This window comes from Comamonas sp. DB36 (genome assembly GCF_057914905.1).
Genome location: NZ_CP196633.1, coordinates 285,434 through 516,119, shown reverse-complemented (window position 1 = coordinate 516,119; position 230,686 = coordinate 285,434). Strand labels below are relative to the sequence as shown.

Genomic DNA, 230,686 nt, shown 5'->3' with positions numbered 1-230,686 from the left:
CCGCTGGCCGAGGGGCGCCAGCTGCTGCGCCATGTGCTGGCCCTGGACCGGGTGCGCTTCGTGGGCGAACCGGTGGCCGTGGTGCTGGCCACCAGCGCCTATGTGGCCGAAGATGCGGCGGAGCTGGTCCAGGTGGACTACGAACCGTTGCCTGCCGTCGTCACCATAGACCAAGCCTTGACGCCGGGCCTGGGGGCCATCTATGAAGATCTGAACAGCAACGTGGTGTTTCGCGCCGCCATGGAAACGCCGGGTACGAGCGAAGCCTTCTCCAAGGCAAAACACGTCTTCTCGGACACTTTTTCCAGCACCCGGCTCGCGGGCGTGGCGATGGAAACCTGCGGCTTTCTGGCCAGCTATGACAAGGGGCGCGAGCAGCTGAGCCTGTGGTCCACGGCCCACCTGCCCATCAAGGAGCGCTGGGAAATTGCCTCGGCGCTGGAGATTCCCGAAAAGAACGTGCGCATCATGACGCCCGACGTGGGCGGCAGCTTCGGCATGAAGACCGTCACGCGCTCCGAAGTGCTGGTGGGCGCTGCGCTGGCGATCAAGTACTGCCGGCCCATCAAATGGATAGGCGATCGCCAGGAAGATCTGGCGCTGCTGCATGGGCGCGACTACCAATTCACCATCACCCTGGCCGTCGATGACGAAGGCCGGATCGTCGCCGTGAGAAACCGGCCGGTGGTGAACATTGGCGCCTACGCGTTGTGGATCACTTCGGCGGGCATCGATGCCGGCGGTGCGGGTCACCACATGATGGGCGCCTACCGCGTACCCCACTATGAATATGAAGCCATGTCGGTGGTGACCAATACCGCGCCGACCTGCTCCTACCGTGGCGTGGCCTCGCCGATTCTGACCTTCGGCATGGAAACGCTGCTGATGCGGGCGGCGCACAAGCTCGGCCTCGACCCCGTGGAGATCCGCAAGATCAACCTGATCCGCCAGGATGACCTGCCATACAAGAACGCCGTGGGCGTGGTGCATGACACCGCCAGCAATCTGCAGTGCCTGGACATCGTTCTGGAGCGCTCGAACTACCGTGCTTTCAAGAAGGAATTCTCGGGCAGGCTGGGCGCGGACGGCAAGCTGCGCGGCATCGGCCTGGCCTGCATGGCCGACCATACCGGCCAGGGCACATCGACCACGCGCTCGCGCGGCCAGGCTTCACGCTGGCCGGGTTACGACGGCGCGCGCGTGCGCATAGAGCCCGACGGCAAGGCCAGCATCCACCTGAGCCTGGCTTCGCAGGGCCAGGGCCACCAGACTGTTTTTGCGCAGCTGGCCGCGGACACGCTGGGCCTGCGCATGGAAGACATCACGCTGGAGGCTGCGGACACCGCCAGCGTGCCGTTCGGCACGGGCGCAGGCGCCAGCCGCGGCACGGTCGGCGGCGGGGGCGCACTGATCAAGGCCTGCACCACGCTGGGCGACAAGATGAAGCGCATCGCGGCGCATCAATTGCAGCTACCGGTCTCGAAGATGGTGCTGGGTCAGGGGCGCATTGCCTGCGACGACGACCCCTCGCGCTTTCTGCTGATCTCGCAGATCGCCGCCAGCGCCTACATGATAGGCATGGGCGACATGCCGGCGGGCGAAACCATAGGCCTGGATGTCGTGGATTTCTACGACCCGCCTATGTCGAGTTACGCGCTGGGTGCCTGCGTGGCCCAGGTGGCCTTGGATCCCGGCACCGGCCTGGTCAAGGTCGAGCGCTTCTTCATGGCGCATGACTGCGGCCGCGTGCTCAACCCCATGCTGGTGGACGGCCAAGTCAAGGGCGCGATCGTGCAGGGCATTGGCGCCGTGCTGATGGAAGGCGCGCGCTACAGCGCCGATGGCCAGCCCATGGCCACCACCTTGCTGGACTATTCCATTCCAACCACGCTGGACACTCCGGAAATCATTCTCGACCACGTCGAGACGCCGTCGACCTTCACCTTGGGCGGAATGAAAGGCGCGGGCGAAAGCGGCGCCATTGGCGTCGTGCCCGCAATCATCCACGCGGTGGCCGACGCGCTCGGCCAGATCCCCCCTGGCATCACTTCCATGCCGTTGACGCCCAGCGTCGTGATGCAGTTGCTGGGCATTGATGACGCCGCAGATCCGCCCGCCGCGGCGTGACGGCGGCCGCCTTCGGCCCGCCTGCACCTTTACCCACAAAAGGGCATCCCGCGCGATGCCCTTTTTCATGCGTTTTCTTCGTTCCTCACATCCTCATGACTTACTCCGCCCCAATCAAGGACTTGCTATTCAACATCGCGCATCTGGCGCGCATAGACGAAATCGCCGCGCTACCCGGCTTCGAGGACGGGGGCCTGGATACGGCCCAGGCGGTGCTGCAGGAGTGCGCGCGTTTCACGCAGGATGTCGTGGCGCCGCTGAACGTCGCCGGCGATCGCGACCCCTCGTCCTTTAAGGACGGCGTAGTTACCACCACCCCCGGCTTTCGCCAAGCCTATGCCCAGTATGCCGCCGGCGGCTGGCAGGGCTTGCAGCATCCGCAGGACTTCGGCGGCCAGGGTCTGCCCAAAACCATTGGAGCGGCCTGCGGGGAAATGCTCAACAGTGCCAGTTTGAGTTTTGCGCTGTGCCCGCTGCTGACCGACGGCGCAATTGAAGCGCTGCTCACAGGCGGCTGCGATGAACTCAAGGCCATCTATCTTGAAAAAATGGTGACCGGCAAATGGACCGGCACCATGAACCTGACCGAACCCCAGGCCGGCAGCGATCTCGCGCAGGTGCGTACGCGTGCCGAACCGCAGGCCGATGGCAGCTACAAGGTTTTCGGCACCAAGATCTTCATCACCTACGGCGAGCACGACATGGCCGAGAACATCGTCCATCTGGTGCTGGCGCGCGTGGCCGGCGCGCCCGAAGGCGTCAAGGGCATCAGCCTGTTTGTCGTGCCCAAATTCCTGGTCCGGCCGGACGGCTCGCCGGGCGCGCGCAACGATGTGCAATGCGTGTCCATAGAGCACAAGCTGGGCATCAAGGCCTCGCCCACGGCCGTGCTGCAGTTCGGCGACGGTCTGGCGGACAGCGTCGCCGACAGCGCGGGCGCGGGTGCCATAGGTTACCTCGTGGGCGAGGAAAATCGCGGCCTCGAGTACATGTTCGTCATGATGAATGCCGCGCGCTATGCCGTGGGCGTGCAGGGCATTGCTCTGGCCGAGCGCGCCTACCAGCAGGCCGCGGCCTTTGCCAAGGAGCGCGTGCAAAGCCGTCCCGTCGACGGCAGCATCCAGGCCAGCGCGACCATCATTCACCACCCGGACGTGCGCCGCATGCTCATGACCATGCGCGCCAGTATCGAAGGCTGCCGCGCCATGGCCAGCGTGGCGGCGGCGGCCTACGACGTGGCCCACCACCATGCCGATGCCCAGGTGCGCCAGCAAAACCAGCTCTTCTATGAGTTCCTCGTGCCGCTGGTCAAGGGCTTGAGCACCGAGATGGCCCAGGAAGTCACTGGCTTGGGCGTGCAAGTGCATGGCGGCATGGGCTTCATCGAGGAAACCGGCGCCGCCCAGCATTACCGCGATGCCAAGATACTGACCATTTACGAAGGCACGACCGCGATCCAGGCCAACGACTTCGTGGGCCGCAAGACACTGCGCGATGGGGGGTGCAACGCCAGGGCCGTGGCGGCGCGCATCGAGGCCACCGAGCGCGATCTACGCGCAAGCGGCAGCGTCGCGGCGCTCGCGGTGGCGCGCCGCCTCGGCGCTGCCCGCACAGCCTTTGTTGAGGTCGTGGACTTCATGCTGGCCCAGCACCGGATCGCGCCCAATGCTGTCTATGCGGGCAGCGTGCCCTATCTGCTGCTTGCAGCCCATCTGATCGCGGGCTGGCAGCTGGCGCGCGCTCTGCTGGTAGCCCAGGAGCTGCAAGGCCATGATGAGGCTTTCATGCAGGCCAAGGTGGCTACCGCACGCTTTTATGCCGACCACCTGCTGGTCAAGGCGCCGGGAATGCGCGATGCCATCGTTGACGGCGCCGGCAGCGTGATGGCGCTGCCGCTTGACGCCTTCTGAGGGCGCTGGCCCGCCAGGCACCCCATTTTGTGGGGACGGCCTGGCGTGGCATACCTCAGTTGGCCTGATGATCCATCTGGTTGTCCAGCCAGGGATTGCCGGCCAGGCGCTTGGCTTCGTATGCCGCGATCTTGTCCTTGTGGCGTAGCGTGAGGCCGATATCATCGAGGCCATTGAGCAGGCAATACTTGCGGAAAGCCTGCACGTCGAAGGACAGTGCCTCGCCGCCCGGCTTGATGATGACCTGGCGTTCCAGGTCGACCGTGAGCACATAGCCAGGGACGAGCGCGACTGCGTCGAACAGCCGAGCCACCTGGTTTTCGGGCAGCACGATGGGCAGCAGGCCGTTCTTGAAACAGTTGTTGAAGAAGATGTCGGCAAAGCTCGGCGCGATGATGGCCCTGAGTCCGTACTGCTCCAGCGCCCAGGGTGCGTGCTCGCGACTCGAGCCGCAGCCAAAGTTCTTGCGTGCCAGCAGAATCGAAGCGCCCTGGTAGCGCGGCTGGTTCAGCACGAAATCGGGGTTGATCTGACGGTCGCTGGTGTCCATTCCGGGCTCGCCGTGGTCCAGGTAGCGCCACTCATCGAACAGGTGCGGGCCGAAGCCCGTCTTGCTGATCGATTTGAGGAACTGCTTGGGAAGAATGGCGTCGGTGTCGACGTTCTCGCGGTCCATGGGCACCACGAGGCCCTGGTGTGTGGTGAATTTTTGCATGCGGTTTCCTTGGCAGTTGAAGGTGGGCTCGTTTTCAGACGAGCTCACGCACGTCGACGAAGTGACCGTGGATGGCCGCCGCTGCCGCCATTGCGGGGCTCACGAGATGGGTGCGGCCGCCCGTGCCCTGGCGGCCCTCGAAGTTGCGGTTGCTGGTGGAGGCGCAGCGCTCACCGGGCTCGAGGCGGTCGGCATTCATGCCCAGGCACATGGAGCAGCCGGGCTGGCGCCACTCGAAGCCCGCGGCCTTGAAGACCTGGTCCAGCCCTTCGCGTTCGGCCTGCTCCTTGACCTGACCCGAGCCCGGAACGACCAGCGCCTGCTTCACGTTGCCGGAAAGCTTCCTGCCCAGTCGGGTGACGACGGCAGCAGCCTGGCGCAGGTCCTCGATGCGGCTGTTGGTGCAGCTGCCGATGAACACCTTGTCGACAACAATGTCGGTGATGGCGGTATTCGCTTCCAGCCCCATGTAGCGCAGCGCGCGCTCTATTGCCGCACGTTTGTTCGCATCCGGCTCCTGCGCGGGATCCGGCACGCGCCCATCCACCGGCAACACCATTTCGGGGGAAGTGCCCCAGGTGACTTGCGGCTTGATCTGCGTGGCGTCCAATTCGACCACGGTGTCGAAATGCGCGCCCTCGTCCGACTGCAGGGCCTTCCAGCCGCGCACTGCCTGCTCCCATGCGGCGCCCTTGGGGGTGAAAGGGCGGCCTTCGACATAGTCGATGGTTTTCTGGTCCACCGCCACAAGCCCGGCGCGCGAGCCCGCTTCGATGGCCATGTTGCACAGCGTCATCCGGCCTTCCATGCTCAGGTCCCGGATGGCCGAACCCGCGAACTCCATGGTGTAGCCGGTGCCGCCGGCGGTACCGATCTTGCCGATGACGGCCAGAATGATGTCCTTGGCGCTCACGCCGGGCATCAGCGCGCCTTCGACGCGCACCAGCATGTTCCTGGCCTTCTTGGCCAGCAGGGTCTGCGTGGCCAGCACATGCTCGACCTCGCTGGTACCTATGCCATGCGCCAGAGCGCCGAAAGCGCCATGCGTCGATGTGTGGCTGTCGCCGCAGACCACGGTCATGCCAGGCAGCGTCGCGCCGGTCTCGGGGCCGATCACATGGGCAATGCCCTGGCGACTGGACAGATAGGGGAAAAAGGCGGCGGCACCGAATTCTCCGATGTTGGCATCCAGCGCCATGATCTGCGCCTTGCTGACCGGATCCTCGATGCCGTCATAGCCCAGCTCCCACCCGGTCGTGGGCGTGCTGTGATCGGCGGTGGCGACCACCGAGTTCACGCGCCAGAACTTGCGTCCGGCTTCGCGCAGGCCCTCGAAGGCCTGCGGACTGCTGACCTCGTGCACGAGATGGCGGTCGATATACAAGAGGGTGGTTCCATCCTCTTCGGTGTGGACGACATGCTCGTCCCAGATCTTGTCGTAGAGCGTGCGGGGCATATTTTTAAATGGAGTGGTGAAAAATATCGGCGCTGAGGCCGGGGTGTTTCCATGACCCATGTGCATGTGCAACAAGCGCCGGGTCATGGGCAAAGGGCTACTGCTGCGCCGGCGCAATGAAATCGGCGACCGCCGCCACGAACGCATCGAGCTGATCCCAGGGAATCATGTGACCTGCGTCCAGGATCTTTTGCGCCCTGCAGTTGCCCATGGCCTGGGCGATCTCGGCGGCGTCCTCGTCTGTCACTGTGTTGCCCCGCTGCGCGTACAGCAAAAGCGTGGGGGTGGCGATATGAGGCAGGTCGCCATGGATGCTTTCCTCGTGGAACGATCTATGGCTTTCGGCGATGGCGAAGGGATCGCAGGTGGGCAACCATTCCATGCGGGCCTCGATCTGCGCCTCGGTCCAGCCAAACTGGGCCTTGATTGCAGCGTACCCCTGGCCTCGACTCACTTCCTCGATGGACTGCAGGTAATAAGGCAAGTCAATCGGGTAGGGCCGACGACCCGGGCCCGACACCGGAGGATCGACCAGAATCAGTTTTGCGACGACATTCGCCGACTGCGCTGCGAAGCGGATGGCAATGCGGGCGCCCATCGAATGACCCAGGACCATTGGCTGTTCAAGGCCCAGCGCATCGATCAGCCCCTGAACGTCCTGGGCATAGTCGTCGAGCTGGTACGAAAGATGCGTACCGCTCGAGGACAGTCCGCGACCACGGATGTCCATCACGTAGACGTCGGCATAGGCCGCAAGCCGTTCGGCGACAAACTCCCAGCTCGCGGCGGGACTGGTAATGCCAGGCAACAGGATCAGGGGAGGGCGGCCCGATCCAACTTTGACATAATGGATTCGCAGATCGCCCAAAAGCAGGTGGCGTCCTACTCTTTTTGGAGTATTTTCGGTGTTGGTCATATGCGTTTAGTGGGTGATCTTCAAATCCGATGGGCGCGTGATTGGCTGCATGGAAAATCAATGCGGGCACTGTCTGGAGGAATACCTTTCGCTTGCACAGTCTTGTTTGATTTCAATATAATTGCGCAAGTTTTTGACTATATTGTGAGTAATGCATGCAAAAAAAAGGCGAAGATTCGGCTCCCAACACTGAAGAGGCAGAATTTGTCCCTAGCTTGTCCGTGTCACACGAAGCAATGCTTCAGGATGGCAATGATGAGTTGTTCAGGAGGGTCCTGTTTCTCTCAAGATTGTTTGCAGATCGACTGCTGATGTTCAGAGACACCGTTGCTGATTCGGTTAATTTGAGCGGTAATCAGTACGTCATTCTTTTGGCCATCGCACATGCCCAGGGCAAAGGCGGAACCACTGTCCGCGACGTGGCGAAATATGCGCTGATGGCGTCGACCCATGTCACAACGCAGGTCGGCTATCTCATCAAGAAAGGCCTGGTCAGCAAGGGCGCCAACGCCAGCGATGGCCGCAGTGTGATTTTGCTGCTCACGAAAAATGGCGAGGAAACGATGCGCACAATTGCTCCTTTGCGACAAAAATTCAACGACGCCTTCTTTGAAGGCGTCACCCGGTCCATGCTGGTGTCCGCAGAGAAATTCCTGACCCGGGTGACCGACAACAGCGAGAAAGCCCTTCCTCTGTTGGAGGAGAAACGCGATTGATTCTCGCTGTGAACGAGCTGTTAGGCGGCCACTGCCGAAGGTAGGCGTTCTGTAATGGACGCCAGTCCATTGAAGAAGATTGTAAATCCGGCAATTTTCACCAGCTCAAGGCATATTTCTCGACCAAATGCCTGGGCTGTGCGGTCAAAGCAGGAATTGCTGACGCGGCCTCGCGTTATCAGTTCAAAAACGAATTCGTGCACCATATTTTCATCGTCATGGTCACTGATGGGGTGCTGACGATTGGAAATCGCCGTGATCGTCTTTTCATCCAGATCCGTGGTCTGAATGGACTTCATGGCAATATATTTTTGAACATCCTCGGTGCGATGTTTGGCCGCGGCCGTCAGCACCGCAACTGCGCGCAGGCGCTCGGGAACCTGCAAGCCCTCGGTGAGAAACTTGTCGAGTTCGTAAAGCAATCCTGCAATTTTTGGAGCATACAGGATGGCGCCGTACGGACCGCTTAAAACCTCTGCCTGTTCGGTTTTGATTTTTTCCAGAATTTCGCGCTGTTCTGCGCTCATTTCTTCGGATTTCAGTATGGGATATCGCATCGCAAGTTCTATTCTGTAGGGACGGAAAATGCGGGTTCGAACCCCGCGAGAAATTTTGGTATCGGTGGATGAGAAACGTTCATACTCAAACCCAGGGTTCCGTAATAACCGCAGGTGGTGATTATTTCAATGATGGCAGCGTGGCCAAAATGGTCTACGGTCTTTTGAAATGTTTCATCCGAGACACGACCGTCGGTCTGGTACTCCATGCAGAGGTCATACACCAGCTCTTCAGCGAGCGGCATATTCTCCGGGCGTTGTTGCGCTGCCACGGCATCGATGATGTTCTGTGCCAACCCAAACTCGTGCGCTTCCATGGCATGCACATGGAATTCCAACTGTGCAGCTACATGGCGCGCGGTGATGATGATTGCCAGTTCGCGCAGCTTGGGCTCGAGGCTGGTGCTGAAACGGCAGTGCTCACCCAGCGCCTGGAACCTGTCCAGAATGCCGGGAATGTAGACCAGGGGAATGAACGGGCCCTCGACGCCACCTTCGGACGAGACGGACGGCTTGCGGCGTTTGGTGACGACCTGAACCGCGCGCAGTTGCTCGTGGTTCATGTCGCGGCGAGATAGGGGTGGGTATCGCATGGCTGGATTCAAGGGTGGTTGAAGGAGCAGTGATCTCGCCCTAGCGGCGAGATCGCTGGATTAATTGGCGGTGATATTCAGCTCTTTGATGAGTTTCTGGTAGCTTGCCGCATCCATCTTGTTGGTCTGGGCAAGTGCACTGGCAGGTCCACCGACAGGGGTGGACCCCTGTTTCCTCAGCGTTTCCACGACATCCGGCATCTTGAGAATTTTATCTATATGCCCATTGAGCAGCGTGATAATGGAGTCACTGGTTCCCTGGGGTGCGAAGACGCCATACCATGAAACAATATTCACCTTGGGATAGCCAAGTTCCGCAAGCGTGGGAACATCGGGTGCCAATTCAGTACGTGTGTTTCCGGTGGTGGCCAGAATGCGCATCTTTTGCGTTTTCAAGTGCGGCTCAATCGTGCTCATGGACGCATAGGAATAAGCCACATGCCCTCCCAACAAATCGACCACGGCCTGGGAAGTTCCTTTGTAGGGCACATGGTCCAGATTGATTCCCGTTGCCTGGTTCACCGCTTCACCAATGAGATGGGTAATGGATCCGCTGCCTGCACTGCCATATGTCAGCGTCGTTTTTTTCGAGGTTGCGAGAGCCTCTTGAAACGACTTGATTCCCGGCTGCGGGCCGGCTACAAGAAATACCGGTGTCTTGCAGACTTCGATCACCGGCTTGAAACTGTCAATGGGGTTGTAGGCCGGCTTGCTGCCACCGCCGGATATCAATTGCGCAAACGAGAAACTATTGGGCGTGAACAGCAGCGTATGTCCGTCCGCCGCAGATTTTGCAACATAGGTTGCACCAATGACACCAGCAGCACCCGGGCGGTTTTCCACCAAAACAGGCGCACCCATCATCGTGCCCAGCTTTTCTGCAATGGCTCTGGCAACCTGGTCCGTGCCCGCACCCGCGGAGAACGGAACCACCAAAGTGATTGGCTTGCTGGGATAGCCTGGCGCAGCCTGCGCCGTCGCGGAAAAGGAGAGAGCAATGACAGCTGATGCAAGAATTGCATTGCGTCGGTTGGTGCGGCTTGTGAAATCGGACATGATGGTTTCGATGGTATTTTCGCTAAAAGGCAGTGACAGGGCCGGAAAAAAATATGTGACTGAACCCGTCTTCACCAAATGGGAAGTAGCCTTAGAGGTTTCTTCCCGCTATTTTGCGATGCTCTGGAGATATCGGGTGACTTCATCTTCACCCAGCACATCTCCATATTTCGCATTCATGTCATAGAGATTGACTTCATGCACGGTCGCATGTCGATCACCGACTGCTTCTCGAACAACTACAGGCCGAAATCCATGCGAAATTGCATCCACACAAGTTGCGCGCACGCAGCCGCTGGTAGAAACTCCACAAAGAATAACGGTGTCAACCCCCATGGCCGTTAATGCTGGAGCAAGTCCTGTGCCAAAGAAAGCGCTCGCGTAGCGTTTGGAAATAATAATGTCCGATTCCTCCACCTTCAACGTGGGAGGAAAGTCCCCCAGAGGGTTTCCCGGTTCGAAGCTGGTCAGTGCGTGCTTTATCTTTTCATAAAAGATGCCACCGCCCACCCCATTCTTTTGTATTTCCATGCGGGTGATTGCCACAGGAATTGCGGCTGCGTTGGCAAGCGTCTTGAGGCGCACGCCGGATTCCAAGCTGGGGCCGAAATCCGGGTGGTAGAGGGGGGCACCCTCCACGTAGTAGGCCTGCACGAAGTCGATCATCACCAGCGCCGGGCGCTTGCCAAACCCCAATCGTGTGTTGAACCCCGTGCTTGCATAGTTCGTGTCGAGCGCTGTCTGATCCATACGATGCCCTTTCTGAGGCGGCATTGATCTGCCGCAAGTCTTAATTTAACTACAAATAGTAGTGAATGTACATACGTTAAGTATATAAATTTTGGTGCGTGAAGGCACCACATCCGTGCGGCTCTAGGATTCTTGCACCAGATCGCTGCAGTACATCGGATGGCAGGGAGTCTCCATGGCGGCAACTCAAATCGGCGTGACCGATCCCTTGTCGACAACCGTTTTGCCATCGAGCTTCAAGGTGCAGCCAAGCAAAGGCATGTCGAAGTGACCCATGGTGTTGCGTTTGCCGCCCACTTCAGTGTTGGGGCCGGTGGAAAATTGGACATTGCCGGCAAAGGAGCGTGGATCGGTTCCGCCCACGCGCAGCGGCGTCTTGCGCACCGCGAACCAGTCGGCGCGCGGATCCACACCCCAACCAATATGTGCGATGGCGTAGGCCTCGGGGTCGTTGAAGCCGGCCATCTCGCTGCGCAGGCGATCGGCGTCAGGCCCGCCTTCGATGGCGGTGATGTAGCCATCCTTGACGGTCAGATGGATGGGAGTTTCGGCATAGTGGTTCAGCGGCCAGATGAAATCGTCCTTGTTGATGACGACGGTGCCGTTGGACGAACCTTCGTTGGGCCAGGTGTAGAGAAAGGCGGAAGGCCAGTGGTCCCATCTGCCAGGTTCGTCCGCCACGCCGTACTGGGTGATAACGGGGAATTCGCCGATTTCCATGCGCAGATCGGTGCCTGCCTCGGAGGTCAAATGCAGCGTCTTGGCGGCACGGAACAACTGTGCGCTGGCGGTGACCGATTGCGTCAGCGCCTCGGTCGGGGGGCGTGCCTGCAGCACTTCGGCGGGTTCGAGCACCAGCAGCATGCGCGCACCTGATTCGAGAATCTCGACCTGCTCGGGCGAATGCAGCAGCAGCAGCAGGTCGACGACGAAATCGGCCTGCTTGAGACAGGCCATCGCCGCGCTGAGGCCTGTCACCGGCGTGGTGCCCACGGTGGCAAGCGCGTTGGCACCGACCGTGGCCCGCGGCGCCGGAACATGCAACTGAAGAGGGCGCGTTCCCAGGTTCTGGGCCGCCTCCATCGCTGCCCGCACGTATTGCTGCGGGCTGGCGGCTCCGGACAGGACAACGACCGACTCTTGGGGTTTCAGTTTGCAGCGCACGAATTGTTCCTGGAACAGGTGCACGAGCTTGTCGAATGACATGGGTTCTCCTATGGCGTGGTAACTGCGGTCGACCGCGAGGTGGCTGCAGATGGCAAAAACATCTACAAAGCGAACCTAAATTCTATACGAAACGTACATTAATTGGTATAGAATCAAAACGCACGCCGGGAGCGACGCCAGATGGCTGTCCCGCTTGGTCAGCGCCTTCGGCGCCCAGGCGACTTGTGTAGGGCGTGCCCAGACTTAAGGCCAGAAAATGACTCAGCAGAGAATTGCCGTGATCGGCGGTGGCATGGGAGGCCTGACGGCAGGATCCCTGCTGCAGCGCATGGGCTTCGAGAACGTGACCGTCTACGAGCAGGCGCACGAGCTGGCGCGCATAGGCGCGGGCATCAACATCTATCCCAACGGCATGCATGTGCTGCGCGCCACCGGCGTCGTCGAGGAAATGCTCACGCGCGGCCAGGTGCCCGGCACCTGGTTCAGCCGCGAGTGGGACAGCGGCAAGATCCTCTATTCACAGCCCCAGCAAGACTGGGCGGCGCGCTACGGCGAGCCGCATTCCATCCTGCACCGCGGTGATCTGCAGTCCACGCTGCTGCGCGGCCTGCGGCCCGGCACCATAGAGTTCAGTAAGCGCCTGGTGGGGCTGGAGGAACTCGGGGACGCCGTGCGGCTGGATTTCGCCGACGGCACGACGGCCGAGGTCGATGCGGTGATAGGCGCCGACGGCGTCAACTCGCGGGTGCGCGAGCTGCTGCTGGGCCCCGAGGCGCCGCGGTACACCGGCTATGTCGCCTACCGCTCGGTGTTTCCGGCCTCGCGCCTGTCGCGCCCGCTGGACTCGGACGGCGCCAAGTTCTGGTCGGATTCGCGCCATCCTTCGGGCGAGGACCGGCACATGATCATCTACTACACGACCAAGGCCAAGGACGAGGTCTACTTCGTCACCGGCTCGCCCGATCCGCACTGGCAGGGCACTTCGCCCGTCGACGTGACGATCCAGGAAGTGCAGGACCACTACGCCGGCTTTCACGAGGAAGTGCAGCGCGTGATTGCCGGCTCGACGCACATCAGCAAATGGCCGCTGCTCACGCGCGACCCGCTGCCGCTGTGGAGCGCCGGGCGCGTGGTGCTGCTGGGCGACGCCTGCCATCCGATGAAGCCGCACATGGGCCAGGGCGCGGGCATGGCCTTCGAGGACGCCGCCGTTCTGGCACGATGCATGCAAGCGCACCCCGAGGATTTGCCGCTGGCGTACAAGCGCTACGAAAGCACGCGCCAGGCGCGAGCGTCGAAGGTGCAGGCGGTGTCCAATGCCAACACTTTCCTGAAATACGAGGAGGATCCGTCATGGGTCTTTGGCTACAACGCGATGACGGCGCCTTTGGCCGAGGTGGAACCGGCCGCGGCGGCGCGTTAAGCGCCCGAGGTAGCGCATGAAACCCCCGGTCTTTGACTACCACGCGCCCGAGACGGTGGAAGGCGTGATCGCGCTGCTGCGCCAGTACGGCGCGGATGCGCGCGTGCTGTCGGGCGGCCAGAGCCTGGTGCCCATGCTCAATCTGCGGGTGCTCAAGCCCGCGGCGCTGATCGATCTGAACCGCTGCCCGGCGCTGGACTATGTGCGCCGCGAAGGCGACTGGCTGGCCGTGGGCGGCATGGCGCGCCAGTTCGACACCATGGAGCACCCGCTGGTGCGCGCGCTGTGCCCGCTGGTGTCCCTGGCGCTGGAGCATGCGGGGCCGGTGGCGGTGCGCTGCCGCGCCACCGTGGGCGGAACGATTGCCCATGCGGACCGCGTGGCCGAGCTGCCGTCGGTGGCCATGGCCCTGGACGCAAAGATGGTGATCGACGGCATCCATGGCAGCCGAACCGTGGATGCCCGGGATTTCTTCCAGGGCGATCTGAGCACGGCCATCATGCCCGGCGAGTTCCTGCGCGAAGTGCTCTTTCCGGTGTGCGCGCCCGACTCCTATGCCTTGTTCCAGGAAGTGAGCGTGCGCCAGGAAGGTGTGGCGGTGGTGGGACTGGCAACGTACATGACGCGCCAGGCAGATCAGTTGGGCAGCATCGCGCTGGCGGCAATGGGCGTCGACGGCCAGCCGCTGCGCCTGCGGCAGACGCAAGCGCTGGTGCTGGAGCGCGGGCTGGGCGCAGAAGGCCTGATAGCCGCAGCCGTGGACTGCGCGCGCGCGGAGGTCGAGCCGTCTGCCGACCCCTACGCCACGGCGGCCTACCGCAGGCATGTGGTGGGCGTGCTGGTGCAAAGAGCGCTGCAAGGCGCGATCGACAAGGGGATGCAATGACGCAAGAGCAGCAACTGATACGGATGACGGTCAACGGCGTCGAGATGCAGGGCGAGGCCGAGCCGCGCATGCTGCTGGCGGACTTCCTGCGCCACCAGCTCAAGCTGACGGGAACGCATGTGGGCTGCGCGCACGGCGCCTGCGGGGCATGCACGGTGGTGGTGGACGGTCAGCCGGCCCGAAGCTGCCTGATGTTCGCGCTGCAGGCGCGGGACACGTTCGTGACGACCATCGAAGGCTTGTCGACACCCGACGGTCTGTCGCCGCTGCAGCAGGAGTTCCAGAACCACCATGCGCTGCAGTGCGGGTTCTGCACGCCGGGGATGCTGATCTCGGCGCAGGCGCTGCTGGACCGCAATCTGGAGCCGACGGAAGAAGAGATCCGCACATGGCTGGCGGGCAATCTGTGCCGCTGCACGGGCTACGAAGGCATCGTGAATGCGGTCAAGGCGGCGGCAAAACGCATCAAGACGGAACAAGGTTGGTGAGCATGCCGTGACTTTCCGGCGATGGACCCTGAGTCTGCAGAGATACCTATTGACTGCCGCAGCCGCGACAGTTCCGACGAATCCCCGAATTACCAGTAAGAGGTTATTGCATGAAGATGAGTGACGAAATCAGCCTGCCCGTGGCGCAGGACGTGGCATGGGCTGCCCTCAATGACGTCAACCTGCTGCGGACCTGCATACCGGGCTGCGAGGCCATCAATCTGCAGGAAGACGGCAGCTATGAAGTGATTGTCGCCGCAGCCGTGGGCCCGATCCGCGCGCGCTTCAAGGGCGAGATGCGCATGCACGATATCGTGGCGCCGTCCTCGTACCGGCTGGAGTTCAACATGCAAGGTGGCGCCGTGGGCTTCGGCCGGGGCGAGGCGTCAGTGGAGCTGAGCGCCATCGATGCCGAGACCACGCTGCTGAAATACACGGCCGCGGCCAGCGTCGGCGGCAAGCTGGCCCAGATTGGCGCCCGCCTGATCGACATCACGGCCAAGAAGATGGCCGGGCAGTTCTTCGAGGCGTTTCGCAAGAAGATTGTGGCCGGCACGCAAACCGAAGAGCCCGAATCCTCGCCCGCTCAAACTGCAGCGCGCGCTGACAAGGCCGCAAATGCGGGGCAGGCGCTGGCAGGCACAGCCCTGACCCAGGTGCACACGTCATCCAGTGTCTCGGATGCAGCCATTGTGATCAAGATCGAGATCACCTTCAACGACTTGACGCCACCGCGGCGCGGGTCGCGCTGGAGCCGCGTCTGGGATGCATTGATGGGCCGTTGACACATGGCCGCAGACCCCGGCAGGGGCTGATCGGCAATGGTTTGACAACGCGCCTGCAACAGGCGCGTTCCCGAGCGCGGTGCAAGGCCCGCTCCACGCTGCAGTCCCCTGCCAGCGATTCTCCGGGCCGATGGCCGGCCCCCGCCCCCCTCCTAGTGCTGCGCTGTGTTCCTGGCAGCGATGCCGTCGCCTGAGGAATTGGCGTGTTACTGCGCGGGCGCACGGTTTGCACTGCGTCTGTTTACCTGCGTACAGCGGGCCGTTGCGGCGTGACCTAAAGCCTAACGTCGCGTCCTGGCACGGTTTTCGCTAGTGGTGTTATGTACATTGTGTACATGAAAAATCTACGTTTCGTCGCAAACATGCCACACATTTAATGTACCGCACGTATATAAAAAATATCCGTTTTGTAGTTAAATTGAGGCATTGAAAGGCTTTCTTGGGCGTCCCTACGGCGGGCAACTCACGGCAGGACACGCGGCGCAGGTGCGACCCGATTGCCGGCGCAGCAAGACGGGCCGACGGCGCCTGGCGCGGCGTCCGCGCCGGGCCTTGTGCCGCCGACTTCGTATGGCTGGCGTGAAGCGATCGACTATTGATTTTTGTTTTTCGGATTGAAGGAAATATTCAACGGAGTGGAGGTGGAACTATTGATGCAAGTGAATTCATGGTGGTACAGGCTCTTAAATATCAACACAAACTGATTTGTCATGAAAATATCAAGAAGATTTTTTATCTCCTCATCAATGGTGATTGCCTCCGGCGAGGCATTGTCTTTCAATGACAAGAAACCATTGACCCTTGTTGTCGGTTACCAGGCCGGCGGCGGCACGGATGTCTTTGCAAGAATAATTGCCGAGAAACTCCAGGAAAAAATCGGCAAAACGGTTCTGGTAGTGAACAAGCCGGGGGCGACGGGGGCGATCAGCGCCTCGTATGTGTCCAACTCCGTTCCAGATGGAAATACTCTTTTGCTTACACCTGGAAGTTTTTCATACGCACAGTTTGTTTTGGGCAAGAGCTCAAACAAAATGGCATATGACCCGGTCAATGAGTTCAGCCCGGTTGCCCATTTGGCGGATGTCCCCTTGTTTTTGGTGACAAACAAATCATCGGGAATCAATAGTCTCAAGGATGTGGTTGAAATCTCAAAGACGAAGACGCTTTCCTATGGAACCACCGGCACCGGCTCGGTCGCACATATTCTTGGCGAGACCTTCAATGGCTTGGTTACAGGAAACAAATTGGCGCAGATCCCATATAAAGGCGTTGCTCCAGCAGTAAGCGACCTGGTGGCTGGCCATATACCCCTGGTTTACACCTCCCTGGATGCGGTTTTTCCTTATCTCAAGGATGAAAGCGTCAAGCTGCTGGCGACAGCTTCTTCCAAGAGATCCAAGTTTGCGCCAAACACGCCCACGTTCAAGGAGCAGGGCTTTGACTTGGATATTTCCACTTGGTACGCGCTGTTTGCACCGAAAAACACGGCGGCGGATGTGATTGCCAAGATAAACACCCAATTCAACGAAATCATGAAAGACCCGGTGGTCATCAAGAAGGCGGAAACGATTCTGGGTGCGGAAACCGTTGTCAGCAGCCCCTCGGAGCTCGATGCCCTGAACAAGAAGGATTACAGGAATTACAGGGAAATCATCAAAAAGATTGATTTCAATTAATTTAAATACGCACGAGAACACAATGAAAACTGTATTTGCATCACTGGCCCTCTCCGCCCTCAGCCTGCAGGCCTACGCCCAAAGCAATCTCCAGATCTATGGGATTGTCGATGTGGCGGTAGAGCGTTTGAACAAGACGTCGACAGGATCGGGAATCACCCGCATGGCCACCACTTCAGGACGGGCCGCGAGTCGGCTCGGTTTTCGCGGCGAAGAGAAGATCAGTCCGGGCCTGAGTGCTTTGTATACGCTTGAGATGGGCATAGCGCCTGACAGCGGAACGCTCAACCAGGGCGGTCGTGCTTTCGGCCGGCAGGCGTGGACCGGATTGAAAACCGATTTCGGCACGTTGAGCCTGGGGCGTCAATACACCATGCTGCTGTGGGCCTTCGGCAACTCCGACATCACCGGCGGGTCCATGCACGGTCTGGGTTCGCTCGACTCCTATCTCGCCGCAGCCCGGGTCGACAACTCGATTGCGTATCGGACCAGTCTGCAGAATTTCGATATCGGCTTCACCTACAGCTTCGGCCGCGATGCGATGGCCACAGCGGCCAACAACTGCGTGGGGGAAAACGCGCAGGCTTCTTCCGAATGCACGCAATGGTCCGCGATGGTCAAGTACGACAACAAGGATTGGGGCGCGGGGCTGGGTGTGGATGAATACCGCGGCGGTCCGCGGGCGGCAGGTGGTCTGACATCGGCGTCAATGAAGGATCGCCGCGTGCTGGTCAATGCCTACAAGATGTTCGGCAACACCCGATTGGGGGGCGGAGTGATCGCGCGCAAGGATGAGGGCCTGGGCAGCCAACCCAATACCAATCTTTGGTATGTCGGTGTGTCCCACAAGCTCAACAGCCAACTCACCCTGGACGCACAGCTGTCTGCCATCCACAACACGGCAAACGACAACGATGCCAAGTTGCTGGTTCTGCGCGCGACCCATGCCTTCAGCAAAAGAACTTCGGTCTACACCAGCTTCGGCTATGTGAAGAACGACGGACTGGCGCGGTACTCGGCAAGCTCGTCGCACGCCGGCGGTCTCCCCACGCCTGGAACAGGCCAGGCCGCGCTGGCAGTGGGACTGCACCACAGCTTCTGAACACCGGTCGTTGCATGAGGCGCCTGGGACAGACGCCTTAATTGCTGCTTCATGTCCTCCTGCGGTGGGCGCGCAGCGGCGCCTGCACCCGCTGGCGCGCCGCGCAGGGGACGCAAACCCCAGATGGCATCCGATCCTAGCCTCGTGCAGTCGACTTCCCCTGTCACACATGAGCGGTCAAGAAGACGGCAGGGCGCAGCTTTTCCCGGCTTGCACGCTGATTGCGTGCCAGCCTCAACTACTCGAAGGAGACATATCATGGCACTTGAACATATTACCGTCCTGGACCTCACGCACATGCTCTCGGGGCCGTATGGCACCATGCTGCTGGCCGATCTGGGCGCACGCACCATCAAGGTCGAGCCGCCGCGCACGGGGGAGGGCACGCGCCGGCTGCTGGAAAACGACCCTGACTATTCACGCGACGGCATGGGGGCCTACTACCTCACGCTCAATCGCAACAAACAAAGCGTGTGCATCGATCTCAAGACAGAGGCCGGCAAGGCGGTATTCATGGACCTGGTGCGCATTGCCGACGTGGTGTTCGACAACTTCAGCGTCGGCGTTCCGGCGCGCCTGGGCATCGATCACGCCAGTCTGAGCGCCATCAACCCGCGCATCATCACCTGCTCGGTCACTGGCTTTGGCGAGACCGGCCCCGACACCCAGCGCCCGGCGTTCGATCAGGTTGTGCAGGCCATGGGCGGCGGCATGTCGATCACGGGCACGCCCGCGACCGGTCCGCTGCGCAGCGGCATTCCCATCGGCGACCTGGGGGGCGGCATTTTCGGCGCCATGGGCGTGCTGGCAGCCATCGCCGAGCGCGAACGCACTGGCCGCGGGCAGCATGTGGACATCTCCATGCTAGACGCCCAGATCTCGCTGCTGAACTACATGGCCACCATGCACCTGCTGTCCGGCGAGGTACCCTCAGGCATAGGCAATGGCCATTTCGTGCACGTGCCCTACAACAGCTACCCCACGGCCGATGGCCATGTGATCGTGGCCTGCATTGGCGACCCGTTCTTTGCGCGCTTCGTCGACTTCATCGACCTGCCGGACTTGCGCAAGCCCGAGTACCTGCAACAGCCCGTGCGCTACGCGGCCAAGGAGGAGATCGACGCGCTGATAGGCGCAGCGTTTCGCGCCCATGACACGGCCTACTGGCTTGAGCGGCTGCGCGCGGCGCGCATTCCCTGTGGCCCGGTCAACAACTTTGCCCAGGCATTGGGCGACTCCCAGGTGCGGGCGCGTGACATGGTTGTGCCCGTCACGCTCAAAACCGGCGAGACGGTGCGCATGCCCGGAAACCCGATGAAGCTGTCGGGTGCCCAGGCCAAGCCTTTCACCTGTCCGCCGGGACTGGGTGAGCACACCCGCAGCGTGCTTGAAGACGTGGTCGGCTACTCGCCTGAGAAACTCGCGCAGTTGCAGGCCGCGGGAGCCATTGCATGAACGGCACGGACAAGCTCTATATTACCGACGTGTCGCCGCGCGACGGTTTACAGAATCAGAAAGTACTGTTGTCCACTGAGGCCAAGCTGCGCCTGATCGAGTTGCTGGCCGCAGCAGGTGTGCCCAGCGTCGAGACCACGAGCTTCGTGTCGCCCAAGGCCGTGCCGCAGATGGCCGACGCCGCCGAACTCGTGGCGCAGCTGAGCGCTTGCGTGCCGGGTCTGCGCACCTCGGTGCTGGTGCCCAATCTCAGGGGACTCGAGCGCGCCCATGCGGCCGGCGCCCGCGAAATCGCCGTGGTGCTTTCGGCGACGGAAACCATGAACCGCAAGAACATCAACATGGGGCTGGATCAGGCCATCGAGGTCAGCGAGCAGACCCTGGTGGCAGCACGACGCCTGGGATTGCGCACGCGGGCCTATGTAGCGGTGGCGTTCGAGTGCCCGTTCGAGGGGCCGACCGCGCTGGATGCGGTGTTGCACGCGGCCGAACGCATGCACGCGGCTGGCGCGGGCGAGATCGTGATTGCCGACACCATTGGCGCGGCGGCGCCCGGTCAGGTCAAGTCGCGCATGCAGGCCTTGCTGCAGGTCGTGCCTGCGGCGCAGCTGGCCGTGCATTTTCACGATACGCGCGGCATGGGAGTGGCCAATGCCTGGGCCGCCATCGAGGTCGGTGTGCGACGCCTGGATGCCAGCGTCGGCGGTATCGGTGGTTGTCCGTTCGCTCCCGGCGCTGCAGGCAATGTGGCGACGGAAGATCTGGTGCTGATGGCCGAGCAAAGCGGCTTTTCCACCGGAATTTCCTTGCCCGGTCTGCTGCTGGCCATTGATTTTGCCGAATCGCAGCTGCAGCGCTCGCTGGGAGGCCGGGCAATCGCCTGGCTGCGGCGTTAGTTCATCAGGACCGCTGCGTGGGTGGTGGCGGCATCGACCGTTCTTTCATTCCGACACACTGGCCGGCGCCACCTTCTCGGCAATCCAGGCCACGATCAGATCGGCGATCTGCAGATTGTTCCTGTCCATCATCATCATGTGACTGTTGCCATGCAGGCCGGCCTCGGCCGTGGCCAGCAGGCGGACATCGCCCTGGGCCGCATCGACGCGACGCTTGAACGCCAGGCAATCGTCGTAACGGTCCTTCCAGGTCGGCCCTGGCAAGCCGGTCGGCGACGACAGGTAGTCACCGAACAGTATGAGGATGGGGGTTCTGGCCAGCGTTTTGATCTCGGCATCGGTGTGGACCTTGGCGTGGCAGGTGCCTGGCTCCACCATCACGATGCCGCGAATCCCCCGGTCATTGATGACGGCGGCTTTCAGCGGGTAAGGCCCTGACTGCGAGTGGGTCAGCAGAACCGCGCCGTCGAGTTGCAATGCCAGATCCGACAGCGCCTTCCAGTTCGGGTTGTCCGCGCGCGAGGTGCCAAGCAGATCGGGGACGCTTTGCTTGGACATCCTGTCGGCCGCCTCCACCGGAAACTGGGTTTCGGGGTAAGGCTTGCCAGGCTGCGGCCCGATGCGGAAGTTGGTCCATGCGCCAAAGCGATCGGCGAGCCTGAGCAGGCTGGGCTGTTTGTCGGGCGTAAGCTGGCCGGCCCGCACCTGGTTGAACGGCGACTGGTCGAAACCCGAGCGCGCCCGGCCAATCTGGTCGACGACATACACCGGATGGTTCTGACGCACGAAGTACTCATACCAGCCCATGCGGCCGTCTGGCGTGGTGTCGTAGGTCTTGCCGCTGAGCGTGGCGCCGTGGACCATCACCACCGGCACCCTGGCCGCCGCTTGCGGCACCATGTACTCGACGTACATCTGCTGGACGGTGACGCGGTCGTCGGGGCCGAGGCTGCCCAGCGCGACCGCCGTCTGTTCCACCTGCTCGCCGCCCACGTAGAAACTGCCGCGCGCCTTGAGCACCAGGGGACTGCCCGCGGGGCGAATGTCGGCCAGGTCCTGCGCACCGGCGCTGGCCATGGCCCACACGCCCAGCCACATGGCCGCAAGCTTCGCCGTGCGCCTGGCAAGGACGGCTGGGCTGTGCATGGTTCCCATGGTCGCGCTTCCCGCTCAGAGCGTCTTGGCGTAGAACGCCGTCAGCTTGCCCATGGCGGCGTCCACATACTTGGGTACCCAGTAGGTCTCGATATGGGTTGCGCCATCGATCTTGAACAGTTCCTTGTCCTGTGTGCCGGAAGCGCGCACAAACGCGTCCTCGCTCATGTACAGACTGTCGGCCTTGCTGCCGGCAATCATCAGCAGCGGCTTGTTGATCAGCTCGATCTGGCTGGTGGCATCGAAGCGCATCAGGTCCAGCAGGCTGCTGGTGGTGTACTTGAAAGTCGAGCCAGGGTGGGCGTGGGTCTTCCAGTAGTACTCATAGCCCTGGCGATACATCTCGAACGGCAGCGCGGCAATCTGCGCGTCCGTCATATTGGCGTCGCCTGAATAGAGAACGGTGCCGCCGGCCGCTTCCTGTGCACGCGCGGCCGACGCCTGCTGCAGCCGGTCCTGGATCGTGTTGAGCTGCGAATCGGCAAAGCCGTTGCGGCGTACCCGGCCGGAATTGAACATGCTCAGGGTGGCTATGGACTTGAAGCGCTTGTCGCTTTGCGCCGCCGCCAGCGTGTAGCCGCCACCGCCGCAGATGCCCAGCACGCCCAGGCGGGATTTGTCCACGCCCGGATACTGGGTGATGAAATCCGCCATGCCATGGATGTCCTCGATGCGGTGCGCGGGCTTGTCCACATTGCGCGGCTGGCCGCCGCTGGCGCCCTGATAGGCCGCATCGGCGGTGATGGTGATGTAGCCTTGCTCCGCCAGCCGCTGCGCATACAGGCCGGCCACCTGTTCTTTGACGCCGCCATTCGGGTGCGCCACCACCAGTGCGGGATACGACTTCTTGGGGTCATAGCCTGCCGGGGTATAGACGTTGGCGGCGATATCCAGGCCGCCCAGCTTGTACTTGACCGGGTGGAGGTTGACCTTGCCCGGCTCGTTGCGCGTGATGGCGCCTTCGTAGGTCAGGGTGAAAGGGTTTTGCTTGTAGTCGGCGGCCAGCACCTGGGCGCCCGAGATGCCCACCATTGCCGCCATGAGCGTGGCTTTGAAAATCATGCGTTTCATGTATCCATATTTCTAAAGTGTGAAATTGCGCAGCGGCCTCAGGGAACCATTCATTCTGGGCCGCTTCGCCTCATCGTTTTGGCGGCGCCTCAACACCCGTGGCCGAGAGGACCGCGGGCGACAGGCGCGCGCCCCGGATGGGAATCGCTGCCACTGCGGCGTTCAGTTCCTGCAACTCGGCAGCGCTGAAGGTGATCGAAGCGGCGGCGATGTTCTCTTCCAGATGCGCCACGCTGGTGGTGCCGGGAATGGGCGCGATCCACGGCTTCTGGGCCGTCAGCCAGGCGAGTGACAGTTGGGCCGGTGTGGCGTTCTTGCGCCCGGCCCAGGCCTTGACCAGTTCCGCCAGGGCCATGTTGGCGGGCAGCACATCGGGTGCGAAGCGCGGGACGGCTGCGCGGAAGTCCTGCTTCTCGAAACGGCTCATGGCCTGGACCCTACCGGCCAGAAAGCCCATGCCCAGCGGGCTCCACGGCACGAAGCCGATACCCAATTCCTCGCACAGCGGCAACACCTGGGCTTCGGGGCCGCGGTACAGCATCGAGTACTCGTTCTGGATAGCGGCCACGGGATGCTCCCGGTGCGCACGACGGACGGTCTGCAGGCCAGGCTCGGACAGGCCGTAATGCAGCACCTTGCCTTGCTTGACCAAGTCCTTGATCGTGCCGGCCACGTCCTCGATCGGCACATTCGGATCGACGCGGTGCTGGTAGAGCAGGTCGATACGGTCGGTGCGCAGTCGCCGTAACTGTGCGTTGACGACCTGACGGATATGCTCGGGGCGGCTGTTCACTCCGCCGCGCCGCTGGCCCGTGACAGGATCGATGTCGAATCCGAACTTGGTGGAGATGATGGCGCGGTGGCGCCGGCTGCCCTGCAATGCTTCGCCAAGCAATTCCTCCGACATGAAGGGGCCGTAGACTTCGGCGGTATCGAAGAGGTTGACGCCCAGATCCGCCGCGCGCTGAATGAGCGCAATGCCGCCTTGCCGGGTGGTGCGGCTGGAATACAGGTCGACGACTCCTTGCGGGCCGCTGGGATGCCACTGAACCCCCAGGCCGATGGGGAAAACTTCCAATGGCCCCAGGCGCCGGCGGCCCGCGGAACTTGTTTGGCTCGCAGTGGCGCGCGGGGCACTGGTGTTCTGGGCGCATGCGGAGAGAAGCCAGGGCGCAACGCCCAGCGTGGCAGCTGCAGCCAGCCAGCGGCGGCGTTCCGGATAGGCCATTTGGCGGGTCTCTTTCACAAGAACCGCCTGATCAATTTTGTTTTTCATGTCAATGCTCCTTGAGAGTCAGTTCAGCTTCTTTTCCGCGAGAAACTGCGCCACCAGATCGGCAATCTCGACGTTGTTGAGGTCGGACATCAGAAAGTGCGTGTTGCCGCGCACGCCGATCTCGGGGAGGTGCACCAGGCGTGCGTCGCCGCCATGCCGGTTGATGGCGGCTACCCACAGCCTGGCCATGGCCAGGCGCACGCGCCAGTTGTCCTGGCCGCGCTCGGCGGTGGGCTCTATGGGGAAGTTGTCGCCGTAATAGATGACGATGGGCAGCCGGGTGAGCTTCTGGAAATCCGCCAGCGGCACGGCCTCGGGTGCGAGCGTTCCGGCCGCGCTGGGCATGGGCGCCGGCAGCTCGCCTGGCGGGAAGATGAAGCCGCTGCCGGGTTCAAAGGCGACGATGGCCTTGACGTCGGGGTTCTTGATCGCCGTGAGCCAGCCGGGACCGCCGCCCTGGGAGTGGGTGAACAGGATCGCCGGCCCGGTCTTGTCGACCAGCGCCGACATGGCGTTGGCGATCACGCCGGCGTCGTAGGGCCCGGTGTTGGGCGTGACCGAGCGCAGGAACTGGTCCAGCGTTGCGGGGCTGCGATCGAACTGCACGTTGCCGAAATAGTGGGGCCATTTGCCCAGGCGGAACTGGTCGAAGAACAGCTGGTCGTTGGGCGTCGGCTCTATGGTGGCGGCCACGGTGCTGTTGCCGGCGCGGCCACGGCGCGGCTGGTCCACCAGATAGACCGGGAATCCGCGGCGCAGGAACAGCGTCTGGAAGCCTTCACGCCCGTCCGACGTGGTCTCCCAGCTGCGCGCCGACTGGAACGCACCGTGCAGCATGACGATGGGCAGCGGCCTGGGGTGCTGCGGGACCTGATAGAACGCATAGAGATGGTCTCCATGCAGGCTTTGCCCCGCGGCGCTGGGCTGGTTGTTGTTGTAGCTTCCGGGCGTGGTCTGCACCGTGCCGCCAACGGCAAAGCTGCCCTGGGCCTGGATCACCAGCGGCCCGGAAACATTGGCATTGCCTTGGAATGGCGAGGCGCAGCCGGTGATGAGCGCGGCCGTGGCCAGCGTGGTCAGCAGGCTTTTCATGCTCAACCTCCGGCGGCCGCCAGGGCCTGCTTGAGCGCTTCGCCGGCGCGTTTGCCGGCCGCGGCGTCGCCGCGCTCGGCCAGCACCTGCGCGAGTTGGCGCAGCTGCGCGGGGGTCAGCCCGACGCGCAGGCTGGCGGCCATGTGCGAGCGCAGCTGCGCCTCCACGCCCGGCATCGCGGCCAGCGCTCCCACGGTGGCCAGTTCGCGGCTTTGCCAGTCGAGGTTGTCGCGTTCGAAGATGTCGCCAAACAAATGGGCCTGCAGGAACTGGTTGATGACCGGCGCGAAATCAAACACCGGGCCCTGCACGGGCCGTCCGGAAATCTTCGTCTGGTTGTCCCGGCCCACGGCAACCAGCGCATCGCCGGTGGCCACGGCGCGGCTGGGCTCATGCCCCGGAGCGTCCTGGATGCCGCGCTGCTTGCGTGCCTCCACGACCTTGAGCAGTTCGCCCAGCGCGTTGAGGCTCTTGGGGAAGCCGGCGTAGGCATAGAGCTGGACCAGGATTTCCTTGGCCTCGGCAATCGTCAGGCCGGCGTCCAGACCCTGGTTCGCAGCGGTGTTCAGCCGCGGCATGTCGCTGGCGGCGCCAAACGACGCCATCAGCACGATGGCCTGCTGGCGCGCGCTGAGCGTTTCGGCAGCGGCGGCCGTGGCCGGCACCGGCTGGGCCGCGCTGCCCTGGGCGGTCTGCGACTGGGCCGCGGCCATTCCCAGACCGAGTGCCAGGGTGGCGGCCACGGCGCGTGCCATATGCTTTTTAGCGGGCGTTGTATTCTTCATGGGTCACCTTCTCCATCCAGTTGACGGTCACGCCGTTCACGCTGCTGCCCACGGCCAGGTGGGTCATGGCGCTGTTCGGTGCAGCGCCGTGCCAGTGTTTGACTCCGGGCGGGCACCAGACCACGTCGCCCTGGCGAATGGTTTGCACGGGCTTGCCCCATTCCTGCGTCAGGCCAATACCGGCGGTCACCACCAGACGCTGGCCCGCCGGATGCGTATGCCATGCGGAGTGCGCGCCCGGCTCGAAGGTCACATAGGCGCCCGAGGCGTTGATGCTGGCGTTGGGCGTGAACAGTGGGTCAACGCGCACGCGGCCCGTGAAGTACTCGGCGGAACCAAAACTCGGCGCCTGGGTGCCGGCAAGCGTGATCTGCTGGGTTGGCGCGGGCGCTGCAGCGGCGCTCGCTGGGTCGGGCGCATCCGCGGCGCTGGCAAAGGGGGCTACGGCGCACATCGCCATGCCGCAAAGGGTCTTGTTCATGAGGCAGCCTCAGGGTGTTCGTAAGCCAATGTACCCACTGCGCCGCCCGGCGATAAGTAGGTCAATTCGACATAAACTTGTGAACTGGGCTCAGTAATTGAGTGGCCCTGTGCCCCGGCATGCCGGCCCGGCCGGTGGCGCGCCGCGGTGGCTGCCGGCCTGATGGCTGCTCCAGGCAGCTCCTTGCCGCTTTATGCCGCTGTGCCGGTCCTGGGCTTTCTGGCGCGCCGCACGGGCTCGGTGTGGCGCAAGGCGTCGACCACCACGGCAAGCGCACCTGATGTCTGCCGGCGGCTGGGATAGTAGAGGTGGTAGCCGGAATAGGGCTGGCACCAGTCGTCGAGCACCCGCAGCAGCTCGCCCCTGGCCAGATGTTCGAGCGCCATGTCTTCGGGTAGAAACGCCAGGCCCTGGCCGGCCAGCGCCGCGCGCAGCATGGGCGTGGAACTGTTGTAGATCCATTGGCCCGTGACTCGGACCTTGATGACTTTCCTGCCCTTCTGGAAATCCCAGGGCAGCAGGCCGCCGTGCGTGGGCAGGCGCAGATTGATGCAATTGTGCTCAGCGAGGTCTTCCGGTCGCTTGGGCTGGGAACGCTGGGCGAAATAACCTGGCGATGCGACCACGGCAATGCGCTGGTCGGCGCTGATGCGCACCGCGATCATGTCCTTGGCGACCTCGTCGCCCAGGCGCACGCCAGCGTCGTAGCGCTCGGCAACGATGTCGGTGCGGTTGTAGTCGACGGTCACCTCGACCGTGATGTCGGGATAGTCGGCAAGTACCTGGGAGAGCTTGGGCCAGATCAGATAGCTCGCGGCAAACTCCGAGGCGGAGATGCGCACCGTGCCCGAAGGCTTCTTGCGCAGCTCGCTGACGGCAGTCAGCTCCGCGTCGATGTCCTCGAAGTGTGGCGCGACGCTGGCCAGCAGGCGCAGGCCGGCATCCGTGGTCGAGACGCTGCGCGTGGTGCGGGTCAGCAGACGCACGTCCAGCCGCGCTTCGAGCGCGCGTATCGCATGGCTGAGCGCCGACGGCGAAACTCCCATCTGCGCCGCCGCCTTGGTGAAGCTGCCTTGCTGGGCGACCTGGATGAAGGCCAGAAGATCGTTGTAGCTGTCGCGTGGCATTGCTGAACCCGTTTCACAAGTCTTTGCGCCATTTTGCCTCTAATCAGCAGGCGGTGAAACGGCTATCGTTAGCGCATCGGCAGCAATCGGCGGGCAAGGACTGCGCATTCGAGTTGCCGGCGATGAAAGACCCAGCCATGACATCTGATCACGACCCCGGGCGGCGCAGTGCGATGGCCGCCCTGGTGGCCGCCACCGCCCAGACCGCGGCCCACGGCGCACCGCCGCCGGGCGCACCAGCCCCGGCGCTGGTCGCCTATTTCTCGCGCTCGGGCAACACCCGGGTGGTGGCCGGCGTGATACAGCGCGCGCGCAACGCCGACCTGTTCGAGATCGCGCCCGCCACCGCCTACCCGCAGGACTACCTGGCGACGGTGGCGCAGGCGCGCCAGGAGCGCGACGCGGGCTTCGAGCCGGCGCTCGCGTCCCGGGTGAGCAAGCTTGCGGCCTACGACACGCTGTTCCTGGGCTTTCCGATCTGGGGCGAGACCGCGCCACCGGTGATCCGCTCCTTTCTGTCGGCCCACGATCTGTCGGGCAAGACGCTGGTTCCGTTCATCACCCATGGAGGCTATGGACCGGGAAGCAGCCGCGCGGTGCTGGCGCGCCACGCGCCCAACGCCCGCCTGCGCGAGGCCTTCGTCATCGAGATGGACCAGGAGCGGCGCACCATGGAAAGCGTGATGAAGTGGCTCGGTGCCGCCGCTGCCCCATGACACCGGCGCAGGTCGGCTCCGGCCGGCGCCATTATTCAAAAAGGATGCGACTGATATGAAGCAACGTCTGCTTGGAAACAATCTCGCAGTCTCGGCCCTGGGCCTGGGCTGCATGGGCATGAGTTCGGCCTACGGCCCTGCTGCGGACCGCAAGGACATGATTGCGCTGATCCGCGGCGCCCATGAGCGCGGCATCGATTTCTTCGATACCGCCGAGGCCTACGGCCCGTTTGCCAATGAGGAGTTACTTGGCGAAGCCTTGCAGCCCATCCGCGACCAGGTGGTGATTGCCACCAAGTTCGGCTTTGACATCAACCCTCAGACCGGTGAGCGCGGACCGGGTACCAACAGCCGCCCGGCGCATATCCGGGCTGCGGTCGAGCAATGCCTCCAGCGCCTGCGTACCGATCGCATCGATCTGCTGTACCAGCACCGCGTGGATCCGGACGTGCCCATCGAAGACGTGGCCGGGACCGTCAAGGAATTGATTGCCCAGGGCAAGGTTTTGCATTTCGGCCTGTCGGAGGCGGGCGTGCAGACGATACGCCGCGCCCACGCGGTGCAGCCGGTGACGGCCGTGCAGAGTGAATACTCGTTGTTCTGGCGCGGTCCGGAATTGGAGCTTTTACCTGTACTGGAAGAGCTGGGCATCGGTTTCGTGCCGTTCAGCCCTTTGGGCGCAGGCTTTCTGACCGGCAAGATCGACGAGAACACCCAGTTCGATGCGACGGATTTTCGCAACCTCGTGCCGCGCTTCTCGCCCGAGGCGCGCAAGGCCAATCGCGCTCTGGTGGAAGTCGTTCAAGCGGTCGCTGCGCGCAAGAGCGCCACGCCAGCCCAGGTGGCACTGGCCTGGCTGCTGGCGCAAAAGCCCTGGATCGTTCCCATCCCCGGCACGACCAAGCTGCATCGCCTGGATGAGAATCTGGGCGCGGTAGAGCTCGCGCTGGGCGCGGACGATCTCAGCCAGATCAATGCGCAGGTGGCAAAGATCGAGATCCAGGGCGAGCGCCTGCCCGAAGCCGCGCTGAAGATGACCGGGCGATGAATCGAGCCATGGATATCTTTCCCATCGCCGCGCGTGCCTGGGCCGTGGCCGCGCTGGCACTGCTGGCCGCACCGGCGCAGGCCGAAGCCAACCGCGTGACCTTTCCGCCGCTCGACAAGCTGGTGCACTACACAACGGTCAAGCGCGGCAATGTCACAGAGCACATTTCCACCACGCAACAGGCGATCGAGGCGATACAGAAAGGCCTGCCCGTGCCCGACGGCACGCATTTCGTGCTGGCCGACTACCGGGACGAGAAGATCTTTCGCTATTTCGTGATGGAAAAAGGGCCGGCCTGGGGCGCGGACTTCGAGCCACGCCAGCGCACCGGCGACTGGCAGTTCCAGTGGTTCTGGCCCGATCGCAAGATCAACCTGCAGGAAAGCACCGCGCGCTGCATGTCCTGCCATTCCTCGCAAAAAGGCCAGAACTATCTGTTTACCGCGCGCAGCCTGCAGCGGTTTCGCGGCCAGCCCATAGAGTAGCCGGAGCTTTGCCTTGAATGCATTGTTTCTCTGGAGGCTGGCGCTTGACGCCAGCGTCGCCGGCCTGTTGCTGTTTGCCTTTACCTACTTCTGGCAGGGCAATGCCGCCCACGAATGGGCTGGCGCGGCCATTTTCCTGCTGCTCGTCGTGCACAACCTGTTTCACCAGCGCTGGTTTGCCGGGTTGGCCAAAGGGCAGGGCGCGCGCCGCGGCCGGTTCAACACGGCGCTGACCATGGTGCTGCTGGCAGGGATGCTGGCCTTGTTGGCTAGCAGCCTGCTGATTTCCGAAACGCTGTTTGCGGGTCTGCGGCTCGAGGACGACTTCATTGCGCGGCAGATCCATGCAGGCATTGCCTACTGGCTGCTGCTCATCGTGGCGGTTCACCTGGGCCTGCGCTGGCCGCTGCTCATGGGCGTGGCGCGCAAGCTACTGGGCATTGCCCGGCCCAACGCGCTGCGCGCCCTGGTGTTGCGGCTGCTGACCCTGGGCATCGCCGTGCAAGGCTTGTTCAGTGCGCAGGTGCTGGATCTGCGCTCGCGCCTGCTGTTCCAGATGTCGCTGAACTGGTGGAATTTCGAGGCCTCGGTGGCGGGCTTCTTTGGCCACTGCCTGGCGGTGGCCGGACTGGGCATCTGCCTGAGCCACTACGCGCTGCTATTGCTGCAGCGCCGCCGGCGTCTGGCTGCAGCCAAGGCTCCGGGTGAGCGGTAAGGGCAACGCTATGCCTTTGAACCCGGGCGTCAGTCCATGCATTTGCCGCCCGTTTGACAAGTGCAGCTTGTCAATCCTTCAAGCCATTGCAGGCTAGTGCCGCCCGGTTTCAAGGCCTAAAGTGGCAATCATCCCGGGCGCGACCTGCGCGCCTGCCATATTCTTGCCAAGGAAGTCGACCATGAAAACCACCGGTTACGCCGCCTATACCCCCGATTCCCCGCTGGCCCTTTTCCAGTTCGAGCGCCGCAGCCTGCGGCCCAATGATGTGGCGATGGAAATTCTCTACAGCGGGGTCTGCCACTCCGATCTGCACACCGCGCGCAACGACTGGGGCTGGAGCTACTACCCCATCGTGCCAGGCCACGAGATCGTGGGCCGGGTCACGGCGGTCGGTGACAAGGTCGGCAAGTACCGGGTCGGCGACCATGTGGCCGTGGGCTGCATGGTCGACAGCTGCATGGCCTGCGACCAGTGCGGCCGCGGCGAGGAGCAGCTGTGCCGCGCGGGCAATACCGGCACCTATGCGGGCCGCGACCGCATCAGCGGCGAGAACACCCAAGGCGGCTACTCCAAGCACCTGGTGGTGCGCGAGGAGTTCTGCCTGCGCGTGCCCGAGGGCCTCGATCTGGCGCGCGCCGCGCCGCTGCTGTGCGCCGGCATCACCACCTATTCGCCGCTGCGCACCTGGAACGTGGGCGCGGGCAGCCGCGTCGCAGTGATCGGCCTGGGCGGGCTGGGCCACATGGCGGTGAAGCTGGCCGTGGGCCTGGGCGCCGAGGTGACGGTGCTCAGCCGCAGCAGCGACAAGAAAGCCGATGCCCTGGCGCTGGGCGCGCACCGGCTGCTGGCCTCGTCCGATCCCCAGGCCATGGCCCAGGCGGCCAACGGTTTCGATCTGATCATCGACACCGTGCCGGTCAAGCACGCGCTTGACCCCTACCTGCCGCTGCTGGACGTGGACGGCACGCTGGTCATCGTCGGCCAGGTCGGGCCTATGCAGGAAATGAACACCGTGCCGCTGCTGCTGGGGCGCCGGCGCATTGCGGGCTCGCCCATAGGCGGCATACGCGAAACCCAGGAAATGCTGGACTTCTGCGCGCGCAAGAACATCCTGCCCGACTGCGAAATGATTCGCATGGACCAGATCAACGAAGCCTTCGAGCGCATGGAGAAAGCCGATGTGCGCTATCGCTTCGTGATCGACATGGCGTCGCTGGCCGTCGAAGCCGCCTGATGCCGGCAGCGACGCCGGCGCGCCCGGTCAGCGAACTGCGCCTGCTGCTGATCCTCAGCGCGCTGATGGCCTTCACCTCGCTGTCCACCGACATCTATCTGCCGGCGATGCCGCAGATGGCGCGCGAACTGCAGGGCAACATGGAGCTGACCATCACCAGCTTTCTGGTCGGCTTCGCGCTGGCGCAGCTGATGTGGGGACCGGTCAGCGACCGCATAGGCCGGCGCCGGCCGCTGGTCATGGGTGTGCTGCTGTTCGTGATCGGCTCGGTGGGCTGCGCGCTGTCGCAGACCCTGGGCGAGATCGTGCTGTGGCGCATGTTCCAGGCCTTTGGCGCCTGCACCGGCCCGATGCTGGCGCGCGCCATGGTGCGCGACCTGTATCCGCGCACCAAGGCCGCGCAGACGCTGTCCACGCTGACGGTGATCATGGCCATCGCGCCGATTGCCGGGCCGCTGCTGGGCGGGCAGATCGTGCGCCTGGGCTCCTGGCACGGCATCTTCTGGCTGCTCGCCGGCATAGGCGTGCTGATGCTGTTCGCGTTGCGCCGCCTGCCCGAGACGCTGCCCGTGGAGCGCCGGTCAACGAGTTCGGCGCTGACCGCGTTTGCCGACTACCGTGCGCTGCTGGGCAATGCGGTGTTCATGCGCTACACGCTGTGCGTGACGCTGTTCTATGTCAGCGCCTACGCGTTCATCACCGGCTCGCCGCATGTGTACATCGAGTACTTTCACGTGGCGCCCGAGCACTACGGCTGGCTGTTTGGCTTGAACATCATCGGCCTGATGGCCATGAGCCTGATCAACCGCAAGCTGGTCGGCCGCTTCAGTCTTGACCGGCTGCTGCGCGCCGCCAGCACGGTGGCGGCGCTGGCCATGCTCGCGGGTGTGGTGCTTGCGCAGCTGCGCATCGGCGGCCTGCCGGGCGTGGTGCTGCCGGTATTCGTGTTCTTTTCCATGAACGGCGTGATTGCGGCCAGCGCCACCGCGGCCGCGCTCGACGGCGTGCCGCCCGGTCTGGCTGGATCGGCCGCGGCCCTCATCGGGTCGCTGCAGTACGGCAGCGGCATCGTCTCTTCGCTGCTGCTGGCGGCCCTGCCCAAGGAAACGCCGCATTCGCTGATCGTGGTGATGGCGGTGTTTGCGGTGGGCTGCGCGGCCATGGCCTGGTGGCAGCGGGGCCGGGCCGATGTGGCTGCCGTCGCGCCCGAGCCGGTGGGCAGGCCGTAGTTGCGGCCCGGGCCCTTTTGCCGAGAGGGCCGGGCGCGTTTCACAGCGGGGTGTTTTTCAGCGGCAACTGCCGCACCCGCTTGCCCGTGGCCGCGAACACCGCATTGAGCACCGCCGGCGCCGCCACCGCAATGGTGGGTTCGCCCACGCCGCCCCAGAAGCCGCCCGAGGGCATGGTGATGACTTCGACCTGGGGCATTTCGTCCAGGCGCATGACGTTGTAGGTGTCGAAGTTCTGCTGCTCGATGCGCCCGTGCTTGACCGTGCATTCGCCGTAGAGCATGGCCGACAGCCCGTAGACGAAGGAGCCGGTGATCTGCGTCTCGACCTGCTGCGGGTTGACCACATGGCCGGGGTCGGTGGCGGCAACGATACGGTGGATGCTCAGCTTGCCGTCGGTCACCGAGACCTCGGCGGCCGCGGCCACATAACTGCCAAAGCCCATGATCTGCGCCAGGCCGCGGTGGCGGCCCGCGGGCGCCGGACTGTCCCAGCCTATGCCCTTGGCCGCGGCCTCGAGCACGGCCAGGTGCTTGGGGTGCCTGGCCATGAGCTTGCGCCGGAATGCCAGCGGGTCCTGGCCCGCGGCATGGGCCAGTTCGTCGATGAAGCACTCGAGGTAGACGGCGTTCTGGTTGAGGTTCACGCCGCGCCAGGCGCCGGGGCGCACATGCGGGTTGCGCATGGCGTGGTCTACCAGCAGATGGGGAAAGGTATAGCCCAGCGCCATTTCGGCGCCTTCGGCCACCAGGCCCTGGTAGACGATGGGGTCGCCGCCCTCGGCAGTGATGCGCGAGGGCGCATGGTAGGCAAAGATCGACTGGCCCGAAAGGCGCATGTGCAGCGCCTGCACTTCGCCCGCGTTGTCCAGCGACGCGCGCAGCCGGCATTGCGTGACCGGGTGGTACTGGCCCTGGGCCATGTCCTCCTCGCGCGTCCACATCATCTTGACCGGGGTGTCGGGCAGCTGTTTGGCAATCAGCGTGGCAATACGCACGTAGTCGGTGTACAGCCGCCGGCCGAAACTGCCGCCAATGCGCATGGTGTGCACCTCGCAGGCCGTCGCGGGCAGGCCGGCGGCCTTGGCCATCTCGTCGAGCGCGGCATCGGCCACCTGGGTCGGGCCCCACATCTCGCAGCGCTGCGCGCTCCAGCGCACGGTGGCGCTGAGGATCTCCATGGGCGCATGGTTCTGGTAGGGATAGCCGTAGTCGGCCTCGATCACGCGCGCGGCCTGGGCCAGCACGCCCTTGGCGTCGCCGATGCGGTTGCCCACATAGGCCTTTTCTGCGGACAGCCCTTCGCGCAGCGACGCGGCGATGGTCCCGCTCGAGGCCGTGGCGTTGCCACCTTCGTCCCAGACGATGGGCAGGGCGTCCAGCGCCGACTTGGCGCGCCAGAAGGTGTCGGCCACCACGGCCACGGTGGCGTCGTCGACGCGCAGCACCTGCTTGACGCCGCGGCGGCTGGCAACGGCGGCGGCGTCGAAGCTCTTGAGCTTGCCGCCATGCACCGGGCAGGCCCTGGGCACGGCCACCAGCATGCCGGGCAGCGTGAAATCGGGGCCATAGACCAGGCTGCCGTTGAGCTTGTCCAGCGTGTCGAGGCGCTTGAGCGGCTGGCCGGCAATGGTCCAGGTCTTGGGGTCCTTGAGCGCCACCTGCTCGGGCGGCGTGATCGCGGCGGCCGCCACGGCCACGGCGCCGTAGGTGGTGCGCCGTCCGCTGGCCGCATGGACGATCACGCCCTTGGTCACGCTGCACTCGGCGGGCGCTACGCCCCAGCCGTTGGCCGCGGCGTGCACCAGCATGGCCCGGGCCGTGGCGCCGCCGCGGCGCACGTAGTCGTGCGAGCCGCGGATGGCGCGCGAGCCTCCGGTCGACAGGTCGCGCCAGACATTCTGCCGGCTGCGGTTGCGCGCCGGGTTGACGAGCTCGAAGCGCACTTGCGCCCAGTCGCACTCCAGCTCTTCGGCGACCAGCTGCGCCAGGCCCGTCAGCGAGCCCTGGCCCATCTCGGTGCGCGCGATGCGTATGGTCACCGTTTCATCCGGGCGTATCACCACCCAGGCATTGACCTCGGGCGCGGCCGCCTGTGCCAGCGCGGCCTGCGGCGCGAGCATGTTGAAGCCGAACGTGAAGGCCCCGGCCGTGAGGCTGGCGCTGGCGAGAAAGCCGCGGCGCGAAAGGCGCGGGCCGGTGGACTGGGGAGCGGATGCCGTGGTCTGTGTCATCGTGCTCTCCTCAGTTGCGCGCCGCGGGCGCGGAGTGGGCGGGTGCGGATGCGCGCATGCGCTGGGCGGCAAGCTGTATGCCTGCGAGCACCCGGGCGTAGGTGCCGCAGCGGCAGATGTTGCTGATCTCGCTGCGAATCTGCGCCTCGCTCGGGTCCGGATTCTGCGCCAGCAGCGCGGCCGCCGCCATCAGCATGCCCGACTGGCAGTAGCCGCATTGCGCCACATCGAGCTCGGCCCAGGCCAACTGCAAGGGGTGGGGCTGGTCGGCGCCCAGGCCTTCGATGGTGGTGACTTTCTGCTGCGGCGTGACCGCGGCCACGGGCATCACGCAGGAGCGCAGCGCCGCGCCATCGAGCTGTACGGTGCAGGCGCCGCACTGGCCTATGCCGCAGCCGTACTTGGTGCCGGTCAGGCCGACCTGCTCGCGCAGCACCCAGAGCAGCGGTGTGTCGTCCTCGACGTCGACGGTCACGGACTTGCCGTTGATGTTCAGTTGGGCCATGGCGGGTTCCTGTGGGTGGGCAGAGCGTTTTTATGGGCGCGCCAGCGGACAAGGCGCGCGGACAGGCGTGGAGTACGTTCCATCGCCAGAGACTGTAGTGCCTGGGCCCTGGTCTGAATCGCAAGCGGATCTTGCTCCATTGGCAAGCTACGCTTGTCAATCGCGCGGCGCAGCGCTCATGCAGTTGGCGGCACAGTCTGCGCGGGGCGCACAAACAGTGCGCGCCCGCGTTCTTCCGCCGCCGTCAACTCTTGCTGGCTCAGCACATAGGTGTGGTTGTTGGCCAGGCGGTCTATGGCCAGATCCAGAAACGCGCGCACGCGCGCCGGCTGGGCCACGCGGCTGCCGTAGTAGACAAAGACGCTGGAAAAATCCGCCACATGCTGCGTCAACAGCGGCACCAGCCGGCCGCTGCGGATGTGCTGCGCCGCGGTCACGGAAGTCAACTGGCCCAGCACCCGTCCGCCGAGCACGGCGTCGGTCTCCAGCTCTTCTTCGTTGGCGACGAAAGCCGGCGGCACGTCCTGCTCCACGGACGTGTCGCCCTGTTTGAGGCGCCACGGCAGGGGCTGGCCGGTGGTGCGCAGTCGGAACACGCTGCAGCGGTGCTCCGCGAGCTGTTCGATGCGGTCCGGCGCGCCATGGCGCTCCAGATAGCGCGGCGCGGCGCAGACGATCAGCTGCAAGGGAAAAAGCCGGCGCGCGATCACGCCGTCTGCCGCTGACAGACCGATGCGAAAGCCCACGTCGGCCCGGTCCTCGACCCAGTTGCCTATGCGGTCGTCGAGCTGCACATCGGGCTGGACGCGCGGATGCAGCTCGGAAAACTCCTGCAGCAGCGCGGCCAGCACCGGACGGAACACCGAGTGCGGGCCGACAATGCGCAGCGGGCCGGCAATTTCATCGGTGGCGTTGCGGGCCTGCGCCAGCGCGCGCTCCAGCCCGGCCAGCGAGGGCCGCGCCGATTCCAGGAACTGCCGGCCTTCGGCCGTCAGCTGCATATTGCGCGTGGTGCGGTGCAACAGACGCACGCCCAGGTGCTTTTCCAATTGCGCCAATGCCTGGCTCGCAGCCTGCGGCGTCATGCCCTGCGCCGCCGCCGCCTTGCGCAAGCTGCCCAGATCGGCGGTCTTGACGAAAGTGGAAATGGAGCGCAGTTCGTTGATGGGCATCGGGACGTCCTTGGTTGGCGGCTATGGTAAGGCAGCCGGGCAAGACATATCCTCAATCGATTGACTCCTGCCCAACTTGCGCAATGAGCTGAAGATTGCTTTACAGGAGCTGGAGAACACCGTCAGGGTCCTGCGGGTAGCAGCCATCGGGACTCCAGCAGCATCCGATACAAGCAAAGAGACAGGAAAGCAGCCTGACGAGCACGACATGCGCGCTGCTTGGGTTTTGGATAGCGCGCAAGCCATGGTCCGCAAGGGACAGCTGGTGACGCCCGTGGAGTTCCAGGAGCTGATGGGATGGACCACCAGGCAGGCCGTGTCCAAGGCCGCCCAAAGCCATCGCATTTTTTCTCTGATGCATAAAAGGCAGAGCGCTACTTTCCGGCGTTCTACGCCGATCCAGCATATGACCGCAGGCATCTGGAAGCCGTAAGCAAAGTGCTCGGCGATCTGCCGGAAGGCTCAAAGCTGCAGTTTTTCCTCACGCGCAAAGCTTTCTTGGGTGGTCTAACCCCGCTGCAGGCCCTTGCTGCGGGCCGGGTTGTCAAGGTCAAGGAGGTCGCTGCTGCGTTTGCCCAAGAGGCTTGAGCGCTGTGGCACTGCAGCCACCTGCTGCTGATTTTTCCCACCGTCCGCTGCACATCAAGGAGGTTGCCGTGATGTCGCTCAGGAGAATAGGCCGGCGCAATACCGGGGAACCTTGCTTTGGAAGACATGCGGCCAACCGGTTTGACGACCCGAGCAAGCAGTTTGGGGCTTGCTACTGCGGTCTGCAGTTGGACACTGCCATCGCGGAGTCCGTACTGCACGACGCGTTGCCTGACAAGGGGCAGTTCAGGATACGGCCGGAGGAAATCGAGACGCGCTATTTGGTCACTTTTGCAGCTGGGGCCGATCACGGCATGCTGAGACGCGCCGACCTTTCCGGTCGGCATCGCAAGCGCATTGGTGGAAACAACAGCCTGTCGGCTGACCACCCTTACGATGTCACCCAGCAGTGGGCTGCGGCTGTCCATAGGCATCCTGCGAATGTGGATGGCTTTCTCTTCGTCTCCAAACAACTCAACGAAAAGCGCGCCGCCGTGCTGTTTAACAGGGTGAAAGAAAAGTTTGATGCGCCCACCTATACGCTCTTGACCCAGGCGCGGGGGCTGCTTCAGGCCACCAAGCGGCTGGGTATCGTCATCGTGCCCCAGGGAATTGGAGCCACGGCATTCCCAAGGGATCAATAGTGTCCAGGAAAGCCGTGGCGGTTCAGGGTGACGAGGGACTCAGCTCAACCGAGGCCCTCGACCAGGCTCAGGCGGAGTAGAGCAAGCCCGACTCCAGCACGCCCACCAGTTCCGCCGAAGGATGGGCCAGAGCGTACTCCGCAGCGGCGCTGACAAGCGCGCGGGCGCCGATCTCGCCCGTTTGCAGCTGCTGAACGAAGGGCTGCAACTGCTGCTGTGTGCCCACGCTGCCCGTGGCATTGGTCCAGAGCAATTGCACCAGTGCCTGCGCCGTCAACGCCTGGCCTTGCTGCTGCTGCAGCGCATCAATGGCATAGCCGCTGAGTACTTCGAAGCTCATGCCGGAATCGAGCGCCGCCAGGCCTGCGCCCGCCAGGCCCTGGTGCGCAAGCCCCTCGGTGCCGAACAGCACAGCCAGCAGACCCGCCACCTGGCCGGCCGTGCCATCGACATCCAGCGCCACGCTGACATCCTTGAGGTGCAGGCGTTCTATGCCGATCGATTCGGCCATGTTGCCGTCGATCAGCGAGGTGCCTTCCCAGCGGTCAGTGCCGGTGCGCACCAGGTGCACGTCGGCACGGTTGAGCTCGACGCGCAGTTCCTCGTGGCCGGCCGTGCCCTGGTTGAGTTCCGGGATCACGTTCATGCGCACGATCTGGGCATTGTCCTGCAGGCCCGCGACCAGTTCCTGGGCCGTGCGGCCCGGGAACAGTCCAGGCGCTGCCTGCAGCACCACCTCGGCGACCTGCAGTGCGGTCAACTCGCTGTGCTGCTGGGCCCAGGCGCCTTGCTCGGCCGTGGGCGCGCGACCCAGCCAGTGCGTGGCGATATGCGCCACGGCGGCTTCGGCTTCGCTGTCGGCGATGTACAGCGCAGCGCCGCTGTCGAACTTGACTTGCTCGATGGATTTCAGACGATCGACTTCGCCGCTCGTGCGGTGCGTGAACACCAGCACCTGGCCGTCGGTGGACAGCGTGTAGTCGGCGAGGCTGCCGGCCTGCAGCGCCGTGTCCCAGCCCAGGCCGCCGTCAAGGCGGTCGTTGCCCGTGCCGCCCGAAAGCAGGTCGTGGCCCGTGCCGCCGAACACGATGTCGTTGCCGGCGTCTCCGAACACCTGGTCGTTGCCGCCCAGGCTGCCCACGGTGTCCTTGCCGCCGCCGCCGTGCAGGAGGTCGTCGTCCGCGCCCAGGATCATGGTCTGTGCGCTGGCGTCGCCGATGGCGAAGTTGCGGCCTTCGCCGCCGATGACGCGTACCGCGCCGATGACGATGGCGAACTCGACGCGGCTCAGGTCCAGCACGCTGCCGGCGGGCAGTGCGCGCGCATCGATCACCAGCGCTTCCTGGCGCAGTGGGTGGGACAGATCGCTCTCGCCGGTGCCCGTGGTGCCTTGAACGACGATGGGCTGGCTGGAGGCCGTGGCGCCGGGCGCAGTGCTGAAGGTCAGCGTGCGCACCATGACCTGTGACTGGTCGCCGACCGTGGGCACATAGGCGTCTATGCCTTGCTGCAACAGCATGGCGAAGTCACCGGGCAGCGTGCGCGGCGAGGTCGCGGCCATGAGCTGGTCGCGCAGCGACAGGTTGGCGCCGCTGCTGCTGTCGGAGCTCACGCCCACGCCCGTGGGCAGGCCGACCTGCACCAGAACATTGCCGTTGGCGTCCTTGGCCAGGGGTACATCGGCCAGCGCACTGTGGGACGTGTTGGGGTCTTCGTTGCGGTTGGGGGCTACAGGGGCGATGCGCGTGGTCGTGGTGGTCACACCGTTGCTGTCGGTGCGCGTGGTCGTGGTTACGCTCGCTCCGTCCACGATCACCGGCGGCACCGAGGGCTGGCTAGGCTCGGTGGGCGTCGTGGGCTCGGTCGGCGTGACCGGTTGCGCGGTGGTGAAGTTGAACGCCGTTGCATCGGCCAGGGCGGCGGCGGCATTGCCGGCCACGTCCACAATGGCATCGGCATCCCAGGTCAGGTGGTAGGCGGTGCCGGCCTTGAGCGCCGCAGCGGGCGTGATGACCAGGCGGCCGGCGCCGTCGATGGTGGCGGCGATGGCGACCGTGGTGCCGGCCAGCGTGTCGTGCAGCAAGATCTTGCCGGCATCGGCCGAGCCCAGGCGCTCGCCGAAGTCGAGCACCAGGGCGGCGCTGGTGGCGACGGCGGCGGCGTTGTCGGCGGGGCTGCTGAGTACGGGGTTGAAGACCGGGGCCGTGGCGTCGAGCTCGTAGGTCTGGATCAGCGGGGCGCCTTCGTTGCCCGCGGCGTCGATGACTTTCAGGCGCAGCGTGCTGCTGCCGGAGAGCGTGGCGTTGTCCCAGCTCAGATCCAGGCCCTGGACCTTGTCCGTGATGTCGAGCCAGTTGTTGCCGCCGTCCAGCGAAGCATAGAGTTTCTCGCCCGCGCCTAGCGTGGCACTGAGCGTGGCGGTGATGGTCTGGGCGGCGGTGCGGGTGATGAAGTCCGCGGTGTTGCCACCCGTGTCGTGCGAAAACTGCAGGGCGCTGAAGGTCTGCGTGGGCGCCGTGGTGTCTATGGTCAGCGTCTGGGTGCCGGGATCGGAGACATTGCCCGCAACGTCGGTGGCGGTCACCGAGACAGCATTGGCGCCGTTGGTATCGAGCACCAGCACGCCTGCGGTGGGAATTGCCGTGGCCAGATCGATGCGCCATGTGCCGTCTCCGGCCACGGTGGTATAGGTCGCGCCCGCCACCGTCACGCTGACGGTGGTGCCGGCTTCGGCGGTGCCAGACAAGGTGGGCTGGCTTTGCGCACTCAGCTCGGCCGAGGTGATCAAGGGCGCGTCGGGAACGTCTGTGTCGATCTGCAGATCCTGGGTGGCCGCCGTGGACATGTTGCCGGCGGCATCGGTGGCCGTGACGGCCACCGCATTGTGGCCGTTGGTGTCCAGCAGCAGCGTGCCGGATATCGGCGTGTCGCTGGACAGGTCTATGCTCCAGGTCCCATCCGTGGCAATGACGCGGAAGGTGGCGCCGCTGATCGCGACCGTGACCGTCGAGCCCGTTTCCGCCGTGCCCGACAGTGTCGGTTGGGCCAGCGTGCTCACGGCGGCCGAGGTGATGGCGGGAATGGCGGGTGCCGTGGTGTCGATCACGATGTTCTTGTTGGCGCCCAGCGAGCCTGGAAAGCCGGGCGTAGGCAGTGTCAGCACGGCGTTGTTGCCGGCCGTGTCACGCAGGGTGCCCCCATTCAGCGCGAGCGCCGAAGTGCCCGCAAGATCCAGGTCCGTCGCGCTCTGGTTGGCGGCCACCGTGTAGTGGAACACCAGCGTCGCGGTGCCCGAGCCGGAAACGTACGACGCAGTGGCGCCGTTGCTCAGCGCGAGCGTGGGCGTACCGTTGACCATGACATTCTCGGCGAATGCGATCTCGATGGCGATCACCTGGCCGGCCTTGTAGGCGCCGTCGGCCGTGCTCGCGCCGACGTTGTTCACGCTGGGCAACTGCGTGTCCACGCGGGCATTGGAAGTGTCCTGCAAGGTGGTGGTGCCGCTCGCGCTGGTGGCGCTGACCGAGACATTGCGGCCAGTGGCGTCAATGGGGGCGCCTGCGAGCGTATAGCTCGCGCTCCACAGGCCGTTGGCGCCCTGGGTGGCGCTCACGGCCGCGCCGCCGCCGAACTGCGTGAAGTCGAACGTGACGGCGGAGAGCGCGTCGACGTTGTTGTCGCCCGTGGCGCCATTGTTCCAAGTCGCGGTCACGGTATCGCCGAACTTGAAAGCACCGGACTCGCCGCTGGCGCTGGAGATGGTCACATGGGAGTCGGTGACCGTGGGGCCGGTGACCACGGTGATGGTCTGGGCCTGGTAGCTCACGTTGCCCGCGGCATCGGTGGCCGAGAGGTAGATTTGGTAGCTGCCGACTGCCAGTGTCGTGTTCGTCTGCAGTTGGTTGCCCACAATGGCGAAACTGCCATTGTCGGCATTGTTCGTACCGTTCCCTGCGGCCAGCGCGTAGTCCACGCTACTGGCGTCCGAAGACTGCAGCGTGGCGACGGCGACATTGCTGCCCGTGGAGGCTGCGGGCACAGAGGTCTTGTCCAGGCCGAAGCCGGTGGGAGCGGCGGTATCGATGACGACCGCGAGCGCGCTGGATGCGCCGCTGGGGTTGCCGGCAGCATCGGTGGCCCTGGCAGTGAGGTTGTGGTTGCCCTGGCTCAGGGGGGTGGTCGGCACGATGCTCCAGTTGCCGCCGGTGGCGACCGCCGAGCCCAGGACGGTGGTGCCGTCCGAGTCATAGAGGGTGACGGTGGAGCCGGCTTCGGCGGTGCCGGTAAAGGTGGGCGATGCCTGGTTGGTGATGCGGTCGGACGAGGACGCGCCGGTGTCCGATGCGGGGTCCATGGCAGGGACGGAGGGTGTGGCGGGGGCAGTGTGATCCAGCGTGTAGGTATTGCCGCTGGTGTAGCCGCCGGTGATGGCAATGCTGCCACTGCCTGTGATGCCTGTTCCGCTGGGCTTGAGGTCCAGGCGCAGCGTACCGTCGCCAGCCAGCGAATTGACAGTGACGGTGTAGGTGCTGCCGGAGCCGGTGACCGAGGCGATGGAGCCAGTGGCATTGCCGCTCTCGGTCAGGGTGAAGCTACTGGTGCTGACGCCGCTGACCGATTCGCTGAAGGTGACGGTATAGCTGACCGAGGCAGCATCGTGCTGGACGGTGCTGTCCGCCCCGGCTGTGAGGACAATGGACGTGACCGAGGGGCCGGTCGCCACAAAATCACTGATTTTGCCAGTGACATATTCTATGATGCGAGGCGCGTTGGATATGCGGGCAGCTGAGTAGGTGAACATCAGCTGATCGCCGTTGATCACCACAGGGGTTAATCCTTCAATGTAGTCGCCGGAAGGAGATTTGAAGGAATTCAGTTCTGGAATATTGCTATAGCCTTTGATCCAGTTGTCGCCAATTTTCGCCCAAACCGACCATTCTTTCGCTTCATAATATGTTCCATAATAGGCGATGAAGAAGGATTGGTTGCTGGAGTTCGTGGCAAGGTATCCCTGGGCGCCCGGCACGAGGTTGAAGAATCTATCGTAGTCTACGTAGTCTGCGCTGGGAGTTAACCCATCGGCATTTGCAATTCTTGTTGAAAGATCACTCGCCAGTTGCCAACTGCCAGAGGTATTCGAGATGACGCCAAAGGATGCGTTGTCATATTGCCCCCCAGCGCCGCCTCCCGTATAGAGTATGTTGAGGGATCCATCGGAATTTCCCGTCATTCCCCCGAGATTGTAGTTATCTATGTCCGAGTTGGAGTCAATGATTGTGGTCGATGCCGTCCAGTCTTGTGAACTGCTGAGTTTGACATCAAGGTAAAAGCCATCTCCCTTTGTATAGGAAAGATAGACATCATTGCCAGATTTCACCATGTAGCCGATTTCGGCAATATAGGCCGAGCTTGTCAAGTCTTTTGCCACTTCTGAGGTGTTCCAGTTGCCGCTGGATTTCTCGGCTACAATAATGGCTTGTTTCCCCTGATCGACTCCACTGTTGAACGAGCGTTCGTATCCGACGACAGCATTTCCGAGGCCGTCATACGCCAAGCGAATGTCAGAAAAGCTGTCGCTTGCTGCTGTCCATACATTGGGTACCGGAATGCTGATGATGTCTGATTCACTACCCCATTGATTGTTGCTCAAATCAAGTTCGCGATGGAAAACGCCGCGTGCCGTGGAAAACGTATTGCTGTTGGCATCCTGTATGTTCGCTCTGCCGGCGTATGCGATGCCTAAATGACCCGAGTCATCGATTGCCAAAGCCACTGTGTCGCCGAAATACGTGGCATTCGAGTGATTCAGGCCATCGGCCAGACTTGCAATCTTAACCCAATTTCCAGAGATTTGTGTGTATTTGTAAATCTCTATATCGACCGAACCCGTAGATCCGCCAGAAACGATGCCGCTCTTAGCAATCGCGGTATAGACGTCACCATTTGCATCGGTAACCGTGGAGTTTTGTGGAGATCCAGCGGCGCTGGTGATGGTGCCTGTGGTAATGGTCATTTTTTAATGAAAATATATTGATAATAAAGAAGGAGAACTTGACGAAGTTCATCGAGTCAATCAATAAATGCAGCTATATGAGATGCTTTGATTTCTTGAGTTGCAATCGGAGTTATGCCTAAATTTCCCTTGGAATAATTGTGCGACCCTGAAACAGCAACGGAAAATTTTGATTTTTGCGGGGAAAATAAATCCGGGCCGATTTGTCGTAATATCTGCCGCTCACAACACAGGGAAGGCAGACTTGCGAAGCCAGGGCAGGCGTTGCAGATGGTGGCAACCCTGGCAGAGTGGTCAGAGCCGCCCCAGACAGTGAATCCGGATGAAGTGGTAGCGGTGCTGGCATGTTCCATGAGACATGTACTTTTCAAGCAGGCTGAGCCGAAGACGCGGCAGGCGGCAGCCGCGAAACCCAATGTTTGAAGCGTGTCCGGCAGAAATAGTTTTTTTCTATTGAGCCTGTATTTTAATCCTCGCTGAAAAAACTGTAAACAAATGTTTAAACATGCCTTCGGCAACATAGTGGAGCCCATGGCAACGTATGCATCTTCAGATGCGTTTTTTTGTGATGCAGAGAGTAGAAATTGGTATGTGGCGTTGGCTGCCGCCGTGAGCGCGCTGGAGCGGTTGCCGCCATTGCGACCGCGGCGCTGGCCCATCTGACCCTGGACGCAGGCACAGCCATCAAAAGCACAGTCGGCTGATCGAAGCTGCACTCATCATTGCCGGCGGTATCGCCGTCGTGGCACTCGCTCTGGGCGCGAAGGACAGGCGATAGCCCTTCCGCCCAGGGCTGCGCGCGGCAGGCTTGGCATTTTCTTTCCTGTGCGGAGCGCGCGAGGCTGGCACAACTCGTGCGTTGCAGCGCCGATGAATCCCAGTAAAAGGGGTTCACTGACCGTTAGCTGGCCGCAGGCGCGCACTGGCCAGCGCGGACGCGCCCCGGCCCCAGCAGGTCGAACTTGTCAGGGAATCCTGGCGCCAGCCGGGCGGGTTGCGCATGGCGCATCGAGAGGGCGATCAGAGACCGTGATCCGCCGAGAAATCATTGAGCTGGCTCAGCGTCAGTGGCTTGGAAAAGAGCCAGCCTTGGGCATATTGCACGCCATGTGCCTGCAGATATTGGGCCTGCTGCTCGGTCTCCACGCCCTCGGCCACAATCGCAAGATCAAGGCTCTTGGCAAGCGAAATGATGTGGGCCAGAACCGGCCCTGTGACTGATTCGGTGGCGACAGTCTGCACAAAGGACTTGTCGATCTTCAATATATCCAGGGGCAGAGTCTGCAGATACTGCAGGCCGCAATATCCGGTGCCGAAATCGTCAATGGCCAAGAAGTGTCCAGCGCCCCGGGCCAGATCGAGTTGCTCGCTTGCCTCGGCACCGTTGGCCACGCATCCGCGCTCCGTGACTTCCAGCCAAACCTGCTGGGCGCGGATGCCGGCGTTGTCCAGTCGGCCGCGCAAAACCTTCATCGTGCTTGCCGAGCCAATGTCCTGAGCGGACAGATTGACGGAAACGTGGAAATCCGGGTGCTGATGCAGGAACTCTCTAAGGTCGCGAATGAGAATGTCGAAGACCTGCTCGGTCACTGCCGTGATGAGTTGATGTTCTTCGGCGAGATCGATGAACAGGTCTGGCCGCACCAGGACACCGTCGGGTCGCTGCCATCGAACCAGGGCTTCGGCGCCGACCAGTTTTCCGCTTGCGAGCTCGATGATGGGCTGGTAGTGAAGGATGAACTCGCGTTTGCGAATCCCGATGCTCAACTCCGCCACAGGCGACAGCCGCTTGCGGGACAGCTGTACGATCAGCCCGATGACGATGGCGGCCGCCACAAGCCCCAGCGGAACCAGCAATTCGATTTGATGCTCCAAGTCCTCGCTGGACGCATCCGGCCCGGTCGCCAGTGCGACCCAATCGTCCCAGCGGATTTCGCTGACCAGTCGATCGCCCGAGGCATTCCTGAATGCGCCGGATTGCAATAGTGCAGCGTCTTCTGGACTCAGGCTGCGTGATGCCGACAGTAGCCCCATTTGCAGATGCATGAATGCCAGTCCGACATCTTGCGGGACAGAGATGTCCGTGAAGCGAGCGACATTGATCATTACCAGGTAACTACCTTTGCGCAGGCCTAGCATGGGATCGCTGCCGGTGATATGCGAGCGCAGGCCGGTGAAGCCTTCGATGCCGTCGCCCAGGCCGAAGTCCGGTTTGCGCTCGATCGCCACATGCGCTTGCTGCCAGGTGGAGCACTGGCTCACGCCGTCGTCGTATTCGATCTCTTCGACCGACAGGGTGTTGAGGGTGAAACGACGCATCAGCTCCACATGCTCCGCAGAACACGCTGCCTCGTCGTGGACGTCGAGCGCATTGAGCGCGCTGCGCGCCTGAACCAGGGCAATGGTCGCGCGCTCGGCAACCTTGCGAGCGTGCAGCTCCAGTCGTAGCGCCTGCGCCTCATGGGCGTTGTGGGCGGCGAAATAGGTCGCAATGCCCATGGGTAACGTCACACCGGCCAGTGCGAACAATGCCGCCAGCAGTGCAATTCGACGCTTTCTTTTCTCGCGCGGGGCGAGGGTGGTGTCAGTCATATGAACCTGGTTCGGGCGCTGCGGCCTCATCTGGCTTGGCGTGGCAGTCCAATCTAGTTTATCCGTGGCCAGCGCGCGATCGGGGTGGCCGCGTGTTAGGGTTGGCCTGGTCCCATCCACCCATGGACCCGCACCGGGTCGCCGCAGTGTGTAACGAATGAAGATCCCGGGTATGAACCATCTCAGCTTGCCGCGCCGCCGCTGGCTGCATACCGCAGGCGCCGCGACATTGACCGCCTTGGTTGCGCCGACATCCCGTGCCGAGCCCGTATGGGGGGCGGCTGTGTCCAGCTCGGTGGATACTCCGCCGTCGGCGCTCAAGCCGGGGCAGTGGATCTGGGCAGGCGACCGCGCCGCGGCCGGACCCATGGTCATGGTGGTCAGCCTGAGCGAGCAACGCGCCTACGTCTATCGAAACGGGCTGCTCGAAGCCGTCACCACTGTCAGCACCGGCAAGCCCGGGCACCGCACGCCCACTGGCATATTCACCATCCTGCAAAAGGACAGGCACCACCATTCCAGTCTCTACCAGAATGCAGCCATGCCCTACCAGGAGCGGCTGACCTGGGATGGGGTCGCGCTCCATGCGGGAGGACTGCCGGGCTACCCCGAGTCGCACGGCTGCATACACTTGCCCACCGAGTTCGCGCGCCGTTTGTTCGAGACGACCACGCTGGGCATGACAGTGGTGGTGGCGGCGCAGGGCCAGGCCCCGCAGGCGGTGGCCCACCCGACCATGCTGGCGCCGGTGCAGGCCAGCGGCCAGCCGGACGCACTGATCGCGACACCGTTGGCGGCTCGTGAGGCGAGCCGCTGGAACCCGGAACGTGCACCGAGCGGCCCCGTGTCGCTGGTCCTCAGCAGCCGCGACCGGCGGCTGGTGGTCCTGCGTGGCGGTGTGGAGATAGGCCGCACGCGGGTGGGCTTGCGCCGCCCGGATGGCTGGTCGGGAACGCACGCCCTGGTCGTGCAATCGGTGGATACGGGCCACATGCCGCGGTGGGTGATGCTGGGCGTGCCAGGACACGAAGAAGATGCGGGCGTGCCCTTGCGCAGCGCGGCCATCGACAACGTGTCGATTGCGCCTGAATTCGTGGCACGCGTACTGCCGCTGCTGGGTTTGGGCAGCGTGCTGGTGGTCACCGATATGGCCATACTTCCTCACACTACAGGCGCGCGCCAGCGCGTCCTGGATGCTTTGCCGCCCTCATAGGCGGTGAAATCGGGGGCGTTTTGCCCGCTTGCAACGTTGTGAGAAACGGGCCGTCGCGCAGACGGCTGGCAATGACCAGTGCGTTATCGTTGATTGCGCATTTTCAACTGCCGGAGGTCAGCACGGTTAAGGTGTCCCTCGCCGTTGAGCAAGCGCGCCACCCGGTGCCTGCCACAATGCTCACCTGGATTGCGCATGTCCAGCGTCAGCTGGCGCTCGCCGTGGATGCCGCCGCCCTCCAGCCGCTTGAGCAGGCCGGATGGGCGCTGGTCATCCCTTGCCCGCGAGCTCTGTGTTTCTGTCTTCCACGCGCAGTGGAAGCTTGGGCAGGGCTTCAGGAGAAGCTTCTCCAGAGCTCAGTGCCCAGCAACCACGGGTTGATGACGCTGGTCTCCCAACTGATGGAATCGAAATCCGTCACCTTGGCCAGCAGCTTGTGCTGGGAGCCCGAGTTGTCAAAGATGTATGCACGGTGCGCCACTTCGCAGGCCTCGGTCATCAGGGCGATGGACTTGTGATATAGAAATCCGCCCGAGGCATTGAGCGACTTCCCCAGCTCGTCAGCGTTGACAAACACGCCGATCCACTGGGGCTTGAGCGCAGACATGATGGTGCTTTTGCCTGATCCGTTGGGTCCTGCCAGTACACGAAGGCGCGGCTGTGCTGCCGCCCGTCGAGCGCGAGGAGGTTTACCTGACACGATTCAGGACAGTGCCGGGCTTGACCCGCTTGCCAACCGGAAGATTCATGATGACCGTGACACTGCCGTCAAGCCTGCGCCCAACGACCTGGCCGGTGGCGGTCTTCACGGTGACTGCGCCGGTATGCCTGGGCGTATTCCAGTACGCATCATGACCTGCCTTGGCGGCACTCGCGTAAATGCCGCACAAGAGCGCCGCATCATTCCATGCGGATATTGCGCTCCTTCACCAGCTTGGCCCACTTGGCGGATTCGCTGTCGATGAACGTCGCGAAATCCTGGCTGCTGCCGCCGCCAAATTCATTGCCCATGGAAACGATGCGGTCCTTGACTTCAGGGTGCTCCATGGCCTGGGCAAACGCCGTCTGGAGCTTGTTCACGATCTCCGGCGAGGTGCCTTTGGGCGCTACGTATCCCATCCAGTTGGAGACGGTCACCGCCGGGTAGCCCAACTCCGTGAAGGTGGGGACATCCGGCATGAAGCGCAGACGTTGGGCAGAGGTCACAGCCAGCGCCTTGATCTTTTTCGCCTGGATCGTCGGCATGGCCGCCCCGGTCTGTTCGAACATCAGATCGACCTGGCCCGCCATCAAGGCAGTGGATGCAGGGCCGCCGCCCTTGAAGGGCACGCCAACCATGTCGATGCCTGCTGCTGCCTCGAACAGTTCCGCGGACAGATGGTGCGCGCCCCCTGGTCCCGCGTTGGCGATATTCAAGGCGCCTGGTTTGGCCTTTGCGGTGGCGACGACATCGGCGACGCTGCGGAAGGGTCTATCCACTGGCGCCACCAGCACCAGCGGGCTCTTTTCCAGCAGGATGATCGGCACAAAGGATTTGGGGTCGAAATTCAGCTTTGGATAAATCCAGGGGTTGACCGCCAGCGGGCCGAAGCTGCCCATGGCGATGGTGTAGCCGTCTGGAGCGGCACGGCCGGCCAGTTCCATGCCGACGTTTCCGCTGGCGCCAGGCTTGTTGTCCACAATGATCGGCTGGCCGAGGATTTCTCCCATGCGCTTTGCCACCAGGCGGGTCTTCACATCGGTGTTGCCGCCTGCGGCGAAAGGCACAATGATGGTGATGGCCTTGGCTGGATAGTTGCTCGCCGCGGGCTGGGCGACTGCCCAGGCACTGGTCACGGCCAGCACCGTACCCACTACCAGCTTGCGACGATTCGATGAACTAGCTTGCATTGTTGCCTCCTGAGTCAAAGAAAATGACGGTTTGCTACCGCCTTGTGGAATCCAACCCGACCGATGCCGCCAGGGCATCATTCGGGCGTGATGTTTGCGGTTGCCACGATGCGCGCGTACTTCGTGGTTTCCCGACTTATGAATTCACGGAATTGCGCTTGCGTGATCGGCTCGGGCTCTCCGCCTTGCTCGCGCAGACGCTGGATCAGGTCAGGGTCCTTCAGCGCGGCAGCGATGGATGCATTGAGCTGGTGTTGAATGGCCGCAGGCGTTTTGGCCGGGGCGAACACGCCAAACCAGTTCTCGAGGTCATAGGCCTTGGCCGCGGGTGTCTCCGCGATGGCCGGAATGTCGGGCGCGAAACTGGCGCGCTTGGCCGATGTCACCGCCAGCGCCTTGACGCGGCCGCCCTTGAGAAACGCCGCGGCGCCCGCATAGCTGACGAACGTCAGATCGACGGTGCCCGAAGCCACATCGACCAGCTGGCCCGAAGCGCCCTTGTAGGGCACATGCTGCATCTTGATGTTCAGGATGGACTGCAGCAGTTCGCCGTTGAGGTGCTGGGGATTGCCGACGCCGCTGCTCGCATAGGTGAGCTTGCCCGGGTGCTTGGCGGCATATGCGGCAAGTTCGGCAATGTTGTTGACGGGGAAGTTCGGGTTCGCCAACAGCACGTTGGGCACACGCGAGACCAGCGCGATAGGCGCCAGGTCGCGCTCTGGCTGGTATTGCATGCGGCTTTTGTAGACCAGCGGATTGATCGCTGTTTCACCCGCGGAGCCCAGCAGCAGCGTATAGCCGTCTCCCGGTGCCTTGCTGACGAAGGCGGCACCCACCATGCCGCTGGCGCCCGGCTTGTTGTCCACCAGCACGGTCTGTTTCAGGCTGACGCGCAGCTTTTCGGCGAGCAGCCGCGCCATCGCGTCAACGCCGCCGCCGGCCGAGAAGGGCACGACGATGGTGATCGGCTTGGCGGGGTAGCCATTGCCCTGGGCCGCCGCGGGCAGCGCCAGCGCCGTAGCGCAAAGCAACAGGGTGCAAAGAGGGGTCGATTTCATGGGGTCTCCTGGATGGGTCATCTGATCTATGCGCGGCTTCAAGCCGAAAACACCATGCACACCGGGCTGCCGCAGCGCACCTGCGCGCCGGTGGCCGCGAGCGCTCCGGTGTCCGGATCAATGGCAAAGGTGACGATGGTGTCGCTGTCCTCGTTCAGCGCGAACAGGAAGCGGCCGTTCGGCGAGAGCGCAAAGCAACGCGGCGTCTTGCCGCGCGTGGGCTCGGCGCCGAGAAAGCGCAGGCACCCCGAAGGGCCGTCGATGGCGAATGCCGCCACGCTGTCGCCGCCCCGGTTGGAGCTGTAGAGAAACCGGCCGCGCGCATCAATGGCAATACCCGCGGCCCGACTGTTGCCGACAAAGCTGTCCGCAAGCGCGGGTAATACCTGGAATGGAGCGAGCGCGCCACTGCCCGCGTCGAAGCGATAGGCGGTGACGCTGGAATCGAGTTCGTTGACCACATAGGCCAGCGGCAGGTGGGGGTGGAACGCCATGTGGCGCGGTCCCGCGCCTTCGCGCGCCGCGACCCAGGGCACGGCGGCGGGCACAAGCCGCCCCTCGCTGAACGCAAAGCTGAAGATGCGGTCCAGTCCCTTGTCGGGCACGACAACGAAGCGGCCCGAGGGGTCAAAGGGATTGAAGTGCGGCTTGGCCTGCTGCTGCTCGACACGGTGCGGCCCCACCGGCCCCTCCAGCGCGATCAGCTGGCACAGCGGCGCCAGCGCGCCATCGGCGTTGATCGGAAGCACGGCCAGGCTGGCGCCGATGTGGTTGGAAACCACCAGGAACCTGCCGCTCGGATCCAAGGCCAGATGCACCGGATTTCTGCCTTGCGTGCTTTCGCGGTTGATGAAGCGCAGCAGTCCGGTCTGGCGCTCCACCGCGAAGGCACTGACTTCGGCCGCGTCACCATGGACCGTGTAGAGGAATTGCCCGTCCCGGCTCAGCGCCAGAAACGAGGGATTGACCAGGCCTTTTTCAATCGCCACCAGTTCCAGCGCGCCCTGCACGGGATCGAGGCGAAAGATGCTGATGCCTTCACCCCGGGCATTCCTTTCCCGGGTGGTGCGGCTGCCGACATAGGCATACATAAGGTGTCCTTGAAGCGCGGTATGGGCCCGCTCGAAAATCGCTAGGGTTTGCACTGGTTTGCATTTTATGAATGAAAAATGCAAAATACACCCTATGGAAAACACCGAGATCCCCACGCTTGCCCTGACGGCCAACGGCACGACCTACCGCGCCACCGATCTGCGCAAGCTCGCTGGCACGCATCTGGCACACATGCCGGTGGTGTTGCGCCTGCTGCTGGAAAACGCCGCGCGCAACATGGCGGGCAGCGAGCGCGGGGCCGCGCTGCAGGCGCTGCTCGCATGGACGCAGACCGGTACCAGCGAAGCGGAAATCGCCTACCAGCCTGGCCGGGTGCTGATGCACGACACCACCAGCACCCCCGCGCTGGTGGACCTGGCGGCGATGCGCAGCACGCTGGCGGAAGCGGGCGTCGATGCCTCGGCCCTCAATTCCAGCCTGCCGGTGGACGTCTCGGTGGACCACTCTCTGGCCGTGGAAGCATTTGCGCGCACGGAAGCGCCGGGAATCAACATGGAGTTCGAGATCCGACGCAATGCCGAGCGCTATGGCTTTTTGCAGTGGGCGTCGAAAGTGCTGCAGGGGGTGCGCATCCATCCCCCGGGCACGGGCATCATGCACACCATCAACCTGGAGCAACTGGCGACCGTGGTGACCACGCAGCAGCGCTCGGGCGCAAGCTGGCTGGTGCCCGACATGATGATAGGCACCGACAGCCATACGCCCATGATCAATGGCATCGGCGTGCTCGGCTGGGGGGTCGGCGGGCTGGAGGCGCAGACGGTGATGTTCGGCATGCCCACCATGCTGCGCATCCCGGATGTGATTGGCGTGCGTCTGACCGGGCAGCTGCGTGCGGGCGTGCTGGCCACCGATCTGGCGCTCACGGTGACCAGTCGGTTGCGCGCCATTGGCGTGTCAGGCGAATTCGTTGAATTCTTTGGTCCCGGCGTGTCTACGCTCACCGCTGGCGACCGCGCCGTGGTCGCCAACATGGCGCCCGAGTACGGTGCCACCACCGGTTTCTTTCCGGTCGATGAGGCCACCCTCGACTACCTGCGCGCCACGGGCCGCAGCGCGGCTGCCATCGAGCGCGTGCGTGTGCTGACCCAGGCCCTGGGGCTGTGGTTCGACCCAAGCGCCAATCCGCGCTTCACGCGCAGCATTGAAATCGATCTCGACGCCGTCGAGATGCATGTGGCGGGGCCGCGCCGGCCACAGGATCTGCGCGGCTTTGGCGAAACATCGGCCTTGCTCAAGGCCTTGAATTTCACGCCCACGGGCAGCGCCACGGACATGCCACGCCACCCCATCGTCATCGCTGCCATCACCAGTTGCACTAACACCTCGGACCCACGCCTGCTGGTCGTCGCCGGCCTGGTGGCACGCAAGGCCCGGGCGCTGGGCCTGAAGGTGCCGCACTGGGTCAAGACTTCGACCGGTCCGGGTTCGCCCGCCGCCGCGGCCTATCTGCAGCGTGCCGGGCTCACCGACGATTTGTCGGCGGTGGGTTTTGACATCGTCGGCTATGGCTGCACGACCTGCATCGGTAACTCGGGTCAGCTGACGGCGGCGGTCCAGGCGGCCATGGCGCGGGGCGCCATCCACCCGGTGGCCGCGCTGTCGGGCAACCGCAATTTCCCGGGCCGCGTCCATCCCGATCTGGACCTGGGCTTTCTGATGTCGCCGCCCCTGGTCATTGCGTTTGCGCTGGCCGGAGACGCCGAAAAGGACCTGCGCATCGATCCCATCCAGGTGACAGCGGACGGGCGTTGCGTGTTTCTGCAGGACCTCTGGCCGTCCGCCGCGGAAATCGACGCCTGCCTGGCCGCATCCCAGGACCCCGCGGACTACCGCCGCGCGTTCCAGATCGCCTTGCAGAATCCGCTCTGGCACCAGCTGCCGGCACCGGACACGCCGCTCTATCCCTGGGAGCCGAAGTCCACGGCACTGCGCCGCCCGCCGTTTGCCGACCTGAACGAAGGCAGCCTGCTGGGGCAATTCACCGCCTATCCGCTGCTGGTGGTGGGCGACGACATTACGACCGACCATATTTCGCCGGCCAGCGCCATTCCCAGGGACAGCCTGGTGGCCGACTTCCTGGTCGAGCGCGGCGACGACCGCAACGACCTGAACGTTTTTGCATCGCGCCGCGGCAACTGGGAAGTGATGGTGCGCGGCGCGTTTCACAGCAAAAGCTTGAAGAATCTGCTCGCGCCCGACGTGCCGGTAGCACATACCGTCCACGTGCCCAGCGGCGACGTCATGCCGCTGTATGACGCCGCGTGCCGCTACGCGGACGACGGAGATTCGGTGGTGCTGGTGGCCGGCGAGCGCTATGGCACCGGCTCCTCGCGTGACTGGGCCGCCAAGGGGCAGCGGCTGCTGGGCATCCGCAGCGTGCTGGCCAACAGCTTCGAGCGCATTCACCGCTCCAACCTGATCGGCATGGGCATCCTGCCGCTGCGCTTCCCGCCAGGTGTGACACCCGCGTCGCTGCACCTGGTTCTGGGCGATCGCATCATGGTGGATGCCCCCGTGGACGCCATCACGCCGCGTGGCCCGGTTGTGGTGCGCATTCTGCGCGTCAACGGCGACAGCGAGCCACTGACTGCGACAGCCGCGGTCGAGACGCAGTTGGAAGTGGATCTGCTGCGCAAGGGCGGCGTCATTCCCTCGACATTGCAACGGATGCTGCAACAACACCGACAGGAAACCGCTGCGCAATGTCCGGCTTGAATGGACAATCCGATGCCATGCGTATCGAACAAACCATAGTCACCAAGATCCTTGAATTGATCAAGGCGCAGGAGATGACCGTGGGCAGCCATCTGCCTGCGCAACTGCTTGCCGACCGTTTGCGGGTGTCCCGCTCGCCCATCAATGAGGCGTTGGGCATTCTTGCGGAAAAAGGCGTTCTCAAGCGCGAAGCCAATCGAGGCTACTTCCTGGCCACGCCCGTGGTGGCTCCCACCAAGACCCTGGTGGAACAACTGGGCATCGGTGAAACCAATGTCGTCTCGGATGTCTACTTTCGCATTGCCGAAGACCTTCTGCGTGGACTGCTGCCCCGCGACGTCAAGGAAACCGAGATCAAGCACCGCTATGCGCTGACCCCGGCTCAGCTCAACAGCGTCATGGCACGGATCTCCAGCGAAGGTTGGGCCGAGAAGAAGCCCGGCTATGGCTGGAGCTTCTCCTCGATGCTGACCACGGCCGACAGCCTTTTGCAGTCCTACCGCTTGCGACTGGCCCTGGAGCCCGCGGCCCTGCTCGAGCCCGGCTACCACCTGGCGCCAGACGTCATCGAGCGTTGCCGAGCCGCGGAGAGGCATCTGCTGCAAGGCGGCATAGCGACCGACAGCGCGGACAACCTGCACGAACGCGGCGTGCACTTCCACGAATCGCTGGTCGAAGGCTCGGGCAATCCGTTTTTCATCGACACCATCCGGCGCGTGAACCGCGTGCGCCGCTTGCTGTCCTACCGTTCCATGCAGGAACGCTCGCGCTACCGCGAACACTGCGAACAGCACCTGCACCTGCTCGATCTGCTGGAGCGGGGGCACAACGACGAAGCCGCGCAGGCCATGCGGGTGCATTTGTCGAGCACGCTGCGCAATCTCGAAAAGATCAGCGGAATTCTCAAACCTTGACCCTTTGCACCATGCACGTATCCCCCGACATTCTTCAAGCATTCACGCCCATGGGCGTTCTTCGGGCGTCCATCAATCTGGGCAATCCGATCCTGGCCCACCGCAACGCGCAGACGGGGGAAGTGGGCGGGGTGTCCGTGGACCTGGCCCGTGCTTTTGGCGAGCAGCTGGGGGTAGGCGTGGAATTGGTTGTTTTCGATGCGGCGGGCAAGTCCGTCGAGGCCGTCGCCACGCAGCAGGCCGATATCGGCTTCTTTGCCATCGACCCGTTGCGGGGCCAGAGCATCCGCTTCACCGCACCCTATGTGTTGATCGAGGGCGCCTACCTGGTGCGCGAGGCCTCGCCGTTGCAAGCCAATGAAGAGGTGGACCAGCCCGGCAGGCGCGTGACCGTGGGCAAGGGCAGCGCCTATGACTTGTTCCTGAGCCGTGAACTCCGGCAGGCGACGATCGAGCGCGCTGCCACCTCACCGGCCGTGGTGGACAGCTTCTTGGCGACACAGGCCGATGTGGCGGCCGGCGTCAAGCAGCAGCTGCAGGCGGACGCGCAGCGCATTGCCGGCCTGCGCCTGCTGCCAGGCCGTTTCATGGTCATTCAGCAAGCCATGGGCATGCCCACCAGCCGGGGCGAAGCCGCGGCGGCGGCGCTGCACGCCTTTGTCGAGGAGCGCAAGCAAAGCGGCTTCATCGCTGAAGCACTCAAGCGCCACGGGATAGAGGGCGCCAGCGTCGCACCGGCTCAAAGCCGCAGTTAAAAGTCAGCCCACCACTTGCATATGCGCGGGTTTTGCTGCCAGCGGGGATCTGGCTCGATTGCCAGGGCCCTCATCACGCCATCTCAGATTGAACCCCTTGAACGATTTCTCATTTCGCAAGATCGCAGTCGCCGCGTTCGGCCCGGCGCTGCTGTTTGGCATAGGCGACGGGGCCATTCTTCCCGTCGTCGTGCTGCTGGCCAGGGAGCTGGGCGCATCCATTCCCATGGCTGCGCTGGCGGTGACGTTGATCAGCATCGGCTGCGTGCTCAACAACATTCCGGCTTCGCTGTTCACCGCGCGCTGGGGCGAGCGCAGCGCGATCGTGGTTGCCGGGCTGTGGAGCGCGCTTGGCATGGCGGTCTGTTTCTTCGCGACGCATTTCGGCGTGTTTGCCCTGGGCTGCTTCATGATGGGCATGTCGCAGGCCATGTACAACCTCGCGCGCCAGAGTTACATGACCGAGGTGGTGCCCTTGAGCCACCGCGCCCGCGCGCTCTCGGCGCTAGGCGGAGTGGTGCGCATAGGGAGTTTCGTCGGGCCGTTTCTCAGCGCCGCGGTGATCTACTTCCACGGCCTGTCCGCGGCCTTTGCTGTAGGAATGGTGGCGGCACTTTCGGCCGCAGCCCTTGGTTCCCGGATTCCGGACCTGCCCGGCCACCAGCGCCAGCCATCCGCGCAGACCGCAAAGCCGGTCTCGTTGCTGTCGACCATTGCCGACCACCAGCGCGTTTTTCTGACGCTGGGCCTGGCGATCTTGCTGGTCGGCGCGGTGCGCGCGTCGCGCTCGGTCGTCCTGCCGCTGTGGGCTGACCACCTGGGCCTGGGCCCCACCGCAGCCTCACTGCTGTTCGGCGTGGCCGGCGGCATCGAGACGCTGGTGTTCTATCCAGCGGGCAAGGTGATGGACGTCAAGGGCCGCCGCTGGGTCGCGTTGCCCGCGATGCTGTTCATGGGTGCGGGCATGCTGCTGATGCCGCTGACCGGCAGCCTGCCGGCCCTGCTGCTGGTGGCCATGCTGATTGGCTTTGGCAATGGCATCAGTTCGGGCATGAACATGACCTTGGGCGCCGATCACGCGCCGGTGCAGGGAAGGTCGTATTTCCTCGGGGTCTGGCGTCTGCTGGCGGACATCGGCGCTACCGCCGGGCCCGCGCTGCTGTCGCTGATTGTCTCCGCAGCGTCGCTCGCGACCGGTATTGCCGCCATGGGCGCCCTGGCCGCGCTGGCTGCGGCATTGCTGCACCGGTGGATTCCTGCGCAGGGAGCGGCGCCGCCGAGCTAGGGGCGAACACGTGATCAAGTCCGGGGACTCGCAAATGCCGGGTTGGCACTGTGGAGCTCTAAAAGCCCTGTTCTTCGCGAGCGCGCCATAGGCCGTCCTGATTCCATGCGCGGCCTCGCGAAGCCGGGCTGGTGATGGGGGCGGTGGCCACGGCAGCCTGAATCGATGCTTGGATCAGGCGTTTGTTGGGCGCGCAGAATTCGCTGCCAAGTTCGGTTGCGCTCGGCCTATGTCAACCGCAGGCGCGCACTGACGCAACGGCTGCAGCAGCAGCAGTGCGTGGCGTTGATCGATGCGCCGGAGCGGGGTCAAGAAGGCGGTCGCCGGTACGCTGGCGATCATGCCCGGTGAGGCGCAGGTCTTCGTGCCGCAATAGCCCTGCTCGAATGTTTGGGCAAGGCAATCACCTATGTCGGCCCGGTGGGCGCGGGGCATGAACAACTATGTCTTCGCGGCAGCGCTGCTGGCCCCAGCGGGACAGATAGAAACTGCGCATTGCGATCAATTTGGACTGACAACGTCGTCTTCTGGCGATCAGGCCTCCAACAAGCAGTCCCTTTCCAGGTCCTGCAGCGACGACACGCCCAGCATCGCCATGTCGCGCGAGGTCTCCTCGCGCAGGAGTGAAATGGCTTTGCGCACGCCGGATTCGCCCGCGACGGCGGCTGCGTAGTTGAAAGGCCGGCCGATGAAGACGAACTTCGCGCCCATGGCGAGTGCCTTGAGCACGTCGGTGCCGCGCCGAAAGCCACTGTCGATCATCACCGCCACTTCGGGACAGGCTTGCACGATGCCGGGCAGCACCCGAAGGGGCGACACGGTACTGTCAAGCTGGCGGCCTCCGTGGTTCGATACGATGAGACCATCGGCCCCGGTCTCCACCGCCAAGCGCGCATCCCGGACATCGAGAATCCCCTTGATGACCAGCTTTCCCGGCCACATCGCGCGGACCATCCGAATGTGTTGCCAGCCGAGGTGACCACGATCGGAGAAATCGCGCAATACGCTTGTCGAGAGGATGGGCGCGCCTCGCCGTGCATGGTTGTTCTCGAAATGCGGCATGCCGTGGCGCATGATCGTATTGAGGAAGGTACCGAACAGCCACCGCGGATGTGTGAGTCCCTCCCAGGCCAATGCCATGCTCGGCCGAAGCGGCGTAGAGAAGCCGGCCCGAATGTTGTTTTCGCGATTCGACGCAATGGAGGCATCGAGCGTCACCACCAGGGTTCCGAAGCCTGCGATCTTGACGCGCTCGATCAGTGCCACGATTTCGTCTTCCGTGCCCGGGAGGTAAGCCTGGAACCAGGCGTGGGGGTTCGCTTTGATGATCTCTTCCATCCGGATGAGCGAGGAGCCGCTCATCACCATCGGAATGTTCTCGTGCGCCGCCGCCCGCGTGAGCACCAGATCCCCGCGGTAAGCCGACAGAGCGCAGATGCCCATCGGCGCGATCCCAATGGGTGCCGACCAAGTGCGGTCGAACAATTTTGTCGCTGTGGAGCGCTTCGATGTATCGGCCAGAACTCTTGTCACGAACTCGAATGCTTCGAACGCTCTCGCATTCGCCCTCAGCGATTGATTGCGCTCCACCCCGCCTGAAACGTACGCAAACACCGGTGCTGGCAGGTGTCGGCGTGCTGCAGCTTCGAAGTCGTCCAGGGAAAGAACATGGCCCAACCGTGCCGGAAGGACAATCGGTTTGCCGAAGCGGGTTGTTGCCGCGGCGTGGGCCTGCCGGTCCACGTCGCTTGCTGAAGTTTCGGGCTGCATCCGCTACTTACTTTTCGCCCCAAGGCATCACTTGCCAGAGCTGCCTGAAACTGGCCTCGGTGTCTTTCAGTTCTGCCGAGTAGGCTTGAGGTTCAAGATAGCGCAGGGGTGCGAAGTAGCTCGCCGCTTTGGCTTGAAATTCCGGGTCTGCGGCGGTCTTCTTCAGTGCGGAGGTAAGCTGCTCGCGCACCGGTGCGGGCAAGCCTTTGGGCGCTGCGAAGCCGCGCAGGGACGCCATGATGATGTCGTACCCCTGTTCGCGCAACGTCGGCACGTCCGGAGCTACGCTGCTGCGCTTGGCACTCATTTGGCCGAGCTGGCGAAGCTGGTTGCCGCCTTTCACCGCGGCGAGCGCCTCGCCGATGTTCATGACAGCGATCGTGATCTGTTTGCCCACCGTGGCATTGAGGACCTCGGCGGCACCTTTGAATGGCACATGGTTCATCTTGATCCCAGCCGCCTTTTCGAGCTGCAAGGCCGCAAGATGGTCGTCCGAGCCGACCCCGGTGGTCCCGTAAGACACCTCGCCAGGATGCGCCTTCGCATACGTGACAAGGTCCTTGAGCGTCTTGAATTCACTATCAACGCGCACCGAGATGTTGTCGGGATCGTCGACAACATTGCCCAGCAGGTCGTAGTCCTGCCAGTGGAAGTTGGACTTTCGTTCGATCGGAATGGTCAGAACATTGGGCGTGTTGATCATGCCGATCGTGTAGCCGTCTGCTGGAGCGCGCGTGAGCTCGCTGAAGCCGATCCCACCGCCTGCGCCTGGGCGGTTGATGACCGTGATGCTCGCGTTGTGGCCAAGATGCTTGGCCATGTATTGCGCAACCAGCCGCGCGATGACGTCGCTGCCCCCTCCGGGAGCGTACGCCACTATCATCTTGATCGGTTGTTCGGGATAGGCGGCGAACGCCATGCCAGGGGTGGCGGCGACAGTGGACAAGACCAGGGCCGGTACGAAGCGGCGCAGGAGAGCGGTGATGCGTTGCATTTCAGCAGTCTCTTTCGGGAACGGTAAGTTGAGAAGGAAGTCGGCGGGATTCAGCCCAAGATCTGCGCGCGACGCTTCTCGTAGGCAGGCAAGGCTTCGGGATTGATGAGGCGGGGAGGGCGTTGTCCGGCCAGCAGATCTACGATCTGCTGCGCGCTGATTGCAGCGACATTGCCGCGCGATTCGTGGGTGACACCCGCCACGTGGTAGGTCGCGAAGACGGTGTCCATGCCTAGCAGCGGGTGGTCCAACGGTGGCGGCTCTTGGTCCCACACGTCCACGCCGGCGCCGGCCAAATGCCCAGACCGCAGTGCCTGTACCAGCGCCGCTTCGTCGTGGATGCCGCCACGCGCTGTGGTGATGAAGATCGATCCCTTTTTCATGCGGCCAAAGGTGTCGGCATTCATGAGCTTCATGGTGCTCGCATCTCGCGGGCAGTGCAGGGACACAAAATCCGATCGCGCAAGAAGTTCATCGAAGGACACAGGCTGAGCACCGCGACGGGTGATCTCTTCTTGGGACAGGAAAGGATCCGTGGCGATGACCTCCAGACCGAAGGCGCGCGCAAGGGCTGCGACCCGCGAGCCGATGTGGCCGATTCCCACCAGTCCTATCGTCTTGCCGCAAATTTCGTGACCCATCACGTCCTCGCGGGAGTAGCCGATCTCGCTTCGCATGCGGCGGTCGCCCTCGATCATGCGGCGAGAAACGCCGAGGACCATCGCGAGCGTGTGCTCGGCCACGGAAATTGCGTTGCCGCCGGCTTGATTGACAACCAGCACACCAGCTTTTGTGCATGCGTCGACGTCCACCGTGTCATAGCCAGCCCCTCCGGCTGAAACACACAGCAGGTCAGGGCAACGGGCAAGAAGCTCGGCGCGGGCAAAGAACTCCTGAGGCAGCTCATCCTTTGCGGCGGAGATGTGATAGACGTGTGCGGCGGACAGCATGTCCCACGCAGCCGCGCTGTTGCCGCGCACCGGGAAAATTCCCAGTGCAATGTCGCGCTCGCTGGCCAGACGCTCGTCGAACGCCGGTGCGATCCACAAGTCGGAGCGAACGACCCGCTTTTGAAGCTTGGACATCACACAGCCTCCGGGTTGCAGCCGATGCGCTTGAGCGTTGCATCGATCCACGTCGTATCGAGCTGGCCCGCCGCAATGTCGGCCAGCATCTTTCTTTCGGCTTCCATCTTTTTGTGTGTTGCGGCCAGCACTTGCTGCGCATCGTCGAAGGGGATGCAGAGCAGCCCGTCCGCATCGCCCACAATCAGGTCGCCGGGCAGAATCACCATCCCGTCGATGGCGATCGGCACGTTGATTTCGCCAGGGCCGTCCTTGTATGGTCCGCGGTGCGTGACGCCCGCGGCGTAGAGCGGGAATTCGCCCTGACCGATCTCCTTGGAGTCCCGGACGGCACCATTGAGCACTATGCCGGCTACGCCGATCTTCACCGCGGTAGCAACCATGATTTCGCCGAAGAGGGAGTTGGTCAGATCTCCTCCCGCATCCACCACGATCACGTCACCCGGCAGGGCCATGGTGAGCGCTTTGTGGATCATCAGGTTGTCTCCTGGGCGGCACTTCACGGTGAGTGCGGGGCCAGCGAGAGCGCCGCCTTTGTGCATGGGGCGAAGGCGAGGGCCACCTGCCGTCATCCGGGTCATGCAGTCACTGATGTTGGCGACCGGCAGGCCGCGGAAGGCGTCGATGAGCCCTACTGGGACTTGGCGACGGCGTTTGAAGATTTGAAGTCCGAGCATAGGATTCTGTTTGTGTTGAATTGGGTTGCGTTGGTTGAAATGTACAATGTAAAAACAAAACAGCAAGACTTTGGCACTAGGGGTTATCGATTAATAAGGCGAGCTTTCGCTTTGCAAAGTGCAAGATGAACAATATCAAAACAATTAAAGCAAGTGCGGCCGAAAAGGCCTATGAGGTTCTGCGCCAGCGGGTGGTCGGTGGCGGTTATGCTCCGGGTGAGCAGTTGAAAGAGGAGCACATCGCGCGTGAACTGGCGATCAGCCGCACGCCGGTGCGTGCTGCCCTGAAGCGCCTCATCGACGATCGCCTGGCCACGGCCGACCCGAATCGGGGCGTTCGGGTGGCCGAGTGGACTGATTTCGACATCGAGGAGACCTTCGACTTGCGCGGCTTGCTCGAATCGCATGCCGCCGAACTGGCTGCCCGTCGCGGCGGGGCCGCCCTCGCTGACGTACTGGACGATCTCAATGGCCAGATGGAGCGCGCGATCCACAAAGGCGGAGATGAACTACCCGAGCGACTGCAGGAAAACAATGCCCGATTCCACCGAGCGATCCTGGACGCGAGCGGATCGCCACGCCTGCACTCGATCCTGACGTCGCTGATCGACATGCCAATCGTGCTGCGATCGCACTTCATCAGCACGCTGCAAGACAAGCTGCAGAGCCTGAGCCACCACCGCGACCTCGCCGCGGCCGTCAGGGCGGGTGACGGCGAGCTCGCAAAACAGGTGATGCGACTGCACTTGCGGGTGGCGTCGCACCGCTTCAGGCGCCAACGGGAGGCGCTCAAGCCTGTGGGAACCGGCACCGACGGCTCATGATCCCGTCGCTGATTCCTTCAAGCCGCGCCGGTTCGGTCACCACTGAATTTTTGACGCAGTTACGCCTGCAGTGGTTAAAGCGGAACTTCCTCAGGGGGTCACGTTTTATCGTGTCGTCTTATAGGGGCGGCGCAGGGGTGCCGCCATTCAAGGCTGGAATCTTTGAAAACACGTCAGCCATGAAATCCATGAACACGATAGCCCGCGTGGGGAGCAGTCTATTGGCGACATAAACCATCTGCACGGGGACAGGGGGAGCCGCATGCTCGGTGAGAATGAACTGCAATCTCCCGCTGGTCAGCCCGCCCTCGAACAGCCACGCAGGTCCATGCGCCACACCCAGGCCTGCCGCGACCGCCGCACTCACAGCGTCGGGCGAGTTGATCCTGAGCCTGCCGGAAACTGGAATGTCCGCGTCCCGGAATCGCCAGGTCGCCCCGGACGACAGCAAGGTGTAGACGATGCAATCGTGGTCGCGTAGATCATCCGGGGTCTGCGGAACTCCGCGTTTGGCCAGGTAGTCCTTGCTGGCGACGAAGACCCGGTCGTACCACCCAAGAGGCCGGGCGCGCAAGCTGCTGTCCTCCAGCTGTCCTATGCGAATGGCGAGTTCGGTGCCTTCATTGACCAGGTCTACGTATCGATCGTTGAGTTGGAGATCCAGGATCAATTGAGGGTAGCGCGCCAAAAAGGCCGGCACATGCGGCAGCACAAACGCGTGTGCGAGAGCTGTCGGACAGGCTACGCGCAAAAGTCCCGATGGCTCGACGTTGTTCCTGAAGCACGATTCGGACTCATCCACCGCATCCAGGATGCGCCGGATGTCCGCATAGTAGCGTTCACCCTCCGGCGTCAAGGAGAGCTTGCGCGTGGACCGGTGGAGCAAACGCGTCTGCAGATGATCCTCCAGAGCCGCTACATAGCGGCTTACATTGGGTTGCCCCAACCCTAGATCGCGCCCTGCGGCCGAGAAGCTCCCCGTTTCTACAGCACGCGCGAAGCATGTCATCCAAAGAAATCGGTCCACTTCTTCACCTCAATTCATGCCTGATCTGCATGAATTATATGCAAATAGGCAGTCTTATTGGATTCGAGGCATGAGCGCATATTTCCCCATGTCGACCGCAGTGGTCGTCATTCACCGGAGAATTCAAATGTCGCGCTTGCAAGGTAAACGTACTCTCATCACTGGTGGCACCAGTGGCATCGGGCTGGAAACGGCAAAGCAGTTCCTGGCGGAGGGGGCTCGCGTGATCGTGACGGGTGTCAACCCCGATTCGATGGCAAAGGCCCAGGCCGAATTGGGCCCGGAAGTGCCGGTGCTGCGCGCCGACTCGGCCAGCGTCGCAGCCCAAAAGGAGCTGGCACAAGTCATCAAGGAACACTACGGCCAACTCGACGTTGCCTTCCTCAACGCCGGCATCTCCGTCTGGCGGCCCATTGAGGAGTGGACGGAAGACATGTTCGACCGCATTTTCGACATCAACGTCAAAGGGCCGTACTTCCTGATGCAGGCGCTGTTGCCGGTCTTCGCAAATCCTGCTTCCGTCGTGTTGACTACTTCCGTAAGCGCGCATGCAGGCGCGGATCGCTCGTCCGTGTATGCCGCAACGAAGGCCGCATTGCTGAACATGTCGAAGACGCTCTCGACCGAATTGCTGGGCCGTGGCATCCGTGTCAACGCAGTGAGCCCCGGCCCCGTCGAAACTCCGCTTTACGACAAGGCCGGTATTCCGCAAGCTTATCGCGAGCAGATCAACAAAGCGATCACGGCAACCATTCCGTTGGGCCGCTTCGGTACCGCCGACGAGGTGGCCAAAGCCGTGCTGTATCTGGCATCCGACGAGTCGCGCTGGACGGTCGGCTCCGAAATCGTCCTTGACGGCGGCCGCCTGCTGAATGGCTAGGCGCGCAGCTCGAGAATTGCGCGAATCCAACATCGACTGGGCTGAGTTGATCAGGTACTGAACGCCCGCCTCGGCACTTGGCGTCGAACCAGTCCAATCCAGACGGTGCGAACAGCGGTACGCGGGAAACTTCTGCCGCTGTTTCCGTTAAGTTAACCCTCCAGGGCCAGCGTTATGTGGTGCACCGCATAACGGCGGCTACAAGGCGTTGATCTCCAGAGGAGAGACCGAGGTCGGCTGCCTGGCGCACGCCCGGCGCAAGTTCTTCGATCTGCATGCGGCGAGCAAAAGCCAGATCGCCGGCTTCGCGCTGGAGCAGTTCGCCAAGGTCTACGACATCGAGCGCGAGATCAAAGATCTGAGCGCGGATCAGCGCCAAGCGATCCGGCAGCAGCACACCAAGCCATTGCTAGCGGCTCTGCCCGAGTGGATGCTACTACAGCGGCAAAAGCTGCCCGACAGCTCGGCCACGGCCAAGGCGCTGGATTACAGCCTGCGGCGTTGGACTGCGCTGACGCGCTTCGCAGATGACGGGCAGCTACCCCTGGACAATAACTGGATAGAGAACCAGATCCGGCTGCCCACGCACAGGGCCAGCCGGATGGAAGAATTGTTGCCCCATCGTTGGCACTGGGACGCTGCGATACTTTGTGGATGAGCACCAAGTACCAACGTACCCAACCCAAGCGCGTTTACCAGCTACGCGTTGAGCTTCAGCACATCGCTCCCCCAGTGTGGCGGCGTATCCTTGTACCTGACAGCGTCAAGCTGGCGAAGCTTGACCGCATCGTGCAGGCAGCCATGGGCTGGACCAACAGCCATCTTCATGACTGGAACATAGAGCAGCAACGCTACGGTGTCCTCGACAAGGAGTGGGTCGGCAGCGACGACATGCTCGATGAAAGAAAGTTCACCGTTGGCGGCGTCCTGGGTGAACAGGTCCAGACCTTCGCCTACAACTACGACTTCGGCGATGGATGGGAACACATCATCACCGTCGAGGAGTGCATGCCAGTGCAGGAGGGCCGTAACGACTGGCCGCTGTGCCTGGCTGGCGAAAATGCTTGCCCGCCGGAAGATGTAGGTGGTCCGCCCCGCTACATGGACTTCCTGGAAGCCATGCACAACCCCACACATGAACAGCACGCTCACTATTGGCGCTGGTGGGGCGGGCCCTTCGATGCCAAGGCCTTCAGCATTAACGTAGCCAACCTCGCCATCCGCAAACTGCGCTGACCCTCTTCCTCACGTCAAGATGGGACGGCTGGATGCTTACGAAGAAGCGACTGCCTGCACGCATCAAGAGACCACGGCAGGCGGCTGCACAGCCCAACCAGGGCTGGAGTTGCGACTTCATGTCTGATGCGCTGTGGTCCGGACGGCGCTTCAGAACATTCAACGTCATCGACGAATTCAACCGCGAGGGTCTGCGCATCGAGGTCGACACCAGCCTACCTGCTGCGCGTGTCATCCGGGCCTTGAACGAACTGGTGGAGGTACGCGGTGCGCCGCTGTCGATTCGCCTGGACAACGGGCCGGAGTTCATCGCAAATGCACTGGCCAAATGGGCCCAATCTAAGAACATCGCTCTGCAACATATCCAACCTGGAAAACCGACCCAGAACGCCTATGTCGAACAATTCAACAAGGCCTACCGCACCGAGGTGCTGGACTGCTACGTATTCGAGTCGCTGCAGGAAGTGCGCGACATGACAGCCGATCGGCTGCACCGTTACAACCACCACCGCCCCCATGAATCTCTCGGCCGAATCCCTCCGGTCGAGTACCGTGTCTAACTATTTCCCAACCTCTACCTCAGACTGGCTCAGGAATTCGAGGGGGCTTCACGCTGTCAATGGCCGCAATAAGAAGCAGTCACTTGACGCCTAAGTTGGCATGCGTCAAAGCGCGAAAGGCTCTAAGGATCCTCTGTACAAATGGGCGCGAGCCATGCTTGGCCGGTGAATGTAGCGAAGGGCGCAACTGTGCGAGCTTCTGGCAGGTGTTTCAAGCGCAGTTCGCGTCCGTTTTTCCCTGTTTTGGAGCACGCATGCCCTGGCTCTTACTGCTGTCGGCGCACTATCCACAGATTGGACAGTGGAAACAGGGTGCGCAGTAGAGCGGTGTTCTTGGTCTGGCAGTGGTAACAGACCTTCACATGCCCGAACTACCATTTAATGGCTCGAAACGGGGGCTCAACCTTGGCTTGAATGCGGGCCTTGATGTGCTCGATCTAGTCGATAAATCCACAGGTTGGCTCGTGTCCTGCAGCTTGCGCAATCTCGGGTGCATTGCGATGTACCGACGCACAGTCAACGCTTGCTACTGGCCAGAATGTCCAGTCCGTAGGTCGATTTAGTGTCGTTCAGACCATTGATGGACAGAAACAGATCACCGTCTACCACCGTGTCTCCGGTGGACATGACCTTGACCCGTCGCTCGAGTTCATAGGCCAGCGTGCCGTTGCTCACGCCGACGTTGTACTGGACGCCCGTCAGGTCTAGGCTGGTGGGATCTTTGATGATCTTGGTGGGCGATAGGCCGGTCAGTGTGCTGAGCGCGCCACTGTTGTTGTCGCCAAAAGTGAAACCGATCTTCTCGTTGTTGTCTGCCACGACGCTCACCTCACAGTTGGAGGCGGAAACCGTCACCACATACTGTTTGCCCTTGCTCAGTGGCAGCGAGCTGCCGGTCGAGTAGTCGGCATTGACAAGGCCGTAGTAGCTGCCTTGCATCGCCACGAACAGGGCCTGGGCGGTGCCAGTGCAGGACGTGGCAGGCAACGACCGTGCTGTCGAGCTGCCATTTTCGCTGCCGCCGCATGCGCTCAAGGCCAGCAGGACCAAAGAGCAGAGAAGGGGCTTCATGCCGGAGCGATTGCGCTTCATGTGAGTGTCCATAGGAAATTGTGCCGCGGTCATCGCCAGCGAGGTGAGTGCGCTCGGGAAGCTTCACGGCCTCGATCACCGCTGTGAATTACAACTCTTGTGGCTCGAGGCCTACAAATTCTCTCACATTAGTTACACATCGATTCGTTTAGTGGTCGTACAAGTAAACTCCGGGAATATCCGCAGTAAAACCATGGAACCTTTTCCAAACTGCGAATTTCAACCGCACAGCCACCGTCTATCCATGCATAAATCTCCTTGCGGCCCCGCGCTGCTGTCGGCTCGTGCTCACAAGTTGAAGCTCATCACTACCGCCTTGCTGCTGGCGACGCAGGGGCCGGTTGCTTTTGCCCAGATACGCCCCGATTCGGGCAGCTTGCTTGAGGGTATCCGCCAGCCTGCCCCCCTGGTGCCTCAGCCCCCGCGTACCGTGCTGGATCCGCTGAGCCTGCCGGCTGGCAGCGTCTCGGGCTCGGCGACCATTGTGGTCCAACGTGTGGTGTTCGAAGGTGCGCATCTGATCCCCGAGAGTGAATTGCAGGAGCTGACCGCGTCACTGATAGGTGCCACGGTGTCGCTGGAGCAGCTCAATGCGATGGCCGCGCGCATCACGGCCTTGTATGCGCAGCGTGGTTACTTCCTGTCGCGAGCGCTGATCCCGCCGCAGGACACTCGCGACGGCACGCTACGTATCCGCGTCGTCGAGGCGGTCTACGGCAAGACGGATGCCTCGCTTGCCGAAGGCAGCCGGCTGGCCCCGGAAAGGGTCCAGGCCATCCTGACCGCGCAAGGCGTGGCCGCTGGCGAGCCAGTGCAGCGCGCAAGCCTTGAGCGCGGCCTGCTGCTGCTCGAAGATCTACCCGGCGTGCAGACGAGGGCCAGCTTCGCTCCAGGGCAGGGCGTAGGCACCTCGGACCTCGGCATCAATCTCCACGAAGGCCAGATGGTCTCGGGCCAAGTGGGCCTTGACAACCTGGGCGGACGCTACACGGGACGCAACCGGCTCTCGGGCGGGTTGCATCTCAAGGACCTGTCCGGCCGCGGCGACATGCTGCGCGTGAGCGGCATCAAGTCCAGCGGGCTGGACTTCCTGATGGCTGGTTACCAGGCGCCCGTGGGCCACGACGGCCTGCGCCTGGGCCTGAGCGCTTCCACGCTCGACTACAAGCTGTGCTGCTCGTTTGCACCGCTCAATGCCAAGGGCCAGGTGACTACGTTCGGCGCCAACGCCAGCTACCCATTCATTCTGAGCCAGAAGACGATGCTGCGCGGCGACTGGAACGTCGAGCGCCGCCGCTCGAACGATGACACCAGCGGAGCGGAGATCTCCAACCGCCGCGCGGATGTCTCGACCGTCTCGCTGAACTGGCAGTCGTCCGACAGCCTGGGCGGCCTTTTCACGTTGTATGGCGGCGCGACTTTCGGCAAGCTGGACCTGTCAGGCAACAGCGCCAACGCGGTGTTCGACGGCGCGACGGCGCAGACCGCGGGCCACTACGGCAAGCTGCGCGTGGCCTATGCGCGCCTGCAGAACTGGGGACCGTCGCAGCTCTTCGTGCGCCTCAGCGGCCAGGCGGCCAGCAAGAACCTGGACTCTTCGGAAAAGCTGAGTCTGGGCGGCCTCGACGGCGTACGCGCCTATGCCCAGGGTGAAGCCGCGGGCGACCAGGCCCTGCTGGCGTCCATCGAATACGGCCACGCCTTGAACCTGCCGGTGCCCGGCCGTGTGCAGGCCTCGGTCTTCATCGACGCGGGCCGCACCCAGCTCAACAAGACCATCTGGAATGGCTATCAGGGCACTCGCCTGGGCTTGCCCAACCAGTACAACCTGACCGGCTGGGGCCTGGGGCTGCGCTGGGACGCACCCAGCGGCGCCAGCGCCCAGCTGATCCTGGCTGCCAAGGCCGGCAGCAATGCCGGCGTCCAGGCCAATGGCCAGGACATCGACGGCCAGACAGGCAGGACGCGCGTGCTGCTGATGTTTGGCCTGCCGCTCTGAATCCGCTGAATTTCCAGTCTGATCGGCAGCGCTGCCCGTCAAGTGTCCATGCACACCCGCCGCGCCTGCCGTCTCCCCAGCACCCAGCCACTGAGGTCCGAATGAAAAAAACGCTCACCACCCGTGTTCAAGAATGGATTGCCCAGCTGTGCCATAGCGTCAGAACCGCATTCCAACGCCAGCCGGGCAAGCGCCCGTCGCGTCTGCTGTGCGCGCTGATGATGAACATCGGGCTGATGGGCGGGGCCGCGGCCCAGGCGCTGTCGCCAGTGGCGCTGCCCACGGGCGGACAAGTCGCGGCGGGCCAGGCCAGCATAGGCGGTGTGCAGGCAACGGCCAATAACGGCGTGCGCCTGGAAGTCACACAAAACAGCCCGCAGGCCATACTGAACTGGCAGACCTTCAACATCGGCAGCCAGGGCCAGGTCCACTTCGCCCAGCCCAATGCGTCGGCTACGGTACTCAACCGTGTGGCGGCGGGCAACCCGTCCGAAATCCAAGGCCAGCTGACCGCCAACGGCCAGGTCTTTCTGGTCAACCCCAACGGCATCCTGTTTGGCGCGGGCGCCCAGGTCAATACCGGCGGTCTCACGGCCTCGACGCTGGACATCAGCGACCAGAACTTCCTGGCACGCGACTACCGATTCGTATTGGGCAACGGCTCGGACAAGTCTAGTGTGGTCAACCAGGGCCGGATCACGGCGGCCGACGGCGGTTACATCGCCCTGCTCGCGCCCGAAGTGCGCAACGAAGGTGTGCTGGTCGCGACGCTGGGCACGGTGGCCCTGGGCGCGGGCGATAAGATTTCGCTGCAGATCCAGGGCGACCGGCTGGTCAACATGAGCGTCAATAGCGCCGCCCTGGACACGCTGGTCGAGAACCGGCTGGCGATACGCGCCGCCGGCGGCAAGGTCATCCTGTCGACCCGGGCCGCGAATTCGCTGCTGCAAAGCGTGGTCAACAACACCGGCATCATCGAAGCCACGAGCCTGGCCGACCTGCAGGGCGCGCAGCGCACGGGCGCGATCCGCGCCGATGCGAGCCTGATCACCAACACCGGCACGCTGGACGCCAGCGGCACGGGCGCGGGACAGTCGGGCGGCAGCATTGCGCTCAACGCCGGCTTCATCGGCCTGGGCGGCACGGTCAAAGCCGACGGCCAGGTCCAGGGTGGCGCCATCAGCGCCACGACCCAGGGTAGCTTGTCCCTCGCCGAAACCGTCAGCGCCAAGGGCCTGAACGGCCAGGGCGGTACGGTACGCTACACGGCCGGCGGTCAGCTCATCGAAAGCAGCGGCAGCCGCACCGACGTATCGGGCGCCAACGACGGCGGCACGATACGCGCGGTGGCGGACGGTGGTGTGCTGTCGTCAGGCAGCTACCACGCCGACGGCGCGCAGGGGGCGGGCGGACGCATCGACATTTCCGGTAGTGGCGTGCGCTTGCTTTCGGCCGACATCAGCGCCACGGGCCAGAGCCAGGGCGGCCTAGTGCGCATCGGCGGTGCCTTCCAGGGCGGCGCTGAACCCGAGGCAACGGGCGTGATTCCCATAGACCGCTTCGTGACGCGCTGGGGCGCAACGCCGAACCTGGTCAATGCCGGCAAGACGTTCGTCAACGACAGCAGCCGCATCGACGTCTCGGCGCACGGCGCGAAAGGCCAGGGCGGGACTGCCGTGGTCTGGTCGAATTCCGAAACCACACAGCTCGGTGCCATCGACGCGCGCGGCGCGGGCCAGGGCGGCGCGATCGAGATCTCGTCGAAAGACAGCTTGCGTCGGACATCGCTGGAAAGCGTGCAGGCCGGCGTGGGCGGCAGCCTGCTGCTGGACCCGAAAAACCTCTATATCGGCACGCCGGTCGAAACCAGCGCCTGGACGCACAGCGCGTTGATGGGCAACGGCTACGGCCCGGCCAACCCGGCGCAAGGCGTGAAAGACGGCGCGTCGTTCGGCTCTGCCGTGGCGCTGAACGCCAACGGCCAGATCATGGCCGTCGGCACGCCCGCCGACATGGGTGCGAGTGGCGGCCCCGGCGACGGTTATTTCTCCAGTACGGGCTATGGCGCGGTGCGCCTCTACAGCTTCACGGACGGCAACTACTCGGGCGCGAACTTGTCCGCCACCGTCGGCAAAGGCTACACCGGCGGCAAGAACGTTGACGTGTCGCTGGCCGCAGGTGACCTGTTCGGCACTTCGGTGGCGCTCAATGCTTCGGGCGACCGCCTGGCCGTGGGTGCTCCCGGCGACCTGGGCACCACCACCACCGGCACCTCGCAAGGGGCGGCCTACCTGTTCAAATTCACGGACGCCACGCTCGCAGGTGGCACCCAGGCGCTCAAGATCGGCAACGTCGCCTCCAGCGCGACTACCATCAACCTGGCGGAAGCCGGAGTGAGCAAGGTCGGTGGGCTGTCCGACGGTGACGCCTTCGGCACCAGCGTGGCCCTGAATGCCGCTGGCGACCGACTGGCCGTGGGCGCCACGGGCGACCTGGGCGATATCGGCGCCTATGCGCTGGGCGCCGTCTATCTGCTCAAGTTCGCGGACACCGCCTTCAACGGCGGCAGCGTGCAAACCATCCTGAGCGCGGCCCCGACCGGCGGCAAGAATGTCAACGTCACCGGGCTGATCGACGGCAGCATGTTCGGCCAGAGCGTTGCGCTCAACGGCAGCGGCAATATGCTGGCCGTGGGTGCGATTGGCGACACGGGCGCGATGGGTGACGGCGCACAGCGCGGCGCCGCCTACCTTTACAGCTTCAGTGACACGCCGGCCGCTTTCAGCGGCCCGGCGCTGCAGGGGAAAATCGGCAGCGGCTACTCCGGCGGCAAGAATATCGGAACGGCCCTGGATGACGGCGACACGTTCGGCGCTTCGGTCGCGCTGTCGGCAGCCGGCGACTTGCTGGCTGTAGGCGCTACTGGCGATCAAGGCCAGAGCAACTCCGCCTCCTATGGCGCCGTGCGCCTCTACAGCTTCGGCACCGGCACGCCTTTTGCCAGCGGCACGTTGGCCGGCACCATAGGCAAGGGCTACACCGGCGCGGGCAACTACGACGTATCGCGGCTGACTGACGGCGGCGAAGGCTTCGGCGCCTCGGTGGCGATGAACGCCACGGGAACCAGGCTCGTGGTCGGCGCGCCAGCTGATGCAGGCAGCAGCCGCGCTGCCAGCTTGCCCCAGGCCGGCGGCGCGGCCTATCTGTTCAGCCGGTCCGGCGCCACGATCACACTGGATGGCGTGATCGGCAGCGGCATTGCCGCGGTAGGCACGAAGAGCGCGGACGTCAACGCCGCGGCGCCAGCCCCCGGTGTTGACGTCGGGCTGCAGTCGACCGACAACTTCGGCTCAGCCGTGGCAATGAACGCAGCCGGCACGCAGGTGGCAGTGGGCGTCCCGGGCGACGCAGGGTTCAACAGTGCGACGGCCAATGCCGGCGCGGTGCAGCTCTTCACTTTCACCGACGGCAACTACAACGGCGGCGTGCTGAAGGGTACGCTGGGCAATGGCTACACCGGCGGCAGCAATCTGAACGTGGCGCTGTCCAGTGGCGACAAGTTCGGCTCGGCCGTGGCGCTGAACGCAGCCGGTGACAAGCTGGCGGTCGGTGCGTCAGGCGCGGGCGCCGTGCGCTTGTACAGTTTCGGCACGAATTTCACGGCACCGGCCTCCCAGTGGACCACGCCGCTGACCAACGTGGGTGCCAGTTCCGTCGCGCTCGATGGCGCAGGCACTCGCCTGGCCGTGGGCAACACCGCCGGCACAGGCTCGGTCAACCTCTACAACACCGGCACCACTGTGCCCACCCTCCTGCGCACGATCAACGCTGGCGCCGACGCTACGCAAGTGGCAGGTTTGGTGAACGGCGATGCCTTCGGCTCTGCGGTCGCGCTGGACAGCACCGGTACGGCGCTGGCCGTCGGTGCCTCGGGCACCAGCAGCAACACGGGCGCCGTCTACCTGCTCAATTTCGCTGACAACAGCTACACCGCAATCACTCAGAAAAGCGTGATCGGCAAGAACCGCACCGCCACCAACGACATCAACCTGGGCCTGTCGACTGGCGACAAGTTCGGCGCATCCGTCGCCTTCAACCGCACCGGCACGGCTTCCCGTCTGGCAGTCGGAGCCACCGGCACCAACACCGATTCGGGTGCGGTCTACCTGTTCGGCTTTCCGGGCAGCCTGCTGGCCGCAGGCGAAGTGCGCGGCACCATGGGCAAGGGCTACACCGTCGACCCGGGCGACGTCGCTACCGCTGGCAACGTGAACCTGGCGGGGCTGCGCAGCACCGGCGCGACCTATGGCATAGGCGACAACTTCGGTGCCTCAGTGGCCTTCAACGGCGCGGGCGATCGCCTGGCCGTGGGCGCCTCTCAGGACATAGGTGCGAACAAGACGCCCAACCTGGTGCCTGCGCCTCACTACGGAGCGGTCTACCTATTCTCTGCGGCCGTGCCCTCTGGCGCACAACCACCTCTGGACGGACAGGTCTACACACCTGGCTCCACCGCCGTGCCCGTGGTCAGCAACACCATCAGCGCCGGCTCCATCACCTCGGTGCTGAATGCCGGCACTGCGGTCATCCTGAAGGCCGACAACGACATCACCGTGGGCAACGCCATCACGGCCAACAGCAACGCGACCGGCGCGCTGACACTGCAAGCCGGACGCTCGGTGCAGGTCAATGTCAGCATCGACACGGGCAATGGCGACATCACGCTGATCGGCAACGACCAGGCCAGCAACGGCGTGCGCAACTCGCTGCGCGACGCGGGCGATGCCTCCATCGCCATGGCCAGCGGCACCTCGCTGACAGCGGGCACGGGCTCGGTCAACATCCAGCTGCGTGACGGCGCGGGACTGACGAACAAGACCTCGGGCAATATCACCTTGCAAGACGTCACGGCCCGCAGCATCACGGCGGTCAACCAGGGGCCGACTGCCAACTCCAACATCGTGCTCAACGGCACCCTGACCTCGAGCGCCACCAGCGGCACCAGCATCACGCTGGCAGGCCAGAAATTCGTCAACAACAAGGGCGCCACGGCCCTCGCCGCCGGTGCCGGCAGCCGCTGGCTAGTCTGGTCGGCCGACTCCTCGGCGCTGATCGGCAACAGCACCATCGGTGGCCTCTCCTACGGATTCAAGCAATACAACGCTAGCTATGGCGTCACCACCGTCGCGGATTCGACGCTCAATGGTTTCCTGTTCACCCAGTCGCCCACATTGGGCGTCACGCTGACCAACGCCGGCCCTGTCACCAAGACCTATGACGGCGACAATACCGTCACCGCGCCCGTGACCTACAGCACCACCGGCCTGGTGGACGACGACACGCTGGCGGCATTGTCCGGTCCGGTCTACGACACGGCCAACGCAGGCAGCGGAAAGACGCTGAGTTTCACGGGGCCACGGACGGTAAGCAATGGCGCGGTCGCGGTCTACGGTTACCAGAACTCAGCGCTGGGCAACGCCAACATCGGGCAGATCACGCCCAAGGCGCTCACGGCCATGATCAACGTCGGCTCGGCCGACAAGGTCTACGATGGCAACAACTCGGCCACCGCGACCCTTCAGATCACCGGAGGCCTCGTCGGCGGACAGACGCTGGGCGTGACCGGAGCAGGCACGTTCAACAGCCAGAATGTGGTGGGAGCCAACACCGTCACGCTGAACTCGGTAGCGCTGGCTGACGGCACGGGCCTGGCCAGCAACTACAGCCTGGCCGCCGGCCAGACGGCGGCGGCCTCCATTATGGCCAAAACACTGACCGCAACGGTCGCCGCTGGCTCGGCGGACAAGGTCTATGACGGCAACACGTCTGGCACCCCCATCCTGAATATCACTTCAGGCCTGGTCACGGGCGAGACCGTCACGGCCACAGGTGCCGGTACTTTCAACAGCAAGGACGTGCTGACCGCCAACACCGTGACCGTGAACTCGGTCACCCTGGCCGATGGCAGCAACGGCCTGGCCAGCAACTACCAACTGGCCGCAGGCCAGACGGCGGCGGCCGCGATCACGGCCAAAACGCTGACCGCCACCGCCACAGCCGCTGACAAGGTCTACGACGGCACTACGGCCACCGGCGCCGGCCTGAATATCACTTCAGGGCTGGTCACCGGCGAGACCGTCACGGCCACAGGTGCCGGTACTTTCAACAGCAAGGACGTGCTGACCGCCAACACCGTGACCGTGAACTCGGTCACCCTGGCCGACGGCAGCAACGGCCTGGCCAGCAACTACCAACTGGCCGCAGGGCAGACGGCGGCGGCCGCGATCACGGCCAAAACGCTGACCGCCACGGTCGCCGCTGGCTCGGCGGACAAGGTCTACGACGGCACTACGGCCGCCGGCGCCGGGCTGAATATCACTTCAGGGCTGGTCACCGGCGAGACCGTCACGGCCACAGGCGCCGGTACCTTCAACAGCAAGGACGTGCTGACCGCCAACACCGTGACCGTGAACTCGGTCACCCTGGCCGACGGCAGCAACGGCCTGGCCAGCAACTACCAACTGGCCGCAGGGCAGACGGCGGCGGCCGCCATCACGGCCAAAACGCTGACCGCCACCGCCACAGCAGCTGACAAGGTCTACGACGGCACTACGGCCACCGGCGCCGGCCTGAATATCACTTCAGGGCTGGTCACCGGCGAGACCGTCACGGCCACAGGTGCCGGTACTTTCAACAGCAAGGACGTGCTGACCGCCAACACCGTGACCGTGAACTCGGTCACCCTGGCCGACGGCAGCAACGGCCTGGCCAGCAACTACCAACTGGCCGCAGGCCAGACGGCGGCGGCCGCGATCACGGCCAAAACGCTGACCGCCACGGTCGCCGCTGGCTCGGCCGACAAAGTCTACGACGGCACTACGGCCGCCGGCGCCGGCCTGAATATCACTTCAGGGCTGGTCACCGGCGAGACCGTCACGGCCACAGGTGCCGGTACCTTCAACAGCAAGGACGTGCTGACCGCCCACACCGTGACCGTGAACTCGGTCACCCTGACCGACGGCAGCAACGGCCTGGCCAGCAACTACCAACTGGCCGCAGGGCAGACGGCGGCGGCCGCCATCACGGCCAAAACGCTGACCGCCACCGCCACAGCCGCTGACAAGGTCTATGACGGCAACACGTCTGGCACCCCCATCCTGAATATCACTTCAGGCCTGGTCACGGGCGAGACCGTCACGGCCACAGGTGCCGGTACTTTCAACAGCAAGGACGTGCTGACCGCCAACACCGTGACCGTGAACTCGGTCACTCTGGCCGACGGCAGCAACGGCCTGGCCAGCAACTACCAACTGGCCGCAGGCCAGACGGCGGCGGCCGCGATCACGGCCAAAACGCTGACCGCCACGGTCGCAGCTGGCTCGGCCGACAAGGTCTACGACGGCACTACGGCCACCGGCGCCGGCCTGAATATCACTTCAGGCCTGGTCACCGGCGAGACCGTCACGGCTTCCGGCTCGGGCACCTTCAACAGCAAGGACGTGCTGACCGCCAACACCGTGACCGTGAACTCGGTCACCCTGGCCGACGGCAGCAACGGCCTGGCCAGCAACTACCAACTGGCCGCAGGTCAGACGGCGGCGGCCGCGATCACGGCCAAAACGCTGACCGCTACCGCCACAGCCGCTGACAAGGTCTACGACGGCAACACGTCTGGCACCCCCATCCTGAACATCACCTCGGGCCTGGTCAACGGCGAGACCGTCACGGCTTCCGGCTCGGGCACCTTCAACAGCAAGGACGTACTGACCGCCAACACCGTGACCGTGAACTCGGTCACCCTGGCCGACGGCAGCAACGGCCTGGCCAGCAACTACAGCCTGGCCGCAGGCCAGACGGCGGCGGCCGCGATCACGGCCAAAACGCTGACCGCCACGGTCGCCGCTGGCTCGGCCGACAAGGTCTACGACGGCACTACGGCCACCGGCGCCGGCCTGAATATCACTTCAGGCCTGGTCACCGGCGAGACCGTCACGGCTTCCGGCTCGGGCACCTTCAACAGCAAGGACGTGCTAACCGCCAACACCGTGACCGTGAACTCGGTCACCCTGGCCGACGGCAGCAACGGCCTGGCCAGCAACTACCAACTGGCCGCAGGTCAGACGGTGGCGGCCGCCATCACGGCCAAAACGCTGACCGCCACCGCCACAGCCGCTGACAAGGTCTACGACGGCAACACGTCTGGCACCCCCATCCTGAATATCACTTCAGGGCTGGTCATCGGCGAGACCGTCACGGCTTCCGGCTCGGGCACCTTCAACAGCAAGGACGTGCTGACCGCCAACACCGTGACCGTGAACTCGGTCACCCTGGCCGACGGCAGCAACGGCCTGGCCAGCAACTACCAACTGGCCGCAGGCCAGACGGTGGCGGCCGCGATCACGGCCAAAACGCTGACCGCCACCGCAACAGCCGCTGACAAGGTCTACGACGGCAATATCACCGGTGCACCGACGCTGGCCATCACCTCGGGCCTGGTCACCGGCGAGACCGTCACGGCCACAGGTGCCGGTACTTTCAACAGCAAGGACGTGCTGACCGCCAACACCGTGACCGTGAACTCGGTCACCCTGGCCGACGGCAGCAACGGCCTGGCCAGCAACTACCAACTGGCCGCAGGGCAGACGGCGGCGGCCGCGATCACGGCCAAAACGCTGACCGCCACGGTCGCCGCTGGCTCGGCCGACAAAGTCTACGACGGCACTACGGCCGCCGGCGCCGGCCTGAATATCACTTCAGGGCTGGTCACCGGCGAGACCGTCAAGGCCACAGGCGCCGGTACTTTCAACAGCAAGGACGTGCTGACCGCCAACACCGTGACCGTGAACTCGGTCACCCTGGCCGACGGCAGCAACGGCCTGGCCAGCAACTACCAACTGGCCGCAGGGCAGACGGCGGCGGCCGCGATCACGGCTAAAACGCTGACCGCTACCGCAACAGCCGCTGACAAGGTCTACGACGGCAACACGTCTGGCAACCCCATCCTGAATATCACTTCAGGCCTGGTCACCGGCGAGACCGTCACGGCCACAGGCGCCGGTACTTTCAACAGCAAGGACGTGCTGACCGCCAACACCGTGACCGTGAACTCGGTCACCCTGGCCGACGGCAGCAACGGCCTGGCCAGCAACTACCAACTGGCCGCAGGCCAGACGGCGGCGGCCGCGATCACGGCCAAAACGCTGACCGCCACTGCCACAGCCGCTGACAAGGTATACGACGGCACTACCGCCACCGGCGCCGGGCTGAATATCACTTCAGGCCTGGTCACCGGCGAGACCGTCACGGCCACAGGCGCCGGAACTTTCAACAGCAAGGACGTGCTGACCGCCAACACCGTGACCGTGAACTCGGTCACCCTGGCCGACGGCAGCAACGGCCTGGCCAGCAACTACCAACTGGCCGCAGGTCAGACGGTGGCGGCCGCCATCACGGCCAAAACGCTGACCGCCACCGCCACAGCCGCTGACAAGGTCTACGACGGCAACACGTCTGGCACCCCCATCCTGAATATCACTTCAGGGCTGGTCATCGGCGAGACCGTCACGGCTTCCGGCTCGGGCACCTTCAACAGCAAGGACGTGCTGACCGCCAACACCGTGACCGTGAACTCGGTCACCCTGGCCGACGGCAGCAACGGCCTGGCCAGCAACTACCAACTGGCCGCAGGTCAGACGGCGGCGGCCGCGATCACGGCCAAAACGCTGACCGCTACCGCCACAGCCGCTGACAAGGTCTACGACGGCAATGTCACCGGTGCACCGACGCTGGCCATCACCTCGGGCCTGATCAACGGCGAGACCGTCACTGCCACAGGTGCCGGTACCTTCAATAGCAAGGACGTACTGACCGCCAACACCGTGACCGTGAACTCGGTCACCCTGGCCGACGGCAGCAACGGCCTGGCCAGCAACTACCAACTGGCCGCAGGTCAGACGGCGGCGGCGCGCATCATTCCCGCCACCGTCAATGCAGGCCTCACAGGCAGCGTTGACAAGGTTTACGATGCCAACACCACGGCAACGCTGGCTGCGCTCAACTACACGCTCACCGGCGTGCTGGGTGGGGAAGCGGTCACGCTGAACAACCCGATGGCGGGTAGCTACGACACTCGCAATGCAGGAGCCGGCAAGCAGGTCACCGTGATTGGCATCACGCTCGGCGGTGCCGGTGCCAGCAATTACCGTTTGGCGTCGACCACGGTCTCGGCGGCAGTGGGCACCGTCACCCCGGCCACGCTTCTGATAACCGCCGACAACCAGAGCAGCCTCAACGGCCTGCCTCTGCCGGAGTTGACCGGTGTGGTCAGCGGTCTGCAAGGTTCCGATACGGCAGCGCAGGTGCTGGATAGCCTGGGCTACACAACGACGGCTACGCGCGTCTCGCCACCGGGCAACTATGCCATCACGCCATTTGCCAGCCTTGCCAGCCCCAATTACGTACTGGGCTTCAGGAGCGGCAACTTCAACGTGGCACGCGCTGACACCGGCGGTCCGGATTCTGGGAGCCTGCTGCAGCAAGTCGATGGCCATGAGCCCACCTCCGCGCGCGTGCAACTGCAGGAGGTCAATACACCTCGCAGGCTCAGCATCGAAATCGCGGCGGGCGGAGTGCGTTTGGAGCCTTGAGCGGGAAAGCCGGGGACTTTGCACAGAGTCCCCGGCACGGATGGCAAGCACCGATGTGCAGGCGGCCGGCCCAGGGTGGCCTCATGGCGAAAAAAAGCCGGCGCGAAGGCCGGCTATCACAGAAGCTTCGCCATGGCTGGCAGCGTGCGCTCAGGTGCGCGGCGGAAAAACGCCCTGCAGAGCGATGATGAAATTCATGGTCAGGTAGGGCTGCATATTGTTGTGCGGGTTTCCGCCGACGGCGCCTAGCGTGCCCTCGGACATGTTTCCGCTTATACCGCTTGCCGCCCCATACAGCGAAGCGGTGCCTGGGGCACGGGCGAACGATGCGCCGGCAGGCGATACCACCGTACCCGGCGCTGCCACCGCCTTGATACTGTGGCTGTGCTGCGGCATCTCGGATTCCTGCAGACTCACGGTTTCCGCTCCTCCCGTCTCACCGAGGTCATGCAGCGACAGCCCTGGCCCCTGTCCGGGATGCATGGCCGCTTTCCCCTGAAGATCTGGCAAGGCAAAATTTGATATGCCGTCGCCGCCATAGGTGGTGCCGAGCAGGGAGAACAAGGCAGTGTTCTGCGACAGAGGTAACAGCTGCCCGTCGCAAAACGCCCAGCCCCTGGGAGCAAAGTTGAATGGGACCATGCGGATTTCCGCAACAAAAGGATCTGCCATGGGTGCCTCAGGTTTGTGACGGGAAAATGCCGAACAGCGAGATGATGTAGTTCACGCAGAGGTAAGGCATCAGGTTGCTGTGAGGCTGGCTACCGCCGGTCGATGTGATGACCGCCACATTCATCACAGCCGTGGGGGTGACCGAGGCGGCCGCATAGATTTTCGAAGTGCCCAGCGCCGGCCGGTTGTTCACGGGTGACGGACTGGTCGCATTGGTCGCGGTGGGCGGCGCATTCGCGGGCACGGCCGCCACGATCTGGTGGCTGTGGGGTGGAATCTGCGGAACTGTCAGGGTGACCTCCTCGACTCCGCCCATTTCGCCGAATGAAAAGCCCGAGCCCATGTGCACGTTAAGCCGGCCGCGCATGTCGGGCAGGCTAAAAGTGCTTTGCCCGTCGCCGCCGTATGTGGTGCCTATCAGCTGGAACAAGGTCTCGTATTCACTGATAGGAAGAAGTTGTCCCTCACAGAACATCCAGCCCGCAGGCGCGAAGTTGCCCGCGAACATGCGAATTTCTCCAACGTAAGGTTGTGCCATGGTGTGAGGTCCTAGTTCGGTGAGGGAAAAATACCCTGCAGGGCTATGCAAACGTTCAACACCAGAAAAGGTTGCATGTTCAGATGTGCCTGCCCTCCACCAACCGTGCCGATGGTGCCCGGGTGCATGGACGTCAAATTCTCCGAGTTACTCACTACTGGGCTGGAATATGCGTTGAAAGGGGCCCCCGCCAGAGCTGCATTCGTAGGTGCCTGCAGGCGCGCCGTATCGGAGGAGACGCGCAAAAGGTGCTTGTGGTCGGGCAATTCGGCGATGCTCAGAGTGTGCGCCTGTGTGCCGGCGCGCTCCCCCAGCGTGTGCCCGCCGCCCACATGAATGGGTACACGACCGCGCAGGTCTGGCAAGGCGAAGTTGACGCGACCGTCACCGCCAAAGGTTGTGCCCAGCAGCGAGAATAAGGCTTGGTTCTGATTGATGGGCAGGAGTTGCCCGTTGCACTGCGCCCAGCCCTTGGGCGCAAAAATAAAGCTGAAAATGCGTGTTTCGCCGAGGAAAGGTTCTGCCATCGTGGGCTCCCTGTGATTCGAAAATTAGACGCTCGGCCGGTCTGATCTAGCGGCCAGCGACATGGGAATATTGACCCCATCATCCAGGCCTTCCTGAAAGCCCAGGCGGCGGTACCACGCCCTGGCGCGGCTGTCGCTGTGAACATGCAAGGTCAGCACGGAAGAGGCGCCAGTGGCCTCCTCGATCAGTGCTTCGAGCAGACGCGTCCCCAGCCCTGCGCCGCGTGCGTCTGGAAACAAGCTGATGTCCATCAGACGGATCTCCCCCGGCTGGCGCCAGACACACAGCCGGCCGATCAGGCGACCCTGCAACACCACCGCATCGAGCGATGCACCTGGATAATGCCGCGCGTAGTGCGCCTGCTGCGCATTCGACTGCATGCGCAGAAACTGCTCTTGCTGGACAGCAGACAAGGGGAAATGCGCCACTTCTTGCGCCCGCGTTGACGCATAAAGCGCATACACCGCTTCCGCATCGGCGGCAGTCAATGGACGAAGCGCAGGCGTGGCGATCACTCGAAGACAGGGTTGGATCGGCGAATGCGGTGCCAGCTTCAGCCGAACACCACTTCATAGTGACGGCCCGCCGGATGGTTGACGTCACCGATATCGCTCAAAAAAGCCGCGAAGGCCTGACCGTCGACGCCGTGGAACTCGTGGGTTTGCGACGTCAGGGGACGATCATTCATGGCCACGAACACTAGGCTGAAGGGCTGGGCCCGGGCCGCTTCCGGGCGTTTGTCCAGTGTCCCCGGGTAGGTCGTGATACTAGTCAGACGCAAGATGGTTGCCTGCCCTGCAGCGCCCACGTTGAAAAGCTGACCCACGGCAAAATCCGCCGGGCAGAAATTGCGCATGCAAGCCTGTTCGGCGCCCCCCATTTCAGGAAAGGTTGCAGACGCTTCATCGAGGGCCGACGTAGTAGTCAATCCTGCAGATACAGAAGCCAGCGCCACAGTTGCAGCGCTGCCGCGCGTGAGGAAACCGCGACGGCTCAACCCAGGGGTATTTCCCATAGAAGACGATGCTTTCATACATGGATCAATTAAAAACCGCTTCGTACTGCATGCGTCCGTTCGCGCGCAACGGTCCCAGCGGCACGATGAACAGATCGAAATCGCCCAACTCTCGGTGAGAGAACAGATGAATGCCTTGGCCCAGCCGCTGAACATCGTCCCCGAAAAATACCAGGCTAAAAGCCGAGGAACCCGCCGCAGTCTGGCTCACCGCGCCCAACTCCAGGGACACGCCAGTCTCCGCCACACCCGAAACCTCGAAAGCAGTGCCCAGTTGCGCAGAAAATGCCGCATGCGTCGGGTAAATCATTTGTTTTTTATCGTAAAACTTGTTGCGAACACTGGCGCGAAGTATACAGAGGCTCGGGCGATCCCCCCAGCAATTCATCGGCCCACCCGTGAACGCTCCAGCATTTCCAGAACTGTGAGGGCCGGCCCCATCTTGGCATCGCCGAACACTTTGGACCCTCGGCGAACGTCAAGATGGTGGAGATCAACATGTTCGTATGCTCGTGCAGCCTTGACAGCAAGTGGAATAAACTGGACTGCCCCTAGTCAGGTAGACAAACCCGGTCTATCTTTTGAGCATAGGAGGCAGTCCATGAGCGCACAGAGGTTTACACCGGAATTCAAGGATGAAGCGGTCAAACAGGTGATCGAGCGCGGCCATTCAGTCGCAGAGGCTGCAGCCCGTTTAGGTGTGTCGACACACAGCCTGTACAAATGAGTCAAAGCCGTTTCTCCCGGCAGATACGAGCAGCATTCCCAGGAACTGCTTGAAGCCAAGAGCGAAATCTTGTGGCTGCGCAGCCAGATGCGCCGTGTCGAGGAAGAACGGGATATCTTAAAAAAAGCCGTGCGGTACTTGGCCAGGGAGCCCGAGTGAAGTACCGCTTCATCAACGAGTACCGCAAAGAGTTTGCCGTCAGCGTGATGTGCAGACTCCTGCGGGTGGCTCGTGCAGGGTTCTACGAGTGGCTCCATGCGCCTGATTCGGCGCGCCAGCGTGAAGAAAATAGGCTGTTGGAGCTGATCCGGCACTCCTACTCCGCCAGTCATGGGGTGTATGGCGCACGCCGGGTGTTTGCTGACTTGCGAGAAGCGGGAGAGCGCTGCGGTAAGCATCGCGTGGCGCGCATCATGCGCAAGTACAAGATCAAGGCCGTACGGGGCTATCAAGCACCATGTCGCATTGCGGGGCGCCCCTCGATCATTGCGCCCAACCATCTGCAGCGGCAGTTCACGGTGGACGCACCCGACAAGGCATGGGTCACCGACATCACGTACATCCGTACCTGGCAGGGCTGGCTGTATCTGGCGGCTGTTGTGGACCTGTACTCGCGCAAGGTCGTGGGCTGGTCGATGAAGGCGACGCTCAGCCGTGAGCTCGCACTGGATGCTTTGCTGGCGGCAGTCTGGCGACGCAAGCCTACGCAGCCCGTCTTGGTACATTCCGATCAGGGCAGCCAATACGGCAGCGATGACTTCAAGCGGTTCTGCATGGCCCATGGGCTGTAGCCCAGCATGAGCCGCAAGGGCAACTGCTGGGACAATGCGGTGATGGAGTCGTTCTTCAGCAGCCTGAAGAAGGAGCGCATCCGCAAGCGCATCTACAAGACCCGGGATCTGGCCCGGGCCGATGTGTTTGACTACATCGAGGTGTTCTACAACCGGTCACGCCGCCACAGTCATCTAGGCGGAGTCAGTCCCGAGGCGTTTGAGCGTGCCCGGGCGTGAGGCTGGCGTTTGTCTACTGCAGTGGGGGCAGTCCAATGGCCATGCGCGCATCTGGCTTGGGCATGAAGGCGATGTAATCGCGCTTCATGGTTTTCACAAACGATTCGGCCGTACCGTTGCTTTGCGGTGAGCAAACCGGCGTGAACAAGGACGGCAAGCCGATGTCCAGCGCAAAGGCCCGCGTATGCCGGGCGACGTAAGGCGCTCCTTTGTCGGGCAAGTGCTTTGACATTGTGGCATTCACAGCGGGCGAGACATGCGTCAACGCTTTTGCCGAGCCTGCCGCTTGCGCAGCCAGATCAGCACGCCCGTGATGCTGAGCATGGCGATACCTGCGCCGCACAAGGTGATGGCCACTTGGTATGCCGCTCCACCTACCGCGGCCATGTGCAGGTTGCTGATCCAATTGATCAAAGTGTCGGCCGCTGCCGCCCCTGTCGGAAACCACGTGGCGACCAAGGTGCCGCTGTCGCCATCGAGAAACAGCCGGGTGCTGCCGCCGCGGTCCTTGATGTCCAGGCTGCTGCGCACATCGTAGCGGTACAGCCCGCGCCAGGGATCGTAGGCCAGAGAACTCTCTGCGCGTACCGAAAAGCCGTGCAGCGTGGCTTGATGTTGCATCAGGACCTGGGCGCGCCGATGCGCGGCCCTCCAGTCAAGCGCGGGTTGCCACAAGGGCTTGGCGCGACGTGGGATATCTGCCGTACCGGGCTGCTGCATGCTGAAGACCCGTAGCAGTGGATCGTGCCATTGCGGCAAGTTGAGGGCAAAACTGCTCCAGGCCAACACGAACAGGACGGGCCATAGCCACAAGCCCCCTGCACGGTGCAGGTCGAACGTGGCCCGCCAGCGGCTGTGCATCTCCAGTTTCCAGGCACGTGCCCATCGCCCCAGCCATGGGCGCTGGGTGCTCTTCGCGCTTGCTGGCAGCGTCAGCGCAAAACCCACGACGCTATCGAGCATCCACAGCAGCGACACCAGGCCCAGCAGCCAGGTTCCAACCACCCCCAGGGCCAGCGAGTAATGCAGGCGATAAAGAAAAGGCACCAGGTTGCGCCACGTCTGGGTGATGTCTCCCCAGCGCCGCTCTCCCAGGATCTGGCCGCTGTAGGGGTCAACGAAGACTTGGTCGTTCTCCAGTGGCGCCTTGCCCGGCAGCGGGCGCAGCAGAAACACCATCACATGGCCGGGCTCCTGCGCCAGGGGGACACGCATGGCCAAGGCATGGGGATGGCTTGCCTGGACCAGGTCGCGCAACGCCAGCGCGTCCATCGGTTGGGCGCTGGTGTTGGAAGCCGTGGTCCGAAGCCAGTGCGGGTTTAACGCCGCATCCAGCTCGGTGTTCCACACCAGGAGGCTGCCGGTCAACCCTGCCACCACCAGGAAAGCCGCCAGCGTCAGGCCGGCGAGTCGGTGGGCGACGACCAGCCGGCCCCGCAGCGAGGCTTTGTGCCGCGGCATCACCAGCGGTAGGTCAGGTTGGCGCTGACCTGGCGGACGTCACCGTAGTGGCAGATGGCGAACTCGCAGTTGGTGAACTTCTTGTCCATGACGTTGCTCACGTTGACGCTCAGGTCCCAGTGGGCGTCGAAGCGATAGCCCAGCATCGCATCAAACACTGTGTACGCGGGCATGGCCGTGGCAATGCCTGATGCGCGGGTGCTGCCCTTGTAGCGCGCGCCTGCTGCCAGGCGCAGCTGCGGCAAGCCCCAGGAGGCAAAGTTGTAGTCGGCCCAGAGGGCAGCCTGGTGGTAGGGCGTGTCTTCGCTGCGCTGGCCGATCTCGCTGGCAACGGTGCTGCGCATGATTCTTGCATCGGTGTAGGCATAGGAGGCGATGACGCTGAGTGCGCGCGAGACGTCGGCCTTGGCTTCAAGCTCCAAGCCGCGTGAGCGCACCTGTCCCGTCTGGCGATAGGTGTTCTGGCCGGCATCGAATTTCAGCACGTTGTCCTGCACCAGCTCGTACACGGCAGCACTCAGCAGCATCCGGCTGCCATCGGGTTGGTAGCGCACGCCTGCCTCGTACTGCTTACCCTTGGTGGGCCGGAAACTCTGGCCAGACACTTCGGACACCGAAACCGGGAAGAAGGATTCGCTGTAGCTCAGATAAGGTGCGAGTCCGTTGGACGCCTTGTAGACCACACCGGTTCGCCAGGTGGTGGCGTCGTCCTTTTGCACGGCGTTGCTGCCGTCGCGGTGCGCGGTCTGGTCCTGCTGTGCCCAGTCGCGGCGCAGGCCGGCAAGGATGGTCCAGCGGTCTCCCAGGTTGACCTGGTCCTGGAGGTACAGGCCGGCTTGCGTGGTTTTCCGGCGCGAGCCGCGGTTCAGTGCGGGGTCGCGGTTGACCACGACCGGCTGGCCATAGTTGTAGCTGCCGAGGTTGAGGGACGAGGTATTGGCGCGGAAGTTCTGCGAGTCATAGTCCATGCGGTAGGCATCGAGGCCCAGCAGCAGTTTGTGCTCGGCGCCGGCAAGCGTGCCGTTCCATTCCGCGCGCGTATCGGAGGCCAGGCCCTTGGCGTGTTCCTGCCGGTCGCTGTACTGGCGGCGCAGCACACCCGTGGAGGCTGCTGCGGCAATGGCAGCTGCACCCGTCTGTGCCTGCAGATAGTTCCAGCTCACCTTGGACTCGAAGAAGCGCAGGCTGTGGTGCAGGCGTGTGCTGGCGTTCAGCGCGTGGTTCAGCTCATAGCCCAGCGTGAACATCTCACCCTTCATCTTGTCGTAGTCGGGCTCGCCAATGAAGTTGCCACGGCCGATAGTGTGGGGGCCGTTGCCCACACCCTCAACCAGTTGGTAGGGCAAGGGGGCAGAGAAGCGCGTGTTGGTCTTTTGATAGAACGACAGCAAGGTGAGCGAGGTGTCCGCGCTGGGCCGCCAGGTGAGGGCGGGCGCGATGTACAGCTTGTCGTCCGGAATGTAGCGATCTGCGGTATGGCTGTCGCGCCCGAGCATGGTCAGCCGGTAGTCCAGCGTTTCGCTGCCGGGCACGGCGCCTGCGAAGTCTGCCGTCAACTGGCGGCGGTGGTGGTTGCCCAGTTGCAAGCCCAGCTCTCGGATGGGCTCTGACGTGGGGCGCTTGCTGACGGCGTTGACCACGCCACCGGGCGACAGCTGCCCATAGAGTACCGAAGCCGCTCCGCGCAGCACTTCCACCCGTTCCAAGCCATAGGGCTCTTGAATGCCATCGTAGGAGTTGCTTTGCAGCCGCAAGCCATCGCGCATGGAGCCGCCGTTGGCAGACTCCACATCCATGCCGCGGATGCGGAAACGGTCGGCCGTGCGGCTGAAGCTGGTGGGCTGGGTGGTGACGCCCGGGGTGTAGTTCAGCGCCTGGGACAAGGTTTCAGCCTGGCGGCTGCGCAGTTCGTCATTGGTGATGACCGATATCGACTGCGGCGTATCGATGATGGCTGTATCCGTCTTGCTTCCGGCCATGGCGCGGCGTGCCACATAGCCAGTCAAAGGTCCGATGGCGGTCTCCGTGTCGCTGGCGGCCGTCACGGTCACCGCCGGCAGTGCAGTTGCGCCTTGGCCCACGGGCACCTGGGGGCGAATGGACAGGGTGCTTGGGCCGCTGCGAACGGCCATCAAGCCGCTGCCAGCCAGAACCCGGTCCATGGCTTGCTGCAGCGTGAGTCCGGCCGGCAACTCGGGCGCCGACTTGCCTTGCAAGAGCGCCGCATCGGCGCCAATCGCGATGCCCGTTTGTCGCGCCAACGCACTGAGCGTCTGTGCCAAGGCTTGCGCAGGTACGGCGGTTGGCACGCGTGGCTCGCTCGCCGCGTTCTGTGCCTGGGCGACGGGTGCCATGGCGAAAAGGACGACTGTCGCTGCCAAGACCAAGGCAGCCTTGGCCAAGGGCGATCGGTCAAATGAGGGTTCGGTCGGCGCTGCTGGATGATTTTTGTGCATGGGAAAGGGCTTGCGTTGAGAGGAGTTCCCGCAGAAGACCAACGAGCGGCCCCAACCCTGACAAAAATTCTCTGGCTATTTTGTAACAACGCCGCATGAGCACGCACGATGCATGTAGCTCAACGCAGTTCCACCGTCACATCGCCCGTCGCGTTGCGCTGAATGCGCACTGGCAGCATATCGGGCAAGCCGGCCAGGAAGGCTTGAGGTTGGCGCAGAGGGAAGCTCCCCGAGAGCCGCAGTTGCTGGAGCCGCGGGTCGCTGCCCAGCAGCAGTGGCCGCGCCAGGTAGTCGTTCCATTGGGCAACGACCTGATCCAATGGGGTATTGTGGAACACCAGCCATCCGTTGCGCCAGGCCGCCACGCTTTCGGCGGCCACCTGCAGGCGATGTACCAGACCGCTCTGATCCGCTTCCATGGCATCCCCAGCCGTCAAGTTGATGGAAGGCGTCGACTCCAGGTCCGTTGATGCCCCGATGCGGTCCATGGTCCAGACCGCGACCCGGCCCTCTGCAACCTCCACCCGCATCTGGCCTGCACGCGCGCCGACGCTGAACACAGTGCCGAGCACGCGGACACGGCCCCATTCGGTGGCCACGGTGAATGGGCGTTCGATGTCCTGGGCCACACGGAAGCGCATCTGGCCTTGCTCCAGCCTGACCTCGCGCCGGTCGCGGTACATCACGATGCATGTGCGCGTGTGAGGGGCCAGGCTGATCTCCGAGCCGTCGGGCAAACGCATGTCGCGCTGCTGCGCGTGCCCGGTTTGCAGGGCCAGTTCGTAGACCGGCTGTTGCCAGTACCAGCGCCCGCCGGTCCACAACATGGCAGCGAGTCCTCCCAGGCCCAGCAGCCCCAGGGTGTTGCGCCTTGCGCGCCGAGAATCCTGACCCTGTGGCGGCGGCACGCTCGATTGCAGGAAGCTGCCATCGGTGCTGGCCCAGAGGCGTTCGGCTGTTTCCAGCGCGGCGCGGCATTCTGCCGTGCCTGCACGCCAGCGTTGCAGTTCCTGCGCTGCCGCCATGGCGGAGTCAGGGTCTGCGCGATGCATGCGTCCCACCAGCAGCAAGGCGGCTTCCACCCTCTTGCGAGGGGGGTCAGAAAATGCCATGGTGTTTGATCTCTTCCATCATCAGGAACGCGATGGCGCATAGCCCGCGCAATCAAGGACGCCTCGCATGACGTGGCGTTCGATATTGGTTTCTGTCATGCCCAGGTGTTCCCCGGCTTCTCGGTAGCTGTAGCCGTAGATGCGAACCAGAATGAACACGTCGCGGCGCTTTCGCGGCATGGCTTCCAGGCGCTGGAGGAACAGGCCCAATTGTTGACGGGCCATCGCCGTGCTTTCTGCCGAGGGTGCACTGGTCGGCGCCACCAAGCTGAGCGCATCCAGCACCCGTCGTTCCGTCTGCCGGCGCATCGCGCCGCTGGCCGCAAGGTTACGCGCCGTCTGGTAGAGCAGCGCGCGCGCATCCAGCACCGTCCCACCAGCACGCTGCAAGGCATAGATTCGGGTGTAGGCGCTTTGCACCAAGTCGGCGGCGACATCGCGGTCGCCTGCGCTGCGGGTGAAATACCGCAGCAGTTCTCTGTAATAGTGCTCGGGCACAGGCACACCTCAGCCGGATGTCAGAAAGAGAACTCCTGGCTTGGCTGAGATCGTCAGGACCGACCTGTTGCTGGGAAGGAGAGAGCCAGAATTGTACCGGCCTCACGAACCTCGTCTTGGTGTGCCGGGGTTTCTTCAGGACCGGCTTCCAAGAGGAACACCTGCTGCGCGCCGAAACCCAATTAGTTCACGGGTGCATGGGCACTGGAGGTGAGGATGGATGGGGCGCGCAGAGTAGGGCGTGCACCAGTGCATCACAATACGTTTTAATTGCGAATGAATCGCATTCTATAATGAAGACGTTCTGCCAGATGCATAGAGACCGACTGCTCCTGGCTTGCTTGTGCTGGCTACGTTTTCGTTCTGATCCTTGTTCCGTGCCGTCCTGCCCACCATCATCTGCTCCTGCTGTTGAAACCATGTACCTTGCCCACCATGGCTGGCTGCAGGCATGGCTGCGCAAGAAGCTGGGCAACCCGTGCGACGCAGCCGATCTGGCGCAAGACACTTTCATCCGTATCTTGGCCGCGCGCAACGCCGTCACCATCGACGAGCCGCGTGCCTACTTGACCACGGTGGCGCGGGGAGTGCTCATCAACTGGTACAAGCGCCAGGCACTGGAGCGTGCCTACCTCGAGGCACTGGCCCTGATGCCCGAGCCAGAAGCTCCGTCGCCCGAGCAGCGCGCCATCATTCTGCAGACGCTGCACGAGATCGACGCCATGCTGGATGCACTGCAGCCTGTGGCACGCAAGGTGTTTTTGCTATCGCAGCTCGAGGGCATGAAATACGAAGACATCGCCGCTTTGACCGGCGTGTCACTCACCAGCGTAAAGCGCTATATGCGCCAGGCTTTCCGCCAATGCATGGAGCTGGTGGCATGAGCAGTGCGCCCATTGCCTCGCAGGTACTCGACGAAGCGGCCGACTGGCTGATGCAGTTGAACGACAGCAGCGTCACCGACGCCGATCGCGCCGCCTGTGAGCGCTGGCGTCAGAGTGACCCCGAACACGCCCGCGCCTGGAGCCGGGCTGAACTGCTGCTGCAAAAGTTGGGCGGCTTGCCTCCCCAGCTCGCCATGCCTGCACTGAGCCGTCCGGCGGCAAGCAACCGGCGCGCTGCGGTGGCCCGGCTGGCCGCGCTGCTGGCTGTGGCCCCGGTGGGCTGGGCTGCGTGGCAACTCGCCGGACGCCACGCTGCAATGGAGCGGCACCACACCGCCAAGGGCGAGCGCCTTGATATGACGTTGCCCGACGGCACCCGGCTCAGTCTGAGCACCGCCACGGCGGTGGATGTCAAATTTGATAGCGTTCAGCGCACGCTGTACTTGCGCTGCGGCGCTGTTTTGGCTTCAACCGCGGCCGACCCGCTGGGCCGCCCGTTCCGGGTGGTCACGGCCGAGGGCACGTTGCTGGCGTTGGGCACGCGCTTCAGCGTGCGCCAAGAGGACGGGCGCAGCCATATCGCGGTGCTGGAGAGTGCGGTGCGCATCCAGCCCCGGCGAGCCGATGGCTCTGTGCCGCCGCTGACACTACAGGCCGGGCAGCAGGTATTTTTTACAGCATCGGATGTGGCGGCGGTGACACCCGCCGACGACAGCGTCGTCGCCTGGACGCGGGGCATGTTGCTCGCCGACAAGATGCGACTGGCCGACTTCTGTGCAGAACTGGCGCAGTGGCACCCAGGCTTTGTGCGCTGCGACGCCGCTGTGGCCAACCTACGTGTGTCGGGCGCCTTCCCGGTGGCGGAGCCCGAACGGGCGCTGAGCATGCTGGTGTCGACCTACCCGGTGGACGCGGCGACCCGCCTGCGCGGGTACTGGGTCACGTTGGTTGCGCGTTGATCGCGCATTCGCTATTTGAGAAATATTTGCAATAAGGGTGAGACTTTTTTCGGCCTCGATTGGCAAGGAGATGAGCCATTCATTGACTTGCCAACTTTTGATCTGCCGAAAAGGATTCTTCTCCATGCCTGTTGCCCGTACCCGCACCGCCGCACTCGCTGCGCCCACTGAGCGCCGCCTGAACCACGCCATCCGCGCCGCCCTGCTGGGCATGGCGTTCGCCTCCACCGTCCCTATGGAGGCACTGGCGGCCGACGGCATGGCGTTGGATGCGACCGCAGCCCAGCCCTACAACATCACGGCAGGGCCACTGGGGCGCACCTTGTCGAGTTTTGCGCTCAGCGCAGGCATCGCGCTTTCGTTTGATCCGGCGTTGACCGAAGGCCTGACCAGCCCGGCACTCGCCGGCGTCTATGCACCGCGTGACGCTGTGCAGCGGCTGCTGGCAGGCAGCGGGCTAGACATCGTGCCGCGCACCGATGGCAGCTATACCTTGAAGAAACGTGCGGTGGGTACGGGCGCGTTACAAGATAGCAGAACCTTGGCACCTGTCGTGGTGGCCGCCGACGCATTTCGTGACGGAAAGACAGAAGGCAAACGCAGCTACGCCGGCTCGACCAGCGCCACGCGGCTGAACCTGTCTCTGCGCGACACACCGCAGGCTATCAGTGTCGTGACGCGTCAGCAGATCGAAGACCAGGGTCTGACCACGCTGCAGGACGCGCTGGTGCAGACGCCCGGCATTACCGTTGACCAGTCCACCAGCACGCAGGAATACACGCAGATTTATTCCCGAGGCTTCCAGGTTGACAACTACCTGTTGGATGGAATTCCCGTTGCCAACGCTGTGGATGCGGTGGCCTTCGATACGGTGGCCTATGACCGTATTGAAGTGGTTCGTGGCGCAACCGGCCTGATCAGCGGCACCGGCAGTCCGGCGGCGGCGGTAAATCTGGTGCGCAAGCGGCCCACACGCGAGTTCGCAGGCGCTGTTTCGCTGCAAGCCGGTTCGTGGGACCGTTACCGCGGTGAAATTGATCTCTCGGGCCCGCTGACAGCCGAAGGGCGTATCCGCGGCCGCATCGTGGCGGCGCATCAGGACGAACATTCCTTCATAGACCGCTACCAAGGCAAGAAGGATGTGTTCTACGGCATTGTCGAAGCCGATCTGGCATCGAGCACCTTGCTGAGCGCAGGCTTCGGGCAGCAGAACAGTAAGCTGACTAATGCGAGCCGTGGCTTTCCTGCGTTCTTCAGCGATGGCTCGCTCACCGACTTTTCGCGTTCTACCAACGGCGCTGCGGCATGGAGCAACTACGACCGCAAACAGAATATGGCCTTCGCCACGCTGGAGCACTACTTCGATAACGACTGGGCCGCCAAACTCGCCGTCAACTATTCCTCCAACAAATACCAGGCGCTGCAGGGATACGCCCAGCGCGACTACCCCGACAAGCTTACCGGTGAGGGCAGTGGACTGTGGCTGGCTAACTGGAACGGCAAGCCGGAGCAGACCTCGGTTGACGCTTACGCCACTGGCCCCTTCACGCTGCTGGGTCGCAAGCATGAACTCGTTCTTGGCGCGAGTGCATCGCGCCTCACCTCGAACGGCCCGAGTTACCCCAACTGGCGGCTGCCGGACTACGACGCATCGATTCCCAACTTCTACACCTGGGGTGGCAAGTCGCCCAAGCCCGACTTTGATGGAAAACAAACCGGCACCTACAGTAGCGCCGAACGTGAGATCGCCGTGTACAGCACGCTGCGGCTGCGGCCCACCGACCGGCTGTCGCTGATTCTGGGCGGGCGTCTGTCGAACTGGGAGCGTGACACCAGCAGCAGCCCGTTTAACGGGGAAAGGCTGTACGACCACCTGGAAGAAAAGAACAAGCTGACGCCGTATGCGGGGGTGGTTTTTGCGTTGGATGGCAATTGGTCGGCCTACGCCAGTTACACCAGCATCTTCCAGCCGCAGAGCTACCGCGATATCCAGGGTAACTTCCTACCGCCTCTGGAAGGAAAGAACTACGAGGTCGGAGTCAAGGGCGAGTTTTTCGACGGCGCGCTCAACGCCAGTGCAGCGGTATTTCAGTTGAACCAGGACAACCTCGCCGAGGCTGAACCAGGCTTCGTGTGGGTTGCTGGCACCGGTGGTGGCTCGTATGCCTACAGAACCGTGAAAGGCGCGGTTTCCAAAGGGCTCGATCTGGAACTGTCGGGGCAACTGCGCCCGGGCTGGCAAGTGCTGGCCAGCTACAACTACAGCAAGTCCGAGGATGCTTCGGGCGCGCGTATCCAGACCATGCAGCCTTCAAGCGCTATCAAGTTATGGACTACCTATCGACTGACCGGTGACTGGAATTCGCTGACGGTGGGCGGTGGTGTGAACTGGCAGGGCAGCATTTACCGGGACGATGTGGGCCCGAACAACGAACGCTTCACACAAAAAGCTTATGCGGTTGGGGCACTCATGGCGCGTTACCAGTTCAGTCCCCAGTTGTCGGGCACGCTCAACCTCAATAACGTATTTGACAAAAAATACTACTCGACGGCATTTGGTGGTTTTTACGGCAATCCGCGCAATGTGATGTTGGCGATGAAGTACCAGTTCTGAGCCTGCGCGGCGAGAAACACCGCACACGCTGCAGCGGCGGCTCCCACCGGCAATTCACCGTCGCGCGGTGGCGTGATGACGGCACTCAATACGGATTTCTGATATGGCAGCACTGCAGGCGGCTTGTGGACTTGCTGGCTGTGGCTCCCATCAACTGCGACCGAAACAGTGCTGGGCCGATCCCGCTGCCGATGCCGCCAAGCCAGCGCGATGCGCTGTGTGGTGCTCGCAAGCAGCTTGCGCTGACACAGCAACAGTTGGCACTGGCGGTAGGGGAAGGTGTGCACTTCATTGTTGACCTGGACGTTGGCAAGTCTACCGGTCGACTCAAACATGTGCTGCGGGTCATCGATGCGCTGGCTGGCGAGATCCAGCTGAGCGGCTTGCCAGAGCAATGTGAAGGTGATGTGCATGGCGCGACGTCGGGCGCATGAACTGAAGTCTGGCTGTTCGCCAAGCATGTTGGCACTGGTCGAATGAGTTTTTTACGCATAGCGCTGACGCCGCTGGCTTTCTGTAGCATGCGAGCGCTTGGCTAATCGAGATGCAGGCAGCATTGACCACTGCCGGCAAGGCCCATGGGTGAACACCAGCTGCATACAGCGTCCAAATAGCTCCTAGTAACCGTTTGACTTATCGTTAGTAACAACGAGAAGATAGTCATGGTGAAGCATGCCCTTTCAGGCGCGCTAACTTTCGCATACAGTGTCCTCGCAGCACTTTTGCGAGGGCTCTACCTAAACCGATGCAGAATTCGCAACGAAAGGCGACTCTCAAAATGTTGGCAGGGCTTGGCGTCGTTGTTGGCGGCCTCTAAACTATCCATAGCCGGGTGAGAAAGATAGAAGGCCAGCGCAGGCTGGGCGCATTCATCTGGTCTTATGATGGGCAAGCGTGAGGCACTGACCAAACTGCAACCATAATGCATATTGAACCGGGTATTTGGAAATGTGTCATTCGTCCGGTGCACTCAATTTGAGTCTTATGTGCCGGGCTGCAGACGCTGCTTGATATGTTTAATTAGGGCTACCGCTTCATCTCGACGGATGGTGTGCGGTGAATGCGGTTGGGAGGTGATGATTGCTGCCAACTCGCCTGGGCTAACAAAGCCGTAGCTGTCGGGTGGTTTGTTGCCCGTCAACTCGGTGATTTCCAGTTTGAGGCTCATCAGCGTTGAGTGACACTGTCGGCAAATCCGGCGGGCGTCGGACCATGCACCTCGTGCGCTGGTGCTTGCCAGGAAAAAAACGACCTTCCCCTTGTCACCTATGTAGACGATTTGCTGTCTGTGACGGCGGCACACAGGGCATGACCAATCGTCCGAGACCGCATTCCAAGCAAGCGCGAAGGCCTCTTCCGAACGCAACATAGCGAGGTAGTTGTCCGGTAGGGGACGGCCTGGTCTTTGTGCTGTGGTACGCCATCGCGCGAGATTTTGTTCGAATTTCTTAGGCTGCGGCACTAGGGCGTTGTAGAGTTCTGGGGGGGACACCCAGTCCTTGACCATGGAGTCGCCAATGCGGTTCGCGTACCCGAAGACCGGAATGGGCTGGGTTCTTCTCTGGTGAGGTTCGTACCAATGGGTGTCAGTGGCAGCGGCACGAGCAACTGCGTTGATTAGCTTCATGCGCAATTCGTAGGCGGGCCGGGCATCCTCCCACGTATGTCGCGCTGTCACCGCATCAACTTGGTGTGGTTGGTGGTCACCGCTTCGAATAAATCGGCGAATCTGACCGATGGAGAATGAGAAGTAGGGTGGGGCTGCGACCAGCTTCTTCGCTTCAGTGTCGGCGTTGTTGCAGTCCTCGCAGACTAAAACCTCCTCGTAGGCTGCGAAAGCGTTGCCCATGCGCTCGACCAAGCGGAATCCGTCAATTTGTTCAACATCGGTGCCGGTTTGCACGAAGGCGGAGTGGAACGCTGCCTGTAAGGCGTCCCCCATGTGATCGTGATGGATCACCAGCTTGGCTAGGATCTGTTGCTGCCTGCCCAATCGAGAGACCTGAGCTTTCGAGCGACCGCAGCACGGGCATGCCCAGTCCTGGGGGGAACCAATCCAATTGCTGTTCATCTCGAAGTCGTCTACACCGTGGTGATCCTTGATCTTCAGCGATATCCTCGATTGGACGCTGTCCAGGCTGATGATCTCGCCAGCGTTGATGCATCCGACAAGGATGCGGAGTGCCTCGTCTCGGTTGCGTTGAAAATGCTCGCGGTTCTCTCCCGTTTGTGCATGACACCACTGGGCGAATTTACTGGAGAGGAATAGATGTTCGTTGGCCATCGGGGCACTTTTAAGAGATCCAATGAATAGGATCTTATGCCACTCACCCTGACCTGCCCCCTTCCGCCATACCAAGCAGTCGAAAGTCCGGGTTAAAGCTTGCTTGATCTCTTTGCTGGAAGCCGGCGGTGTTGCGCGCAAAGTAAAAATGAGCCACTTCGCGCAAAGTAAAACTGAACCACTTTTCCCTACAGTCAGTCCTTTTCGCGCGAAGGCTGACGATGCTTTTAAAGGAACAGTGGATGCAAATCCATGTACTCAGGGCCCAAGGGCTGTCGCTGCGCGAGATTGCGCGACGATTGGGCGTATCCCGCAACACAGTCACGCGGCACCTGGCATTGCAGGACCTTCCGCGCTACAAGCAACGAGAGGCCAGAGCCACCAAGCTGGAGCCGTTTCACGATTTCATTCGTGAGCGAATGGAGGCCGCTGCACCCGATTGGATTGCGGCGCCGGCACTGCTGCGCGAGCTGCAAGCCACGGCCAGTTGCGCAGCCTGCAAACGTTCATGCAACTGCACAAGCCGGTCTCGACACCAGATCCCGTAGTGCGCTTCGAGACGGCGCCAGGCAAGCAAATGCAGTGCGACTTCGTCGTCTTCCGTCGTGGCGTCGATCCGCTCTACGCCTTCACCGCCACGCTGGGCCACAGCCGCTGGCGATGGGCCCGGTTCACCACGAACGAGAGGGCCGAGACCCTCATCGCCTGCCATCACGCGCTGTTCGCAACGCTGGGCGCTGTGCCTCGTGAGATCCTGTACGTCAATGCCAAGACCATCGTAGACATACGCGATGCCTACGCACAAGGCGAGCACCGCTGGCATCCTGGGATGCTGGACTTGGCCAAGTGCTACGGCTTCATACCTCGGCTTTGCCGGCCCTATCGGGCGCAGACCAAGGGCAAGGCGGAGCGTTTTCATCGCTACCTTCGCGGCAACTTTTACGTGCCACGGGCCAGCTGGCTCAAGCAGTCCGGCCTGGTTCTGGGCGTGGACACGGCTAACGCCGAGGTGGGCAAGTGGCTGCGCGACGTCGCCAATCAGCGCGTACATCCAGTCACCGGTGCCGCCCCCCCGTGGTGTTCGAGCAGCGAGAGCGTGCTACGCTGCAGCCGCTGCCGGGGTTTGCGTCCCCGCCACAGCCTTCGGCACTTGCCAGGTGGGCGATGGCCGATATGGCGCACTCACTGCAGCATCCCTTGTCGGTCGATCAGCAGTTGCTCACCGAGGTGCGCGCATGAACCTGCAGCAAGAACGCATCGATGCACATTGCCAGATGCTCAAGCTCGAAGGCCTGATGCAGTGCTACCAGGCAGCGGCGGGCGAGGCCGTGAACAAGGACTGGAGCTTCCTCGATTACCTCGAGCATGTGCTCGCGCATGAGCGAGACACCCGTCAGGTGCGTTCTCGGCAGACGCTGGTGCGCATGGCCGGCTTCCCTGCCATCAAGACCCTGGATGCGAACGACTACGGCTTCGCCGTGGGCGCTCCCAAGAAGCTGATTGAAGAGTTGGCCACTTTGCGGTTCGTGGATCGGTGCGAGAACGCTGTGCTGCTGGGGCCATCGGGCGTGGGCAAGACGCATCTGGCCATCGCCCTGGGCTATGCCGCCACCCAGGCCGGCATCAAGACAAAGTTCATCACGGCGGCGGATCTGATGCTGCAGCTCGAGGCAGCCAGGCGCCAGGAGCGATATGACGCATAACATCCTGGGACCACACCTGCTGATCATCGACGAGATTGGCTATCTGCCGCTGTCGGGCGACCAGTCCAGCCACTTCTTCCAGATTGTCGCCAAGCGCTATGAGCGTGGCTCCATGATTCTGACCAGCAACCTGCCGTTCACGCAATGGGATGCCACCTTCGGGGGTAACACCACGCTGACAGCGGCCATGCTCGATCGCATCCTGCACCACGCACATATCGTTCAAATCAAGGGAGATAGCTACCGCCTGAAACAGCAACGCCGTGCCGGGCATGTGCCCGCCGCCAAGAACTAAGCCAATGGCTCAGTTTTACTTTGCGCGTCGACGCGCGAAGTGGTTCAGTTTTCGATTGCGCTTGACAACGTTTTTTTGCACCCGTGGCAGCCGCATGTCAACGGTCGCGCCGGGCTGTTCGGTCAGAGCTTTCGGCGAATTTATTCAATCACGGAATCCGCGGCGCCTGGGCCGTCGGCGTTTCAATGCAGTGCCTGCAGCCGTGCGGGGGGGTACCTGCATTAGCTCGCGATAAGCATCTGCCAGCCGCCTGTCCATGCCTTCCCGATGCCCCAGGCAGCGAAGGACACCCAACCTGTTTTCATCCGGGTTGGGCGGCTGCGCGCGCAAACAGACTCCACTCGCACCGCCACCGACGTGGGCGCTTACTGTTGTATCTGACAAAGCTAGTCGTCAGTAAAACGCTGCTCGGCCACGCTGGAGAGTGATGGCGAGGTGGGATTTCTTCCCCCGGCTACGCCCGGCATGCCGTCCACCCACAGTCCCGCAAGCCAGAGCTGCCGGGCTTTTGGGCGCCGTTTATTTAATTCCGTAAAGTTTGACGCATCATATCTCGCATTGTGGTGCGTCATGTTTTATTCCAGGGTTTTGAACGAGCGGCCAAAAAATTGCTGGTCTCTACAGGCCCAGGCCCCCGAAATTGGACGCTGGCAAGCCTTGCGTGCGCGGGCCAGCAGCCCATGGCGATGCCTGGGGGGGCGGGTCGCAGGTCATCGCGCGGGAGCCGCGGCTGTGGCCCAGGTCGCTGGTGGGGGCGCGGCCATGGATCATGGGCGCATCCATCGCGCAACCGATCTCGCAAATGAAGCGGAGAAGTACCGGTGGCAGAGGCGAGCGATGCCATTGACGGCTCGCGTATGAGCGCGCGAATCACCTCACCCTGCGACCAGCCAGGCCACTTTCCGCCGCGCATGCCATGAGGCGCCGGCGCCCTTGGTCGCTTGGCCATGGGGTCCTGGAATGAACGCCGGCCATGCTCTATTCATTGAAGATAGGGGGCGTGCTGCGCATTCCGATCAGGCACAGGCGCGACGCGCGCTGGCGCTCTTTGGCAGATGCCTTGCAATATCTGTTTCAGATTTCCATTGCCTACAGTGGAGCAGTGGCACCTCGATGCAAAGCCTTATTTGCACGGAAAAACAGCAAAATAACCTGCATAAAAGCATTTAATTTTGTTAGAATTTCGTGCAAATGAGTGATTGCACCCTCCAACTACATGCGCACGGCGCCTGGCACGATGTGGCCAGCGTGCGCCTGCATGGTGCGGACAACGACGGCTGGAAAGCCAAGTCCTATGCGGGCTACGCGGTGGACTGGGCGTTCGAGCACATCGGGGAAAATGACGCGCATGCGTTGTGCGCGCGCTGGCCCGTGGGCCTGGAGCCGCTGCAGCTGCCGCATTGGCCGGTGTTCCTCATCGATCTGCTGCCCCAGGGTTTCGGTCGCCAGGAATTGTTGCGGCGCATAGGTCAGTCACCCATGGCGGGCGAGGTCGCCGATTGGCCTTTGCTGCTGGCCGGCTCAGGCAATCCCATCGGCAACCTGCGCGTCAAGGAAGCAGCCGCATGGCTCGCTGCCCATGCCGGCGGCTATCGCGGCTTTACCGATGACGAGGTCGCGCAGCGCGGCGACGAGTTTTCTGAATATCTGGCCGCCCATGGCTTGTTCGTTGCGGGCTCCTCGGGGGTGCAAGGCGAATGGCCCAAAGTGTTGCTGACACGTGCGCATGATGGCTTGCTGTATCTGGACCATACGCTGGCGGATGAACAGGCGAGCAAGCATTACATCGTGAAATTCGGCCGCGGCACCGATCCTGCAATGGCCAGCATCCTGCGCCACGAGGCGGTGTACATGAAGTTGGCCCAGCAACTGGGCCTGCGCGTGCATGCGCCGCTGGTGCTGCGCGAGCGCGCGCTGTTCATTGAACGTTTCGATCGGCGGGTGCAGGGCGGCACCGTGGTGCGCCTGGCCCAGGAAAGCATTGCCACGCTCACCGGCATGCCGGGCTTCGAGGCCGTGCCTTCGCATGACCAGGTCTGCGAGAGCTTGCTGCGGTATTGCACCGATCCGCAGCATGAAGTGCTCGAATACCTGCGGCGCGATGTGGCCAATCTTGCGCTGGGCAACAAGGACAACCACGCTCGCAACACGGCGCTGCAACGCGATTTCTCCGGCCGCATCGGATTGACGCCGCTGTTCGACTTCGCACCCATGTACCTGCATCCCGATGGCATCGCGCGGCGCATTCGCTGGGACGGTAATGATGGCGGGCAGCCCGACTGGTCGCGTGTGCTGGACGCCGTCTGTGAAAGTGCCGACCGCGTGCGGCGTGAGCGTCGCAAGAAAGGCCCTGAGCTGCTGCAGCGCGCGGCACTGGTGCAAGGCCTGCGGGCGATGGTGCCGACGCTGCAACGCATCGCCGCCGAAGGCGAGGCGATGGGCATGGAAGCAGAGGTGTTGAAGCACCTGCGCCCCGGCCTCATGGCGCGCGCGCAAGAACTGACGGCCTTGGCCTGAGCCGCATGGACAAGCGTTTCAATCCCCTCACGATTGTCGAGCAGCTGGAGTTGCGCCAGCAGGCCGTGGACGATGTGCTGTCACACCCCGAGTGGTCGTTGCCCGAGGCCGTGCGCCATTTGAGGAAGACAATGCGGCTGACCACGGCCGAGATGGCCAAACTGTCTGGCGTGGCCTACCGCACGCTGCAGGATATCGAACAGGAACGCAGCGAAGGCAGCGTGGCGACGATGAATCGCATTTTTGGGATGGTGGGCCTCAAACTTGGCGTGACGCGGATCTCACAGGAAAAGCCATAACACTGGCGTTAAATTTGCCGTCAGTATCCAACAGGGGGCGTTGAAAGACGGGCGCGTACAACACCTGGCCTTTGACGGCCAGCTGCAGGCCCAGTGGCAGTGACTCGCCGGATGCTGATTTGTGTGCTCGGTGCGCTGTTGTGCCGGCATCGGGCTGGACGCGCGGCGTGCTGTGACGCAGCAATTCTCGTGAACGGCGCAGCCAGCGCAGGTGCCGCTCCAGCAGTTCGTATCGCTTCTTCAGTGTGCTCTGTTCCGGCTATAGCTTTCGGGTCCTTGCGGCACCGAATTGTCACGGTGATGGATCTTTCACTCAGATCCCAGCGTCGCGCTGTCTCGCATGGCGGGCCGCTGCGCCGCAATCGAGGTGGAGGACGCGTTGGAAGAAACGCTGCAGCGGCTTGCTCAAACCGTGGGCTGTGACTGTACCGCGAAGTGTCTCTTCGGCCGTTGAGATTGGCCAGAGAGCAAGGCTGTCTCGATGATGACAACCTTGTGCGGCTGGAAGCGCAGATTTTCACCGGACGCCGAGCCTGGCTGCGCCATCGCTGTCTGGTCCCGGATGTTCCTGCAGCTGCTGATCACGCACGGAATCGTCCCTAGAAATTTCGGTTGCTATCTCTTACGAGATAGCGGAGTCCATCCCGACCACACCTCGTCGCCCGCATGCAGGCACAGGTATTGCAGCGGCACTTCAACGGCGTAACTGGAGCGCTCTGGCAGCAATATTGCCGGAAGAGGGCAGATTGAAGCCTTCGCCGTCAAGAACGGCGCGCAGGAGCCAGGCAATGTGCGCGGAGAAATACAAAAACGCGGTTCGAAAGCATGCCTGAGCGTGAGCGAGTGCGGCCATTTCGAAGCGCCGGTATTGATGCGTGCAGTCTACAGGTGCATGCGCGAAGGCGCACTTCCCCCGAATTCCGGACTTCAAAACTGGAGTTACGGTTGCTTTCCGGCAGGCCCCAAAGGGTACAAGGAGAGGCAATCAAAAGATCGAGATTTTCAGAAGAGCAGATCGCTTATGCGCTGCGACTGGCAGATTCAGGTACGCCGGTCGTCGATATGTGTTGCCTGCAGCTTGAACTGCTCACTGTACGAGCTGCGTTTGGGGCGAAGACCATCAATGCCGTGCGATCGGAAATGGTTTACCCAGGTACGGATCTTTTCCTCCGGCACGGACCATTGCCGCGCCAGCAACTTCGCTCGGCCCTCACCAGCCAGGAAGCTATTGACGACCTCAAGCTTGAATTTTGTTTGCTACTTCTTCATGAACCCCCTGGGAGTTTGTCCAACTCCTGGGGGTCAGTTCATGTTTCGTGGACGCGATATTGCTCAAAGATCTGTTCAGCATAAAGATGGGATTGCCGGATGCATACCACCAATTGCGGCCTGGCGCCCCTGGGGCGGGACGTGGCCTGGCACAAGCTCGAAGCGCTGGCGGAAGGCACGAAGCTCGCTAAGGAGCGGTTGGCCGCGGCGTGACGCCCTTGCCGAGCCGACCCCGATGCCAGGAGCAGCAAGTACTAGCCCGGCGGGAAAGGAGGTGCAAATCATGCCAGTTGGGCTGATCTGCGACGGCTTGTAGTCGAAAGTGCCTAGGCCAGCAAGAATCCCATGCGCTGCAGATTGGCCAGCGCCGCGGCCACCTGCTGCTGGGCAAAAGAATGCAACAAAGCCTCGTCAACCAGCAACTGTCCATCCTGGACAAAGCGCAGACGCCCGGCCCTGGCCTCGTTGGCAACATGCTGTGCCAGAGCCGCGTGCGACATGGTGCCGTCGAGCAAAGGCAGCAGCGTGCGCTCGATAGGCGAGACGCGTATGGATTCATGCCAGAGGTTGCACGCTGTGGCATCGGGCCCGCAGTCCATGGACAGTCGCTGCGCACGGCGCACATCGACGGGCGCGCGCGGGAAATCGCTCAGGCATGAAGCGGTCTGTACGGGTGTACGGCGATAACGCACCAGGCCCGCGATCACCATCTCTCCCAGGAAGAGCATGACCAGAGGCGCTACCTTTTCCTGAGGTTCGGCCAGGCGAGCAGCCACCGCCGCCACCAGCGCAGCGGCGCGCATGGTGGCGGGATAGCACTGGCCCAACAGTGCAGCGGCGGCTTTCTGCGCCGACTCATGAAGGGTCACGTGCGCGCGCGCCACGGTGAAAATCTGCGGCCCGGCGTTTGGCTGGAGGTCGAGCTCCTTGAATTCGAAGGGGCCCGCGTATTCCAGCGCCAAAAGCCGCTCGAACTGAAGTTGATAGCGGATCTCTGCCTCCCGCGCCTGATGGACCAGAAGCGTCTGGCGAAAGCAGCGATTGGCCACGAAGTCGAGGTATTGCTCCAGCACGATCTGACTGTCACCACATTCACGCATCAAGGGCTCGCGTACCTGGGCGTCGTAGTTCTGCAAAAACATCTTCGGCAGCTCGGCCTCGGCCAGGTAGCTCAGGCCGAACACGTTGGTACGGGCCAGCAACTCCTTGAAGTAGCACGGCGCGTTGTACGGCTCAAGGAATTCGTGCAGCAGATAATCGCCGCTGGCGTTGCGCACCAGCGGCAGGTTTTCCTCAAGCGCTTTTTGCAGCACGGTGCCAGGCCTGGCCGACGTCGCGAGAAATTCGAGCATGCCGCGCGCATAGGCGAGTTTCTCGGCCGGCGCGTCGCGCGGGCCGGCGCGCAGCATCATCGCGTCGCGCACTATCTCGCGCGCCTTCCAGCCCGGGTAGGTGTTGTAGCTCAGGTACACCACGCCATCGGCCGCAAGGTTCTCCGCGCAGATGCGCACAATCGCTTCCTGCACCTGGGCTGGCACCCAACTGTAGACACCGTGGCAGATGATGTAGTCGAACAGACCGAACGAAGCGTCTATGTCGGCCAGGTTGATGGCGCGCAATTCGATGTTGCCCAGGCCCGCGCTCGCGATGGCATGCTGGCCCTGATCGATTTGAACGGATGAAAGGTCCACGCCCAGGCAACTGGACAGCGGATACCGCGCAGCAAAGGGAATCAGGTTGCCGCCAGCGGCGCAGCCCAACTCCAGCACACGCGCGGTGCGCGCCGCTGGTGCGTCGAGACCAAAAAGAAAAGCGATGGTTTCGAGATGCTCGACCGCCGATTGCGGAAACGGGTGCGAGGCATAAGGGACGGCGTTGTAATAGTCAACCAGCGCATTGTCAGGGACAGCTGCGGGCTTGTTTGTCATGGCGTCCTGCATGGCACTCCCGGTGCGCAAGCCGAGGAAATCCATGGCGATGTCCTGCACCTCATTGGTCGCCATCCTTGCTCGCGGGCACCACGCCTGAAGGCAAGCGAATGCCGTTGTCCCTGATGAAAAAACTCAAGGCAGACAGGCTGTAGGGAATGCTGGCCCCGGTCTGCAGTTCAGGTGCATTGCGGCTCTCGGAAGCGACCTCCAGCACGGCCGGCGAATCCTGTCCACGGCCGCCATCCGCAAACGGCGAGTTGCCCGTACCGACCGAGACGACCGCGTTCCCAGCGGTGGGACGGTCTGCTGCGGGGCTGGCCGGAGCAACGGGCACAGAAGCGCCGGCGGTGATGTCGGCGCTCAGCCCGGTCGGATTGCTGACGGTGTAATTGCTGGCCAGCCCGCTGCCGTTGGACAGCGTGCTGCCAGAGACCGTGACCGCCTTGCCACTACCGACGCTGGCGCTGTTGAAAGTCCCGCGCGAGCCTGACAGTTGCAGCGTCTCGCTGCCGACCAGTCCTGTCAGCGTGCCACCGCTGAGGGACGCAGCCGGCGTGCCGTCGAACACCTTGTTGGCCGCCGTCATGCCGGCGATGGTCAGCGCCTTGGGCGTGATGTCGGCCGTCAGGCCGGTCGGGTTGCTGACGCTGTAGTTCGATGCCAGGCCCGTGCCGTCGACCAGCGAGGCACCGGTCAAGGTCACGGTCTTTGCATTCGCCGCATTCTTGTCGGAGAACGCACCGGACAGGCCCGCCAGACCCAGGGTTTCGCTGCCCACCAGGCCGCTGAGGCTGCCGCCTGACAAGGTCGCCGCCACGCTGCCGTCGTAGACCTTGTTGGCCGCGCTGATGCCTGCAACCGTCAGCGCCTTGGGCGTGATGTCGGCCGTCAGGCCGGTCGGGTTGCTGACGCTGTAGTTCGATGCCAGGCCGGTGCCGTCGACCAGCGAGGCACCGGTCAAGGTCACGGTCTTTGCATTCGCCGCATTCTTATCGGAGAACGCACCGGACAGGCCCGCCAGACCCAAGGTTTCCGACCCGACCAGGCCGCTGAGGCTGCCGCCTGACAAGGTCGCCGCCACGCTGCCGTCGTAGACCTTGTTGGCCGCGCTGATGCCTGCAACCGTCAGCGCCTTGGGCGTGATGTCGGCCGTCAGGCCGGTCGGGTTGCTGACGCTGTAGTTCGATGCCAGGCCGGTGCCGTCGACCAGCGAGGCACCGGTCAAGGTCACGGTCTTTGCATTCGCCGCATTCTTGTCGGAGAACGCACCGGACAGGCCCGCCAGACCCAGGGTTTCGCTGCCCACCAGGCCGCTGAGGCTGCCGCCTGACAAGCTCGCCGCCACGCTGCCGTCGTAGACCTTGTTGGCCGCGCTGACGCCCGCAACCGTCAGCGCCTTGGGCGTGATATCTGCGGTGGTGCTGGCCGTGTCGCTGGCCAGACTGTAATTGCCAGCATCTGCGCCGCCCAGCGCGATGCCGCTGACGCGCACCGCCTTGCCGATGGCGGCGTTCTTGTCGCTGAACGCACCCGTCGTGGCGCTGACGGACAGGTTGTCGCCTGCGACCATGCCGCTGAAGGTCGCGCCCGTCGTGTCCAGGCTGGCTTTGGTATTGCCGTCATAGACCTTGCTGCCGGCGGTGATGCCGCCGATGTTGGTTATGCTTGCCTTGGCGATATTGGCGCTCAAAGTTGCCGTGCTGCTGACCGTATAGTTGCTGGCCAGGCCCGTGCTGGTATCAAGCAGGGTCGTGCCAGTCACCGTGACGGTCTTGCCGTCGGCCGCATTTCTGTCCGAAAACACTGCGGTCTGGCCACCCAGGCCCAAGGTTTCGCCGCCCACCAGGCCACTCAGCGTGCCCCCCGTCAGGGAGGCCGCCGTGTTGCCATCGTAGACTTTGTTGTTCGCCAGTTGCCCCGAGATCGTCAGTGCTTTTTGCGTGATGTCTGCCGTCAGCCCGGTTGGATTGTTGACCGTGTAATTGGCGGCCAGGCCATTGCCGGTGTCCAGCAGGGTCGTTCCCGCCACCGTCACGGCCTTGCCGTTGGCCGCGTTCTTGTCCGCAAACGTGGCCGTCTGGCCACCGATGCCCAAGGTTTCGCCGCCCACCAGGCCGTCCAGCGTGCCGCCGCTCAAGCTCGCAACAACATTGCCGTCGTAGACCTTGCTGGCGGCCACCTGGCCCGTCACCGTCAGCGTTTTCGGCGTGATGCTGCCGGTCACGCCCGTGGGGTTGGTCAACGAGTAGTTAGAAGCCGAACTGTTGCCATCGACCAGCGTCGTGCCGGTCACTGTCACCGCCTTGCCGTTGCCCGCGTTCTTGTCGGCGAACACGCCCGTGCCGCCCGCCAAGCCCAGCGTTTCGCCGGTGACCAGGCCGTTCAAGTCCCCCCCAGAAAGCGTAGCCGTGGTGCTGCCGTCGTACACGCGCGTACCGGCCGTCATGCCCGATACCGTCAAGGCTTTGGGCGTGATATTGGCGGTGAAGGTCGGGTCGGTCAGCGTGTAGTTGCTTGCCAGGCCGCCGCCATTGCCATTGACCAGCGTGGTGCCGGTCGAGGTCACGGTCTTGCCGATGCCCACGTTCTTGTCGTCAAAGGTCGCCACCAGGCCGGCCGCGCCCAGCGTTTCCGAGCCGATCGTGCCGCTGATGGAACCGCCCGTCACGCTGGCCTTGGTGGTGCCGTCGTAGACCTTGTTGACGGCTGTCATGTTGATGATCGTCACGGCTTTCGGCGTGATGCTGCCAGTGCCGGTGCCGACGGTGCTGGCCAAGGTGTAATTGCCCGCATCCGTGCCACCCAATGCGATGCCGCTGACCGTCACGGTCTTGTTGCCGGCATTCTTGTCATTGAACAGTGCCGAGGCGGCGCTGAACGACAGGCTGTCGCCACTGGCCATGCCATTGAAGATGGCGTTCGTCGCGCTGACGGTGGCCTTGGTATTGCCGTCATAGACCTTGCTGTCGGCGACGATGTTGGAAACGCTGTTGATGGTCGCCTGGTTGATATTGGCGGTCACGCCGGTCGCATCGCTGACCGTGTAGTTGCTGGCCAGGCCGGTGCCGTCGGCCAGCGTCGCGCCGCTCACCGTGACGGTCTTGTCGGAGCCGACGTTCTTGTCGGCAAAAGCACCTGACAGGCCAGACAGGCCCAGGGTTTCACCACCGACCAGGCCGCTCAACGCGCCGCCGGTCACGGCTGCCTTGGTGCTGCCGTCATAGACCTTGTTGGCGGCCGTCACGCCACTGATCGTCAGCACTTTTTTCGTGATGTCGCCGATCACGCCGTTCGGATTGGTCACCGAATAATTGCTGGCCAGGCCGCTTCCGTCGACCAGGGTGGAGCCGGTAACGGTCACGGCCTTGCCGGCGCCGGCATCCTTGTCGGCAAACACGCCCGTCTGGCCGGACACGGTCAAGGTTTCTCCGGCCACCAGGCCATTCAGCGTGCCGCCCGTCAATGCCGCCTTTGTATTGCCGTCATACGCCTTGGCGATGACGGTCACGCCGCTCACTGTCAGTTCCTTTGGCGTAATGCTGGCGGTCAGGCCGGTCACCAGGCCAACCGTGTAATTGCTGGCCAGGCCGCCGCCAGTACCGTCGGACAGCGCGCCGCCCGTCACCATCACGGTCTTGCCGCTGGCCGCGTTCTTGTCGCCAAAGACGCCGGTAAGGCTGGACAGACCCAGCGTTTCTGACCCGACCAGGCCGTCAAGGCTGCCGCCGCTGAGAGTCGCCGCCGTGCTGCCATCGTAGACCTTGTCGCTAGCGGTCGCGCCGCTCACCGTCAGCGCCTTGGGCGTGATATTGCCGGTCACGCCAGCGGCGTTGCTGACCGTATAGTTGCTGGCCAGGCCAGAGGAATCGCCCAGGGTCGCGCCGGTAACCGTCACGGCCTTGCCGTTGCCCGCGTTCTGGTCGTTGAATGTACCGCTCTGGCCGGACAGGGTCAGGCTTTCGCCGACCACCAGGCCATTCAGGGTACCGCCCGAAATGGTGGCTTTGGTGTTGCCGTCGTAAGCCTTGCTGGCGACGGTCACGCCGCTGACCGTCAAGGCTTTTGGCGTGATATCGGCCGCCAGGCCCGTCACGCTGCCGACCGTGTAGTTGCTGGCCAGGCCGCCGTTGCTGCCATTGCTCAAGCTGCCACCGGTGACCGTCACGGCCTTGCCATTGCCGGCGTTCTTGTCGGCGAAGCTGCCAGACAGCGCGCCCAGGCCCACCGTTTCGCTGCCGACCAGGCCGCTCAGGGCGCCGCCGCTGATCACCGCCGCTAGGGTGCCGTCGTAGACCTTGTTGCCGGCCGCCGCGCCGGTCAACGTCAAGGTTTTGGGCGTGATGCTGGCCAACACGGTGGTGTCGGCCAGCTTATAGTTGGACGCCAGCCCGCCGCCGCTGCCATTGCCCAGCAGAGTGCTGACGGTGACCGTCTTGCCATTGCCGGCGTTCTTGTCGGCAAACGTGGCGCTGGAGGCAGAGGTCAGCGTTTCGCCGCTTACCATACCGGTGATGCTGCCGTTGTTGATGCTGGCCGTCGAATTGCCGTCGTAGACTTTGTTGTCCACCGCCAGGCTGGTCCAGCTCAAAGCCTTGGCCGTGATGGTGCCAGTGACACCGGATGGCGCATCCAGTGTGTAGTTGCTGGCCAGGCCGGAACCATCGGACAGCGTGCCTAAGGTCACAGTCACCGTCTTGCCCGTGCCGGCGTTCTTGTCGCCGAATACGCCGGTCGATGCCCCAAAGCCCAGGGTTTCACTGCCGATCAGGCCGTCCAAGGTGCCGCCGGTCAGGGTGGCGCCGGTGCCGGCGTTGTATTCCCTGGTGGTCACGGCCATGCCGGTGACCGCCAAGGTTTTCGGCGTGATGGTGCCGGTCAGGCCGTTGGCCGTGACGATGTAGTTGCCGCCCGCGCTGCCGGTGGTGATAGCCGTCACGGCCTTGCCCGTGCCAGCGTCCTTGGTGTCGAACGAGCCCGTATTGAAGTTGATATTGGGCTGATCCTGCAACAGCAGGCCCACCACGGCACCGCCGGAAAGCGTGGCCGCCGTGGTGCCGTCATAGGCGCGGGTGTCGACCGTCGCGCCGCTAAGGGTCGCGCCTTTCCTGTCGATGGTCAGGGTCGCGGTGTTGGAACTGATGGCGTAGCCGCGCTGGCCGGAATACAGGCCGCCGGCCGTGATGGCATACGTACCGGCATTGACCGCGCTGCCCGCCGCGCCATAGTTCAGACTGCCCTCCAGCACGGCATTCGGGTTCGAGAAGGTGACACCCGGCGCCGTCCAGCTATTGGTGCCGTCATAGGTCTTGCTGGCGTTCGACATGAAAGTCACCTGCAGCGGCGTCATGAAGGCGCGCAGCAGGGCAGAGGTATTGCCGTCGTAGACGATCCATGTGCTGGCCAAGTCCCATGACGCTCCGCTGTAGGTGGCCAGCTGCTTCAATTGCGCGGTGGTCAAGCCGTTGCCGGTGGCGCTGGTGGCCTGGCCCGTGGTGGAGGGATCCCAGAAGCTGCCGCTGCTACTCCCACTATTGGTGCCCACAAGGCCGCCCACGCCGAGGGTGCCGGATACGGCGCCGTTCGCGTAACTATTGCTCAAGCTACCGGAGTTCAGGCCGACCAGCCCACCCACATCAGTCCCGCCGCTCACCGTGCCGGCGGCATAACTGTTGCTGACCGTGCCACTATTGCTGCCGACCAGGCCGCCGACGCCGGCCGAGCCGGTCACGCTCGCGGTGCTGTAATTGCCGCTGACAAGGCCGGCATTGCTGCCGACCAGCGTGCCGGTGGAATCCTTGCCGTTGACGCTCCCGCTTTCGAGGCCCACATTGCGCACGCTTGCGCTGCCAGACGTCGCGCCGAACAGGCCCGCGTAATTCGAGCTCGGACGGTTGATGACCAGGCCGGAAATGACATGGCCAGCGCCGTCGAAAGTGCCGGTGAAAGGATTCGTCGTGCCCGCGCCTACAGGCACGAAGGTGCCGCCATTCCAGACATCGCTGGAGAGGCCGGTGCTGGCAGCATTGATGTCCTGCTTCAGCGTATAGTTGCCGGCCAGGTTCATTGCCATCAGCTGCAACTGGTGCGACGAATAGATCTTGGTGCTGTATTCAGCGGCCAGCATAGGCCCGGTGGCGCCGGTCGCGTTGCCTGCGCCGTTGAGCGTGCCGTCGGTGTTGACCATCACCCAGTTGTTGCCGGGAGCGCCAGGCGTGGTCGTGAAAGTGAAGGCAGTGAAATTCGACGCGGTCTGCATTTGCGACGATGTCAGGCCACTGAGCGAGGGGGTGGTGGAGCCGCTATTGGTACCGACACCTGGCATTCCTGGGTTCACGGTGGTGTTGTAATACCCGCCAGTGATCGAGGGACTTGTGCCGGCAGCGATGCTGCCAATCACGCCGCCCAAGGTTCCGGAGCCGCTGGAAGACAGGCTCACCGCGCCGGACGAATACACATTGGTAATCGAGCCAGCACTGGTATTCGCGCCAACCACACCACCTACGGCCGTGACGCCCGTCACCGCGCCGGTCGCATAGCTGTTGCTGATAATGCCGGAGTTTCCACCAGCCAGGCCGCCAAAGCCAGTGCCCGTGAGTCCTCGGCTTGTCACCGCGCCGGTGGAGTAGCTGTTGATGATCTGGCTGGACGCCACATTGGAGCCGACCAAGCCACCGGTCAGACTATTGCTCGTCACCGCACCGGTATTGAAACTGTTGGTGATGACGCCGGTGGCGCGATTATGGGACGTAAGCCCCCCCGTATTGGTGGTTCCTGACACCTTGCCGCTGTTAAAACTGTCGGTGATCCTGCCCAGGTTGTTGCCGACCAGGCCGCCCGCAGTGTATGCGCCGACCACTTCACCCGCGTTGAAGCTGTTGACGATGTTGCTGGTCTTGGTGGTGTTGCCCACCAGCCCCCCCATCCAGAAGTCATAGTTCCCGGAGACGCGCACCGTGCTGCTGTTGTAGCTGTCGCTGATCGTGCCGCTGTTGAGTCCGACAAGGCCGGCGCCGATGGCACCGGTCGTGACTGTCACCGAACCACCGCTCACGTACGCATTGCTGACGGTGCCACTGTTGATGGCGGCCAGTGCGGCGATATTGCCTTGTGTGCTGGCGATATTGCCGGCGATCACGGGCGCGACCAGGCCCACATTGCGTATGCTGCCGCTGTTGGAACCGAACAGGCCGGCGACGCCGGCCGCAGTGGTGGTGGCGCTGTTCAAGCCGGTAATGACATGGCCCAGCCCATCGAACTGCCCGGAAAATGGTAAGCCAGTGGTACCTATGGGCGTGAATCCGAGACCGCTATTCCAGGCTGAGGTCGAGCTGGCATCGATGTTGGCACCCAGCACATAGTTGCCAGTCACTGCTCCGCTCACGCCTTGCAAATCGGCGCCGCTGATGCTGCCGGTGGCGCCCAGCGTATTGATCACCGTGTAATTCGTCAGCGCACCATTGCTGCCCAGTTTGGTGCTGAAGTTGTTTCCCGACGGCAGGTCGACTTCAGCCTTGACGTTATAGACGCTGGCATTGCCCGCCGCCACGGCCTGCTGGCCGTATTCCAGCGCCAGGCTGGCCGTGCCGGAGCCGCGCAATGGCTGATTGATATTGATATTGTTTTGCGCCGTCAGTATGAGCTGGTTGGCCGACCACGAAATCGAGTCGTTGACGTTGATGTCGCCCAGCACGCCGCTGCCGCCCGAAATGCTCTGGACCTGGACATTGCTGGTCTTGAGCGCGTTCGTAAAAAACGCGCCGGTCTGGTCGCCACCGGTCACCGCGATGGTGTAGTCGTTCGGGTCGATCAGCCAGGTGCCGGTCCGGCCGTTGCTTGCACTCGTCGTCACGTTCAAGGCGTCGTGCAGTTTGACGTGCGCCGCCGAGGTCTCGACAAAGCCGCCATTGCCGCCAGCCGGGGCACTTGCATCCAGTGTGCCTGCAGCATTCACCGTGCCGGTCTGCATGTCGCCCAGCAGCTTGATGCTGCCGTTGTGGTTGACCAGGGTCTGCGCCTGGATCACGCCGGTGTTGTTGACCACGGTATTGAGCAGCTTGCCCGCTGCCTGCGCCGTCATCAGCACCTGGCCGCCGTCGGCCTGGATCAGCCCGCCATTGCTGACCAGCGCGTTGACAGCGCCCTGGTCGACGGCGACATTGAGCAGACCGTCACCCGCGACATCGAGCGTGATGGCCTGGCCGGCGGCCAGCGCCACCGAGCCCATGCGCGCGGCGATCACGCCGTCGTTGATCACGTGGGCTCCCAGCATGGCGACATAGCCGCCGGGCGCATTGATGCTGCCCAGGTTGCTCACCGCCTGGGTGCTGTTGCCGGAGAACTTGTAACGCCCGGCCATGAAGTCGCTGTCCTTGATGCCCAGCGTCGAGGCCACCAGGCCGCCCACGTTGACCGAAGCACCCTTGCCGAACAGGATGCCGTTGGGGTTGACGAGGAACACCTTGCCATTGGCCGACAGGTTGCCAAAGATGGCGGACGGCTCGCTGCCGACCACGCGGTTGAGCGCCACCGCGCTGGCGTTGGGTTGCACGAACTGCACGGACTCGCCCGCACCTATGCCAAAGCTTTGCCAGTTCAACACCGCGCTCTGGCTGCCCTGCACAATGGTCATATTGCCCGGCGCGGCCGTCACGTTGGCGCTGCCGGCAGTGACCACCCCGCCCTGCGGCAGGGCCGCGGCGCCCGCGGCGTAGGCCAGGCACAGCGCGGTCGCCAGCGCCCTCAAGGCCCAGCGCCCCGCCTGCAGCGAACCCGTGCAGGCCGACGCCGTTTTACCGCCGCTTTTGCTTGTCTCGGCGGCTGCCACATAGGTGGCGGTGCTGTCGTTCCAGATGGATCGGTAGATGTGGTTCATTGTCGGGTAGGCGCTGTAAGAGTGCGAGGCGGTCGCTGAGGAGGGGCCGGCGTTCTGGCGTGGGCCGAGGCTTAGAAATACTTCACGGCCTGGATCCAGAAACGGCTGCTGGCATCCGGAGCCGAGGTGGCCACCGCATTGCCGACTTTATGGGCGTAGAACGCCTTGATGCTGAAGTCGCTGCCGACCCACCAGTTCAGGCCTAGGCCCGCGCCGCTGAGCTTGCGGCTGTTCTTGCCAGTGAACCAGGGGTTGCGACTGAGGGTCACGGCGCCGGTATCGATGAAGCCAATCAGCTGGAACTGCCCTGGCACGGCATCTGCGGGCGGCAAGGTGTAGCGGGCTTCCACAGTGAGAACAACACCGCGGTCGCCATAGCTCTCGCCTTCGGGATAGGCGCGAACAGCATTGGCTCCACCCAATTGCATTTTTTCGGACACGTCAAGATTCTTGGAAGCGATCTGTCCACTGGCCGCGGCATAGATCTGGGCCATTCCACCGGCGCTTTGCAGCCGGGCCAGGTTGAAGCCCAGCTTGCTGTAGGATCCTTGTGTCTTGGCCGCCGCCGCATCAGCGGCCCGGGCGGCCGAATCCTGCAGATCGATATTGCCCGCCGTACCGGTCAGGCTGTAGGTGTTGATCGCCCGAGCCCCGAAGCTGTCGCGGTGGTCGCCATTGAGGCTCAGCATCAGCACCTGCACTTTTTTCGTCTGGCTCAGCTGGGTGCTGTCCACCTCATCGCGCATGCGCTTGCTGTCAAACGCCAGTTGAACGGACAGATTCGACTGGCGCGAACGCAGCAGCGGATAGCTGGCGTAGACGCTGGCGATGCCGGCCGTGCCATGGGCCTGCAGGTTGTGGAATTCCCTTCCCAGGCTATAGTCGAGATAGGCATAGGCCACGCCGACCTTGGTGCGTTCGACCTGCACTTGGTAGGCCGCGCGCGCGTAGTCCAGCCCGTTCCCAGATGTCAGCAGGCGCAGGCTGGCAACGTCGCCGTAGCCTGATGGATTGTTCAGGTTGATCGCGCTGCCCACGCGGTTGCGACCGGTGTAGCGGTTGCCCTGATTATCGCCATCGACAGCGCCCGACACCAGGGGTCCGGGGGCCACGTCCAGAACCAGATCCGAACTGCCGACCGACGCGCCAGGACTGAGCGTTGAGCGCACTTGCACACCTGGCAGGTCGGTCAGCAGCAGCAAGCTGCGCTCCAGCGGTGCCAGTGTGACGGCATCGTTGGACGCTGGCTCCAGCAAGCCCATGACTACGCTGTCCTTGAGCCGCGATTGATTGCTGATCGTGACCGCGCCGTAGCGCCCCTCAAGTACCGCCAGAGTGACCAAGCCGTCGTTGATGTCCTGCGGCGGCAGGTAGGCCCGGGCCACGAAATAGCCGTGCGCGCGGTAGTAGTCGGTCACGCGCTGTGCGAGACCGTTGAGGTCTGACAGCGACATCACCGATTGCGGCTTGAAGCCGGTGGCGTCAAGCAGCACCGCTTGAGTGAACGCCTGCGCACCCGTGATGCGCAAGCTGTCCACCCTGACCGTGGTCTGGTCCGTCAAGGGCTGCGGTGGTTGCTGGCCCTGCTCGATGCGAATCTCCGGTGGCTTGGGCTGCGGCCTGGGCGCCGGCGGTATTTGCTGCAACTGGCTGCCCGCACTCGGAAGTTGCTGGGCCCATGCGGCAGGAGCTGACAATGCCCAAATGCCAGTGATCAGGTAGGCAGTTACCCTGTATTTATGCACGCGAAACCCCAAGATACGGATGGATTGAATAGTAGTTCATTTATGTAACTATTAGTAGTTTTTGTGTTATTTGGCAAACAGATTGGATCGCCCCCCTGGTTCCTCGGTGCTTCATGGACACGCTGCCCATGCCGACCACAATGCGGCAAGCGTCTTTGCCGGCCGCGGAGTCAGGCAATTGCTGGCCGGGCAAGCGGTCAAAAAAGAAAAAAGATGTGCCGAATCACAAGACAGAAGTTAGGGGCGCAAGGCTCCGAGCCGGGTGCTGCAATGCACCCTAGGCTTGGTGAGACTGAGGTAAGCCGCCTGGGTGGCAACACCCCGGCGCTCTGGTCTTTGAGCCAAGAAACCCGCGCTATAGCGTTGGCTTAGCGGAGGAAGAGAGCATGGCGCTGCGCCTGGTGTTGCGGCGCTAGCCGCCCGGGCGCAGACCGGCGCAGGCAGTCGGGATCGCCGACCCAGGCCTCGGTCCCGGCGGCCGTCAGTTCTGCCACCAAAGCGCTAGCGCGGCCGCAGCCGCCATCGATACAAGGCCCAGCCCTACGCCCATGCCGTAGCGCCAGCCGCCCACGACGAATGCCAAGACCGACTTGGCCAGCGTGCTGGCGGTGAGCACCGCGACGCAGCCCCACTGCGCCATGGCCAGGGAAAGGCTGCCCGAAGAATGCAATTGGGCCATGCTGGCGGCTGCCGCATGGGCCTCGGCCAAGGCCGCAATCGCGGCCGCTGCAAGCACGCCCGCGCTGCCGAAAAGCTGTTGCAGCCAGGACGCAAGCAGCGCCACCAGGGCCATGACGGCCGCGAGCAGCAAGGCCTGCGACAAGGTGAAAGCCTGTGCCGCTTGCGCCTGCACGGTCGCGGCCTGCGCCGGCGCACGCCACAGGCACAGCGCGGCGGCCGCTGCAAGGCAAAGCGCCGCGGCTGCCAGCGGCATCAGCATGGCCAGCAGCAAAGGCATGGAGGCCGCGCCCAGCACGGCCGCAAGCAGGCCCAGCGACGCCAGCTGGGACAGCATGGCACAGGCGCAGGCCGCAGTCCAAGGCTGGCCGGCGCTCCTGGTGCTTTGGCCGAAGTGCACAACTGCTGCCGTGGAAGAAGCGAAACCCGAGAAAAATCCGGCCACCGGCTGGCCCCAGCGAGCGCCCAGCGCGCGCGTCAGCACATGGCCCAGCATGCCTACGGCCATGACCAGCACCACCAGCCGCCACAGTGTAGGCAGACGCAGCACACCCCAGGGATCGACGGGCTGCTGCGGCAAAAGCGGCATCACCACCAGGGCGGCCGCGGCCAGCAGCAGGCCGTCGCGCAGCTCATGCTCGCGCAGCAGTTCACGGCTCCAGCGTTGCAGCACGCCCTTGGAGTGCACCAGCAGCGCGCACAGCACGCCCAGCGCCGCCGCCGTGGCGGCGCTTTGATGCGACAGCGCGCCCAGCGTCAGCGAAAACAGCAGGACCACTTCGCTGGTCAGGCCGGGGTCGCGCCGGGCCGAATGCCAGTAGGCGGCCACCGCCAGCGCCCCCACCAGCAGCATTGCCGCGACGAAAGCCTCGGTGCCCAGACTCCACGCCATGCAGCCGAGCAGGGCCGTCAGCGCATGGGTGCGCACACCGGCGCTGCTGCGCTGCGCCGGCTCCCGGCGTTCGCTCGCCACCCCGATCAGCAAGCCTACGCCCAGCGACACGATCCAGGGCGCTGTTCCACTCCAATGCTGCAGCATATGACGGTCCTGTGGAGAGTTGTCGGCACCCGGGCCTGCGCATTCCCGCTGTGGTCTGCGCTGCAGCTTGCGCAGCGGGGGATTTCCCGGGTCGGGATGCCTGTGCCACACCAATGCCAGGTTTTCAGTTTACGCCGGGCAGCGCCGCCTCTATCGGCGCACAGGCCGCGTTGCATTTGCCTGCAGGGCCAGGCGCAATGCCCGCGCTGACGCGCACATTCGCGACGCTGCTGGCAAGGCGAAGCGGACATGTCCGGCTTGGCCTGGGGCCGCAGCCGGGCGGCGTCACTGCGGCCGCGGCAAATACCATGGCCGTGAGCAATGGGCTCGCACCATAGAGGAGAACATATGTCCGTCAATCGCACCGATGCCAGCGTCAAAAAGGACGTCGAGGACGAAATCAAATGGGATCCTGCCGTCCGGGATGACAACATGATTGCCGTGACCGTCAGGGACGGGGTGGCGACGCTTACCGGCTTTGTCAAAAACTACATGGATTCCTACTATGCAGAGAAGGCGGCCAAGCGTGTGACCGGTGTGACTGGCGTGGCCAACGACATCGAGGTGAGACTTCTGACGGAGCGCACCGACTATGAAATTGCCGAGGAAGCCGTCAAGGCGCTGCAGCGGGAGTTGCCGACGATTTCTGAAAGCATCAAGGTCGTCGTGAAAGATGGCTGGCTCAAGATCGAGGGCGAGTGCGACTGGAATTACCAGAAGGAATGCGCTGAACGGGCGCTGCGGTCCATCAACGGCATCAAGACCATTTCCAACCTGATCACCGTGAAGGAGCAGGCCACTCCGGTGGATATCAAGCAGAAGATCGAAGAAGCGCTGGTGCGCAATGCCCGGCTTGACGCAGACCGGATCACGGTCGAAGTCGCGGGCGGCAGGGTCACCTTGCGCGGCAAGGTCCGATCGCTGGCGGAGAAAACGCAGGCCCAGCGCTCGGCCTGGGCGGCGCCGGGCATCACCTGGGTCGAGAATGCCATTGCGGTAGCTCCCTGAGACCATCGACGCAAACCGCACAGCAGCCTGCCTCAGCCTGCAGTGTCGCGCGCGGGCCGTCGCGCTCACCAAATTCCCATCGCTGCCCATGGTCCGTCTGCACGTCGGCGCCCTTGTCCCGCTGCTGCGACCATGCCAGGCGCAGCGGCCGTATCGGCGCATTTCCGCCGCTGCTGGAAAGTGCCCAGCATGGCCGAAATGACAACGTTAGCCTTTCACGCACTCATTCCAATAATTTCCATGTTTGCTTGAAAACAGCAAGTTATGCAATAGGTCAGACGCCAATTTCCAGCAACAATGACAACGTTATCATTCGATGGAGCTTTCAACAGATGCAGATGCCGGCATGGCCGGGCGGCGTCTATCGATTCCATAACGCAGGAGACATGAATGAAGAAAACCTTTGCAGCGCTGTGCCTGGGCCTTGTCGCACTCGCGGCGCAGGCCCAAGGCTGGCCGGAAAAAACCGTCACGCTGGTGGTTCCGTTTCCTCCAGGCGGCTCGACCGATCAGGTCGCGCGTGCCGTGGGGCCGCTGCTCACCAATGCCTTGAAACAGTCATTCCTCGTCGACAACAAGCCCGGCGCCACGGGAACGATTGGCGCGACCTTCGTCAAGCGCGCGCCCGCGGATGGCTACACCTTTCTCGTGAGCTCGCTGGGTCCGCTGGCGATCACGCCCCATCTGATCAAAGGCATGCAATATGACCCGCTCAAGGATTTCGATCTGATCACGGTGGCCGTGCAATCGCCCAACGTGCTGATCGTGCCCGCGAATTCGCCCTACAAATCGGTGGCCGACGTGATCGCCTATCTGCGCGCGAATCCCGGAAAGATGACATTTGCTTCGGCGGGCCACGGCACCAGCGACCACCTGACTGCCGAACTGTTCTGGCAGCAGACCGGCACCTCCGCCATCCATGTGCCGTACAAGGGCGGCGCGCCCGCCCATGCCGACATCATGGGCGGCCAGGTCGATGCCTCGTTCCAGAACATCAACGCGGTGGTGCAGTACATCAAGGGCGGCAAGATGCGCGCCCTGGCCATCACCAGCGCCGCGCGCTCCCCGGTGCTGCCCGACGTGCCCACGCTCGCCGAAGCCGGAGTGAAGAACGTGGAAGTCACCTCCTGGCAGGCCATCGTTGCCCCCAAGGGCCTGCCGCCCGCGGTGCGCGAGAAGGCGCATGCCGCGTTTGCTCAGGCCTTGAACGACCCCAAGGTCAGGGACCAGTTCGTCTCCATAGGCTTCGAGATGGTGGTCAACACGCCGGCCCAGTTCGCGCAGTTCCAGCGCCAGGAATACGCGAAGTGGAAGTCGGTGATCGAGACCGGAAAGATCACCATCGACTGAGGTCGGGCAGGGCTGAAACATCCCCATGCGCGGCGCAGCGCGCAGGCGGCGACGGGGCGGTGCGAACGGGCAGGGCGGCAGGAAAGAGACCTTAAAATCGCTGCAGCCACTGTGCCGCCCGTTCCCCGTCTACCCAAGGCATGATGACCGCATGACCCTATTGCCCGCCGCAACCATCAGTGCCCAGCCCGGTATCGCCTACCGCAAGGTCAAGAGCATTCTGATCTCCGAGATCGCGTCCGGAGCGCTGCAGCCTGGCGTGAAATTCCCCAATGAGACGGTGTTGGCGAAACGCTTCGGCGTGTCGGTCGGCACGCTGCGCCGGGCCGTCGAGGAGCTGGTCGCCGAGAACATCCTGGTGCGCCAGCATGGCCGCGGCACTTTCGTGCGCAGTCTCGACGAGGAACGCTTTCTGTTCCAGTTCTTCAAGCTCGCCGACCGGGACGGCAATTTCGAGTATCCCAAGGTCGAACTCGTGGCCTTCAGCCAAGGCGCGGCGAATTCACAGGAAGCCAAGGTGCTAGGCCTGCAACCCGGCGACGCGGTGTTCCGGCTTGAAAACGTGCTGTCGCTGCAGAACCTGGCGACGGTGCACGATCGCATCTCCATCGACGCGAAACTGTTCGAGGGCCTGACGCAGCAATGCCTGACTCAGCGCGCGGGCACGATCTACGAGCTCTACCAGCGCCGCTTCGGCGTGACGATCGCCTGCGCCGACGAACGTCTGCGCGCCGAAGACGCGGATGCGCGCAGTGCAGAACTGCTGGGCATCGCGCCGGGCACCTCGGTGCTGCGCATCGAGCGCGTGGCGTTCACCGTGCAGAACCGGCCCTGCGAATGGCGCATCTCCATCGTCAACTCCAGCCGCGTGGACTACGTGTCCCGCTCCGCGCACAACTGAAGCGCGCAGCGCGCGGCATTCTGGCAGCCGCCGCGCCGCGTTGCAGCGCTCAGAGCCCTGGTTGCCCCGGGCACGACAAGCCAAAACCTTTTCTGACTGACTGCGCATAGCAGGCGGACGCCGGCCCCGGTGCGCGCGCAAACGCCGCGTATTTCCCGACTGGGAAAACCCTGAATGCAAAGTCATACATATGACTTATATTTCTTTTCAGGCGATTCAGATTCGCTGACGCGAGTCGCCAGGCCATCCCCAGCCCCAGCGAAACCAAGGAGAAATCTCTTGATCCACTGCGTACTGCATGAAGAAAAGGACAGCGTCGCTGTCGTCGTCGTCGAAGGCATCACCGCCGGGCAAGACATGAATGCGCTCATCCTGGATGACGATCGCACGATCACCATCCAGGCCAATGCAGCCATCCCCATCGGCCACAAGGTGGCAGTGCGCGACATGGAGGTGGGCGACACGGTGATGAAGTACGGCACGGACATCGGCAAGGTCGTGGCACGCATCGCCACCGGCGACCACGCCCACGTGCACAACATCAAGACCAAGCGCTGGTAAGCCCAGCGCCCGCACCTGCGCCAAGCAACCCCGTCCACTCAAAGGCTCTACCTCATGTCCATCATCGATTCATCCACGACCTTCTGGGGCTATCGCCGTGAAAACGGCCGCGTCGGCGTGCGCAACCACGTCATCATCCTGCCGCTCGATGACCTGTCCAATGCCGCCGCCGAAGCGGTGGCGCACGCGGTCAAGGGCACGATGGCCATTCCCCATCCCTATGGCCGGCTGCAGTTCGGCGCAGACCTGGAGCTGCACTTTCGCACGCTGATCGGCGCCGGCTCGAACCCGAATGTCGCAGCTGTCGTGGTGATCGGCATCGAGGACAGCTGGACCAAGACCGTGGTCGACGGCATCGCTGCCACCGGCAAGCCCGTGGTCGGCTTCGGCATCGAAGGCCATGGCGACCACGAGACCATCATGCGCGCGTCGCAGGCCGCAAAGAAGATGGTCCAGCATGCGACCACGCTGCACCGCGTCGAATGCCCGATCTCGGATCTGTGGATCTCGACCAAATGCGGCGAGTCGGACACCACCTCGGGCTGCGGCGCCAATCCCACCGTGGGCAATGCGTTCGACAAGCTCTACGGCCTGGGAACGACCCTGGTGTTCGGCGAAACATCGGAGCTCACGGGCGGCGAGCATCTTGTCGCCGCGCGCTGCCGCACCGACCAGGTGCGCGCCGACTTCATGAAGATGTTCGACGGCTACCAGGAGATGATCAAGCGCCATGCGACCACCGATCTGTCGGATTCGCAGCCGACCAAGGGCAACATCGCCGGCGGCCTGACGACCATCGAGGAGAAGGCGCTGGGCAACATCCAGAAGATAGGCAAGAAGTGCATGGTCGACGGCGTGCTCGACAAGGCCGAGACCCCGGACAAGCCCGGGCTGTGGTTCATGGACTCCTCGTCGGCCGCGGCCGAGATGGTGACGCTGTGCGCGGCCTCGGGTTTCGCGGTGCATTTCTTTCCCACCGGCCAGGGCAATGTGATCGGCAACGCCATCGTTCCGGTCATCAAGATCTGCGCCAACCCACGCACCGTGCGCCTGATGAGCGAGCACATCGACGTCGATTGCTCGGGCCTGCTGCAAAAGGAGCAGACCATGGACGCCGCGGGCGACCTGCTGCTGGAGATGATGCTGCAGACCATCAACGGCCGCTTCACCTCGGCAGAAGCACTGGGCCACCGCGAGTTCGTGATGACGCGGCTGTTCGAAAGCGCCTGAGCGCCAGCAGCTCGGCGGCGCGCCACAACGCCGCCGGCTGCGCCTGCCTGCGCCACGCGGCGCGGCTTTCCCTCCTGCCGTGCGGCATGCACGGCAACGCATTCCCACGCCAAGAATCGACAGAGGAGTTCCGGATGACCACATGGTGTAATCGGCTTACGAGACGTAATGCCCTTCACGCGATCGCATCGGCCAGCGCCGTGTCGCTCGTCCCCTCCCTGGCCGCGGCCCAGGACGGCTATCCGTCCAAGCCGATACGCTACATCGTGCCGTTTCCGCCCGGCGGCCTGACCGACGTGATGGCGCGGCTCATCGCCCAGAGCACGGGCATGGCCATCAAGCAATCCGTGCTGGTCGACAACCGTGCGGGCGCGAGTGCCAACCTCGGTGCCGACCTCGCAGCCAAGTCCAGCCCCGACGGCTACACCTGGCTGGCGATCACGCTTGCGCATGCGGTCAACCAGTCGCTGTTTTCCAACCTGCCGTACAGCCTCGAGAAGAACCTGGCTCCGGTCGCGCATCTGGCAACCAGCCCGCTGGTGCTGGTGGTCAATGAAAACAATCCCGCAAGAAGCGTCGCCGACCTGCTGGCGCAGGCGCGCGCCAAACGGCTGAACTGCGGCTCCAGTGGCAACGGCACGCCGCCGCACCTGGGCATGGAGCTGCTGGCGCTCAACGCCAAGATCGAGGTCTCGCACATTCCCTACAAGGGCGGCGCGCCTTCGCTCAATGATCTGCTGGGCTCGCAGCTCGACTTCATCGTCTCCAATCTGCCCGAGTCCTCGACCTATGTGAAGGCCGGCAAGCTGCGCGCGCTGGCCGTGACTTCGGCAAGGCGCCATCCTCTGCTGCCCGATGTGCCCACGTTTGCCGAAGCCGGACTTCCGGGCGTGGAGCTCGAGAACTGGACGGGGTTGATGATGCCGGCCGGCACGCCCAAGGCCGTGATCGATCGGGTCTCGGCGGAAGCGATCAAGGCCGTCACCTCCAAGGAGATATCGGAGCGTGTCGGCGCCATGGGCTTCACCTCGACCGGGCTGGGGCCCACGGAGTTCGGCGAGCTGATCAAGAAGGATGTGGCCCGCTGGCGCGAAATCGTCAAGGCACGCAACATCCAGACCGGCTGATCCCACCGCCCGCCGCTGCCGCCCGCCGCTCCACTTCCTACGGAACACCACCATGTCACTGCAGAAAATCGTCATCACCGAGTTCATGGACCAGGCAGCCGTCGATGCGCTGCGCGCCGACTTCGAGGTGGTCTATGACCCCGGCCTGGTCGATGATGGCGCGCGGCTGCATCAGGCCGTGGCCACGGCCGACGCCGTGATCGTGCGCAACCGCACGCAGCTGCGCGGCGAACTGCTGGCCGCGTGCACCAGGGCGCGCGTGATCGGTCGACTGGGCGTGGGCCTGGACAACATCGATGTCGAAGCGTGCAAGGCGCGCGGCATGGTGGTGATTCCCGCCACCGGGGCCAATGCGCTGGCCGTGGCCGAATATGTCATCGCCACGGCAATGCTGCTGCTGCGCGGCGTGTATCTTTCGAGCGCCCAGGTCGCCGGCGGGCAGTGGCCGCGCGCGGCGCTGTCCAACGGACGCGAGACCGCAGGCACCTGTCTGGGCCTGGTCGGCTTCGGCGGAATAGGGCGGCTGGCCGCCGGCCTGGCGCAGGCACTGGGCATGCGCGTGGTCGGCCATGACCCGATGGTGGCGCCGGACCATCCCGCCTGGCGGCAATACGGTGTCACGCCGCTGGGCCTGGACGCGCTGCTGGCCTGCGCCGACGTGGTGAGCCTGCATGTGCCGCTGACGGCGCAGACGGCCCACATGCTCTCGGCCGCGCGCATCGCGCAGATGAAGCCTGGCTCCATCGTCATCAACACCGCGCGCGGCGGCATTGTCGATGAGGCCGCGGTTGCCTCCGCCTTGAAGGAGGGCAGACTGGGAGGGGCGGCCTTCGACGTTTTCGAGCCCGAGCCGCTGACCGTGCCCAACGTCTGGCAGGGCTGTTCCAACGTCATACTCACCCCGCATGTGGCCGGCGTGACCGCGCAATCGAATGTGCGTGTTTCCACGCTGATCGCGGCCGCCGTGGCCCGCATCCTGAAAGACTGAACCATGCTACATTCCCGCGCCGCCTTGACGGCACTGATCAATGACGTTCTGCAAAAGGCCGGCGCCAGCCCGGCGCAAAGCGCGCCCACGGCCCTGGCGCTGGTCGCAGCCGAGGCCAGCGGCCTGCCGTCGCACGGCCTGTCGCGCGTGCCCATGTACGTAGCCCATCTCAAGGCCGGCCGCGTCATGGGCAACGCCGTGCCTTTCATCGCCAACCAGCGCGCCAGCGCGGTGTTGATCGACGCCGCCAATGGTTTCGCCTTTCCCGCCTGCCGGCTGGCCGTGGACGAGGCCATCACGCGCGCGCGCGCCACGGGCATTGCGATTGCGGCCATCACCAACAGCCATCACTCGGGCATGTCGTCCTACCATCTGGATGCGGTGGCCGCCGCGGGCATGGTCGGCATCGCCTGCAGCAATTCGCCCGCGGCCATGCCGGCCGCCGGGGGAAAACGGCCGATCTTCGGCACCAACCCCATCGCCGCGGTCTTTCCGCGCAGCGGCGCCCGGCGCGGCGGCGCCCGCCCCCTCAGCATCGACCTGTCGCTGTCCGAGGTGGCGCGCGGCAAGCTCATGGTCGCGGCCAAGAAAGGCGAGTCCATTCCGCTGGGCTGGGCGCTGGACGCCGAAGGCCAGCCGACCACCGACCCCCAAAAGGGCATGCAGGGCTCTATGCTGCCCATGGGCGGCGTCAAGGGCGCGATGCTGGCGCTGATCGTCGAATTGCTGGTCACCACGCTGACCGGCGCGCACTTCGGCGCCGAGGCCGACACCTTCTTCGAAGACGAAGGCAACCAGCCGCGCCTGGGCCAGGCCTTCATCGTGATCGATCCCGGCGCCCTGGGCGGCACGGCGGTGTACGCCGAGCGCATCGAGGCACTGATTGCGGCGATGTTGGTGGACGAAGGCGTGCGCCTACCCGGACAGCGGCGCTTCGACCTGCTGGCCCGGGCCGAAGCGGCCGCAGGCATCGAAGTGCCGCAAGCCACCATCGACGCGATTGCCGCACTGGCTTGATGCCCGTCTATGCGTGCCGCGCGCGCAGCAGACGTCAGACCGGGCGCGCGGCCAGCACCGTGCCGCGGCATTCGCCAAAGCCTATGCGCGCGGCTCCGGGTTTTTCGCACCAGCCCTGAAAGATCACGCTGTCACCGTCCTGGAGGAAGCCGCGCTGCTCGCCATGGCCTATGTCCACGGGCCGCTGGCCGCCGTGCGTGAGCTCGATCAACGCCCCGGCCTCGCCGGCGCTCGGGCCCGAGATGGTGCCGCTGCCGATCAGGTCGCCCACCTGCAGGTTGCAGCCGCCTGCCGTGTGGTGGGCCAACATCTGCGCGATGCTCCAATACTGGTGGCGAAAGCTGGTCTGCGTGATGCTGCGCCCGCGCAGTCCGGCGGCCGTGGCCTGCGCGCTTTGCAGCGTGACCTGGAGCTGGATGTCAAACGCACCCTGCCTGCGGTTGGCGGCGGATTCCAGATAGGCCAGGGGCTGGGGCTCGGTGGCGGGTCGGTTCCAGGGCAGGCGATACGGCGCAAGCGCTTCGAGCGTGACGATCCACGGCGACACCGTGGTGGCGAAGTTCTTGGCGTTGAACGGGCCCAGGGGCTGCATTTCCCACACCTGGATATCGCGCGCCGACCAGTCGTTGAGCAGGCTCAGGCCGAAGATATGCGCCTCGGCGGCGTCAAGCGCCACGGGCTCGCCCGCAGGATTGCCCTGGCCTATCCAGGTGGCGATCTCGAGCTCGTAGTCCAGGCGGGCGCAAGGAGCGAACACCGGCGTCTGCTCGCCCGGCGCCAGCGACTGTCCCAACGGCCGGCGAAACTGCTGGCCACTGACGCCCACCGACGAGGCGCGGCCGTGGTAGGCCTGCGGCATCCAGCGGAAATTGGGCGTCGCGTCGCCATCGGGGTACATGATGCGCATGCAGTTGCGCGCATGGTGCAGCGATGTATAGAAGTCCGTGTAGTCGCCGATGCGCGCAGGCACGGCGTATTCCACCTGGGCCAGCGGAAGCAGGCAGTCGCGCAGCGCGGCCTGCTCGGCGGCGCTGGCCTGGTGCAGCAGGGCAAACAGCGCATGGCGCAGCGCGCTCCAGGCACTCGGGCCCAGCGCCATCAAGGCATTGAGGCTTTCCTGCGCGCCGGCCTGGGCCGCGGCTTGCGCGGGCGCTGCCAGCAGCCCGATTCGGGCCAGCGCCGCCAGGTCAAGCGCCTGATCGCCGATGGCGACGGCGCCGCGAAACGCCTGCTGCGTGCCCGCCGGGCGCAACACGGCGAACGGCAGATTCTGGATGGGAAAGTCGCAGTCGGGCGCATTGGCGGATGCCAGCCAGCTGCGCGCCTGGGCGTCGTGGGTATGGTTGAGCGTATGCATGGAAGATTTCTGGAAATGGCGCGCCGGCTGCGCCGGGCCGGTACAGCCGCCGGCACCGGTGTCAGGCAAGCAGCGCGGCAAACAGGCGCTCGTCGAAGATCGCCACCGCCCGGGTCCAGCCGGCGGAGGCACCGCGGATCTTGTGCGGAAAGCAGCTGATGAAGAAACCCGTCGCGGGCAGGGCTTCGAGGTTGTTGAGCTTTTCCAGGTGGCAGTAGCCGATGTCGCGCCCGGCTTTATGGCCTTCCCAGATCAACCCCGCATCCTGCGAGGCCGCGTACTTTTCGGCGGTGTAGACGAAAGGCGCATCCCAGCTCCAGGCGTCGGTGCCGGTCAGGCGCACGCCGCGCTCGAGCAGGTACATGGTGGCCTCGTAGCCCATGCCGCAGCCGGCGGCGACATAGTCATCGTGGCCGTAGCGGCTGCCGGCGCGGGTGTTGACCACGACGATCTCCAGCGGCTGCAGCTGATGGTCTATGCGCCGGAGCTCGGCCGCGACGTCGGCCGCGGTCACCACATAGCCATCTTCCATGTGGCGGAAGTCCAGCTTGACGCCGGGCTGGAAGCACCAGTCCAGCGGCACCTGATCGATGGTGATGGCCGGCTTGCTGCCATCCAGCGTTTTGTCCATGGTGCTGTGAAAGTGATAGGGCGCGTCCAGATGCGTGCCGTTGTGCGTGGACAGGCTGACCTTTTCGACGGCCCAGCCTTCGCCGTCGGGCAGATCTTCCTTTTTCAGGCCGGGGAAGAACGAGGCGATCTGCTCGACGGTGTTCTCATGGCTGAAATACTGGATCTCGGGCTTGAACGCCGGCGGGTCGGAGACCACATCGTTTTCGAGATAGATGGACAGGTCGACAATCTTGCGTGTCATGAGAGACTCCTTCGTATGCAATGGGGCCAAGCGCGCTTCATTCCGCGCGGATGTGGTTGTCGCGCACGACCTTGGCCCAGCCCTGGGCGTCCTCCCTGAGGAACTTGCGGAAATCCTCGGGCGTGCCGCCTGCGGGCACCAGTCCCAGATCCTTGAGCCGCGCCTGAAAGCCGGCGCTGGCGATGATGGTCTGGGCCACGGCGTTGACCTTGTTCACCACGTCGGGCGGCGTGCCCTTGGGTGCGAGCAGGCCATGCCAGGAGTCGCCGACAAAGCCCGGGAAGGTTTCGCCGACCGTGGGCACATCGGGCAAGGCCTCTATGCGCTTGGGGCCGGAGACGGCCAGCGCGTGCAGCTTGCCGGCCTGGATGTAGGGGATGGTGGTGGTGGACGGATCGAAGGCCGTGACCACGCGCGCGGCCATCAGGTCGGTCAGCGCGCTGTCCTTGTAGGGCACATGCACCATGGTGGCGCCCGCCATGTTCAGCATCCGGGCCATGGCCACATGCGTGCCCTGGCCTATGCCGTAGCTCGCATAGGTCAAGGTGTCGGGCTTGGCCCTGGCCGCGGCCATCAGCTGCGCCAGGGTCTTGTAGGGCGACTGCGGCGATGTCACCAGCACATACGGCACGGACAGCACGCGCACCACGGGCACGAAATCATCGGGCTTGTAGGGCAGCGTCTTGTACACATAGGGGTTGATCGAGGTGGTGTTGTTCACGGTGTAGAGCAGCGCATAGCCGTCGCCCGGCGCGCTGGCCACGCTCTGCGCGCCGATGATGGTGCTGGCGCCGGCGCGGTTCTCGACCACGATGGGCTGGCCCAGCGCCTTGGACATGGGCTCGCTCATCAGCCGCATGATCACATCGGGCGAGGAACCCGCGCCAAAGGGCACGACCACGCGTATCGGCTTGCTCGGATAGCTGGCGCCCTGCGCCATGGCGAGCAGCGGCAGGGCGCCGGCCAGCAGCACGAGGGCGTGGCGGCGCGAGGGGCAGTAAAAGGTCATGCTTGTCTCCGTTGTGGTTGGTTTTTTGTCTTGCGGCAGCCGGGCGGTCACTTCGGCGCGCGCCAGTGCACCATGGGCAGGCCCGCCACGGGCGAGCGGAAAAAGGGAATGCGCGTGCCCAGCAGACTGCCCAGATAGACTGTGCGCAGGTCGGGGCCGCCAAAGGTGATGCTGGCCATCCAGGGCGCGATGCTGCCGCGTGCGCGCTGCATGTCCTCGCTGGTCAAACTGCGGTCGTCGAAGCGCCGCATCAGATGGGCGCTGGCCGCGGCGTCGCCGTCATCGAGCAGCGTGCGCAGCTCGCCCTCGGGCGTGATCGCCACCAGCCGGTCGACCATGATCAGCGTGCACCACAGGTTGCCATAGGCATCGAAGGCAATGCCGTCGGGCATGCCGCCCAGGTGCGCGGGGCCGAACAGCTGGCGGTCGGTGAGGCGGACCTGGGCCGGATCGGACTCGTCCAGGCGCAGCCGGGTGATGCAAGGCCCCGTGGTCTCGACCACGTACAGCCACTCTTCGCGCGCATCGAGCCGCACTTCGTTGGTGAAACCGAAGCCGTCGGCAACCACGCGCAACCGGCCGTTCTCGACCACGGCCACATAGCCGTCGCGCACGCCCGTGGCCAGCGCTTCGGTCCAGGGGTTGACGCGCGTCGAGACCGTCAGCCAGATGCGGTCGCGCGAATCGCGCAGCACGAAATTCACCTTGCCTATGGGCTGGCCGTCGATGCTGTCGTACAGCGTGCGCGTGCGGCCCTCACGGTCCATGACTTCCAGCCGGTCGCTGCCGAAGTTGGAGATCAGGATGCTGCCGTCGGCGCAGAAAGCCAGTCCATTGGGCAGCGTGCCGGTGGTCAAACGGCTTTCCATCTGCGCGACGCTTGCGCTGCCGGCGGCGGAAAATCGCGTATCGGCGCTCTGGCCTATGAAGCGCTGCGTGCCGTCGGTGGCGATGTGCACCACGCCGCCGCGCGCGTCGGCGCTCCACAGCGAACCGTCGGCTTCGGCCAGGATGCATTCCGGGCGCTGCAGTTCATTGCCGACATAGCCGATCTGCGCGCGCTCCACACTGAATCCGTCCAGCGGATTGGCATGCGTCATGGTGGGTCTCCTCTATTTTGTTGCTTATACGTATGTATAAACTAAGCGTGCAAACGCCGTCAACCGGGAATTCATCATCTAGGATGTGCACCATGAACACCGTATCCCGTCCGAAAGCCGCGCCGAAAGCCCGCTTGCGCGCGCCCCAGCGCCGTGCCGACAGCGAGGCCACGCGCCAGCGCATTCTGGATGCGGCCGAGCGTCTCTTTGCCGATGCCGGCTTTCATGCCACGTCGATCCGCGAAATCGCCACCCTGGCGCAATGCCAGTTCGCGCTCATCGGCTACCACTTCGGCTCCAAGGAAGAGCTGCTGGACCATGTGATCGCGCGCCGCTCGGATGTGCTGAACCACGAGCGGATGAGGCGCCTGGACGAATTGCTGGCACTGCACGGCACGGCGCCCATTCCGCTGCGCGCGCTGATCACCAGCTTTGTGAGCACCTTGATGACGCGCGCCGACTCGGACGATGAAGGCTGGCGCAACTACACCCGGCTGATTGCGGTGGTGGCGGCCAACGCGCAGTGGAAGGACCTGACGGAAAAGCACTTCAATGCCGTGGCGCGCGAGTACCTGGCGCAGCTGCAGCGCAGCTTGCCCGGCGTGCCCAGCGAAAATCTGTACCGCGCCTTCACCTTCTCGGTGGGAACGATGCTGTCGGTGTGCGCGCGCTCGGACCGCATAGAGACGCTGTCGGGCGGCGCGTTCGATTCGCGCCAGGTGGCAGGCCTGAGCGATGCGCTGTGCGTTTTTCTCGAAGGCGGTTTCCTGGCCATCGCCCAGGCCTAGGGGCTGCTGCCGGCGCACAGGCCGCTGGGTTTGGGGCAGGACTTCAGGGATTTCCCGAATGGGCGCTGCCAAACAGGAAATAATAGCGGCATACCCTCAGATCCAGGTCCTATGAGTTTCGCGCAACATCCCAGTCCATCGTCCTTGCTTTCATCGACAGCCGGTGACCCGGCGCCCCTTTCTTCCACCAGCCAGGCCGTGCTTGATTGGCTGGCTTCGCAGCAGCAGGCCATGACCGACCTGCTGGCCCGTATCGTCAACATCGACAGCGGCAGCGGCCACGAAGCCGGCACGCGCCAGGTCGCGGCCGTGCTGCGCGCGCGGCTGGAATCGGCCGGCATTGCCGTGGACACCCTGCCCGAGCCGGGCTGGGGCGATTGCCTGCTGGCGCGCGTGGCCGGCAGCGACGCCGCGGCCACGGGCCACCTGCAGCTCATGGGCCACATGGATACCGTGTTCCCGCTGGGCACGGCCGCGGCCCGCCCCTGGCGCGTGGAAGACGGCAAGGCCTATGGTCCGGGCGTGGCCGACATGAAGTCGGGCCTGGTCATGAACGTCTTCGTCGCCGAGGCCCTGGCGCGTTTCGGCGGCAATGCCAGCCCCGTGCACCTGCTGTTCACCTGCGACGAGGAAGTGGGCTCGCCCGCCTGCCGGCATGTGATACGCAAGCATGTGCAGGGCGCACGCGCCGTGCTCAACGCCGAGCCCGGACGCATCAGCGGCAACGTGGTGAACGAGCGCAAGGGCTCGTACCGCATCGATTTCGAAGTGCAGGGCGTGGCCGCGCACGCGGGCATCAACCCCGCGCAAGGCGCGAGCGCCATCGATGCGCTGGCGCGCAAGATCCTGGCGCTGCATGCGCTCAACGGCTGCGAGCCCGGCATCACCGTGAACGTCGGCTTCGTGCAGGGCGGCATGGCCTCCAACGTGGTGGCACCGCTTGCGAGCGCGCACGCCGACCTGCGCTATACCGCCGACAACGACCTGCAAGGCGTGCTCGCGCGCATCCAGGCCATCATCGAGGAAGAGTCGCTGCCGCGCACCAGCGGCCGCATCATCGAGTCGCGCGGCGCGCTGCCGATGGCGCGCACACCCGACCACATCCTGGACTTGTACCAGCGCTCTGCCGCACAGGTCGGCTTTGCGGTGCAGGCCGAAAGCACGGGCGGCGCCGCGGACAGCGGCATCACTTCCGACATGGGCATCCCCAGCCTGTGCGCTCTCGGCCCCGTGGGCGGCTACGCCCACAGCGAGCGCGAGTTCTGCGACCTGTCCACTTTCGTGCCACGTGCCCAGGCACTGGCGCTGACCCTCATGGCGCTGCGCTGAACCGCCGCGCCTGCCGCTTTCCTACTGTTGTTTGTTTTATGTCCGACCTTCACATGACCTCTTGCGCCACTTCGCGCCGCCAGTTGCTGGCCACTGCCATGGGCCTGGCCGGCGCCGCCGCGCTGCCCGCTTTCGCCGCTGACAAATACCCGACCCGCGCCATCACGCTGGTCGTGCCTTTCCCGCCCGGCGGCTCGGTCGACATCATGGCCCGTCAGTACACCGAATCGCTGGGCCGCACCCTGGGCGTGCCCATCGTCGTGGAAAACAAGCCCGGCGCGGGTGGCTCGATTGGCGCGCAGTTCGTCGCGCGCGCCAAGCCCGATGGCTATACGCTGGTCGCCTCGTCGCAAAGCAGCCACCTGGCCAATCCGCTGGTGCAGTCCAACCTGGGCTACGACCCGATCAAGGACTTCGAGAACATCGCCATCCTGGGCCGCCAGCCCAATGTGCTGGTCGTGCACCCCAGCGTGCCGGTCAAGACCTTTGCCGAACTGGTGACCTATCTCAAGGAGCGCCCAGGACAGATCAACTTCGCCTCGGCGGGCGCGGGCAGCATGGGCCAGCTCAATGCCGAGTCGCTGCTGCTGTCGGTCAACGCCAAGGCCGTGCATGTGCCTTACCGCGGCGGCTCGCAATACGTCACGGCCGTGCTGGCCGGTGAAGTGCAGTTCGCGCTCGACAACCTGGTGGTGTTCCTGCAGCACATCCAGGCCGGCAAGCTGCGCGCCCTGGCCGTGGCTTCGGCGACGCGCGTGGCCCAGCTGCCCGATGTGCCCACGTTTGCCGAACTCGGCTTCCCGGCGCTGAACCAGGCCTCGTGGATAGGCATCGCCGCGCCCGCTGGCACGCCGGCCCCGATTGTCACGGCGCTGCACCAGGCGATACGCAAGGCGGCGGTCGAGCCCGCCATGATCGAGAGCCTCAAGTCGCGCGGCGTGATCCCGCCCGAAGAGATGACACCCGCGGCTTTCGAGAAAATGATGGCCGAACGCCTCGTGTCCTACGGCGAAGTCGTGCGCAAGGCCGGCATCAAGCCCGAGTAAGCCAGGCGCCGGGGGCCGCTCAGTCCTGCGTCACCCCGGCCTGTTTCACCACCTGCGCCCAGGTCGTACGCGCTGCGCAGGTCGGCGTACTCCTTGAGCCTGTGGTCGCTCTACTGCACCAGCTGCCGCATGTTCGATCAACGCCAAGCGGGTTCGCGCGATCCGCTGGCAACGCCCAGCATGATGCCAAACACAATCAGCAGTCCGCCGAAGGCGCGGTCAATCAAGTGCCGCACGGCCAGCAAACGATCTCGTACGGCGCCACTTGAGAAGCTGAGTGCGACCACCGCAAACCAGGCCATGTGCGTCGCAGAAACAAAAAGGCCATAGCCGATTTGCACTTTCAGCGGCGTGTCGGCGTGCACCACCTGCATGAAAAGACTCACGATGAACACCGTGGTCTTGGGATTCATCACGTTGGTCAGAAATCCCGTGCGCAGTGCCGCCAGGTCCGATATCGGGGCACGCCGGGTGTCGACAAGTTCACCGACCTTCCTGGTCCTGAGCATTTTCACTCCAAGGTAGATCAGATAGGCCGCGCCAAGCAGCTTGATGGCATTGAACAGCCACAGCGACTGCTGGATCAGCACACCCACCCCGACCAGGGTGTAGGTGACATGCACCAGCACGCCCATGCTTATTCCCAAGGCCGTCAGGACTCCGCAACGCCGGGAGAGCAACAGGCTATTGCGCGTAACCATCGCGAAATCAGGTCCAGGGCTCAAGACGGCAAGCAGGGTGATAGTGAGTACAGCTAACAATTCAGTCATTGGAAATAGGGTTTGTGCATTGGAACGTACGCAATACTATTGGCCTCAGTCCGGGATGAATAACGATGTTTTCTGACATGAATGGTGAGCCGGAATCACAACATTCGCGCCTGCCTTCGCTGCTGGCACTGCGCTGTTTTGAAGCCGCGGCGCGGCTGGAGAATTTCAGCCGTGCTGCCGACGAGCTGCACCTGACGCATGGCGCCGTCAGTCGGGCCGTACGCCTGCTGGAAGACGACCTGGGCATGGCACTCTTTGAGCGGCGCAGCCGACGGGTGTATCTGACCGCAGCCGGACGCACCCTTGCGCAAGCGGTCAGCGGCGGCTTCAATCTCATGCGGCAAGCTGTCGGCGAGTTGCGCGCCAGCGCACGCCAGGAAAGACGCTGGGTGCTTTCCTGCGAACCCACGCTGCTGATGCGCTGGCTCATTCCCCGCTGGCCGGACTTCCAATCCCGCCATCCCGAAATCGACATGCATCTCGTTGCCGGTGGCGGTGGGTTCTCATTTGCCAGCGGCATCGACCTGGCCATACGCCGGGATGATTTTCCCTGGTCTGCGAGCTATAACATGGAGCCGCTGTTTGCTGAAAAAGTCGGGCCGGTCTGCAGCCCCGCCAAGGCGGGGGCGTGGACCGCCACCAAGGGGCGGCGCAAACAGCTCAGTCCCGACGCACCCCTGGTGCATACGCGCACGCGGCCAGACGCATGGCAGGGCTGGGCAAGCGCCGCGGGCCAGACGCTGTCCGGCGGGGCGGAACACACCTTTGAACACTTCTACTTCAGCTTGCAGGCGGCGATCGCCGGCCTGGGGCTGGCAATAGGTCCCTGGCAGCTGGTTCGCGACGATCTCGCCAGTGGTCTGCTGGCTGCTCCGCTGGGCTTTGTCGAAGACGGTTCGCACTACTGTCTGTTGTCGCCCAAGCCCTTGAGAGACAACAGCCCCCAGGCTTCGCTGCTTGAATGGCTCAGGCAGATGGCCTGACACCATGGACCGGCAAGCTGTTGTTTTGTCCAGTATACTGAGCCAGGATCGCGCCTGCTGACAAAGGCAAAGCCATCCATCCACCGCCTGCACCGGGCGCCAGACTTCCCATTGCCGTGATCGAATCCAAGGGCTTCATCCTCACCCGCCATTGGCGCGATGCTCCGGCCGGCACGGAAGTCGAGTTGTGGCTGGCGACGCAGGCCGGCCCCAGGAAGGTGGTTCTCGCTGCCCAGACCTCGGTCGCGTTTGTCGCTGCGCGGCACAGGACGGCGGTCGAAGCCCAGCTCGGCGCCTTTCCACGCATGCAGTTGCGCGCGCTGGAAATGCGGACTTTTCAGCAGGAACCGGTGATAGGCGTCTACGCGACGCATTTTCGGCAGCTGGGAAAACTGGCGCGCGCTCTGCAGCCTATGAATATCCCGCTGCTCGAAGCCGATGTGCGGCCGCACGACCGCTATCTGATGGAGCGCTTCATCACCGCGGGGGTGGTCATCGAAGGCGGGCGCGAGGTGGGCGCGTCCATCGTGGACTGCAAGCTCAAGCCCATCTCCGACTATCGGCCGCAGCTGAAGGTGGTGTCGCTGGATATTGAGACCAGTCAGCACGAGGCCTTGTACTCGATTGCGCTGGACGGCATGCCGCAGCGCGTGGTGTTCATGCTCGGAGATCCGCCCGCGCAGACGGGTGAGCCGCTGGATTTCGCGCTCATCTATTGCGCTACCCGCAAGCTGATGATCGAGCAGCTCAACGCCTGGTTCGAGCGCAACGACCCCGACGCCATCCTCGGCTGGAATGTGATCCAGTTCGACCTGCGCGTGCTGCAGAAGACGGCCGACGAGTGCGGCGTGAAGCTGCTGCTGGGCCGAGGCCGCCAGCCGATACAGTGGCGCACCCATCCGGGCAAGCAAGGCTATCTGTTCGCGCCCACTCCGGGCCGGCTGATCATCGACGGCATCGATGCACTGCGGGCGGCGGTGTGGAGCTTTACTTCCTTCAGTCTGGAGAACGTCTCGCAGACGCTGCTCGGCGAAGGCAAGGCGATAGGCGACGCCTACGACAAGATGGCCGAAATCGAGCGCCGCTACCAGGAAGACAAGCCCGCGCTGGCCGTCTACAACATCCGCGACTGCGAGCTGGTGCTGCGCATTTTCGACCAAGCCAAGCTGCTGCAGTTCGTCATGGAGCGCGCCCAGACCACGGGCCTGCAGGCCGACCACTTCGGCGGCTCGATCGCCGCCTTCAGCCACCACTACCTGCCGCGCATGCACCGCCAGGGTTACGTCGCGCCCAGCGTCGGCGAGATAGAGACCAAAGCCTTTCCCGGCGGCTATGTGATGGACTCCAAGCCAGGGTTCTACGACTCCGTGCTGGTGCTGGACTACAAGAGCCTGTACCCTTCGATCATCCGCACCTTTCTTGTCGATCCCGTGGGTTTTGCGGAAGGCATGCAGCTGGCCGACGCATCGCTGGGCGTGCGCGGGCCCCAGGACACCGTGTTCTCGCGCGACAAGCACTGCCTGCCGGAAATCGTGACCACGCTGTCCAAGGCGCGCGACGCAGCCAAGCGCGACCGGAACGAGCCTTTGTCCCAGGCTTTGAAGCTGTTGATGAATTCGTTTGCCGGCGTGCTGGGCGCCACCGAATGCCGGTTCTTCAACCCCAAGCTGGTCGCGGCCGTGACCTTGCGCGGGCACGAGATGATGAAGCTCACGCGGACTTTCGTGGAGGGCAAAGGCTACGAAACCATCTACGGCGATACCGATTCGATCTTCATCTGGCTCAAGCGCGCCCACACGAATGACGAAGCGCAGGCAGTTGCGGCGCAGCTGGTATCGGATATCAATGCCTGGTGGACCCGTACCCTCGGCGAGGAGCAGGGGCTGGAGAACTTTCTCGAAATCGAGTTCGACACGCACTACAAGAAGTTCTTCATGCCGACCATCCGGGGCTCGGATGTAGGCAGCAAGAAGCGCTATGCGGGATTGAGCCTGGATGCCAGCGGCAAGGAGGAAATGGTCTACCGCGGGCTGGAAATGGCGCGCAGCGACTGGACCCCGCTGGCGCGCCAGTTCCAGGAAGGCCTGCTGACGCGCATCTTCAACGATGAGCCGCACCGCGCGTTCGTCACCGACTATGCGCAGGCCACGCTGGCCGGCGAGAAGGACGACCTGCTGATCTACCGCAAGCGGCTGCGCCATCGGCTCGACGCCTACGAGGTCAATGTCCCGCCGCAAGTGCGCGCGGCGCGCATCGCCGACCTGCACAACACCGCACTCGGGCGTCCCCGGCAATACCAGAATGGCGGCTGGATCCAGTATGTGATGACCCGCAGCGGCCCGCAGCCGCTGGAAGCGCGCCACAGCGGTATCGACTATGAGCACTATCTGTCCAAGCAGCTCCAGCCGATTGCCGATTCCATTCTTTTGCCGTTCGGCGAGAGCTTCACGGCGCTGACCACGGCCCAGCAAGAATTGTTTTAGCTGCGTTTGCCGGGTTGGCTGCCGCGTGACGCCAGGAACTGCTGTGCCAATGCGACTGCGCTACAGTGGGCCGGAAGCTGAAGCTCACATTCGAGCAAGTTCAGGGAATCAGGCCACGCTATACCTGTTTGGAGAGTGCAAGATGAAGGCAAGAGATGCGGCCGATTCGGACGCCGGCAGTATTGCAAATCTGCTGGGGCAACTCGGCTACAGCGCTTCGGAGCAGCTGGTTCGCGAGAAGATATGGCTGCTCGGTACCAGTCCCATGGATGCAGTGGTGGTCGTCGAGGACGAAGGCGCGATCGTCGGCGTCATCAGCCTGCATGTTTTCGAGCTGTTTCACCAGGTCGGTCGCATCGGGCGCATCACATCCTTGGTGGTCAGTGAAAGCGCTCGCGGCAAAGGTGTCGGTGCATTGCTGATGTCGAAAGCCGACCGGTTTTTCTGCGCGCTGGGCTGTGTGCGCGCCGAAGTCACCAGCGCAGACCACCGATCCATGGCGCACGCGTTCTATCAGAGCCAAGGCTATGCGCCCGACGAGCGGCGTTTTATCAAACGTTTTTAACTGTCTGAAATGGACAGCCAGGGCTGAATCAATTCCTTGGAAAAGGCGGCGGACGCTAGTGACCAAACGCCGCTGCCCGTCGCAGTCAGTTTCTACCTACCGCAGCAGGCATTGACCGGACTGGTGACCATTGCGCAGATCGCTTTTAAAGCAGGTTAGACAACACCTGTGTCAATCGGTCTTGCATGGCATTCATCACCTGCGTACGCCGTTCACGCTTGTCGCCTGCATAGACGGCCACCTTGAGAGTTTCGCGCATCGCAAATGACTCGAATGTGCCGTTATCCTCTTCGCGTTGCTCGATGCGGTTGCCGCCAATGACGAAAAAGTCCTTTTTCTTGTTCTCTTGTTTGACAACGCCGATATTGACGTCTGTGAGCATGAGATAGGTGTCGTACTCGTTGCTGTAGCGCAGCACATCCTGAAGCGTCGCACCGGCGATTGCGCCCAGTAATGCACCCGACCCCGCACCCATACCGCCAGGTCGCTTGGCCATCTCGTAGCCAGCCACACCCCCAAGCAGGGCCCCGACCTCGTTGGAGGCACGCTGGCGGCCCTGTGCCACCGAGTTCATGAAATAGAGGTTGACATCGACCAAAATTCCGAAGTTCTGCTCGGCAATCTGGTAACCAGCCGTGCGCAATCCCGATTCAACGGCAACTCTAAGACTGGACACGTCAATCGATGGGTCGCCCGAGGAGTTTCGTAGCCGCACTTTCACAGTTCGATTGGCGAACTGGCTGGCGTCAATGAAAACGTTCTTGGATGTCGCACTGCCAATTTTCAATTCGTTATTACGAAAGTCGCTGGCAGCGCAGCCAGCGAGGGCTAGGAAGATCAGAGGGAGGAAAAGGCGAGCTCTCATTTCATTTACTCTTGAACCGGTCCAGGTATGACCGAATCTCGTTGTAGGAGACGCTGAAGTTCAGGTTTTGTGAACCTTTGTCGACGCGTATCCAGTCATTGACACCAACGACTGCGTCCTTGAGCAGCAGCGGTCCGCCTGAATTGCCTTGGCTGATGGGCGTATCGGTCTGGATGAACTCGACCAAATTGTCCGAACCGATGGCGGCACTGCGCTGGCGGCGCGCTGCACTGATGACACCGCGGGTAATGGTGAAATCGTAGCCCTTGGGGTGTCCGATGGCCTCGACAGTCTCGCCAAGCCTGAGTGGCCCCGTGTGAATTGACAAGGGCTTGCCTGGCTGCTGCGCCTTGATCAATGCCAAATCAAGCCGGATGTCATGATCCACCACGCGACCATATGTCTTGGTTCCGTTGTAGTAGGTCATTTCAACGAGTGAGTTTCCTTCGACGACATGATAGGCGGTCAACACGAGCTCGGGCGTTACGTAAAAACCGGTGCCGGTGGACTTGGAGTTGCGAATGACGACCACGCTGTCAAAGCGTTCGTCGGCGATTGTCTGGCTCATCGCCGACTGACTCGTTGTCGCACCAGCAGCTGCCTTGACGCTGGGCTCGGTCCCCCTTGAATAGGTAGGCGCCGCGGCCGCATAGTTGCGGGTGTTTAACGTCTTGAGAAAAGCATAGATATCCGTGTAAGACGAGGTAGTCGCTGCGCGCAAATTCTGGGCATTGAAGAGCGAACTGATAGGCACTGAAAACGGACTCTTTTCCCAGTCGGTGACTTCTGCTTCGGTCTTGATGTTGCGCTGGATGCTGGCCTTGTCTGGGTCCTCGTCCCGCAGGTTGTAGGCGACATTGAAGACCTCGTTGTCATTGATCTGGAAGTTGTTCTTGAGAATGCGCTTTTTCTTGACGTCGATGACGTAGTAATTGACATCCGCAGTCTTTGTCGTGTTGACGTCGACAGATTGGTAGGCGTATTCGGAATAGACGGGCTGGCTGATCGTCTGGCTGGTCGCTCCCAATCTGGCTGAAGCCTGGTCGACCATAGAACGCGCGCCGGCGCTGGCCAACCCATCTGCCAAGCCTTGCAGCGCACAAGCCCAGCCTGAGCAAGCTTTCGGTATGGCGCTGTTTATCTGCGCGCGCTGAAACTCGGCCATGGCCTTCTGGTAGTTGGCCATTGCAGTGATGTACTCAGGGTTTTGCACCTGCAAAGTCCCGCTTTGGGCCCGGCTCTTGACTTCGCGTTTGCTCTTGAATTCACGAGCAACCTTGGCCATGGTCAGGTCCGTCACGAACAGGTAGTCGAACTTGGAAAGGTCGCCAGAAGTGAACACTGTTTCGGTTGCCGGGGAGAACTTGAAGTCCAAGTCCTGCTTGAAGCTGATTTCGAAGTCGAAGATGTTGCGGTTTTTAAGCCCTGAACTTGTCAGGTCGATGTAACCTATCGTTGCGAGGGCGGCAATGGCATCTGCGCTGCCACCGAAGGGTGTGCGCACGCTGCCCAGTGTGGCCACCTCGTCCAGCGACACTCGCCCGTCGGCGAGAAACTGCCTGCGCACCAACGCGATGTAGGCATCGTCGATGTTCTTGCGACTGTGCTCGCTAAGATACGCGCCAAGCTTGACGGCCTCCTTGTGGTAGGCGTCCCGGTCGCTTTGCGCAGACAATCGCGCCAGCGCCGCAGACTGGAACTTGTCAGACGAGATGTAGTCGTCCACGCTCAAGCTTTCCTTGCCGACAAATTCGGTTTCATGCTGGCCACTGGCCAACGTAGCACCCATAGTGGTCTCGATTGCCTGTGCCTTGCTGGTCTTGGCCAGCCGCACCACGCGCGCCAATTGTTTCTCAAGTTCTTGCGTTCGCTGCCCGCCGAATTCAGTGAGGTTTAGCAGACGATCCGCCGAGACGGTGTCGATTACCAGTTCGCTGTGCTTGAGCACCCGAGATACCTGAGGCCACTGAGCCTTGTCGGCAAGGTTGTCGATCGCCGTTAGCTCTCGGACGGCTTGCTCCGCCTTGTCTTCATAGCGCGTCTGCCACACATGCGCTGCGACTTGAGTAAACTCCGACGGAAGCTGCTTGCCGCTACCCTTGTAGCGCTTTTCGAAATAGGCCGCTTCCTTAATGAAATAGGCGTCGGCTTCATCAAGCTTCGATTCGTTGACCAGCTTCTTGAATTCACGCAACTGCTGACTGAGCACGTCTCCGATGGTGTCGCCTATTTCGGCCAGGTCCAACTTGCCGGGCTGGATCTGCAGCAGTGAAGACGAGCTTCCCTGGGTGGTGACGCAGCCTGCCAGAGTCATGGTCAGCGCCAGGCCTGTAAGGTGCAAGAATCTCGGCATGGTCTTATTCATTCGTTTAGTTCTCCTGATACTGCGGGCCGGTCTTCTATAGCCAGGGCTCGACAGTGCTGCTCAGAACTAGTCGGAATGACCTCAAGAGCGCTTGCTCATGTTCACCACCAGAACCCACAGCACCTGCGTCGCTCGCATACAACTTGAAACATTTTAAGGCAAAAGCCCATGATGCCCAAGGGGGCAGGCTGTCCAGCCGGTTCTGGTGTCGGCGCAGCCGTAGTCAGGATGATGCAGACAATGCGGCCCGCGGTGCGCTCATGGCGCGCATGAAGCGGCTCGTTGACCAACACAGGAAAACATGCGGACCAAGCGGCGCGCACTATTCGCGCTCTAGGCAGCTTTAGTCTGACTGGCGGCCAACATAGCTTCGTCAAACCACGGCAGCGTCCAGCGATTCGGGCCGCTGCGCCAGCAGATGCGACAGCCGTTGAAGTCCTGCCCGCAAGCGTGCGCGGTCCTTGATGCTGCCCAGGGAGATCCGAATGGCATTCACCGATCCGCTGCCGGTGGCAAACGCCTCGGCCGGCGTGACGGCTATGCCCGCGGCGTCGGCCGCGCGCGCGAGCTGCGCGCAGTTCCAGTATCCGGGCAACTCTAGCCATACATGCAGGCCGTCGCCCGCGCCGCCGTAGCGCCCCGCCAGCAGATCCCTTGCCATGCGATGGCGCAGGCGCGCCTCCTTGCGCACGCCGGCCATCAATGCGTCAGCCGATCCGTCGAAGATCCATTGCGTGGCCAGCGCGGCAGTCAAAGGCGCGACCATCAGCGCGAATGATCGCAGCGCGACCAGAAAACGTTCGCGTTCCTGTGGGTCCCGTATGAGCACGAAGGCGACCCGCAAGCCCGGCGTGAGGCATTTCGACAAGGTCGAGATGTAGTACACCCGTTCGGGCGCAAACGTGGCAATGGGCGGCGGCGGGGCCTCGGCAAGAAGCCAGTACGGATCGTCCTCGACGATGCGTGTATTGCAGCGCTGCGCGATGCCGGCCAGTTCCTTGCGCCGGCGCTGCGCCATGGTGATCGCGGTCGGGTTCTGCAATGTCGGATTCAGGTAGACCAGCCCTGGCTGGTGCTCGCGGCACGCCTGCTCCAGCATCTGCGGCAGCATGCCGTTCCTGTCCGCTTCCACCGCAACGACACGCCGCCCGAATTGGGTCGCGGCGGCACGCAAGCCGGGATAGCTTGTCGGCTCTGCCAGGATCACATCGCCAGGCTCGGTCAGCGCCAGGATCAACGCGGCGATTGCCGCTTGCGCCCCTGGACAGACAAGCACCTGTTGCGAATCCAGAGGTCCAAACATGGGCGCCAGCCATTTGGCTCCGGCCTGGCGGTCGCAATCGCTTCCTCCCCCCAGGTGGTAGGTCATCAGCAAGCCACTGTCTGCGCTCATCAACACTTGAGACAAACCTTGTTTCAACAGGTCGTCGAAGTCCACGCCATCCGGCGGTGGCGGGGTGTTCATGCTCAGATCGAGAACCGCGGTCAGCTCGACTTTAGGCGCCGCAACATAAGTGCCGCGCGCGCCGCGGCCCTCCAGCAAGTGGCGGCGCCGGGCTTCGTCGTAGGCGCGCGTGACCGTCGTCAGATCGATGTCCAGCTGGGCGGCCAGCTGGCGCTGCGGTGGCAGACGGTCGCCCGGTTTCAGCGAGCCCTGCGCGACCGCGGCCTGCAACGCGTCCGCAATCTGCAAAAAACGCGGTCCAGCCCGCGCGGCCAATCGCGGCAACCAGATTGGCACAATGTCATCTTGCATGGTTTTAAGACGCGAGAATCGCGCGCGATGTATGGATATTGCTTTTAAGTAGTATCCCCTGGAATGTGCAGCGACACCATGCTTGTATGGCCGTCGTCGGCGTTTGCGTCTCGCGCATCCGTGAGGCGGTGCTCCCCACGACATACCATGTCAAGTCATACGCTGGAAATTCTCAAATGATCGATTGGATCCCTGTAGGCTTCGTTATCTTCAAGGTGCTCACGCTGAGCACGTGCATGTACTTTGCCGTCAAGTGGCATTACGACCAGGGAAAGAAGGGGGCGGACCGACGCACCTTGCTGCTGGCGAGCGGCAAAGTGGTTGCCATCTTCATGGTCCTGGTCCTGGTCCTGGGCTTCGGCGCGTTCTCGCTGGCCAGAATGCTCGGTCTGGACTTGAGCATGCCCTGACGGCAAAAAATGCGCTGCCGAAAACCAGCAATGCGGCGCACCGAAAGCGCGCAGGTGGCGGCACCGGCAACGCGTGATCCGAAGCGGGCGGCGGACTTATTAAATATTTAATAATTTGCAGCGCAGCGTGCCAAGGCGCCCATCGCTCGGCGCCAGGCCAAAGCAACGCCGCACATGCACTGAGGAATACGCCGGGCGTGCAGGCCATGGGCTGCAGATGGTCTGCCGCCGGCAAAGGCGAAGCGGATCAGGCCCGGCGCAGCAGCCGCAAACCGTTGGCCACCACCAGCAGGCTAGCGCCCATGTCCGCGAAAACTGCCATCCACATCGTCGCGCCGCCGAAAATGGCGAGCACGAAGAACACCGCCTTGATGGCGAGCGCCAGGCAGATGTTCTGCCACAGGATGGCATGCGTCCTGCGACTCAGTACTATGGTTTCGGCGATGCGGCCCAGGTTGTCGTTCATGATCACGATGTCTGCGGCTTCGACGGCCGTGTCGGTCCCCGCGCCGCCCATGGCGAAGCCTATGTCGGCCTGGGCCAATGCCGGCGCGTCGTTGATGCCGTCGCCCGTCATCGCTGTCGGGCCGTAGCGCGCACGCATTTCCTGGATGGCAGAGAGCTTGTCTTGCGGCAGCAGGCCGCCGCGCGCATCGTCTATGCCGGCATCGCGTGCCACGGCCTGGGCCGTGGCGCTGTTGTCGCCCGTGAGCATGACGGGCGTTACGCCCAGACGCTTGAGTTGCGCCACCGCAGCCACCGAACTGGGCTTGATCGTGTCGGCGACCGCGAATAGACCCAGGACGCCGCCGGCATCGGCCAGCAGCGTGACAGTGCGGCCCTGCGCTTCGTGCGCCATCAGCTCGGCTTCAAGTTGCGCATCGGACTGGTTGCGCTCACGGATCAGGCGGTGATTGCCCAGGACCATTGCCCGGCCATCGACCGACGCTTGCACGCCGCGTCCCAGCAAGGCGGTGAAATTCTCCACACCGACGGCCTGGCCCGCGATGCCCGCGGCGATCGACCTGGATACCGGGTGATCGGAGCGTGCGGCAAGGCTCTTGGCCCAGCGCCAGACCTGTGCCTCGTCGGCCTGGCCCCAGGCCTGCGAAGCGACCAGCACGGGTTTGCCTTCGGTCAGGGTTCCGGTCTTGTCCAAGGCCACGGCCTTGAGCAGGCGCGCATTTTCGAGGTAAGTGCCGCCCTTGATGAGGATGCCGCGGCGCGCGGCCGCCGCCAGGCCGCTCACCACGGACACCGGCGTAGAGATCACCAGCGCGCAAGGGCAGGCGATGACCAGCAGCACCAGCGCCTTGTAGATGGCGCTCAGCCATTCCCAGTCGAGCAGCAGCGGGGGCAGCACGGCGACGGCCAGCGCCATGGCGAAGATGGCCGGGGTGTAGACCGCCGCAAAGCGGTCCACAAAACGCTGTGTCGGCGCACGCGTGCCTTGTGCCTCTTCGACTGCGTGGATGATGCGCGCCAGAGTGGAGTTGGCCGCGGCGGCGCTCACGCGGAATTCGAGTTCGCCGTTTTCGTTGATGGTTCCCGCGAACACCTGGCTGCCGGGCTCCTTGTCCACGGGAATGCTCTCTCCGGTCACAGGCGCCTGGTTGATGGTGCTGTGGCCCTTGGTGACCACGCCGTCGAATGCGACGCGCTCGCCAGGCCTGACGCGCGCGATGGCATGCAGTGCCACCTCGGCGGCCTTGACGCGGCGCCAGCTTCCGTCGGCTTGCTGGATCTCGGCTTCATCGGGTGCGAGGTCCACAAGGCCCTTGATGGCATTGCGCGCGCGGTCCACGGCGCGCGCTTCTATGAGTTCCGCAATCGCGTACAAGGCCATGACCATGGCGGCCTCGGGCCACTGGCCGATGATGAATGCCCCCGTAACTGCCACCGACATCAGCGCATTGATGTTGAGCTTGCCGTGGCGCAGCGCTGTCAGGCCCTTGGAATAGGTCTCCAGCCCGGCCAGCCAGATTGCCGCGGCCGCCAGCGCCATGCCTGCGGCCTTCCAGGCCGTGGTTTCGGGCGCGAAGTAAGAGAGGCTCTCGGCGATCAAGGCGAAAACAAGCGCTGCGGCAAACCGGGCATAGCCGGTGCTGTGCGCATGTTCGTGACCAGCGCCCCCGGACTCCATGCTCCCGGGCGCGGCAGTCAGGGGCTCGGGGGAAAAGCCGGCCTGGCGTATCACCGCCAGCGCCGCGATGACGGCCGTGTCGCTGCCGTCTATGCGCAGCTGGCGCTGGTTGAGGCGAAAGTGCAGCCCGCGGATTCCGGCGATGGGCTCGACCAGGCGACGGATTTCCGACTCTTCGACCGTGCAATCCATGGTCGAGATCAAAAACGTATTGGGAGCAATCGCCTGGGCCTTTTCTGGCATTGCAAAGGCTGCAGGTGCACAGCAGGCGCTGGTTTCACTGCGGGCCGCTGGCGGTGCGCAGCAAGCGCTCGCCTTGGCGTCGGTCGATGGATGAGATGCGACGTGCGGCGCGGCGCAGCAGTCATCGGGCCCGGTAGCGTTGACGGCATGCGGCATCTTGACGTCGGCGTCGCAGCCGTCCATGCCGGGGCTAGGGCGGGACAGGGGATCATGAAGGTGTTTGGCCATGGTTTTTCGCTTTCTGAGCCCATTTGAAACCCTGTACCCGCTACAAGGTCAAGCCGACGCCATGCATCTATCGGCAAAGATGGGCATATCCCACGAAAAGGACCTGCCTGAAGCCGCGCTGACGCTTCAGGCGCAGTGCTGGCGCCGCTTGAAAAGCGCGAGAGCGCCCATCCCCGCGATGCGCCAGCCTATGCCCAGCGCCCGATGCGCAGCGTGCCCAAGCCGGGACTACAGCCAGCCAGCCCGACGGAACCGGTAATAGACATAGCTGCACACGCCGCCCATCAACAGCAGCGCGGCCGGGTAGCCGTAGTGCCACTTGAGCTCGGGCATGTTTTCGAAATTCATTCCCCAGATGCCCACGAAGGCGGTGCAGATCGCAAAAATACTGGCCCAGGCCGCCAGCCGCTTGGTGACCTCGTTGTCGTCGATTGCCACCATGGAGAGATTGACCTGCATGGCCGTCGCTATGGTGTCGCGCATGCCGTCTATGAGTCCGTTGATGCGCACCAGATGGTCGGCGACATCGCGGAAATAGTCCTGCGAGCCCGCGCAGATCTGCGGTACGCGTCCGCCGTGCAGCTTGCTGACCGCCTCGAGCAACGGCGCCACCGCGTGCTTGAGCACCATGGCCCGCTGCTTGAGCCCGTAGAGTTGCTTGATGCTTTCACGCGCGGCGCGCTGCGTGAAAATCTGCAGCTCGACCTCTTCGAGCTCCGACTCCAGGGCTTCGATGATGGGAAAGTAGCGGTCGACCACGGCATCCATCAGCGCATACAGCACAAAGCCCGCGCCGTGCTCCAGCAGTTCGGGCTCGCGCTCGCAGCGATCCCGAACACCCAGAAATCCTTGCTGGCTGCGGTTGCGCACCGACAGAACATAGTTGGGGCCGATGAATACATCGACCTCGCCCAGGGTGAACTGGCCGGGATGCGCCACATCCGGCTCCAGCAGGTGCATCACCGCGAACATCGACTGGCCGTACTCCTCGATCTTCGGTCGCTGATGTCCGTGACGGGCGTCCTCCACCGCGAGTTCATGCAGATCGAACTCGTCGCGCATTTCATTGAGCTCGGCCGCCGTGGCATCGGCCAGCGCCACCCAGACAAAGCAGCCAGGCCGCGCAATGTACTCGCTGATGTCTGCGACGGGAATGTCCGCCAGCTTGGAGCCCTTTTCGTAGGCCACACAGTTGATCAGCATCGAGATCCTCTTGAAACAGTCGATAGAGCGCCATGGTGCCACGCCTGTGCGGCAGTCCCGTGCGACAGCGTCGCCAAGGCGCGCGCCGCAAGGGCGTGGATCCAGCGCCAAAGAAATGAAAGTCCGCTGTCGTTGCACAACCGCTCGGCTGCGCCAAGCCGTACTATCCTTTGACAGGAGCTGGCCATGCACACATCTGACCCGATTGCCGATCGATTACTGGACCTCCCCCAGGAGAAGCTGGATGCGCGCACCCTCAAGGTGACCCAGCACATCGCCAAGCGAAAGCACATCACCCGCAATCTGGCGCAGGAACTGGCGACCCCGCCCAGTCTGGGCCAGCGCGCCGCCGACGCGGTGGCGAAGTTTGGCGGATCGTGGACCTTTGTGGGCCTGTTTTCGGCGACCATGTTTCTCTGGGTGACCGTGAACGGCATGCTGCTGTGGCTGCACGGCAGCACCTTCGACCCCTATCCCTACATTCTGTTGAATCTGTTTCTCTCGATGCTGGCGTCTATACAGGCGCCCATCATCCTGATGTCGCAGGGTCGGCAATCCGAGAGGGATCGCATACGCGGTGAACACGACTACGAGGTCAACCTGAAGGCCGAGCTCGAGATCATGATGCTGCACGAGAAAATCGACCTGCTGCAGCAAAAGCAATGGACCGAGCTGATTGCCATTCAGCGCGAGCAGCTGGAGCTGCTGGCCGCGCTGGCGGCAAGCGGCAAGGGCACGCAGTCGCACTAACGCCGCGCACACGCTCATGCAAGCAGCTCGCCGACGGGCCGGGCCTGCCGCGGCGCCTGCGCGGGCGAAGTTGCTGACAGCTGGCGCGCTGGCGGCGAGACATAGCGCGACTCTACCTGCTTGAGAAAGTGCGATAGCAGAGTGACGTAGAGCGCATCGCCCCGGTCGGCATCCTCCACGCCTGCATCCAGGTTGGGGTTGTCGTTAATCTCGATAACATACACGCCCGCGGCCGTCGACTTCAGATCCACGCCATAAAAGCTGTTGCCCACCAGGCGCGCCGAGTTCACCGCGGCCGCGAGCACTTCGGCCGGAACCGCGTCAAGCGGCACGGCCTGCACCCGTCCCTCGGTGTACTTGCCGTTGGCCGCGTGCTGCAGGATCTGCCAGTGGCCGTCGCACATGAAGTACTTGGCGGCAAAGATCGCCTGTCCGGCAAGCACGCCTATGCGCCAGTCGAAGTCCGTGTACATGAACTCCTGCAGCAGAATGATTTCCGATTCCTTGAGCATCTCTTTGGCGATCTCCTGCAGGTGCTCGAAGCTGTCCGCTTTCTTGACGCTGCGGCTGAAGGCGCCATCGGGCACCTTGACGACCACCGGATAGGCCAGCCGCTTGTGCATGTCGGCCAGCGTGCGTCGACTGACCATGTGGGTCAGCGGCGTCGCAATCGCGTTCTCGCGCAGCATTTCCGCCAGAAAGGCCTTGTTGGTGCAGCGCAGGATGGACACCGCGTCGTCGATGACCGGCATTCCCAGGGACGCGGCCTTCTTGGCGAATTGAAAGGTGTGGTGCGTGACGGCGGTGGTCTCGCGGATGAAGAGCGCGTCAAACTGCCCCAGCCGCGAGAAATCCTTCTTCTCGATGAGTTCCACGGCGATGCCCATGTCGCGGCCCAGGTCGACGAGCTTCTTGAGCGTCTTGAGGTTGGAGGGCGGCAGCGGATCGTGGGGGTCGTGCAGCACCGCCAGATCCATGCGCGGCAAGGGCATGGCGATCATTGGCCGCCAGCTGCGCCGCGTGTACTGCAGGATCGCCTGCAGGAACACCGCATCGCGCGCCGTGTCGACGTCGCGCAGGTCCAGCGCCTGCATGTCGCCTATCTGCCAGCTGCTTGACTGCTCGCAGCGCTGCAGCGTCATCTGCATCAACGGGCAGCGGAACAGCTCAAAGCTCTTGCGCGCCAGCGCCGCGAGTGCCGGGTCCTCGATCACGCCGAAATAGATATGCAGGGTGAGGGTGCTCACGGAGCGCGGTATCTCCTTGAGCGGCCCTATCAGCCGGTTGAGCTGCGCCAGGGCCGCGGGATGCATGCGCTTGCGCTGCACGCTGAGGATGGTGTCCACGCTGGGCGTCACGCGCTCGCCCCGGGCCTCGGCAAGCAGGGAGCAGTAGTAGCCCATGCTCAGATAGCCGTAGGTGCGGCAAAGATTGATGACCTTGCGCCGTGGACCGCGGGCCTGGGGCTGCTGGGCCACGAACTGGTCTGCAGTGATGACCTTGAGCGCCGTGTCCTTCCAGCGGAAGTCGGCCAGCTTTTCCACAACGATCAGATGTTCTGAAGACAATTTATTTCTTTCCAAAGATGATGACCGCCGCCGTGCGCCGGCGGCGCCCGTATCTGGCGATCTTTTTGAATTCGCCCAGGCTGATGGACATGCCGCCATCCGCATCGCCGGAGCGGGCCATAGGATCGAGAACGCGAAACACCGCTCCGTCGAAGCCGACGATCACCACCCAATGGGGGGTTTTCTCGCCGTGCAGTCGCCACAGGCTGATGAGCACGATGGGCAGCCTGCCCGCGCGCAGCTGGGCCACCAGGCTCTTGGCGGAGACCGGGCTGGCGTGCAGCGCCACCTGGTGCGCCAAAAGCTCCGACCGGAAGTCGTTCTCCACCAGCTCGATGACATCCTTCTTGTGCTGGTCGCGCACGCTGTTCATGAAGAGCGAGGCGCCGGCGTCGGCGTAGACCGAGACCTCGAAGCCACGCAGCCAGGCCGAGCGCGCCAGCCCGAACGGCCCGCACCCCCCGTGGCCCGCGGCCATGAAAACAGTGGTGGCTTCGCGCCAGATGCGGATCTCGGCCGCCTGGTCCATGGCAAGAGATGGGTCCATGGCAGACATGGCCATCATCAAGGCGCAGGGGCCGCAGGTGAAATCCAGCGTCTGCGCGTAATGGCGCACCGCATAGGGGGCGCTGGCCCGCGTGCCGTCAAACAGATCGCGTTCAAAGCACAGCGCGTCCTCGCCATCCTGGTAATAGCCGGGCTTTGTGCCCGATGGGGTGAACCCATGGCGTTGGAAAAGCCGGTGTGCCCCAGCGTTGTCGCGCCGGCTTTCCAGCCGCAGCACCGCGCATCCTTGCTGCCGGGCGTCACTCAGCGCAGCAGCCAGCAGCCTGGCGGCAAGGCCCAAGCCGCGTGCCGGCGGCGCTACCGCCAGCGAATAGAGACGCGCCACCGATGCGCTCTTGCGGTGCAATACCACGCAGGCACCGGCAATCGTCCCGTCCGAGCGGCAGACGAAGACACGGGCACCGGGGCTGACGAGCAGGCGCCGCCAGCTTCGGGTGGAGATGCGGTCGGTGGCGAACGCGCTGCGTTCCAGCTGATCCAATTGGGGCCGGTCCGCAGGCGTGGCCAGCGCCACCTCAGCGCTGCGGCCCATGGCCGGACCTGCCGACGCTGCGGGCGCTGCTGCGTCGGCCCCGAGGTATCTCAATGGCATTGCCTATCCTCGATCTTGAGCACGCGCGCAACCCGGCCGAATTCAGCGCCAGGCAGGGCCCGCGTCAGATGATGCAGGCACTCGTGCACGTCGCGCAGGTGCACATGCAGGCTGACGCACGCTTTGTGGCCCACGGCATCCCAGGACAGCCGGTAGCCACGCAGCTTGGCGCCGAGTACGGCGTGAAGCGTCATCCGCAGGCTGAGGGGGTGCACGCAGACAACGCGAATCGGCAACTCCACCAAAGGATCGGTATCGCCATGGGCCGCGCGCAGGCAAGCTGTGGTGAGCCGGTGCAGCCTGATACTTGGGCATTCCTGCAGCATGTTTTTCGCCACAAGACGCCGCTTTGGTGTGGCTCTTGGACAGGTGTTGGACATGCATCCAGTCTAGAAAAACCGGCCATGCTGCTTCATAAATGCTGCGTAAAAAGAGCCGGCCTGCACGTTAAATCTGCGCCAATCTGGCTGCATGAACGCACAATGGCGCCCGAGCCGCAGGCCCAGGCAGTGCCGAAAGTTGCAGCCGACCGGATGCCGGTCAACGTGCGGCACTTTGCTCTGCGTCGGCAGTCTGGCATGGCAGGCCCTGGTCAGACTGCCTTAAGGCATTCGATGGGCAGAGTCCCCCCCTGGATTGTGCAAATCAGCAGCGCCTGGTGCAGAAGCCTGCATAACGTAGTTCGCCAATCCTGCTTACATGCGATATTTATCAATTAGCCCACGGATCACCATTCGCACCACTACATGTAATACGGATTGGCCAGGACATTCCTATAGGCAGACTCGGTCTAGAAAGAAGCGTGCTGGTCGCAGAAGATCCTTCACCCCTATTTTGTGAAACTCTACAAGAGGGAGTTATACCTAGTCCGGGTACGGCAACAAAGTTTCACAAGATAGGGGGGATGACATGCCATCGCCAGCGTCCCAAGAGGTGGGCTGACAGCACATCAGGCCTTTCTTGCACAAGATGAGGGTGATGACCTTCCCCTGGGCCAGTTCCACCACGCTCACCAAACCTCTAATTTTTCACAAGACAGGGGTGAACGCTGCCCACCCGCATCGAATGAGGCCTGTCGCCAGGCGACGCCTGACGAAGGAACGGTACTGCTATCGCTTAAAGTCGTGCTCCACACTGCACAACAGGCACCCGTCCCCCTCATCTTGTGCAAACCAGGGATCAGCATGGTTTTCACAAACCAAGGGAGAGATCGCCACAATCCAGGGGCTGGGTTTGCACAAACCAAGGGAGATTGCGTCACAATATAAGGGAGGACGCTTCACAAGATAGGGGCGACCATGGTCCCGGAGGCCGCGCCAGCATTGGCGATGCGTCGCTTAAAGTAGGAAACTACTTAAAGTGGTATTGAAAATAAAGAAACGCAGCAGCGTTGCGTGCTCAATAAAGTGACAAAACCTACCAGGCGCAAGGCCAGCCCCAAAGCCATAGACGTCGAGACCAAGGAAGTCGACAACGACGCCAATGCCACTGCGCTGATCTCCATCACTGCATTGTCGCCGGCGGCAGAGGAAACCGACGAGAGCGCAGGCGTACCCGAAGACAAGCCTTTCGCGACGTTCTTCATCCAGCGCAAGAACCAGGGCTCCAACTTCAAGAAGCCCAATCCCATGGTGCACAACAAGCCACATGCCGTGATGACGGTCATGCAGCAGAAGTTGACCAACATCATGCTGCGCCATGCACAGCAGAACCAACCCGTAGAACCTGCCACCTGGAAGATTTCTGTCGAAGAAATGCTGCGTCTGCTCAACGTCAAGACGCGCAATTACGAACATATCGAGAAGACCATTGACGAACTCATGTCGATCAAGGTCCGGCTGGATGTGTTTGAAGAAAAGGGTCTGGCCAAGCATTTCGCCGTGGTCTTTCCCTATGCCAAGTTCTATGCCGGAGAAATCACGTTCAAGATCGAGTCCAAGGCCATCTTGTTGCTGGGCGACAGCCCGTCCTACACCAGTCTTGACCTGCTGGAACTCAGCGCCTTGTCCAAGGTGTGTTCAGTGCCACTGTTCGAATTCTGTTCACGCTATCTCGGCATCGGAGCCACGCGCCGAATTCCCTGGGAAGATCTGCGCGACATGCTGGTTGCATCCAAGAACATTCCCAACAAGGCGCAGCAGTGGAGCACGTTCAAGGAACGCTATCTCGATCCCGCGATCAAGGACATCAACGCTTCGACCAAGCTCTATATCGAAGTGGAGACCGAACGCTACAAGACCAAGGTCACCAATCTGCGTTTCCATGTCAGCCGCCAGAAATTGGCCCTCGACATGTCCGCCGCCCACAGCAATTCGGAAGCCAAGAAGCAGTTGGTCGATGCAATGCAGGCCATGGGTCTGCTGGACAAGGCAATTTACAAACTGCTGAGCACCTTCACGGAAGAGCAGATTGAAGGTGCGCTCAAGCACACCAAGTGGCGTGTGACCGAGTCCAAGCTCAGGAAACTCACTTACCCCAGCCGCTACTTCATGACTTCGCTCAAATCGGGCCACTACCAGGAGTTTCTGGACAATCGGGCGACGACTTCGACTGCGGAATTGTTCCCGGTCGTCGACGGCAAGCACAGCGCCTTGCCTGCGATGGAAACCGATGCGGCCGGGCCGCCAAATGTGCCGCAAGCCAAGACCCGCGCACAAAAATCGGAGCCTACCAACAGTGGCATCAACAAGGGACGCGCCAAGATCAATGCAGCGGTCGAAAAGCAGCGCATCATGGACGTCAAGGTGATTCTCGCGGAACTCGACAAGCCTGTGCTGCAAGGCGTTTACGACGAGTACAACGACACGCTCAGCACGGAAGCGAGCAAGATAAAGATCGGGCGCAACCGTGCCGGTGTTGTGCCCTCTTTCCATGCCTGGTATGCGAAAAAGCTTTGGGGCGAAGTGACCGACGCCGAAATCGTGAAGATCATGGAGCGCATGCTGAGCGCTTGACCTGTTTGCTCATCGGAATGCAAAAAACCCCTGTGCGGTGCACAGGGGTTTTTTGCTGAAGCAGGCTCAAATGGCGAATTTTTCGCGATTATCTTCGTTGGCGATCCATTTTGGCGCCTTGCCGCGGCCGGTCCAGGTATCACCGGTCACGGGATTCCTGTACTTTGGCGCGACCTTGTTGCCGGTGGAGGTTGCACGCTTGCCGCGCGCCGGCGGGAAGACATCTTCCATCGTCAGCGAAAACTCTGCGACCAGTGCGCGCGCCTGACTGACGGCGTCGCTCATTTCCTTTTTGCGAAGCTCCTCAATTTCTTTTTCCAATTGCTCGCGTTGCTGCAGGAGTTCTTTGTAGCTGGCCATGATGTTTACCTTCTTTGAAAGTTAATAGTTAGAATTCTAGGGTCTATTATGCAATAGAACTTTTATAGCTTGCTAGAATGGACAGTTGGATCATTTTAAATGCAATCATCGTGCTCACAGGCCTCCAGCTGGCCAGAGCATTTAAGAATGCGCGTTTAAATGTCAGCGCTGATCAGTTCAGCATGTTTTTATTCTGACGCATAGTCATGTGATTTGCGATCATAAAATTGTAAAAAAATTTATGCACGTCACTTCAGTCTGCGCGAGACATGCGGTTGTGCGTGCCAGATGCCAGTCAATAGCTTGCGAGAGAATAGGAACTCGCCAAAAATGCCAACTAACATACGTGAGATAAAAGCCTCGGAGTTGAAAGCTCTTTTGGCGCTGTATGAGCATCTGCATGCCCAAGACGATCCCTTGCCTGATGCGTATACTATAGAGTCTGTATGGCAGGAACTGAGAGTGAGTCCTTACCATAAGTATTTTGGTCTTTATATGGATGCTCGTCTGGTCTCGAGTTGCACGTTGACGCTCACGCCCAATCTGACGCGTGGCTGCAGACCTTATGGCGTGATTGAGAATGTGGTGACCGACGCCGGCTTTCGCAAGCGCGGCTTTGCGAAAGCGGTGCTCGAAAAAGCGCTTGCATACTCCTGGTCGAGTAACTGCTACAAAGTGATGCTGATGACAGCAAGAACAGATGAGGCGACTTTTCGGCTGTATGAATCAGTGGGTTTCAATCGGCATACCAAGCAGGCCTTTGTGTGTACACCTGAAGGTGTGAGCGCGGATTGAACCGCTGCCAATTGACTGTCTGGTGTCGCTGCCGCGCTTCACCGGACTGCCACTTATAATCACGTGGCCTCGGGAACGACCTGCTATTCCGGTGATTGCGCCAAACCCGGCAAAAAATTTCCGGTGCGCAGTTCTTCGGCGATCAAGCCCGCAATCCAGGCCTTGCGCTGCGCAGACATGCGGCTGTTGATGGCGGCGATGCTGATGGCCGCATGGCTGCCGGTCTCGATTTCAAACCGCATACCCACGCCGCTGACGCCATCGGTCACCAGGTCGTTGGTATCCGCATAGCCGCGTTGCCTGGTTTCGCCCAGCAGCTTCTTCAATTGCGCGATCGATGGGCCGCGCGGTTTCAGCTCCTCGAAATGCCGTTTATAAAGCGCTTCGACTTCGTCATCAGGCAGTGCTGAAAGCAGCGTCACGCCCGCGCTGCCTATGCCCAGAATGCGCATGCCTCCCACCTGCAGTACCAGCGCCTTGACCGGATAGGAGCCTTCCTCGCAATGCAGGCAATGGCCGTAATCGCCGCTCCTGACCACGAGGAAAACGGTGTCGTCCGTGCGCCGCGCCAGGCGCTGCATCACGGGCCTTACCCGGTCGATGATGGGCGCCGAGCGCATGGCCGCCAGTCCCAGCTGCATGGCCTCGATGCCCAGGCGATAGTTCTTGGAAGCATCTCTGGTGACCAGTCCGAATTCCACCAGGCTGGACACCAAGCGGTAGGCGGTAGCGCGGTCCAGCGCCGCCAATTCGGCCAAGGTGCCCACATTGATGCCGTGCGGATGGATGGCTGCAATGTGCCGCAACAATGTCAAGGCGCGGATGACTGTCTGCGATCCCTTCATTTTTCTTCCGATTTTTTGCGTTATTGGGTGTATACCACTTGGCCCAGCAGCGCCAGATCGATGCCCTGCGTCTCGATGCGCGCAAGGCTGGCGACCAGGCGCTCGAATCTGTCCTTTGTCTGTGGGCCGGGCCATTCCTGGGCGACTTGTGCGGCAAGCACCAGCGTCTGTTCCCAATCCAGCTGAAATGGGTGTTCGGGAGCGAAGCTTTGTTTGTGCACCCGGCCGGCGATGGTGGTCAGCGCGAGATCACAGGTCCATGGCGCGATCGATGCGCTCGGCTGCACGCGAATCCTTTGTGCCAGTTGATGCAGCGCGGGCAACAGGTGCTGCTGCTCGAAATGCGCGGTCCGCGGCAGACCGTGGATCAGCGCCGCGGCCAGCATGAAGGGCGCGCTCATGATCGCGCCGGACGGCGATGCAAATGGACCATGGAGCGCCACCCCGGGGTATTGCGCATCGGACGGATGCAGGTAGACGTCGATGTGGTCGACGTCGGCGGCGTCCAAGGCCTGGGTGGCCAGCAGATCGCGCAGGGCCTGGACGGGGGCCTGATTGAAAGCACAGCCGGGATAGGGTTTGAACACCATCTGCGGCGTTTTCCAGCCCGTGAAATCCAGGGTCGGCGTTGTTGCTGCATAGGCTGCGCCAAAGCCGCTGCTGCCTTCCAGGCAGAACGGCGCACCGCTGAGCCCTTCTCTTGCGAGCAGCGCGGCATGCACGCTGTCGCGGCTGGTTTTTGCGATCTGCAGGCGCCACTCCTGCGAGCCGTCAGTCCAGGTCTGCAACAGCCCGGATGCGAGGTTGGTCGCGATCGACAGCGCGTTGCGCGCCTGCTGCGCGCTCAGGCCCAGCACCACCGAGCAGGCCAGCGCCGCTCCCAGCGATCCGTAGAGCGACGATGCGCGAAATCCGCGCTGCGTGCTGCGTGCCGCCAGGTTTTGTGCGATTCGTGGAATGGATTCGTAGCCCACCAGCAAGGCGTCGAGCACACGCTGGCCGGGTGCCTCGACCATTTCTGCGAGCGCGAGCACCGCAGGGATGACGATGCAGCCGATGTGGGTCACCACCTCCGGATGGGTGTCGTTCTGCCCGCGCGCGGTGATCAGGCCGGCGTTGATGAAGGCGGCGTCGGCCGCGCTGCGCCGGCCGCGTGCAGCAAAGAGCCGCGCGGGCCCGTCAGCGCCGGCAATGCTGCTCAATGTCTGGCCCAGCGCATCCGCGGCCTGGTCGACTGCCAGGGCCATGCTGAGGTTGTAGAGCAGACAGCAGCGCAAGGCCCGCTGGACTTCGCTCGGTGCCTGGTCGAAGCGCAGGTCCATGGCCCAGTGGGAAAGCGTGTGGGCAAGCGAAGGCGATGAGGACATGTTCGCGTCCTGTTCCGTGCGCAGTTCAGCCATAGCGCCCGCCGCTGATGTGCACCACTTCCCCGGAAATGAAGCCCGTGTGCGCGGATGCGAGGTAAGACACCAGGCTGGCGACTTCATCGACGCTGCCCAAGCGCTTGATGGGCATCACCGCCATGGACCGCTCTTCTATGCCGGCGAAATAAGGCAGTGCGCGCAGGCGCTCGGTATCGATGATCCCTGGAGCGACCGCATTCACGGTTACCCCTTGCGGGCCCAGTTCCAGCGACAGCGCCTTGGTGAGGCCTATGAGCCCGGCCTTGGCCGCGGAGTAGTTGGCCTTGTTGACATCGCCGAAGTGGGCGCGGGACGTGATGTTGATGATGCGGCCGTATTGCCGGGCCGTGAGATGCGGGGCTGCGGCGCGGATGATGTGGAAGGCGCCGGTCAGCGTCACGTCCATGACCTGGCGCCATTGGTCGTCCGTCATGCAGTCGACGGGAGCGTCCATGGAAAAGCCCGCGCAGTTGACCACGATGTGCAGACCGCCGAGTTCCTGGACCACGCTTTGCACGGCGCTGGCCACGCTGGCAGCATCGGTGACGTCGGCTGCCACGGCATATGCCCGACCGCCGCGTTCTTGGATCTGCAGCGCTGGCGCGCCGGCCGATGCGCGGTCCCTGTCCAGCACGGCCACCTTGCAGCCTTCACTCGCCAGGCCCAAGGCGATGGCTTTGCCTATGCCATTGGCCGCGCCCGTGACCAGGGCCACTTGTCCGTCGATTCCGAGGTTCAAGGTACTTCCCTCCGTAAATATGCAAAGTGCAGCCGCGCCCCATGACCGCAACGCGATGGCTGTTCAACGGCCGGCATCGAGCGACTGCATGGCCAGGAGGTGCTGCAAAAGCCTCTGCTCGGCCTCGTCCTTTTCTCCTTCGCGCCATGGGAAGATTCCCTGGCCCGACTTCGCGCCTTGGTCGCCGGCTGCCACCAGCTGCTTGATGAGCGCTGGCGTCTGCTTCACATCGCAAAGATGGGGGGCCAGATAGTCGAGGATGGCTTCGACGAGATCGAGGCCTATGTAGTCCGAATTGCGCAGCGGCCCCACTGCCGCCATGCGCCGGCCGAAGGTATGGCGTGCGACCAGATCGACGGTCTCGGCCGAACAAATGCCTTGCTCGACGATATGGGCTGCTTCCCGCACCAAGGCAAACTGCATGCGGTTGCCGACGAAACCCGGTGCATCCTTGAACACGTCGACCGGCAGCTTTCCTGCAGCGCGCAACCACTGGGTCACCTGGTCGGCAGCTTCCGGGCTGGTTCTTTCTCCGCGGACCACCTCCACGACGGGAATCAGATACGGCGGATTCCACCAGTGCGTGCCCACGACGCGGCGCGGGTCCCTGGCATGCAGGGCGATCTCGGTGATGCGCAGCACCGAGGTATTGCTCGCGACGATGCAGTCGGGGTTGGCGGCATCGACCTGGCGAACCAGGTCCTGCTTGAGTGCGAGCTGCTCGGGCGCGGCCTCGACCACCAGATCGCAGCCGCCGACGCATGCCGCGAGCGTGCTGCACAGCGCCACGCTGGCACGGCGCGTCTCGCCCAGCTGCTGCAAATGCGCGTCTATCCTGCGCGGCACATCGCCGAGCGCCTGGGTATCCGGGTCCCAGATCGAGACCTGGAATCCGGCCTGCGAAAAGACCTGGGCGATGCCGTGCCCCATCAGGCCGGCACCGAGCACGCCCACGCGCGCCGCTGGATGCAAGGGGTTGGCGCTCATGGTTGTACGGCGGCCATGGCGGGACGCACGCTGTAGCCTTCGGTGCGGAAAGCGCCGTTTTCCTTGCGGAACTGCGACATGAAATCCGGCCACAGCGCGGTCAGCTTGCCGCTGCCGGGATGCAGATACCAGCTGCTGCAGCCCCCGGATACCCAGACCGTGCCCTGGCTGCGCTGCTGGATGCTGTCCGTGTAGTCCTGCTCCGCCCGGGCATCGGGCTCGACCACGACGCCGTGGCCCAGCACATAGCCCGCGCCTTCGCGGATATAGTTGATCTGGGTCTCGATCATGAAGATCATCGACCCCGCGCCCAGTCCGGTGTTGGGGCCCAACATGAAGAAGAAATTGGGAAAACCCGAAACCGTGGTGCACGCGAATGCGTGACCGCCATCCTTCCACTTGTGCGCCAGGCTTTGCCCGCCCGCACCGTGGATGCGCTCGGCGATGGGCAGCTCGGTCGCCTCGAACCCGGTCGCGACGACCAGCAGGTCGAGCTCGACTTTCTCGCAGCTCTTGAGCAGCACGCCGGTTTCGTCTATGCACTCTATGCCCGAGGTTTCCAGCTGCACATGCGGCTGCATCAGCGCGGGGTAGTAGTCGTTGGAGATGAGGATGCGCTTGCAGCCTATGGCGTAGTGCGGCGTGAGCTTCTTGCGCAGCGCCTCGTCCGGCACCTGGGCCTGCAAATGGCTGGAGGCCATGCCGCGTACCATTTCTATGAACGCCGGCACCTGTCGGCGCTGCGGAAAACGCGACTCGTTGCCCCAGAAGAGTTCGTCGCGCAGTTCCTGCATGGCCTCGGGAAAGCGTTCGAACATCCCTTGTTCGGCATCGCTGTACACATGGTCGCGCCGCGGTATGACGTAGGGAGCGGAGCGCTGGAACACGGTCAGATGACTGGCCGTGCGCGCGAGCTGAGGAACGATCTGTATGGCTGAGGCCCCGGTGCCTATGACTCCGACGCGCTTGCCTGCCCAGTCGCAGGAATGGTCCCACTTCGCGGAATGGAAGACCTGGCCCTTGAACTTGGCGATGCCGGGGATGTCGGGATAGGAGGGATCGGACAGGTGGCCCGCGGCCGATATCAGCACCGGCGCTTCAAAGACACCGCGCGTGGTCTGCACCACCCAGAGCCCGCGCGTTTCATCCCACGATGCGCGTTCCACCGAGGCGCCGAATTGCACATTTTCGAGGATTTGTTCGTCCTGCGCGGTGCGTCGCAGGTAGTCGAGGATCTCGGGCTGGGGTGCGTAGACGCGGCTCCAGCGCGGATTGGGCTTGAACGAGTAGGAGTACAGATGGGACTGGATGTCGCAGGCGGCCCCTGGATAGGTGTTGTCGCGCCAGGTTCCGCCCACGTCGGTGGCGCGTTCGAGCACGATGAAGTCGTGCCGGCCTTCGCGTTTGAGGCTCACAGCCATTCCCAGACCGGAAAATCCGGAGCCTATGACCAGCACGGAAGTCCGGGTGACCGAAGCTTCGGCATGCGTTGTGGAAACATTCATGGTCGGTTCACCTCAGGCGTGTGCGTTCTCAAAGACATGGCCGGCGGGCAAGGCCGACGGGTTTCTCACGAATTCATCGATCATCGTGAACAGCTCGGCGGGTCGTTCATGGACCACGCCATGGCCGCTGTGGATCTGCGCGAAGCGGCTGTTGGCGATGCCGCCAAAAAGCATGCGCGCATGGCGCATGGGAGTGGTGATGTCCAGCGAGCAGCCCACCACCAGTGTCGGGGCGGTGATCGCCGCGAGCTGCTGGCTGATGTCGACATTCCGGTTGAAGGCCATCTTCCTGGAGCGGTCCGAGCCGTTGCGTATGCCCTGGATGAGGGCCTCAAGCTCGCCTTCATTCTTCGCGTTGAGGAATGGCTGGCTGTAGTTCACGAACGCGGAAAATTCGGCGACCGCCTCATGCCCGCTCTCGTGCAGACTGCGCCAGATGGAGTTGCGCAGGCGCTGCTGGTTGTCGGTTTTCACCCAGCCGCAGGCCAGCGTGAGCGAGGCGAGCGTGGCGCCGTGCTGCGCCGCGTACAGCGCCGCGATCACGGCGCCGAATGAATAGCCCATCAGATGCACGGGAGCACCGGCGCTGGCTTGTCTGACGACGGCCAGCACCTGTTCGATGTAGGCCTGGGCCTGGGGAACGGCTTCATCGGGATCGACGAAATCGAGGGCCACCACGCGATGGCGCATGGCGAGCATGGGAAACAGGGCCCAGAAGTTGTTTTCGGCCGAGCCGCCCGTGCCGTGCAACAGCACGATGGTGGGTTCGCCCGCCTTCGTGGGATCGGAGTCGTGGTAGTGAATGGCGAGCCCTGCCGGCGTGGACGCGGTGAGGCTCTGGACGTGGGAGGTGAAAGGCATGGGGAGACGTCGTTGAAGCAGCGCAGCTGCTAGTTGGAGAAATTGACGACCTTGGCCACGGCAACGATGTTCTGCTGCTCTATCTGGACCTGGCGTGTGAGATCCGCTGCACTTCCGCCCAGCGGACGTGCGGCGAAGCCGCTGATGCGCTGGATCACGGCCGGATCCTTGAGCACCTTGTTGATGGCGCTGTTGAGGGTGGCGACGATTTCCGGCGGTGTCTTCGCCGGTGCGGCGATGCAGAACCAGACCGATACCTCGTAGTCGGACAGCCCTGCTTCGCGCAGCGTAGGCACGTTGGGCAGCTCGGGCGAGCGCTGCTTCGAGGTGACCGCCAGCGCCTTGATCTGTCCGCCCTGTATCAGCTTGAGCGCGGAGGAAATCTGGTCGATGCTGTAGTCGATGCTTGCCCCGGCCAGATCGCCCAGCATGGGTGCGCTGCCCTTGTAGGGAATATGCGTGGCCTTGATCCTGGAATGCAGATTGAACAGCTCGCTGGACACATGGCCGCTGGAACCTACGCCCGGGCTGCCGAAGCTCAGATCCTGTCGCTTCGCCAGCGCGACCAGTTCCGCCACGCTGTTCACCCCCAGTTGATTGCGCACCATCAGCACGTTGGGCAGCTCGGCAACCAACGCGACATGCGAGAAAGCCGTCAGCGGGTCGTAGCTCAGATTGCTGTAGACGTATTTGTTGACGATCATCGGTCCGGGCGTGCCCAGCATGAGCGTGAGCCCATCGGACTTGGAACGCAGGACGTTGGTGGCGCCCAGGGTGCCGTTGGCGCCCGCAATGTTCTCGACGACCACGTTGATGCCCAGCTCCTTGCGCAGTCCCTCGGCCATCAGTCGCCCGAGTATGTCGGTGGTGCCTCCCGCGGTGAATGGCACCACCATTCTTATCACCTGGTTGGCTGGCGGCCAGTTGTTGGCAAAGGCACCGGGCAAACTGCCACCCAGTGCTCCCAGTGCTGCGTACATCCCGACCTTGCGTCGTGTGATCATCTTGTCTCCTTGCTGGCCCGGGTAATGCCCCGTTTGTTCGATTCAACGCCCGCAGGGATTGGCATCCCTTGTTGCATGCGTCTGGCCAATTCTTCAAGGAACCATGCGCGACCGCCACTTCAATTTCACGATTCGTTCAACATGTGAATTTCGACGAAATCCGGGCGCGCGGAACTGGGGATCACGCGCTGCATGCCCTGCTGCCCATGCCGGCACAATTTTGTCCATAAGGCGTTCAGCGCTGAACACGCAGCGCATGGCAGGACTTTGTGGATGAGACCATATTGGCTACGCGGCGCATCAGGCCCAAAACCATGGCTTTCGCCAGCGCACGCGGCGCGCGCGGCCAGGAGTTCGGCGGCGTCGTTGCGCGGTTTGGGCTGGCCTGCTGTGCACAAACCAGGGGGTGGTTGATCGCAACCTTCGCATTTTTGTCGATTCCCGCGGGGCAATTGCGCGGCGCATTGCCGCCGGCTTCGCGTCCCGGCAGCCAGTTGGCGTTATTAAACATTTAATAACTCACGCTGTTGACGATGGCCGAGCTCGTTTGCTGCGCTCTGATGGCGTCGGCCTGGGGTTTTTCTTCTGGCAAAGCCTCCATCGCCCCGTGCGAGCATTCGCAGGCCTTCCTCTGAAGCTTCTAGGCCCGCAGCGCAAAATTGCACAATAAAGGGGTGAGGTCGAGAAATTGACGGCATCTTGCGCCGCCGGAAATCCCGGGCATGGGCTGCTCAGCGTCGCTGCACTCCGCTGTCTTTGCGGTGTGCTCCCTATGGCCTTTCGATGCGCGGGGGCTGCGATTATTAAACGTTTAATAATTGCAGCGGGGGCGAGATCGCAATCCCGCCGTTTCTGGAAACGCTTGCGGTTGTCCTGTGGCCGCTGGCGATGCTGGCTTGGCGATCCGCAACAAGCAAGCACGGCGGTATTCATCGGTGCAACTCAGTGGCCTGTCCAGTCCATTGCGGGGAAATCGAGCAGGCGCGACCTCTGGCCGCACAGCGATTGCATCCAACCGCTACGCTCCTTTGTGAGCGCTTTGTGAGTGCTTTGTAGTGGTTGCCAGGCGGGCGCCTTGGCTCGGCTCCCAGGCCGCATATCTGGTCGGTAGTTCACTGATGGCCTGGATTGGTCCTGCACCAATTCAGCCTCGAATCCATCAGACTGAGCGCGACCTTGAACGTCGATCCCGGCGTGAGCCTGGTCGTGCAGTTGCCTTCTGGAACAAGAATCCTGCCCGTGCAAGCTTCGGCTGAAAGCAACGAGGGTATCGGTCCATGCCGAGGTCGTCACCTTCGCAACGCGTCCTGCCGCCGGTCGTTTCTTCAGAAGTCTGGTCTGCATGTGTCTTGTTGATATCCGTGGTCCATGTCCCGGCTACAGCGCAAGTCCCGCCTGCAGACGCGTTCTACGCGCTTTCGAGATGCCTTGAATTGCGCTTTGCGCTTGCCAAACCTCGGCGACCAAGCCATTCGCACCGTGTCGTGTGAATCGGCATCGATCTTTGCAGCGTCGGCGCCCCGATCGATGCGCGCGCTGTTCTTCCGTGTCGCCATCAAATAAGCTGCAAGTAGCCAGGATGAGATGCAATCTTACATTTCAACCGAGGATGATTTTTAAAACTTTGAGCAAAAAAACATCCACGACATTGATGAAAGGCTATACACTTCCCATCAGCCCCACTTTGCAGCAGCAGCTATGCCCATTCCTATGCCGATCGAACCTACAGTCAAAGCGTCCGTCGCAATGTCGCTCCTGGGTCTAGAGCTGAACAACAAGCGCTTGATGCGGTTGAGCGGCAGCGAGAAGCCTGAAGGCCAGCGGCAGATGAAGTACAAGCCCCTGGACATGCTCAATATCCGGGCGCGGCTCGCGGGCATCACGCCCGAGGCGGTGCAGGAGGCCATGGCAGTCAATACAGAGTTGCCGGCCATCATCGTCACCCGCATGACCAAGGGCGGTATCGGCAAGACGTCGATCACGGTGAACCTGGCCACGGCGCTCGCGCTCTCGGGCTACCGTGTGCTGCTCATAGACGCCGATCCCCAGGCCTCGGCGACCAATATGCTGGGAATCGAGACCGAGACCTATCACGAACATATCGGCAAGCTGCTGCTCAAGAGCGGAGACAAGCCGGATGACCTGCGTGAATTCATCGTTCCCATCTTCGACGACGGTTTCCTCGATCTCATTCCTTCCGATGTGGAACTCGATTCCACCAATCCTGCGCTGATCGTGACCATGGGTCGCGAACAGAAAGCCGAGGAATTCGTTCTGCGCAACAAGGATTTCCTGGCGAAGAACTATGACGTCATCCTGGTGGACACGACTCCCGGCACGACCCCCGTGAGCGTGGCATTCACCTACCTGGCCCACCTCGCCGGCAAGATTCTCACGGTCGTGGAGCCCGAAGGCAGTTGCCTGCGCGCACTCGACGCCCTGCAGTTCAACCTGGAAGAAGTGCAGAAGCTCGCCAAGCGCCCGATCAATCTTTCCATCCTGGTCAACAAGGCGCAGATCGGCCGCAAGCATGTCGAACACAACTACGCCATCCTGACCAAGAGCTATCCGAATCGTATTCTGCCCGTGCAGATTCCGCATTCGATTGCGTTCACGCGGCAGATCGACGCGGATGACGTTCCGGCGTCCATGCCGGTGGTTCTCAAAGATCCCAACAGCAAGGCGGCTGACAGCCTCTACCATTTCGCGCGCGTGATCGTCAGCGAATTCAATGTCACCCAGCCTGGTTTTGTTGCCAACTCCTAAATGACCATGACCCCACCTCCAGTCACAGACAAGGCTGCAAAGCCCAAACACCAGCGCATGGGCGTCTCCGAGGCGATGGATCTTGCAGCCAAGGCGCATCAGCCCAGCCTCTCCGGACGCAGCCCGCTGCCCGAATTCAAGCCGTTCACTCCGGATCCGGTGGATGCCTCCAGCGAACCCGTCAAAACCGCTGCAGACAGCGGCCGCGACATTCGCCAGATCGCGCTGGATCTGATCGACGAGAATCCCTACGCACCGCGCGAAGTCTATTCGCAGGAAGTGCTGCGCGAACGCGCGGACAGCCTGCGTGCCAACGGCCAGTACGAGGTGATCCATGTGATCCCGCACCCGGACAAACCTGGTCGCTTCATGATTGCCGATGGCTGGACGCGCGTGACCGCATGCCGCGTCCACAAGGTGCTCGATGCACTTGCAGCGCAGGTCCACCATGATCTGAGCCCCATGCAAGCAGCATGGCTGGGCTACAACCAGAACGAATCGCGCGAGCAGCATTGCGATCTGGACCGCGCATTCTTCTTCGACAAGATGTATGCGCAGGGGCAGACCCAGTCCGAGATCGCCAAGAAGACCGGCATCTCGCAGACCCAGCTGAGCTTCTACACGGCTTTCCGTAAATTGCCAGAGGAGACGCTGCAGATCGTTCGTCTCAACCCCAGCCGCTTTCCTGCGTACATTGCCCAGAATCTGGCGAAAGTTGCGCGCAAGGTGTCCGAAGACAAGGCCAGTTCGCTGGCGTCTATCTTCAGCTCCAACGGCCAATCCGTGAACTGGATGATCAACCAGTGTTCGCTGCTTCTCGAGAAAGAGCCACGCTCGGCGCTCAAGCAGAAGGTCGGCAAGGTCTTCCGCTACAGCAATGGCGTGCTGCGGCAAAAGGGCCTGCAGTTTGACCTGAGCATCGAAATCGATGAAGCCGATCAGGAGGAATTCAACAAGGCCTTGGACCAGCTTCTGAACAAGTTCGGCAAGCAGGTGTCCACCCCGGTTGCGGGTGTGCCAGAACAAGAGCAGTGACCGTGGTGCATATTCCGATGCGTTCGGAAACCGCAAGGCTCTCTTCGCTTTGCGGGCGCCAGGTTCTTGTCAGCGCTGGCGTAAAGCTGCGGCGCGATTCGGCAGCTGCGACCAATTACTTTCCCATCCGACCTGCGGCGTTTCCAGCCTCCCGGTCTTGCGTCTTATTAAACATTTAATATTCGGGGCCTGGGCCTTTCGCGCGGCGGCCGCGAGCACGGCTGGCTGATTATTAAACGTTTAATAATTCAACCGCTGGAAGGCTTGCTCGACCGACGCGCCTCCCCGCAGGGTCTGACTCAGGGATCTTGCATCCAAGGACCGCTTCCCACTGCCGGTTATTAAACATTTAATACTGCCGCTGGGTGGGGGCCGTCAGCAAGCCTTCAGGGCGCTTGCGCATCGAATATCAGCGCTCTCCTGATTTCTTGCCGAGAACTGCTGCTGCTCACCCCTTTCTTGTGCATTTGAGCCCAAATCGGCGAGCGGATGAAGCGGCCCATATCGTGCTGCGACGGCAAAAGCCAGTGGCACCGGTGCATTTCGCTGCAGGAGGTGAGTCTGTTCGGGCAATGCCGCATGGAAGCCCCATGCGCGCGCCGGCATTGCAGCGTTCTTGGTGCAACTGTCTGCTGACGAGCCTGGGGAAATGCCTGGTCCCTGGTCTGTGATGCCGGCTTTGCAAGAAAGCCCGGAATTTTGCACAACCAAGGGGTGAGCTTGCGCAGTTGCCAAAAGATGGGCAATTGCTGCATACGCTGCACAAGGCAGGGGGGGGGGATGCCGCTCCCGCAGTATGCAGCCGTGTGCACAGGGCCCCCAAGATGTTGCCTCTGCCAAGCTTGCCAGGCTGGTACGAATCTAGCCTGAAACACCCTTGCAAGCATATTTGCAGACCTTTGTGCCCGGCCACTGCGAGGGCCCCCGCGCTGGCGAAGAAAGCCCGGCACGGGCGGCGGCGGTGCAATGTGCGCTCTTTGGCAACACACTCACCCCCAGATTGTGAAAATTTACAGCTTTCATCGGTTCCGCCCGAAAAGGACCAAAAATGCTTGCCGCGACAATATTTCGCAGAGTTTTTGCAAAGCGCCATGCGCGGGCAAAGCTTTTCGGACCGGCGGCAGCACGCTGCAGTGGCTGCCAATGCGAAATGGACGGCCAGATGCTGATGATTCGGCCGGCGCTGTCTCACCAAGGCAGCCGGGCTGGCAGCAGACAGTCGCGGTCCCTTCGAAGGCGGTAGCGTCGATTTGCAAGACACCCCCCTGGTTTGTGCATTTTTAATCCTGGCATCGTTGCCGGGCCAAAGATTCTCAACCTGTTCGCCGGCGGCCAGCGTGCGGGCCAACGCGCGGCCGCGGTGATGAGCCCGGGGCAGTCGGCGCGCCTGACCGGGGATGACTTCTATGCCTACCTGAAGGACATGCTCACGCGCCTGGCCGGGTCGAGAAATTGCTGCCGCTGCGCTGGCAGGCGCCCAACTCCTGATCAACACCTCGGTGGTCGGCCCACGGCCAACATGGGTTCGACACGCGGTGAGCTAAAACAGCACTTGCAAGTGCCTGCAACCTAGGGTTTTCCGGGCGTCTTAATGACTGCGCTCAATTAAACTTTTTGCAACCTCTGAGGAAACGCTCATGACGCTCCTATTCAAATCAACCGCAGTTCTGCTGATGAGCTGTTCAATATGGGCGGGCTCGGCATATGCACAGGATCGCCAAAGTGTGTCCTTTAGGGCAAACACGCTGATTGAAGCAGATACCACGGTGCAAGGCGACCTGACGATACCCGCCGGCCAAAGTGATGCCAAATTCCCGGCGGTGGTGGTGATCCATAGCTCGGGAGGCTATGAGGATCTCACGAGGAAGCCCTACGTCCAGGCACTCAACAAGGCCGGCATCGCCACGCTGGAACTCAACCTGTTCTCGCGCGGCAACCGCCCCAAGAATTCACGCATGAATTTGCCCCACACTTTTGGCGCATTGAACTATCTTGCCCAGGATCCGCGCATTGACGCGAACCGCATCGGCATCCTTGGATTTTCCCATGGCGGCTTGCTGGCATTGTTCTCCAGCTCCAAAGAGGAAAACGCCACTTACTCTGGCGGCAAGCACAAATTCGCTGCGCACCTGGCACTTTATCCCGTCTGCTGGGCACATCTTGCCAGCGCCGAAGGCAAAAATCCTGTCTATCCGAAAAGTGTCTACACGGCGCTTACTGGTGCTCCCGTGCACATTCTTGCCGGCGAAAAGGACGTCTACGACGCACCAGATTCCTGCCAAAAATTCATTGCCGCCTTGCCTGACGAAGCTCGCACCCATGTGGACATGACCCTTTATGCCAATGCCACACATGGCTGGGACAGCCCGGAAGACAAAAGCTACCAGGACCCTGCGGCAAACATGGGGCGGGGAGCGTATGTGCGGCACTTGCGCAATCCGGCCGTGACAGCGCAATCGTTGGATTTTTCGCAGCAGTTTTTCAGTCGAGCATTTGCCGAAAAGTAGTTGCCCAGTTGGTTGAATGCCTCCCCTCATTCCTGCCAATTGCGATAGCAACAAGCTCATTTCGCGTCAGCGTCGGAGCCATTTCACGCACAAGCTCATGCAGCCGCGCACGACGGGATCCTGCGCGGAAGTCTCTGATGCTTCAAGACGGGATGACCGGTCAAATACTGTTCGCCGGCAGCCTGCGCGCGGCCGCGGTGATGGGCCTGGAACGGGCATGACCCCTATGCCTGCCTGAAGAACGTACTCACGCGCTTGCCCACGCACCGGGCCAGCCGGATCGAGGAATTGCTGGCGCATCGCTGGCAGGCTCCAAACTCCTGATCGATACCTGGGTGACCGGTGAAGGTCAACCGGGGATCGCCGCGCATCGCCTTGGGGCCGGACAATGCCGTCCTCTCAGCAGGCAGGTTGCGCCAAGCCCGACCACAATTCGTTGAGATCCGTGAAGTTCCACTTGCCTGGATTTTCCCGCGCCACGATCTTCTCGGCCGGGTCTTGCTGGGCGAGGTCGATGACCATGGTCGGAATGCGCTGATTCGACTTCGTCGAAAAGAACACCTTGACCTTGGGCGATATCAGCGATTGCTGGCCCTGCTCGATCACCACCCCGATGCGGCCCGAAGTCAGCCGCACCAGCGAGCCGACGGGATAGATGCCTATGCTCTTGACGAAGGCATGGAACAGCCGCGGGTCGAGGTGTCCGTTGGTCCACTCCGCCATGCAGCGCAGCGACTCCGCCGGATCCCAGCCGCGCTTGTATGCGCGGTCGGATGTGACCGCGTCATACACGTCGCAGATGGCCGTCATGCGTGCGATCAGGGAAATCTCTTCACCCTTGAGCTTGTCCGGATAGCCGGTACCGTCCATCTTCTCGTGGTGGTGGCGGCAGGCGTCGAGCACCGCAGCGTCCGCGCTTTCGCCTGCCTTGAGCATGGCGTAGCCTTGCACTGCATGGTCCTGCACCATGGCGAACTCCTCGTCCGTCAACTTGCCCGGCTTGTTGAGCACGGCCAGCGGTATGGCTGCCTTGCCCAGGTCATGCAGCAGGCCCGCCATACCGGCAAGGCGCGTTTGCTCCTCATCCAGGCGGATTTGCCTGGCCAGCGCCACCATCAGTGCGCAAACCGCCACTGAATGCATGTAGGTGTAGTTGTCCGCCGTCTTCAGCCGGGCCAGGCTGATCAGCGCGCTGGGGTTGCGCGTGACGGAGTCGGAGATTTCCTCGACCAGATTGCGCGCATTCTCCGAGTTCACTGCCTGGCCCATGCGTGCCTCGTTGAACATCGAGACCACGGCCTGTTTAGCTTGCACGCAGATCGACGCCGCGGCTTGCAATTCGACGCTGATGCTGGTCGGAGCGCGGCCCAGTGCATGAGAGAAAACAGGCGCAGGCGGCGGGCTTTGGGGATGGGGTGTGGCCACCACCATGGGCGTCAGCATGTCGAGCATGCCGAATTCGGTCTCCACCTGGAAATCCGCTTCATCACGCGAGACGGCCTGCACGCCTGCGGCCACATCGAGGCCCCGTGAAGTGTCGATCCAGACCTCCTTGATGGCGGTGGCCTGGATCCGCGCCAGGTCCTTGGGCTCTTTGAGAACGAACTTGGCGCGCCAGAACGGATGGTCCATCCAGGAGCTGCAGAAGTCGTGTACGTACATGCCCAGAGTCAGATGTTGAATGCGGATTCGCTTGAGCATGAAAAATTTCCATTTCGGGCTGCGCACTCCGGCAGCGATCAGATTCCTAAATACCAGAATGCCTCTTTCGGCGCTACGCGTGTGAACGCTGTGCCGGTTTTTTTACATTTCTCTCGTACTTTTGGGGGCGTCCCGAATTGACCCGAGGTCCACGACTTCGTAACTGCATTGCTTGTCTCCCATTGCGCAGGTGAGCAGGTCGAGGCTGCGGCCGTGGTTCAGGCGCAGCGAAATAATGGAGCCCGCCAAAGCCGGTACCAGGTCAAGGACGGCCTCCACCACGAGAGCGGTCAACGCCTCGCCCTCCTGCATGATGAGCACGCGTGCTTCGGGCCCCGCAATGCATGCCATGCCGTCGGTGAGCCTGCGCAGGTCAAGCAGCGGAACCAGTTTCCCGCGCCAGGGGAAGTGGGTGGGTTCGGGCAGGTTGTCGTCTGCGCCGGCCGGCGGGCACATGGCAATATGCTGAATGCTTTTGAGGCGCGCGGCCACGGTGCGGCCGGCCTCGATGATCAGGTATGCCTCTGGTGAGACTTTGCTGGCCAGCGCTGCGGTATGGCCCCGAACAAGCTCTACCGGGCTGGTGCGCGCAGGCTCAGGGGCCGGCGCTTGCATGGGTTGCGGGCTTGCAGCACCTATGGCGCTCATGGAAAATGCGCTGAACAGCGCGGCAGCCGACAGCAGCTGTATGGGCGGTGCTCCCGCATCGCCGGGATCGGGCGCCACTTCGGTGCCCAAGGCGGTGAGGGCCGGCTGCAGGCGGCTTGACGCAAACCGCTGCACTGCCACCAGGCGGTCGACCAGAATTCCCAGGGCCGCGCTTTCCGTGCGCACCACTATCAGCCAGGCCTGCATCGGGCTATCGGCGGGCGGCAGTGCCATCCCCAATTCGTGGTGAATCCGCACGACTGGGATGTTGCGCCGGCCCCATGTAAAAGCGCCTTGCAGGCCTTTTGCCAATTGGGGCAGCTTCTGTATCGGCGGAGTTTGCAAGATGCTGCCTATGGCCTGGACCGGCAAGGCGAAGCGCAATCCCTGCAGTTCGGCCACGACATAAGTCTCGGTGCACGCATTGCCGGCGGCTTCCGTGGCGCTGCGCGCAGCGGGTGGAGCGTCGGATGCCGGCCGCTCGAGCGCTTGTTCCTGCACCCAGACCTGGGTCTGTTGCATCAGATGCGCGGTATCCAGCAGGGGAATCGGGTGTTCGCAGCCGTCCACTTTCAGAACGCTGTGGAACAACTCGTGCGCGGCTGTCTCATGGTGTAGCCGTTGCACCGCACCATCTTCAACGACCGCGATACCGACCGTGCGTTCGATGGCGATTGCGGTCATTCGGCCGCAGTGTTGCAGTATCAGCACCTGGGCATGGATGGCCGCCTCGCCTGTCTGCCGCAGGCTGCCCCAGCAAGCGAGATCGACCACGGGCACTACCTTGCCCTGATGATGCAACACGCCCACGAGTGGCCGTTCGCTGCGCGGCAAATGGCCGGCCGCTCCATTGAACGGCATCGCCTGGCTGACTTCGCCCACCGATACGGCCAATGTGACGCCAGCCATGCGCACCATTGCATAGCGGTTGTGATTGGTTGGTGAACGAGATGGATGCATTGTCCAGTCCTAACTCCGGGTCGACGCGCCATGCAATTCGGACAGCAGGCGCGCGGCGCTGTGCGTGGCTTCGGCTTGCTGGGCGCAGGCCTTGTGGATGTCCGTCATCGCTCCGCACGAGTTGCCCACGGCACGCGTGATTTTCGAGAACACATCTTCGACCTGTTCCGAGAGGCGGCTGCCTTCTTCGATACGTGCCATGGTCTCGGTCATCAATTGGCTGATGCCCTTGGTCGCGGCTGCAGACTTTTCTGCCAGTTTGCGTACCTCGTCGGCGACTACCGAAAATCCCAGTCCATGTTCCGCAGCGCGCGCGGCTTCAATGGCGGCGTTGAACGCCAGCAGGTTGGTCTGGCTGGCGATGTCACGGATGCTGTCCACAATTTCGTTGACACTGCGGGACGCATTCTGGATCTGCCGTGTCGCTTCGCGCGAGCGCTCGAGCAGCGCCGCGCCGCCGCAAGCTTGCTCCTGTGCCGACAGCACCAGCGCAAGCGACTGCTGGGAGCTCTTGGTGATGCCATCGGTGGAGCCCGAGAGCTGCTCCAGCACGGCGGATATCGCCGGGACTTTCTCGCGTATCGTCTGATCCCTATGCACCTGTTCGGTGACGTCCATGGCGAATTTCACCACCTTGTAAGGATTGCCGTTGGCGTCCGTGATGGCGTTGTAGGTGGCCTGTATCCAGACCTCGGCGCCATGCTTGCCCAGCCGCATGTAACGGCCGCTCTGGAACCGGCCTTGCGACAGATCCGCCCAGAAGTTGCGGTATTCGGCGGATTTGACCAATTCCGGGGTGCAGAACATGCTGTGGTGCCGCCCCTGGATTTCCGGCAAGGTGTAGCCCAGCGCGCGCAGAAAGTTGGCGTTGGCGTCGATGACGTTGCCCTGCATGTCGAACTCTATGGCTGCCTGCGAACGCGACAGGGCATCGAGCTTGCCCTTGAATTCGCTGTTGCGCATTTTTTCCGCGGTGATGTCCGTGGCGAACTTGACCACGCTTTCAGGCCGTCCCTGGGCGTTGAGCACGGGGTTGTAGGACGCCTGTATCCAGATCTCTTTTCCCTGCTTGTCCAGGCGCCGATATTCCCCGGCATCGAATTCGCCCTTTCCCAGCCGTTCCCAGAAAAAAGCATATTCGCGTGATGCTGCGAACTCCGGCGTGCAGAACATGCGATGGTGCTGGTTCTGTACTTCCTGCAGCGAATACCCGAAGGTGTGCAGAAAATTGTCATTGGCATGCAGGACACGGCCGTCGAGCGAGAACTCGATGATGGCTTGCACGCGGTTGATGGCAGCGTAGAGCGCCTGGGTGCGTGGGCCCTGGTCCGGTAGCTGGAATGCGCAAGCGGCGATGGAGGTGGGGGTCATGGCAAAACCTAGGGTGAGCTTGATTGCCCAAGGGAGTGCATCCCTCTGCAATCAGGCAGGAATCGAATGGCTGGACGCTGCGCGTCGAACAGCACGTCGTGCAGTTGCTGGCTGCGGTCAGAAGCTTTCCCACTCGTCGCCGGCGGCCACTGCAGTGCTGGCCCGGGGGGGCGCAGGGCGGGCAAGCGGCTTGGCCTTGACAGGCGTGGCGCCGATTTTGCTGGCGGGCAGCGAGGCGCGCGCTGCGACGGGGCGATGCGCCGGGATCGTGGCTGGACGGGGCACAGGGGCCGGCGCATTGCGCGGGCTGGCGCCTGCGCCCAGCTTGAAGACCGCCACCGCGCTGACCAGTTCGCCGGCCTGACTGTTCAGGCTGCTGGCGGCTGCGGCCATCTCCTCCACGAGCGCCGCGTTCTGCTGCGTGGTCTGGTCCATCTGCGTGACTGCCTCTCCGACCTGGCCCACACTTGCCGCCTGTTCGCTGCTCGCTGCGCTGATCTCGCCCATGATGTCCGTCACGCGCCGAATTGCGCCTACCACTTCGGTCATGGTCGCTCCGGCCTTGTCTGCCAGGGTGGAGCCCTGCTCCACGCGCTCCACGCTGGCGGTGATCAGGCTCTTGATTTCCTTGGCGGCTTCGGCGCTGCGCCCGGCCAGGCTGCGGACCTCGCCGGCCACGACGGCAAAGCCGCGGCCTTGCTCACCGGCGCGCGCGGCTTCCACTGCTGCATTGAGCGCCAGGATGTTGGTCTGGAAAGCGATGCCGTCGATGACGCTGATGATGTCGGCGATCCTGGTGCTGCTGGCGTTGATTTCCTTCATGGTTTCCACGACCTGGCTCACGACCTGGCCGCCCTGCTCGGCCACCGTGGACGCGTTGACGGCCAGCTGATTGGCCTGCTTGGCACTGTCAGCGTTCTGGCGTACGGTCGAGCCCAACTGCTCCATCGAGGCCGCCGTCTCTTGCAGCGCCGAGGCCTGCTGCTCCGTGCGGTTGGAAAGATCGTTGTTGCCCGAGGCGATTTCCGCGCTGGCCGAAGCCACGCCTTCCGCGTTCTGGCGCACCGTGCTCACGGTGCTCACCAGACTTTGCTGCATGCGCTGCAATGCGCCGAGCAACTGGCCCGTCTCGTCGCGGCCCTGGCCGGCGATCTCGACATTCAGGTCGCCATCGGCGATGCGGTCGGCCACATTGACCGCCTGCGCCAGGGGCCGGGTGATGGAGCGTATCAGCCACAGCGCCGCCAATGCCGCAAAGGACACGGCCAGTGCGGCCGTCGTCACCATAACAATGCGCGCCTGCGACTCGATCTGCATGGCATGCTGCGCGTCTTCGCGCGCGCCCTTGCCGTTGAGATCCACCAGCTTCAAGAGCGTTGCCGAGGACTTTTCGTAAAGGCGCAGGGATTCACCGCCGAGCAAGGCCGCCGCCTGTTCCTTGTCGTTGTTGTGCGAGAGTTCGAAGATCTTTGCGGAGAGCTGGACATACTTTTCGCGGTCGGCGACGAATTCGTCGTACAGCTTCCTCTCTTCAGGCGAACTGATCAGCGCTTCATAGGACTTCTTGATCATGTCCAGTTTTTCCTGCAGCTGGCGCATGGCCTTTTCATGCCCGGCCATGGCCGGCGCGTCCGAAGCCATCACATGGCGCAGCTCGTAGATGCGCGCATCTGATAGTCCCGTGTTGAGCTGGTTGACCTGCTCGACACTGGGCAGCCAGTTTTCGGTGATTTCGCGGGTCTGGGTGCCCATGGCCGCGAGTTGCGACCAGGCTACCGCGACCACGGCCAGCAATACCGCGACCAGTATGGCAAACGTGCCTGCGAGGCGAGTGGAAATTTTGAAGTTGTTCATGGTGGGCTCGGTCGGAGGGAAAGCCAGAGCCCGCTCGATGGCGCAGGCTCTGTGAAAGTGGTGTTTTATGCGGCGACCTGTGCCAGGTCAGGCCGGCGCCGCGGTCTCAGCCCAGTCGATGCCGTCGTTGTTGAGCAAAGCCGTGATGTCCATCAGGATCAGCATGCGGTCGTCCATGTGGGCTATGCCTTGCACGAACGACGGGTCCAGGCACCCTTGTGTCGCGAACTGCGGCGAGGGCTTGATCTGCTCGGCTGCGAGCGACACCACATCGGCGACGGAGTCCACTACCGCGCCCACCACTGTAGACATGCCCATGTCCAGAATGATGACGACGGTGCTTTCGTTGTAGGCCACTTCGGCGCATTGCAGCTTTATGCGCAGATCCACGATGGGCACGATGCGCCCGCGCAGATCAATCACGCCCGTGATGAAGTCGGGCGCATGCGCCAGGCGGGTGGGCGGCTCGAAAGAACGGATTTCCTGTACGCGCAGTATGTCGATGCCGTACTGTTCGGCGCCCAGGCGAAAGGCCAGGTACTCACGCGGCAAGACGGGAGATTCTTTTGTCGCTGAGGAAGAGCGGGGGGGGGGGACGGAGGTGGTCATGGTGCGTAAATATGTATCTTTTGCAACAATGATTACATGATAGTGATAAAAATGATTTTTTTCAAATGTATTTTGTCTGTTTTTTCATTTTTATATGGGGTGTGATATTTCTGCTGTTTTTTGCGGTGGCGTCGCCGACTCAGGGCGCGGTCGGCGCCCAGCGCTGCATCGCCCGACGAGACCGGGAGATGGCGTTTGTCTGCGCGTTGGCGCGTGTTTCGCCTCGGAAAGCGCGGCGCCAGGGCGCTGGCGGCGGTTGGGTGCCGCAGCCGGACAGCTTGCGTGGCTGCCGGGGCGGAAAAACGCGTTACTGCAGCTCGGCCGGGATGGTCTCGCTGAAGCCGCGTGCCGGCAAAATGATGTGGAAAACCGACCCGCCATGCTTGACGTTCTCGGCATAGATCCGCCCGCCCAGGGCCTCCACGATCTTCTTGCAGATGGCCAGGCCCAGGCCTGTGCCGCCCGAGCCGTCCTTGGTGGTACTGGACTGCTTGAAAGCCTCGAAGATGGCGCCGAGTTCATGTTCCGGAATGCCCGGACCATGGTCGCGTACGGCGAGCCGGATCTGGCCCCTGCTGTCCATCCTGCCGAGCAGGGCGATGGACGATGCCTGGGGAGAGAACTTGATGGCGTTGGCCAGCACGTTGCGTATGACCTGCTGGAAGCGCACCGGATCGACCTTGGCGGTGAGCGGCAGGTCGCCCAGCGCCACGTCCAGGCGCAGCTTGCGCTGGGCCAGCAGTGGATCGAGCTCGCGCAGCACCGGGTAGATGACGCCGCGCAGGTCCACCCGCTCGAGCTGGAAAGTGCCCACCGTGCTTTCCAGCTTGGCCACATCCAGCAGGTCGTTGACCAGCGACAGCATGCGTTCGCCCGAGCGGTGGATGTCCTCGAACATGCCGGTCAATCGGGCATCCGCCTTGCTGCGGAACATGCCCAATTCCGAAAATCCCATGATGGATTGCAGGGGCGTGCGCAATTCATGGCTCATGTTGGCGACGAATTCGGATTTGGAGCGTGCGGCCTCATCGGAGGCCTCCTGCGCCTGGCGTGTCAGCCGCTCCGCCGCGCGAAAGTCGCTGACATCCATCAACGTGCAAAGTATGGCCGTTGCCTGTCCGCCGGCGTCGTACACCAGGGCCTTCGTGATCCGTGTGTCGCGCCAGGTCTTGCCGCCGTGAAGCACCCGGGTTTCAAACATGGTCTGACCGCCCTCGCCCAGCAGCTGCCGGTCTGCGGATTCATGGACCGCGACTTCCTCGGCGGGAAGAAAGTCCGCCAGGCGCAGGCCTATGACCTGCGCGCGATCGCGACCTTTGTATGCTTCCCATGCGCGATTGACCATCATCAGCCGTCCCTGGATGTCCGTCATGGAGATAGGCAGGGGATTGACCTCCAGCACCAGCCCGCGGAACTCCAGCTCGTTTTGCAGTTCCTGCTGGGCCACCCAGCGTTCGGTGATGTCCACGGCGCTGCCGGCGTAGCCCATCAGCTTGCCGTTTTCCAGCAGCGGCACCATCGCCACGTCGAACAGCAGCTGGCGACCGCCGTCGAGGCGGAACATGGCTTGACAGGTGCGGACCCCGCCGGCTTCGGCGCGCGCGAAGAGATTTTCCACGGCCGACCTGTAGCTGGGCTCGACCAGCTCCTGCAGCGTGCGGCCAATCGTCTGCGATTCGCTGCCGCCGGTGAGCAAGGCCAGCCGTGCATTGACGAACGTGATGCGGCCCGCAGTGTTGGTGCGGAAGATGACTTCCTGCACGCTGCGCATCAGCACCGCCAGTTCGCGTTCGCTTTGCGCAATGCGAACTTGAACCTGCCGCGCCATGCGACGCGCCGCTTCACGCGAACGCAGTCCGCGCCATGCCACGATCGAGAGCAGCAGCATCAAGGCGCAGGCCGCGAAGCCGACGTACAGATACCCTATGACATCCTGCTGCCAGCGTGCCATGGCGCTGTCCATGGACTCCTCGACCATTATCACCAGGGGTTGTGTCCTGGAGAGTCGAAACGCAACGATCTGCTCCTGACCGCCGAAGCCTTGCCCGATGAAGATGCCATGCTGTTGAGCGGGCAGATAGGTGCGGAACACCGGCAGATCTGCAATGTTGGAGCCTTGCGCCAATGTCGCACCGGACGTCGCGAGCACCTTGCCCTCGTACGCGGCAATCATCGAGCGAAACCCGATGCGGCCCACAGCCATCTGCTGCTGGTTGGCCAGGGAGTCCGGGTTGAGCAGCCCGACCAGTATCAGCTGCTGTCCGTCTTGCGCCATGAATGGACGCAAAAGAGGTATGAAGGCCAGGCCCGCGGGTGTCGGACGCTGGAGATTGTCGGTGCTCAGGGCCGCAAGGCTGCGCCCTAGCGTGAGCGGGCCCATGGCATGCCGACTGTGCCGCGGACCGTATCCCAGTTTCGCCAGCGCGATATTCAGCCCTGCTTCCCCGGGCGTGCTGCTGGCGATCACCCGGCCATTCGTGTCCACCAACGCCAGGCTGCGCATGAACGGCAGGCCTCCCAGTGCCTGTTTCAGAAAGGCTTCGGTGCGGGTCTTTTCCGCGTTGGATGCCTGCAATGAGGCGAACTCGACCAGCGTGTCCATTGCGAAAAAACCGGTTTCGACGGTGCGTGTGGTCTGGTCCTCCAGCATGCGTGCCACCAGTTCCGCCTTTTCCTGAACCGAGAGTATGGTTTCCTCCCTGTCATTGAAAGCCACCCACAGGGTCGCCACCAGAACACCGGCGGTCAGCAACATGCCCGCAACCAAGGCTTGCGTGCTTGATCTGGGACCCAGGCTTGCGGCGAAAGCGCGCAAATTGCCGCGCAATCTCTGCAGGAAAGATGCTGGCGCCATGTCAACGAACGACAATTTCGGAGAGGCCGTTCCTGCTCGCTGCGGCATCCAATCTGCCGTCACGCTTGGTGCGTGCGACAAAATCATCCATGGTCTTGAGCCAGGCGTCGTCTCCCGGCTTCACGGCATAGGCATACGGCAGCACGTACACCGGCTTGGGCGGAGAAACCAGGCGCGCCCAGTCGGCGTTGTCGAGCAAGCGGCGGGTGTAGGGGTAGTCGGACAGGAACACATCGATCCGTCCGCTTTCCAATTCCTGCTCGCGCGTAGCCGGGGGCGAGATCCGGATCAGCTTGGCGTGCTTGAGGCGTTCGCTCATCACAGGTTCCATGAAGGTGCCCGCCTGCACGCCAACCAGCACGCCTGACTGGTCGATATCGGACCATTGCTTGATCACGGCATTGCTCTGGGTGGTGATGCCGTAGATGTCGCTGCTGAGGTAGGGCTGGGTGAACCGCATGTGGGCCAGGCGCTGGGGCAGCATGCCGATGGCGAACATGCCTACGTCGCAACGGTCGGTGCGCAGATCCTCGGCAATCGAGGTGAAAGAGGACTCGACGTATTCCACCTTCACCTTGAGATCCATGCCCAGTTCTGCGGACAGATCGATGTCTATGCCTTTCAATTGCTGGGTACGCGGATTCCTGAACGTGACGCCATAGTAATCGGGCCAGATGCATACGCGCACCACCTTCTTGCCCGAGACCCTGTCCTGCACCGGTCCCGCCGACGCGGCCCCGCTGCAGACCAGGCTGGCAAGGGTGCTGACGCAAGCGAATTGAATGAGGGTATGCATGGTGGTCTTCATGGTGTTTCTTTCACTCACGGTGCGTCTATCAAATCGGCAAATGAGGGGCGCAGCTTGCTGATTCTGCAGCGCAAGCCGTCCAGCATTTCGCTGTGAAGAACGAATGTGTCCACGATCACGGGATCGAATGCCTTGCCGCGTTGCTCCACGAGCATATCCAGGGCCGTGCTGGCAGTCATTGCCGGGCGATAGACGCGATCCATGGTCAAGGCGTCGTAGAAATCGACGATGGCAGTGATGCGGCCCGACAAGGGAATGTTGTGCCCTGCGAGTCCACTTGGGTAGCCCGTGCCGTCGTAGCGTTCGTGGTGGGTCAGTGCAACCTCGGCCGCGAGGCGGAACACCGGTACGCTCGAATTGCCGATGATCTCGGCACCCGCGCGCGGATGCCGTTGGATGATTGCACGCTCTTCCTGCGTGAGGGGGCCGGCTTTCTTGAGCACATGGTCCGGGGTGCCGATCTTGCCGATGTCATGCATGGGCGCGGCGCGTCGCAGCATGCGTGCAAAGTCCTGCTTGCAGCCCAGGAGAAGCGCCAGCGCCTCGGCAAGAAAGCCGATGCGCACGATGTGCACGCAAGTGTCGTCGTCGCGCGCCTCCGCTGCCGTGCACAATTGCAGCAGTGTTTCGTTGTGCGCCCGGGTGAGATCCTTGAGTGCCTTGTTGCGTTCACGGTACACATGCCCGAAATCTTCGACAAAGCGGATCATCTGTTCGGCCGCCGCTTCGTCAAAGCGCAGGCTTTCGCCGGGCGGCAGGTGGTGGGTACGCTCAGCAGTGTTGCTCATGGGCCGCTTCCAGTCGGTAAACTGTTTCCAGCACCTGGATGGTGCTGAAAGGTTTGACGAGGTATTCATCGGCACCGGCGTTCATGCCGTTTTGCCGGTCTTCTGCCTGGCCGCGTGCCGTGAGCATGATGACCTTGGTATGCCTGAGCGCCGGGTTCGCCTTGATGCAGCGGCAGACCTCCAGGCCCGACAGCGTTCCGGGCATCATGACGTCCAGCAGCACCACATCGGGAGCGTGGCTGCGTGCCATCTCCAGGCCGGTATCGCCGTCGGCCGCTTCATAGATCTCGAAATCCTCAAATTCCAGGGTCATGTGCAGCAGTTTGCGGATGTCGGCGTGGTCTTCGACTATGAGTACTTTTTTCATATGTTCCTGCATGGAGACAAGAAATTGTTCAAATTCACAGAATTGCTGCGTAAACAGAAGTAAATTTATCATATCAATCATTTGATTTGCTTGCAAGTCACTGCAATACAAATCGTTTGCAAGTAAACTATCCAAGACATGAAAAATGAAACACCCTTAGACACTTCGGCTGCGTCAGACCAGCTCACCACCTTCGAAGCTGCGCGTATGCTCGGGCTGGCCGTGCGCTCCGTGCAGCTGATGGTGGACCGCAACGAGCTGCAGGCGTGGAAGACTCCGGGGGGCCACCGGCGCATTTCGCGTCAGTCGGTGGAGCAGTGTTTGCGCGCGCGCGCCGGCGAGGAGACGCAGGCAGCCGATCCCGCGGTGCAAGGGACTGTGCGCTCGGCGGTCGCGTCGGCACAGCCGCCTCACGCGGTCAAGACGGCGGTAGCTGGCGCAATGCATGTGCTGCTGATCGAGGATTCCATACACTTCCAGAACCTGGTGTCCCTGCTGGTGACGCAACACTTTCCACAGTGGCAGTTGCACATTGCGAATGATGGAATCACGGGGCTGGCCATGTACGGCCAGATCCAGCCCGATATCCTGATTGTGGACATCCTGCTGCCCGGCATCGATGGCGGCACCCTCATCACCACGCTGCGCTCGCATCCCCAGTTCGCCAAGAGCCAGTTGATCGTCGTGACCTCGCTGGATGAAGCCCAGCGCGCTCCGTATGCATTCGCATTGCAGGGCGTCAATGTCATCTACAAGCCACGCTTGGTGGCCGAACTGCCCGCGCTTCTTGCCCAGAGCCTGGAAGGGCGGCAGTCTTCTGTGCGCGAGGAGTGAACCCATGACGAAAGAGCCTGGCGCAGCGCTGGCGCGCGTGCTGCTTGTGGAGGACGATGTTTCCATCGCGCGCTTCATCGAGATGGCATTGGAAGACCAGGGGCTGGAGCTGACCGTGTGCACCGATGTGGAAAGCGCGCTCGCTGTGCTCAAGGACGGCCCGGTGCAACTGATCATTTCCGATCTGATGCTGCCCGGCTTGTCGGGCTACGATCTGCTCGATCGCTTGCATGCCGAGCCCGCGCTTGTGGCCGGCGCCAAGGTGGTGATCTTCAGCGCCGGCCTGGGCGCTGGCAAGCCCGCAGAGCTGGAAGGCCGCGGCGTGTGGCGCGTGTTGAACAAGCCGGCATCCGTGGTCCAACTGCTCGCCTGCGTGAGCGATGCGCTTGCGCAGCGTTCTGACTCTCCTGCGAGCCAGTCCGCAGTTGCGCCGCCCGCGCCGGGCTTGGATAGTTCTGAAGACGCGGCGATCGCTGCGTATTTCGACGGTAATACGGCACTGTTCCTGGCCTATCGCGCCAAGTGCCTCGCGCAGTTTGCCAACGATCTGGCGGTGGGCGACGCCGCACTGCGGTCGGGCGATCTCCCGGCGCTGCAGCGCCTGTCGCACAGTCTGTCCACCGTGTTTTGCACCCTGGGCTGGGCCCAGGACGGCAGGACCGCAAAGGCGCTGGAATCGCGGGCCGCCGAAGGTGATGCCCAGGCCGCGGCCATCGCCTGGGGAAAACTGCGCGCCCGGCTGCTCAACGTCGGCTTGGCCTAATTTCGCGAGCGGGGCGCGGGTAGGCCTGGCTCAATCTCCGGCCTTGCCGGCGCGGCGCAAGGTTACCGCATCGAGTTGAGACAGCGAGACCTCGTTGGCCCCCAAGCGGAACAGGCGCATGGAGTTGCTGACGCTTTGCACCTGGCCATGGACCGATTGCGCCGCAGCTGCGAGCTCTTCCACCATGGCCGCATTCTGTTGCGTGATGGAGTCCATGTGGGCCACCGCCTCGTTGATCTGGGATATCCCCACCTGCTGCTCGCCTGCGGCAGTGCTGATCTCGTCGAGCAAGACGTTCACCTGGCCTATCGATTGCACGACGGCTTGCATGCGCTCTCGCGCCTGTGCGGCGCTGGTGACGCCCGCCGTAACGCGCGTGCCCGACTCGCTGATGAGTTGCTTGATGTCCTTGGCCGCGGCTGCCGTGCGCTGCGCCAGTGCGCGCACTTCGGACGCCACCACCGCAAAGCCGCGTCCCTGGTCTCCCGCCCGGGCCGCTTCCACCGCAGCGTTCAAAGCCAGGATGTTGGTCTGGAATGCCACGCCTTCTATCAACTGGATGATGTCCTCGATGCGCCTGGACGACGCGGCTATGCCTTCCATGGTGTCGGCAAGATGCTTGACCGCTGCATCGCCGTTGCGGGCGATCTCGGTGGTGTCTCGGGCCATCTGAGCGCCATGGCTCGCCGAAGTGGCGCTGTTCTGGATGGTGCCGTTGACTTCCTCCATCGAGGCTGCCGTCTGCTCCAGGCTGCTGGCCTGTGTCTCGGTGCGGGAGGATAGATCGTTGTTTCCCGAGGCGATTTCCTGCACCGCCACGTCCAGATGGCTCACTTCCTGACGTACGTCGCTCACCACCGTGCACAGGTTCACGCTCAGTTGATTCAGTGCCTGTTGCAGACGCCCCACCACGTCGGCGGCTCCGGTTTCAACGCTGCACGACAAGTCGCCCGCTGCGAGGCGGTTCGCATCCTTGACCAGGCGGTGCAGCGGCTGGACGGCGAAGGCCTGGATGAGAAATGCACTGGCCATCAGCGCCAGTGCCGCGGCGCCCAGCAGCGCGTATCCCGGAGCGCCCAGAAAATGCGCTGCGACCACGGTGGCCATGGCCGCCGCCTGTGTGAGCATCAGCTTGACAGCCAGAGAGGGCTGGACCAGGCGCCTGAGCCATCCGGCCAGCCCCTTGTGCACCACATGGCCGCCCCGCAGTCCCAGATTCGTCTTTCCTGTTTCCTGCCCGGACCTCAACTGCGCATACAACGCCTCGGCGGCGCGCACTTCTTCCCGGCTGGGAACGGTTCGCACCGACAGAAATCCCGTGATCTGGTTGCCGTTCATCATGGGAGTCGCGTTCGCCTGCACCCAATAATGGTCTCCATCCTTGCGGCGGTTCTTGACGAAGCCCGTCCACGGCAAGCCGGACTGTATCGTCTCCCACATGTCGCGGAATGCCTCCGAAGGCATGTCGGGATGGCGGACCAGATTATGGGATTGACCCAGCAACTCCTCCCGCTGGAAGCCGCTCACATGGATGAACGCATTGTTGCAATAGGTGATCCTTCCCTTGAGGTCCGTCACGGACACCAGAGTGTCATTTGCGGAAAGGGTGAACTCCTGCTGGGTGATAGGTAGGTTTTTGCGCATGTAGGCCTATGAAGTTGGAGGCGTAGCGGCGGATTCGGGGCCAGGGCCGCATGGCGAATTACATCCGAATTTCGGTGAAAATGAAACAAGTTTCTGATAATTATGTTGGGTATGATTTTTTTGAAGCCGTTGATGTCTGCAGTATTGGCGGCGCTTTTCCGCTTTTCCGAGACCATCGAATGCGCTGCGATGCCAGAAATCGCCGCCGGGCTGCTCGCAGTGCATGGGCCTGCCTGTCTCCCGATCGCGCCCATCGGGAATGAGGGATGACTTGCACTCGCGGCAGGGCCAGGTTCTGCTGCGCGATGCGTGCGTCCTAGATGGCCTGCAGCGTTTGAGGCCTCGGGGCTGCGCCCAGCCCCTAGCGCACCACGGCTGCGCTGCCCATCCATGGTTTCCCCTTAGAGAGACATTTTGGCGACAGCGGTTCGTTGCCAGGCCGGCGCACTATCGATAAGGCAAAAACGTCCCGGCATGGATTCATCAGGAAATGCACCAATGCATTGCGGATCTCATGGCGGGGATCCCTATGCAGGCACTTTCTCGGGAGCAGTAACCAGCATGATCAGCCAGCCAACCTTGAACCGGGCACCTCTGTTTTACGCCATGTCGACAGCCCTGCTGTTGAGCGCGTGCGGCGGCGGCGGTTCCGGCGACAACGCCAGCGAAAACACCACCCCCAAGTCCACCAGCATCGTCGATGGCGTTCCCGCCATCGATCCGGCAATTTCCGCGGCAGCGCAGAAGCTCGTGGCAGACAAGAACATCCAGGCCATCGTGGCGGATCTTAAAACGCCCGCCAGCGAGAAGGCGCGCTTCAACCAGCACATGGAGCTGGTGCGCATCGCTTCGCCCTCGCGCTACGAGCACCGCATGGCGGCGGAAGTGCATCGCCGCATGGTCGCCGAATGGGGTTTTGCCGCAAGCGAAGTCAAGACCCGCGCCGACGGCAATCTTCCGGGTTCGGACGTGCAGATCGTGGACGGTCTGCCGGTCTACAACGCCTGTGTCGAGATCAAGGGCAGCTACTCGAGCTCGCCCGGCGCCAAGGCATACAACGGGCAATACCCCAAGGTGCTGATCGAGTCGCACATCGACGTGGTCAATCCCGAGGTGTTGCCGCCGGCGAGCAAGCCTTTCCTGCCGATCAAGCTGCAGCCCATGACCGAAGCCGTGGTCAACACGCCCGAGGAGCTGGCCGCCATTTCGCGCGAGCTGGCTTTCGACGACCGCGGACGCATTGTGGAGGACGCCAACTACGCGGCAGCCAGCCGCTGGTTCGCGACCGAAACCGCGGCCCGCCAGGGCGGTGCGGTGCGCATGTATGTGCCCGGCTACTCCGACGCGATGGGCAATACCTCCAGCCTGTTCACCCTGGCGCAGATGTTCAAGAAATACCGGATCAAGCCCGTGTACGACGTGTGGATCTGCGGCACGGCGGGCGAAGAGGGCAAGGGCAATCTGGCCGGGATGAAGCAGCTCTATGGTTTCGACCAGGACAAGGGCACGGGTTCGAATCCGCTGAATATCGTGGCCAATTTCGGCTCCGAAGGCGGCGGTGCGATCAACTTCACGGGCAGCTATCGTTTCGAGATGAAGTTCAAGGCGCCCGCGATTGCCGGCAATGGCCCGAGCGCGGTCGAAGCCATGGCCGCAACCATTGCCAGGATTGCCGATCTGAAGACGCCTTCCGAGCTGCGCACCGATGCGGTGAAGACGACCTACACCGTGGGCCAGTCGAGCTGCGAGGCGCCGGCCGCGGGCAGCAGCGTGATACCGAGCTGTACCTTGCTGGTGGACATGCGCAGCGAGCGCACCGATACGCTCAATGAAATCCGCAGCGGCATCGAGCCCACCTTCAAGGCCGGCGTCGCGGCGGAAAACGCGCGTTACGGCAAGGCCGATGGCGCGGGCGACGCGGTCGGCCTGGAACAGGTCTGGTATGGCCTGCGTCCGGCCTTCGTCAATGGCAATACGGCCAACATCGCCTTGCAGGCCGGCTGGCAGGCGGCCAAGAGCGTGGGCGTGGACGAGGTGGCCAAGGTGCCCACAGGCTCGAGCAGCCTGAACGACAACGTGCCGGCCAACACCGGTGTGCCGACCTACAACTGGTCGCTGGCCTCCAATGTGGCCAGCGGCGGCACCCATGCCTTCTGGGAATGGGGCACCAAGGGCGATCCGGCGCGCGAGACGCAGCGCATCCAGCGCGCGCTGACCGCCGTGCTGATCGCCTCGGGCTACAACCTCGCCGACGGCGGCGTCATTGCCCCGGCGCTCGATCCCATCGGCGTGCGCACCCGCGACGTGAAGTAAGCCAGAACAAGAGGTGACACCATGAAAAAACTGATCTCTACCCTTGTCTTTTCCGCCATGGCCGCAGGCGCCGGGCTCGCGCATGCGCAAAGCTCCGTGCTGGTCGAGTTCCAGGGGCCGGGAGGCCACAGCAGCAGCAACTACGGCCGCACCAGCGCCCTGCACGCGGCAGCGCGCGCGGTGATGGCGCTGCAGAAGTCGGGACTGCCTGCAGGCAGCTATGTCGTGACCGATCTGACGGGCGGTAATTCGGTCAACTCGATTGCTTCCGACGGCAAGTTCGTCGCCACGCTCAACGCCCAGTCGGGGGTGTCGGCCGGCGACTTCCTGGCCAAGGTGACCGAGTCCGCGAAGGTCGGCGCCGCGGCAGAAAACGCCTTCCGCAATGTCAAGGCCGGCGACCTGACGGCGGGCGCGCCGGCGGACATACGCTACGCGGTCAAGCCGCAATGACCGCCTGCCCGTGAGCGCGGGCGCTGCAGGCAAATGCCAGTCAGTGCGCTGCTGACTGGCATTTTTCGTGGCCGGTCTGGGCAAAAATGCGGCCGGCGCTGGCATGGGGCCGTATCGTCAAGGTATCGGGGGCCAGCGCCGACTGAGTGCATGCGCGGCGCTCAGCCGCCCAGCAGCACGCAATCTGCCGCATCCATGTCGCGCACCGCGTCGTGGAACACGCGGCGCAGCCATTCGATGCCGGGATCGCGCGTGCGGTAGCGGTGCCACTGCATGGCCTGGTGCATCTCGCCCAGCGCCACCGGCACTTCGCGCACCACGATGGGCAGGTGGCGCGCCGCCTGGCGCGCAAGCCGGCTGTGGATGGTCGCAACGCGCTCGGTGCCGACCACCAGGGCGGGCGCGCAGGCAAAGCTGAAGCTGGTGACATCGATGCGGCGTTCCAGCCCATGGCGCTTGAACAGCCCGTCTTCCAGCGAACTCGCGTTGGTCGCGGGCGGCAGCGTGAGCACATGGCCGGCCGCGACATAGCGCTCCAGATTCAGATCGCCTTGCGCCAGCCGGCTGTCGCGCCACAGCACGCACTGGAAGCGCTCGCTGAACAGGTCTTCGGTCGGGTGGCTGGCCGAGCAGTATTCGCTGGGCATCACCACCATGTCGACTTCGGCGCGGTCCAGCGAACGCGTGGGCTCGAGCACCTGGGGCAGCAGCGAGAAGCGGATGTCGGGGCCTTGCGCATGGGCGCGCGCCAGAACATGTGGAATCAGCGTGGCCAGCGTGAAGTCCGAGACGAAGATGCGGAACTCGCGGTCGGATTTGGCGGGCACGAACTCGGGCTTGGCCGCGACCGAGCTGTCGATGCGCAGCAGCACGTCGCGCACCGTGTCCTTGAGCACTTCGGCGCGCGGCGTCAGCTCCATGCGCCGGCCCACCTGCACCAGCAGTTCATCGTCGAAATAGTCTCTGAGCCGGGCCAGCGCATTGCTCATGGCCGACTGGCTCATGTGCAGCCGCTCGGCCGCGCGGCTGATGCTGGCTTCGATCAGCAGCACGTCGAGTGCCACCAGCAAGTTGAGATCAAGTTTGTTGAAGCGCATCGGGGTCTCCTCGGGCCGCATCGTACTGGCTGTGCGCAAGTCGCGGGTTAACCCGAAAAGTATTTGCGCCGTCGATGGCAGGGATGGATTCAAACCATTTTCCAGTATGCAAGCCGCTTCCTACACTCGCCGCACTACTAGAAAAAACGCGGTTCGAGCGCACTCCAAAGTGCCCGCCGATGTCCGGCCTGCAAGGCCCCATGCAACGGAGACAAACCCTTCCATGTCCACGATTCCATCCCTTCGCCACGCCGGGGCGGCGCGCACCCTGGCAGCCGCCGCGGCCGCGCTGCTGGCGAGCAGCGCGAGCCAGGCCTTCGAGTTCGATACCGGCAATCCCGACCTCAAGATCCGCTGGGACAACACGCTCAAGTACAGCAATGCGTTGCGGCTCAAGGACCGTTCGCCGGGGCTGTCGAGCACGCAGTTCGGGCCGGCGGGCGTGATCGGCGCCAACAACCTCAACCAGGACGATGGCGACAACAACTTCGGCAAGGGCCTGGTCTCCAACCGCGTCGATCTGCTCAGCGAGCTCGATGTGACCGGCCGCAACTGGGGCGGGCGCATCAGCGCCGCGGCCTGGTACGACACGGTCTACCACCGCGCCACCGACAACCCCGGCATCAGCGCCAACCATACGCCGGCCAGCGAGTTCACGTCGGACACGCGTTCGCTGATGGGCCGAAAGGCCGAAGTGCTTGACGCTTTCGTGTTCGGCAAGTTCGACCTGGCCGACAGGCCCGCGACCGTGCGCCTGGGCCGGCACACGCTGCTGTGGGGCGAGAGCCTGTTCTTCGGCGTCAACGGCATCGCTGGCGGCCAGGCGCCGCTCGATCTGATCAAGCTGTTGTCGGTGCCGAACTCGCAGTTCAAGGAAACCGTGCGCCCCACGGGAAAGCTCTCGGGCCAGGTGCAGCTGTCCAGCGATGTCGCCGTGGGCGCGTATTGGTCCTACGAGTGGCAAAAGACCCGGCTCGCGCCCGTGGGCAGCTATCTGTCTGCCAGCGACGCGATGGGCCCGGGCGCTGAGCGCATCAATGCCGGCCCCACGGGCACGTTCGTGCGCCAGGCCGATCTCGATGCGCGCGACGGCGGCCAGGGCGGGCTGCAGCTGCGCTGGCGCGTGGACGCGATCGACACCGATCTGGGCTTTTATGCCATCCGCTACCACGCGAGCACGCCCAGCAACATCTGGAACACGCTCAGCGGCGCGCCGCCGGCGCTGCGCGCGAGCAGCTACCGCTGGGTCTACCACGAAGGCGTGAGCGCGTTCGGTGCGAGCTTTGCCAAGACCGTGGGCGAATGGGGCCTGGCCGGCGAGATGTCGCTGCGCCGCAATGCGCCGCTGTCCAGCAGCGGGCTGTCGGTCATTCCCGCCATAGGCGTGGGCACGCGCTACGACAACCGCGATAACCCGGGCTATGCCGTGGGCGAGACCGGACACGCGCAGTTCTCCTGGCTCGCGAGCCTGGGGCCCAGCTTCATTGCGCGTGAAGCCAGCTTTCTGGGCGAGATCGCCTGGAACCGCCGGCTCAAGGTCACGCAGAACGCGCAGCTGCTCAACCCGAACACCGACCGCGACGCCACGGCGCTGCGCATGGTCTACGCGCCGTCGTACCGCCAGGTGCTGCCCGGGCTGGACCTCACGCCCAGCGTGGGCATCGGCTATGGCTGGGGCCGCTCGTCGGCCGTGGGCCCGGGCTTCGGCGTCGACAAGGGCGGCGATTTCAACATCGGCCTGGCGGGGGTCTACCTGGGCAAATGGACCGGCTCGCTGAACTACGTGCACTACCTGGGCAAGGAAGGCCCGACGCTGGACAACAACAACAACGCCCAGTTCCGCCAGTCGCTCAAGGACCGCAACTTCCTGAGCCTCTCGCTGCGCACGACTTTCTAAGAACGATACGGAGACAGACATGAAGCATTCAACGATTGCCGCCGCCGTGCTGCTGATGGCGGCGCTGGGCGCCCAGGCCGGCGCCACGCCCGAAGAGGCCGCGAGGCTCAAGACCGAACTCACGCCCCTGGGCGCCGAGCGCGCGGGCAACAAGGACGGCTCCATTCCCGCCTGGACCGGCGGCTACACCTCAGCCATGCCCGGCTTCAAGAACGGCGGGCGCCGCGGCGACCCATTCGCCGGCGACAAGCCGCAGTACGTGATCAACGCCGCCAACATGGCCCAGCATGCCGACAAGCTGACCGATGGCACGCAGGCGCTGCTGAAGAAGTATCCGACGTTTCGCATCGATGTCTACAAGACGCTGCGCACCGCGGCTGCGCCGCAATGGGTCTATGACAACACGTTCAAGAACGCGACCTCGGCCAGGCTGGACGGCGAAATCCTGCGCGACGCGTTCGGCGGCATTCCGTTTCCCATTCCCAAGACCGCCAAGGAAATCATCGCCAACCACGAGATGCACTGGCGCGGCGAAGCCTGGCAGACCGATTTCCGCGGCTATCTTGGCACGGCCAACGGCCAGAGCGTGCTGTCGGTCGAAGCCACGGGTGACTTCCAGATGCCGTACTACGCCCAGGGCCAGGAAGCGAAGTACAACGGCGAGTACTGGATGATTCGCATGCTCAACTCGGGCCCGGCGGTGCGCGCCGGCGAAGCCCTGGTGGGCCGGCAGAACGTGGACCAGGACAAGACCGCGAACTGGGTCTACCTCACGGGCCAGCGCCGCGTGCGCAAGCTGCCCAACGCCTGCTGCGACACGCCCACGCCGGCTTCCAGCGGCGTCGCGAGCTTCGACGAGGTCGACGTGCTGAGCGGGCGCACCGACCGCCACGACTGGAAGATCGTCGGCAAGCGCGAAATGCTGATTCCCTACAACAGCAACCGCATGCACCAGCCCGAGAAGGACAGCGAGCTGCTGATGGCCAATCACCTCAACCCCGACCATGTGCGCTGGGAGCTGCACCGCGTCTGGGTGCTCGAGGCCACGCTCAAGCCCGGCCAGCGCCACCAGGCCGCGCGCTCGCGCTACTACATAGACGAGGACACCTGGGTCGCGGTGCTTGCCGACCGCTGGGACGCCAAGGGCCAGCTGTGGAAGACCGTCTGGTCCCATCCGGTGGTGATGCCCGATCTGCCGGCGACCACGCCGCAGCAGCAATGGGGTTTCAACGACCTGATCAGCGGCGCTTGGTACGCCAGCGGCGTTGTCAACGAGCGCAAGCAGCACTACCGCATCGTGCCGCGCCGCGCCGATTCGCACTTCACCGCCGAAGCCATGGCCGGCGAAGGCCTGCGCTGAGGCCATGATGTTCACTTTCTTCTCCAGCGCGCCGACCTGGCGCGCGAGCGCAGCCGCGACCCTGTGCGCGGGCCTGATGGTCGGCGCGGGTGCCGCAGGCGCCGCGACACCCGCGGCGCCGGTGGGCGCTGCCGCTGAACGCCCCGCAGTGATGGTGCAACGCCCGGCAGCGGCCGTGCTGCTGGGCGCGGCCAGCGCGGGCCAGCGCACGGTGGCCGTGGGTGAGCGCGGCCTGCTGATCGTCTCCGACGATGGCGGCGCGCAATGGCGCCAGGTGGCGCTGCCCACCAGCGTCACGCTCACGGCGGTGCGCTTTGCCGATGCACGCCATGGCGTGGCCGTGGGACACGGCGGCACGGTGCTGACCAGCAGCGATGGCGGCGACACCTGGACGCGCCGGCTCGACGGCCTGCGTCTGGCGCAGCTCGCGCTGCAAGCTGCGCAGCGCGGCGGCGATGCCGCGGCCATGCGCGACGCTGAACGCCTTGTGGCCGAAGGCGCGGACAAGCCGTTTCTGGACGTGCTGCTCTGGGACGCCAGGCGCTATCTGGCCGTCGGCGCTTTCGGCCTGGCATTCGCCACCGACGACGGCGGCCAGAGCTGGACGCCCTGGATGGGGCGCCTGCCCAATCCCAAGGCCATGCACTTCTATGTCGCGCGCCGCAGCGGCGATACCGTGGTGCTCGCGGGCGAACAAGGTCTGCTGCTGCGCTCGGGCGACAACGGGCACAGCTTCGAGGCCCTGGCCAGCCCCTACCAGGGCAGCTGGTTCACGGCCGAGATATCGGGCCGGGAACTGCTGCTCGCCGGCCTGCGCGGCAATGTCTGGCGCAGCGTCGATGGCGGCAACGCCTGGGCGCAGATCGCCAATCCGCGTCCCGCTTCCATCACCGCTTCGCTTGCGATGGGAAGCGAAGTGCTGCTGGCCAATCAGGCGGGCCAGGTGCTGCGTCTGCAGGGCGCCGAACTCCAGGCGCTGGACCATGCGCCCCAGGCGCCGCTGGCCGGCCTGGTCGCTTCGGGCCGGCAGCTGCTGGGCCTGGGCGCAGGCGGTATCCACGCAGTGCGCGGAGGCAAACCATGATGCCTTCCTCCTCCCCTGTTCCAACGGCAGCGCGCTTCGATACGCGCTCGGGATCGGTCGTCGAGCGTCTGCTGTTCAACCACCGGCTGCTGGTGGTCGTGCTGTGCGCGCTGGTGACGCTGGTGCTGGGCTGGCAGGCCACGCGACTGCAGCTGCAGGCCAGCTTCGAGAAGACCATTCCCACGGGCCATCCCTATATCGCCAACTATCTGGCGCACCAGACGGAACTCAGCGGCCTGGGCAATGCGGTGCGCATCGCCGTCGCACGGCCGCAAGGCCCCGAGGGTGGCATCTACGACGCCGCCTACCTCGACACGCTGCGCCGCCTGACCGATGCGGTCTTCCTGCTGCCTGGCGTGGACCGCGTGGCAATGAAATCGCTGTGGACGCCGACCACGCGCTGGTTCGGCGTCACGGAAGACGGCCTCGAAGGCGGGCCGGTGATACCCGACGGTTTCGACGGCGGCCAGGCCAGCCTGCAGCAGCTCGCAGCCAACGTTGCGCGTTCGGGCGAGATCGGCCAGCTGGTGGCGCGCGACGCGCGCTCCTCGGTGATCTTCGTGCCGCTGCTGGCCAGGGACGCCGAGGGCAAGGCCATCGACTATGCGCGGCTGTCGGAGCAGCTCGAGGCGCTGCGCAGCCAGTTCGAGCGCGAGGGCGTGACCATTCACATCACGGGCTTTGCCAAGCTGGTGGGCGACCTGATCGACGGCGTGCGCGCGGTGCTGCTGTTCTTCGCGCTGGCCGTGGCCATCGCCACGGCCATGGTCTACTGGTACACCCGCTGCCTGCGCTCCACGCTGCTGGTGGTGCTGGCCTCGCTGATCGCGGTGGTCTGGCAGCTGGGCCTGCTGCCGCTGCTGGGCTTCGTGCTGGATCCTTATTCGATCCTGGTGCCGTTCCTGGTGTTTGCCATCGGCATGAGCCATGGCGCGCAGAAGATGAACGGCATCATGCAGGACATAGGCCGCGGCGCCGACAAGCTCGTGGCCGCGCGGTTCACGTTCCGCCGGCTGTTCCTCGCCGGCCTCACGGCGCTGGTTGCCGACGCCGTGGGCTTTGCGGTGCTGCTGGTGATCGACATCCAGGCAATCCGCGAACTCGCGATCGCCGCGTCGCTGGGCGTGGGCGTGCTGATCTTCACCAATCTGATCCTGCTGCCCATTTTGCTGAGCTATACGGGGGTCAGCGCGCGCGCCGCGGCACTCAGTCTGCGCGCCGAGGAAGGCGCTGCCGCGGGCGGCCGGCTGTGGACGCTGCTCACGCGCTTCACCGAGAGGCGCTGGGCCGCGGCGGCCGTGACCGCAGGCCTGGTGCTGGGCGTGGCGGGATTTGCGGCCAGCACCCAGCTCAAGATCGGCGATCTCGACCCGGGAGCTCCCGAGCTGCGCGAAGGCAGCCGCTACAACCGCGATGTCGCCTATCTCAACGCCGCCTATGGCGCGTCCAGCGACATGCTCGCGGTGATGGTGCGCACTCCGCCGGGCCAGTGCGCGAACTACGAGACGCTCAACAAGGTGGACGCGCTCGAGTGGCAGCTGCGCCAGCTCGACGGCGTCGAGTCGACCAACACCCTGGCGCTGCTCAACCGGCGCGTGCTGTCGGGCCTCAACGAGGGCAATCCCAAGTGGTACGAGTTCGTCCCCAACCAGGACATGCTCAACACCGCCACGGCCAGCGCGCCGCGCGGCCTCTACAACGACGCCTGCTCGCTGCTCACGGTCTATGCCTACCTGCGCGACCACAAGGCCGACACGCTGGCGCGCGTGGTGGCCCATGTCGAGGCCTTTGCCCGCGAGAACAACGGCCCGCAGTCCGAGTTCCTGCTGGCCGCGGGCTCGGCCGGCATAGAGGCCGCGACCAATATCGTGGTGCGCGACGCCTGGCGGCAGATGCTGTTGCTGGTCTACGGCGCCGTGGCGCTGCTGTGCCTGGTCACGTTCCGTTCCTGGCGCGCGGTGGTGGTCGCGGTGCTGCCGCTGGTCATCACTTCGCTGCTGGCCGAAGCGCTGATGGTCGCTCTGGGCATGGGCGTCAAGGTCGCGACGCTGCCCGTGATCGCGCTGGGCGTGGGCATAGGCGTGGACTACGCGCTCTACATCCTGTCGGTCACGCTGGCCGAGCTGCGCCGCGGCCAGAGCCTGGCTGCGGCCTACCACCGCGCGCTGCTGTTCACCGGCAAGGTGGTGATGCTGACCGGCGTGACGCTGGCCGTGGGCGTGATCACCTGGGTCGCCAGCCCGATCAAGTTCCAGGCCGACATGGGCCTGCTGCTGGCTTTCATGTTCCTCTGGAACATGGTCGGCGCGCTGGTGCTGCTGCCCGCGCTCGCGCATTTCCTTCTCAAGCCGGCCTTGCTGCCGGTGTCCCGGCCGGCAGCGATGCCGGCACCTCTTCTCACTCCCAACTATTGAACATGTTCAAGTACTTCCCCACCAACTACGTCTGGAATCTGTCGGTCAATCTGGCCATCGAGATGGGCGCGCGCATAGGCGAGATCGAAGAAATGTGCGCGCCGCTGCAGGAGGCCGCGAAGGCGCCCGACGCCGCGGGCACGCAGGCCTTCCGCGCCACCTGGGCGGCCATGGCCGACAAGCTGTGCGAGCTCGCCGCGGAAGACGAGGCGCGCGGGCGCCTGCTGTCCGCGGGCGAGAAATACGGCCGCGCAGCGGCCTACTACATCACCTGCGAGCGGCTGCAGGCGCATGGCGCGCCGGGCCGGCTGGCATTGTACGAACGCTGTCTCGAGGTGTTCGCCAAGGGGGTGCGCCTGGCAGGCGACAACTGCGAGCGCGTGGAGATCCCGTACGAAGGCAAGGTGCTGTCGGCACTCTATGTGCGCGCCCTGGGCGTGGACGGCCGACCGGCGCAGGGCCCGGCCCCGCTGCTGGTGCAGATCAACGGCCTGGATTCGACCAAGGAGATGAAGTACCGCGTGGGCTTGTGCGCGTGGCTGGCGCGCCGCGGCGTGTCCTCGCTTATCGTCGACCAGCCCGGCACGGGCGAGGCCTTGCGCCTGCATGGGCTCACGGCGCGCTACGACACCGAGCACTGGGCCAGCCGCGTGGTGGACTGGCTCGAGACGCGCGCCGATGTGGACCCCAAGCGCATAGGCATGGAAGGCGTGTCGCTGGGCGGCTACTACTGTCCGCGCGCCGTCGCCATGGAGCCGCGCTTTGCCTGCGGCGTGGCCTGGGGCGCGAACCACGACTGGCGCGACGTGCAAAAGCGCCGGCTCGAGAAGGAAGGCAGCTTTCCCGTGCCGCACTACTGGAGCCATGTGCAGTGGGTCTGGGGCGCCAAGGACATCGATGACTTCATGCGCATTGCCGAGGATGTGCACCTGGACGGCGTGGTCGAGAAGATCCGCGTGCCTTTCCTGGTCACGCATGGCGAGCGGGATTCGCAGATTCCGCTCAAGTGGGCGCATCGCACCTACGACCAGCTGGTCAACAGCCCCAAGCGCGAACTCAAGATCTTCACCGACCGCGAAGGCGGGGTGCAGCACGCGAGCTTCGACAACAGCATCAACGCCGGCCAGTACATCGCGGACTGGGTCGCCGAAACCCTGCAGGGCCGCACGGCCTGAAAGCGCATTCCATGAATATCCTCGGACCCGATGCACTGGTATTTGGCGTCGACGACCTGCCGGCCTGCCGGCAATACCTGACCGACTACGGCCTGCGCGACGCAGGCAATGACTTCTTCGAGGCGCTCGACGGCACGGGCATAGTGCTGCGCGCCAAGGACGACGCCACGCTGGCGCCCGCCATGGGCACGGCCAGCATGCTGCGCGAGACCGTCTATGGCGTCGCCGATGCGGCAACCCTTGACGCGATCGAAGCCGAACTGCGGCGCGACCGCGAGGTGCGCCGCGACGGCGGCGTGCTGCGCTGCGTGGACGACCTGGGTTTTGCGCTGGCCTTCCAGGTCAGCGTGCGCCGTCCCCTGGCGCTGGCCGCCGAGGCGATCAATGCGCCCGGCGCCGCGCCGCAGCGCGCGCCCAATGTCACGGCCGTCGACGACCGCCTGCCCGCGCTGCCGCGCTCGCTGTCGCATGTGGTGTATTTCGTTCCCGACGCCGCCAAGGCCGAAGCGTTCTACACGCGGCTGGGCTTTGTCTGCACCGACCGCTTCCTCGGCGTGGGCCCGTTCCTGCGGCCCGCGGGAACGCAGGAACACCATACGCTGTTCATGATCCAGACGCCGCCGTTCATGAAAGGCTGCGAGCATTTCACCTTCCATATGGGCGGCCCGACCGAGCTGCTGCTCGCCGGCACGCGCTTTGTCGACAAGGGCTACCAGAGCTTCTGGGGGCCGGGGCGCCATCGCTTCGGCAGCAACTGGTTCTGGTACTTCAATTCGCCGCTGGGCTGCCATGTGGAGTACGACGCCGACATGGACCGGCATGACGAGCACTGGTCGGCACGCGAGGCGCCCATGGGCGCCGATGCCTCGCAGCTGTTCCTGTTCCAGCACCGCGAGAAGTGGGCGCCCAGCGGTCCCCCTCCCGGTGCCAAGCCTGCGCACTGAGGCGGAGCCCGCGATGCGGCTTTGCCATCTTGATGAACTGCCCGAGGGCGGCGCGCGCGGCTTCGACACCGAAGGCGCGGGCCAGGCCACGGTGTTCGTGCTGCGGCGCGGCAGCGCGCTGCGCGCCTGGCGCGACGCCTGCCCGCACCTCGGCACACCCTTGCCCTGGCGGCGCGACGCCTATCTGGACGCGTCCGGCAGGCATATCGTCTGCGCCGCGCATGGCGCGCTGTTCGACCCGCTGACGGGCGTCTGCAGCCTGGGACCTTGCCTCGGCGATGCATTGACACCCGTGGCGATCGAAGAGCATCCCGACGGCAGCCTGCACCTGGTGCCTTGAAAACAATAACTGGAGACAAAAAATGACAAGCCAATGCATTCTCATCATCGGCGGCGGATTTTCCGGCATGTCGGCCGCCATCGAACTGCGCAGGCAGGGCCATGCGGTCGATCTCGTCGAGATCGACGCCGGCTGGCGCAACTACGGCGCGGGCATCAGCCTGGGCGGAGCGACGCTGCGCGCTTTCCGCCAGCTGGGCATTCTCGACGCCTTTCTTGCGCAAGGCCATGCGGCCGACGGCGTGCGGCTGTGCCTGCCGCACGGCCCCCAGGTCGCCGAGCTGCCGACTCCGCGGCTGGCCGGCGCCGATGTGCCCGGCGGCGGCGGCATCCTGCGCCCGGTGCTGGCGCGCATTCTCGCCGACGCGACGCGCGCCAGCGGCGCCGACATCCGCCTGGGCTGCACGTTCACGCGCTTCGTGCAGGACGCAGATGGCGTGGACGTGGAGTTCACCGACGGCCAATGCCGCCGCTACGACCTGGTGATTGGCGCAGACGGACTGTATTCCAAGGTGCGCGCAGCGCTGCTGCCGCAGTCCCCCAGCCCGGTCTACAGCGGCCAGGCGGTCTGGCGCGCGGTGCTGCCGCGCCTGCCCGGAATCGACACCGCGACCATGTGGATGGGCCCGCACGTCAAGCCCGGTGTCAACCCGGTCTCCAAGACCGAGATGTACCTGTTCGTCACCGAGCCGCGGCCGACCAACGACCATGTCGATCCCGCGAGCTTCGTCGATCGGCTGCGCGGCCTGCTCGAAGGCTTTGCCGCGCCAGCGCTGCAGGAGATACGCGCGCAGATAGGCGCGCAGTCGCAAATCGTGTTCCGCCCGCTGGAAGGCCTGCTCGTGCCCCGGCCCTGGTCTCAGGGACGCATCGTGCTGATAGGCGACACCGTGCACGCGACCACGCCGCATCTGGCGTCGGGCGCCTGTATCGGCGTCGAAGACGCGCTGGTGTTGGCCGAGGAACTGGCGCGCGCTGCGCAGGGCGTGCCCGCGGCGCTGGCCGCGTTCGAGGCCCGGCGCTGGGAGCGTTGCCGCATGGTGGTCGAGAACTCGTTGCGTCTGGGCGAGATCGAGATCGCGGGCGGCGACAAGGACGAGCATGCGCACATCATGCGCAGCTCGCTGATGGCCCTGGCCGAACCCATCTGAGGTGGCGCCCATGATCACCACGGACTCCAGGCGCGGGCGCAGCGCGCTGATGATAGGCCACTGCGCCGGCATGGTCGACCTCGTGGCCTTGCCGGTCTGGGTCGGCACGCTGGTCGCGCAGTACCGCTTCGATGCGCAGCAGGCGGGCATGCTGGCCTCGCTGTTTCTCGGCGGCGCGGTGCTGGCCAGCATCGCGCTGGCTTCACGTTTTGACCTGCTCAACGGGCGCCTGGTGGCAACGCTGGGCTTTGGCCTGGCGGCGCTGGGCTTCGGCGTCGCGGCCGGCGCAAGCGACTTCGCCACACTGGCGGTGCTGCACGCGCTCAGCGGCATGGCCTCGGGCGCGGCCCTCAGCGCCACCCACGGCACCATAGCGCGCAGCGGCCGTCCGCACCGGCTGTTCGCCATCGTGGGCATGGCGCTGGCGGTGTTCGGCATCGCGTTCATGGGCGCGACGCCGCCGCTGGTGGCGCAGCTCGGCGGCCCGGTGCTGTTCCAGGTGTTCGGCGGCGTGATGGTGGTGGCGGCGCTGGCCGCCGCCTTGGCTTTCCCGGTGGCCGATGCCGTGCGCACGCCCGTCCAGGCGCAGGGGCGCGCGCCGCTGCCGGCCGTCGTCTGGTGCGGCATCGTGGGGATTGCCTGCATGGGCCTGGTGCAGGCCATGACCTTCAGCTTTCTCGAGCGCGTGGGCAGCGACCGCGGCTTTGGCGCGGCGGCCGTGACCGGCGTGCTGGTCGCGCTGGGCATAGTCAACTTCGCTCCGCCCGCGCTGGCCGCGCTGCTCGAAAAGCGCCTGGACGCGCGCCGCGTGCTGCTCGGCGGCGCCGCGCTGCAGGCGCTGCTGGTCTGCGTGATCATGCTGTCGACGCAGTTCATCGCCTATGCGCTCGCCGCTTCGGTGTTCGCTGCGGTGATGATCTTCACGCACACCTTTGCCTTCGGCCTGCTCGCCCGCCTGGACCCTAGCGGCCGCGCGCTCGCCGCGACGCCGGCAATGCTGATGACCGGCGCGGCCATAGGCCCGGTGCTGGGCGGAACGCTGGTCAAGTCATTCGGCTATGGCAGCCTGGCGATCGCCGCCACGGCCATTGCCGTTGTCGCGCTGCTGTGCTTTTCGCGATTGCCCGCCACGGGGGCTACGCCGCAGCAGCGGGCTCTGGCTTGAGTCGGAGCGGAATCCGCCGCGTTTGGCTTGGCTCGCCAAACTGCGGTCAGCGACGCATCCAGGGTGAGCTCAGGGCTGAGGGTTGCCTTTGATAACCAACCTTCACCTGGCTTTCTCGAAGAGGCGAATGCGAGCTGTTATTTGGGACGATACATGCGGAACTTCTGCGCTTCGCCGATCGAGAAATAGTCCGCCGGGCCGCCCGCGCGCAGAATCGCGCCGGCATTGGCCGTGTCGAACACACCGTCCTTGAGCAGCCGATGATCGATGTAGACCTTGACCACCTCCCCAAGCACCAGCCAGGACGGAACCAGCTCATGGCTGGCGGTGCGCAACTGGTGGATGTCGGTCAATCGGCATTCGAAGGTCACCGGGCTCTGCGCGACTCTGGGCACCCGTATCAACTCCGAATCCACGGCTTCCAGCCCCGCCAGCTCGAACTCATCGACCTCCGGCGGGACGGCCGCACAGGTCTGGTTCATGGCATCGGCCAGCTCACGCGTGGCCAGGTTCCACGCGAACTCGCCGGTCTCCTGGATATTGCGCACCGTGTCCTTCCAACCGATGCTGGAGAAGCCGATGATGGGCGGGACGTAGTTGAAGGCGTTGAAGAAGCTGTAGGGCGCCAGATTGACCCGGCCGCTCGCGCTCCGGCTCGAAATCCACCCTATCGGCCGCGGGCCGACGATGGCGTTGAAGGGATCGTGCGGCAGTCCGTGCCCATTGCGGGGCTCGTAGGTATGAGAGTCGGTTTTCATCGCGGGTTGTTCTAGCGTCAGGCCTGCAGGGAAATGCCCAACGGCATTCGGGGACGATAGTGCAAGTCTAGCGGCGTGATGGGGACGTCGGGCTGCAGCGGGGTCTTCCAAACCTGAGGTCTCATCCGTCGCCATGGCCGATTTGCACGGCGCTCGCGCCTCATCACGGACGAAGAGCGTCTGGCTTTGCGTTTGGAAGGCATCCCGTTGAATTGGGAGAGCAGTTACTGCCCGGAGCATGCACACCCTCCTGCGGCTGCATAGGGCCAATTCTGGCCGAACTTATTGTCTTGGAGGTTGACCTCCGTACCTACTAAATAACCGGTTTGGAAGGCTATGGTCACTCGGCGGGCGAGTCCTGACCGTCGGCATCCAGCAAAGCTTGTCTTCATGCTCTTACTACTGCTTTGCAGCGGTTGCTGCCTCTCGTCGCCGCAGGACGAGCTCACGCTGACCGCCGGCCCGCGGTCACTGGCCACAGCGATTGGGGGGCGCGAACGTCACTTGCCAGAGGTTTCAGCGGCGGTGAGCTGTCAATCAGACGACACGCGCCGCGCCGATGACCGCCAATTTCTGGCTCCAATCGGGTCTCAGTTTGAGTCGCGAAGGTGTCTACAGACACCCGGAGCGATTCAAGCTGAGTCTCACACAGCCCCGAGTCATGATCGGAGGCACGCCATCTCTCACGGCAGGTCACCGATGTCGATCACATCCAGCGCGCCGTGGTTCATGGCGTGTCGCAAAATACGCGACGGACCACCGCGCTCCTGGGACGAGTAGATCTCCAGTACCTGCTCAGCTCGACTTGCCCCGAGGTAGACCGTCGACACGAACCGGCGTAAGGCGCCTGTTGCGTACGGCCCCTCCTCGACCTCACCGTCGTTGACCTCAATGAGGTAGACGGTGTCGAACTGAATACCCGCGACGAAGTCCGGCATGCTGAAGACGAAGCGCCTGCCGGCGTGCCGAAGGTTGGACAGCTGCTCTCTGTCGGAGACGGGCAGGAACCAGTCGCCATACTGCCCGGCCTCTGAGTATTTCTTGAAGAGCGCTTCGCTGGCGCACAGTACCGCCACGCGTCGACCCTTCTGCAGCGACTTTGCTCTGTCGTGGGCGCGCGGGAAGACGCAGTTCCAGATTTCGACCGTGTTCTTAGCCTGAACCAGGATGGGCCGCGAGCCGCTCTGCTTCATGCTTCCCAGGCCAATCGGTCGCCAGTCGAATCCGAGTTCCTCAGAGATGCCAGCAGCCGGGAAGCCCTGATCGATCCACTCCAACACGCGCGCGATCTCCGGCGTGTACCGGAAGCCCTCGGTGAGATCGAACCGCTCGGTATCACCCAGGCGCATATCGCGGGACAGCCCTGCTACCCCGCCCGGCGCGTCGTGCAGGCCATTGAAGGTGTCACGAACGCTCTGCTTGCTGTCGTAGGCCATGACCACGACCGGTGCCTTGGCGTCGTCGCGCATAAGGTGATGCAGCGTCATTCGCTCCTGCCGGTTGAACAGGTGAAGCTCATCCACAAAAACGGTGTCGAAGCCCTCACGCTGCCTGATGTTGTCCCAGCGGTTGCTATCTAGAAACCCCAGATAGTCAGCAATCATCTGGTCGTTGCCGAGCACGCCCATCGATTTCAAGAACGCTCGGAAGCGGTCGTAGATCATTAGGAGGACGCGCCGATCCTCGGGCTCAGGCAAGGACATCATCCAGGCCTTACGATTGTCGTTGACGTAGCGCTCCCGGCGCGCAGCAGACTGCCTCACGCCATCGGCCTCAAGGACGCACGCGATCTCGTTAGCCACCTCCCTCGCGAACGTCCGATACGCCAGCGTGCCGCGGCTGCTCGACATCCCCCTGCGGAAGCCTTCGCTGCAGCGGGCCTTAGCAGTCACCCAGTCGCTGCGCTGGACGCGCTCGATCTCGGCTTCAATAGCTTCCAGCTGCAGTGTGCGTCCCTCCAGGCCGTCGGAAGATAGCGGCTCTAGGCCGTCGAGGTCGTACTTCATCGCCTCGTTGGCCAACTCCTGCAGGGTGCATATCTTGAAGAACGACGACTTGCCTCTGGATAAGATCCCGTCGTGATCCATGGAGTTGATCGCCTGGGTGATCTGCTCGACTGTCGCCTGGCTGTGCGTGAGGAACAACGCGCGATAGCCCTCGGTGTCATTGACGCGCTTTCTGAGTTCGCTCACGAACTTGACGACCAGCGACAGCGTCTTGCCTGTGCCAGCCGCGCCAACGAGCCGCAAGCTCTTCGTTAGCGGCACGTTGACGAAGTCCATCTGCGCCTGCGTGAGCAAACCGTTCAGCCACGCATCCAAGCTGCGACCGAGCGTGACGCGATTCGCTAGCACGGGCAACTCGACCCTGGTGTCATCTCGGCGTGGCGCCTCCGGAGGCCGCGACAGCACTGAAATCACCGCGTCGTCCAGTCCGGCCACAGCGGCGTCGAATGCGGTGTAGTCGACCTCGACGTTGTACAGGTCGCTCTTTTCCCGGTGGACGTTGTAGGCAAAGATGTGGCCGGTTCCGCGAGGGTTCAGATCGGCCTCGATTCGCGCGTGCTCCCCGGACGCGCCATTGTTGGAGCGAAAGGAGACGAGGCTCTTTGCTTGAAACGGAGCCCAGGAGGTAGGCAGCGGATGCCGACCCGCCGTTGGAACAGATCGTCCCAGACGAACCAGACGCATAAAGGCCTCGGGCCTGTGCTTGGCGCCCAGCAGGTCGAACAGACCCTTCTCCTTGATCTCGATGACCAGTAGATTCGAATCGGATTCTGCCTTTGGGCCCAGGAGGTAGATGGTTTTGCCGACCTCAACTCGCGCGACGCCTTCCGGCAGAGACTCCTCAGACCATGTAGTGAACCAGTCGACATCAAAGTCGAACCCGGCTTGCAGGCGATCCAGCGCCGACGAGTCGATTGCAATCGCGTTTGTCATTGCAGCGCTTCCATCTCAATCGTGATCTGTTCAGCTATCAACCCGAAGGCGGCGTTGCGGTCCGCCTCGAACTTCTTGGGCATCCCTATCCTCGCGAAGAGCATGCCGAATTGCTGCGCAAGCGCGTGGCGGAACGTTGGAGCTAGGCGTCCAACGCGGACGAAGCTGTGGTCGACGTCCTTGGCGGCGTCCAATGAGGTAAAGCTGCGCTCGAACGGGATGAAGGTCAGCGCACGCAGCTTCGCGACAAAAGCCAAACCTGGTACGTCCGGGACGCTGGAGACGTAGAACAGGTCCAGTGGTAGGTCCTTGGGGTTCAGTGTTCCAAACACGGTCTTCAGTTGCGCGCCTCTGGCCTTCACCTGCAATATGCAGAGGGCATCGATTGCCGAGTAGCGATCAGTCGGCGCATCGATGAAGTTCTGTGCTGCCCTCAGTGCGGCGCACTCCCGCTTCAAGAAACTCTTGGGGTCATCAATAGGCAGGTTCAGCTCAGCCTCTATCTCTTCAGGCGTGGACGACAAGATCCAGGCTCGCACGCGTTCCAGCGAGAGCTCCCCGTTGTCCGGGCTCTTGTCTCGCCAGCGCTTGTTGACCCAATCGGTGGCCGTCTCAAAGCGCTTCTTCAGCGCCCCCTGCGCAAGGTCCCGCGAATGCTCGCCCAACACGTGATCGGCCAGCAGGTTTAGTTGGACACATGCCAGGCCTGCTTCGCCATACTTCCCGTTGGTTATGTCGCAGTCTGCGGTGACCACGACTACTAGGTTGGACTCGCCGTCGCCCCGTACGCGCTTCATTACGTCGCCTTGCCGAACAGGTTCGGCAGCATCGACTCGCTCGCAATCTTCCATGTCTCTCCTAGATTGCCGATGTTTTCGCATTTATAGCCGAAGGGGAACAACATTTCGGCCCGCGGCGGGGCGGGATGTCTGTTTTTTGCGACTGGAACCGCAATTCACTGGAAAAACTCGTCAGGCGAGCACCGAAACCGCAGTGACTTTGAATCGCCCCGGATCCGGTAAATGCCTTCTAGCATCAAAGAGAGGCTCACATCCTTTCGACCGGAAATCCGGGCGAAGTTCTTCAAGTGACGGCGGCCGTCAACTCAGCTGTCAGCTTCGACCGCTGATTCCGAATGGCCGTTTCCGATGGCAGCCGACATTCGCCTTTGCGAAGCGAACGGCAGCACCCAGCCTGCAACGGTCATCCAACAAAACCACCCGACCTATTACTCCCATCCCGAGTCCGAACGGCCAAAGCTTTCAAAGTAAGCAGTCAACGCGATTCAGCAGGCGGTAGAGTTACTGAAGCAATGCGCTGCCCAACGGCGGAAAGTCACCCTGCCGCGAAACCAAACCACCATTTCCGCCCATCTGCCCTCCCACAGCAAGTTGTGACCTGCAGCAAGCCCACACAAGACGTTCAACGCAAGTAGCTCACAACCGCCAATGCTCCTTGCCATTCCACTCAGGCACATGAGCACAAAGCTGCTGCAGCAAGCCTTCGAACGTCAAGCGTTCCGCGGCCGATACGCAAGACATCATGTCGTTTTCCTGCTTTCCAGCGCCGGCATGACGGTGTCGTGCATGCGCCTGCCCTTTGCGCTGATGAGGATGGTTAAGCCGGCGAGCAATCGCGGCGCACCACGCGTTTGGCTTTGAGGGCGGTGATGGCGCGGCTGATATTGTTTTGCAGAGGAGCGCAGAAGCCGCAGATGCCCGCCGCGGAAATGCCGTCCTGGAAATGCAGAAGATCAGGCCCGGAATCTCCGGCTGCGGGAGTCCCTGGCTGGCATCCAGGGCGCGAAACGAAGGCTCGCCGCAGATGTAGCCCAGCTTGCAGCCAAACGCAGTCTTCACTGGGCAAGAAACCGTCCCGAACTACCGCAACAGCTGGCTTAACGCGCTGCGTTCCGAAGCACTGTCCGCCATGGCCACCGGCAAGCGCAGCATCGTCGATGGCTGCTGGTGGGCGGAAAACAGCACGCCGGGCGCCAACAGCACGCCGTCAACGGCGGCTTTGCGGGCCAGCAGTTCGGTATCGCGGGCTGCGTCCACCCAGACAAACATGCCCGCATTCGGCTCCTGGTGCACTTGCAGACCCAGATGGTTCACGAATTTGAGGCAGCGTTGCCGCGCTTCGTCCAATCGCTCGCGCAGGCGCAGCACATGTTTGCGGTACAGGCCATCGGCCAGAATGCGATGCACCACGCGCTCGCCCAGTTCCGATGTGGTCAGGCCGCTGAGTAGTTTGGCATCGGTGAGCGCGGCGATGCGCTGGGGCTGGGCCGCGATGTAGCCCATGCGCAGACTGCCCGCCAGGGTCTTGGAGAAACCGCCGACCAGCATGACGCGGCGCAGCCGGTCCAGTGTTGCCAGGCGCACGGGCTGGTCGGGGTGAAAGTCGGCGTAGGTGTCATCCTCCAAAATAGCAAAGTCATACTGTTCGGCCAGCCGCAGCACGTCATAGGCCACGCCCAGCGTGAGACTGAAACCCGTGGGGTTGTGCACCGCCGTGTTGGTGATGAACAGTTTGGGGCGGTGGGCTCGCGCCAGTTGCTCCAGCACCTGCAGATCCGGGCCCTCAGGCCCGCGCGGCACGGCCTGCACCTGCAACCCTAGGGAACGCAGCATGCCAAACACCATGAACCATGCCGGGTCCTCGACCAGCACGGTGTCGCCGGGGCGCAGCAGGCTGCGCAAGATCAGGTCCATGCCGTGGGTGACGCCGGCCGTGGTCATGAGCTGCTGCTCGGGGTCCACCGTCAGACCCTGTGTCATCAAGTAGCCGGCCAATTGCTGGCGCAGCGCAGCGTAGCCTTGCGGCGCGCCATAGCCCAGCAGCTGAATGCCCGCGCTACGGCCCACGGCACGCACGGCGGCGTTGAGCATGTCGTGGTCCATCCAGCTGGAGGGCAAGGTGCCCGCGCCGCCATCGAACTGCGTGCCGTCCACCGTACGGAACATGCTGCGCAGCAGGTAGGGCGTGTCAAAGGCCTGGTCTGCGGCCAGTATCGGTTTCTTGTCCTTGAGCGGTGCTGGTGCTGTGCGCTGTGCGGTCACAAAAAAGCCAGCCCCGGGGCGCGATTGCAAGGCGCCTTGCGCCACCAGGCGGTCATAGGCCAGCACCACGGTGTCGCGGCTCACGCCCGCGTCATCGGCCAGCTGGCGCACCGAGGGCATGCGCGTTCCGGTGCGCAGGCTGTGGCTGTGCAGTAGTTGCGTGCAGTGCGCCACCAACTGCTCCACCAAGGGCGGCAATCCCGGCCCGCGCAGCGGCTGCCAGCCCAGGTCGTTGCTGGCCGCGGCGGACGGGCCGGGGACTGGAGGTGCATCTGGCCGGTTGTTTTTAGCCATACAGTGGGTGTATTGATTAGTGAAACTGTACTGAGACTGTACTGCTTGAGCTACCTAGAATGCAAGCTCTGCATTGGGAGCACGTTATGAATTGGATGCCTGTCAATACCGAGTTTGCCGCGTTGCTGCCGATGGCGATGTTCATCGTCGTCAGCTCCATCACGCCGGGGCCGAACAATGTGATGCTGGCGGCGTCGGGTGCCAACTTCGGCTACCAGCGCAGCGTGCCGCACATGCTGGGCATTTCGGTGGGCGGCGCCGTCATGCTGCTGCTGGTGGGCGCGGGGCTGGGTCAGTTGTTCGAACAGATGCCGCAGCTGTATGTGCTGCTTCAATGGGTAGGCGCGGTATACCTGCTCTGGCTGGCCTGGAAAATTGCGCACAGTGGACGCATACAGCTCGCCCAGGCGCGCCCCAAGCCCCTCAATTTCCTGCAGGCCGCGGCTTTCCAGTGGGTCAATCCCAAGGCCTGGATACTCTCGGTGGGAGTGATCGCCGCCTATACCAACCCGGGTAACTATTGGGCCAGCTTGCTTCTAGGGGCGGTCACCATGCTGGTGGTGAACTACCCCTGCATCAGTGTGTGGACGCTGTTTGGCGCCATCATCGGCGGTTGGCTGCAGTCACCGCGGGCGCTGCAGTTCTTCAATTGGGCCATGGCCGGGCTGCTGCTGCTGTCGCTGTGGCCCCTGCTGGCGGGCCTGCGGTAAAGCACAGGCGCCGCCCGCAGGTTGCGCGCTGGCGCGGCTGCCTGCCGCCCTGGCGGGCTTGCAGCGCACCTATTCAGCCCGCCTGCTGCTCCAGCAACCGGGAGACCACGCGGCGCGCGCGGTTGCCGCCCACGTCGACATGGATGTCGGTCCAGGTCGCGCGCTCGCCGAACTCCTGCATGTTGCGGTACTGGGCTTCGATCACGATGCGGTCTTCGTCGAACGTGAACGCGGTCTGCTGGATCACGGCGTCGATGTTGTCGGGCATATCGGGATGCTTGGTGCTCGACATGCTCCAGAAGTAGTGGCAGGTGTCTTCGGTCTCGGGCGTGATGCCGTGGAAGCCGCGCATGTGAAAGCCGCCGCGTTCGGGGTCGTCGATGGCGTCGGTGCCGGGCTCGAGGGCGCCGGTCCAGATGCGCAGATGGCTCACGTCGAACTCGATTTCCTGCCAGCGGTCGCATTTTTCGCCGAACGGCCAGGCTGCGCGGTAGGTGGGCGGCGGCGTGGAGCCCGGCATCAGGCGCACGACCTTGACGCGGTCGCCGTCGGCCGTGACCTTCATCTTGGCGTTCATGTGCAGGCGCGCATTGCCGCCAATCGTCTGCAGGTGCACATAGCCCAGGTGGCTCAGGTCCAGCAGGTTGTCGTGTATCAGCTGCCAGGGCGCGTTGTAATGGTAGTTGCCGCTGCCGAACTTGTAGCGCGGGTCGTCGTGGAAGGGATAGTCGGGCGGCGCCTTGTCGGGCGCGGCGCCTTCGGCGCGCGGCATCCAGATCCAGACGATCTGGTTCTTCTCCTGCACCTGGTAGGCCTTGACTTTCGCCTTGGACGGAATGCGCTCCTGGCCGGGAATCTCTATGCACTGGCCGCTGGGCGCGTAGAGCATGCCGTGGTAGCCGCAGCGCACGCCCGCGCCCTCGACGGTGCCGCACGACAGCGGCAGCGAGCGGTGGCAGCAGCGGTCTTCCAGCGCCGCGACTTCGCCTTCACCGGTGCGAAACAGCACCACCTTCTGGCCCAGGAAGGTGCGCGCCAGCGGCTTGTCCGTGAGTTCGGACGAAAAGCCGGCGACATACCATTGGTCGAGCGGAAAGCGGCGGGCGTCGGGCGCGCTGGACGCAGCCTGGATGGGAATGCAAGCGGTGGCGGTCATGGAAGTCTCCTGTCTCGTTTTGGGGTGGGGAAATGCAACTGCGGCCTTCAGAGATCGAGCACCAGCAGCGGTGTCCTGGCGCGCGAGCAGCAGGGCGTGAACTGGTCGTTGGCGGCGCGCTCGCTGTCGGTGAGAAAGCTGTCGCGGTGCTCCGGCACGCCTTCGAGCACACGCGTGAGGCAGCTGCCGCAGATGCCCGATTCGCACGAGTACGGCACGTCGACGCCCGCGGCGGTGAGCACTTCGAGCACGCTCTTGTCCTTGGCAATGGCATAGCTCTGGCCCGTGCTGGCCAGGCACACGCTGAAGGCGCCGTCGGATTCCAAGGCCGTGGACGTGCCGGCAAAGAACTCGCGGTGCAGCTGCGCCTCGGGCCAGCCATGGCGGCGGGCCGTTTCGAGCACATGGTGCATGAAGCCCGCGGGACCGCAGACATAGAGATGGGCGCCGGCTTCGGGCGCGGCCAGCAGCGCATCGGCGTCGAAACGCTGGGCCGGCTCGCCATCATCGGCATGCAGCTGCACCCGGCCCGCAAACGCCGCTTCGCTGAGCGCTGGCACGAAGGCCATGCGCGCCGCCGACCGGCCGCAGTAGTGCAGCGCGAAATCCTCGCCCCTCGAATGCAGCGCCTGGGCCATGGCCCAGATCGGCGTGATGCCTATGCCGCCGGCCAGCAGCAGGCTGCGCGCCGCCCCGGGCGCGAGTTCGAAATGATTGCGCGGCGCGCTGATGGTCAGCAGCTGTCCCGCGCGCACCTGTTCGTGCATTCCCACCGAGCCGCCGCGCGACTGCGGCTCGCGCAGCACGGCAATGCGGTAATGGTCGCGCACCGCCGGATCGTTGCACAGCGAGTACTGGCGCACCAGTCCGGGCGCGACATGCACGTCGACATGCGCGCCGGCGCTGAACGCCGGCAGCGCCTGGCCTTCGGGATGGACCAGCTCGAAGCTGCAGATGCCTTCGGCTTCCACGCGCCGGCTGTGAACGATGACTTGCAATGCACTCATGGTGGGTAAGGGGCGTTGACGCCCGGCTCGCTGTTGAAACTAGTCGTCGGCCCGACGCCGCTTGGCGCCCTTGGCCTGGGGAAAATGGGTGGCCGCGTATTCCTGCGTCGCGGTCTCCACCGCGGGCAGGTTCTCGTGCAGGCGCCGCAGCATGCTCATCAGCAGTTCGGTCTCGCCGTCATCGAGCACCGACAGAAAAGCGCGCTCGCGCTCCAGTGCCATGCCCATGATCTGGTCGTGCAGCCTGCGGCCTTCGGGAGTGAGCACGGCAATGCGCAGCCGGCCGTCGGCGGCATCGAGCTCGGTGCGAATCAGCCCGCGCTCCTGCATTCCCTTGAGGCAGCGGCTGATCGAGCCCTTGTCCATGCCGATCACGCGCGAGATCTGTTGCGCCGAGATCGCGCCCTCGATGGCCAGCAGCACCAGGCAGCGCCAGGTCTCTATGCCCACATCGAAGATCTCGAGGTAGTGCTGCGAGGCGCCGCGCGAGAGCTTGTTGGCGATCCAGGTCAGATAGGCCGGGACGTAGTGCTCCAGATCCACCACGCGCGGGGCGCTGGAAACGGGGGCGGGGGAAGGCTTGCTGGCGTTCTTTTTGGTCATGGTCGATGAAGTTGGATACAGGAGGTTGTCAGTGGACAGCCATGCCCACCCAACGCTCTAGCGTAGCTTCGTCTGCAAGCAGTTCGGCGGCCGGCGCCGCATGCACCACCGTGCCGTGGTCCAAAATCAGCGCGCGCTGCGCGTAGCGCAGGGCTTCGTCGACCTGCTGCTCGACAATGATGGTGGCGATGCCGGTCTGCTGCGCCATGCGCGCAAACGCCTGCAGCAGCTCCAGCCGTATCAGCGGCGCCAGGCCTTCGAGCGGCTCGTCCAGCAGCAGCAGTTTCGGCTGGCCCAGCAGCGCGCGCGCCACCGACAGCATCTGCTGCTCGCCGCCCGACAGCTGGGTGCCGCCGTTGCGCCGGCGCTCGGCCAGGCGCGGAAACAGCGCATAGGCTTCGTCCAGCGCGCTGCGCGGGCGGCGCTTGAGCCCGGCCAGCAGGTTCTCCTCCACCGTCAGCGAAGGAAAGATGTCGCGCGTCTGCGGCACATAGCCCAGGCCCAGCGCGGCGCGCTGGTGCGGCGCCAGGCCGGCGATGTCCTGGCCCATGAATTGCAGGCTGCCGCTGCGCAGCGGCACCAGGCCCATGATGGCGCGCAGCGCCGTGGTCTTGCCCACGCCGTTGCGGCCTATCATTGCCAGCCGCTCGCCGGCCTGCATCTCGAACGCCAGGCCGTCGAGCACCGTGGTCGGGCCGTAGCCCGCAACGACAGCGCGCAGCGCGAGCAGGGGAGTGGAATGTACGGTCGTCATCTCTTCAGCCTCCGAGGTAAGCGGCGCGCACCGCGGGATCGCGGCGTATGGCGTCGGGGCTGCCGTCGGCCAGTACCGCGCCTTCGGCCAGCACCACGATGCGCGTGGCAAAGCGAAACACCAGGTCCATGTCGTGCTCGATGATCAGCACCGCGAGATCGCGCGGCAATGCGTCGAGTGCGGCCAGCAGCCGGGCGCCGTCGCCCTTGGGCACGCCGGCCATGGGTTCGTCGAGCAGCAGCACCTTGGGCCGCAAGGCCAGGGCCAGGGCCATTTCAATCAGCCGCTGCTCGCCGTAGGCCAGGTCCTGGGTGGGCGTGGCGGCGTGGGCGCGCAGGCCGAAACGCGCGAGGATGTCGCTGGCCTCGGCCTGCAGCGCGGGGTAGCTGTCCATGCTGCGCCACAGGCGCCCGGTCAGACCTTCGCGCTCGAACAACGCGAGCTCGATCTGGCGCTGCACCGGGAAATGCGGCGCGAGCGTGGTGATCTGGAAGGTGCGCGCCAGGCCGGCGCGCACGCGTTCGGCCTGGCTGGCGCGCGTGACGTTCTCGCCGCGCAGCCAGATGTCGCCGGCGCTGGGAGCGAGCACGCCGCTGATCTGGTTGACCAGCGTGGTCTTGCCCGCGCCGTTGGGGCCTATCAGCGCCAGACGGTCGCCGGCGCGCAGCGCGAACGAGACATTGCGCGTCACATGCAGGCCGCCAAAGCGCTTGTCCAGCGCCTGCACATCGAGCAGGACTTGGGCTGCGGCGTTCATTGCAGGCCTCCCGCGCGGCGGCGCAGCCAGGCCCAGGCCCTGGCCGGCGGAACGAACACCACCAGCATCAGCAGACCGCCGACGACAAACAGCCAGTGGTAGGGATTGATGGACGCCGCCGTGTGGTGCAGCAGCGTGAACACCGTGGCGCCGACCAGCGCGCCGGTCAGCTGGCCGGCACCGCCCAGAATCAGCATCACCAGCGCTTCGGCCGACAGCGCAAACGACAGGCTGTCGGTGCCGACCACGGCATTGGTCTGGGCCGACAGCGCGCCGGCGGCGCCGGCCAGCGCCCCGGCCACGGTGTACAGCAGCCACAGGCGGCGAAACACCGGCGTGCCCAGCGCCGCCATGCGCGCACGGTTTTCATGGATGCCGCGCACTGCGAGACCGAACGGCGACTGCACCAGGCGCTGGGCCGCGTAGAACATGAGCACCAGCACCGCCAGCGCGTAGACGGCGCCGACCCGGCCCTCGAGATCGAACTCGAAGCGGCCCAGCAATGGCGCCATCGCAAAGCCCGACAGGCCGTCGTCGCCGCCGGTCCAGTCGCGCGCCTTCTGCACCAGGCTCAGCACGATCTGCGACACCGCCACCGTGAGCATCAGAAAGGTGAAGCCCTGGTAGCGCAGCAGGAAGGCGCCCGAGACCAGCGCCGTCAGCGCGCCGGCGGCGATGCCCACGCCCAGGCCCAGCAGCGGATCGGCATGCACCTGCAGCGCGAAGATGCCGGCCGCGTACGCGCCCAGGCCGAACAGCGCCGCATGGCCCAGCGTCGCCAGGCCCGCGACGCCGACCACCAGGTCCAGCGACAGCACGAACAGCCCGGCAATGAAGATGCGCGTGATCAGCCCTAGTTGATCGGGAAACAGCGCGCAGGCCGCGAGGCCGGCGATCAGCAGCAGCAGCGGCGCGCGCCAGGGCGGCGCGCAGCGCACGGCCTGGGCCGGAACCGGCTGCGCGGGCGCTTTCGCGGCCGTGGACACGGTGGAGGTCATGGGGGAGTTCATCGCTTGAGAAGTCCGTTGGGACGCCAGGCCAGCAGCGCGGCCATGGCGACAAAGAAGAACAGGCTGCCCCAGCCCGAGGCCAGGTAGCGGCTCGCGGTTTCAATCGTGCCCAGCAGCACGGCCGCGACCAGCGAGCCCGCAATCGAGCCCATGCCGCCGACGGCCACCACCACGAGCACCAGCACCAGGTACTTGAGCGCGTAGTACGGCTCCAGCGGCATGAGTTCGGCGCCCAGAATGCCGCCGAAGCCGGCCAGCGCCGCGCCCGCGGCAAAGCTCGCGCACTGCACGCTGCGAATCGGAATGCCCAGCGCCGCGGCCGTGCCGCTGTGGTCCACGGCGGCGCGCAGCCAGACGCCAAAGCGCGTGCGCGTGACGGTCCAGGCGGCGGCTGCTGCCACGGCCAGGCCCGCGCCTATGACCAGCAGGCGCTGCGCGGGCAGGGTGCGAAAGCCCAGGTCGACCGAGCCCGCGAGCAGCGGCGGCAGCGTGATCAGCTGCACCTGCGGGCCCGCAATGGCATTGGTCGTGGCGATCAGCACGAAGCTCAGGCCTATGGTGAACAGCACCTGGTCGAGCTCCTTGCGGCGGTAGAGATGGCGCAGCACCAGCGCCTCGAGCAGCGCGCCCAGCAGCGCCGTGGCGGCGATCGCCAGCGGCACGGCCAGCCAGAAGCTCCACTGCGCTTCGCGCGTGAGCCAGGCCGCGCAGTAGCCGCCGACCATGGCAAACGCGCCATGGCTCAGGTTGACAAAGCGCATCAGCCCCAGCGTGACCGACAGGCCCACGGCGATGACAAACAGCACCATGCCGTAGGCCAGGCCGTCGATCAGGATGTTGAAAAGCGTGTTCATGGCGAACGGCGGCGGCTCACTTGCCCAGGCCGAAGTCGGTCTGCGGGCCGAAGCTCTGCTGCTCCCTGTTGACCAACTGGCCGCCCGCGCGCTCCACCTTGCGCAGATAGACGTTCTGCGTGATGTGCCGCGTCTTGGCATCGATGCGCACCGGGCCGCGCGGGCTTTCCCACTGCAGCGTGCGCGCCGCGGCCAGCGCCTTGGCGCCGTCCTTCCTGCCGTCCGTGGCTTCAATCATCTTGTGGATCACGTACATGCCGTCCCAGGCGCCCACCGAGGCGTAGTTGGCGACGGCCGCCGGATCGCGCTTCTTCAGCGCGTCGACGAACTTGCGGTTCTCGGGCGAGTCATGCGCGCCGGAGTAATGGAAAGCGGTGGTCAGGCCCAGCGCGGAGTCGCCGAACTTCTGCAGATCGAACTCGTCGGTCTCGGCCGTGCCCAGGAACTGCACGCCGGCCTTGGCCAGGCCGTTCTCGTTATAGGCCTTGACGAAGCCCAGGTTGGGCGGGCCGCCGGGCAGGAAGGTATAGACCGCCTGCGCGCCGCTGGCCTTGATGCGCTGCACGAACGGGCCGAAGTCGGTGGTGGCAATGGGCATGCGTATGCTCTCCACGACAGTGCCGCCCTGTTTGACAAACTCGCTCTTGAACGCGGCTTCGGCATCGATGCCCGGGCCGTAGTCGGTCACGGCCGTGACGACCTTCTTCATGTTCTGCTGCGCGGCCCATTGCGCCAGCGGCACCGTGACCTGCCACAGCGTATAGCTGGTGCGCAGGAAGTACTCGGACTTCTCGGTGATGGCCGAGGTCGCGGCGTTGAACACCACCGTGGGCGTGCGCGACTGCTGGATCAGCGGCGCGACGGCCAGCGCATTGGGCGTGAAGACAAAGCCGCCGAGGTAATCCACCTTGTCCTTGACGATCAGCTCCTGCACCAGCGTCTTGGTCTGGCCCGGGTTGGGGCCGCCGGTGTCGCGGTAGATGAACTCGATGTCCTTGCCCGCGAGCTTGCCCCCCTGGCTGGCCACATAGGCTTCCACGCCCGCCTTGAACAAGGCGCCGTAATGCGCGAAAGGCCCGGAGAACGGCCCTATGACCCCGACCTTGACGGCCGCGCCCTGGGCCAGGGCGGGCGCGCCGGCCAGGGCCAGGCCGGAGGCGGCAATGAGAGCGCGGGCAAGCGTGCGGCGGGAGGGGTTCATCGGGTGTCTCCTGGGTTGGCGCTTGCGTGCAGGCTTGCCGCAAGTCGTGTTGATATGCGTCAAATTATGGTTGGCATGCCAACCAGTTGCAATGCCAACTTGTTAGGTGTTTTCCCGGGAGATTGCGGCGACTCAAGATCGGCGTGAGGCCGTACTCGCTGTGCACTGGAGGGGCAGAACCCCGCTTTCTCGCATCGTCGGCGCTGCGGGATCGCACCCCATGCCTATTCCTCATTCACCTCGCCAATCAGATTGTCATCAGCTAAACGCATAGCTGATTTCTGATTTCGCATTGGTGTCTTTTCACTGTGGTGGCGATACTTTGAGGCAAGAGCTGGCTCGCCTGTTGCCGTCGTGAAGCGGGATGGGCGTGCATAGCTCCACCAAAGAAACCAGTCGCGCGCAGCGGTCGCCGCGGTGACGGCTGGACATGGAGACAACCTGCTCCCACAAGGACTTGTATGAATGACATTCGCAAGAAGATGGACGACGGTCCGATGACGTCGTTTCAGTGCCTGGCCGTCGCCATCTGCATGATGCTCATCATGCTGGACGGCTTCGACGTTCTCGTCATGGCGTTCACGGCCTCGGCCGTGGCTGCCGAGTGGCAGCTCAACGGCGCGCAACTGGGCGTGCTGTTCAGCTCGGGGCTGATCGGCATGGCCATAGGCTCGCTGTTCGTCGCCCCGCTGGCCGACCGCCTGGGCCGCCAGCCCGTGGTGCTGCTGTGCCTGGTCGTGGTGTCGGTGGGCATGCTGCTGTCGGCCATGGCGCGCAGCCATATCGAGCTCGCAGCCTTGCGCGCCATCACGGGCGTGGGCATAGGCGGCATGCTGGCCAGCGTGGGCGTGATCACTTCGGAGTTCGCGTCGCAGAAATGGCGCAGCACGGCGATCGCGCTGCAGGCCACGGGCTACCCCATAGGCGCGACGCTGGGCGGTCTGATGGCCGCCTGGCTGCTGACCCACCATGGCTGGCGCTCGGTGTTTGTCTTCGGCGGCCTGGCGACGGCGCTGATGATTCCCGTCGTGCTGTGGCGCCTGCCCGAATCGGTGGACTTCCTGCTGGGCCGGCGTCCGGCGCGCGCGCTGGAGAAGCTCAACCGGCTGATGGCGCTCATGGGCCAGGCGCAGGTGTCCCAGCTGCCCGTGCAGCGCGCGGGCGAGGCGCCGCAGGGCAATACCGTCGCAGCGCTGTTTCGCAACGGCCTGGCGCGTCCCACGCTGATCCTGTGGGGCAGCTTCTTCCTGCTGATGTTCAGCGTCTACTTTTCGCTGAGCTGGACACCCAAGCTGCTGGTCCAGGCCGGCATGTCGACCCAGCAGGGCGTCACGGGCGGCGTGCTGCTCAATCTCGGCGGCATTGTCGGCGGCAGCCTGTTCGGCTTTCTGGCCCTGAAGGCCAAGCTCAAGCACCTGGTGTTCGGCTGCATGCTGCTCTATGCGCTGTTCACCGCGCTGTTCGGCGCCGCGTCGGCCAACCTGGGCTTTGCATTTGCCACGGCCGTGGGCCTGGGCGTGTTCCTGTTTGCCTCCATGGCCGGCCTGTACGGCCTGGTGCCTGCAACCTACCCGGCAGCGGTGCGCGCCACGGGCATGGGCTGGGCCATAGGCATAGGCCGCATAGGCGCGATCGTCGCGCCTTTCATGGCCGGACTGCTGCTCGACGGCGGCTGGAGCCCGGCGTCGCTGTACTACGTGTTCGCGCTGCCGCTGGTGGCCGCGGCGCTGGCCGTGCTGGCCACGGGCGCGGCCCAGGCGCAGGCGCCCGCAGCGCGCATCGCTTCGGCCCACTGAGGCGTACTTCTCTCACTCTTTCCACGATCCATCATGTTTTTGCTGAATACCTGGTACGTAGCCTGCAGGGCCGACGAAATTCCCGAGAACAAGCCCCTGGGGCGCACCATCTGCAACGAGCGCATGGCGTTCTTCCGCGGCCCCCAGGGCATTGCCGCCGTCGAGGATTTCTGCCCGCACCGCGGCGCGCCGCTGTCGCTGGGCACGGTCTGCGAAGGCAAGCTGGTCTGCGGCTACCACGGCCTGGAGATGGGTTGCGACGGCAAGACCGTGGCCATGCCCGGCCAGCGCGTGCGCGGCTTTCCCGCGATCCGCAGCTACGCGGTGCAGCAGCGCCACGGCTTCGTCTGGGTCTGGCCCGGCGATCAGGCAAAGGCCGATGCCGGCCTGATTCCTGAACTGCACTGGGCTCACAGCCCCGAATGGGCCTATGGCGGCGGCTACTACCACATCAAGGCTGGCCATCTGCTGATGATAGACAACCTGATGGACCTGACGCACGAGACCTATGTGCACTCCACGTCCATAGGCCAGAAGGAAATCGACGAGACGCCCTGCATCACCAAGGTCGACGGCGACCATGTGACCACCAGCCGTTTCATGGACGGCCTGCCAGAAGCCCCGCCGTTCTGGCGCATGGCGCTGCGCGGCAACGGCCTGCCCGACGACCAGCCCGTGGACCGCTGGCAGATCTGCCACTTCGAGCCGCCCAGCCATGTGATGATCGAAGTCGGCGTGGCGCTGGCCGGCCATGGCGGCCATGGCGCGCCCGCGGACAAGAAGGTGTCGTCCATCGTCGTCGATTTCATCACGCCCGAGACCGAGACCACGCACCATTACTACTGGGGCATGGCGCGGCAGTTCCGGCCGCAGGACGCGGCCCTCACCGCGTCCATCCTGGAAGGACAGGGCAAGGTGTTTGGCGAGGACACCGAAGTCCTGGAGCGCCAGCAGGCCAACCTCACGGCCTGGCCCGAGCGCAAGCTGCTGCTGCTCAACATCGACGCCGGCGGCGTGCAGTCGCGCCGGGTGATCGATCGGCTGCTGGCGCAAGAGCGCGGCCAGGCCGCATGATGGCCGATACCCGCGCCGAGCTGCAGGTGCGCGTCGCGCGGCGCACGCTCGAGGCCGAGGGCATCTGCGGCCTGGAACTCGTCGCCGCGGACGGCAAGCCGCTGCCGGCGTTTGCCGCGGGCTCGCATGTCGACGTGCATCTGCCCGGCGGCATCGTGCGCCAGTACTCGCTGTGCAACGACCCCGCCGAGACCCACCGCTACCAGATCGCCGTGCTGCGCGACCCGGCCTCGCGCGGCGGCTCGGCCGCGGTGCACGACCTCGTGGCCGAAGGCGATGCGCTGCGCATCAGCGCGCCGCGCAACCATTTCGCGCTGGCCGCAGACGCGCCGCGCCATCTGCTGCTGGCCGGCGGCATAGGCGTGACCCCCATCCTGTGCATGGCCGAACGGCTGGCGCTGCTGGGCGCGAGCTTTCGCCTGCACTACAGCGGCCGCTCGGCGCAGCGCATGGCGTTTCGCGCCCGCATTGCCGCCGCGCCCTTCGCTGACCAGGTGCAGCTGCATTTCGACGACGGCGCGGCCGCGCAGCGGCTGGACATCGCGGCCGTGCTCGCGGCGGCCGAGGCCGACACCCATCTCTACGTCTGCGGCCCCCAGGGCTTCATGGACGCGGTACTGGGCACTGCGCGCCAGCAGGGCTGGGCCGAGAACCGGCTGCATTGGGAGTTCTTTGCCGCCGCCGATGCCGGCCCGCGCGGCGGCGATGCGGCGTTCGAGGTGCAGCTGGCGAGCTCGGGCCGGGTGGTGAGCGTCGCTGCCGACCAGAGCGTGACCCAGGCGCTGCTGGCCGCAGGCGTCGACGTGATGGTGTCGTGCGAGCAGGGCGTGTGCGGCACCTGTCTCACGCGCGTGCTCGCGGGCGAAGTCGATCACCGCGACGCCTATCTGACGCCCGAGGAGCAGGCCGCCAACGACCAGTTCACCCCCTGCTGCTCGCGCGCGCGCGGCGCGCGTTTGGTGCTTGATCTTTGAAACCGAAAGTGCAGACCGATGGCATTGGACAAACCTTATCTTGACGTTCCGGGGACCACGGTCTTCGACGCCGAACAGTCGCGCAAGGGCTACTGGCTCAACCAGTTCTGCATGTCGCTGATGCAGGCCGGCAACCGCGAGCGCTTTCGCGCCGACGAGCGCGCCTATCTCGACGAGTGGGCGATGAGCGCGGCGCAAAAGCGCGCCGTGCTGGCGCGCGACCTCAACGCCTGCATCGCCCTGGGCGGCAACATCTATTTCCTCGTGAAAATAGGCGCGACCGACGGCGTCAGCGTGCAGAACATGGTCTCGACCATGAGCGGCATGAACGAGGAGGACTACCGGCTGATGATGCTGGGCGGCGGGCGCTCCATCGAAGGCAACCGCTACCTGCACGAGCAGGGCGCGCAGGAAAAGAGTCTTTGATGGCCCGCATCACCGCCTCCGTCTACACCTCGCATGTGCCGGCCATAGGCGCAGCCGTCGATCTGGGCAAGACCCAGGAGCCGTACTGGCAGCCGCTGTTTGCCGGTTTCGCGCCTTCGCGCCAGTGGCTCAGGGACCACCGGCCCGACGTGATCCTGCTGGTCTACAACGACCACGCCACCGCTTTCAGCCTGGACTTCATTCCGACTTTCGCCATAGGCACGGCCGCGCAGTTCCAGCCCGCCGACGAAGGCTGGGGCCCGCGCCCCGTGCCCACGGTCACGGGCCACCCCGAGCTGGCCAGCCACATCGCGCAGTCGGTGATACAGCAGGACTTCGATCTGACCATCGTCAACAGGATGGACGTGGACCACGGCCTCACCGTGCCGCTGTCATTGATGTGTGGCGAGCAGGACCCGGCCAGCGGGGCCTGGCCCTGCCCGGTGATTCCGATTGCGGTCAATGTCGTGCAATACCCCGTGCCTTCAGGCCAGCGCTGCTTCGATCTGGGCCGCGCGATACGCCGGGCCGTCGAGAGTTTCGATCAAGACCTCAACGTGCAGATCTGGGGCACGGGTGGCATGAGCCATCAGTTGCAGGGCGCGCGCGCCGGCCTGATCAACCAGGAATGGGACAAGCGCTTTCTCGACCTGCTGATAGAGAACCCCACGGGCCTGGCGCGCCTGCCGCATATCGACTACGTGCGCGAGGCGGGCTCCGAAGGCATAGAGCTGGTGATGTGGCTGATCGCGCGCGGCGCCATGGCGGATATCGCCGGCCCCGCACCGCGCCCGCATGTGCGCCACCGCTTCTACCATGTGCCCGCGTCCAATACGGCTGTCGGCCATCTGATCCTGGAGGACGCGCCATGAGCCGGCCCTGCGTGGTATTGCTGCCGGGCCTGCTGTGCGACGCGGCGGTCTGGCGCGCGCAGACTGCGGCGCTGGACTTCGCCGACTGCGTCGTGCCCTCCTATGGCGCGGCCGCTTCCATTGACGAGATGGCGCGCGGCGTGCTGGCCAGCGTTGCGGCGCCGCGGTTTTCGCTCGCCGGCCATTCGATGGGCGGGCGCGTGGCGCTGGCCATCGCCAGGATGGCGCCAGAGCGCGTAGAGCGCCTGGCCCTGCTCGACAGCGGCATGGAGGCGATCGCCGCGGGCGAGGCCGGCGTGCAGGAGCGCGACAAGCGCCTGGCGCTGCTGCACAAGGCGCGCCACAGCGGCATGCGCGCCATGGGCGAACAGTGGGCGCGCGGCATGGTCCACCCCGACCGGCTCGATACGCCGCTGTTCGGTGAAGTGCTGGACATGGTTGCGCGCTTCACGCCCGAGCTGTTCGCCGCGCAGATCGAGGCGCTGCTGAACCGGCCCGACGCTGCGCCCGTGCTGCAAAACCTGCATTGCCCGTTGCTGCTGGCCTGTGGCCGCCAGGACAGCTGGAGCCCGCTGTCGCGCCACGAACGCATGCAGCAGCTGTGCGCGGGCTCGCAACTGGTGGTGATAGAAGACAGCGGCCATATGAGCACCATGGAACAGCCCGCCCAGGTGTCGCGCGCGCTGGCGGCCTGGCTGGGACGCTGACGCCCCTTTTGGCCTGCGGCTTCGCGCCGCGGCCACTTGGTGCATGTCTTTTCAAGGCCTGCTGCAGCGCAGGTGTCCGCGCGGGAAGCACCGCCTACGCCTGCGTCGTCCTCCAGCAAGCCAGCATCTGTAGGTCAACGCCTAATTAATAGCAAATCAATAGCAAATAGCTATTGATTAAAACATCCTATTTGCATAATCTAAATGCATGCACTGTCGTGCTGCGTGGCAACCGGCAGCAGCGCTGGTCGCGCCTTGCTGCACCCGACAAAGGGGGGCGTGGCGGCAAATGTCCATCCGCAGCGGCATGCTCGACCTCTATTAGAAATTTGCAGCAATAGGCATATTAGGATGTGTGATGCGTTTGAATATTGAGAAATGTAATGAACTTTTGAAACATTCCCAATTGGGAAATATTCAGGAAGTTATTGAGCTATTGTCTCGTGCTGATGTGGATGTCAATTATATTGCGAAATTCACTCGCAGTACTTTTTTAGACAAGAATGCTATCACATATGCTGCGGCTGGCGGTCATGAAGAAATAGTCAAGCTTTTGCTGATCAATGGTGCGAACGCAAATTGTCATTTTAAATATGTAGGTTCTCCACTCCACCAAGCCATTGCCAATGGGCATGCATCAGCAGCTTTGGCCATCATTCGCTATGGAAATGTCAATTTCCATCAGACGCATCGGATGAATTGTGGCGTGGAACATATGGGCTCTAGCGTAATTGCGCATGCACTTGGCAATAAATTTTTCGATGTGGCCGTTGGTTTGATACAGGCGGGGGCATGCTTCAGGCCTGTGGATTCGACAATAAATATCTCCTTCTACAGTAATTCTATCTCACATCTTTTCATCCGCGGGGATGCGTCAGTGGCCAAAGAGTTGATATTGAACCATAAAAGTGCATGGCCTGATGATTGGGGTATTGCCTCTGGTATCTGTGGAAAATCCATGCCTGAAGTTGTTCTGGAGTTTATTAATGGAGGCGGAAGTCTTAATAGCGCTAGATATTTGTTTTCGCGCGGCTTGCTGTCCATCAAAAGAAAGAGCCCGGAAGACACCCTGGCGGTAAGAAAAATTTTCCTTGAGAAAATTTGCATTGTTCACCCTAGAGATATTGGCTGGATATTTCCCGAGAAAGAATGGGAAGATATGCGTGGATTTCTGGAGTGCGACAGTGACATCAATATTCGCGGGGCCTTGGGCATCACACCCTTGATGGTTGCGGCACAACTGGGCGACGACATCTTGGTGGGCAGGATGATAGAGGCCGGTGCGGACATTACGGCGGTCAATGATTTCGGCGGGACGGCGCTGACCATGGCCGTGCGCGCTGCCAATGCAAAGGTGATGGACAAACTGCTTTCGGTGGCCAAGCTCGCAGTGTTTTCAGATGCAGTCCTGAATGACGATGTTGAAACCGTACGTGAGTTCGTCAACCTGCGTCAGATAGATGTCAATCATGCGTATGAAAAGGGTAAAAATGCGCTGATGCATGCCTGTGAAAAAGAGAATCTGGAGATGGCAGAGGTCTTGCTGGGCGATATGATATGGACGTTCGATCTATTCAACAAGTACGAGAGTCCTGCTCCGGCAGGAATGCGTGCAGATATCAATGCCAAGGATGTCAATGGTGATACCGCTTTGGCTAATTCTTGTAGAAGTGGGAAAAATTCTGCGGTCAGTTTTCTGCTGAAGAATGGTGCGGATGTCAATACCATAAATAATGATGGTGATTCTGCTCTTGCGCTGTGCTGCAAAATGGGGAATATTGCGGGTGCAGAATTGCTCTTATTGAACAGTGCAAATGTCAATATTCAGAATGCCGAGGGTAACACGCCATTGATGATTTCCTGCTTCAATAAAAATACGGAGATGGTTAATCTTCTGGTGTCCGGCATTCAGAGAACAGTAATCCTGTTCGGTAACAATGGTAAAGCAAAGAACTATTGTGCAAATTTGCTCGATGTTGATATCAAGAATAATGCAGGTCAGACCGCATTGATGCTGAGCTATATGGGAGAGTCAAATTTCCATATCATCAAGGCCGTGCTGTCTGCTGATCCGGAAGATACAGGCCCTTTTGATGTTTACGGTCGAAAAATCCACGGTGACTTGGGGCCATTCAATGAGAAAGATGACCATGGCTATGATGACTTGGCCGTCGGGGTCAAAAGACAAAGAACTGCCTTGGTTCTCGAAGAGAACGATGATGAACTGCAAGGAATGGATGACCAGGAAGAGGTGCAGTTGCTGCCGCTTGCGGATTTCTTGACTTTCCATGCAGACGGCGCGCTTGATGCTGTGCCGCATGCACAGGAGGAGGCGCTGGCGATTGCTTCGCCGAGCTTTGCCGATCTGGCATAGGCCCGTACCCCCACCCGCAGCTCCATGGCGCGCCCATGGTTCGCAGCGCAGCGGTCATCACTTCGGAGGTCGGGCCAGCGACAGCACGGGCTCGGTTGAAGCGCTCGCGGCCTGCACGCAAGCCTGTGTGAACAGCGCCAGATCCTGCGATGCCGTGCTCTGCGCGCGCATGGCAAGGCCTATGCGCCGGCGCGTCGAGGGCAGCGCCAGGGGCAGGATGCAGAGTTGGCCGCCATGGTTGTCCTGCAGCGCCTGACCGCGCGAAGCCAGCGCCAGGCGTCCGGTCTGCAGCACGAAGGCCAGCGTCATGGTCGGGCTGCTGGCGTTCAGGCTGCCGCGTGGCGGTGCCAGGCCCTGGGACTGGAACAGTCGCACCATGGCCCGGTCCGCGGGTGTGCCCGGCAGCGGCGTGACCCATTGGCATTCCAGCAGGTCCTTGAGCGCGAGCTGTTCGCGCCACCTGCACGCGTGGTCCGCGGGTGCCACGACGACGAGATCGTCGTCGAACAGCTGGAGCTGGCGCACTTCATCCTCGGGCACGTCGTCGCGCAGCGCGCCCGCGATGGCGTCGATGTCGGCGCTCAGCAGCTGCTGCATCAGGCTTTCATAGGTGCCGTCGACAATGCTCACTTCGATGTCGGGGTGGCTGGCGGCGAGCATGGCGACTGCGCGCGGCAGGAAGATGCTGACCGACAGCGGCAGCACGCCGACCACCACGCGCCCGCGGATCTCGCCGCGCCAGGCCGACATGTCGCTGTCCATGCCGCGCACTTCGGCCAGCGCGAGTTTCACGCGGCGCAGCAGGGCTTCGCCCGCGGGCGTGAGCCGTGTGCCGAAGGTCAGCTTGTAGAACAGCTGCAGGCCCAGGCTGGTCTCCAGGCCTTGCAGCGCCGCGTGCACCGCAGGCTGGCTCAAGCCCAGCGATTGCGCTGCCTGCGCTTCGCTGCCGCAATCGGCAATCGCCATCAGCGCGCGCAGCTGGCTTGCGGGAACGATTTCGGCAAAACGCTGGGGCAGGGGCGAGCGCCGGGCGGCGAGCGTCGCCGCGGCCTGGGCCTCGGCCGCGCCGCTGGCCAGGTGCTGGAGCATGGCCGCGATGCGTTGCGCGAGCTGGCTGCCCAGCGTGGTCGGCATCATGCCGCGCGCGCCGCGCATGAACAGCGCCGCGCCGCAGGCCTGCTCGAGCTGCAGCACCGAGCGTGCGACCGCGGGCTGGGACAGGTGCATGGACTCGGCGGCGCGCATGGTACTGCCGTGCTGCACCACCGCCAGCATGGCACGCATCGCGCGCAACTGCCCGATCAGCGTGGGAAGATGCGTGGCGATGCCGGACGCGGGCCGCGAGGCAATGGAAAGGCTCATTTCGACGCGTTCTGTAGAGGGTGATTTGGGCGGGAATGCATTGTCCCATAAGAAAAACGCATTGGTAGAAGCGACAGCGGCATTGGCCCGCGCGCGCCTGTCATGGAATCCTTGAGGCCTGGATCAAGACGGCACAGGTCGCGCAATCCACGGAGACATTGAATGAACAACGCTATCGAACAACTGCTTATCCGCCAGGCCTGCCAGGATCTGGTGCTGCGCGCCGCCGCGTTGGCGGACGCCGGCGATGCCCAGGCCCTGGCCCGGCTGTTCGCCGAAGACGCTGTGCTGCAGCGCCCCAGCGGCGAGCCGCTGCAGGGGCGCGCGGCCATTGGCGCGGCCTATGCCCAGCGCCCGCCGGGTCGCATCACGCGCCATCTGGTCACGAATACGCTGTTCGATTTTTCGGACAACAGCCGGCCGGGCGCGCTGAGCCAGGTGCTGCTGTGGTCCTGCGACGCAGCCGCCGAGGCCGGCCCGCATGGCCGGCCCGCGCATGCGCGCCAGCTGGTCGGCGAGTTCGAAGACCAGTTTGTGCGCGCGCCCGATGGCCACTGGCGGATACAGCGGCGCACCGCGCGTTTCGTGATGTTCCGCGACGCCGATCCCGGCTGAGCCGGTTCAGGGAAAACGTGGACAAATCGGTGCGGCGTCAGCGAATCTCATTCTGTACACTGAATTTCATTAAGTACACGCAATGAATAGCGTGGCGCAGCTTTCACAACCAGCAAAGGAGCATCATGGCGGGAAACAAAGGGGTGGTTTATGTAGGGCCGGGCAAAGTGGAAGTGCGCGAAATCGCGCTGCCCGACCTCGTCGATCCGCGCGGTCGCAAGATCGAGCACGGGGTGATTCTCAAGGTGGTCTCGACCAACATCTGCGGCTCCGACCAGCACATGGTGCGCGGCCGGACCACGGCGCCGCAAGGTCTGGTGCTGGGCCACGAGATCACGGGCGAAGTCATTGAGCTCGGGCGCGATGTCGAGACACTCCAGAAAGGCGACCTGGTCTCGGTGCCGTTCAACGTCGCCTGCGGCCGCTGCCAGACCTGCAAGGAGCAGAACACCGGCGTGTGCCTGAGCGTCAACCCGTCGCGCGCCGGCGGTGCCTACGGCTATGTCGACATGGGCGGCTGGGTCGGCGGCCAGTCCGAGTACGTCATGGTGCCTTACGCGGATTTCAACCTGCTCAAGTTCCCCGACCGCGACCAGGCGCTGGCCAAGATGCGCGACCTGACCTGCCTGACCGACATCCTCCCCACGGGCTACCATGGCGCGGTCACTGCCGGCGTGGGCCCGGGCAGCACCGTCTATGTGGCGGGCGCGGGACCGGTGGGCATGGCCGCCGCCGCCTCGGCGCGGCTGCTGGGCGCGGCCGTGGTCATCGTCGGCGACGTCAATCCGCTGCGCCTGGCGCATGCGCGCAAGGTCGGCTTCGAGACCGTGGACGTGTCGCTGGATGCGACGCTGGGCGAGCAGATCGCGCTGATTCTCGGCACGCCCGAAGTCGACTGCGCCATCGATGCCGTGGGCTTCGAGGCGCGCGGTCACGGCCATGCGGGGGCCCAGCACGAGGCGCCGGCGACGGTGCTCAACTCGCTGATGGAAGTGACCCGGGCGGCGGGCAAGATCGGCATTCCCGGGCTCTACGTCACGGACGATCCGGGCGCCAAGGACGCCGCGGCGCAAAAGGGCGCGCTGAGCATTCGCTTCGGCCTGGGCTGGGCGAAATCCCACAGCTTCTTCACCGGGCAGACGCCGGTGATGAAATACAACCGCGCGCTGATGCAGGCCATTCTGTGGAACCGCATCAACATTGCGGAAGTCGTCGGTGTGGAGCTGATCTCGCTGGACGACGCGCCGCGCGGCTACGCCGAATTCGATGCCGGCGCACCGCGCAAGTTCGTGATCGACCCGCACGGCATGCTGGGCACGGCACGCGCCTGAGCTTTCGGGTAAGGGCTGGGCGCGGCGCGCAGGCGCCGCGCTCAGTCGGGCCGCAGCGGCGCGCGGCTCTGGTCGTTGTTGATGCGCACGAATTTCTGCAGCAGTCGCATGAACTCCTGTTGTTCGTCGGCATCGAGGTTCGACAGCATGTTGGCGCTCAGCTGGTGCACGCCGGTCACGAAGCCCGACAACATCTGCGTGCCGGCATCGGTCAGCGCGAGCCGGCGCTGCCTGCGCGGCAGGATCTCGCGCACTATCCAGCCCTTGGCTTCAAGCCGGCGCGCGATATCGGCGGCCGTCGAGTTGTCCAGCCCCACTTTGAGCGCGAGCGTGACCTGGTCTATGCCCGGAGTCTCCTGCAGCATGCGCAGGATCGCGTACTGCACGGGCGTCACATCGCGCCCCAGCTCCTCGTGGAACATGGACACCGCGATCTGGTGCGCGCGGCGGATCAGGTGGCCAGGCTGTTCGTAGAGGTCGAGCGACAGGTCGGAAGGGTTCTTTTTCATTGAGCAGATAGCGCTAAGAGTATGAGACCGAGTGTACGGGCCGCAAACCTTGCGCCATGCCGGCCGTCTTCGTGCGGGCCTGCTGTTTCGCTCAGGCCCGCACGCCAGGCTCAGGCGGAGTAGAGCAAGCCCGACTCCAGCACGCCCACCAGTTCCGCCGAAGGATGGGCCAGAGCGTACTCCGCAGCGGCGCTGACAAGCGCGCGGTCGCCGATCTCGCCCGTTTGCAGCTGCTGAACGAAGGGCTGCAACTGCTGCTGCGTGCCCACGCTGCCCGTGGCATTGGTCCAGAGCAATTGCACCAGTGCCTGCGCCGTGAACGCCTGGCCTTGCTGCTGCTGCAGCGCATCAATGGCATAGCCGCTGAGTACCTCGAAGCTCATGCCGGAATCGAGCGCCGCCAGGCCCGCGCCCGCCAGGCCCTGGTGCGCAAGCCCCTCGGTGCCGAACAGCACAGCCAGCAGACCCGCCACCTGGCCGGCCGTGCCATCGACATCCAGCGCCACGCTGACATCCTTGAGGTGCAGGCGTTCTATGCCCACCGATTCGGCCATGTTGCCGTCGATCAGCGAGGTGCCTTCCCAGCGGTCAGTGCCGGTGCGCACCAGATGCACGTCGGCACGGTTGAGCTCGACGCGCAGTTCCTCGTGGCCCGCCGTGCCCTGGTTGAGTTCCGGGATCACGTTCATGCGCACGATCTGGGCATTGTCCTGCAGGCCCGCGACCAGTTCCTGGGCCGTGCGGCCCGGGAACAGTCCAGGCGCTGCCTGCAGCACCACCTCGGCGACCTGCAGTGCGGTCAACTCGCTGTGCTGCTGGGCCCAGGCGCCTTGCTCGGCCGTGGGCGCGCGACCCAGCCAGTGCGTGGCGATATGCGCCACGGCGGCTTCGGCTTCGCTGTCGGCGATGTACAGCGCAGCGCCGCTGTCGAACTTGACTTGCTCGATGGATTTCAGACGATCGACTTCGCCGCTCGTGCGGTGCGTGAACACCAGCACCTGGCCGTCGGTGGACAGCGTGTAGTCGGCGAGGCTGCCGGCCTGCAGCGCCGTGTCCCAGCCCAGGCCGCCGTCAAGGCGGTCGTTGCCCGTGCCGCCCGAAAGCAGGTCGTGGCCCGTGCCGCCGAACACGATGTCGTTGCCGGCGTCTCCGAACACCTGGTCGTTGCCGCCCAGGCTGCCCACGGTGTCCTTGCCGCCGCCGCCGTGCAGGAGGTCGTCGTCCGCGCCCAGGATCATGGTCTGTGCGCTGGCGTCGCCGATGGCGAAGTTGCGGCCTTCGCCGCCGATGACGCGTACCGCGCCGATGACGATGGCGAACTCGACGCGGCTCAGGTCCAGCACGCTGCCCGCGGGCAGTGCGCGCGCATCGATCACCAGCGCTTCCTGGCGCAGTGGGTGGGACAGATCGCTCTCGCCGGTGCCCGTGGTGCCTTGAACGACGATGGGCTGGCTGGAGGCCGTGGCGCCGGGCGCGGTGCTGAAGGTCAGCGTGCGCACCGTGACCTGTGACTGGTCGCCGACCGTGGGTACATAGGCGTCTATGCCTTGCTGCAGCAGCGTGGCGAAGTCACCGGGCAGCGTGCGCGGCGAGGTCGCGGCCATGAGCTGGTCGCGCAGCGTCAGGTTGGCGCCGCTGCTGCTGTCGGAGCTCACGCCCACGCCCGTGGGCAGGCCGACCTGCACCAGAACATTGCCGTTGGCGTCCTTGGCCAGGGGCACATCGGCCAGCGCACTGTGGGGCGTGTTGGGGTCTTCGTTGCGGTTGGGTGCGACAGGGGCGATGCGCGTGGTCGTGGTGGTCACACCGTTGCTGTCGGTGCGCGTGCTGGTGGTGACGCTGGCGCCGTCGACGATCTGGGGCGGCAGCGAGGGTTCCGTTGGCTCGGTGGGCTCGGTCGGCGTGACCGGTTGCGCGGTGGTGAAGTTGAACGCCGTTGCATCGGCCAGGGCGGCGGCGGCATTGCCGGCCACGTCCACAATGGCATCGGCATCCCAGGTCAGGTGGTAGGCGGTGCCGGCCTTGAGCGCCGCAGCGGGCGTGATGACCAGGCGGCCGGCGCCGTCGATGGTGGCGGCGATGGCGACCGTGGTGCCGGCCAGCGTGTCGTGCAGCAAGATCTTGCCGGCATCGGCCGAGCCCAGGCGCTCGCCGAAGTCGAGCACCAGGGCGGCGCTGGTGGCGACGGCGGCGGCGTTGTCGGCGGGGCTGCTGAGTACGGGGTTGAAGACCGGGGCCGTGGCGTCGAGCTCGTAGGTCTGGATCAGCGGGGCGCCTTCGTTGCCCGCGGCGTCGATGACTTTCAGGCGCAGCGTGCTGCTGCCGGAGAGCGTGGCGTTGTCCCAGCTCAGATCCAGGCCCTGGACCTTGTCCGTGATGTCGAGCCAGTGGTTGCCGCCGTCCAGCGAAGCATAGAGTTTCTCGCCCGCGCCTAGCGTGGCACTGAGCGTGGCGGTGATGGTCTGGGCGGCGGTGCGGGTGATGAAGTCCGCGGTGTTGCCGCCCGTGTCGTGCGAAAACTGCAGGGCGCTGAAGGTCTGCGTGGGCGCCGTGGTGTCTATGACGATGGCCTGGTTTGCGCCCAGCGAGCCCGCGGTTCCCGGCGCAGGCAGGGTCAGCACGGCGGTGTCGCCGCCCGCGCTCTGGATGGCGGCGCCCATAAGCTGCAAGGCCGTGCTGTTCAAGTAGTCGAGATCGGCGCTGTTGTCGCCGGCCTGCACGGTATAGGTGAAGCTCAGTTCGGTGGTGCCCGAGCCGCTGCTGTAGGTGGCCTGGCGGCCGGGCTGGCCCAGGTCCAGCAGCAATACCGGCACCCCGCCCGTGGTATCGACGTTCACGGCCTGGTCGAAGCTGACGACGATGGTGAGCGTGGTGCCCACCTTGTAGCTGCCGTCGGCCTGCGAGGCGCTGATATCGGAGATGGACGGGTTCAGCGGGTTGACCGTGATGTAGATCGTGTCGCTGTCCGATTTGAGGCCGCCGCTGCCGGAAAAGCCCAGGTCATTGGACACGACCGTGATGCTTGCGCTGCCCAGGTAGCCGCTGGTGGGCGTGAAGATCAAGCCTTGCAGAGCATCGTTGACCGGGCCCTTGTTGCCCGTGAATGTCACGGTGGTGACATCAGTGCTGCCGCTCGGGCTGGTCACCGCGATGTCCAGCGAGGGCGGCAGCGTCAAGGTTCCATTGGTGGCGGTCAGCGTCACTTCCAGCAGATCGCCATCCGCATCGCCGACGGAAATGGCGTTGCCGTTGGCGGTGTTGAAGGTCAAGGTGGCATCCTGCTTGATGCTCTGGGTGGCGGGGGCGGTATTGACCGGGGCATCGTTGATCGCATCCACGCTCACGCTGCGGTTGACGATATTGCTGTCCAGGCTGCTGTCGTTGATCTTGAATTCGATGTTCCGGGTGGTGGTATCCGGGTTCTCCGAGGTGCTGGTGTAGGTGACGGCACCCAGTGCCGCCTGCCATTGGGCGGCGCTGGCGCCTGCGGCCGACGACAGATTCAGGGTGGATGTGGCGGCGTCCCACAAGGCGTCGATGTCGCCCATGGTCTGGGCGACGGCCACCAGGCCCAGAACATCGGTGCTTTCCGAGTTGGTGATCCTGACGGTGGCGCTGGCCAGCGTGGGGCTGTCAAGGTCGGACACGGTGATGCCGCTGTCGATGACCACGGGCTGCGAGGCGGTGTTGGCGCCTTCGACGAAGGCTGCGTCGGCACCCGCCCCTGCGGTCAGTTGTGGCGCATCGTTGACCGCGGTGACCGTCACGCTGGCCGTATCCGTGGCCGTCGAGAATGCGCCAGTTGTATCCGAAGTGGCCGTGCTGACTTTGGTTCCCTGCTGGCCTGCGGTGCTGCTGGTCTGATCCCAGGCCTTGTAGGTGATCGATGGGGTTTCGCCATGCAGGCCGTCCGGTGTGAAGCGTATCTTGTCGGTGGCGCGCAGCAGCAAGGCCGCCGCGTCGCTCACGATGCCTGCGTCGCTCCAGCTCGTGCCGCCATCGGTGCTGAACTGCCACTGTCCATAGGTGGAGCTGGCGCCGGTGATGGCAATGCCCTTGAGCGCGCCGGTGTCGACGTCGGTCACGTTGCCCAGCAGAACGCCGACCAGTTCGCCGGCGTTGTTGACTGCACCATCGGTCAGTGCTGACAGCGTGGGTGCCACGGCAGTGAGCACCGGTGCGTCATTGATGGAACTGACCACCAGGGTCGACTGGGCCGTGCCTGCGGAGAACCCCGTGCTGCCGCCATTGGTGCTGGTATCGGCCAGGCCGCGTGACCCGGGGGTCGAGGCGCTGCCGGTGGTGCGATCCCAGGCACGGAAGGTAAGGTC

General features: G+C 63.6%; 176 protein-coding genes and 10 pseudogenes (2 of these 186 cut by a window edge). 88 read left to right on the top strand and 98 right to left on the bottom strand.

The features are described 5' to 3' along the window. Both ACSVDO_RS26625 and ACSVDO_RS26620 read left to right on the top strand, forming a co-directional pair. Positions 1 to 2,127 carry the 3' portion of a xanthine dehydrogenase family protein molybdopterin-binding subunit gene (locus tag ACSVDO_RS26625; RefSeq protein ID WP_489597616.1) on the top strand. It extends 273 nt beyond the left edge of the window, so only the last 2,127 of its 2,400 coding nucleotides appear in the window; its start codon lies off the left edge, out of view; the stop codon is at positions 2,125 to 2,127. 95 nt (positions 2,128 to 2,222) lie between these two features. After that, complete coding sequence (locus ACSVDO_RS26620; protein WP_489597615.1) at positions 2,223 to 4,037, top strand: acyl-CoA dehydrogenase; 1,815 nt, start codon at positions 2,223 to 2,225, stop codon at positions 4,035 to 4,037. Positions 4,038 to 4,092: 55 nt separating this feature from the next. Here the strand turns inward: ACSVDO_RS26620 and leuD are convergent, their stop codons facing one another. The 3 genes from leuD to ACSVDO_RS26605 all read right to left on the bottom strand — a co-directional run bounded on the left by leuD (position 4,093) and on the right by ACSVDO_RS26605 (position 7,124). Then, positions 4,093 to 4,752 (bottom strand): 3-isopropylmalate dehydratase small subunit, encoded by a 660-nt coding sequence (gene leuD, locus ACSVDO_RS26615; protein WP_489597614.1) that lies wholly within the window; start codon positions 4,750 to 4,752, stop codon positions 4,093 to 4,095. 34 nt (positions 4,753 to 4,786) lie between these two features. After that, positions 4,787 to 6,208 carry a 3-isopropylmalate dehydratase large subunit gene (gene leuC / locus ACSVDO_RS26610; RefSeq protein WP_489597613.1) on the bottom strand — a complete coding sequence of 474 codons (1,422 nt, stop codon included), beginning with the start codon at positions 6,206 to 6,208 and terminating at the stop codon, positions 4,787 to 4,789. A 97-nt stretch (positions 6,209 to 6,305) separates the two neighbouring features. Then, positions 6,306 to 7,124 carry an alpha/beta fold hydrolase gene (locus ACSVDO_RS26605; protein ID WP_489597612.1) on the bottom strand — a complete coding sequence of 273 codons (819 nt, stop codon included), beginning with the start codon at positions 7,122 to 7,124 and terminating at the stop codon, positions 6,306 to 6,308. Positions 7,125 to 7,279: 155 nt separating this feature from the next. On the opposite strand from ACSVDO_RS26605, the gene ACSVDO_RS26600 reads away from it, so the two are divergent. Then, complete coding sequence (locus ACSVDO_RS26600; protein WP_489597611.1) at positions 7,280 to 7,840, top strand: MarR family winged helix-turn-helix transcriptional regulator; 561 nt, start codon at positions 7,280 to 7,282, stop codon at positions 7,838 to 7,840. Positions 7,841 to 7,860: 20 nt separating this feature from the next. On the opposite strand, the gene ACSVDO_RS26595 is transcribed toward ACSVDO_RS26600, so the two are convergent. The 5 genes from ACSVDO_RS26595 to ACSVDO_RS26575 form a co-directional block, all read right to left on the bottom strand. Next, positions 7,861 to 8,367, bottom strand: a complete 507-nt coding sequence (locus ACSVDO_RS26595) for a hypothetical protein (RefSeq protein ID WP_489597610.1) — start codon at positions 8,365 to 8,367, stop codon at positions 7,861 to 7,863. A gap of 38 nt (positions 8,368 to 8,405) precedes the next feature. Continuing rightward, entirely contained in the window at positions 8,406 to 8,960 is a 555-nt protein-coding gene (locus ACSVDO_RS26590) for a carboxymuconolactone decarboxylase family protein (RefSeq protein WP_489597609.1), read from the bottom strand. A gap of 90 nt (positions 8,961 to 9,050) precedes the next feature. After that, positions 9,051 to 10,046 (bottom strand): Bug family tripartite tricarboxylate transporter substrate binding protein, encoded by a 996-nt coding sequence (locus ACSVDO_RS26585; RefSeq protein ID WP_489597608.1) that lies wholly within the window; start codon positions 10,044 to 10,046, stop codon positions 9,051 to 9,053. Positions 10,047 to 10,154: 108 nt separating this feature from the next. Beyond that, positions 10,155 to 10,796 carry an isochorismatase family protein gene (locus ACSVDO_RS26580; protein WP_489597607.1) on the bottom strand — a complete coding sequence of 214 codons (642 nt, stop codon included), beginning with the start codon at positions 10,794 to 10,796 and terminating at the stop codon, positions 10,155 to 10,157. A gap of 186 nt (positions 10,797 to 10,982) precedes the next feature. Next, the gene (locus tag ACSVDO_RS26575; RefSeq protein WP_489597606.1) at positions 10,983 to 12,002 is read right to left on the bottom strand and encodes a 2,5-dihydroxypyridine 5,6-dioxygenase NicX family protein; all 1,020 of its coding nucleotides are present in this window, start codon (positions 12,000 to 12,002) and stop codon (positions 10,983 to 10,985) included. Between the two features lie 217 nt (positions 12,003 to 12,219). Here ACSVDO_RS26575 and ACSVDO_RS26570 point away from each other — a divergent pair, with 217 nt between their 5' ends. The 8 genes from ACSVDO_RS26570 to ACSVDO_RS26535 all read left to right on the top strand — a co-directional run bounded on the left by ACSVDO_RS26570 (position 12,220) and on the right by ACSVDO_RS26535 (position 20,674). Continuing rightward, positions 12,220 to 13,386: an FAD-dependent monooxygenase gene (locus tag ACSVDO_RS26570; protein ID WP_489597605.1), complete on the top strand. Its 1,167-nt coding sequence runs from the start codon at positions 12,220 to 12,222 to the stop codon at positions 13,384 to 13,386. Positions 13,387 to 13,402: 16 nt separating this feature from the next. Continuing rightward, on the top strand, positions 13,403 to 14,272 hold the full coding sequence (locus tag ACSVDO_RS26565) for an FAD binding domain-containing protein (RefSeq protein ID WP_489597604.1): 870 nt from the start codon (positions 13,403 to 13,405) through the stop codon (positions 14,270 to 14,272). Further along, positions 14,269 to 14,760, top strand: coding sequence for a (2Fe-2S)-binding protein (locus ACSVDO_RS26560; RefSeq protein ID WP_489597603.1), 492 nt, complete (start codon positions 14,269 to 14,271; stop codon positions 14,758 to 14,760). Before ACSVDO_RS26565 ends, ACSVDO_RS26560 begins: the two co-directional genes overlap by 4 nt. Before the next feature lie 110 nt (positions 14,761 to 14,870). Continuing rightward, positions 14,871 to 15,545, top strand: coding sequence for an SRPBCC family protein (locus ACSVDO_RS26555; protein WP_489597602.1), 675 nt, complete (start codon positions 14,871 to 14,873; stop codon positions 15,543 to 15,545). A gap of 710 nt (positions 15,546 to 16,255) precedes the next feature. Continuing rightward, positions 16,256 to 17,221, top strand: a complete 966-nt coding sequence (locus ACSVDO_RS26550; protein ID WP_489597601.1) for a Bug family tripartite tricarboxylate transporter substrate binding protein — start codon at positions 16,256 to 16,258, stop codon at positions 17,219 to 17,221. A gap of 22 nt (positions 17,222 to 17,243) precedes the next feature. Then, positions 17,244 to 18,323 (top strand): porin, encoded by a 1,080-nt coding sequence (locus tag ACSVDO_RS26545; RefSeq protein ID WP_489597600.1) that lies wholly within the window; start codon positions 17,244 to 17,246, stop codon positions 18,321 to 18,323. Between the two features lie 258 nt (positions 18,324 to 18,581). Next, positions 18,582 to 19,778, top strand: coding sequence for a CaiB/BaiF CoA transferase family protein (locus tag ACSVDO_RS26540; RefSeq protein ID WP_489597599.1), 1,197 nt, complete (start codon positions 18,582 to 18,584; stop codon positions 19,776 to 19,778). After that, a complete protein-coding gene (locus ACSVDO_RS26535) occupies positions 19,775 to 20,674 on the top strand; it encodes a hydroxymethylglutaryl-CoA lyase (RefSeq protein WP_489597598.1) in 900 nt (299 codons plus the stop codon). The genes ACSVDO_RS26540 and ACSVDO_RS26535 overlap by 4 nt, the downstream gene beginning before the upstream one ends. 45 nt (positions 20,675 to 20,719) lie before the next feature. On the opposite strand, the gene ACSVDO_RS26530 is transcribed toward ACSVDO_RS26535, so the two are convergent. The 7 genes from ACSVDO_RS26530 to ACSVDO_RS26500 all read right to left on the bottom strand — a co-directional run bounded on the left by ACSVDO_RS26530 (position 20,720) and on the right by ACSVDO_RS26500 (position 27,661). Continuing rightward, positions 20,720 to 21,829 (bottom strand): alpha/beta hydrolase family protein, encoded by a 1,110-nt coding sequence (locus tag ACSVDO_RS26530; RefSeq protein WP_489597597.1) that lies wholly within the window; start codon positions 21,827 to 21,829, stop codon positions 20,720 to 20,722. A 15-nt stretch (positions 21,830 to 21,844) separates the two neighbouring features. Continuing rightward, positions 21,845 to 22,900 carry an alpha/beta hydrolase gene (locus ACSVDO_RS26525; RefSeq protein ID WP_489597596.1) on the bottom strand — a complete coding sequence of 352 codons (1,056 nt, stop codon included), beginning with the start codon at positions 22,898 to 22,900 and terminating at the stop codon, positions 21,845 to 21,847. A 70-nt stretch (positions 22,901 to 22,970) separates the two neighbouring features. Further along, entirely contained in the window at positions 22,971 to 24,128 is a 1,158-nt protein-coding gene (locus tag ACSVDO_RS26520; protein WP_489597901.1) for an aldo/keto reductase, read from the bottom strand. A gap of 66 nt (positions 24,129 to 24,194) precedes the next feature. Then, positions 24,195 to 25,268, bottom strand: a complete 1,074-nt coding sequence (locus ACSVDO_RS26515) for an alpha/beta hydrolase (RefSeq protein ID WP_489597595.1) — start codon at positions 25,266 to 25,268, stop codon at positions 24,195 to 24,197. Between the two features lie 2 nt (positions 25,269 to 25,270). After that, positions 25,271 to 26,053, bottom strand: coding sequence for a carboxymuconolactone decarboxylase family protein (locus ACSVDO_RS26510; protein WP_489597594.1), 783 nt, complete (start codon positions 26,051 to 26,053; stop codon positions 25,271 to 25,273). Further along, entirely contained in the window at positions 26,031 to 26,534 is a 504-nt protein-coding gene (locus ACSVDO_RS26505) for a (R)-mandelonitrile lyase (RefSeq protein ID WP_489597593.1), read from the bottom strand. Before ACSVDO_RS26505 ends, ACSVDO_RS26510 begins: the two co-directional genes overlap by 23 nt. Before the next feature lie 191 nt (positions 26,535 to 26,725). Next, positions 26,726 to 27,661, bottom strand: a complete 936-nt coding sequence (locus ACSVDO_RS26500; protein WP_489597592.1) for a LysR family transcriptional regulator — start codon at positions 27,659 to 27,661, stop codon at positions 26,726 to 26,728. Positions 27,662 to 27,798: 137 nt separating this feature from the next. On the opposite strand from ACSVDO_RS26500, the gene ACSVDO_RS26495 reads away from it, so the two are divergent. From ACSVDO_RS26495 to ACSVDO_RS26470, 6 genes are all read left to right on the top strand, one after another. Beyond that, positions 27,799 to 28,377 carry a flavodoxin gene (locus tag ACSVDO_RS26495; protein WP_489597591.1) on the top strand — a complete coding sequence of 193 codons (579 nt, stop codon included), beginning with the start codon at positions 27,799 to 27,801 and terminating at the stop codon, positions 28,375 to 28,377. 55 nt (positions 28,378 to 28,432) lie between these two features. Beyond that, on the top strand, positions 28,433 to 29,425 hold the full coding sequence (locus ACSVDO_RS26490) for an aldo/keto reductase (RefSeq protein WP_489597590.1): 993 nt from the start codon (positions 28,433 to 28,435) through the stop codon (positions 29,423 to 29,425). A gap of 8 nt (positions 29,426 to 29,433) precedes the next feature. After that, entirely contained in the window at positions 29,434 to 29,910 is a 477-nt protein-coding gene (locus ACSVDO_RS26485) for a cytochrome P460 family protein (protein WP_489597589.1), read from the top strand. 13 nt (positions 29,911 to 29,923) lie between these two features. Beyond that, on the top strand, positions 29,924 to 30,625 hold the full coding sequence (locus ACSVDO_RS26480) for a DUF4405 domain-containing protein (RefSeq protein ID WP_489597588.1): 702 nt from the start codon (positions 29,924 to 29,926) through the stop codon (positions 30,623 to 30,625). Positions 30,626 to 30,806: 181 nt separating this feature from the next. Continuing rightward, positions 30,807 to 31,862: an NAD(P)-dependent alcohol dehydrogenase gene (locus tag ACSVDO_RS26475; RefSeq protein WP_489597587.1), complete on the top strand. Its 1,056-nt coding sequence runs from the start codon at positions 30,807 to 30,809 to the stop codon at positions 31,860 to 31,862. Beyond that, positions 31,862 to 33,091, top strand: a complete 1,230-nt coding sequence (locus tag ACSVDO_RS26470) for a multidrug effflux MFS transporter (RefSeq protein WP_489597586.1) — start codon at positions 31,862 to 31,864, stop codon at positions 33,089 to 33,091. Before ACSVDO_RS26475 ends, ACSVDO_RS26470 begins: the two co-directional genes overlap by 1 nt. A 40-nt stretch (positions 33,092 to 33,131) precedes the next feature. Here the strand turns inward: ACSVDO_RS26470 and ACSVDO_RS26465 are convergent, their stop codons facing one another. From ACSVDO_RS26465 to ACSVDO_RS26455, 3 genes are all read right to left on the bottom strand, one after another. After that, entirely contained in the window at positions 33,132 to 35,324 is a 2,193-nt protein-coding gene (locus ACSVDO_RS26465) for a xanthine dehydrogenase family protein molybdopterin-binding subunit (protein WP_489597585.1), read from the bottom strand. 10 nt (positions 35,325 to 35,334) lie between these two features. Next, positions 35,335 to 35,829 carry a (2Fe-2S)-binding protein gene (locus ACSVDO_RS26460; RefSeq protein WP_489597584.1) on the bottom strand — a complete coding sequence of 165 codons (495 nt, stop codon included), beginning with the start codon at positions 35,827 to 35,829 and terminating at the stop codon, positions 35,335 to 35,337. A gap of 176 nt (positions 35,830 to 36,005) precedes the next feature. Next, on the bottom strand, positions 36,006 to 37,001 hold the full coding sequence (locus tag ACSVDO_RS26455; RefSeq protein ID WP_332682161.1) for a LysR family transcriptional regulator: 996 nt from the start codon (positions 36,999 to 37,001) through the stop codon (positions 36,006 to 36,008). Between the two features lie 76 nt (positions 37,002 to 37,077). On the opposite strand from ACSVDO_RS26455, the gene ACSVDO_RS26450 reads away from it, so the two are divergent. Continuing rightward, positions 37,078 to 37,434, top strand: a complete 357-nt coding sequence (locus tag ACSVDO_RS26450) for a hypothetical protein (RefSeq protein WP_489597583.1) — start codon at positions 37,078 to 37,080, stop codon at positions 37,432 to 37,434. A gap of 160 nt (positions 37,435 to 37,594) precedes the next feature. Then, the gene (locus ACSVDO_RS26445; RefSeq protein ID WP_489597582.1) at positions 37,595 to 38,233 is read left to right on the top strand and encodes an RES family NAD+ phosphorylase; all 639 of its coding nucleotides are present in this window, start codon (positions 37,595 to 37,597) and stop codon (positions 38,231 to 38,233) included. A 67-nt stretch (positions 38,234 to 38,300) separates the two neighbouring features. On the opposite strand, the gene ACSVDO_RS26440 is transcribed toward ACSVDO_RS26445, so the two are convergent. From ACSVDO_RS26440 to ACSVDO_RS26430, 3 genes are all read right to left on the bottom strand, one after another. Then, positions 38,301 to 42,956: an Ig-like domain-containing protein gene (locus tag ACSVDO_RS26440; protein ID WP_489597581.1), complete on the bottom strand. Its 4,656-nt coding sequence runs from the start codon at positions 42,954 to 42,956 to the stop codon at positions 38,301 to 38,303. 1,346 nt (positions 42,957 to 44,302) lie between these two features. Next, entirely contained in the window at positions 44,303 to 44,905 is a 603-nt protein-coding gene (locus ACSVDO_RS26435) for a hypothetical protein (protein ID WP_489597580.1), read from the bottom strand. Positions 44,906 to 45,266: 361 nt separating this feature from the next. After that, a complete protein-coding gene (locus tag ACSVDO_RS26430) occupies positions 45,267 to 46,838 on the bottom strand; it encodes an EAL domain-containing protein (protein WP_489597579.1) in 1,572 nt (523 codons plus the stop codon). 172 nt (positions 46,839 to 47,010) lie between these two features. Between ACSVDO_RS26430 and ACSVDO_RS26425 the strand changes: the two genes are divergently transcribed. Beyond that, the gene (locus ACSVDO_RS26425) at positions 47,011 to 48,051 is read left to right on the top strand and encodes a L,D-transpeptidase (RefSeq protein ID WP_489597578.1); all 1,041 of its coding nucleotides are present in this window, start codon (positions 47,011 to 47,013) and stop codon (positions 48,049 to 48,051) included. Positions 48,052 to 48,185: 134 nt separating this feature from the next. Here the strand turns inward: ACSVDO_RS26425 and ACSVDO_RS26420 are convergent. The 5 genes and pseudogenes from ACSVDO_RS26420 to ACSVDO_RS26400 all read right to left on the bottom strand — a co-directional run. Next, positions 48,186 to 48,377 (bottom strand): annotated as a pseudogene (locus tag ACSVDO_RS26420) (IS3 family transposase); the annotation flags it as partial. An 8-nt stretch (positions 48,378 to 48,385) separates the two neighbouring features. Beyond that, on the bottom strand, positions 48,386 to 48,658 hold the full coding sequence (locus ACSVDO_RS26415) for a hypothetical protein (RefSeq protein ID WP_489597577.1): 273 nt from the start codon (positions 48,656 to 48,658) through the stop codon (positions 48,386 to 48,388). 293 nt (positions 48,659 to 48,951) lie between these two features. Then, entirely contained in the window at positions 48,952 to 50,022 is a 1,071-nt protein-coding gene (locus ACSVDO_RS26410; RefSeq protein WP_489597576.1) for a Bug family tripartite tricarboxylate transporter substrate binding protein, read from the bottom strand. Next, on the bottom strand, positions 50,019 to 50,999 hold the full coding sequence (locus tag ACSVDO_RS26405) for a Bug family tripartite tricarboxylate transporter substrate binding protein (protein ID WP_489597575.1): 981 nt from the start codon (positions 50,997 to 50,999) through the stop codon (positions 50,019 to 50,021). The genes ACSVDO_RS26410 and ACSVDO_RS26405 overlap by 4 nt, the downstream gene beginning before the upstream one ends. A 38-nt stretch (positions 51,000 to 51,037) precedes the next feature. Continuing rightward, complete coding sequence (locus tag ACSVDO_RS26400; RefSeq protein WP_489597574.1) at positions 51,038 to 52,090, bottom strand: lactonase family protein; 1,053 nt, start codon at positions 52,088 to 52,090, stop codon at positions 51,038 to 51,040. A 94-nt stretch (positions 52,091 to 52,184) separates the two neighbouring features. Here ACSVDO_RS26400 and acnA point away from each other — a divergent pair, with 94 nt between their 5' ends. The 4 genes from acnA to ACSVDO_RS26380 all read left to right on the top strand — a co-directional run bounded on the left by acnA (position 52,185) and on the right by ACSVDO_RS26380 (position 57,784). Then, on the top strand, positions 52,185 to 54,830 hold the full coding sequence (acnA, locus tag ACSVDO_RS26395) for an aconitate hydratase AcnA (RefSeq protein ID WP_489597573.1): 2,646 nt from the start codon (positions 52,185 to 52,187) through the stop codon (positions 54,828 to 54,830). A gap of 17 nt (positions 54,831 to 54,847) precedes the next feature. Beyond that, on the top strand, positions 54,848 to 55,744 hold the full coding sequence (locus ACSVDO_RS26390; protein WP_489597572.1) for a GntR family transcriptional regulator: 897 nt from the start codon (positions 54,848 to 54,850) through the stop codon (positions 55,742 to 55,744). Between the two features lie 11 nt (positions 55,745 to 55,755). Further along, positions 55,756 to 56,499, top strand: a complete 744-nt coding sequence (locus ACSVDO_RS26385; RefSeq protein WP_489597571.1) for an ABC transporter substrate-binding protein — start codon at positions 55,756 to 55,758, stop codon at positions 56,497 to 56,499. Between the two features lie 97 nt (positions 56,500 to 56,596). Beyond that, positions 56,597 to 57,784: an MFS transporter gene (locus tag ACSVDO_RS26380; protein ID WP_489597570.1), complete on the top strand. Its 1,188-nt coding sequence runs from the start codon at positions 56,597 to 56,599 to the stop codon at positions 57,782 to 57,784. A gap of 534 nt (positions 57,785 to 58,318) precedes the next feature. Here the strand turns inward: ACSVDO_RS26380 and ACSVDO_RS26375 are convergent. Genes ACSVDO_RS26375 through ACSVDO_RS26360 form a run of 4 tightly spaced genes read right to left on the bottom strand, consistent with a single transcriptional unit; the run spans position 58,319 to position 62,310 of the window. Then, entirely contained in the window at positions 58,319 to 59,554 is a 1,236-nt protein-coding gene (locus tag ACSVDO_RS26375) for an alpha-hydroxy acid oxidase (protein ID WP_489597569.1), read from the bottom strand. 7 nt (positions 59,555 to 59,561) lie between these two features. Then, a complete protein-coding gene (locus ACSVDO_RS26370; RefSeq protein ID WP_489597568.1) occupies positions 59,562 to 60,548 on the bottom strand; it encodes a tripartite tricarboxylate transporter substrate binding protein in 987 nt (328 codons plus the stop codon). A 50-nt stretch (positions 60,549 to 60,598) separates the two neighbouring features. Beyond that, positions 60,599 to 61,633 carry a hydroxyacid dehydrogenase gene (locus ACSVDO_RS26365; protein ID WP_489597567.1) on the bottom strand — a complete coding sequence of 345 codons (1,035 nt, stop codon included), beginning with the start codon at positions 61,631 to 61,633 and terminating at the stop codon, positions 60,599 to 60,601. Continuing rightward, on the bottom strand, positions 61,633 to 62,310 hold the full coding sequence (locus tag ACSVDO_RS26360) for an RraA family protein (protein WP_489597566.1): 678 nt from the start codon (positions 62,308 to 62,310) through the stop codon (positions 61,633 to 61,635). Before ACSVDO_RS26360 ends, ACSVDO_RS26365 begins: the two co-directional genes overlap by 1 nt. Positions 62,311 to 62,435: 125 nt before the next feature. On the opposite strand from ACSVDO_RS26360, the gene ACSVDO_RS26355 reads away from it, so the two are divergent. Next, positions 62,436 to 63,134, top strand: coding sequence for a GntR family transcriptional regulator (locus ACSVDO_RS26355; RefSeq protein WP_489597564.1), 699 nt, complete (start codon positions 62,436 to 62,438; stop codon positions 63,132 to 63,134). Between the two features lie 118 nt (positions 63,135 to 63,252). Here ACSVDO_RS26355 and ACSVDO_RS26350 read toward each other — a convergent pair whose 3' ends face one another. Beyond that, complete coding sequence (locus tag ACSVDO_RS26350; RefSeq protein WP_489597562.1) at positions 63,253 to 64,161, bottom strand: LysR family transcriptional regulator; 909 nt, start codon at positions 64,159 to 64,161, stop codon at positions 63,253 to 63,255. A 127-nt stretch (positions 64,162 to 64,288) separates the two neighbouring features. Here ACSVDO_RS26350 and ACSVDO_RS26345 point away from each other — a divergent pair, with 127 nt between their 5' ends. The 4 genes and pseudogenes from ACSVDO_RS26345 to ACSVDO_RS26330 all read left to right on the top strand — a co-directional run bounded on the left by ACSVDO_RS26345 (position 64,289) and on the right by ACSVDO_RS26330 (position 66,837). Continuing rightward, positions 64,289 to 65,041: an SDR family oxidoreductase gene (locus tag ACSVDO_RS26345; protein ID WP_489597900.1), complete on the top strand. Its 753-nt coding sequence runs from the start codon at positions 64,289 to 64,291 to the stop codon at positions 65,039 to 65,041. Between the two features lie 196 nt (positions 65,042 to 65,237). Next, positions 65,238 to 65,699, top strand: a pseudogene (locus tag ACSVDO_RS26340) (IS66 family transposase); the annotation flags it as partial. Next, complete coding sequence (locus tag ACSVDO_RS26335; RefSeq protein ID WP_489597560.1) at positions 65,696 to 66,277, top strand: plasmid pRiA4b ORF-3 family protein; 582 nt, start codon at positions 65,696 to 65,698, stop codon at positions 66,275 to 66,277. The pseudogene ACSVDO_RS26340 and the gene ACSVDO_RS26335, both read left to right, overlap by 4 nt. A gap of 119 nt (positions 66,278 to 66,396) precedes the next feature. Then, positions 66,397 to 66,837: an integrase core domain-containing protein gene (locus ACSVDO_RS26330; protein WP_489597558.1), complete on the top strand. Its 441-nt coding sequence runs from the start codon at positions 66,397 to 66,399 to the stop codon at positions 66,835 to 66,837. 266 nt (positions 66,838 to 67,103) lie between these two features. On the opposite strand, the pseudogene ACSVDO_RS26325 reads toward ACSVDO_RS26330, so the two are convergent. Beyond that, positions 67,104 to 67,274, bottom strand: a pseudogene (locus ACSVDO_RS26325) (IS5/IS1182 family transposase); the annotation flags it as partial. Between the two features lie 79 nt (positions 67,275 to 67,353). Beyond that, positions 67,354 to 67,929, bottom strand: coding sequence for a hypothetical protein (locus ACSVDO_RS26320; protein WP_489597556.1), 576 nt, complete (start codon positions 67,927 to 67,929; stop codon positions 67,354 to 67,356). 295 nt (positions 67,930 to 68,224) lie between these two features. On the opposite strand from ACSVDO_RS26320, the gene ACSVDO_RS26315 reads away from it, so the two are divergent. Then, positions 68,225 to 69,928: a ShlB/FhaC/HecB family hemolysin secretion/activation protein gene (locus tag ACSVDO_RS26315; protein ID WP_489597554.1), complete on the top strand. Its 1,704-nt coding sequence runs from the start codon at positions 68,225 to 68,227 to the stop codon at positions 69,926 to 69,928. Between the two features lie 101 nt (positions 69,929 to 70,029). Further along, positions 70,030 to 80,574 carry a YDG domain-containing protein gene (locus ACSVDO_RS26310; protein WP_489597553.1) on the top strand — a complete coding sequence of 3,515 codons (10,545 nt, stop codon included), beginning with the start codon at positions 70,030 to 70,032 and terminating at the stop codon, positions 80,572 to 80,574. A 150-nt stretch (positions 80,575 to 80,724) separates the two neighbouring features. Here ACSVDO_RS26310 and ACSVDO_RS26305 read toward each other — a convergent pair whose 3' ends face one another. From ACSVDO_RS26305 to ACSVDO_RS26280, 6 genes are read right to left on the bottom strand one after another with little or no spacing between them, the layout of a single operon-like run. Continuing rightward, positions 80,725 to 81,246, bottom strand: a complete 522-nt coding sequence (locus tag ACSVDO_RS26305) for a phage tail protein (RefSeq protein ID WP_489597551.1) — start codon at positions 81,244 to 81,246, stop codon at positions 80,725 to 80,727. 7 nt (positions 81,247 to 81,253) lie between these two features. Next, the gene (locus tag ACSVDO_RS26300; protein WP_489597550.1) at positions 81,254 to 81,784 is read right to left on the bottom strand and encodes a phage tail protein; all 531 of its coding nucleotides are present in this window, start codon (positions 81,782 to 81,784) and stop codon (positions 81,254 to 81,256) included. An 11-nt stretch (positions 81,785 to 81,795) separates the two neighbouring features. Continuing rightward, a complete protein-coding gene (locus ACSVDO_RS26295; RefSeq protein WP_489597548.1) occupies positions 81,796 to 82,311 on the bottom strand; it encodes a phage tail protein in 516 nt (171 codons plus the stop codon). Between the two features lie 24 nt (positions 82,312 to 82,335). Next, positions 82,336 to 82,827: a GNAT family N-acetyltransferase gene (locus ACSVDO_RS26290; RefSeq protein ID WP_489597546.1), complete on the bottom strand. Its 492-nt coding sequence runs from the start codon at positions 82,825 to 82,827 to the stop codon at positions 82,336 to 82,338. Positions 82,828 to 82,865: 38 nt separating this feature from the next. Next, positions 82,866 to 83,345, bottom strand: coding sequence for a DUF6916 family protein (locus ACSVDO_RS26285; protein WP_489597544.1), 480 nt, complete (start codon positions 83,343 to 83,345; stop codon positions 82,866 to 82,868). 7 nt (positions 83,346 to 83,352) lie between these two features. Further along, positions 83,353 to 83,637 (bottom strand): DUF6916 family protein, encoded by a 285-nt coding sequence (locus tag ACSVDO_RS26280; protein WP_489597542.1) that lies wholly within the window; start codon positions 83,635 to 83,637, stop codon positions 83,353 to 83,355. 291 nt (positions 83,638 to 83,928) lie between these two features. Between ACSVDO_RS26280 and ACSVDO_RS26275 the strand changes: the two are divergent. Beyond that, a pseudogene (locus ACSVDO_RS26275) lies at positions 83,929 to 85,064 on the top strand (IS3 family transposase). A 37-nt stretch (positions 85,065 to 85,101) separates the two neighbouring features. On the opposite strand, the pseudogene ACSVDO_RS26270 reads toward ACSVDO_RS26275, so the two are convergent. The 5 genes and pseudogenes from ACSVDO_RS26270 to ACSVDO_RS26250 form a co-directional block, all read right to left on the bottom strand. Then, a pseudogene (locus tag ACSVDO_RS26270) lies at positions 85,102 to 85,284 on the bottom strand (IS3 family transposase); the annotation flags it as partial. 41 nt (positions 85,285 to 85,325) lie between these two features. Then, positions 85,326 to 86,525, bottom strand: coding sequence for a PepSY-associated TM helix domain-containing protein (locus ACSVDO_RS26265; RefSeq protein ID WP_489597540.1), 1,200 nt, complete (start codon positions 86,523 to 86,525; stop codon positions 85,326 to 85,328). After that, a complete protein-coding gene (locus ACSVDO_RS26260; protein ID WP_489597539.1) occupies positions 86,525 to 88,879 on the bottom strand; it encodes a TonB-dependent siderophore receptor in 2,355 nt (784 codons plus the stop codon). Before ACSVDO_RS26260 ends, ACSVDO_RS26265 begins: the two co-directional genes overlap by 1 nt. 221 nt (positions 88,880 to 89,100) lie before the next feature. Next, complete coding sequence (locus ACSVDO_RS26255; protein WP_489597537.1) at positions 89,101 to 90,093, bottom strand: FecR family protein; 993 nt, start codon at positions 90,091 to 90,093, stop codon at positions 89,101 to 89,103. A gap of 21 nt (positions 90,094 to 90,114) precedes the next feature. Next, on the bottom strand, positions 90,115 to 90,591 hold the full coding sequence (locus ACSVDO_RS26250; RefSeq protein WP_489597536.1) for an RNA polymerase sigma factor: 477 nt from the start codon (positions 90,589 to 90,591) through the stop codon (positions 90,115 to 90,117). A 419-nt stretch (positions 90,592 to 91,010) separates the two neighbouring features. On the opposite strand from ACSVDO_RS26250, the gene ACSVDO_RS26245 reads away from it, so the two are divergent. From ACSVDO_RS26245 to ACSVDO_RS26235, 3 genes are all read left to right on the top strand, one after another. Beyond that, positions 91,011 to 91,475: a sigma-70 family RNA polymerase sigma factor gene (locus ACSVDO_RS26245; RefSeq protein ID WP_489597535.1), complete on the top strand. Its 465-nt coding sequence runs from the start codon at positions 91,011 to 91,013 to the stop codon at positions 91,473 to 91,475. After that, entirely contained in the window at positions 91,472 to 92,434 is a 963-nt protein-coding gene (locus ACSVDO_RS26240) for a FecR domain-containing protein (protein ID WP_489597533.1), read from the top strand. Before ACSVDO_RS26245 ends, ACSVDO_RS26240 begins: the two co-directional genes overlap by 4 nt. 124 nt (positions 92,435 to 92,558) lie before the next feature. Further along, entirely contained in the window at positions 92,559 to 95,048 is a 2,490-nt protein-coding gene (locus tag ACSVDO_RS26235) for a TonB-dependent siderophore receptor (protein WP_489597531.1), read from the top strand. Here the strand turns inward: ACSVDO_RS26235 and ACSVDO_RS26230 are convergent. Together ACSVDO_RS26230 and ACSVDO_RS26225 are read right to left on the bottom strand one after the other, a co-directional pair. Beyond that, entirely contained in the window at positions 95,000 to 95,461 is a 462-nt protein-coding gene (locus ACSVDO_RS26230; protein ID WP_489597530.1) for a hypothetical protein, read from the bottom strand. The genes ACSVDO_RS26235 and ACSVDO_RS26230 overlap by 49 nt on opposite strands. Positions 95,462 to 96,030: 569 nt before the next feature. Then, positions 96,031 to 97,332, bottom strand: a complete 1,302-nt coding sequence (locus tag ACSVDO_RS26225; RefSeq protein ID WP_489597528.1) for a hypothetical protein — start codon at positions 97,330 to 97,332, stop codon at positions 96,031 to 96,033. A 221-nt stretch (positions 97,333 to 97,553) separates the two neighbouring features. Between ACSVDO_RS26225 and istA the strand changes: the two are divergent. The 4 genes and pseudogenes from istA (at position 97,554) to ACSVDO_RS26205 (ending at position 102,146) form a co-directional block, all read left to right on the top strand. Beyond that, positions 97,554 to 98,571, top strand: a pseudogene (gene istA / locus ACSVDO_RS26220) (IS21 family transposase). Continuing rightward, positions 98,568 to 99,330 (top strand): annotated as a pseudogene (gene istB / locus ACSVDO_RS26215) (IS21-like element helper ATPase IstB). Before istA ends, istB begins: the two co-directional pseudogenes overlap by 4 nt. A gap of 1,191 nt (positions 99,331 to 100,521) precedes the next feature. Beyond that, positions 100,522 to 101,847 carry a type II toxin-antitoxin system HipA family toxin gene (locus ACSVDO_RS26210; protein ID WP_489597526.1) on the top strand — a complete coding sequence of 442 codons (1,326 nt, stop codon included), beginning with the start codon at positions 100,522 to 100,524 and terminating at the stop codon, positions 101,845 to 101,847. A 5-nt stretch (positions 101,848 to 101,852) separates the two neighbouring features. Further along, positions 101,853 to 102,146, top strand: a complete 294-nt coding sequence (locus ACSVDO_RS26205; protein ID WP_489597524.1) for a helix-turn-helix domain-containing protein — start codon at positions 101,853 to 101,855, stop codon at positions 102,144 to 102,146. A gap of 1,041 nt (positions 102,147 to 103,187) precedes the next feature. Here the strand turns inward: ACSVDO_RS26205 and ACSVDO_RS26200 are convergent. The 5 genes and pseudogenes from ACSVDO_RS26200 to ACSVDO_RS26180 form a co-directional block, all read right to left on the bottom strand. Then, positions 103,188 to 103,382: pseudogene (locus ACSVDO_RS26200) on the bottom strand (helix-turn-helix domain-containing protein); the annotation flags it as partial. A 359-nt stretch (positions 103,383 to 103,741) separates the two neighbouring features. Then, a complete protein-coding gene (locus ACSVDO_RS26195; protein ID WP_489597522.1) occupies positions 103,742 to 105,403 on the bottom strand; it encodes a methyltransferase regulatory domain-containing protein in 1,662 nt (553 codons plus the stop codon). Position 105,404: 1 nt separating this feature from the next. Next, positions 105,405 to 114,218 carry a YDG domain-containing protein gene (locus tag ACSVDO_RS26190; protein WP_489597521.1) on the bottom strand — a complete coding sequence of 2,938 codons (8,814 nt, stop codon included), beginning with the start codon at positions 114,216 to 114,218 and terminating at the stop codon, positions 105,405 to 105,407. A gap of 71 nt (positions 114,219 to 114,289) precedes the next feature. Beyond that, a complete protein-coding gene (locus ACSVDO_RS26185) occupies positions 114,290 to 115,975 on the bottom strand; it encodes a ShlB/FhaC/HecB family hemolysin secretion/activation protein (protein ID WP_489597519.1) in 1,686 nt (561 codons plus the stop codon). Between the two features lie 469 nt (positions 115,976 to 116,444). Further along, positions 116,445 to 117,680: an MgtC/SapB family protein gene (locus ACSVDO_RS26180; protein ID WP_489597518.1), complete on the bottom strand. Its 1,236-nt coding sequence runs from the start codon at positions 117,678 to 117,680 to the stop codon at positions 116,445 to 116,447. Positions 117,681 to 118,028: 348 nt separating this feature from the next. Here ACSVDO_RS26180 and ACSVDO_RS26175 point away from each other — a divergent pair, with 348 nt between their 5' ends. From ACSVDO_RS26175 to ACSVDO_RS26140, 8 genes are all read left to right on the top strand, one after another. Beyond that, on the top strand, positions 118,029 to 118,688 hold the full coding sequence (locus tag ACSVDO_RS26175) for a BON domain-containing protein (RefSeq protein ID WP_332549209.1): 660 nt from the start codon (positions 118,029 to 118,031) through the stop codon (positions 118,686 to 118,688). A 390-nt stretch (positions 118,689 to 119,078) separates the two neighbouring features. Next, entirely contained in the window at positions 119,079 to 120,038 is a 960-nt protein-coding gene (locus ACSVDO_RS26170) for a Bug family tripartite tricarboxylate transporter substrate binding protein (protein ID WP_489597516.1), read from the top strand. 151 nt (positions 120,039 to 120,189) lie between these two features. After that, positions 120,190 to 120,939, top strand: coding sequence for a GntR family transcriptional regulator (locus ACSVDO_RS26165; protein ID WP_332549213.1), 750 nt, complete (start codon positions 120,190 to 120,192; stop codon positions 120,937 to 120,939). 279 nt (positions 120,940 to 121,218) lie between these two features. Beyond that, on the top strand, positions 121,219 to 121,500 hold the full coding sequence (locus ACSVDO_RS26160; RefSeq protein WP_332549215.1) for a UxaA family hydrolase: 282 nt from the start codon (positions 121,219 to 121,221) through the stop codon (positions 121,498 to 121,500). 54 nt (positions 121,501 to 121,554) lie between these two features. Beyond that, positions 121,555 to 122,730, top strand: coding sequence for a UxaA family hydrolase (locus ACSVDO_RS26155; protein WP_332549217.1), 1,176 nt, complete (start codon positions 121,555 to 121,557; stop codon positions 122,728 to 122,730). Between the two features lie 200 nt (positions 122,731 to 122,930). Next, positions 122,931 to 123,857 (top strand): Bug family tripartite tricarboxylate transporter substrate binding protein, encoded by a 927-nt coding sequence (locus ACSVDO_RS26150; protein ID WP_489597514.1) that lies wholly within the window; start codon positions 122,931 to 122,933, stop codon positions 123,855 to 123,857. Between the two features lie 52 nt (positions 123,858 to 123,909). Further along, on the top strand, positions 123,910 to 124,845 hold the full coding sequence (locus tag ACSVDO_RS26145; protein WP_489597512.1) for a hydroxyacid dehydrogenase: 936 nt from the start codon (positions 123,910 to 123,912) through the stop codon (positions 124,843 to 124,845). A gap of 3 nt (positions 124,846 to 124,848) precedes the next feature. Beyond that, entirely contained in the window at positions 124,849 to 125,862 is a 1,014-nt protein-coding gene (locus tag ACSVDO_RS26140) for an Ldh family oxidoreductase (RefSeq protein ID WP_489597510.1), read from the top strand. 34 nt (positions 125,863 to 125,896) lie between these two features. Here the strand turns inward: ACSVDO_RS26140 and fahA are convergent, their stop codons facing one another. The 4 genes from fahA to ACSVDO_RS26120 all read right to left on the bottom strand — a co-directional run bounded on the left by fahA (position 125,897) and on the right by ACSVDO_RS26120 (position 130,202). After that, the gene (fahA, locus tag ACSVDO_RS26135) at positions 125,897 to 127,219 is read right to left on the bottom strand and encodes a fumarylacetoacetase (protein WP_489597509.1); all 1,323 of its coding nucleotides are present in this window, start codon (positions 127,217 to 127,219) and stop codon (positions 125,897 to 125,899) included. 61 nt (positions 127,220 to 127,280) lie between these two features. Then, positions 127,281 to 128,093, bottom strand: a complete 813-nt coding sequence (locus ACSVDO_RS26130; protein WP_489597508.1) for a cyclase family protein — start codon at positions 128,091 to 128,093, stop codon at positions 127,281 to 127,283. Between the two features lie 37 nt (positions 128,094 to 128,130). Next, a complete protein-coding gene (locus tag ACSVDO_RS26125) occupies positions 128,131 to 129,102 on the bottom strand; it encodes a Bug family tripartite tricarboxylate transporter substrate binding protein (RefSeq protein ID WP_489597506.1) in 972 nt (323 codons plus the stop codon). Positions 129,103 to 129,149: 47 nt separating this feature from the next. Beyond that, positions 129,150 to 130,202 carry an SMP-30/gluconolactonase/LRE family protein gene (locus tag ACSVDO_RS26120; RefSeq protein WP_489597504.1) on the bottom strand — a complete coding sequence of 351 codons (1,053 nt, stop codon included), beginning with the start codon at positions 130,200 to 130,202 and terminating at the stop codon, positions 129,150 to 129,152. A gap of 92 nt (positions 130,203 to 130,294) precedes the next feature. Here ACSVDO_RS26120 and ACSVDO_RS26115 point away from each other — a divergent pair, with 92 nt between their 5' ends. The 3 genes from ACSVDO_RS26115 to ACSVDO_RS26105 all read left to right on the top strand — a co-directional run bounded on the left by ACSVDO_RS26115 (position 130,295) and on the right by ACSVDO_RS26105 (position 133,365). Further along, positions 130,295 to 130,990: a TetR family transcriptional regulator gene (locus ACSVDO_RS26115; protein ID WP_489597502.1), complete on the top strand. Its 696-nt coding sequence runs from the start codon at positions 130,295 to 130,297 to the stop codon at positions 130,988 to 130,990. 144 nt (positions 130,991 to 131,134) lie between these two features. Then, positions 131,135 to 132,319, top strand: a complete 1,185-nt coding sequence (locus tag ACSVDO_RS26110; protein ID WP_332549233.1) for a M20 family metallopeptidase — start codon at positions 131,135 to 131,137, stop codon at positions 132,317 to 132,319. Between the two features lie 53 nt (positions 132,320 to 132,372). Further along, a complete protein-coding gene (locus tag ACSVDO_RS26105) occupies positions 132,373 to 133,365 on the top strand; it encodes a tripartite tricarboxylate transporter substrate binding protein BugE (RefSeq protein ID WP_442881631.1) in 993 nt (330 codons plus the stop codon). 137 nt (positions 133,366 to 133,502) lie between these two features. Here ACSVDO_RS26105 and ACSVDO_RS26100 read toward each other — a convergent pair whose 3' ends face one another. Beyond that, a complete protein-coding gene (locus ACSVDO_RS26100; protein ID WP_489597499.1) occupies positions 133,503 to 134,135 on the bottom strand; it encodes a LysE family translocator in 633 nt (210 codons plus the stop codon). 65 nt (positions 134,136 to 134,200) lie between these two features. Here ACSVDO_RS26100 and ACSVDO_RS26095 point away from each other — a divergent pair, with 65 nt between their 5' ends. From ACSVDO_RS26095 to ACSVDO_RS26085, 3 genes are all read left to right on the top strand, one after another. After that, on the top strand, positions 134,201 to 135,118 hold the full coding sequence (locus tag ACSVDO_RS26095) for a LysR family transcriptional regulator (RefSeq protein WP_489597497.1): 918 nt from the start codon (positions 134,201 to 134,203) through the stop codon (positions 135,116 to 135,118). Positions 135,119 to 135,237: 119 nt separating this feature from the next. Next, positions 135,238 to 137,601, top strand: coding sequence for a DNA polymerase II (locus ACSVDO_RS26090; RefSeq protein WP_489597899.1), 2,364 nt, complete (start codon positions 135,238 to 135,240; stop codon positions 137,599 to 137,601). Between the two features lie 49 nt (positions 137,602 to 137,650). Further along, entirely contained in the window at positions 137,651 to 138,166 is a 516-nt protein-coding gene (locus ACSVDO_RS26085; RefSeq protein ID WP_489597495.1) for a GNAT family N-acetyltransferase, read from the top strand. 145 nt (positions 138,167 to 138,311) lie between these two features. On the opposite strand, the gene traT is transcribed toward ACSVDO_RS26085, so the two are convergent. From traT to ACSVDO_RS26070, 3 genes are all read right to left on the bottom strand, one after another. Further along, on the bottom strand, positions 138,312 to 139,031 hold the full coding sequence (gene traT, locus ACSVDO_RS26080; protein WP_489597493.1) for a complement resistance protein TraT: 720 nt from the start codon (positions 139,029 to 139,031) through the stop codon (positions 138,312 to 138,314). Between the two features lies 1 nt (position 139,032). Continuing rightward, on the bottom strand, positions 139,033 to 141,396 hold the full coding sequence (locus ACSVDO_RS26075) for a S1C family serine protease (RefSeq protein WP_489597491.1): 2,364 nt from the start codon (positions 141,394 to 141,396) through the stop codon (positions 139,033 to 139,035). Positions 141,397 to 141,769: 373 nt separating this feature from the next. Further along, positions 141,770 to 143,152: an aminotransferase-like domain-containing protein gene (locus tag ACSVDO_RS26070; protein WP_489597489.1), complete on the bottom strand. Its 1,383-nt coding sequence runs from the start codon at positions 143,150 to 143,152 to the stop codon at positions 141,770 to 141,772. 176 nt (positions 143,153 to 143,328) lie between these two features. On the opposite strand from ACSVDO_RS26070, the gene ACSVDO_RS26065 reads away from it, so the two are divergent. Continuing rightward, the gene (locus ACSVDO_RS26065; protein WP_332536003.1) at positions 143,329 to 143,562 is read left to right on the top strand and encodes a hypothetical protein; all 234 of its coding nucleotides are present in this window, start codon (positions 143,329 to 143,331) and stop codon (positions 143,560 to 143,562) included. Positions 143,563 to 143,809: 247 nt separating this feature from the next. On the opposite strand, the gene ACSVDO_RS26060 is transcribed toward ACSVDO_RS26065, so the two are convergent. Then, positions 143,810 to 145,897 (bottom strand): heavy metal translocating P-type ATPase, encoded by a 2,088-nt coding sequence (locus ACSVDO_RS26060; RefSeq protein ID WP_489597488.1) that lies wholly within the window; start codon positions 145,895 to 145,897, stop codon positions 143,810 to 143,812. On the opposite strand from ACSVDO_RS26060, the gene ACSVDO_RS26055 reads away from it, so the two are divergent. Next, the gene (locus ACSVDO_RS26055) at positions 145,896 to 146,042 is read left to right on the top strand and encodes a hypothetical protein (protein ID WP_489597486.1); all 147 of its coding nucleotides are present in this window, start codon (positions 145,896 to 145,898) and stop codon (positions 146,040 to 146,042) included. The two genes, ACSVDO_RS26060 and ACSVDO_RS26055, sit on opposite strands and share 2 nt — an antisense overlap. A 362-nt stretch (positions 146,043 to 146,404) precedes the next feature. Here ACSVDO_RS26055 and corA read toward each other — a convergent pair whose 3' ends face one another. Continuing rightward, complete coding sequence (gene corA / locus ACSVDO_RS26050; RefSeq protein WP_332547895.1) at positions 146,405 to 147,379, bottom strand: magnesium/cobalt transporter CorA; 975 nt, start codon at positions 147,377 to 147,379, stop codon at positions 146,405 to 146,407. A 186-nt stretch (positions 147,380 to 147,565) separates the two neighbouring features. Here corA and ACSVDO_RS26045 point away from each other — a divergent pair, with 186 nt between their 5' ends. Next, positions 147,566 to 148,129 (top strand): DUF1003 domain-containing protein, encoded by a 564-nt coding sequence (locus ACSVDO_RS26045; protein ID WP_489597484.1) that lies wholly within the window; start codon positions 147,566 to 147,568, stop codon positions 148,127 to 148,129. Positions 148,130 to 148,143: 14 nt separating this feature from the next. Here ACSVDO_RS26045 and ACSVDO_RS26040 read toward each other — a convergent pair whose 3' ends face one another. Together ACSVDO_RS26040 and ACSVDO_RS26035 are read right to left on the bottom strand one after the other, a co-directional pair. Further along, positions 148,144 to 149,697 carry a RimK family ATP-grasp domain-containing protein gene (locus ACSVDO_RS26040; RefSeq protein WP_489597482.1) on the bottom strand — a complete coding sequence of 518 codons (1,554 nt, stop codon included), beginning with the start codon at positions 149,695 to 149,697 and terminating at the stop codon, positions 148,144 to 148,146. 1 nt (position 149,698) lies between these two features. Continuing rightward, a complete protein-coding gene (locus ACSVDO_RS26035; RefSeq protein ID WP_489597480.1) occupies positions 149,699 to 150,796 on the bottom strand; it encodes a peptidase C39 family protein in 1,098 nt (365 codons plus the stop codon). 53 nt (positions 150,797 to 150,849) lie between these two features. Here ACSVDO_RS26035 and ACSVDO_RS26030 point away from each other — a divergent pair, with 53 nt between their 5' ends. Together ACSVDO_RS26030 and ACSVDO_RS26025 are read left to right on the top strand one after the other, a co-directional pair. Then, a complete protein-coding gene (locus ACSVDO_RS26030) occupies positions 150,850 to 151,575 on the top strand; it encodes a hypothetical protein (protein ID WP_489597478.1) in 726 nt (241 codons plus the stop codon). A gap of 687 nt (positions 151,576 to 152,262) precedes the next feature. After that, entirely contained in the window at positions 152,263 to 153,810 is a 1,548-nt protein-coding gene (locus ACSVDO_RS26025) for a replication initiation protein (RefSeq protein WP_489597477.1), read from the top strand. 66 nt (positions 153,811 to 153,876) lie between these two features. On the opposite strand, the gene ACSVDO_RS26020 is transcribed toward ACSVDO_RS26025, so the two are convergent. Then, positions 153,877 to 154,170 carry an H-NS histone family protein gene (locus tag ACSVDO_RS26020; RefSeq protein WP_332535987.1) on the bottom strand — a complete coding sequence of 98 codons (294 nt, stop codon included), beginning with the start codon at positions 154,168 to 154,170 and terminating at the stop codon, positions 153,877 to 153,879. A 330-nt stretch (positions 154,171 to 154,500) separates the two neighbouring features. Between ACSVDO_RS26020 and ACSVDO_RS26015 the strand changes: the two genes are divergently transcribed. Further along, positions 154,501 to 154,965: a GNAT family N-acetyltransferase gene (locus ACSVDO_RS26015; protein ID WP_489597475.1), complete on the top strand. Its 465-nt coding sequence runs from the start codon at positions 154,501 to 154,503 to the stop codon at positions 154,963 to 154,965. A gap of 83 nt (positions 154,966 to 155,048) precedes the next feature. On the opposite strand, the gene ACSVDO_RS26010 is transcribed toward ACSVDO_RS26015, so the two are convergent. The 8 genes from ACSVDO_RS26010 to ACSVDO_RS25975 all read right to left on the bottom strand — a co-directional run bounded on the left by ACSVDO_RS26010 (position 155,049) and on the right by ACSVDO_RS25975 (position 162,820). Beyond that, a complete protein-coding gene (locus ACSVDO_RS26010; protein ID WP_489597473.1) occupies positions 155,049 to 155,810 on the bottom strand; it encodes an IclR family transcriptional regulator in 762 nt (253 codons plus the stop codon). 20 nt (positions 155,811 to 155,830) lie between these two features. Next, positions 155,831 to 157,177 (bottom strand): MmgE/PrpD family protein, encoded by a 1,347-nt coding sequence (locus tag ACSVDO_RS26005; RefSeq protein ID WP_489597471.1) that lies wholly within the window; start codon positions 157,175 to 157,177, stop codon positions 155,831 to 155,833. A 25-nt stretch (positions 157,178 to 157,202) separates the two neighbouring features. Continuing rightward, positions 157,203 to 157,952, bottom strand: a complete 750-nt coding sequence (locus tag ACSVDO_RS26000; protein WP_489597469.1) for an SDR family NAD(P)-dependent oxidoreductase — start codon at positions 157,950 to 157,952, stop codon at positions 157,203 to 157,205. Positions 157,953 to 158,015: 63 nt separating this feature from the next. Then, positions 158,016 to 158,939, bottom strand: coding sequence for a 3-hydroxyacyl-CoA dehydrogenase family protein (locus ACSVDO_RS25995; protein ID WP_489597467.1), 924 nt, complete (start codon positions 158,937 to 158,939; stop codon positions 158,016 to 158,018). After that, on the bottom strand, positions 158,936 to 160,444 hold the full coding sequence (locus ACSVDO_RS25990; RefSeq protein WP_489597465.1) for a flavin-containing monooxygenase: 1,509 nt from the start codon (positions 160,442 to 160,444) through the stop codon (positions 158,936 to 158,938). Before ACSVDO_RS25990 ends, ACSVDO_RS25995 begins: the two co-directional genes overlap by 4 nt. A 12-nt stretch (positions 160,445 to 160,456) precedes the next feature. Then, positions 160,457 to 161,305 (bottom strand): alpha/beta fold hydrolase, encoded by an 849-nt coding sequence (locus ACSVDO_RS25985; protein ID WP_489597463.1) that lies wholly within the window; start codon positions 161,303 to 161,305, stop codon positions 160,457 to 160,459. A 29-nt stretch (positions 161,306 to 161,334) separates the two neighbouring features. Continuing rightward, a complete protein-coding gene (locus tag ACSVDO_RS25980) occupies positions 161,335 to 162,309 on the bottom strand; it encodes a Bug family tripartite tricarboxylate transporter substrate binding protein (RefSeq protein ID WP_332547902.1) in 975 nt (324 codons plus the stop codon). A 235-nt stretch (positions 162,310 to 162,544) separates the two neighbouring features. Next, complete coding sequence (locus tag ACSVDO_RS25975) at positions 162,545 to 162,820, bottom strand: hypothetical protein (protein ID WP_489597461.1); 276 nt, start codon at positions 162,818 to 162,820, stop codon at positions 162,545 to 162,547. 1,316 nt (positions 162,821 to 164,136) lie between these two features. Here ACSVDO_RS25975 and ACSVDO_RS25970 point away from each other — a divergent pair. The 4 genes and pseudogenes from ACSVDO_RS25970 to ACSVDO_RS25955 all read left to right on the top strand — a co-directional run. Next, complete coding sequence (locus tag ACSVDO_RS25970) at positions 164,137 to 165,075, top strand: ParA family protein (RefSeq protein WP_332535969.1); 939 nt, start codon at positions 164,137 to 164,139, stop codon at positions 165,073 to 165,075. Positions 165,076 to 165,081: 6 nt separating this feature from the next. After that, positions 165,082 to 166,110: a ParB/RepB/Spo0J family partition protein gene (locus tag ACSVDO_RS25965; RefSeq protein ID WP_332535967.1), complete on the top strand. Its 1,029-nt coding sequence runs from the start codon at positions 165,082 to 165,084 to the stop codon at positions 166,108 to 166,110. 1,637 nt (positions 166,111 to 167,747) lie between these two features. Next, positions 167,748 to 168,617 (top strand): dienelactone hydrolase family protein, encoded by an 870-nt coding sequence (locus ACSVDO_RS25960; protein ID WP_489597458.1) that lies wholly within the window; start codon positions 167,748 to 167,750, stop codon positions 168,615 to 168,617. A gap of 167 nt (positions 168,618 to 168,784) precedes the next feature. Beyond that, positions 168,785 to 168,941, top strand: a pseudogene (locus tag ACSVDO_RS25955) (transposase domain-containing protein); the annotation flags it as partial. A gap of 75 nt (positions 168,942 to 169,016) precedes the next feature. On the opposite strand, the gene ACSVDO_RS25950 reads toward ACSVDO_RS25955, so the two are convergent. The 9 genes and pseudogenes from ACSVDO_RS25950 to ACSVDO_RS25910 all read right to left on the bottom strand — a co-directional run bounded on the left by ACSVDO_RS25950 (position 169,017) and on the right by ACSVDO_RS25910 (position 180,577). Further along, positions 169,017 to 170,318 carry a cyclic di-GMP phosphodiesterase gene (locus ACSVDO_RS25950; protein WP_489597456.1) on the bottom strand — a complete coding sequence of 434 codons (1,302 nt, stop codon included), beginning with the start codon at positions 170,316 to 170,318 and terminating at the stop codon, positions 169,017 to 169,019. A 102-nt stretch (positions 170,319 to 170,420) separates the two neighbouring features. Continuing rightward, a complete protein-coding gene (locus ACSVDO_RS25945) occupies positions 170,421 to 171,926 on the bottom strand; it encodes a chemotaxis protein CheW (protein ID WP_489597454.1) in 1,506 nt (501 codons plus the stop codon). A gap of 9 nt (positions 171,927 to 171,935) precedes the next feature. After that, positions 171,936 to 173,222: pseudogene (locus ACSVDO_RS25940) on the bottom strand (methyl-accepting chemotaxis protein); the annotation flags it as partial. Positions 173,223 to 173,414: 192 nt separating this feature from the next. Then, entirely contained in the window at positions 173,415 to 175,151 is a 1,737-nt protein-coding gene (locus ACSVDO_RS25935; protein ID WP_489597453.1) for a methyl-accepting chemotaxis protein, read from the bottom strand. An 87-nt stretch (positions 175,152 to 175,238) separates the two neighbouring features. Then, on the bottom strand, positions 175,239 to 175,760 hold the full coding sequence (locus ACSVDO_RS25930; RefSeq protein ID WP_489597451.1) for a chemotaxis protein CheW: 522 nt from the start codon (positions 175,758 to 175,760) through the stop codon (positions 175,239 to 175,241). A gap of 307 nt (positions 175,761 to 176,067) precedes the next feature. Continuing rightward, positions 176,068 to 178,515: a sensor histidine kinase gene (locus tag ACSVDO_RS25925; RefSeq protein WP_489597449.1), complete on the bottom strand. Its 2,448-nt coding sequence runs from the start codon at positions 178,513 to 178,515 to the stop codon at positions 176,068 to 176,070. A 100-nt stretch (positions 178,516 to 178,615) separates the two neighbouring features. Further along, the gene (locus ACSVDO_RS25920) at positions 178,616 to 179,410 is read right to left on the bottom strand and encodes an ABC transporter substrate-binding protein (RefSeq protein ID WP_332683115.1); all 795 of its coding nucleotides are present in this window, start codon (positions 179,408 to 179,410) and stop codon (positions 178,616 to 178,618) included. A gap of 26 nt (positions 179,411 to 179,436) precedes the next feature. Further along, positions 179,437 to 180,210: an HD-GYP domain-containing protein gene (locus tag ACSVDO_RS25915; protein ID WP_489597447.1), complete on the bottom strand. Its 774-nt coding sequence runs from the start codon at positions 180,208 to 180,210 to the stop codon at positions 179,437 to 179,439. Beyond that, complete coding sequence (locus ACSVDO_RS25910; RefSeq protein ID WP_489597898.1) at positions 180,194 to 180,577, bottom strand: response regulator transcription factor; 384 nt, start codon at positions 180,575 to 180,577, stop codon at positions 180,194 to 180,196. The genes ACSVDO_RS25915 and ACSVDO_RS25910 overlap by 17 nt, the downstream gene beginning before the upstream one ends. A 138-nt stretch (positions 180,578 to 180,715) precedes the next feature. On the opposite strand from ACSVDO_RS25910, the gene ACSVDO_RS25905 reads away from it, so the two are divergent. Together ACSVDO_RS25905 and ACSVDO_RS25900 are read left to right on the top strand one after the other, a co-directional pair. Next, positions 180,716 to 181,411, top strand: a complete 696-nt coding sequence (locus tag ACSVDO_RS25905; protein ID WP_489597445.1) for a response regulator — start codon at positions 180,716 to 180,718, stop codon at positions 181,409 to 181,411. A 4-nt stretch (positions 181,412 to 181,415) separates the two neighbouring features. Further along, positions 181,416 to 182,174, top strand: a complete 759-nt coding sequence (locus ACSVDO_RS25900) for a response regulator (protein ID WP_489597444.1) — start codon at positions 181,416 to 181,418, stop codon at positions 182,172 to 182,174. Positions 182,175 to 182,204: 30 nt separating this feature from the next. Here the strand turns inward: ACSVDO_RS25900 and ACSVDO_RS25895 are convergent, their stop codons facing one another. Further along, positions 182,205 to 183,818: a methyl-accepting chemotaxis protein gene (locus ACSVDO_RS25895; protein ID WP_332535940.1), complete on the bottom strand. Its 1,614-nt coding sequence runs from the start codon at positions 183,816 to 183,818 to the stop codon at positions 182,205 to 182,207. A gap of 50 nt (positions 183,819 to 183,868) precedes the next feature. Between ACSVDO_RS25895 and ACSVDO_RS25890 the strand changes: the two genes are divergently transcribed. From ACSVDO_RS25890 to ACSVDO_RS25880, 3 genes are all read left to right on the top strand, one after another. Beyond that, a complete protein-coding gene (locus tag ACSVDO_RS25890) occupies positions 183,869 to 184,081 on the top strand; it encodes a hypothetical protein (RefSeq protein ID WP_489597442.1) in 213 nt (70 codons plus the stop codon). A gap of 343 nt (positions 184,082 to 184,424) precedes the next feature. Beyond that, positions 184,425 to 186,131 (top strand): zinc-binding metallopeptidase family protein, encoded by a 1,707-nt coding sequence (locus ACSVDO_RS25885; protein WP_332535936.1) that lies wholly within the window; start codon positions 184,425 to 184,427, stop codon positions 186,129 to 186,131. Positions 186,132 to 186,152: 21 nt separating this feature from the next. Further along, the gene (locus ACSVDO_RS25880) at positions 186,153 to 186,584 is read left to right on the top strand and encodes a peptidase dimerization domain-containing protein (protein WP_489597440.1); all 432 of its coding nucleotides are present in this window, start codon (positions 186,153 to 186,155) and stop codon (positions 186,582 to 186,584) included. 161 nt (positions 186,585 to 186,745) lie between these two features. Here ACSVDO_RS25880 and ACSVDO_RS25875 read toward each other — a convergent pair whose 3' ends face one another. After that, the gene (locus tag ACSVDO_RS25875; RefSeq protein WP_489597438.1) at positions 186,746 to 187,681 is read right to left on the bottom strand and encodes a LysR family transcriptional regulator; all 936 of its coding nucleotides are present in this window, start codon (positions 187,679 to 187,681) and stop codon (positions 186,746 to 186,748) included. 223 nt (positions 187,682 to 187,904) lie between these two features. On the opposite strand from ACSVDO_RS25875, the gene ACSVDO_RS25870 reads away from it, so the two are divergent. Genes ACSVDO_RS25870 through ACSVDO_RS25830 form a run of 9 tightly spaced genes read left to right on the top strand, consistent with a single transcriptional unit; the run spans position 187,905 to position 199,210 of the window. After that, positions 187,905 to 189,578, top strand: a complete 1,674-nt coding sequence (locus tag ACSVDO_RS25870; RefSeq protein WP_489597436.1) for a DUF1302 domain-containing protein — start codon at positions 187,905 to 187,907, stop codon at positions 189,576 to 189,578. A 19-nt stretch (positions 189,579 to 189,597) separates the two neighbouring features. Beyond that, positions 189,598 to 190,938: a DUF1329 domain-containing protein gene (locus tag ACSVDO_RS25865; protein ID WP_489597434.1), complete on the top strand. Its 1,341-nt coding sequence runs from the start codon at positions 189,598 to 189,600 to the stop codon at positions 190,936 to 190,938. A gap of 4 nt (positions 190,939 to 190,942) precedes the next feature. Continuing rightward, a complete protein-coding gene (locus ACSVDO_RS25860) occupies positions 190,943 to 192,022 on the top strand; it encodes a WD40/YVTN/BNR-like repeat-containing protein (RefSeq protein ID WP_489597432.1) in 1,080 nt (359 codons plus the stop codon). After that, entirely contained in the window at positions 192,019 to 194,436 is a 2,418-nt protein-coding gene (locus tag ACSVDO_RS25855; RefSeq protein WP_489597431.1) for an efflux RND transporter permease subunit, read from the top strand. The genes ACSVDO_RS25860 and ACSVDO_RS25855 overlap by 4 nt, the downstream gene beginning before the upstream one ends. Before the next feature lie 2 nt (positions 194,437 to 194,438). After that, complete coding sequence (locus ACSVDO_RS25850) at positions 194,439 to 195,611, top strand: alpha/beta hydrolase family protein (protein ID WP_489597429.1); 1,173 nt, start codon at positions 194,439 to 194,441, stop codon at positions 195,609 to 195,611. An 11-nt stretch (positions 195,612 to 195,622) separates the two neighbouring features. Next, positions 195,623 to 196,555 (top strand): VOC family protein, encoded by a 933-nt coding sequence (locus tag ACSVDO_RS25845; RefSeq protein WP_332535920.1) that lies wholly within the window; start codon positions 195,623 to 195,625, stop codon positions 196,553 to 196,555. Positions 196,556 to 196,568: 13 nt separating this feature from the next. Beyond that, positions 196,569 to 196,895, top strand: coding sequence for a Rieske (2Fe-2S) protein (locus tag ACSVDO_RS25840; protein WP_489597427.1), 327 nt, complete (start codon positions 196,569 to 196,571; stop codon positions 196,893 to 196,895). A 22-nt stretch (positions 196,896 to 196,917) separates the two neighbouring features. Beyond that, a complete protein-coding gene (locus ACSVDO_RS25835) occupies positions 196,918 to 198,045 on the top strand; it encodes an FAD-dependent oxidoreductase (RefSeq protein ID WP_489597425.1) in 1,128 nt (375 codons plus the stop codon). Between the two features lie 10 nt (positions 198,046 to 198,055). After that, the gene (locus ACSVDO_RS25830; protein WP_489597424.1) at positions 198,056 to 199,210 is read left to right on the top strand and encodes an MFS transporter; all 1,155 of its coding nucleotides are present in this window, start codon (positions 198,056 to 198,058) and stop codon (positions 199,208 to 199,210) included. A gap of 137 nt (positions 199,211 to 199,347) precedes the next feature. Here ACSVDO_RS25830 and ACSVDO_RS25825 read toward each other — a convergent pair whose 3' ends face one another. The 3 genes from ACSVDO_RS25825 to ACSVDO_RS25815 form a co-directional block, all read right to left on the bottom strand. Then, positions 199,348 to 199,968 (bottom strand): flavin reductase family protein, encoded by a 621-nt coding sequence (locus tag ACSVDO_RS25825; protein WP_332535914.1) that lies wholly within the window; start codon positions 199,966 to 199,968, stop codon positions 199,348 to 199,350. 683 nt (positions 199,969 to 200,651) lie between these two features. Next, the gene (locus ACSVDO_RS25820) at positions 200,652 to 202,907 is read right to left on the bottom strand and encodes a UvrD-helicase domain-containing protein (protein WP_489597422.1); all 2,256 of its coding nucleotides are present in this window, start codon (positions 202,905 to 202,907) and stop codon (positions 200,652 to 200,654) included. Continuing rightward, on the bottom strand, positions 202,904 to 203,758 hold the full coding sequence (locus ACSVDO_RS25815) for a hypothetical protein (protein WP_489597421.1): 855 nt from the start codon (positions 203,756 to 203,758) through the stop codon (positions 202,904 to 202,906). Before ACSVDO_RS25815 ends, ACSVDO_RS25820 begins: the two co-directional genes overlap by 4 nt. A 624-nt stretch (positions 203,759 to 204,382) precedes the next feature. Here ACSVDO_RS25815 and ACSVDO_RS25810 point away from each other — a divergent pair. After that, a complete protein-coding gene (locus ACSVDO_RS25810; RefSeq protein ID WP_489597419.1) occupies positions 204,383 to 204,568 on the top strand; it encodes a hypothetical protein in 186 nt (61 codons plus the stop codon). A 219-nt stretch (positions 204,569 to 204,787) separates the two neighbouring features. On the opposite strand, the gene ACSVDO_RS25805 is transcribed toward ACSVDO_RS25810, so the two are convergent. After that, positions 204,788 to 206,263, bottom strand: coding sequence for an aminotransferase-like domain-containing protein (locus tag ACSVDO_RS25805; protein WP_489597417.1), 1,476 nt, complete (start codon positions 206,261 to 206,263; stop codon positions 204,788 to 204,790). Positions 206,264 to 206,349: 86 nt separating this feature from the next. Here ACSVDO_RS25805 and ACSVDO_RS25800 point away from each other — a divergent pair, with 86 nt between their 5' ends. Continuing rightward, on the top strand, positions 206,350 to 206,973 hold the full coding sequence (locus ACSVDO_RS25800) for a LysE family translocator (RefSeq protein WP_332538391.1): 624 nt from the start codon (positions 206,350 to 206,352) through the stop codon (positions 206,971 to 206,973). Positions 206,974 to 207,046: 73 nt separating this feature from the next. Here the strand turns inward: ACSVDO_RS25800 and ACSVDO_RS25795 are convergent, their stop codons facing one another. Genes ACSVDO_RS25795 through ACSVDO_RS25760 form a run of 8 tightly spaced genes read right to left on the bottom strand, consistent with a single transcriptional unit; the run spans position 207,047 to position 214,315 of the window. Continuing rightward, positions 207,047 to 208,129 carry a Rieske 2Fe-2S domain-containing protein gene (locus ACSVDO_RS25795; protein ID WP_489597415.1) on the bottom strand — a complete coding sequence of 361 codons (1,083 nt, stop codon included), beginning with the start codon at positions 208,127 to 208,129 and terminating at the stop codon, positions 207,047 to 207,049. A 47-nt stretch (positions 208,130 to 208,176) separates the two neighbouring features. Further along, positions 208,177 to 209,136, bottom strand: coding sequence for a PDR/VanB family oxidoreductase (locus ACSVDO_RS25790; RefSeq protein WP_489597414.1), 960 nt, complete (start codon positions 209,134 to 209,136; stop codon positions 208,177 to 208,179). Positions 209,137 to 209,175: 39 nt separating this feature from the next. Next, positions 209,176 to 209,739 carry a MarR family winged helix-turn-helix transcriptional regulator gene (locus tag ACSVDO_RS25785; RefSeq protein WP_489597412.1) on the bottom strand — a complete coding sequence of 188 codons (564 nt, stop codon included), beginning with the start codon at positions 209,737 to 209,739 and terminating at the stop codon, positions 209,176 to 209,178. A 28-nt stretch (positions 209,740 to 209,767) separates the two neighbouring features. Then, the gene (locus tag ACSVDO_RS25780; RefSeq protein ID WP_489597411.1) at positions 209,768 to 210,493 is read right to left on the bottom strand and encodes an ABC transporter ATP-binding protein; all 726 of its coding nucleotides are present in this window, start codon (positions 210,491 to 210,493) and stop codon (positions 209,768 to 209,770) included. 4 nt (positions 210,494 to 210,497) lie between these two features. Beyond that, on the bottom strand, positions 210,498 to 211,250 hold the full coding sequence (locus ACSVDO_RS25775) for an ABC transporter ATP-binding protein (protein ID WP_489597410.1): 753 nt from the start codon (positions 211,248 to 211,250) through the stop codon (positions 210,498 to 210,500). Beyond that, complete coding sequence (locus tag ACSVDO_RS25770) at positions 211,247 to 212,248, bottom strand: branched-chain amino acid ABC transporter permease (protein WP_489597408.1); 1,002 nt, start codon at positions 212,246 to 212,248, stop codon at positions 211,247 to 211,249. The genes ACSVDO_RS25775 and ACSVDO_RS25770 overlap by 4 nt, the downstream gene beginning before the upstream one ends. Before the next feature lie 8 nt (positions 212,249 to 212,256). Further along, positions 212,257 to 213,114, bottom strand: coding sequence for a branched-chain amino acid ABC transporter permease (locus ACSVDO_RS25765; RefSeq protein WP_332549125.1), 858 nt, complete (start codon positions 213,112 to 213,114; stop codon positions 212,257 to 212,259). A gap of 16 nt (positions 213,115 to 213,130) precedes the next feature. Continuing rightward, on the bottom strand, positions 213,131 to 214,315 hold the full coding sequence (locus tag ACSVDO_RS25760) for an ABC transporter substrate-binding protein (protein WP_489597406.1): 1,185 nt from the start codon (positions 214,313 to 214,315) through the stop codon (positions 213,131 to 213,133). A gap of 461 nt (positions 214,316 to 214,776) precedes the next feature. Here ACSVDO_RS25760 and ACSVDO_RS25755 point away from each other — a divergent pair, with 461 nt between their 5' ends. The 7 genes from ACSVDO_RS25755 to ACSVDO_RS25725 all read left to right on the top strand — a co-directional run bounded on the left by ACSVDO_RS25755 (position 214,777) and on the right by ACSVDO_RS25725 (position 222,538). Next, positions 214,777 to 216,111, top strand: a complete 1,335-nt coding sequence (locus ACSVDO_RS25755; RefSeq protein WP_489597404.1) for an MFS transporter — start codon at positions 214,777 to 214,779, stop codon at positions 216,109 to 216,111. Between the two features lie 33 nt (positions 216,112 to 216,144). Next, positions 216,145 to 217,185, top strand: coding sequence for a Rieske 2Fe-2S domain-containing protein (locus tag ACSVDO_RS25750; protein ID WP_489597403.1), 1,041 nt, complete (start codon positions 216,145 to 216,147; stop codon positions 217,183 to 217,185). Continuing rightward, positions 217,185 to 218,159 carry a PDR/VanB family oxidoreductase gene (locus tag ACSVDO_RS25745; RefSeq protein ID WP_489597401.1) on the top strand — a complete coding sequence of 325 codons (975 nt, stop codon included), beginning with the start codon at positions 217,185 to 217,187 and terminating at the stop codon, positions 218,157 to 218,159. Before ACSVDO_RS25750 ends, ACSVDO_RS25745 begins: the two co-directional genes overlap by 1 nt. An 18-nt stretch (positions 218,160 to 218,177) precedes the next feature. Next, the gene (gene ligA / locus ACSVDO_RS25740) at positions 218,178 to 218,585 is read left to right on the top strand and encodes a protocatechuate 4,5-dioxygenase subunit alpha (RefSeq protein WP_332538377.1); all 408 of its coding nucleotides are present in this window, start codon (positions 218,178 to 218,180) and stop codon (positions 218,583 to 218,585) included. Next, positions 218,585 to 219,457 (top strand): class III extradiol dioxygenase subunit beta, encoded by an 873-nt coding sequence (locus ACSVDO_RS25735; RefSeq protein ID WP_489597399.1) that lies wholly within the window; start codon positions 218,585 to 218,587, stop codon positions 219,455 to 219,457. The genes ligA and ACSVDO_RS25735 overlap by 1 nt, the downstream gene beginning before the upstream one ends. After that, positions 219,454 to 220,164, top strand: a complete 711-nt coding sequence (locus ACSVDO_RS25730) for an alpha/beta fold hydrolase (RefSeq protein WP_332683192.1) — start codon at positions 219,454 to 219,456, stop codon at positions 220,162 to 220,164. The genes ACSVDO_RS25735 and ACSVDO_RS25730 overlap by 4 nt, the downstream gene beginning before the upstream one ends. A gap of 358 nt (positions 220,165 to 220,522) precedes the next feature. After that, on the top strand, positions 220,523 to 222,538 hold the full coding sequence (locus ACSVDO_RS25725; RefSeq protein ID WP_489597894.1) for an ankyrin repeat domain-containing protein: 2,016 nt from the start codon (positions 220,523 to 220,525) through the stop codon (positions 222,536 to 222,538). A gap of 57 nt (positions 222,539 to 222,595) precedes the next feature. On the opposite strand, the gene ACSVDO_RS25720 is transcribed toward ACSVDO_RS25725, so the two are convergent. After that, positions 222,596 to 223,900 (bottom strand): LysR family transcriptional regulator, encoded by a 1,305-nt coding sequence (locus ACSVDO_RS25720; protein ID WP_489597893.1) that lies wholly within the window; start codon positions 223,898 to 223,900, stop codon positions 222,596 to 222,598. A gap of 162 nt (positions 223,901 to 224,062) precedes the next feature. Between ACSVDO_RS25720 and ACSVDO_RS25715 the strand changes: the two genes are divergently transcribed. Then, positions 224,063 to 224,515 (top strand): nuclear transport factor 2 family protein, encoded by a 453-nt coding sequence (locus ACSVDO_RS25715; RefSeq protein WP_489597892.1) that lies wholly within the window; start codon positions 224,063 to 224,065, stop codon positions 224,513 to 224,515. A gap of 125 nt (positions 224,516 to 224,640) precedes the next feature. Then, entirely contained in the window at positions 224,641 to 225,846 is a 1,206-nt protein-coding gene (gene fdhA / locus ACSVDO_RS25710) for a formaldehyde dehydrogenase, glutathione-independent (RefSeq protein ID WP_489597891.1), read from the top strand. A 41-nt stretch (positions 225,847 to 225,887) separates the two neighbouring features. Here fdhA and ACSVDO_RS25705 read toward each other — a convergent pair whose 3' ends face one another. Together ACSVDO_RS25705 and ACSVDO_RS25700 are read right to left on the bottom strand one after the other, a co-directional pair. Then, a complete protein-coding gene (locus ACSVDO_RS25705) occupies positions 225,888 to 226,355 on the bottom strand; it encodes a MarR family winged helix-turn-helix transcriptional regulator (protein WP_332538369.1) in 468 nt (155 codons plus the stop codon). 110 nt (positions 226,356 to 226,465) lie between these two features. Next, positions 226,466 to 230,686, bottom strand: the 3' portion of a protein-coding gene (locus tag ACSVDO_RS25700; protein ID WP_489597890.1) for a DUF4347 domain-containing protein. 3,087 nt of this gene lie beyond the right edge of the window; 4,221 of the gene's 7,308 nt are visible here — the last part of the coding sequence; its start codon lies off the right edge, out of view; the stop codon is at positions 226,466 to 226,468.

Excerpts from the sequence above, each read along its gene's own strand:
- ACSVDO_RS25945 (WP_489597454.1), bottom strand. The coding sequence starts at position 171,926 with ATGCATCCATCTCGTTCACCAACCAATCACAACCGCTATGCAATGGTG.
- ACSVDO_RS26470 (WP_489597586.1), top strand. The coding sequence starts at position 31,862 with ATGCCGGCAGCGACGCCGGCGCGCCCGGTCAGCGAACTGCGCCTGCTG.
- ACSVDO_RS26425 (WP_489597578.1), top strand. The coding sequence starts at position 47,011 with ATGAACCATCTCAGCTTGCCGCGCCGCCGCTGGCTGCATACCGCAGGC.
- fahA (WP_489597509.1), bottom strand. The coding sequence starts at position 127,219 with ATGCATACGCTCAACCATACCCACGACGCCCAGGCGCGCAGCTGGCTG.
- ACSVDO_RS26175 (WP_332549209.1), top strand. The coding sequence starts at position 118,029 with ATGTCCGTCAATCGCACCGATGCCAGCGTCAAAAAGGACGTCGAGGAC.
- ACSVDO_RS25875 (WP_489597438.1), bottom strand. The coding sequence starts at position 187,681 with ATGCGCTTCAACAAACTTGATCTCAACTTGCTGGTGGCACTCGACGTG.
- ACSVDO_RS26145 (WP_489597512.1), top strand. The coding sequence starts at position 123,910 with ATGTCACTGCAGAAAATCGTCATCACCGAGTTCATGGACCAGGCAGCC.
- ACSVDO_RS26460 (WP_489597584.1), bottom strand. The coding sequence starts at position 35,829 with ATGGCCCAACTGAACATCAACGGCAAGTCCGTGACCGTCGACGTCGAG.
- ACSVDO_RS26190 (WP_489597521.1), bottom strand. The coding sequence starts at position 114,218 with ATGAACCACATCTACCGATCCATCTGGAACGACAGCACCGCCACCTAT.
- ACSVDO_RS26125 (WP_489597506.1), bottom strand. The coding sequence starts at position 129,102 with ATGACCTTTTACTGCCCCTCGCGCCGCCACGCCCTCGTGCTGCTGGCC.
- ACSVDO_RS26495 (WP_489597591.1), top strand. The coding sequence starts at position 27,799 with ATGACATCTGATCACGACCCCGGGCGGCGCAGTGCGATGGCCGCCCTG.
- ACSVDO_RS25720 (WP_489597893.1), bottom strand. The coding sequence starts at position 223,900 with ATGAGCCTTTCCATTGCCTCGCGGCCCGCGTCCGGCATCGCCACGCAT.
- ACSVDO_RS26510 (WP_489597594.1), bottom strand. The coding sequence starts at position 26,053 with ATGAAGAATACAACGCCCGCTAAAAAGCATATGGCACGCGCCGTGGCC.
- ACSVDO_RS26155 (WP_332549217.1), top strand. The coding sequence starts at position 121,555 with ATGTCCATCATCGATTCATCCACGACCTTCTGGGGCTATCGCCGTGAA.
- ACSVDO_RS26300 (WP_489597550.1), bottom strand. The coding sequence starts at position 81,784 with ATGGCACAACCTTACGTTGGAGAAATTCGCATGTTCGCGGGCAACTTC.
- ACSVDO_RS26560 (WP_489597603.1), top strand. The coding sequence starts at position 14,269 with ATGACGCAAGAGCAGCAACTGATACGGATGACGGTCAACGGCGTCGAG.
- ACSVDO_RS26605 (WP_489597612.1), bottom strand. The coding sequence starts at position 7,124 with ATGACCAACACCGAAAATACTCCAAAAAGAGTAGGACGCCACCTGCTT.
- ACSVDO_RS26100 (WP_489597499.1), bottom strand. The coding sequence starts at position 134,135 with ATGACTGAATTGTTAGCTGTACTCACTATCACCCTGCTTGCCGTCTTG.
- ACSVDO_RS26335 (WP_489597560.1), top strand. The coding sequence starts at position 65,696 with ATGAGCACCAAGTACCAACGTACCCAACCCAAGCGCGTTTACCAGCTA.
- acnA (WP_489597573.1), top strand. The coding sequence starts at position 52,185 with ATGGAAAACACCGAGATCCCCACGCTTGCCCTGACGGCCAACGGCACG.
- ACSVDO_RS26130 (WP_489597508.1), bottom strand. The coding sequence starts at position 128,093 with ATGACACGCAAGATTGTCGACCTGTCCATCTATCTCGAAAACGATGTG.
- ACSVDO_RS25895 (WP_332535940.1), bottom strand. The coding sequence starts at position 183,818 with ATGCGCAAAAACCTACCTATCACCCAGCAGGAGTTCACCCTTTCCGCA.
- ACSVDO_RS25795 (WP_489597415.1), bottom strand. The coding sequence starts at position 208,129 with ATGACCGCCACCGCTTGCATTCCCATCCAGGCTGCGTCCAGCGCGCCC.
- ACSVDO_RS26415 (WP_489597577.1), bottom strand. The coding sequence starts at position 48,658 with ATGTCTGCGCTCAAGCCCCAGTGGATCGGCGTGTTTGTCAACGCTGAC.
- ACSVDO_RS26095 (WP_489597497.1), top strand. The coding sequence starts at position 134,201 with ATGTTTTCTGACATGAATGGTGAGCCGGAATCACAACATTCGCGCCTG.
- ACSVDO_RS26265 (WP_489597540.1), bottom strand. The coding sequence starts at position 86,525 with ATGCCGCGGCACAAAGCCTCGCTGCGGGGCCGGCTGGTCGTCGCCCAC.
- ACSVDO_RS26490 (WP_489597590.1), top strand. The coding sequence starts at position 28,433 with ATGAAGCAACGTCTGCTTGGAAACAATCTCGCAGTCTCGGCCCTGGGC.
- ACSVDO_RS26375 (WP_489597569.1), bottom strand. The coding sequence starts at position 59,554 with ATGCAGCCCGAAACTTCAGCAAGCGACGTGGACCGGCAGGCCCACGCC.
- leuD (WP_489597614.1), bottom strand. The coding sequence starts at position 4,752 with ATGCAAAAATTCACCACACACCAGGGCCTCGTGGTGCCCATGGACCGC.
- ACSVDO_RS26020 (WP_332535987.1), bottom strand. The coding sequence starts at position 154,170 with ATGGCCAGCTACAAAGAACTCCTGCAGCAACGCGAGCAATTGGAAAAA.
- ACSVDO_RS26590 (WP_489597609.1), bottom strand. The coding sequence starts at position 8,960 with ATGAACCACGAGCAACTGCGCGCGGTTCAGGTCGTCACCAAACGCCGC.
- ACSVDO_RS25730 (WP_332683192.1), top strand. The coding sequence starts at position 219,454 with ATGAGCCGGCCCTGCGTGGTATTGCTGCCGGGCCTGCTGTGCGACGCG.
- ACSVDO_RS26405 (WP_489597575.1), bottom strand. The coding sequence starts at position 50,999 with ATGAAATCGACCCCTCTTTGCACCCTGTTGCTTTGCGCTACGGCGCTG.
- ACSVDO_RS25900 (WP_489597444.1), top strand. The coding sequence starts at position 181,416 with ATGACGAAAGAGCCTGGCGCAGCGCTGGCGCGCGTGCTGCTTGTGGAG.
- ACSVDO_RS25890 (WP_489597442.1), top strand. The coding sequence starts at position 183,869 with ATGGCGAATTACATCCGAATTTCGGTGAAAATGAAACAAGTTTCTGAT.
- ACSVDO_RS26245 (WP_489597535.1), top strand. The coding sequence starts at position 91,011 with ATGTACCTTGCCCACCATGGCTGGCTGCAGGCATGGCTGCGCAAGAAG.
- ACSVDO_RS25830 (WP_489597424.1), top strand. The coding sequence starts at position 198,056 with ATGATCACCACGGACTCCAGGCGCGGGCGCAGCGCGCTGATGATAGGC.
- ACSVDO_RS25735 (WP_489597399.1), top strand. The coding sequence starts at position 218,585 with ATGGCCCGCATCACCGCCTCCGTCTACACCTCGCATGTGCCGGCCATA.
- ACSVDO_RS26500 (WP_489597592.1), bottom strand. The coding sequence starts at position 27,661 with ATGCCACGCGACAGCTACAACGATCTTCTGGCCTTCATCCAGGTCGCC.
- ACSVDO_RS26595 (WP_489597610.1), bottom strand. The coding sequence starts at position 8,367 with ATGAGCGCAGAACAGCGCGAAATTCTGGAAAAAATCAAAACCGAACAG.
- ACSVDO_RS25975 (WP_489597461.1), bottom strand. The coding sequence starts at position 162,820 with ATGTTTAATAACGCCAACTGGCTGCCGGGACGCGAAGCCGGCGGCAAT.
- ACSVDO_RS26585 (WP_489597608.1), bottom strand. The coding sequence starts at position 10,046 with ATGTCCGATTTCACAAGCCGCACCAACCGACGCAATGCAATTCTTGCA.
- ACSVDO_RS25705 (WP_332538369.1), bottom strand. The coding sequence starts at position 226,355 with ATGAAAAAGAACCCTTCCGACCTGTCGCTCGACCTCTACGAACAGCCT.
- ACSVDO_RS25880 (WP_489597440.1), top strand. The coding sequence starts at position 186,153 with ATGAAAAAACTGATCTCTACCCTTGTCTTTTCCGCCATGGCCGCAGGC.
- ACSVDO_RS26075 (WP_489597491.1), bottom strand. The coding sequence starts at position 141,396 with ATGAATAAGACCATGCCGAGATTCTTGCACCTTACAGGCCTGGCGCTG.
- ACSVDO_RS25915 (WP_489597447.1), bottom strand. The coding sequence starts at position 180,210 with ATGAGCAACACTGCTGAGCGTACCCACCACCTGCCGCCCGGCGAAAGC.
- ACSVDO_RS26505 (WP_489597593.1), bottom strand. The coding sequence starts at position 26,534 with ATGAACAAGACCCTTTGCGGCATGGCGATGTGCGCCGTAGCCCCCTTT.
- ACSVDO_RS26070 (WP_489597489.1), bottom strand. The coding sequence starts at position 143,152 with ATGCAAGATGACATTGTGCCAATCTGGTTGCCGCGATTGGCCGCGCGG.
- ACSVDO_RS25785 (WP_489597412.1), bottom strand. The coding sequence starts at position 209,739 with ATGACCAAAAAGAACGCCAGCAAGCCTTCCCCCGCCCCCGTTTCCAGC.
- ACSVDO_RS26030 (WP_489597478.1), top strand. The coding sequence starts at position 150,850 with ATGGCATTGCCTATCCTCGATCTTGAGCACGCGCGCAACCCGGCCGAA.
- ACSVDO_RS25725 (WP_489597894.1), top strand. The coding sequence starts at position 220,523 with ATGCGTTTGAATATTGAGAAATGTAATGAACTTTTGAAACATTCCCAA.
- ACSVDO_RS26205 (WP_489597524.1), top strand. The coding sequence starts at position 101,853 with ATGGACAAGCGTTTCAATCCCCTCACGATTGTCGAGCAGCTGGAGTTG.
- ACSVDO_RS26580 (WP_489597607.1), bottom strand. The coding sequence starts at position 10,796 with ATGGATCAGACAGCGCTCGACACGAACTATGCAAGCACGGGGTTCAAC.
- ACSVDO_RS25935 (WP_489597453.1), bottom strand. The coding sequence starts at position 175,151 with ATGAACAACTTCAAAATTTCCACTCGCCTCGCAGGCACGTTTGCCATA.
- ACSVDO_RS26140 (WP_489597510.1), top strand. The coding sequence starts at position 124,849 with ATGCTACATTCCCGCGCCGCCTTGACGGCACTGATCAATGACGTTCTG.
- ACSVDO_RS26435 (WP_489597580.1), bottom strand. The coding sequence starts at position 44,905 with ATGGGCCAGCGCCGCGGTCGCAATGGCGGCAACCGCTCCAGCGCGCTC.
- ACSVDO_RS25750 (WP_489597403.1), top strand. The coding sequence starts at position 216,145 with ATGTTTTTGCTGAATACCTGGTACGTAGCCTGCAGGGCCGACGAAATT.
- ACSVDO_RS26555 (WP_489597602.1), top strand. The coding sequence starts at position 14,871 with ATGAAGATGAGTGACGAAATCAGCCTGCCCGTGGCGCAGGACGTGGCA.
- leuC (WP_489597613.1), bottom strand. The coding sequence starts at position 6,208 with ATGCCCCGCACGCTCTACGACAAGATCTGGGACGAGCATGTCGTCCAC.
- ACSVDO_RS25835 (WP_489597425.1), top strand. The coding sequence starts at position 196,918 with ATGACAAGCCAATGCATTCTCATCATCGGCGGCGGATTTTCCGGCATG.
- ACSVDO_RS26550 (WP_489597601.1), top strand. The coding sequence starts at position 16,256 with ATGAAAATATCAAGAAGATTTTTTATCTCCTCATCAATGGTGATTGCC.
- ACSVDO_RS25930 (WP_489597451.1), bottom strand. The coding sequence starts at position 175,760 with ATGACCACCTCCGTCCCCCCCCCCCGCTCTTCCTCAGCGACAAAAGAA.
- ACSVDO_RS26055 (WP_489597486.1), top strand. The coding sequence starts at position 145,896 with ATGGTCGAGATCAAAAACGTATTGGGAGCAATCGCCTGGGCCTTTTCT.
- ACSVDO_RS26430 (WP_489597579.1), bottom strand. The coding sequence starts at position 46,838 with ATGACTGACACCACCCTCGCCCCGCGCGAGAAAAGAAAGCGTCGAATT.
- ACSVDO_RS26545 (WP_489597600.1), top strand. The coding sequence starts at position 17,244 with ATGAAAACTGTATTTGCATCACTGGCCCTCTCCGCCCTCAGCCTGCAG.
- ACSVDO_RS25780 (WP_489597411.1), bottom strand. The coding sequence starts at position 210,493 with ATGACGACCGTACATTCCACTCCCCTGCTCGCGCTGCGCGCTGTCGTT.
- ACSVDO_RS25770 (WP_489597408.1), bottom strand. The coding sequence starts at position 212,248 with ATGACCTCCACCGTGTCCACGGCCGCGAAAGCGCCCGCGCAGCCGGTT.
- ACSVDO_RS25825 (WP_332535914.1), bottom strand. The coding sequence starts at position 199,968 with ATGAAAACCGACTCTCATACCTACGAGCCCCGCAATGGGCACGGACTG.
- ACSVDO_RS26230 (WP_489597530.1), bottom strand. The coding sequence starts at position 95,461 with ATGCACATCACCTTCACATTGCTCTGGCAAGCCGCTCAGCTGGATCTC.
- ACSVDO_RS25950 (WP_489597456.1), bottom strand. The coding sequence starts at position 170,318 with ATGCTCAAGCGAATCCGCATTCAACATCTGACTCTGGGCATGTACGTA.
- ACSVDO_RS25855 (WP_489597431.1), top strand. The coding sequence starts at position 192,019 with ATGATGCCTTCCTCCTCCCCTGTTCCAACGGCAGCGCGCTTCGATACG.
- ACSVDO_RS26115 (WP_489597502.1), top strand. The coding sequence starts at position 130,295 with ATGAACACCGTATCCCGTCCGAAAGCCGCGCCGAAAGCCCGCTTGCGC.
- ACSVDO_RS26475 (WP_489597587.1), top strand. The coding sequence starts at position 30,807 with ATGAAAACCACCGGTTACGCCGCCTATACCCCCGATTCCCCGCTGGCC.
- ACSVDO_RS25840 (WP_489597427.1), top strand. The coding sequence starts at position 196,569 with ATGCGGCTTTGCCATCTTGATGAACTGCCCGAGGGCGGCGCGCGCGGC.
- ACSVDO_RS26400 (WP_489597574.1), bottom strand. The coding sequence starts at position 52,090 with ATGTATGCCTATGTCGGCAGCCGCACCACCCGGGAAAGGAATGCCCGG.
- ACSVDO_RS26365 (WP_489597567.1), bottom strand. The coding sequence starts at position 61,633 with ATGTCCAAGCTTCAAAAGCGGGTCGTTCGCTCCGACTTGTGGATCGCA.
- ACSVDO_RS26180 (WP_489597518.1), bottom strand. The coding sequence starts at position 117,680 with ATGCTGCAGCATTGGAGTGGAACAGCGCCCTGGATCGTGTCGCTGGGC.
- ligA (WP_332538377.1), top strand. The coding sequence starts at position 218,178 with ATGGCATTGGACAAACCTTATCTTGACGTTCCGGGGACCACGGTCTTC.
- ACSVDO_RS25845 (WP_332535920.1), top strand. The coding sequence starts at position 195,623 with ATGAATATCCTCGGACCCGATGCACTGGTATTTGGCGTCGACGACCTG.
- ACSVDO_RS26170 (WP_489597516.1), top strand. The coding sequence starts at position 119,079 with ATGAAGAAAACCTTTGCAGCGCTGTGCCTGGGCCTTGTCGCACTCGCG.
- ACSVDO_RS26575 (WP_489597606.1), bottom strand. The coding sequence starts at position 12,002 with ATGTCATTCGACAAGCTCGTGCACCTGTTCCAGGAACAATTCGTGCGC.
- ACSVDO_RS26370 (WP_489597568.1), bottom strand. The coding sequence starts at position 60,548 with ATGCAACGCATCACCGCTCTCCTGCGCCGCTTCGTACCGGCCCTGGTC.
- ACSVDO_RS25910 (WP_489597898.1), bottom strand. The coding sequence starts at position 180,577 with ATGAAAAAAGTACTCATAGTCGAAGACCACGCCGACATCCGCAAACTG.
- ACSVDO_RS26320 (WP_489597556.1), bottom strand. The coding sequence starts at position 67,929 with ATGAAGCGCAATCGCTCCGGCATGAAGCCCCTTCTCTGCTCTTTGGTC.
- ACSVDO_RS26535 (WP_489597598.1), top strand. The coding sequence starts at position 19,775 with ATGAACGGCACGGACAAGCTCTATATTACCGACGTGTCGCCGCGCGAC.
- ACSVDO_RS26285 (WP_489597544.1), bottom strand. The coding sequence starts at position 83,345 with ATGAAAGCATCGTCTTCTATGGGAAATACCCCTGGGTTGAGCCGTCGC.
- ACSVDO_RS25995 (WP_489597467.1), bottom strand. The coding sequence starts at position 158,939 with ATGAGCGCCAACCCCTTGCATCCAGCGGCGCGCGTGGGCGTGCTCGGT.
- ACSVDO_RS25905 (WP_489597445.1), top strand. The coding sequence starts at position 180,716 with ATGAAAAATGAAACACCCTTAGACACTTCGGCTGCGTCAGACCAGCTC.
- corA (WP_332547895.1), bottom strand. The coding sequence starts at position 147,379 with ATGCTGATCAACTGTGTGGCCTACGAAAAGGGCTCCAAGCTGGCGGAC.
- ACSVDO_RS25985 (WP_489597463.1), bottom strand. The coding sequence starts at position 161,305 with ATGCCTTTCACCTCCCACGTCCAGAGCCTCACCGCGTCCACGCCGGCA.
- ACSVDO_RS25920 (WP_332683115.1), bottom strand. The coding sequence starts at position 179,410 with ATGCATACCCTCATTCAATTCGCTTGCGTCAGCACCCTTGCCAGCCTG.
- ACSVDO_RS25745 (WP_489597401.1), top strand. The coding sequence starts at position 217,185 with ATGGCCGATACCCGCGCCGAGCTGCAGGTGCGCGTCGCGCGGCGCACG.
- traT (WP_489597493.1), bottom strand. The coding sequence starts at position 139,031 with ATGAGAGCTCGCCTTTTCCTCCCTCTGATCTTCCTAGCCCTCGCTGGC.
- ACSVDO_RS25820 (WP_489597422.1), bottom strand. The coding sequence starts at position 202,907 with ATGACAAACGCGATTGCAATCGACTCGTCGGCGCTGGATCGCCTGCAA.
- ACSVDO_RS26210 (WP_489597526.1), top strand. The coding sequence starts at position 100,522 with ATGAGTGATTGCACCCTCCAACTACATGCGCACGGCGCCTGGCACGAT.
- ACSVDO_RS26330 (WP_489597558.1), top strand. The coding sequence starts at position 66,397 with ATGTCTGATGCGCTGTGGTCCGGACGGCGCTTCAGAACATTCAACGTC.
- ACSVDO_RS26235 (WP_489597531.1), top strand. The coding sequence starts at position 92,559 with ATGCCTGTTGCCCGTACCCGCACCGCCGCACTCGCTGCGCCCACTGAG.
- ACSVDO_RS26260 (WP_489597539.1), bottom strand. The coding sequence starts at position 88,879 with ATGGCACCCGTCGCCCAGGCACAGAACGCGGCGAGCGAGCCACGCGTG.
- ACSVDO_RS25980 (WP_332547902.1), bottom strand. The coding sequence starts at position 162,309 with ATGATCACACGACGCAAGGTCGGGATGTACGCAGCACTGGGAGCACTG.
- ACSVDO_RS26620 (WP_489597615.1), top strand. The coding sequence starts at position 2,223 with ATGACTTACTCCGCCCCAATCAAGGACTTGCTATTCAACATCGCGCAT.
- ACSVDO_RS25960 (WP_489597458.1), top strand. The coding sequence starts at position 167,748 with ATGACGCTCCTATTCAAATCAACCGCAGTTCTGCTGATGAGCTGTTCA.
- ACSVDO_RS26520 (WP_489597901.1), bottom strand. The coding sequence starts at position 24,128 with ATGGCCTATCCGGAACGCCGCCGCTGGCTGGCTGCAGCTGCCACGCTG.
- ACSVDO_RS26410 (WP_489597576.1), bottom strand. The coding sequence starts at position 50,022 with ATGATGCCCTGGCGGCATCGGTCGGGTTGGATTCCACAAGGCGGTAGC.
- ACSVDO_RS26005 (WP_489597471.1), bottom strand. The coding sequence starts at position 157,177 with ATGTCCTCATCGCCTTCGCTTGCCCACACGCTTTCCCACTGGGCCATG.
- ACSVDO_RS26225 (WP_489597528.1), bottom strand. The coding sequence starts at position 97,332 with ATGGCCAACGAACATCTATTCCTCTCCAGTAAATTCGCCCAGTGGTGT.
- ACSVDO_RS25860 (WP_489597432.1), top strand. The coding sequence starts at position 190,943 with ATGATGTTCACTTTCTTCTCCAGCGCGCCGACCTGGCGCGCGAGCGCA.
- ACSVDO_RS26255 (WP_489597537.1), bottom strand. The coding sequence starts at position 90,093 with ATGGCATTTTCTGACCCCCCTCGCAAGAGGGTGGAAGCCGCCTTGCTG.
- ACSVDO_RS26390 (WP_489597572.1), top strand. The coding sequence starts at position 54,848 with ATGCGTATCGAACAAACCATAGTCACCAAGATCCTTGAATTGATCAAG.
- ACSVDO_RS26120 (WP_489597504.1), bottom strand. The coding sequence starts at position 130,202 with ATGACGCATGCCAATCCGCTGGACGGATTCAGTGTGGAGCGCGCGCAG.
- ACSVDO_RS25810 (WP_489597419.1), top strand. The coding sequence starts at position 204,383 with ATGAGCACAAAGCTGCTGCAGCAAGCCTTCGAACGTCAAGCGTTCCGC.
- ACSVDO_RS25850 (WP_489597429.1), top strand. The coding sequence starts at position 194,439 with ATGTTCAAGTACTTCCCCACCAACTACGTCTGGAATCTGTCGGTCAAT.
- ACSVDO_RS26010 (WP_489597473.1), bottom strand. The coding sequence starts at position 155,810 with ATGAAGGGATCGCAGACAGTCATCCGCGCCTTGACATTGTTGCGGCAC.
- ACSVDO_RS25885 (WP_332535936.1), top strand. The coding sequence starts at position 184,425 with ATGTCGACAGCCCTGCTGTTGAGCGCGTGCGGCGGCGGCGGTTCCGGC.
- ACSVDO_RS26540 (WP_489597599.1), top strand. The coding sequence starts at position 18,582 with ATGGCACTTGAACATATTACCGTCCTGGACCTCACGCACATGCTCTCG.
- ACSVDO_RS26530 (WP_489597597.1), bottom strand. The coding sequence starts at position 21,829 with ATGGGAACCATGCACAGCCCAGCCGTCCTTGCCAGGCGCACGGCGAAG.
- ACSVDO_RS25755 (WP_489597404.1), top strand. The coding sequence starts at position 214,777 with ATGAATGACATTCGCAAGAAGATGGACGACGGTCCGATGACGTCGTTT.
- ACSVDO_RS26015 (WP_489597475.1), top strand. The coding sequence starts at position 154,501 with ATGCCAACTAACATACGTGAGATAAAAGCCTCGGAGTTGAAAGCTCTT.
- ACSVDO_RS25815 (WP_489597421.1), bottom strand. The coding sequence starts at position 203,758 with ATGGAAGATTGCGAGCGAGTCGATGCTGCCGAACCTGTTCGGCAAGGC.
- ACSVDO_RS26360 (WP_489597566.1), bottom strand. The coding sequence starts at position 62,310 with ATGCTCGGACTTCAAATCTTCAAACGCCGTCGCCAAGTCCCAGTAGGG.
- ACSVDO_RS25870 (WP_489597436.1), top strand. The coding sequence starts at position 187,905 with ATGTCCACGATTCCATCCCTTCGCCACGCCGGGGCGGCGCGCACCCTG.
- ACSVDO_RS26105 (WP_442881631.1), top strand. The coding sequence starts at position 132,373 with ATGACCTCTTGCGCCACTTCGCGCCGCCAGTTGCTGGCCACTGCCATG.
- ACSVDO_RS25965 (WP_332535967.1), top strand. The coding sequence starts at position 165,082 with ATGACCCCACCTCCAGTCACAGACAAGGCTGCAAAGCCCAAACACCAG.
- ACSVDO_RS25990 (WP_489597465.1), bottom strand. The coding sequence starts at position 160,444 with ATGAATGTTTCCACAACGCATGCCGAAGCTTCGGTCACCCGGACTTCC.
- ACSVDO_RS26385 (WP_489597571.1), top strand. The coding sequence starts at position 55,756 with ATGCACGTATCCCCCGACATTCTTCAAGCATTCACGCCCATGGGCGTT.
- ACSVDO_RS26455 (WP_332682161.1), bottom strand. The coding sequence starts at position 37,001 with ATGCCCATCAACGAACTGCGCTCCATTTCCACTTTCGTCAAGACCGCC.
- ACSVDO_RS25865 (WP_489597434.1), top strand. The coding sequence starts at position 189,598 with ATGAAGCATTCAACGATTGCCGCCGCCGTGCTGCTGATGGCGGCGCTG.
- ACSVDO_RS26065 (WP_332536003.1), top strand. The coding sequence starts at position 143,329 with ATGATCGATTGGATCCCTGTAGGCTTCGTTATCTTCAAGGTGCTCACG.
- ACSVDO_RS26515 (WP_489597595.1), bottom strand. The coding sequence starts at position 25,268 with ATGAAAAGCCTGCTGACCACGCTGGCCACGGCCGCGCTCATCACCGGC.
- ACSVDO_RS26465 (WP_489597585.1), bottom strand. The coding sequence starts at position 35,324 with ATGACACAGACCACGGCATCCGCTCCCCAGTCCACCGGCCCGCGCCTT.
- ACSVDO_RS26280 (WP_489597542.1), bottom strand. The coding sequence starts at position 83,637 with ATGATTTACCCGACGCATGCGGCATTTTCTGCGCAACTGGGCACTGCT.
- ACSVDO_RS26345 (WP_489597900.1), top strand. The coding sequence starts at position 64,289 with ATGTCGCGCTTGCAAGGTAAACGTACTCTCATCACTGGTGGCACCAGT.
- ACSVDO_RS26485 (WP_489597589.1), top strand. The coding sequence starts at position 29,434 with ATGGATATCTTTCCCATCGCCGCGCGTGCCTGGGCCGTGGCCGCGCTG.
- ACSVDO_RS26295 (WP_489597548.1), bottom strand. The coding sequence starts at position 82,311 with ATGGCAGAACCTTTCCTCGGCGAAACACGCATTTTCAGCTTTATTTTT.
- ACSVDO_RS25805 (WP_489597417.1), bottom strand. The coding sequence starts at position 206,263 with ATGGCTAAAAACAACCGGCCAGATGCACCTCCAGTCCCCGGCCCGTCC.
- ACSVDO_RS25715 (WP_489597892.1), top strand. The coding sequence starts at position 224,063 with ATGAACAACGCTATCGAACAACTGCTTATCCGCCAGGCCTGCCAGGAT.
- ACSVDO_RS26165 (WP_332549213.1), top strand. The coding sequence starts at position 120,190 with ATGACCCTATTGCCCGCCGCAACCATCAGTGCCCAGCCCGGTATCGCC.
- ACSVDO_RS26045 (WP_489597484.1), top strand. The coding sequence starts at position 147,566 with ATGCACACATCTGACCCGATTGCCGATCGATTACTGGACCTCCCCCAG.
- ACSVDO_RS26600 (WP_489597611.1), top strand. The coding sequence starts at position 7,280 with ATGCAAAAAAAAGGCGAAGATTCGGCTCCCAACACTGAAGAGGCAGAA.
- ACSVDO_RS25800 (WP_332538391.1), top strand. The coding sequence starts at position 206,350 with ATGAATTGGATGCCTGTCAATACCGAGTTTGCCGCGTTGCTGCCGATG.
- ACSVDO_RS25760 (WP_489597406.1), bottom strand. The coding sequence starts at position 214,315 with ATGAACCCCTCCCGCCGCACGCTTGCCCGCGCTCTCATTGCCGCCTCC.
- fdhA (WP_489597891.1), top strand. The coding sequence starts at position 224,641 with ATGGCGGGAAACAAAGGGGTGGTTTATGTAGGGCCGGGCAAAGTGGAA.
- ACSVDO_RS26085 (WP_489597495.1), top strand. The coding sequence starts at position 137,651 with ATGCGACTGCGCTACAGTGGGCCGGAAGCTGAAGCTCACATTCGAGCA.
- ACSVDO_RS26525 (WP_489597596.1), bottom strand. The coding sequence starts at position 22,900 with ATGAAACGCATGATTTTCAAAGCCACGCTCATGGCGGCAATGGTGGGC.
- ACSVDO_RS26310 (WP_489597553.1), top strand. The coding sequence starts at position 70,030 with ATGAAAAAAACGCTCACCACCCGTGTTCAAGAATGGATTGCCCAGCTG.
- ACSVDO_RS26570 (WP_489597605.1), top strand. The coding sequence starts at position 12,220 with ATGACTCAGCAGAGAATTGCCGTGATCGGCGGTGGCATGGGAGGCCTG.
- ACSVDO_RS25765 (WP_332549125.1), bottom strand. The coding sequence starts at position 213,114 with ATGAACACGCTTTTCAACATCCTGATCGACGGCCTGGCCTACGGCATG.
- ACSVDO_RS25790 (WP_489597414.1), bottom strand. The coding sequence starts at position 209,136 with ATGAGTGCATTGCAAGTCATCGTTCACAGCCGGCGCGTGGAAGCCGAA.
- ACSVDO_RS26240 (WP_489597533.1), top strand. The coding sequence starts at position 91,472 with ATGAGCAGTGCGCCCATTGCCTCGCAGGTACTCGACGAAGCGGCCGAC.
- ACSVDO_RS25925 (WP_489597449.1), bottom strand. The coding sequence starts at position 178,515 with ATGTTGCTGACCGCCGGTGTTCTGGTGGCGACCCTGTGGGTGGCTTTC.
- ACSVDO_RS26305 (WP_489597551.1), bottom strand. The coding sequence starts at position 81,246 with ATGGCAGATCCTTTTGTTGCGGAAATCCGCATGGTCCCATTCAACTTT.
- ACSVDO_RS26355 (WP_489597564.1), top strand. The coding sequence starts at position 62,436 with ATGAACAATATCAAAACAATTAAAGCAAGTGCGGCCGAAAAGGCCTAT.
- ACSVDO_RS25970 (WP_332535969.1), top strand. The coding sequence starts at position 164,137 with ATGAAGTACAAGCCCCTGGACATGCTCAATATCCGGGCGCGGCTCGCG.
- ACSVDO_RS26060 (WP_489597488.1), bottom strand. The coding sequence starts at position 145,897 with ATGGATTGCACGGTCGAAGAGTCGGAAATCCGTCGCCTGGTCGAGCCC.
- ACSVDO_RS25775 (WP_489597410.1), bottom strand. The coding sequence starts at position 211,250 with ATGAACGCCGCAGCCCAAGTCCTGCTCGATGTGCAGGCGCTGGACAAG.
- ACSVDO_RS26035 (WP_489597480.1), bottom strand. The coding sequence starts at position 150,796 with ATGGGCCGCAGCGCTGAGGTGGCGCTGGCCACGCCTGCGGACCGGCCC.
- ACSVDO_RS26565 (WP_489597604.1), top strand. The coding sequence starts at position 13,403 with ATGAAACCCCCGGTCTTTGACTACCACGCGCCCGAGACGGTGGAAGGC.